The organism is uncultured Brevundimonas sp. (assembly GCF_963975535.1).
GTDB lineage: Bacteria > Pseudomonadota > Alphaproteobacteria > Caulobacterales > Caulobacteraceae > Brevundimonas.
The window spans coordinates 12,501-234,665 of record NZ_CAXBHE010000002.1 but is presented as its reverse complement, the minus strand read 5'-3'; the positions used below and the strand labels follow the sequence as shown (position 1 = coordinate 234,665).

At 68.9% G+C, this 222,165-nt stretch carries 215 protein-coding genes, 1 tRNA gene and 1 other RNA gene; 126 read left to right on the top strand and 91 right to left on the bottom strand.

The window, feature by feature from the left end; genetic code table 11:
- Positions 1–29 precede the first annotated feature (29 nt).
- From AACZ75_RS03415 to AACZ75_RS03400, 4 genes are all read left to right on the top strand, one after another.
- The gene (locus tag AACZ75_RS03415; RefSeq protein WP_339871250.1) at positions 30–2,084 is read left to right on the top strand and encodes an ATP-binding protein; all 2,055 of its coding nucleotides are present in this window, start codon (positions 30–32) and stop codon (positions 2,082–2,084) included.
- A gap of 102 nt (positions 2,085–2,186) precedes the next feature.
- A complete protein-coding gene (locus AACZ75_RS03410; protein ID WP_339871249.1) occupies positions 2,187–4,028 on the top strand; it encodes a DUF885 family protein in 1,842 nt (613 codons plus the stop codon).
- 76 nt (positions 4,029–4,104) lie between these two features.
- Positions 4,105–4,971, top strand: a complete 867-nt coding sequence (locus AACZ75_RS03405; RefSeq protein ID WP_339871248.1) for a DUF885 family protein — start codon at positions 4,105–4,107, stop codon at positions 4,969–4,971.
- Positions 4,968–5,915 carry a DUF885 domain-containing protein gene (locus AACZ75_RS03400; protein ID WP_339871444.1) on the top strand — a complete coding sequence of 316 codons (948 nt, stop codon included), beginning with the start codon at positions 4,968–4,970 and terminating at the stop codon, positions 5,913–5,915. Before AACZ75_RS03405 ends, AACZ75_RS03400 begins: the two co-directional genes overlap by 4 nt.
- Positions 5,916–5,950: 35 nt before the next feature.
- Here the strand turns inward: AACZ75_RS03400 and AACZ75_RS03395 are convergent, their stop codons facing one another.
- From AACZ75_RS03395 to AACZ75_RS03385, 3 genes are all read right to left on the bottom strand, one after another.
- Positions 5,951–7,000, bottom strand: coding sequence for a DUF1176 domain-containing protein (locus tag AACZ75_RS03395; protein ID WP_339871247.1), 1,050 nt, complete (start codon positions 6,998–7,000; stop codon positions 5,951–5,953).
- 117 nt (positions 7,001–7,117) lie between these two features.
- Positions 7,118–8,038: an NAD(P)/FAD-dependent oxidoreductase gene (locus AACZ75_RS03390; RefSeq protein WP_339871246.1), complete on the bottom strand. Its 921-nt coding sequence runs from the start codon at positions 8,036–8,038 to the stop codon at positions 7,118–7,120.
- A gap of 186 nt (positions 8,039–8,224) precedes the next feature.
- Positions 8,225–8,359 carry a hypothetical protein gene (locus tag AACZ75_RS03385; protein ID WP_339871245.1) on the bottom strand — a complete coding sequence of 45 codons (135 nt, stop codon included), beginning with the start codon at positions 8,357–8,359 and terminating at the stop codon, positions 8,225–8,227.
- A gap of 194 nt (positions 8,360–8,553) precedes the next feature.
- Here AACZ75_RS03385 and AACZ75_RS03380 point away from each other — a divergent pair, with 194 nt between their 5' ends.
- From AACZ75_RS03380 to AACZ75_RS03370, 3 genes are all read left to right on the top strand, one after another.
- On the top strand, positions 8,554–9,765 hold the full coding sequence (locus AACZ75_RS03380; RefSeq protein WP_339871244.1) for an NADP-dependent isocitrate dehydrogenase: 1,212 nt from the start codon (positions 8,554–8,556) through the stop codon (positions 9,763–9,765).
- A gap of 251 nt (positions 9,766–10,016) precedes the next feature.
- Positions 10,017–10,583: a DUF2939 domain-containing protein gene (locus AACZ75_RS03375; protein WP_339871243.1), complete on the top strand. Its 567-nt coding sequence runs from the start codon at positions 10,017–10,019 to the stop codon at positions 10,581–10,583.
- Positions 10,584–10,656: 73 nt separating this feature from the next.
- Positions 10,657–11,232 (top strand): DUF2939 domain-containing protein, encoded by a 576-nt coding sequence (locus tag AACZ75_RS03370; protein WP_339871242.1) that lies wholly within the window; start codon positions 10,657–10,659, stop codon positions 11,230–11,232.
- A gap of 7 nt (positions 11,233–11,239) precedes the next feature.
- Here the strand turns inward: AACZ75_RS03370 and alaS are convergent, their stop codons facing one another.
- Positions 11,240–13,900 carry an alanine--tRNA ligase gene (gene alaS / locus AACZ75_RS03365; RefSeq protein ID WP_339871241.1) on the bottom strand — a complete coding sequence of 887 codons (2,661 nt, stop codon included), beginning with the start codon at positions 13,898–13,900 and terminating at the stop codon, positions 11,240–11,242.
- Between the two features lie 131 nt (positions 13,901–14,031).
- On the opposite strand from alaS, the gene AACZ75_RS03360 reads away from it, so the two are divergent.
- Positions 14,032–14,388: a DUF393 domain-containing protein gene (locus AACZ75_RS03360; RefSeq protein WP_339871240.1), complete on the top strand. Its 357-nt coding sequence runs from the start codon at positions 14,032–14,034 to the stop codon at positions 14,386–14,388.
- Here the strand turns inward: AACZ75_RS03360 and AACZ75_RS03355 are convergent.
- The 3 genes from AACZ75_RS03355 to pip form a co-directional block, all read right to left on the bottom strand.
- Positions 14,385–14,588 (bottom strand): hypothetical protein, encoded by a 204-nt coding sequence (locus AACZ75_RS03355; RefSeq protein WP_339871239.1) that lies wholly within the window; start codon positions 14,586–14,588, stop codon positions 14,385–14,387. The genes AACZ75_RS03360 and AACZ75_RS03355 overlap by 4 nt on opposite strands.
- Positions 14,589–14,801: 213 nt before the next feature.
- Positions 14,802–15,884: a recombinase RecA gene (gene recA, locus AACZ75_RS03350; protein WP_339871238.1), complete on the bottom strand. Its 1,083-nt coding sequence runs from the start codon at positions 15,882–15,884 to the stop codon at positions 14,802–14,804.
- 180 nt (positions 15,885–16,064) lie between these two features.
- Positions 16,065–17,156 carry a prolyl aminopeptidase gene (gene pip / locus AACZ75_RS03345; RefSeq protein ID WP_339871237.1) on the bottom strand — a complete coding sequence of 364 codons (1,092 nt, stop codon included), beginning with the start codon at positions 17,154–17,156 and terminating at the stop codon, positions 16,065–16,067.
- A 272-nt stretch (positions 17,157–17,428) separates the two neighbouring features.
- Between pip and AACZ75_RS03340 the strand changes: the two genes are divergently transcribed.
- Positions 17,429–18,976, top strand: coding sequence for a GNAT family N-acetyltransferase (locus AACZ75_RS03340; protein WP_339871236.1), 1,548 nt, complete (start codon positions 17,429–17,431; stop codon positions 18,974–18,976).
- Positions 18,977–18,983: 7 nt separating this feature from the next.
- Here AACZ75_RS03340 and AACZ75_RS03335 read toward each other — a convergent pair whose 3' ends face one another.
- The 4 genes from AACZ75_RS03335 to AACZ75_RS03320 form a co-directional block, all read right to left on the bottom strand.
- Positions 18,984–20,876 (bottom strand): M20/M25/M40 family metallo-hydrolase, encoded by a 1,893-nt coding sequence (locus AACZ75_RS03335; protein ID WP_339871235.1) that lies wholly within the window; start codon positions 20,874–20,876, stop codon positions 18,984–18,986.
- Between the two features lie 61 nt (positions 20,877–20,937).
- Positions 20,938–21,753 (bottom strand): protein-glutamate O-methyltransferase CheR, encoded by an 816-nt coding sequence (locus tag AACZ75_RS03330; RefSeq protein ID WP_339871233.1) that lies wholly within the window; start codon positions 21,751–21,753, stop codon positions 20,938–20,940.
- A 4-nt stretch (positions 21,754–21,757) separates the two neighbouring features.
- Positions 21,758–22,129, bottom strand: coding sequence for a response regulator (locus tag AACZ75_RS03325; protein ID WP_339871232.1), 372 nt, complete (start codon positions 22,127–22,129; stop codon positions 21,758–21,760).
- 109 nt (positions 22,130–22,238) lie between these two features.
- Positions 22,239–22,898, bottom strand: coding sequence for a histidine phosphotransferase family protein (locus AACZ75_RS03320; protein WP_339871230.1), 660 nt, complete (start codon positions 22,896–22,898; stop codon positions 22,239–22,241).
- A gap of 91 nt (positions 22,899–22,989) precedes the next feature.
- Between AACZ75_RS03320 and cysQ the strand changes: the two genes are divergently transcribed.
- Positions 22,990–23,778 carry a 3'(2'),5'-bisphosphate nucleotidase CysQ gene (cysQ, locus tag AACZ75_RS03315; protein ID WP_339871229.1) on the top strand — a complete coding sequence of 263 codons (789 nt, stop codon included), beginning with the start codon at positions 22,990–22,992 and terminating at the stop codon, positions 23,776–23,778.
- Between the two features lie 7 nt (positions 23,779–23,785).
- On the opposite strand, the gene AACZ75_RS03310 is transcribed toward cysQ, so the two are convergent.
- The 5 genes from AACZ75_RS03310 to AACZ75_RS03290 all read right to left on the bottom strand — a co-directional run bounded on the left by AACZ75_RS03310 (position 23,786) and on the right by AACZ75_RS03290 (position 29,372).
- On the bottom strand, positions 23,786–25,045 hold the full coding sequence (locus tag AACZ75_RS03310) for a hypothetical protein (protein WP_339871228.1): 1,260 nt from the start codon (positions 25,043–25,045) through the stop codon (positions 23,786–23,788).
- Positions 25,046–25,174: 129 nt separating this feature from the next.
- Entirely contained in the window at positions 25,175–26,809 is a 1,635-nt protein-coding gene (locus AACZ75_RS03305) for a peptide chain release factor 3 (RefSeq protein WP_339871226.1), read from the bottom strand.
- A gap of 84 nt (positions 26,810–26,893) precedes the next feature.
- A complete protein-coding gene (locus tag AACZ75_RS03300; protein WP_339871225.1) occupies positions 26,894–28,462 on the bottom strand; it encodes a DUF1570 domain-containing protein in 1,569 nt (522 codons plus the stop codon).
- A gap of 74 nt (positions 28,463–28,536) precedes the next feature.
- Complete coding sequence (locus AACZ75_RS03295; RefSeq protein ID WP_339871224.1) at positions 28,537–28,917, bottom strand: hypothetical protein; 381 nt, start codon at positions 28,915–28,917, stop codon at positions 28,537–28,539.
- Between the two features lie 119 nt (positions 28,918–29,036).
- A complete protein-coding gene (locus AACZ75_RS03290) occupies positions 29,037–29,372 on the bottom strand; it encodes a DUF1491 family protein (protein WP_339871223.1) in 336 nt (111 codons plus the stop codon).
- A gap of 95 nt (positions 29,373–29,467) precedes the next feature.
- On the opposite strand from AACZ75_RS03290, the gene AACZ75_RS03285 reads away from it, so the two are divergent.
- On the top strand, positions 29,468–30,307 hold the full coding sequence (locus tag AACZ75_RS03285) for a hypothetical protein (protein ID WP_339871222.1): 840 nt from the start codon (positions 29,468–29,470) through the stop codon (positions 30,305–30,307).
- Between the two features lie 17 nt (positions 30,308–30,324).
- Here the strand turns inward: AACZ75_RS03285 and AACZ75_RS03280 are convergent, their stop codons facing one another.
- Positions 30,325–32,043, bottom strand: coding sequence for a HAMP domain-containing sensor histidine kinase (locus tag AACZ75_RS03280; protein WP_339871221.1), 1,719 nt, complete (start codon positions 32,041–32,043; stop codon positions 30,325–30,327).
- Between the two features lie 187 nt (positions 32,044–32,230).
- Between AACZ75_RS03280 and AACZ75_RS03275 the strand changes: the two genes are divergently transcribed.
- Positions 32,231–32,668 carry a SufE family protein gene (locus tag AACZ75_RS03275; protein WP_339871220.1) on the top strand — a complete coding sequence of 146 codons (438 nt, stop codon included), beginning with the start codon at positions 32,231–32,233 and terminating at the stop codon, positions 32,666–32,668.
- Here AACZ75_RS03275 and AACZ75_RS03270 read toward each other — a convergent pair.
- On the bottom strand, positions 32,658–33,392 hold the full coding sequence (locus AACZ75_RS03270; RefSeq protein WP_339871219.1) for a DUF6456 domain-containing protein: 735 nt from the start codon (positions 33,390–33,392) through the stop codon (positions 32,658–32,660). The two genes, AACZ75_RS03275 and AACZ75_RS03270, sit on opposite strands and share 11 nt — an antisense overlap.
- Positions 33,389–33,745, bottom strand: a complete 357-nt coding sequence (locus AACZ75_RS03265; RefSeq protein ID WP_339871218.1) for a helix-turn-helix domain-containing protein — start codon at positions 33,743–33,745, stop codon at positions 33,389–33,391. Before AACZ75_RS03265 ends, AACZ75_RS03270 begins: the two co-directional genes overlap by 4 nt.
- A 348-nt stretch (positions 33,746–34,093) precedes the next feature.
- On the opposite strand from AACZ75_RS03265, the gene AACZ75_RS03260 reads away from it, so the two are divergent.
- The gene (locus AACZ75_RS03260; RefSeq protein ID WP_339871216.1) at positions 34,094–34,813 is read left to right on the top strand and encodes a response regulator transcription factor; all 720 of its coding nucleotides are present in this window, start codon (positions 34,094–34,096) and stop codon (positions 34,811–34,813) included.
- Positions 34,814–34,889: 76 nt separating this feature from the next.
- Here the strand turns inward: AACZ75_RS03260 and AACZ75_RS03255 are convergent, their stop codons facing one another.
- The 5 genes from AACZ75_RS03255 to AACZ75_RS03235 form a co-directional block, all read right to left on the bottom strand.
- Positions 34,890–35,318: a DUF2141 domain-containing protein gene (locus AACZ75_RS03255; protein ID WP_339871215.1), complete on the bottom strand. Its 429-nt coding sequence runs from the start codon at positions 35,316–35,318 to the stop codon at positions 34,890–34,892.
- Between the two features lie 81 nt (positions 35,319–35,399).
- The gene (locus AACZ75_RS03250) at positions 35,400–36,464 is read right to left on the bottom strand and encodes an endo-1,4-beta-xylanase (RefSeq protein WP_339871214.1); all 1,065 of its coding nucleotides are present in this window, start codon (positions 36,462–36,464) and stop codon (positions 35,400–35,402) included.
- A gap of 1 nt (position 36,465) precedes the next feature.
- Positions 36,466–36,876, bottom strand: a complete 411-nt coding sequence (locus tag AACZ75_RS03245; protein ID WP_339871212.1) for a flagellar FliJ family protein — start codon at positions 36,874–36,876, stop codon at positions 36,466–36,468.
- A 13-nt stretch (positions 36,877–36,889) separates the two neighbouring features.
- The gene (fliI, locus tag AACZ75_RS03240) at positions 36,890–38,230 is read right to left on the bottom strand and encodes a flagellar protein export ATPase FliI (RefSeq protein ID WP_339871211.1); all 1,341 of its coding nucleotides are present in this window, start codon (positions 38,228–38,230) and stop codon (positions 36,890–36,892) included.
- 119 nt (positions 38,231–38,349) lie between these two features.
- Complete coding sequence (locus AACZ75_RS03235) at positions 38,350–41,973, bottom strand: PAS domain-containing protein (RefSeq protein ID WP_339871210.1); 3,624 nt, start codon at positions 41,971–41,973, stop codon at positions 38,350–38,352.
- Between the two features lie 200 nt (positions 41,974–42,173).
- Between AACZ75_RS03235 and cysK the strand changes: the two genes are divergently transcribed.
- The 4 genes from cysK to AACZ75_RS03215 all read left to right on the top strand — a co-directional run bounded on the left by cysK (position 42,174) and on the right by AACZ75_RS03215 (position 45,672).
- Positions 42,174–43,154, top strand: coding sequence for a cysteine synthase A (gene cysK, locus AACZ75_RS03230; RefSeq protein WP_339871209.1), 981 nt, complete (start codon positions 42,174–42,176; stop codon positions 43,152–43,154).
- Positions 43,155–43,258: 104 nt separating this feature from the next.
- The gene (locus tag AACZ75_RS03225) at positions 43,259–43,828 is read left to right on the top strand and encodes a hypothetical protein (protein WP_339871208.1); all 570 of its coding nucleotides are present in this window, start codon (positions 43,259–43,261) and stop codon (positions 43,826–43,828) included.
- 35 nt (positions 43,829–43,863) lie between these two features.
- Complete coding sequence (locus AACZ75_RS03220) at positions 43,864–45,081, top strand: DUF2336 domain-containing protein (protein WP_339871207.1); 1,218 nt, start codon at positions 43,864–43,866, stop codon at positions 45,079–45,081.
- 159 nt (positions 45,082–45,240) lie between these two features.
- Positions 45,241–45,672: a MucR family transcriptional regulator gene (locus AACZ75_RS03215; protein ID WP_339871206.1), complete on the top strand. Its 432-nt coding sequence runs from the start codon at positions 45,241–45,243 to the stop codon at positions 45,670–45,672.
- Between the two features lie 73 nt (positions 45,673–45,745).
- Here AACZ75_RS03215 and AACZ75_RS03210 read toward each other — a convergent pair whose 3' ends face one another.
- The 4 genes from AACZ75_RS03210 to AACZ75_RS03195 all read right to left on the bottom strand — a co-directional run bounded on the left by AACZ75_RS03210 (position 45,746) and on the right by AACZ75_RS03195 (position 51,228).
- Positions 45,746–46,840, bottom strand: a complete 1,095-nt coding sequence (locus tag AACZ75_RS03210) for a DUF2336 domain-containing protein (protein WP_339871205.1) — start codon at positions 46,838–46,840, stop codon at positions 45,746–45,748.
- Positions 46,837–47,208, bottom strand: coding sequence for a hypothetical protein (locus AACZ75_RS03205; RefSeq protein WP_339871203.1), 372 nt, complete (start codon positions 47,206–47,208; stop codon positions 46,837–46,839). Before AACZ75_RS03205 ends, AACZ75_RS03210 begins: the two co-directional genes overlap by 4 nt.
- Before the next feature lie 537 nt (positions 47,209–47,745).
- Positions 47,746–48,777 (bottom strand): ABC transporter substrate-binding protein, encoded by a 1,032-nt coding sequence (locus AACZ75_RS03200; RefSeq protein ID WP_339871202.1) that lies wholly within the window; start codon positions 48,775–48,777, stop codon positions 47,746–47,748.
- A gap of 615 nt (positions 48,778–49,392) precedes the next feature.
- Positions 49,393–51,228, bottom strand: a complete 1,836-nt coding sequence (locus AACZ75_RS03195; RefSeq protein WP_339871201.1) for an ABC-F family ATP-binding cassette domain-containing protein — start codon at positions 51,226–51,228, stop codon at positions 49,393–49,395.
- Positions 51,229–51,301: 73 nt separating this feature from the next.
- Here AACZ75_RS03195 and AACZ75_RS03190 point away from each other — a divergent pair, with 73 nt between their 5' ends.
- The 5 genes from AACZ75_RS03190 to AACZ75_RS03170 all read left to right on the top strand — a co-directional run bounded on the left by AACZ75_RS03190 (position 51,302) and on the right by AACZ75_RS03170 (position 57,060).
- The gene (locus tag AACZ75_RS03190) at positions 51,302–51,760 is read left to right on the top strand and encodes a YcgN family cysteine cluster protein (RefSeq protein ID WP_339871199.1); all 459 of its coding nucleotides are present in this window, start codon (positions 51,302–51,304) and stop codon (positions 51,758–51,760) included.
- Positions 51,761–51,837: 77 nt separating this feature from the next.
- The gene (locus tag AACZ75_RS03185) at positions 51,838–54,240 is read left to right on the top strand and encodes a PAS domain S-box protein (protein WP_339871198.1); all 2,403 of its coding nucleotides are present in this window, start codon (positions 51,838–51,840) and stop codon (positions 54,238–54,240) included.
- A 148-nt stretch (positions 54,241–54,388) separates the two neighbouring features.
- Positions 54,389–54,739: a hypothetical protein gene (locus AACZ75_RS03180; protein ID WP_339871197.1), complete on the top strand. Its 351-nt coding sequence runs from the start codon at positions 54,389–54,391 to the stop codon at positions 54,737–54,739.
- On the top strand, positions 54,681–55,871 hold the full coding sequence (locus tag AACZ75_RS03175; RefSeq protein ID WP_339871196.1) for a terminase family protein: 1,191 nt from the start codon (positions 54,681–54,683) through the stop codon (positions 55,869–55,871). Before AACZ75_RS03180 ends, AACZ75_RS03175 begins: the two co-directional genes overlap by 59 nt.
- Before the next feature lie 16 nt (positions 55,872–55,887).
- On the top strand, positions 55,888–57,060 hold the full coding sequence (locus AACZ75_RS03170) for a phage portal protein (RefSeq protein ID WP_339871195.1): 1,173 nt from the start codon (positions 55,888–55,890) through the stop codon (positions 57,058–57,060).
- A gap of 10 nt (positions 57,061–57,070) precedes the next feature.
- Here the strand turns inward: AACZ75_RS03170 and AACZ75_RS03165 are convergent, their stop codons facing one another.
- Positions 57,071–57,442 (bottom strand): four helix bundle protein, encoded by a 372-nt coding sequence (locus tag AACZ75_RS03165; protein ID WP_339871194.1) that lies wholly within the window; start codon positions 57,440–57,442, stop codon positions 57,071–57,073.
- 51 nt (positions 57,443–57,493) lie between these two features.
- Here AACZ75_RS03165 and AACZ75_RS03160 point away from each other — a divergent pair, with 51 nt between their 5' ends.
- Both AACZ75_RS03160 and AACZ75_RS03155 read left to right on the top strand, forming a co-directional pair.
- Complete coding sequence (locus tag AACZ75_RS03160; RefSeq protein ID WP_339871192.1) at positions 57,494–57,721, top strand: hypothetical protein; 228 nt, start codon at positions 57,494–57,496, stop codon at positions 57,719–57,721.
- Entirely contained in the window at positions 57,718–58,212 is a 495-nt protein-coding gene (locus AACZ75_RS03155) for an HK97 family phage prohead protease (RefSeq protein WP_339871190.1), read from the top strand. Before AACZ75_RS03160 ends, AACZ75_RS03155 begins: the two co-directional genes overlap by 4 nt.
- On the opposite strand, the gene AACZ75_RS03150 is transcribed toward AACZ75_RS03155, so the two are convergent.
- The gene (locus AACZ75_RS03150) at positions 58,186–58,779 is read right to left on the bottom strand and encodes a hypothetical protein (protein ID WP_339871189.1); all 594 of its coding nucleotides are present in this window, start codon (positions 58,777–58,779) and stop codon (positions 58,186–58,188) included. The two genes, AACZ75_RS03155 and AACZ75_RS03150, sit on opposite strands and share 27 nt — an antisense overlap.
- Before the next feature lie 177 nt (positions 58,780–58,956).
- Here AACZ75_RS03150 and AACZ75_RS03145 point away from each other — a divergent pair, with 177 nt between their 5' ends.
- From AACZ75_RS03145 to AACZ75_RS03110, 8 genes are all read left to right on the top strand, one after another.
- Positions 58,957–60,210, top strand: coding sequence for a phage major capsid protein (locus tag AACZ75_RS03145; protein WP_339871188.1), 1,254 nt, complete (start codon positions 58,957–58,959; stop codon positions 60,208–60,210).
- 109 nt (positions 60,211–60,319) lie between these two features.
- The gene (locus tag AACZ75_RS03140; RefSeq protein ID WP_339871187.1) at positions 60,320–60,586 is read left to right on the top strand and encodes a head-tail connector protein; all 267 of its coding nucleotides are present in this window, start codon (positions 60,320–60,322) and stop codon (positions 60,584–60,586) included.
- Positions 60,583–60,891, top strand: coding sequence for a head-tail adaptor protein (locus AACZ75_RS03135; RefSeq protein ID WP_339871186.1), 309 nt, complete (start codon positions 60,583–60,585; stop codon positions 60,889–60,891). Before AACZ75_RS03140 ends, AACZ75_RS03135 begins: the two co-directional genes overlap by 4 nt.
- On the top strand, positions 60,888–61,295 hold the full coding sequence (locus tag AACZ75_RS03130) for a DUF3168 domain-containing protein (RefSeq protein ID WP_339871185.1): 408 nt from the start codon (positions 60,888–60,890) through the stop codon (positions 61,293–61,295). The genes AACZ75_RS03135 and AACZ75_RS03130 overlap by 4 nt, the downstream gene beginning before the upstream one ends.
- Positions 61,296–61,319: 24 nt before the next feature.
- The gene (locus AACZ75_RS03125) at positions 61,320–61,730 is read left to right on the top strand and encodes a phage major tail protein, TP901-1 family (protein ID WP_339871184.1); all 411 of its coding nucleotides are present in this window, start codon (positions 61,320–61,322) and stop codon (positions 61,728–61,730) included.
- On the top strand, positions 61,727–62,035 hold the full coding sequence (locus AACZ75_RS03120; protein WP_339871183.1) for a GTA-gp10 family protein: 309 nt from the start codon (positions 61,727–61,729) through the stop codon (positions 62,033–62,035). The genes AACZ75_RS03125 and AACZ75_RS03120 overlap by 4 nt, the downstream gene beginning before the upstream one ends.
- On the top strand, positions 62,032–62,292 hold the full coding sequence (locus AACZ75_RS03115) for a phage tail assembly chaperone (RefSeq protein WP_339871181.1): 261 nt from the start codon (positions 62,032–62,034) through the stop codon (positions 62,290–62,292). The genes AACZ75_RS03120 and AACZ75_RS03115 overlap by 4 nt, the downstream gene beginning before the upstream one ends.
- On the top strand, positions 62,289–62,819 hold the full coding sequence (locus tag AACZ75_RS03110) for a phage tail tape measure protein (RefSeq protein WP_339871180.1): 531 nt from the start codon (positions 62,289–62,291) through the stop codon (positions 62,817–62,819). The genes AACZ75_RS03115 and AACZ75_RS03110 overlap by 4 nt, the downstream gene beginning before the upstream one ends.
- Before the next feature lie 87 nt (positions 62,820–62,906).
- Here the strand turns inward: AACZ75_RS03110 and AACZ75_RS03105 are convergent, their stop codons facing one another.
- Positions 62,907–63,395: a DUF805 domain-containing protein gene (locus AACZ75_RS03105; protein ID WP_339871179.1), complete on the bottom strand. Its 489-nt coding sequence runs from the start codon at positions 63,393–63,395 to the stop codon at positions 62,907–62,909.
- Between the two features lie 77 nt (positions 63,396–63,472).
- Between AACZ75_RS03105 and AACZ75_RS03100 the strand changes: the two genes are divergently transcribed.
- From AACZ75_RS03100 to AACZ75_RS03065, 8 genes are all read left to right on the top strand, one after another.
- Positions 63,473–64,090: a DUF2460 domain-containing protein gene (locus AACZ75_RS03100; RefSeq protein ID WP_339871178.1), complete on the top strand. Its 618-nt coding sequence runs from the start codon at positions 63,473–63,475 to the stop codon at positions 64,088–64,090.
- 3 nt (positions 64,091–64,093) lie between these two features.
- Positions 64,094–64,747, top strand: a complete 654-nt coding sequence (locus AACZ75_RS03095) for a DUF2163 domain-containing protein (RefSeq protein WP_339871177.1) — start codon at positions 64,094–64,096, stop codon at positions 64,745–64,747.
- Positions 64,744–65,193 carry an NlpC/P60 family protein gene (locus AACZ75_RS03090; RefSeq protein ID WP_339871176.1) on the top strand — a complete coding sequence of 150 codons (450 nt, stop codon included), beginning with the start codon at positions 64,744–64,746 and terminating at the stop codon, positions 65,191–65,193. The genes AACZ75_RS03095 and AACZ75_RS03090 overlap by 4 nt, the downstream gene beginning before the upstream one ends.
- A complete protein-coding gene (locus AACZ75_RS03085) occupies positions 65,194–68,925 on the top strand; it encodes a glycoside hydrolase/phage tail family protein (RefSeq protein ID WP_339871175.1) in 3,732 nt (1,243 codons plus the stop codon). It abuts the gene before it with no gap.
- Between the two features lie 79 nt (positions 68,926–69,004).
- On the top strand, positions 69,005–69,904 hold the full coding sequence (locus tag AACZ75_RS03080; protein ID WP_339871174.1) for a DnaJ C-terminal domain-containing protein: 900 nt from the start codon (positions 69,005–69,007) through the stop codon (positions 69,902–69,904).
- 1 nt (position 69,905) lies between these two features.
- The gene (locus AACZ75_RS03075) at positions 69,906–71,066 is read left to right on the top strand and encodes a phosphoserine transaminase (RefSeq protein ID WP_339871173.1); all 1,161 of its coding nucleotides are present in this window, start codon (positions 69,906–69,908) and stop codon (positions 71,064–71,066) included.
- An 85-nt stretch (positions 71,067–71,151) separates the two neighbouring features.
- A complete protein-coding gene (locus AACZ75_RS03070; protein WP_339871172.1) occupies positions 71,152–72,444 on the top strand; it encodes an adenylosuccinate synthase in 1,293 nt (430 codons plus the stop codon).
- Positions 72,445–72,507: 63 nt separating this feature from the next.
- Positions 72,508–73,314 carry a response regulator gene (locus tag AACZ75_RS03065; RefSeq protein WP_339871171.1) on the top strand — a complete coding sequence of 269 codons (807 nt, stop codon included), beginning with the start codon at positions 72,508–72,510 and terminating at the stop codon, positions 73,312–73,314.
- A 13-nt stretch (positions 73,315–73,327) separates the two neighbouring features.
- On the opposite strand, the gene rpoH is transcribed toward AACZ75_RS03065, so the two are convergent.
- Positions 73,328–74,215 (bottom strand): RNA polymerase sigma factor RpoH, encoded by an 888-nt coding sequence (gene rpoH, locus AACZ75_RS03060; RefSeq protein WP_300445933.1) that lies wholly within the window; start codon positions 74,213–74,215, stop codon positions 73,328–73,330.
- A gap of 247 nt (positions 74,216–74,462) precedes the next feature.
- Positions 74,463–75,467, bottom strand: a complete 1,005-nt coding sequence (locus tag AACZ75_RS03055) for an RluA family pseudouridine synthase (RefSeq protein ID WP_339871170.1) — start codon at positions 75,465–75,467, stop codon at positions 74,463–74,465.
- Positions 75,468–75,596: 129 nt separating this feature from the next.
- Here AACZ75_RS03055 and AACZ75_RS03050 point away from each other — a divergent pair, with 129 nt between their 5' ends.
- The gene (locus AACZ75_RS03050) at positions 75,597–76,235 is read left to right on the top strand and encodes a DUF2799 domain-containing protein (protein ID WP_339871169.1); all 639 of its coding nucleotides are present in this window, start codon (positions 75,597–75,599) and stop codon (positions 76,233–76,235) included.
- 37 nt (positions 76,236–76,272) lie between these two features.
- On the opposite strand, the gene fba is transcribed toward AACZ75_RS03050, so the two are convergent.
- The 5 genes from fba to AACZ75_RS03025 all read right to left on the bottom strand — a co-directional run bounded on the left by fba (position 76,273) and on the right by AACZ75_RS03025 (position 82,187).
- Positions 76,273–77,358, bottom strand: a complete 1,086-nt coding sequence (fba, locus tag AACZ75_RS03045; RefSeq protein WP_339871168.1) for a class II fructose-bisphosphate aldolase — start codon at positions 77,356–77,358, stop codon at positions 76,273–76,275.
- A gap of 102 nt (positions 77,359–77,460) precedes the next feature.
- Entirely contained in the window at positions 77,461–78,672 is a 1,212-nt protein-coding gene (locus tag AACZ75_RS03040; protein WP_339871167.1) for a phosphoglycerate kinase, read from the bottom strand.
- 151 nt (positions 78,673–78,823) lie between these two features.
- Positions 78,824–79,831 carry a type I glyceraldehyde-3-phosphate dehydrogenase gene (gap, locus tag AACZ75_RS03035; RefSeq protein WP_339871166.1) on the bottom strand — a complete coding sequence of 336 codons (1,008 nt, stop codon included), beginning with the start codon at positions 79,829–79,831 and terminating at the stop codon, positions 78,824–78,826.
- Positions 79,832–79,938: 107 nt separating this feature from the next.
- A complete protein-coding gene (locus AACZ75_RS03030) occupies positions 79,939–81,474 on the bottom strand; it encodes a HAMP domain-containing sensor histidine kinase (protein ID WP_339871165.1) in 1,536 nt (511 codons plus the stop codon).
- Positions 81,471–82,187: a response regulator gene (locus AACZ75_RS03025; RefSeq protein ID WP_339871164.1), complete on the bottom strand. Its 717-nt coding sequence runs from the start codon at positions 82,185–82,187 to the stop codon at positions 81,471–81,473. The genes AACZ75_RS03030 and AACZ75_RS03025 overlap by 4 nt, the downstream gene beginning before the upstream one ends.
- A 122-nt stretch (positions 82,188–82,309) precedes the next feature.
- Here AACZ75_RS03025 and AACZ75_RS03020 point away from each other — a divergent pair, with 122 nt between their 5' ends.
- Positions 82,310–83,029, top strand: a complete 720-nt coding sequence (locus AACZ75_RS03020; RefSeq protein WP_339871163.1) for an EF-hand domain-containing protein — start codon at positions 82,310–82,312, stop codon at positions 83,027–83,029.
- Between the two features lie 118 nt (positions 83,030–83,147).
- On the top strand, positions 83,148–84,380 hold the full coding sequence (locus tag AACZ75_RS03015) for a S41 family peptidase (RefSeq protein ID WP_339871162.1): 1,233 nt from the start codon (positions 83,148–83,150) through the stop codon (positions 84,378–84,380).
- Here the strand turns inward: AACZ75_RS03015 and purT are convergent.
- The 3 genes from purT to tkt are packed head-to-tail and all read right to left on the bottom strand — an operon-like array spanning position 84,370 to position 87,918.
- Positions 84,370–85,566 (bottom strand): formate-dependent phosphoribosylglycinamide formyltransferase, encoded by a 1,197-nt coding sequence (purT, locus tag AACZ75_RS03010; RefSeq protein WP_339871161.1) that lies wholly within the window; start codon positions 85,564–85,566, stop codon positions 84,370–84,372. The two genes, AACZ75_RS03015 and purT, sit on opposite strands and share 11 nt — an antisense overlap.
- Before the next feature lie 3 nt (positions 85,567–85,569).
- On the bottom strand, positions 85,570–85,965 hold the full coding sequence (locus AACZ75_RS03005; RefSeq protein ID WP_339871160.1) for a VOC family protein: 396 nt from the start codon (positions 85,963–85,965) through the stop codon (positions 85,570–85,572).
- Positions 85,966–85,968: 3 nt separating this feature from the next.
- Positions 85,969–87,918, bottom strand: a complete 1,950-nt coding sequence (tkt, locus tag AACZ75_RS03000) for a transketolase (RefSeq protein WP_339871442.1) — start codon at positions 87,916–87,918, stop codon at positions 85,969–85,971.
- Between the two features lie 141 nt (positions 87,919–88,059).
- Here tkt and AACZ75_RS02995 point away from each other — a divergent pair, with 141 nt between their 5' ends.
- The 4 genes from AACZ75_RS02995 to AACZ75_RS02980 all read left to right on the top strand — a co-directional run bounded on the left by AACZ75_RS02995 (position 88,060) and on the right by AACZ75_RS02980 (position 90,324).
- Positions 88,060–88,329, top strand: coding sequence for a hypothetical protein (locus tag AACZ75_RS02995; protein ID WP_339871159.1), 270 nt, complete (start codon positions 88,060–88,062; stop codon positions 88,327–88,329).
- Positions 88,329–88,655 carry a cell division protein ZapA gene (locus AACZ75_RS02990; protein WP_339871157.1) on the top strand — a complete coding sequence of 109 codons (327 nt, stop codon included), beginning with the start codon at positions 88,329–88,331 and terminating at the stop codon, positions 88,653–88,655. Before AACZ75_RS02995 ends, AACZ75_RS02990 begins: the two co-directional genes overlap by 1 nt.
- Positions 88,656–88,930: 275 nt before the next feature.
- A complete protein-coding gene (locus AACZ75_RS02985; protein ID WP_339871156.1) occupies positions 88,931–89,497 on the top strand; it encodes a 5-formyltetrahydrofolate cyclo-ligase in 567 nt (188 codons plus the stop codon).
- A gap of 2 nt (positions 89,498–89,499) precedes the next feature.
- Positions 89,500–90,324, top strand: a complete 825-nt coding sequence (locus AACZ75_RS02980; protein ID WP_339871155.1) for a TIGR00282 family metallophosphoesterase — start codon at positions 89,500–89,502, stop codon at positions 90,322–90,324.
- A 9-nt stretch (positions 90,325–90,333) separates the two neighbouring features.
- On the opposite strand, the gene AACZ75_RS02975 is transcribed toward AACZ75_RS02980, so the two are convergent.
- The 3 genes from AACZ75_RS02975 to AACZ75_RS02965 are packed head-to-tail and all read right to left on the bottom strand — an operon-like array spanning position 90,334 to position 93,725.
- A complete protein-coding gene (locus AACZ75_RS02975) occupies positions 90,334–90,681 on the bottom strand; it encodes a DUF305 domain-containing protein (RefSeq protein ID WP_339871154.1) in 348 nt (115 codons plus the stop codon).
- 3 nt (positions 90,682–90,684) lie between these two features.
- Positions 90,685–92,883, bottom strand: a complete 2,199-nt coding sequence (purL, locus tag AACZ75_RS02970; protein ID WP_339871153.1) for a phosphoribosylformylglycinamidine synthase subunit PurL — start codon at positions 92,881–92,883, stop codon at positions 90,685–90,687.
- An 11-nt stretch (positions 92,884–92,894) separates the two neighbouring features.
- The gene (locus tag AACZ75_RS02965; RefSeq protein ID WP_339871151.1) at positions 92,895–93,725 is read right to left on the bottom strand and encodes a hypothetical protein; all 831 of its coding nucleotides are present in this window, start codon (positions 93,723–93,725) and stop codon (positions 92,895–92,897) included.
- A 139-nt stretch (positions 93,726–93,864) separates the two neighbouring features.
- On the opposite strand from AACZ75_RS02965, the gene AACZ75_RS02960 reads away from it, so the two are divergent.
- A complete protein-coding gene (locus AACZ75_RS02960; RefSeq protein WP_339871150.1) occupies positions 93,865–94,053 on the top strand; it encodes a hypothetical protein in 189 nt (62 codons plus the stop codon).
- Positions 94,054–94,057: 4 nt separating this feature from the next.
- Here the strand turns inward: AACZ75_RS02960 and purQ are convergent, their stop codons facing one another.
- Both purQ and AACZ75_RS02950 read right to left on the bottom strand, forming a co-directional pair.
- On the bottom strand, positions 94,058–94,720 hold the full coding sequence (gene purQ / locus AACZ75_RS02955) for a phosphoribosylformylglycinamidine synthase subunit PurQ (RefSeq protein ID WP_339871149.1): 663 nt from the start codon (positions 94,718–94,720) through the stop codon (positions 94,058–94,060).
- A 46-nt stretch (positions 94,721–94,766) separates the two neighbouring features.
- Positions 94,767–95,246: a YbhB/YbcL family Raf kinase inhibitor-like protein gene (locus tag AACZ75_RS02950; protein WP_339871148.1), complete on the bottom strand. Its 480-nt coding sequence runs from the start codon at positions 95,244–95,246 to the stop codon at positions 94,767–94,769.
- Between the two features lie 100 nt (positions 95,247–95,346).
- Between AACZ75_RS02950 and AACZ75_RS02945 the strand changes: the two genes are divergently transcribed.
- Positions 95,347–96,507 (top strand): cyclopropane-fatty-acyl-phospholipid synthase family protein, encoded by a 1,161-nt coding sequence (locus AACZ75_RS02945; RefSeq protein ID WP_339871147.1) that lies wholly within the window; start codon positions 95,347–95,349, stop codon positions 96,505–96,507.
- Positions 96,508–96,561: 54 nt separating this feature from the next.
- On the opposite strand, the gene AACZ75_RS02940 is transcribed toward AACZ75_RS02945, so the two are convergent.
- From AACZ75_RS02940 to purC, 3 genes are read right to left on the bottom strand one after another with little or no spacing between them, the layout of a single operon-like run.
- Positions 96,562–96,714: a hypothetical protein gene (locus tag AACZ75_RS02940; protein WP_339871146.1), complete on the bottom strand. Its 153-nt coding sequence runs from the start codon at positions 96,712–96,714 to the stop codon at positions 96,562–96,564.
- Positions 96,711–96,947, bottom strand: coding sequence for a phosphoribosylformylglycinamidine synthase subunit PurS (gene purS / locus AACZ75_RS02935; protein WP_339871144.1), 237 nt, complete (start codon positions 96,945–96,947; stop codon positions 96,711–96,713). The genes AACZ75_RS02940 and purS overlap by 4 nt, the downstream gene beginning before the upstream one ends.
- Complete coding sequence (purC, locus tag AACZ75_RS02930) at positions 96,947–97,705, bottom strand: phosphoribosylaminoimidazolesuccinocarboxamide synthase (protein ID WP_339871143.1); 759 nt, start codon at positions 97,703–97,705, stop codon at positions 96,947–96,949. The genes purS and purC overlap by 1 nt, the downstream gene beginning before the upstream one ends.
- Positions 97,706–97,978: 273 nt before the next feature.
- Between purC and AACZ75_RS02925 the strand changes: the two genes are divergently transcribed.
- Positions 97,979–98,302, top strand: coding sequence for a DUF1476 domain-containing protein (locus AACZ75_RS02925; RefSeq protein ID WP_339871142.1), 324 nt, complete (start codon positions 97,979–97,981; stop codon positions 98,300–98,302).
- 146 nt (positions 98,303–98,448) lie between these two features.
- On the opposite strand, the gene AACZ75_RS02920 is transcribed toward AACZ75_RS02925, so the two are convergent.
- The 4 genes from AACZ75_RS02920 to purB all read right to left on the bottom strand — a co-directional run bounded on the left by AACZ75_RS02920 (position 98,449) and on the right by purB (position 101,721).
- Complete coding sequence (locus AACZ75_RS02920) at positions 98,449–99,060, bottom strand: fasciclin domain-containing protein (RefSeq protein ID WP_339871141.1); 612 nt, start codon at positions 99,058–99,060, stop codon at positions 98,449–98,451.
- Between the two features lie 114 nt (positions 99,061–99,174).
- Entirely contained in the window at positions 99,175–99,702 is a 528-nt protein-coding gene (locus tag AACZ75_RS02915; protein ID WP_339871140.1) for a DNA-deoxyinosine glycosylase, read from the bottom strand.
- On the bottom strand, positions 99,680–100,420 hold the full coding sequence (locus tag AACZ75_RS02910; RefSeq protein ID WP_339871139.1) for a 2OG-Fe(II) oxygenase family protein: 741 nt from the start codon (positions 100,418–100,420) through the stop codon (positions 99,680–99,682). Before AACZ75_RS02910 ends, AACZ75_RS02915 begins: the two co-directional genes overlap by 23 nt.
- On the bottom strand, positions 100,420–101,721 hold the full coding sequence (gene purB, locus AACZ75_RS02905) for an adenylosuccinate lyase (RefSeq protein ID WP_339871138.1): 1,302 nt from the start codon (positions 101,719–101,721) through the stop codon (positions 100,420–100,422). Before purB ends, AACZ75_RS02910 begins: the two co-directional genes overlap by 1 nt.
- A 114-nt stretch (positions 101,722–101,835) precedes the next feature.
- Here purB and AACZ75_RS02900 point away from each other — a divergent pair, with 114 nt between their 5' ends.
- Positions 101,836–102,489 (top strand): glutathione S-transferase, encoded by a 654-nt coding sequence (locus AACZ75_RS02900; RefSeq protein WP_339871137.1) that lies wholly within the window; start codon positions 101,836–101,838, stop codon positions 102,487–102,489.
- A gap of 215 nt (positions 102,490–102,704) precedes the next feature.
- On the opposite strand, the gene AACZ75_RS02895 is transcribed toward AACZ75_RS02900, so the two are convergent.
- The gene (locus AACZ75_RS02895; RefSeq protein WP_339871136.1) at positions 102,705–104,366 is read right to left on the bottom strand and encodes a lytic transglycosylase domain-containing protein; all 1,662 of its coding nucleotides are present in this window, start codon (positions 104,364–104,366) and stop codon (positions 102,705–102,707) included.
- Between the two features lie 140 nt (positions 104,367–104,506).
- A complete protein-coding gene (locus AACZ75_RS02890) occupies positions 104,507–105,304 on the bottom strand; it encodes a uracil-DNA glycosylase (RefSeq protein WP_339871135.1) in 798 nt (265 codons plus the stop codon).
- A gap of 191 nt (positions 105,305–105,495) precedes the next feature.
- Between AACZ75_RS02890 and AACZ75_RS02885 the strand changes: the two genes are divergently transcribed.
- The 6 genes from AACZ75_RS02885 to AACZ75_RS02860 all read left to right on the top strand — a co-directional run bounded on the left by AACZ75_RS02885 (position 105,496) and on the right by AACZ75_RS02860 (position 114,274).
- Complete coding sequence (locus AACZ75_RS02885; protein WP_339871440.1) at positions 105,496–107,148, top strand: electron transfer flavoprotein-ubiquinone oxidoreductase; 1,653 nt, start codon at positions 105,496–105,498, stop codon at positions 107,146–107,148.
- Between the two features lie 54 nt (positions 107,149–107,202).
- Complete coding sequence (locus AACZ75_RS02880) at positions 107,203–109,074, top strand: tetratricopeptide repeat protein (RefSeq protein ID WP_339871133.1); 1,872 nt, start codon at positions 107,203–107,205, stop codon at positions 109,072–109,074.
- Between the two features lie 6 nt (positions 109,075–109,080).
- On the top strand, positions 109,081–109,947 hold the full coding sequence (locus tag AACZ75_RS02875) for a 4-(cytidine 5'-diphospho)-2-C-methyl-D-erythritol kinase (RefSeq protein WP_339871131.1): 867 nt from the start codon (positions 109,081–109,083) through the stop codon (positions 109,945–109,947).
- A gap of 111 nt (positions 109,948–110,058) precedes the next feature.
- Complete coding sequence (locus AACZ75_RS02870; RefSeq protein ID WP_300447973.1) at positions 110,059–110,967, top strand: glycine--tRNA ligase subunit alpha; 909 nt, start codon at positions 110,059–110,061, stop codon at positions 110,965–110,967.
- Positions 110,968–111,123: 156 nt separating this feature from the next.
- Positions 111,124–113,430, top strand: a complete 2,307-nt coding sequence (gene glyS, locus AACZ75_RS02865; RefSeq protein ID WP_339871130.1) for a glycine--tRNA ligase subunit beta — start codon at positions 111,124–111,126, stop codon at positions 113,428–113,430.
- A gap of 379 nt (positions 113,431–113,809) precedes the next feature.
- A complete protein-coding gene (locus AACZ75_RS02860) occupies positions 113,810–114,274 on the top strand; it encodes a DUF3592 domain-containing protein (protein WP_339871129.1) in 465 nt (154 codons plus the stop codon).
- 12 nt (positions 114,275–114,286) lie between these two features.
- Here the strand turns inward: AACZ75_RS02860 and AACZ75_RS02855 are convergent, their stop codons facing one another.
- Positions 114,287–115,582 (bottom strand): SLC13 family permease, encoded by a 1,296-nt coding sequence (locus AACZ75_RS02855; protein WP_339871128.1) that lies wholly within the window; start codon positions 115,580–115,582, stop codon positions 114,287–114,289.
- Between the two features lie 88 nt (positions 115,583–115,670).
- Between AACZ75_RS02855 and AACZ75_RS02850 the strand changes: the two genes are divergently transcribed.
- The 3 genes from AACZ75_RS02850 (at position 115,671) to AACZ75_RS02840 (ending at position 120,172) form a co-directional block, all read left to right on the top strand.
- Positions 115,671–116,528: a hypothetical protein gene (locus tag AACZ75_RS02850; protein ID WP_339871127.1), complete on the top strand. Its 858-nt coding sequence runs from the start codon at positions 115,671–115,673 to the stop codon at positions 116,526–116,528.
- Between the two features lie 161 nt (positions 116,529–116,689).
- Positions 116,690–119,380 carry a pyruvate, phosphate dikinase gene (gene ppdK / locus AACZ75_RS02845; RefSeq protein ID WP_339871126.1) on the top strand — a complete coding sequence of 897 codons (2,691 nt, stop codon included), beginning with the start codon at positions 116,690–116,692 and terminating at the stop codon, positions 119,378–119,380.
- Positions 119,381–119,644: 264 nt separating this feature from the next.
- Positions 119,645–120,172, top strand: coding sequence for a porin family protein (locus AACZ75_RS02840; RefSeq protein ID WP_339871124.1), 528 nt, complete (start codon positions 119,645–119,647; stop codon positions 120,170–120,172).
- Positions 120,173–120,245: 73 nt separating this feature from the next.
- On the opposite strand, the gene AACZ75_RS02835 is transcribed toward AACZ75_RS02840, so the two are convergent.
- Positions 120,246–120,509 (bottom strand): hypothetical protein, encoded by a 264-nt coding sequence (locus tag AACZ75_RS02835; RefSeq protein WP_339871122.1) that lies wholly within the window; start codon positions 120,507–120,509, stop codon positions 120,246–120,248.
- Between the two features lie 165 nt (positions 120,510–120,674).
- Between AACZ75_RS02835 and AACZ75_RS02830 the strand changes: the two genes are divergently transcribed.
- Positions 120,675–121,898, top strand: coding sequence for a M48 family metallopeptidase (locus AACZ75_RS02830; RefSeq protein WP_339871121.1), 1,224 nt, complete (start codon positions 120,675–120,677; stop codon positions 121,896–121,898).
- On the opposite strand, the gene AACZ75_RS02825 is transcribed toward AACZ75_RS02830, so the two are convergent.
- Genes AACZ75_RS02825 through AACZ75_RS02800 form a run of 6 tightly spaced genes read right to left on the bottom strand, consistent with a single transcriptional unit; the run spans position 121,882 to position 128,096 of the window.
- Positions 121,882–123,039 (bottom strand): beta-ketoacyl-ACP synthase III, encoded by a 1,158-nt coding sequence (locus AACZ75_RS02825; protein WP_339871119.1) that lies wholly within the window; start codon positions 123,037–123,039, stop codon positions 121,882–121,884. The genes AACZ75_RS02830 and AACZ75_RS02825 overlap by 17 nt on opposite strands.
- A gap of 29 nt (positions 123,040–123,068) precedes the next feature.
- A complete protein-coding gene (locus tag AACZ75_RS02820) occupies positions 123,069–125,111 on the bottom strand; it encodes a capsular polysaccharide biosynthesis protein (protein ID WP_339871118.1) in 2,043 nt (680 codons plus the stop codon).
- Positions 125,111–125,962, bottom strand: a complete 852-nt coding sequence (locus tag AACZ75_RS02815; RefSeq protein ID WP_339871117.1) for a CoA ester lyase — start codon at positions 125,960–125,962, stop codon at positions 125,111–125,113. Before AACZ75_RS02815 ends, AACZ75_RS02820 begins: the two co-directional genes overlap by 1 nt.
- Entirely contained in the window at positions 125,962–126,639 is a 678-nt protein-coding gene (locus AACZ75_RS02810) for an SDR family NAD(P)-dependent oxidoreductase (RefSeq protein WP_339871116.1), read from the bottom strand. The genes AACZ75_RS02815 and AACZ75_RS02810 overlap by 1 nt, the downstream gene beginning before the upstream one ends.
- 42 nt (positions 126,640–126,681) lie before the next feature.
- Positions 126,682–127,578: an ROK family protein gene (locus AACZ75_RS02805; RefSeq protein WP_339871115.1), complete on the bottom strand. Its 897-nt coding sequence runs from the start codon at positions 127,576–127,578 to the stop codon at positions 126,682–126,684.
- A gap of 23 nt (positions 127,579–127,601) precedes the next feature.
- Complete coding sequence (locus tag AACZ75_RS02800; RefSeq protein ID WP_339871114.1) at positions 127,602–128,096, bottom strand: GAF domain-containing protein; 495 nt, start codon at positions 128,094–128,096, stop codon at positions 127,602–127,604.
- A 262-nt stretch (positions 128,097–128,358) separates the two neighbouring features.
- Here AACZ75_RS02800 and AACZ75_RS02795 point away from each other — a divergent pair, with 262 nt between their 5' ends.
- Both AACZ75_RS02795 and AACZ75_RS02790 read left to right on the top strand, forming a co-directional pair.
- Complete coding sequence (locus tag AACZ75_RS02795) at positions 128,359–129,843, top strand: tetratricopeptide repeat protein (protein ID WP_339871113.1); 1,485 nt, start codon at positions 128,359–128,361, stop codon at positions 129,841–129,843.
- 14 nt (positions 129,844–129,857) lie between these two features.
- Entirely contained in the window at positions 129,858–131,336 is a 1,479-nt protein-coding gene (locus AACZ75_RS02790) for a right-handed parallel beta-helix repeat-containing protein (RefSeq protein WP_339871111.1), read from the top strand.
- 22 nt (positions 131,337–131,358) lie between these two features.
- Here the strand turns inward: AACZ75_RS02790 and AACZ75_RS02785 are convergent.
- Positions 131,359–131,431, bottom strand: a tRNA-Ile gene (locus AACZ75_RS02785).
- A 195-nt stretch (positions 131,432–131,626) separates the two neighbouring features.
- Between AACZ75_RS02785 and AACZ75_RS02780 the strand changes: the two genes are divergently transcribed.
- The 8 genes from AACZ75_RS02780 (at position 131,627) to AACZ75_RS02745 (ending at position 137,505) form a co-directional block, all read left to right on the top strand.
- Positions 131,627–132,376, top strand: a complete 750-nt coding sequence (locus AACZ75_RS02780) for an SIMPL domain-containing protein (protein ID WP_339871110.1) — start codon at positions 131,627–131,629, stop codon at positions 132,374–132,376.
- A 150-nt stretch (positions 132,377–132,526) separates the two neighbouring features.
- Positions 132,527–134,308 carry a signal peptide peptidase SppA gene (sppA, locus tag AACZ75_RS02775; RefSeq protein WP_339871109.1) on the top strand — a complete coding sequence of 594 codons (1,782 nt, stop codon included), beginning with the start codon at positions 132,527–132,529 and terminating at the stop codon, positions 134,306–134,308.
- A gap of 117 nt (positions 134,309–134,425) precedes the next feature.
- Positions 134,426–134,746, top strand: coding sequence for a hypothetical protein (locus tag AACZ75_RS02770; protein WP_339871107.1), 321 nt, complete (start codon positions 134,426–134,428; stop codon positions 134,744–134,746).
- A gap of 8 nt (positions 134,747–134,754) precedes the next feature.
- Positions 134,755–135,516: an N-acetylmuramoyl-L-alanine amidase gene (locus tag AACZ75_RS02765; RefSeq protein WP_339871106.1), complete on the top strand. Its 762-nt coding sequence runs from the start codon at positions 134,755–134,757 to the stop codon at positions 135,514–135,516.
- Between the two features lie 8 nt (positions 135,517–135,524).
- Positions 135,525–135,992: a DUF6678 family protein gene (locus tag AACZ75_RS02760; protein ID WP_339871105.1), complete on the top strand. Its 468-nt coding sequence runs from the start codon at positions 135,525–135,527 to the stop codon at positions 135,990–135,992.
- 48 nt (positions 135,993–136,040) lie between these two features.
- An RNA gene (gene rnpB / locus AACZ75_RS02755) (RNase P RNA component class A) lies at positions 136,041–136,433 on the top strand.
- A 144-nt stretch (positions 136,434–136,577) separates the two neighbouring features.
- Entirely contained in the window at positions 136,578–137,396 is an 819-nt protein-coding gene (locus AACZ75_RS02750; RefSeq protein WP_339871104.1) for a hypothetical protein, read from the top strand.
- On the top strand, positions 137,383–137,505 hold the full coding sequence (locus AACZ75_RS02745; protein ID WP_339871103.1) for a hypothetical protein: 123 nt from the start codon (positions 137,383–137,385) through the stop codon (positions 137,503–137,505). The genes AACZ75_RS02750 and AACZ75_RS02745 overlap by 14 nt, the downstream gene beginning before the upstream one ends.
- A gap of 214 nt (positions 137,506–137,719) precedes the next feature.
- On the opposite strand, the gene AACZ75_RS02740 is transcribed toward AACZ75_RS02745, so the two are convergent.
- Positions 137,720–138,034: a hypothetical protein gene (locus tag AACZ75_RS02740; RefSeq protein ID WP_339871102.1), complete on the bottom strand. Its 315-nt coding sequence runs from the start codon at positions 138,032–138,034 to the stop codon at positions 137,720–137,722.
- A 139-nt stretch (positions 138,035–138,173) separates the two neighbouring features.
- Positions 138,174–139,043 carry an IS1595 family transposase gene (locus AACZ75_RS02735; RefSeq protein ID WP_339871101.1) on the bottom strand — a complete coding sequence of 290 codons (870 nt, stop codon included), beginning with the start codon at positions 139,041–139,043 and terminating at the stop codon, positions 138,174–138,176.
- Between the two features lie 256 nt (positions 139,044–139,299).
- On the opposite strand from AACZ75_RS02735, the gene AACZ75_RS02730 reads away from it, so the two are divergent.
- The 12 genes from AACZ75_RS02730 to AACZ75_RS02675 all read left to right on the top strand — a co-directional run bounded on the left by AACZ75_RS02730 (position 139,300) and on the right by AACZ75_RS02675 (position 152,115).
- Positions 139,300–139,770, top strand: coding sequence for a division/cell wall cluster transcriptional repressor MraZ (locus AACZ75_RS02730; RefSeq protein WP_339871100.1), 471 nt, complete (start codon positions 139,300–139,302; stop codon positions 139,768–139,770).
- Positions 139,767–140,720: a 16S rRNA (cytosine(1402)-N(4))-methyltransferase RsmH gene (gene rsmH / locus AACZ75_RS02725; RefSeq protein ID WP_339871099.1), complete on the top strand. Its 954-nt coding sequence runs from the start codon at positions 139,767–139,769 to the stop codon at positions 140,718–140,720. The genes AACZ75_RS02730 and rsmH overlap by 4 nt, the downstream gene beginning before the upstream one ends.
- Entirely contained in the window at positions 140,717–141,163 is a 447-nt protein-coding gene (locus AACZ75_RS02720) for a cell division protein (protein ID WP_339871098.1), read from the top strand. Before rsmH ends, AACZ75_RS02720 begins: the two co-directional genes overlap by 4 nt.
- Complete coding sequence (locus AACZ75_RS02715) at positions 141,160–142,905, top strand: penicillin-binding protein 2 (RefSeq protein WP_339871097.1); 1,746 nt, start codon at positions 141,160–141,162, stop codon at positions 142,903–142,905. Before AACZ75_RS02720 ends, AACZ75_RS02715 begins: the two co-directional genes overlap by 4 nt.
- Positions 142,902–144,356, top strand: a complete 1,455-nt coding sequence (locus tag AACZ75_RS02710) for a UDP-N-acetylmuramoyl-L-alanyl-D-glutamate--2,6-diaminopimelate ligase (protein WP_339871096.1) — start codon at positions 142,902–142,904, stop codon at positions 144,354–144,356. The genes AACZ75_RS02715 and AACZ75_RS02710 overlap by 4 nt, the downstream gene beginning before the upstream one ends.
- Positions 144,349–145,785 carry a UDP-N-acetylmuramoyl-tripeptide--D-alanyl-D-alanine ligase gene (gene murF, locus AACZ75_RS02705; protein WP_339871094.1) on the top strand — a complete coding sequence of 479 codons (1,437 nt, stop codon included), beginning with the start codon at positions 144,349–144,351 and terminating at the stop codon, positions 145,783–145,785. Before AACZ75_RS02710 ends, murF begins: the two co-directional genes overlap by 8 nt.
- Positions 145,785–146,894 carry a phospho-N-acetylmuramoyl-pentapeptide-transferase gene (gene mraY, locus AACZ75_RS02700; protein ID WP_339871093.1) on the top strand — a complete coding sequence of 370 codons (1,110 nt, stop codon included), beginning with the start codon at positions 145,785–145,787 and terminating at the stop codon, positions 146,892–146,894. The genes murF and mraY overlap by 1 nt, the downstream gene beginning before the upstream one ends.
- A gap of 4 nt (positions 146,895–146,898) precedes the next feature.
- Positions 146,899–148,284, top strand: a complete 1,386-nt coding sequence (murD, locus tag AACZ75_RS02695) for a UDP-N-acetylmuramoyl-L-alanine--D-glutamate ligase (RefSeq protein ID WP_339871092.1) — start codon at positions 146,899–146,901, stop codon at positions 148,282–148,284.
- The gene (gene ftsW, locus AACZ75_RS02690) at positions 148,281–149,459 is read left to right on the top strand and encodes a putative lipid II flippase FtsW (RefSeq protein ID WP_339871091.1); all 1,179 of its coding nucleotides are present in this window, start codon (positions 148,281–148,283) and stop codon (positions 149,457–149,459) included. Before murD ends, ftsW begins: the two co-directional genes overlap by 4 nt.
- 68 nt (positions 149,460–149,527) lie before the next feature.
- Positions 149,528–150,634, top strand: coding sequence for an undecaprenyldiphospho-muramoylpentapeptide beta-N-acetylglucosaminyltransferase (murG, locus tag AACZ75_RS02685; RefSeq protein ID WP_339871090.1), 1,107 nt, complete (start codon positions 149,528–149,530; stop codon positions 150,632–150,634).
- A gap of 47 nt (positions 150,635–150,681) precedes the next feature.
- A complete protein-coding gene (locus AACZ75_RS02680) occupies positions 150,682–151,545 on the top strand; it encodes a WecB/TagA/CpsF family glycosyltransferase (protein WP_339871089.1) in 864 nt (287 codons plus the stop codon).
- A gap of 51 nt (positions 151,546–151,596) precedes the next feature.
- Positions 151,597–152,115 (top strand): hypothetical protein, encoded by a 519-nt coding sequence (locus AACZ75_RS02675; protein WP_339871088.1) that lies wholly within the window; start codon positions 151,597–151,599, stop codon positions 152,113–152,115.
- 18 nt (positions 152,116–152,133) lie between these two features.
- Here the strand turns inward: AACZ75_RS02675 and smc are convergent, their stop codons facing one another.
- The 4 genes from smc to AACZ75_RS02655 all read right to left on the bottom strand — a co-directional run bounded on the left by smc (position 152,134) and on the right by AACZ75_RS02655 (position 157,530).
- Positions 152,134–155,571, bottom strand: a complete 3,438-nt coding sequence (gene smc, locus AACZ75_RS02670) for a chromosome segregation protein SMC (RefSeq protein ID WP_339871087.1) — start codon at positions 155,569–155,571, stop codon at positions 152,134–152,136.
- Positions 155,572–155,593: 22 nt separating this feature from the next.
- Positions 155,594–156,202 (bottom strand): thioredoxin domain-containing protein, encoded by a 609-nt coding sequence (locus AACZ75_RS02665; protein ID WP_339871086.1) that lies wholly within the window; start codon positions 156,200–156,202, stop codon positions 155,594–155,596.
- Positions 156,203–156,207: 5 nt separating this feature from the next.
- Positions 156,208–156,858, bottom strand: a complete 651-nt coding sequence (locus tag AACZ75_RS02660) for a DsbA family protein (protein WP_339871085.1) — start codon at positions 156,856–156,858, stop codon at positions 156,208–156,210.
- A gap of 102 nt (positions 156,859–156,960) precedes the next feature.
- A complete protein-coding gene (locus tag AACZ75_RS02655) occupies positions 156,961–157,530 on the bottom strand; it encodes a DciA family protein (RefSeq protein ID WP_339871084.1) in 570 nt (189 codons plus the stop codon).
- Between the two features lie 21 nt (positions 157,531–157,551).
- Between AACZ75_RS02655 and mutY the strand changes: the two genes are divergently transcribed.
- Positions 157,552–158,604, top strand: coding sequence for an A/G-specific adenine glycosylase (gene mutY, locus AACZ75_RS02650; protein ID WP_339871082.1), 1,053 nt, complete (start codon positions 157,552–157,554; stop codon positions 158,602–158,604).
- Here mutY and AACZ75_RS02645 read toward each other — a convergent pair.
- The 3 genes from AACZ75_RS02645 to AACZ75_RS02635 all read right to left on the bottom strand — a co-directional run bounded on the left by AACZ75_RS02645 (position 158,601) and on the right by AACZ75_RS02635 (position 163,160).
- A complete protein-coding gene (locus AACZ75_RS02645) occupies positions 158,601–160,748 on the bottom strand; it encodes an amylo-alpha-1,6-glucosidase (protein WP_339871080.1) in 2,148 nt (715 codons plus the stop codon). The genes mutY and AACZ75_RS02645 overlap by 4 nt on opposite strands.
- Positions 160,749–160,787: 39 nt before the next feature.
- Positions 160,788–161,957: a glycosyltransferase family 4 protein gene (locus AACZ75_RS02640; RefSeq protein WP_339871079.1), complete on the bottom strand. Its 1,170-nt coding sequence runs from the start codon at positions 161,955–161,957 to the stop codon at positions 160,788–160,790.
- Positions 161,958–162,080: 123 nt separating this feature from the next.
- Entirely contained in the window at positions 162,081–163,160 is a 1,080-nt protein-coding gene (locus AACZ75_RS02635; protein WP_339871078.1) for a site-specific DNA-methyltransferase, read from the bottom strand.
- Positions 163,161–163,316: 156 nt separating this feature from the next.
- Between AACZ75_RS02635 and murC the strand changes: the two genes are divergently transcribed.
- The 8 genes from murC (at position 163,317) to AACZ75_RS02595 (ending at position 173,972) form a co-directional block, all read left to right on the top strand.
- Positions 163,317–164,729, top strand: a complete 1,413-nt coding sequence (gene murC / locus AACZ75_RS02630; protein WP_339871077.1) for a UDP-N-acetylmuramate--L-alanine ligase — start codon at positions 163,317–163,319, stop codon at positions 164,727–164,729.
- 151 nt (positions 164,730–164,880) lie between these two features.
- Positions 164,881–165,780: a UDP-N-acetylmuramate dehydrogenase gene (gene murB / locus AACZ75_RS02625; RefSeq protein ID WP_339871076.1), complete on the top strand. Its 900-nt coding sequence runs from the start codon at positions 164,881–164,883 to the stop codon at positions 165,778–165,780.
- A 9-nt stretch (positions 165,781–165,789) separates the two neighbouring features.
- Positions 165,790–166,728 carry a D-alanine--D-alanine ligase gene (locus AACZ75_RS02620; RefSeq protein ID WP_339871075.1) on the top strand — a complete coding sequence of 313 codons (939 nt, stop codon included), beginning with the start codon at positions 165,790–165,792 and terminating at the stop codon, positions 166,726–166,728.
- On the top strand, positions 166,716–167,609 hold the full coding sequence (locus AACZ75_RS02615; RefSeq protein WP_339871073.1) for a cell division protein FtsQ/DivIB: 894 nt from the start codon (positions 166,716–166,718) through the stop codon (positions 167,607–167,609). Before AACZ75_RS02620 ends, AACZ75_RS02615 begins: the two co-directional genes overlap by 13 nt.
- A 21-nt stretch (positions 167,610–167,630) precedes the next feature.
- Positions 167,631–168,956, top strand: a complete 1,326-nt coding sequence (gene ftsA / locus AACZ75_RS02610) for a cell division protein FtsA (RefSeq protein WP_339871072.1) — start codon at positions 167,631–167,633, stop codon at positions 168,954–168,956.
- A gap of 219 nt (positions 168,957–169,175) precedes the next feature.
- On the top strand, positions 169,176–170,759 hold the full coding sequence (gene ftsZ, locus AACZ75_RS02605; RefSeq protein WP_339871070.1) for a cell division protein FtsZ: 1,584 nt from the start codon (positions 169,176–169,178) through the stop codon (positions 170,757–170,759).
- A gap of 198 nt (positions 170,760–170,957) precedes the next feature.
- On the top strand, positions 170,958–171,857 hold the full coding sequence (gene lpxC / locus AACZ75_RS02600; protein WP_339871068.1) for a UDP-3-O-acyl-N-acetylglucosamine deacetylase: 900 nt from the start codon (positions 170,958–170,960) through the stop codon (positions 171,855–171,857).
- 147 nt (positions 171,858–172,004) lie between these two features.
- Positions 172,005–173,972 carry a TonB-dependent receptor gene (locus tag AACZ75_RS02595; protein WP_339871067.1) on the top strand — a complete coding sequence of 656 codons (1,968 nt, stop codon included), beginning with the start codon at positions 172,005–172,007 and terminating at the stop codon, positions 173,970–173,972.
- Between the two features lie 27 nt (positions 173,973–173,999).
- Here AACZ75_RS02595 and AACZ75_RS02590 read toward each other — a convergent pair whose 3' ends face one another.
- The 3 genes from AACZ75_RS02590 to lgt all read right to left on the bottom strand — a co-directional run bounded on the left by AACZ75_RS02590 (position 174,000) and on the right by lgt (position 176,924).
- Positions 174,000–174,776 carry a polyphenol oxidase family protein gene (locus AACZ75_RS02590; protein WP_339871066.1) on the bottom strand — a complete coding sequence of 259 codons (777 nt, stop codon included), beginning with the start codon at positions 174,774–174,776 and terminating at the stop codon, positions 174,000–174,002.
- Positions 174,777–174,942: 166 nt separating this feature from the next.
- The gene (locus AACZ75_RS02585) at positions 174,943–176,016 is read right to left on the bottom strand and encodes an SAM-dependent methyltransferase (RefSeq protein ID WP_339871065.1); all 1,074 of its coding nucleotides are present in this window, start codon (positions 176,014–176,016) and stop codon (positions 174,943–174,945) included.
- Positions 176,016–176,924, bottom strand: coding sequence for a prolipoprotein diacylglyceryl transferase (gene lgt / locus AACZ75_RS02580; protein WP_339871064.1), 909 nt, complete (start codon positions 176,922–176,924; stop codon positions 176,016–176,018). Before lgt ends, AACZ75_RS02585 begins: the two co-directional genes overlap by 1 nt.
- Positions 176,925–177,119: 195 nt before the next feature.
- Here lgt and AACZ75_RS02575 point away from each other — a divergent pair, with 195 nt between their 5' ends.
- From AACZ75_RS02575 to AACZ75_RS02565, 3 genes are all read left to right on the top strand, one after another.
- Positions 177,120–177,416: an accessory factor UbiK family protein gene (locus tag AACZ75_RS02575; RefSeq protein WP_339871062.1), complete on the top strand. Its 297-nt coding sequence runs from the start codon at positions 177,120–177,122 to the stop codon at positions 177,414–177,416.
- 79 nt (positions 177,417–177,495) lie between these two features.
- The gene (locus AACZ75_RS02570; protein ID WP_339871061.1) at positions 177,496–177,999 is read left to right on the top strand and encodes a YbjN domain-containing protein; all 504 of its coding nucleotides are present in this window, start codon (positions 177,496–177,498) and stop codon (positions 177,997–177,999) included.
- Between the two features lie 123 nt (positions 178,000–178,122).
- Entirely contained in the window at positions 178,123–178,941 is an 819-nt protein-coding gene (locus AACZ75_RS02565) for a pyrroline-5-carboxylate reductase dimerization domain-containing protein (RefSeq protein WP_339871060.1), read from the top strand.
- Here the strand turns inward: AACZ75_RS02565 and AACZ75_RS02560 are convergent.
- From AACZ75_RS02560 to AACZ75_RS02550, 3 genes are all read right to left on the bottom strand, one after another.
- Entirely contained in the window at positions 178,927–179,418 is a 492-nt protein-coding gene (locus AACZ75_RS02560) for a hypothetical protein (protein WP_339871059.1), read from the bottom strand. The genes AACZ75_RS02565 and AACZ75_RS02560 overlap by 15 nt on opposite strands.
- 82 nt (positions 179,419–179,500) lie before the next feature.
- The gene (locus AACZ75_RS02555) at positions 179,501–180,844 is read right to left on the bottom strand and encodes an ATP-binding protein (RefSeq protein WP_339871057.1); all 1,344 of its coding nucleotides are present in this window, start codon (positions 180,842–180,844) and stop codon (positions 179,501–179,503) included.
- A gap of 136 nt (positions 180,845–180,980) precedes the next feature.
- Positions 180,981–181,718, bottom strand: a complete 738-nt coding sequence (locus AACZ75_RS02550; protein ID WP_339871056.1) for a response regulator transcription factor — start codon at positions 181,716–181,718, stop codon at positions 180,981–180,983.
- Positions 181,719–181,800: 82 nt separating this feature from the next.
- On the opposite strand from AACZ75_RS02550, the gene AACZ75_RS02545 reads away from it, so the two are divergent.
- The 6 genes from AACZ75_RS02545 to AACZ75_RS02520 all read left to right on the top strand — a co-directional run bounded on the left by AACZ75_RS02545 (position 181,801) and on the right by AACZ75_RS02520 (position 187,767).
- Positions 181,801–182,679 (top strand): branched-chain amino acid aminotransferase, encoded by an 879-nt coding sequence (locus AACZ75_RS02545; RefSeq protein WP_339871055.1) that lies wholly within the window; start codon positions 181,801–181,803, stop codon positions 182,677–182,679.
- Between the two features lie 19 nt (positions 182,680–182,698).
- Positions 182,699–183,841 (top strand): 8-amino-7-oxononanoate synthase, encoded by a 1,143-nt coding sequence (locus AACZ75_RS02540; protein WP_339871053.1) that lies wholly within the window; start codon positions 182,699–182,701, stop codon positions 183,839–183,841.
- Positions 183,841–184,464 (top strand): dethiobiotin synthase, encoded by a 624-nt coding sequence (gene bioD / locus AACZ75_RS02535; RefSeq protein WP_339871052.1) that lies wholly within the window; start codon positions 183,841–183,843, stop codon positions 184,462–184,464. The genes AACZ75_RS02540 and bioD overlap by 1 nt, the downstream gene beginning before the upstream one ends.
- Positions 184,461–185,759, top strand: a complete 1,299-nt coding sequence (locus tag AACZ75_RS02530; RefSeq protein ID WP_339871050.1) for an adenosylmethionine--8-amino-7-oxononanoate transaminase — start codon at positions 184,461–184,463, stop codon at positions 185,757–185,759. The genes bioD and AACZ75_RS02530 overlap by 4 nt, the downstream gene beginning before the upstream one ends.
- Before the next feature lie 93 nt (positions 185,760–185,852).
- Positions 185,853–187,124 (top strand): nucleoside transporter C-terminal domain-containing protein, encoded by a 1,272-nt coding sequence (locus AACZ75_RS02525; RefSeq protein ID WP_339871049.1) that lies wholly within the window; start codon positions 185,853–185,855, stop codon positions 187,122–187,124.
- Between the two features lie 31 nt (positions 187,125–187,155).
- A complete protein-coding gene (locus AACZ75_RS02520; RefSeq protein ID WP_339871047.1) occupies positions 187,156–187,767 on the top strand; it encodes a glutathione S-transferase family protein in 612 nt (203 codons plus the stop codon).
- On the opposite strand, the gene AACZ75_RS02515 is transcribed toward AACZ75_RS02520, so the two are convergent.
- Entirely contained in the window at positions 187,764–188,198 is a 435-nt protein-coding gene (locus tag AACZ75_RS02515; RefSeq protein WP_339871046.1) for a PaaI family thioesterase, read from the bottom strand. The genes AACZ75_RS02520 and AACZ75_RS02515 overlap by 4 nt on opposite strands.
- A 50-nt stretch (positions 188,199–188,248) precedes the next feature.
- Between AACZ75_RS02515 and AACZ75_RS02510 the strand changes: the two genes are divergently transcribed.
- The 11 genes from AACZ75_RS02510 to flhA all read left to right on the top strand — a co-directional run bounded on the left by AACZ75_RS02510 (position 188,249) and on the right by flhA (position 199,620).
- On the top strand, positions 188,249–188,572 hold the full coding sequence (locus AACZ75_RS02510; protein WP_339871045.1) for a DUF3253 domain-containing protein: 324 nt from the start codon (positions 188,249–188,251) through the stop codon (positions 188,570–188,572).
- The gene (locus AACZ75_RS02505; RefSeq protein ID WP_339871044.1) at positions 188,553–189,158 is read left to right on the top strand and encodes a uracil-DNA glycosylase family protein; all 606 of its coding nucleotides are present in this window, start codon (positions 188,553–188,555) and stop codon (positions 189,156–189,158) included. The genes AACZ75_RS02510 and AACZ75_RS02505 overlap by 20 nt, the downstream gene beginning before the upstream one ends.
- Positions 189,155–190,186, top strand: a complete 1,032-nt coding sequence (locus AACZ75_RS02500; RefSeq protein ID WP_339871043.1) for an alpha/beta fold hydrolase — start codon at positions 189,155–189,157, stop codon at positions 190,184–190,186. Before AACZ75_RS02505 ends, AACZ75_RS02500 begins: the two co-directional genes overlap by 4 nt.
- 84 nt (positions 190,187–190,270) lie before the next feature.
- Positions 190,271–191,362 (top strand): Glu/Leu/Phe/Val dehydrogenase dimerization domain-containing protein, encoded by a 1,092-nt coding sequence (locus AACZ75_RS02495; RefSeq protein ID WP_339871438.1) that lies wholly within the window; start codon positions 190,271–190,273, stop codon positions 191,360–191,362.
- A 133-nt stretch (positions 191,363–191,495) separates the two neighbouring features.
- Positions 191,496–193,130, top strand: a complete 1,635-nt coding sequence (gene fliF, locus AACZ75_RS02490) for a flagellar basal-body MS-ring/collar protein FliF (RefSeq protein WP_339871042.1) — start codon at positions 191,496–191,498, stop codon at positions 193,128–193,130.
- A complete protein-coding gene (fliG, locus tag AACZ75_RS02485; RefSeq protein WP_339871041.1) occupies positions 193,130–194,164 on the top strand; it encodes a flagellar motor switch protein FliG in 1,035 nt (344 codons plus the stop codon). Before fliF ends, fliG begins: the two co-directional genes overlap by 1 nt.
- Before the next feature lies 1 nt (position 194,165).
- On the top strand, positions 194,166–194,831 hold the full coding sequence (locus AACZ75_RS02480; RefSeq protein WP_339871040.1) for a flagellar assembly protein FlbE: 666 nt from the start codon (positions 194,166–194,168) through the stop codon (positions 194,829–194,831).
- Positions 194,821–195,153 (top strand): flagellar motor switch protein FliN, encoded by a 333-nt coding sequence (gene fliN, locus AACZ75_RS02475; RefSeq protein WP_339871039.1) that lies wholly within the window; start codon positions 194,821–194,823, stop codon positions 195,151–195,153. The genes AACZ75_RS02480 and fliN overlap by 11 nt, the downstream gene beginning before the upstream one ends.
- 44 nt (positions 195,154–195,197) lie before the next feature.
- Positions 195,198–196,580 (top strand): sigma-54 dependent transcriptional regulator, encoded by a 1,383-nt coding sequence (locus AACZ75_RS02470; protein ID WP_339871037.1) that lies wholly within the window; start codon positions 195,198–195,200, stop codon positions 196,578–196,580.
- Between the two features lie 2 nt (positions 196,581–196,582).
- On the top strand, positions 196,583–197,512 hold the full coding sequence (gene bla, locus AACZ75_RS02465; RefSeq protein ID WP_339871036.1) for a class A beta-lactamase: 930 nt from the start codon (positions 196,583–196,585) through the stop codon (positions 197,510–197,512).
- A 14-nt stretch (positions 197,513–197,526) separates the two neighbouring features.
- Entirely contained in the window at positions 197,527–199,620 is a 2,094-nt protein-coding gene (gene flhA / locus AACZ75_RS02460; RefSeq protein ID WP_339871436.1) for a flagellar biosynthesis protein FlhA, read from the top strand.
- A 1-nt stretch (position 199,621) separates the two neighbouring features.
- On the opposite strand, the gene AACZ75_RS02455 is transcribed toward flhA, so the two are convergent.
- Positions 199,622–200,347 (bottom strand): hypothetical protein, encoded by a 726-nt coding sequence (locus tag AACZ75_RS02455; protein WP_339871035.1) that lies wholly within the window; start codon positions 200,345–200,347, stop codon positions 199,622–199,624.
- 233 nt (positions 200,348–200,580) lie between these two features.
- Here AACZ75_RS02455 and AACZ75_RS02450 point away from each other — a divergent pair, with 233 nt between their 5' ends.
- From AACZ75_RS02450 to AACZ75_RS02440, 3 genes are all read left to right on the top strand, one after another.
- Positions 200,581–201,024, top strand: a complete 444-nt coding sequence (locus tag AACZ75_RS02450; protein ID WP_339871034.1) for an NUDIX domain-containing protein — start codon at positions 200,581–200,583, stop codon at positions 201,022–201,024.
- Between the two features lie 103 nt (positions 201,025–201,127).
- Positions 201,128–202,195 carry a histidine kinase dimerization/phosphoacceptor domain -containing protein gene (locus AACZ75_RS02445; RefSeq protein WP_339871033.1) on the top strand — a complete coding sequence of 356 codons (1,068 nt, stop codon included), beginning with the start codon at positions 201,128–201,130 and terminating at the stop codon, positions 202,193–202,195.
- Between the two features lie 108 nt (positions 202,196–202,303).
- The gene (locus tag AACZ75_RS02440) at positions 202,304–202,489 is read left to right on the top strand and encodes a CsbD family protein (protein WP_339871032.1); all 186 of its coding nucleotides are present in this window, start codon (positions 202,304–202,306) and stop codon (positions 202,487–202,489) included.
- Positions 202,490–202,576: 87 nt separating this feature from the next.
- On the opposite strand, the gene AACZ75_RS02435 is transcribed toward AACZ75_RS02440, so the two are convergent.
- Genes AACZ75_RS02435 through AACZ75_RS02420 form a run of 4 tightly spaced genes read right to left on the bottom strand, consistent with a single transcriptional unit; the run spans position 202,577 to position 204,930 of the window.
- A complete protein-coding gene (locus tag AACZ75_RS02435) occupies positions 202,577–203,755 on the bottom strand; it encodes a VWA domain-containing protein (protein ID WP_339871031.1) in 1,179 nt (392 codons plus the stop codon).
- Complete coding sequence (locus AACZ75_RS02430; protein WP_339871030.1) at positions 203,755–204,084, bottom strand: HepT-like ribonuclease domain-containing protein; 330 nt, start codon at positions 204,082–204,084, stop codon at positions 203,755–203,757. Before AACZ75_RS02430 ends, AACZ75_RS02435 begins: the two co-directional genes overlap by 1 nt.
- Before the next feature lie 19 nt (positions 204,085–204,103).
- Complete coding sequence (locus tag AACZ75_RS02425; protein ID WP_339871028.1) at positions 204,104–204,388, bottom strand: nucleotidyltransferase family protein; 285 nt, start codon at positions 204,386–204,388, stop codon at positions 204,104–204,106.
- 14 nt (positions 204,389–204,402) lie between these two features.
- A complete protein-coding gene (locus tag AACZ75_RS02420) occupies positions 204,403–204,930 on the bottom strand; it encodes a GNAT family N-acetyltransferase (RefSeq protein WP_339871026.1) in 528 nt (175 codons plus the stop codon).
- Between the two features lie 104 nt (positions 204,931–205,034).
- Here AACZ75_RS02420 and AACZ75_RS02415 point away from each other — a divergent pair, with 104 nt between their 5' ends.
- From AACZ75_RS02415 to AACZ75_RS02385, 7 genes are all read left to right on the top strand, one after another.
- A complete protein-coding gene (locus tag AACZ75_RS02415) occupies positions 205,035–205,955 on the top strand; it encodes a histone deacetylase family protein (RefSeq protein WP_339871024.1) in 921 nt (306 codons plus the stop codon).
- A 48-nt stretch (positions 205,956–206,003) separates the two neighbouring features.
- Positions 206,004–206,660, top strand: a complete 657-nt coding sequence (locus tag AACZ75_RS02410) for a histidine phosphatase family protein (RefSeq protein ID WP_339871022.1) — start codon at positions 206,004–206,006, stop codon at positions 206,658–206,660.
- 58 nt (positions 206,661–206,718) lie between these two features.
- Positions 206,719–206,967, top strand: a complete 249-nt coding sequence (locus AACZ75_RS02405; protein ID WP_339871021.1) for an exodeoxyribonuclease VII small subunit — start codon at positions 206,719–206,721, stop codon at positions 206,965–206,967.
- On the top strand, positions 206,967–207,323 hold the full coding sequence (locus tag AACZ75_RS02400; protein WP_339871019.1) for a tRNA-binding protein: 357 nt from the start codon (positions 206,967–206,969) through the stop codon (positions 207,321–207,323). The genes AACZ75_RS02405 and AACZ75_RS02400 overlap by 1 nt, the downstream gene beginning before the upstream one ends.
- 50 nt (positions 207,324–207,373) lie before the next feature.
- A complete protein-coding gene (locus tag AACZ75_RS02395; RefSeq protein WP_339871435.1) occupies positions 207,374–208,246 on the top strand; it encodes a polyprenyl synthetase family protein in 873 nt (290 codons plus the stop codon).
- Positions 208,247–208,311: 65 nt separating this feature from the next.
- Complete coding sequence (gene dxs, locus AACZ75_RS02390) at positions 208,312–210,222, top strand: 1-deoxy-D-xylulose-5-phosphate synthase (protein WP_339871017.1); 1,911 nt, start codon at positions 208,312–208,314, stop codon at positions 210,220–210,222.
- 70 nt (positions 210,223–210,292) lie between these two features.
- Entirely contained in the window at positions 210,293–210,742 is a 450-nt protein-coding gene (locus AACZ75_RS02385; protein WP_339871015.1) for a hypothetical protein, read from the top strand.
- A gap of 830 nt (positions 210,743–211,572) precedes the next feature.
- Here the strand turns inward: AACZ75_RS02385 and AACZ75_RS02380 are convergent.
- Complete coding sequence (locus tag AACZ75_RS02380; protein WP_339871014.1) at positions 211,573–212,340, bottom strand: PhoH family protein; 768 nt, start codon at positions 212,338–212,340, stop codon at positions 211,573–211,575.
- 307 nt (positions 212,341–212,647) lie between these two features.
- Here AACZ75_RS02380 and AACZ75_RS02375 point away from each other — a divergent pair, with 307 nt between their 5' ends.
- Entirely contained in the window at positions 212,648–213,175 is a 528-nt protein-coding gene (locus tag AACZ75_RS02375) for a gamma carbonic anhydrase family protein (RefSeq protein ID WP_339871013.1), read from the top strand.
- On the opposite strand, the gene AACZ75_RS02370 is transcribed toward AACZ75_RS02375, so the two are convergent.
- Positions 213,172–213,699, bottom strand: a complete 528-nt coding sequence (locus AACZ75_RS02370; protein WP_339871011.1) for a PAS domain-containing protein — start codon at positions 213,697–213,699, stop codon at positions 213,172–213,174. The genes AACZ75_RS02375 and AACZ75_RS02370 overlap by 4 nt on opposite strands.
- 368 nt (positions 213,700–214,067) lie before the next feature.
- Here AACZ75_RS02370 and AACZ75_RS02365 point away from each other — a divergent pair, with 368 nt between their 5' ends.
- Entirely contained in the window at positions 214,068–214,736 is a 669-nt protein-coding gene (locus AACZ75_RS02365; RefSeq protein WP_339871010.1) for a hypothetical protein, read from the top strand.
- A gap of 114 nt (positions 214,737–214,850) precedes the next feature.
- Here the strand turns inward: AACZ75_RS02365 and AACZ75_RS02360 are convergent, their stop codons facing one another.
- The 4 genes from AACZ75_RS02360 to hfaA form a co-directional block, all read right to left on the bottom strand.
- Positions 214,851–217,817: an insulinase family protein gene (locus tag AACZ75_RS02360; RefSeq protein ID WP_339871009.1), complete on the bottom strand. Its 2,967-nt coding sequence runs from the start codon at positions 217,815–217,817 to the stop codon at positions 214,851–214,853.
- Positions 217,818–217,898: 81 nt separating this feature from the next.
- The gene (hfaD, locus tag AACZ75_RS02355) at positions 217,899–219,143 is read right to left on the bottom strand and encodes a holdfast anchor protein HfaD (RefSeq protein ID WP_339871008.1); all 1,245 of its coding nucleotides are present in this window, start codon (positions 219,141–219,143) and stop codon (positions 217,899–217,901) included.
- Entirely contained in the window at positions 219,070–220,080 is a 1,011-nt protein-coding gene (gene hfaB / locus AACZ75_RS02350) for a holdfast anchoring protein HfaB (protein WP_339871006.1), read from the bottom strand. Before hfaB ends, hfaD begins: the two co-directional genes overlap by 74 nt.
- On the bottom strand, positions 220,077–220,508 hold the full coding sequence (gene hfaA / locus AACZ75_RS02345; RefSeq protein WP_339871004.1) for a holdfast anchoring protein HfaA: 432 nt from the start codon (positions 220,506–220,508) through the stop codon (positions 220,077–220,079). The genes hfaB and hfaA overlap by 4 nt, the downstream gene beginning before the upstream one ends.
- Positions 220,509–220,601: 93 nt before the next feature.
- Between hfaA and AACZ75_RS02340 the strand changes: the two genes are divergently transcribed.
- Both AACZ75_RS02340 and AACZ75_RS02335 read left to right on the top strand, forming a co-directional pair.
- Positions 220,602–221,282 (top strand): rhomboid family intramembrane serine protease, encoded by a 681-nt coding sequence (locus AACZ75_RS02340; protein WP_339871002.1) that lies wholly within the window; start codon positions 220,602–220,604, stop codon positions 221,280–221,282.
- Between the two features lie 84 nt (positions 221,283–221,366).
- Positions 221,367–221,795 carry a CBS domain-containing protein gene (locus tag AACZ75_RS02335; RefSeq protein WP_339871000.1) on the top strand — a complete coding sequence of 143 codons (429 nt, stop codon included), beginning with the start codon at positions 221,367–221,369 and terminating at the stop codon, positions 221,793–221,795.
- The last annotated feature ends 370 nt before the right edge of the window (positions 221,796–222,165 follow it).

The following is a 222,165-nucleotide window of genomic DNA, read 5'->3' as shown; positions in this document are numbered from 1 at the left end:
CCGCCAGCGAATCGGCTCCGCGAGGCCCCATGCAGACCCAGAGTTGGCAGGCTCAGACCCGTCCCCCGTTCGATCCCCTGTTGATCGTGATGGCCGTGGGCTTCGTGCTGGCGGTCGGGGCCCTGGCCTATCCGGCCTTCCGGACCAATCCATACAGCGCGCCCGGCCTGATCCTGATCTTCACCGCGGTCGCCGTGGCCCTGACCGGCCTGTTCGCGTTCGGCCGCAGCGAGGTGCGCAAGCCGACCGGCGACGTCTGGGTCGAGATGCTGGACGCGCTGGGCGAACCGGCGGCCCTGGTCTGGACCAGCGGCCAGGTGCTGGCCTTCAACGGGGCCTGGGCCGAGGAGAACGGGGCCATGGTCGCCCTGCCCAAGGGACGCTCGGTCTCGGCCCTGTACATGGCCTTTGCCCAGGCGCGCGAGGGCGAACAGGCCCGGGCCATCGTCACCATCGGGGCCCGTGAGCTGGAGGTCCTGATCAGCCATGCCGGCGGCGGGCGGTTTCTGGTTCGTGCCGCCCCCGAGGCGGTGCTGGGCCTGGCCCATGCCCCGGCGATGCAGGTCGGCAGCGGGTCGAACGCCGGCGAGGGGCGGGCCATGGCCGCCGGCGCGCCGTTCGGCTCGGCGGTGATCGCCCACGACGACATTTTTTCGGGCCGGGTCGAGGAGCCCAATGCGGCCCTGGCGCTGCTGACGGGACCGGCCTCGGCCCGCGATGCCGCCTTCGGCCATCTGTTCGAGCCCAACGGCATGATCGAGGCGCGGTCCAAGTTGACGGCCGGGTCCAGCGGCCCGATCGAACTGGTGGCGCGGGCCCATCCGGACCGGATGCTGCATCTCTATGTGGCACCCGAGGGCGACAAGCGCCGCGTCTGGCTGTTCGACGTCTCGGCCCAGAAGTCGATGGAACTGCAACTCAGCCAGGCCCAGAAGATGCAGGCCGTGGGCCAGCTGGCCGGGGGCGTTGCCCATGACTTCAACAACCTGCTGACCGCCATCCAGCTGCAGCTGTCCGGGCTTCTGGAGCGGCATCCCGTGGGGGACCCGTCCTATGAGGGGCTGAACGAGATCCGTCAGACCGCGATCCGGGCGGCCGATCTGGTGCGCAAGCTGCTGGCCTTCTCGCGCAAGTCGACGGTGCGGCGCGAGCGGCTGGATCTGGGCGAGCTGGTCGGGGAGTTTGCCGTGCTGCTGCGCCGCCTGCTGCGCGAGGATGTGCGGCTGGAAACCGATTACGGGCGCGATCTGCCGATCGTGCTGGCCGACAAGAGCCAGCTGGAGACGGCGGTGATGAACCTGGCCGTCAACGCCCGCGACGCGATGCGTGGCGTGGTCGAGCCCGGGGCCGGGGTGGTGACCATCCGCACGCGGCGTCTGACCGGCGACGAGGCCCGGGCGATGGGCTGGCACGACGCTCCGGTTGAGGAATTGGCGCTGATCGAGGTCTCGGACACCGGCTCGGGCGTGCCGGTCGAGATCCTCGACAAGATCTTCGAGCCCTTCTTCACCACCAAGGCCGTCAATGAAGGCACCGGCATGGGGCTGGCCACCGTCTACGGCATCGTCGAACAGGCCGGCGGCCACATCAATGTCGTCAATCTGGAGGGGGCCGGGGCGGCTTTCCGCATCTTCCTGCCCGCGGCCGCCGAGGCCGAGCTGGCCGAGGTCGCCCCGGTCGAGGTCAAGGTCAAGACGCCCCGCGACCTGTCCGGCGCGGGCCGGATCCTGTTTGTCGAGGACGAGGCCGCCGTGCGCGGCATCGCCGCCAAATTGCTGCGCCAGCGCGGTTACGAGGTCATCGAGGCCGCGGACGGCGAGGAGGCCCTGATCCTGGCCGAGGAATGGGCGGGCAAGATCGACATGATGATCTCGGACGTCATCATGCCGGGCCTCGACGGACCCAGCCTGCTGAAGAAGGCGCGCCCCTATCTGGGCGATGTGCCGGTGATGTTCATCTCGGGCTATGCCGAGAGCGATTTTTCGGACCTGCTGCAGGACGAGGCGGGGGTGTCCTTCCTGCCCAAACCGCTGGATATCAAGATCCTGGCCGAGCGGGTGAAGCAGGAATTGCGCGGCGAATAGACCGGCCGGATTCCCGTCTGCGGCCAGACATTGCCGATGTTTCACTTGCGGCCCCGGCCGTCAGCGCCTTTGTTGCCTCACACTTTTTCGGAGACCTGTGCCATGATCGATCGTCGCCGCCTGCTTCTTTCCGCCGTCGCCGGGGTCGCCCTGGCGGGGCCGGCCGGGGCCGCCCTGGCCCGCGTCGCCGCGCCGGGCTCGGACCCCGCAGAGGCCGCCAAGCTGAACGGTATTCTCGATGCGATGTTTGCGCTGATCCTGGCCAAGTCGGCCATGGCCGCCAGCTACATGGGCCTCGACAAGGGGCCCAATGCCGCCGCCAAGGCGCGGCTGGACATGCTGACGCCGACCGATCTCGCCGAGCGGGAAGCCTTCAGCCGGGAGTTCACCGAAAAGCTCAAGGGCGTGGACGCGTCCAAGCTGGCCGGAATGGATGCCGTCAACCTGGCCACCGTTCTCTATGACGGCGAGACCACCAACATCGGACTCGACCGCTACCGGTTCGGCAATATGGGTTCGCCCAATCCCTACCGGATCAGCCAGCTGGGTGGATCCTATCGGGACATCCCCGACTTCCTCGACACCATCCACGGGATCGCGACCACGGCGGACGCCGAGGCCTATCTGTCGCGCCTCGACGCCTTCGGCGACCTGCTGGACCAGGAGTCCGTCCTGGTTACCGAAGATTTCGCCAAGGGCATTGTGCCGCCCGACTTCGTCATTGATCGGACCCTGACGCAGATGAAGGCCGGGCTCGCGCCCGCGCCGGCCGAGTCCGGCCTCGTGACCTCGCTGACCCGCCGCGCCGCGGAGGCCGGTCTTGAGGGCGACTGGGCGGCCCGGGCCACGGCCATCCTCAACGACAAGGTCTATCCGGCCCTGCGCCGGCAGGTGGTCCTGTTCGAACAGGCCCGTCCGGCGGCCCGTCATGACGCCGGGGTCTGGGCCCTGCCGCACGCCGACGGCTTTTATGAATACGGCATCCGCAACTACACCACGACCCGGCTCACCGGGGCGGAGGTGCATCAGCTGGGCCTGACCCAGGTGGCCGAGATCACGGCAGCGGCCGACGCCATCCTGAAGGCCGAGGGCATGACCGAGGGCACCGTGGGGGCCCGTCTGGCCGCCATGGCCAAGGATCCGCGCTTCATCTATCCGAATACCGACGCCGGCAAGCAGCAGCTGCTGGACGAACTGAACGCCCAGATGGCCGCCATGCAGGCCCGGCTGCCCGACTATTTCGGCATCCTGCCCAAGGCCTCGGTCGACATCCGTCGCGTACCGCCGGCCATCGAGGCCGGCGCGCCGGGCGGCTACTACCAGGGGCCGAGCCTGGATGGCTCCCGTCCGGGGGCCTATTACATCAACCTGCGCGACACGGCCGAATGGCCGAAATGGACCCTCCCGACCCTGACCTATCATGAGGCCAGTCCGGGTCACCATCTGCAGATCACCCTGTCGACGGAAGCCGAAGGCATTCCGACGATTCGCAAGCTGATCGGCTTCTCGGCCTATTCGGAAGGCTGGGCCCTGTATTCGGAACAGCTGGCCGACGAGATGGGCGTCTATGAAAACGACCCGTGGGGCCGGCTGGGCTATCTGCAGAGCCTGCTGTTCCGCGCCACGCGCCTGGTCGTCGACTCGGGCCTGCACCACAATCGCTGGAGCCGCGAACAGGCGATCCAGTACATGGTCGCCACCCTGGGCGACCAGGAATCGAGCGTCACCACCGAGGTCGAACGCTATTGCGTCTGGCCGGGCCAGGCCTCCAGTTACAAGGTCGGTCACACCGAATGGGTGCGGCTGCGCGAGGAGGCCAAGGCGCAGCTGGGCGACCGGTTCGACATCAAGAGCTTCCACGACACGGCCCTGGCCTCGGGCGGGATGCCGCTGGAGGTGCTCAAGACCGTGGTCGGGGAGTGGGTGCAGAGCCGGATGGCCTGACCCGGCGCGGCCTTCGGTCTTGCTATTGATCCCGAGGGGGCGTGCTATCGGCGCGCCCCCTTTCCGGAGTTGAGCCATGATCGATCGCCGCCGCCTGCTTCAAACCGCCGCCGCCGGAGCGGGGATCCTGGCGTCCGGGTGCGCGACGATGCCGGCCGCGGTCGGGACCGACGCCACCCTCGACGTCCTGCTGAATCGCTGGTTCGACGACGACATTGAGTCCTCGCCGGAGAGCGCCACCAATCTGGGCCTGGACCGGGGCGAGCGCGCCCATCTGTCGTCCCGGTTGAGCGACGTCGGCGGCGCGGCCTGGCGCGCCGATCGTGCCCAGGCCATCGCGCGGGACCGGATCCTGCGGAACTTCGACCGGACGGGTCTGAGCGAGGCGGGCCGCATCAACTACGCGATCGCGGCCTTCCGGGCGGCCGGGGCGGCGACCGGCGCGGGATTCGACTATGGCTCGGCGGTCGGCGGGGGGCGGATGGGCCCCTATCTCGTCAACCAGATGACGGGTTCCTATTTCACCGTTCCCGATTTCCTCGACAGTCAGCACCGGGTCGAGGATCGCGACGGGGCTGAGGCGTTCCTGTCCCGGCTGTCCGCCCTTGGGCCCAACCTGGATGCCGAGACCGCCCGGATCCGGGCAGACGCCGGCCAGGGCGTGGTTCCGCCGGACTTCATCATTGATCTGACGACCGGACAGCTCCGCACCTTCGCCGACCAGGCCGCTGCGGACATGGCCATGGTGCGCACCCTCGAACGCAAGGCGGCGGCGCTCGGCCATACCGGCTACGGCGCGCGTGCCGCACGCATCGTTGATGCCGGGGTCAAGCCGGCCCTGGCCCGTCAGATCGCGGTGTTCGAAACGCTGCGGCCCGGTGCGGTGCATACGGCCGGAATCGGCCGCTTGCCGGAAGGCGAGGCCTTCTATCCCATGCCCTGAAGAGCTGGACCACGACCACCCTGTCGGCGGTCGAAATCCACGCCATCGGTGTTGAGCAGGTGGCGGCCATCAGCGCCGAGATCGACACGATCCTGAAGGCCCGGGGCATGACCCAGGGAACGGTCGGCGAGCGCATCGACGCGCTCAACAAGGACCCGGCGCAGCTCTGGCCCGACACCGATGTCGGCAAGGAAGCGCTGATCGAATCCCTGAACCGTCAGGTGGCGGCGCTCCAGCCCCTGCTGCCGCGCCTGTTCGGCCGGTTGCCGCGTACGGGAGTCGAGGTTCGTCGCGTACCGCCGGCGATCGAGGCCGGTGCACCGGGCGGCTACTACCAGGGACCGCCGCTCGACGGGTCGCGGCCCGGGGCCTACTATATCAACCTGCGCAGCACGGCGAACTGGCCGAAATTCTCGCTGCCGACGCTGACCTATCATGAGGCGTCCCCGGGGCATCATCTGCAGGTGGCCCTGCAGCGCGAGACCGAGACCCTGCCACCCTACCGCCGCGCCAATGGCTTTTCCGCCTATAACGAGGGCTGGGCGTTGTACGCAGAGGCCGTCGCGGCCGACGATCTGGACGTCTATGCCGACGATCCGCTGGGTCGGGTCGGCTTCCTGATGTCCTACCTGTTCCGGGCCGTGCGGCTGGTGGTCGATACCGGCCTGCACCACCATGGCTGGAGCCGTGAACGGGCGGTCGACTATATGGTCGCGTCAGGGGCCAAGCCGGTCGGGGCCGCCAACAGCGAGATCAACCGGTATTCGGTGATGCCGGGTCAGGCCTGTTCCTACAAGATCGGTCATACGGTGATCGCCCGGCTTCGGGCCGAACAGCAGGCGCGGCCGGACTTCGACCTGCGCGCCTTCCACGACAAGGTTCTGGTCAATGGCTCGGTACCGCTGGCGGTGCTGGAAGACCTGATCCGGAACCAGCGCAGCTAGGCGGGGGAGGTCCCGGGGGCGGTCCGCCGGGGTGATCAGCGACTTCGCCACAGCGTCGGCCACAGCCGGTCGGGAATATTCCAGAGCTCCCGGGTGGCGCGTTCCGAGCGCAGGGCGAAGGTGGTGCCGGTCCAGACCCAGTGCTGGATCCGGCCTGCGCTGCCGGTGCCGCTCCTCCAGACATACTGGCTCAGGGTCCGGGTGGCTGGATCATATTCGGCGTTGACGAAGTCCACGGTCGGCTCGAGCGCCCCCGCCGGTGTCAGGGGACGGGGATCGCGTCCGCCCGGTCCCGTCAGGTACAGGAGGTGACCGATATGCGAGGCCGCCAGGAAGCAGTTGGGGCCCCAGAGCTCGGTCGCCGCATCCAGGCGCGCCGACAGGGTCAGGTCGGGGCGGGACGACTCCGGCCAGTCCTGCCGGCAGACCCGGATTTCCGGCATGGCGTCGACGGACGGCGGCACCGGAGTTCCCGGGCCGAAGCCGGTCTGGTCGATGGCCGGGGCGGCGGTGACCAATGGCAGGACCGGCGCGTGCGGCACGGTCGAGGCGGGCCTGTCGCCGTGCAGGCGCAGGGCGGTGACGGTCCGGTGTCGCCCCTGGTGGCGGTCGATCCATGACAGGGCCGGCCCCAGGCCGCGCAGGGATATCGAGGCGTCGTCCGCTCCCCCCGACAGGACCAGCGATCGGGCCGTCGCCATGGCCGCCATCAGGGCGCGCGCGGTGTCACCGTCGATGTGGCCAATTCCATCGTGCGGGGCCAGGCTCGACCAGACGAGCGGAAACTCGGAGCCGTTGATGCGTGGGACCGGGCTCCTGCCGCCCTCGCCCGGATCGATGCCGACCGCGATGTCGGCAGCGGCGTCGGGACCCGCAGGCATGGTGATCAGGACAAAGCCGGTCACATGGCCTTCATTGCCGGCGTAGGCCGTGCAGCGTCCGCCGTTGTCACAGGCCACCCGCCAGTCCTGAAACGATCGGGTGACCGGCACAGACATCGCTGCCGGGTTCCGGGCCGAAGCCGGCTCAATGCCGATGCCTGTGACCAGCAACAGCACGGCCGCTGCCGTGATCAGGAGCCGCATCGTCTCTCCCCGGGTCTCTCGCCCGGCTCTTTCCCGGGTGGATCATGCCGGACCGAAACCCCGCCGACCGCGGCAGGCTACAGTACATCCGGCGATGTGACGATTCCCGCCCCGGACTCAGACCATCAGGCCGTCGGCCTGACGCAGGCGATTGTGAATATCCGTTGCCGCGACGGCGGCTTCGGCGGTGGCGACAGCGATCTGGTTGAGACCGCGCACGACGTCGCCGGCGGCATAAAGGCCGGGCACGCTTGTGGCCTGGTGCAAGTTGACCCGCAGGCGGCCGTCCTCGTCCACATCGGCGTTGAGCGCCTCTGCCAGGGTCGCGTTGGCCGCGGTGCCGAGGGCCGAATAGACCAGATCGAAGGCCTGGAACCGTCCGCCCCAGCCGAGGGCGGTGACGCGATCACCCTCGATTCCGACATTTTCGATCGGGGTCTCGACCAGGGCGATGCCGAGCCGTTGCAGCGCTTCACGATCGCTCAGATCGCCGGGCGGGCCGGTGTGGATCAGGGTGACCCGGTCCGAATAGGTGCGCAGGAAGGCCGCTTCGCGAACGCCCCTGTCATTGTCGCCGATGACCGCCACGGCCTTGTCGACGGCCTCGTATCCGTCGCAGATCGGACAGATGCGGACGAGGGATCGCTGGATGGCGCGCTCGACACCGGGCAGGTCAGGGTGCCGGTCCACCACGCCGGTCGCCAGCAGGACGGCGCGAACGGCGACATCCCGGCCATTCAGTCGGCCGATGAACCCGTCCCCGTGGTGGGTAAGCCGCTCGACACGACCGGTCTCGATCTGCGCCCCGAATTCCCGCGCCTGTTCGCGCATCCGGCCCAGGATGTGGGGGCCCGAGATGCCGTCGGGAAAGCCGGGCATGTTGTGGCTGACCGGAATCCAGCTGGCGCGCGGCTCATCGCCGTCGGCGACCAGAACCCGGCGCCGGAACCGGGCCAGGTAGGTGGCCGCCGTCAGGCCGGCGGGGCCCGCACCGATGACCAGGACTTCGGGATCGCCGGACGTCACGGGGACCGCCATCGCGCTGGCCCGGATGTCGGGGTGATGTCTGCGCCATCCTCTGTCGCCGGCTCGGTGCCGGTCAGGGCTGTCGACACGGAGATCATCGTCAGGCGTCCCGGGGGTCGGACCCGACGGGGGGGATCAGCGACCGACGCCCTCCGGTCGGGTGACGAGGGTGCCATTGACCGGTTCCGGGCAAACGGCTCATCGGCCAGCCGCATCGGGCGCGTCCGCGTCTTCGTCGAGAAATCTACGCATCAGGGCCTCATCGATCAGGACGGGCGGTTCGCCAAAGCGGTCGAACCAGCGCTGGATCAGGGTCTGGGTTTCCGGCGACATGCGGTTTTCCTGTTTCGTGGGGCCTGAGAAGAGAAGTCCTGGTCGGCCATCGGGTTCAGCGTGACCATGGGTGACTTTTTTGGGGCAGGGTTAATGCGGACCGTCGCTTCACCGGGGTCGGGGTTTGCGCCTTGCGTCGCGACGGCTATACCGCCCGTCACCTATTCCTTCCCCCAATCAGAGGCGCAAACCGCATGGCCAAGATCAAGGTCGCCAATCCCATCGTGGACATCGACGGCGACGAAATGACCCGGATCATCTGGCAGATGATCAAGGACAAGCTGGTCTTCCCGTTCCTCGACCTCGAGCTCGACTATTACGACCTGGGCATGGAGCACCGCGACGCCACCGACGACCAGGTGACGATCGACGCCGCCCACGCCATCCAGAAGCACGGCGTCGGCGTCAAATGCGCCACCATCACGCCCGACGAGGCCCGGGTGGCGGAGTTCGGCCTGAAGAAGATGTGGCGGTCGCCGAACGGCACCATCCGCAATATTCTCGGCGGCGTGGTCTTCCGCGAGCCGATCATCTGCTCGAACGTGCCGCGGCTGGTCCCCGGCTGGACCCAGCCGATCGTCGTCGGCCGTCACGCCTTCGGTGACCAGTACAAGGCCACCGACTTCCTGGTCCCCGGGCCCGGCAAGCTGACGATGAAGTTCGAGGGGGCCGACGGCAAGGTCATCGAACACGAGGTGTTCCAATTCCCGTCGTCCGGCGTGGCCATGGGCATGTACAACCTCGATGATTCGATCACCGAATTTGCCCGCGCCAGCCTGGCCTTCGGCCTGCAGCGCAATTTCCCGGTCTATCTGTCGACCAAGAACACCATCCTCAAGGCCTATGACGGGCGTTTCAAGGACATCTTCCAGAAGGTGTTCGACGAGGAGTTCGCTGACAGGTTCAAGGCCGCCGGGCTGACCTATGAGCACCGTCTGATCGACGACATGGTCGCCGCGGCGATCAAATGGTCGGGTGGCTTCGTCTGGGCCTGCAAGAACTATGACGGCGACGTCCAGTCCGACGTCGTGGCCCAGGGCTTCGGCTCGCTGGGGCTGATGACGTCGGTGCTGATGACGCCGGATGGCAAGATCCTCGAGTCGGAAGCGGCGCACGGCACGGTCACGCGCCACTATCGCCAGCACCAGAAGGGCGAGGCCACCTCGACCAATTCGATCGCCTCGATCTACGCCTGGACGCGCGGCTTCAGCCATCGCGGCAAGCTGGACGGCAACCAGCCCCTGATCGACTTCGCCCAGACGCTGGAGCGGGTCGTGGTCGAGACGGTCGAGGCCGGCTACATGACCAAGGACCTGGCCCTGCTGGTCGGCGATCAGCAGAGCTGGCTGACCACCGAAGGCTTCATCGACAAGGTCGCCGAGAACCTGACCAAGGCGATGAAGTAGCCGTCGGGCGCTATCGCTCGCGACGCGGTCGCTCACTGCTTGAGCGCCGCGCGCAGCGCCAGGCCGCGTCGGGTCGACAGGGCGAAGCCCTGTGACCGCGGCCCACGATAGAGGCGCGTCGGGTCGAGGAGGCGGAGCCTTCTGACCGCGGCCCAACAAACAAGCCCGCCGGATTCGCGTCCGGCGGGCCTTTTGTTTGAGACGGGGCCCGCATGGTGCAAGGTTGCGCTCAACCTGACGGGAGCCCGCCTGTGAAGCGCCTATTCGGCAATCTGTTCGTCATCGCCCTGGTGGCGGCGGTCGTATCCTTTTTCGCGGCTCCGGCCGTGGCCTTCTTCGCCATCCGCTCGGCGGCGGACGCCAATGACGCGGCCGGCCTGGAACGGCTGATCGACTATGCCGCGGTGCGCCAGTCGCTGCGGCCGCAGCTGACCGGCAATCCGGCGGCGATGGCCCCCGCCCCGTCGTTTCTGGAAGACCCGATCGGGGCTGTGCGCCGACAGCTGGAACCCGCCGTGGCCGGCGCCCCGGATCCGGACGTGTATCTGACGCCGGCGGCCCTCGGCGCGCTGAGCCGGGGCGACGGTCGCTACGCCTCGCAGCGCACCGGACCGGTGTCGGATGCCGAGGCGGCGGACCCGATGCCGAAGCCGGTGTTCTGGGGCGTGAACCGGGCGCGGATGGCGGTGACCGACGACGGAGGCTCGAAGACGGTCTTCACCTTCGAACGCCAGGGGCCGTTCGAATGGAAGCTGGTGCATATCGGCCTGCCGGACGGGGTTTCTCCCGCCGTGGGGCCGGCCGCCGCCGCCCGATAGGCCGGGCTGGCGGACCGGCGCGAGTCAGGGCAACCCTAGGGACGGGCTGGCGTTGAGTGCCCGGAGGGTACGCATGAACCGCAAGCTGTTGACCGGGGGCCTGATCGCCCTGATCGCCGCCTTTCTGGTGGCCTATTTCGCCTCGCCGGTGCTCGCCGTCCGGGGGCTGACCGAGGCCGCCCGGAGCGGCGATGAGGCAGCCCTGCGCGAGCGGGTCGATTTTCCGGCGTTCCGGGCCAGCCTCAAGGAGGAGCTGAACGGCGAACTGGTGGCGCGGATGCGCGCCGATCCGCGTAGTGACAATCCGGTCCTGTCCGGCCTGGGGATGCTGCTGGCCCCCAGCCTGGTGTCCGGGATGGTCGATGCCTTCGTCACCCCCGGTGCCATCGCCACCATGGTGCGCTCGGCCAGGGCCCCGGACCCGATGCATCGGCCCGATCAGGTCGAAACGCCGGAGCGGGCCGCGGAGGACAAGGACACGGTGCGCCAGTCCTGGGCCTATCGTGACCTGAACACCTTTGCCGTGACCCTGACCAACAGCCGCCACCCCGACCAGCACCTGGCCCTGCTGATGGAACGGCGCGGCCTGTTCGACTGGAAGCTGGCCGGGATCGACCTGACCGCCCCGTCCGAGGACGACGCGATCTAGTCAGGCTTCAGGACTCCAGGGCGGTCCGGATCGCGGTCAGGCCGTCTTCCGCCCTTGAACCGTCCGGCGCGCCGCCCTGGGCGAAGTCCGGTTTGCCGCCCGCCCCCTGTCCGCCCATGGCGATGACCGCCGCGCGCGCCAGAACGGCGGCGTTGACCTTGTCCGTCATGTCCGAGGTCACGGCCACGGTGATGGCGGCCTTGCCGTCGGTGACCCCGATCAGGGCCACGACGCCCGAGCCGACGTGGGTGCGGAAACCCTCGGCCACGCCGCGCAGGCCCTTACCGTCGACCCCGTCGAGGACGCGGGCGATCAGCTTCACGCCATTGATCTCCTCGACGACGACGGCCGCGCCCTCGGCCCCGCCGAGCGCCAGCTGCTTCTTCAGCTCGGCGACCTGCTTCTCGAGGGCCTTGCGGTCGGCGGTCAGGGCCTCGACCCGGGCCGGGACGTCCAGCGGCTGGACCTTGAAGGTCTGGGCCAGCTGGCGGGCGACATTGGCCTGGGCCTGCAGGTACTGGCGGGCTGCTTCGCCGGTCAGACCCTCGATCCGGCGCACGCCGGCGGCGATGCCGGTTTCGGCCGTGATCTTGAACAGGGCGATATCGCCGGTGCGGGCCACGTGGGTGCCGCCGCACAGTTCGACGGAATAGGGCCTGTCCCCGTTCAGGGCGTGACCGAGCGTCAGCACCCGGACCTCGTCACCGTATTTCTCGCCGAACAGGGCGACGGCCCCGGCCTCGATGGCCGCCTCGGGGGCCATCAACTCGGTGGCGGCGGGCAGGTTCTGGCGGATGACGGCGTTCACCTCATCCTCCATCCGGGCCAGTTCATCCTCGGTGACCGGGGCATTGTGGCTGAAGTCAAAGCGCAGACGGTCAGCGTCGACCAGCTGGCCCTTCTGGGCCACGTGCGGTCCGAGCACATTCTTCAGGGCCGCGTGCAGCAGGTGGGCGGCCGAGTGGTTGGCGCGGGTCGTCAGCCGGGCGTCGGCGTCGACATGCAGCTGGACGGTGGCCCCGATGGCCAGGGTGCCGGAGGTGACGGCGATCTTGTGCGCGAACAGGTCCTGGGCATGCTTCTGGACGTCGAGGACGGTGCCTGCGCCCTGCTGGCCCGAGGCGTCGGTCCATTCGATCTCGCCGCGATCGCCGGCCTGGCCGCCGCCTTCGCCATAGAAGGGGGTGCGGTCGAACAGGACCTCGGCGGTCTGGCCGCTGTCGAGGGTGTCGACCGAGGCCCCGTCCTGGACAATGGCCAGCACCGCGCCGGTGCCGTCGGTGGTGTCATAGCCGGTAAATTCGGTGGCTCCGAGGCGATCGCGCAGGGCCAGCCATTCGGCGGTCGAGGCGGTCTGGCCCGATCCGGTCCAGTGTTCGCGACTGCGGGCCTTCTGCTGGCCCATGGCGGCGTCGAAGGCTTCGGTATCGACGCTGAAGCCGCGGCGGCGCGCCTCGTCCTGGGTCAGGTCGAGCGGGAAGCCATAGGTGTCATACAGGGTGAAGGCGGTCTGGCCCGAGAGGACGCCGCCCTCGCCGAGGTCCCGGGACGCGTCTTCCAGCAGGCCCATGCCGCGCCCGAGGGTGGTGCGGAAGCGGATCTCTTCCTGCTTCAGGGTGTCGGTGATGAAGGCTTCGGCCCGCTTCAGCTCGGGATAGGCCTCGCCCATCTCGGCCACCAGGGTGGGGACCAGACGGTGCATCAGCGGATCGGCCGCGCCCAGCAGGTGGGCGTGGCGCATGGCCCGGCGCATGATGCGGCGCAGCACATAGCCGCGGCCCTCGTTCGACGGGGTGACGCCGTCGGCGATCAGGAAGGAGGAGCTGCGCAGGTGGTCGGCGATGACCCGGTGGCTGGGGGCACGGTCGCCCTCGGCGCTGGTGTTGGTCGCCTGTTCCGAGGCGGCGATCAGGGTGCGGAACAGGTCGGTGTCATAGTTGGACTGGACGCCCTGCAGCACGGCCGCGACGCGTTCCAGACCCATGCCGGTGTCGATCGACGGCTTGGGCAGCAGCGAGCGCGAACCGTCGGCCTGCTGGTCGAACTGCATGAAGACCAGGTTCCAGATCTCGACCCAGCGGTCACCGTCCTCGTCCGGAGTACCCGGAGGGCCGCCCCAGATGTGGTCGCCGTGGTCGTAGAAGATCTCGGTGCAGGGGCCGCACGGGCCGGTGTCGCCCATCGACCAGAAATTGTCGGAGCCGGCGATGCGGGTGATGCGGCTCTCGGGGAGGCCGGCGATCTTCTTCCAGAGCTCAACCGCCTCATCGTCGTCGATGTAGGTGGTGACCATCAGCCGGTCCTTCGGGATGCCGAAGTCCTTGGTGATCAGGGTCCAGGCCATCTCGATGGCGTGTTCCTTGAAATAGTCACCGAAGGAGAAATTCCCCATCATTTCGAAGAAGGTGTGGTGGCGGGCGGTGTAGCCGACGTTGTCCAGATCGTTGTGCTTGCCGCCGGCGCGCACGCATTTCTGGGCCGAGGTGGCGCGGGTGTAGGGGCGCTTCTCCTGGCCGGTGAAGACGTTCTTGAACGGGACCATGCCGGCGTTGACGAACAGCAGGGTGGGGTCGTTCTGCGGCACCAGAGGCGCGGACTGGACCTTCGCGTGACCGTCGGCCGCGAAATAGTCGAGGAAGCTGGAGCGGATCTGTTTCAGGCTGGACATGAGGGCGCACGTTCGGTCGTCGGGAGGGAGGGCGAACCGGCGTCATATAGGGGTTTTGGCGCGAAAGCATCATCTGCGCGGATCAGCGCAGGGGGGATGACAGCGCCGGTCGGACTGCCCAGATTGTCGGCATGGCAGAAGTGGACGTCTGGTTCGATGGTGACTGCCCGCTGTGCCGGCGCGAGATCGCCATGATGCGGCGGCTGGACCGGCGTGGCGCGATCACGTTCGTCGACGTCGCCGGAGAGGGAAGCTGCCCGATCGACCGGGGTGATTTGCTGGCCCGGTTTCACGCGCGCGAGGACGGCCGGATGCTGTCCGGGGCGGCGGCCTTCGCCGCCATGTGGCGGGCCATCCCCCTGTTACGGCCGGTCGGGCTGCTGGCGCGGAACCGGATTGTGCTGCAGGGGCTGGAGGCGGCCTACGTGGCCTTCCTGCGGATCCGGCCAGGCCTGCAACGCATCGCCCGGCGATCGGCCTGGTCCTAGAGCGACGGCTGTACCGACGGCGGCGCGTCGTCCTCGTCATCGTCCTCGAGCAGGGCCACGAGGGCGTCGATGATGGCGTCCAGCTGTTCCGGGCTGGCCGAAACGGTCATCGCCTGGCCGTCGGCGGCCTCGAGTTGCAGCAGATAGCCGTCCTCGGAGTCGGACAGGCTGAACTGGGTCAGGGCGGGGATATCGGCCATCACGGAATTCCTGGGGGACGGAGAAGCTGGTTCAGCCGGCGGCTGAGCCTGAGGCTGTAACAGAAAAAGGGCCGTCCGGCGTCGGGGCATGAAGCCCCGGGCCGGACGGCCAGCCTCGTCCGGACCGAACCCCGCGGGGGTCGGTGGCGGGTCGCAGGGACCGGCCGGACGGGGTGTTCGGTCAGACGTCCCCGGCGGGGGAGGTCGCGGGGATCAGCCTTCGAGGTCCTGGCCCTCGTCGGGCTCGGGCGTGCCCAGCAGCTCGTCGGCGATCTTGTTCGTCGACTTGCGGACCTTGTCCTCGATCGAGGCGGCCATGTCCGGGTTCTGTTTCAGGAACTCGCGCACATTCTCGCGGCCCTGACCGATGCGGGTCGAGTCATAGGAGAACCAGCTGCCGGACTTCTCGATGACCCCGGCCTTGACCCCCAGGTCGATGATCTCGCCCAGCTTGGATATCCCTTCGCCGTACATGATGTCGAAGATGACCTCGCGGAACGGCGGGGCGACCTTGTTCTTGACCACCTTGACCCGGGTGGTGTTGCCGACGACCTCGTCGCGGTTCTTGATCGCGCCGATGCGGCGGATGTCGAGGCGGACCGAGGCGTAGAATTTCAGCGCATTGCCGCCGGTCGTGGTCTCGGGCGAGCCGTACATGACGCCGATCTTGTGACGGATCTGGTTGATGAACAGCACGATGCACTGCGACTTGTTGATCGAGGCGGTCAGCTTGCGCAGGGCCTGGCTCATCAACCGGGCCTGCAGACCGGGCAGGCTGTCGCCCATCTCGCCCTCGATTTCGGCGCGCGGGGTCAGGGCGGCGACGGAGTCGACCACCACGATGTCCACGGCCCCGGAACGCACCAGGGTGTCGACGATCTCGAGCGCCTGTTCGCCGGTGTCCGGCTGCGACACCAGCAGGTCGTCGAGATTGACGCCCAGCTTCTGGGCATAGCCCGGGTCGAGCGCATGTTCGGCGTCGACGAAGGCGGCGGTGCCGCCGGCCTTCTGGATCTCGGCCACCGTATGCAGGGCCAGGGTGGTCTTGCCCGAGCTTTCCGGACCATAGACCTCGATCACCCGGCCGCGCGGCAGGCCGCCGATGCCGAGCGCGATGTCGAGCCCCAGCGAGCCGGTCGAGACGGACGGAATTTCCGCCACCACGCCGCCCTTGCCGAGCTTCATCACCGAACCCTTGCCGAAAGCCCGGTCGATCTGGGCGATCGCCGCTTCCAGCGCCCGCTGCTTGTCGCCGTCGTCCTTGCCTACCAATTTCAAATTCGCCTGAGCTGCCACCTTGCCACTCTCCTTTGCCATGATTCCCATCTGGTTCCGGGAGAGACCCGCCTGGACCCGCTCCCTGTGTGTGGCGGACTATGTGCACGGTTTGTTCCGGTTGCCAATATGTTCTTTTCGCAGCGGTTGGGGATACGTCCGGTTTTGACGTGTCGGAAGGCCGGTCCGTCTCCGAGCGCTCTACGCGTCCAGAGGGTCGAGGCCGTCCATGACCGCGGTCAGGGCGATGACCGTCTGGGCTTCGAGGGCGCTGTGTCCGGCATTGGTCTTGATGAAGGTCCGGACCGGCGACCCGGCCGCCTCGAGGGCCGCGACCAGGGCGGAGGCCTGCGCAAGCGGGGTGACCTGGTCGAACCGGCCGTGGACGATGTGGACGGCGATGCCGGCCAGTCGGCTGACATTCGCCAGGATGTAGCCCGGTTCGATGAAGAGGTCGTTGGCGAAATAGTGGGCCTCGATCTGGGCGAAGCTCAGGGCGAAGTCCGTTTCGGCGTTCTTTCCGGGATCGGCGGGCGGCGGTGCCGTGTAGGAGATGGTGCCCTCCCACACCGACCAGGCCACTGCCGCGGCCTGTTGCGCCGCGCGGCCGGCCTCGTCGGGCACGCGCCGGTCGAAGATCGCCTTGTAGGCCGCCATCATGTCCCCGCGTTCCCCGGGCGGGACGATCTCCACGAAGGCCTTCCATTCATCCGGATAGGCGACATAGGTCCCCGGCCGCGTGAGCGCATATGGCTGGTCCGCCCAGGTCTCGGCATTGCCCTGATACATGTAGAGCAGGTCATCCCGTTCGCCGAGGAAGATGCCCCTGAGGATCAGGGAGGCCACGGCGTCGGGGTGCCGGATGGCGTAGACGAGCGCCAGGGTGCTGCCCCAGCTGCCGCCGAAGAGGTGCATCTTGCCGGTGATGTTCAGGGCCTGCCGGAGGCGATTGATATCGGCGACGAGGTCGTCCGTCGTGTTCTTCAGCAGGGCGACGTCGGGGCCTGCGTCCGCGACGGTCGGCCGGCTCTTGCCGCAGCCGCGCTGGTCGAACAGGATCACCCGGTAGCGCGCGGGATCGAAAAACCGCGAGAGAACGGGCGAGCAGGTGCCACCCGGCCCGCCGTGCAGAAACAGCACGGGTTCGCCGTCCGGATTGCCGTATTCCTCCCAGTACAGGGTGTGGTCCGGCGCGCGATCGACAGGCAGCAGACCCGAGGCGCGCGCGTCCTGCTGGGGGTAGGACCATTCGTCAGTGACCTTGCTGGTCGTCTGAAGTCCGGAGAAGTCCATGGCTGAGTCCTCTGAATGGGCGGTCGGACGTATAGGTTATCACTTTTGTTTCCGACGCCGGGGCGACTTTGCCGCCTGGGTGGAGGAGGGCGGCACCGCCGTCTCCCGGAGTCTGAACGCCCGAGCCGCGGTGGCGTATCCGGCAAGACGCCGGTCATATCCGCCCGCGGCCCGGACTCCCGCGCTGCCAAGGAGGGGCCCGGACAGGAATGACACGCCCCGGACGCGACCTTCGGTATTGATCCCCAAGCGTCGCTGTGCGTTGAGAGGCCATGACCAAAACAGCCAAACCCGCCGTCCTGACCATCCGCAACGCCCGTCTGACCGATGTCACGGCCATCAATGACCTTGTCATCAAGGTCTACAAGGACATCCCGCCCTATACCCCGGGTATGTTGCGCGGCCAGATCGCCGCCTTCCACGACGGCCAGTTCGTGGTCGAGTACGAGGGCGAGATCGTCGGCTATGCCGCCGGGTTCCGCATCGACGAGAAGACGGCGATGGCGCCGCATACGTGGAACGAGATAACCGGCGGTGGCTATGCGGCGCGGCATGATCCGGTCGGGGAGTGGTTCTACGGCATGGAGGTCTGTGTCGATCCGGACCGTCGCCGCCTGCGCATCGGCCAGCGTCTTTACGACGCCCGTCGCGACCTGTGTGAGGCCCAGAACCTGAAGGGGATCGTGTTCGGCGGGCGGATGCCGGGCCGGCTGCGGCGCAAGGGCTCCTATCCGGAAGCGATCGACTATCTGGACGCGGTCACGGCGCGCAAGCTGAACGATCCGGTGATCGGCTTTCACCTGCGCGCGGGGTTCGAGCCGATCGGGATTCTGGAGGGCTATCTGAAGTCCGACGCCGCCTCGATGGGCACGGCGGCCCATATGGTCTGGCGCAACCCCTATTATACCGAGGCCACCGGCCGTGGCGCAGCCTTCGCCACCAAGGAGACGGTGCGTGTGGCGACGGTCCAGCTGCAGGCGCGCAAGGTGACGAGCTTCGAGGAGTTCATCTCCAACGTCGAATATTTCGTCGATGTGACCTCGGACTACCGGTCGGACTTCGTGGTGTTCCCCGAGCTGTTCACCCTGCAGCTGCTGTCGCTGGAACCGAAGAAGCTGACGCCGGCGGAATCGATCGAACACCTGACCCGCTACACGCCGCGGTTCGTTGAGGCGATGCAGAAGATGGCGGTCGAGTACAACATCAACATCATCGGCGGGTCGCACCCGACGCGGGCCGACGACGGTGACATCCAGAACGTCGCCTATGTCTTCCTGCGCGACGGCTCGGTCCACGCCCAGGAGAAGATCCATCCGACGCCGAACGAGCGCCACTGGTGGAACATCAAGGGCGGCGACGCCGTGCACGCCATCCCGACCGACTGCGGCCCGATCGGGGTGCTGATCTGCTACGATTCCGAGTTCCCGGAACTGGCGCGACGGCTGGTCGACGAGGGCGCGCGCATGCTATTCGTGCCGTTCTGCACCGACAACCGCCAGGGCTATCTGCGGGTGCGCTATTGCTCGCAGGCGCGGGCCATCGAGAACCAGTGCTACGTCGTCCTGTCGGGCAATGTCGGCAACCTGCCCAACGTCGAGAACATGGACATCCAGTATGCCCAGTCGTGCATCCTGACGCCGTGCGACTTCCCGTTCGCGCGCGACGGGGTGGCGGCCGAGGCCAGCGAGAACGTCGAGACGGTGACGGTGGCCGACCTGGATCTGTCCGATCTGGCCTGGGCCAAGTCGCAGGGCACGGTGCGCAACCTGCGCGACCGTCGCTTCGACCTGTACAAGACGGTGTGGGCCGACGGGGGCTGAGCCCGCGTCAGCCGGTGGCGGCGGGCGGGCTGGTCACGGCCGTCGGCTCGGCCCAGCGGGCCGCGGCCGACAGGCCGCCGGCGACCAGCAGGCAGGCCGCGGCCCCGATCAGCACGACCCGGACCATCCCCGCGGCGGGGGCCAGGGGGCGGACCAGCATCAGCACCAGCAGGCCGATCAGGGCCATGGCCGCCGGCAGGTCGATGCCGACGCCGAGGAAGACGAAATGGGCCATGCCGAACAGCCAGGCTCCACCGACAACGCCGGCCACGGCTGACGGGGCCAGTCCGGCGGGTCGGTCGAGCCCGGGGCCGGAGACGGCGGTGATCGCCGCCGCGACGGCCGCCAGCAGGCCGGGCCAGACGAAGATCAGGGCGGCTTCCGGGGCGACGGTCTGGACGACCAGGCCGAGGCCGAAGGTCAGGGCGATCAGGCCCAGCCAGCCGCCCCAGACCGTGCGCGAGGCCAGGCCGGGGGCCAGGGTGAGGCCGAGGGACAGCAGGGCCAGCACCAGGATCACGACATTGAAACCGCCGACGGCCAGGGTCGCGACCGTGGCCACCCCGATCACGGCCGCGCCCGCGCGCCGGTCAATGCGATCGCGGCCGGCCAGAAGCAGCAGGGCGACGGCGAGGACGGCCAGGGCCGTGGCGGCCTCCATCCACGGCAGTCGGGCCAGCAGGGTGTAATAGACGTCGGCCGACGCGGCCCGGGCGGTCATCGGACCGGCGAGCAGGCGCACGGCCTGGGCCAGGACGGCGGCCGTGGTCAGGAACCACAGGCCGTCGAGTGCGCCCCGTCCGATGTCGGCCGGACTCAACACGCTGCGACGACCGACACGCCACGCGGCGAGGCCGCCGAGTCCGGCGGTCAGGAGCAGCAACAGCCAGCCGGTGGCCGGCATGTGCATCAGCACGAACCCGCCGAGGATGTCCGAATAGACGGCGTTTCCTCCGGCGACCGGCAGGGTCGGGGCGCGCAGCAGGGCATCGACCGTTTCGAGCGCCTGGGAGCCGATATGCTGGACGCTGCCCGGATCGAGGGCGTCCGGCACCGAGGCAGCGGCGTGATACTGCTCAGGCCGCCCGATGAAGGCGAAATTGACGCCGGGAATGCCGCGGGCGCGCGGGATGGTGAAGTCGGTGCCGTTCGGCATCCGTTCGTAGACGAACACGCCCAGCGAACTGCTGGCCGGACCGCCGGTGGCGCGACCGGCGGCCCGGGCGAACAGGGCGACGGTCTGGGCATTGCCCGGTCCGGTCTCGAACATCATGGCCCGGCCACCACCGCCTCGTGCCTCGAGGTTGACGACCGCGCCGATGCGGTCGCGCAGGGGATGGCCGCCGAAGAAGACCCGCGCCCCGTCCAGACCCAGTTCCTCGGCGTCGGTGAACAGGACCACCAGGGACCGCTCCGCGCCGCCCCGGGCGCGGATGGCGCGGACCGCCTCGAGCACCGCGGCGACCCCGGCGCTGTCGTCGGCGGCCCCCGGCGACCCGGGCACGGTATCGTAGTGGGCCATGACCAGAACGGCCGGCGCGGCCGGATCGCGACCGGGCAGGATCCCGACCAGATTGACGGCGCTGTAACCGACGCCGGCCGGATCCTGCCCCTGACGTTCGGACCGGCGAATCGATTCGGGAGACAGTGGCCCGGCATACGGGGCGGGCGACAGTCCCAGGGCGGTCATGCGTTCGAACAGATAGCCCCGCACCCGGGTGTGGTCGGCCGAGCCGAGCGGGTGGGGCCGCTGGGCGATCTCGCGCACATCGACCATGGCCCGGGCCGTGGAAAAGTCCGTGGCGACCGTATCCGCGCCCGCCGGACGCGGCGTCTGCAGGGTGATGACGGCAAGCAGAAGGGCGAGGGCCAGTGAGCCGGATAGCCAGACTAGGCGCATGGTGGTCCCTCCCGATCGCTGGGTCGCAGTAGGGCGCAACCGTCCCGTTAGTTCAAGGCCGTCAGGCGGCGCGGCGCAGACTGGCCGGGGACTTGACGAACAGGCCCTTGCGGCCGTGAACCGGACGGAAGGCGAGGGTGTCACCGTCGAGGGTTTCGTCCGGCCCGAGGAACAGGCAGCCGTCGTCGACGAGCCGGCGTTCGAGGCCGTCGATGACCTGGGCCCGCCGGGCGGGTTCGATATCGGTCAGGACGTGGCGGCAGAAGATCACGTCGAACCGCGTCTCGCCGACCGGTTCGTCCAGCAGGTTGACGCGGGAGAACTGGACGGCGTCGCGCAGTTCGGGGCGGGCGACCCAGGCTTCGTCGCGCGGTTCGAACCAGCGCAGCATGGTGTGGGCGCGCAGGCCCCGCTGGATCTCAAAGCCGGTGTAGGCACCACTCCGGGCCTTCTCGAGCGCCTTCTGCGACAGGTCGGTGGCGGCGATCTCGACCGAGACCCCGGCCTCGAGGGCGGTCATCGCGAGCGAATAGGGCTCCTGACCGCTGGCGCAGCCGGCCGACCACAGCCGCACACGACCGCCGGGGCGGGCCTTGACCAGGGCGGGAAGCAGTTCGTCGGCAAAGATGTCGAAGGTAATGCGGTCGCGCCGGAACCAGGTCTCTGCGTTGAGCAGGGCCTCGATCACAGACCAGCCGAGCGAAGCCACCGGCTTCTCCCACAGGGCGGCCAGCATGATGTCGACGGAGTTGAAGCCCTCGCGCCGGGCGACCGGCCCGAGGCGATGCTCGGCCAGATGCAACCGGTCACGGGACAGCCGGAAGCCGGCCCGGGAGGCCATCAGGGATTGCAGGCGTTCGAAATCGTCCGATGTCATCGGTTCAAACGGCCCCCACCTCGGCGAATTTGGACTGGAGGATCTCGCCGTCGAACGGTTTCATCACATAGTCGTCGGCCCCGGCGGACAGGGCTTCGGCGATCCGGGCCGGGCGGGTCTCGATGGTGCAGAACAGCACCTTGGGCGCAGCGCCGCCGCTCATGGCGCGCAGGCGGCGCAGGAAGGTCAGGCCGTCCATCACCGGCATGCTCCAGTCCAGCAGGACCACATCCGGCATGATGCTGTTGCAGAAGGCCAGCGCCTCGGATCCGTCAGCGGCCTCGTCGACCTCGAAGCCGAGGCCCTCGACGATCCGGCGGGCCACCTTGCGGATGATCCGGCTGTCATCGACGATGAGGCAGGTCTTGAGGGGCAAGGCTGGTTTCCATATGGCGAGACAGGCACCCGCGGTTCGGCGGCATGATCGCCGATGGGCGGTTAACGAGGTGTTGGGAAAGCCCGTTAAGCTCTCTTTGCCATGTCCGTCAGACGGGCATTCGGGCGTGCAGGCGGACCCGGCCTTCCTCGAGCTCGGTGGAAAGGCTGCCGCCGGCCCCTGTGACCGTCAGCCACAGCCAGTAGGGCTGGATCCACTGACCCGCCAGTCCTTCACTGAGCCGGTCACCGGCGAGGCCGGTGGTGGCCTCGGGCTTGAGGCGGGCGCGGGTCCCGACGGCGACGCCGTCCATGATGACCACCTCGCCCTCGCGCCGGACCGTGATCGTGGCCACACCGCCCGAGGGCAGGGCCCCGACGGTCAGATAGGCCAGGTTGACCAGGGCCCGGGCCGCCGGCTTGCCGAAGTCGCCGTCAGCGATCTGCCAGTCCATGGTCGCCCGTCCCCCCTCGATCATGCCGGCGACCAGCCGGTGCAGTTCCGGTTCGGAGAAGCGCTCGCTGGTGGTGGCCGCCCCGAAGGCAACCCGGGCGAAATGGACGAGATTGACCAGCTTCTTTGCGCTCTGGGCGATCAGGCCCATGGCGTCGTCGCGCATGTCCTGGGCCGAGGGGTCGGCCAACAGGTCGAGGCCGGAAGCGATCGCCCCCGCCGGGCTGATGAAGTCATGGCACAGCTTGGCCGCGACATAGGTGGCCAGTTCCTGGCCATCGACGGGAAGGTCAGCGGCAGTGTCGTTCACGGTCATCGGTATTCTGCACCAGCAAGAGAAGCGTGCGCACAGGCTGCAGTGATTTGCGGGTTCGTGAAACCGGCCGGATCGGCTATCGAGGCCGCCCATGACCAAAACCCTGCAAGCCGACCTCGCGTCCGGTGCCCTGGCCGAGGCGATCGCCGACATCGCCGAGGACGCGGCCCGCCTGATTCTGCCCCACTGGCGCATGGACACGGCCGTCGAGACCAAGGCCGACGCCAGCCCGGTGACCGAGGCTGACCGTGCGGCGGAGGCCCTGATCCTGACCCGGCTGGCGGCGCTGTATCCCGGGATTCAGACTGTGGCCGAGGAGGCCGTGGCGGTCGACGGCGCGCCGGAGCGGGCCGAGGCCTGGTTCTGGCTGATCGATCCGCTGGACGGCACCCGCGGCTTCGTCGAGGGTCGCGAGAGCTTCACCGTCAACATCGCCCTGATCCACGACGGTGCCCCGGTTGCCGGTGTGGTGGTGGCCCCGGCCATGGCGACGACCTGGGTCGCGGCCGCGGGCGAGAAGGCGGGCGTCCTGCGCCGACGCTTCGGCGAGCCGTGGCAGACAGTGCGGGTCCGTGACCGGCCGTCCGCGCCGACGGCGCTGCTGAGCCACAGCATGACCGATGACGAGGCCGGGCGACTGGCAGCCAGGCACGGCTGCGCGCAATGGCAGGGCATGGATTCATCGCTGAAATTCTGTCTGCTCGCCGAGGGCCGGTTCGACGCCTACCCCCGGACCGGCCCGACCTCGGAATGGGACACGGCGGCCGGGCAGGCGGTGCTGGAGGCTGCGGGCGGTCGGGTTCTGGGCGGCGATGGCCTGCCGTTGCGTTACGGCAAGCCCGGGTTTCGCAACGGGCCGTTTGTCGCCCTGGGTGGCTGACGCGAGGTCAGACCCGGACGGCGCGGGCGGCGATCAGGGTCTCGGCCCGGGCCGCCAGGACGGTCACGCCCATTTCACGGGCCGTGGCGGCTGCCTCGACCAGGGACATGTCCAGACCGACGACGTCGCGCCCGGTCAGGCGACTGAGCGCGAGATTGACCCGGGCGATGGCGATCTGGTCGGCGGCCCAGTCCAGTGGCGAAGGGCGACCGGCGCTGTCGCCGAGGCGACCGCACAGACGAGTGCGCAGGTCTGACAGCGTCTTGAGGTCGCCCGCCGCCTCGGCCGCGAGGGTCTCGCGGGCGAAGCGGGCTTCCCGCGCGAGGGCACCGAGGATCAGGCCGCCGCCTTCGGACAGCGCCTGGGCCTGGGCCAGGGCGATCAGGGGCGAGCGGTCGTCCGCCTGCACGATCTGGATCGCGACCCAGTCCAGCGGGCTGTGATCGACGGTAAACTGGTCGGCGGCGGCTTCGAACATGGCCTGGCCCTGGCGCATGACGGCGGCGTTGCCGGCCATGGCGGCCAGAAGCTTCATTCCCGCCCCGCACAGCGACAGGGCGCGAGCCCGCGTAAGGGGACGGTATTCGGGAGTGGCCTCTTCGACCAGATCGCGCAGGTCGCGGCCGGCCTGGTCCAGTAGGCGGGCGTCGCACCGGGCGACTCCGGCCTCGAGGGCGAGGGCCGCCCGGTCGAGGCGCACCTCGTCGGCAACCGGTCCGGTGGCGGGCCTGAGGTCATGCAGGGCGGCATCGAGCAGGGCGGCGGCATCCAGCAGGGCCGTGGTGTCGGTGGACAGGCGCGCCTGCCGCGCCTTCAGCCGGGCATGGATGACGGCCGCAGCCCGTGCGGTCTCCGGACGGTTTACCCGGCCGAGGGCGTCAATGGCGGCGACCGCGCGGTCCAGTCCGGCCAGGCCGCCGCACAGATCGAATTCGAGCATCAGCACATGGGCCGTCTCGATTGCCGCCTGCGCGTCCTGGTCGACGCCGATGGCGGTGCGAACCGCCTCGCCCGCGGCCTTGTGGGCGCGCTCGAGACTGTCGCCGAAACCCGTGCGCCGGGCGTGCTCGCGCCACAGGGCGGAAGCCCGCAGGCCCGCCTCGAAGGGATGGGAGCACGACACCCGGCCGGCGTCGATCGACTGCTGCCGGGCCTCGGCGCGCACCAGATCCGCGCCGATCAGTTCGACCCAGCCCAGATCGTCGCTTTCACGCGCCTGGGCGAAGAGCTTTCTCAGATCCCTGCCGAACTCGAACATGCGGCCCATCGCTCCGTCGTCTCGCTTCGGGACGGCTGAAACGGTCCCGAACCCTACAGAGCAAACGCGGGGCCGCCCCCGAGGTTCGACGGCCCGGCGGCAATTCGAACAGGCCGGGTTCGAGCCGTCGGGCCGGATTCAGCCCCGTTCCTTCGTCTTCGTGAAGGCGACATTGGGGAATCGTTCAGCGACATAGCCGGTCTCCCAGCTCGACTTGGCCAGGAAGACGGGATCGTCGTCGATGTCGCGGGCCATCTGGCCGCGGTACTTGCCCATGAAGTCCTCCAGGTCGGCCCCGGTCCCGCCGATCCAGCGGGCCTCGGCCCAGGGCGAGGGTTCGAAGACGACGTCGAGGCCGTATTCCTCGCCCAGCCGGTCGGCCATGACCTCGAACTGCAGCTGGCCGACGGCCCCGACGATGAAGTCCGCGCCCATCTCGGGGCGGAACAGCTGGGTCACCCCTTCCTCGGCCAGGCCGTCCAGGGCCTTGCGCAGGTGTTTGGCCTTGAGGGGATCCTTGACCCGTACACGCTGCAGGATCTCGGGGGCGAAGTTCGGCAGGCCGGCGAAGCGGATCAGACCGCTCTCCGACAGGCTGTCACCGACGCGCAGCACGCCGTGGTTGGGGATGCCGATGACGTCGCCGGCATAGGCGTCCTCGGCCAGTTCGCGGTCCGAGGCGAAGAACATGATGGGGGCGTTGACCGACAGCTGTTTGGCGGTGTTCTGCACCTTAAGCTTCATGCCGCGCTGGAACCTGCCCGAGGCCATGCGGAACATGGCGATACGGTCACGGTGGTTGGGGTCCATATTGGCCTGGACCTTGAAGACGAAGCCGGTGACCTCGGCCGCGCCCGGCTCGACGACGACGTCGACCGGCTCGGGGGCGTTGCGGGCTCCGGCCAGGGCCCCGTATTTGCGCGCCTTCATCGTCTTGGGCGGCGGAGCCCAGTCGCCGATCGCGGCCAGCAGCTCGTCGATGCCGAAATGGCGCAGGGCCGAGCCCCACAGCACCGGGGTCATATGCCCCTCGAGGAAGGACTGGCGATCAAAGGCCGGATAGCCGCCGGTGACCAGTTCGGCCGCATCCAGCATCTCCTGATGTTCGCCGTCCTCGAAATACCGCGCGGCCTCGGCCAGGGGCAGGGCATCGGGATGGGGTTCGTCGACCACAGCGCCCGGCACCTTGCGGGCATAGGGCTGGAACCGGCCCGTGCCCATCTCGACCATGCCGCGCAGACGGTTGCCGCTCTGGGCCGGCCACCAGATCGGGGCGGGATCGAGCTGCAGCTTGGAGGCGATCTCGTCCAGCAGGGCCATCGGGTCCTGGGCCTCGCGGTCCAGCTTGTTGATGAAGGTAATGATCGGGATGTCGCGCAGGCGGCAGACCTCGAACAGCTTCAGCGTCTGGGGCTCGATACCCTTGGCGGCGTCCAGCACCATGATGGCGCAGTCGGCGGCGGTCAGGGTGCGGTAGGTGTCTTCGGAAAAGTCCTCGTGCCCGGGCGTGTCGAGCAGGTTGAACATCTTGCCGTCGTGCTCGAACGTCATGACCGAGGCCGAGACGGAGATGCCGCGCTCCTTCTCGATCTTCATCCAGTCGGACTGGGTGCGCCGGTTCTCGCCGCGCGCCCGCACGGCCCCGGCGGCACGGATGGCCCCGCCCGCCAGCAGGATATGCTCGGTCAGGGTGGTCTTGCCCGCATCGGGGTGGGCGATGATGGCGAAGGTCCGGCGACGGCCGGCCTCCTCGGCGAGCGTGAGTTTCGACATGGCGGCGGGAGGTAGCGCGTCAGACGACAGAAGTCACTCTCGCCGGCGTCGGCCGGCAGATCCGGTCATCCCGTCAGCATCGGCTCAGGATTCGTCGTCGCTGGGTGGCTCGTCCCCGTCCGGCTCCGGTCCCGGGTCTTCCGCAGCCGCCTGGTTGATGGCTTCGATTTCGACCGCGTCCAGGATCGTGTCACCGGCGCGGATCCGTTCAAGCATACGCTGGGCCGACTCGGCGGCCCCCCCGCCGTGGGGCGCGTTGGCCAGCGGTCCCAGCAGGGCCTCGGCCCGGGCGGGCTCGCCCGACATGAGCAGCACCTGGGCGTAACCCAGCCGGGTCTGGGCCAGCTGGGGCGCGAGCTGGAAGGCGAGTTGCCAGGTGGCGACGTCGTTTTCCGACGGGCCGTCCCAGTCGTAGGCCTGCATCCGGCCCAGCATGATGTAGGTCAGATAGCTGGTTTCGTCCGCCCGGAAGGCGCGACCCAGATAGCGGCGGGCGGCATTCTGGTAGGGCAACGGATCGTCGTCGGTGTCGCGGGCCTGGCGCTGCTCGTTGGCGGCCAGCAGGTGGAGCGCCTCGACGTTGTCAGGCTCGCGTTCCAGCAGGCGGGCCAGGATCGCTTCGCCGGCCTCGCTCTCTCCGAAATGCAGTTCGGCGTGACCCAGCTGCAGCTGGGCGAAGCTGTCATCCGGATATTTCGCCGCCGCCCGGCGGACATCTTCGGCGGTGCCGGCCCGCTCATCCGCCTCGACCCCGATTTTCAGCCGCTGGCCCAACAGCAGAAGATCGTCTGCGGAGCGCGGCAGTTCGGTGATCGTGATGTTGGGCCGGGCAAACGCCTGTCTGTACCGCGTCATCGGCACGCGCCCGTTGAGGTAGTTCTTCAGGGTCTGTGTCAGCTCGGCGGGAGTCTGACCGCTCGCCCGCTCCATGGCCTCGACCGGATCGCCGCCCTCGGCGATATCGGCAAGGTAGGCGGCCAGTACGGCGCGGTTCTCGACCGATCCCATCAGCCAGTGGGTCAGCAGCCAGGCGACGGGATAATAGGTTTCCTGATAGCTGCCGCGTCGAACCTCATTGGGGCGTTTGGAGAGCAGCTCATCCAGTGGAATCCAGCGGGAGGTCTGGAGCCAGTACAGGCGGTTTTCATTGAAGCCGCCGATGACCACGTGATCGGACTGGATGTCCGCGGTCATGAAATATTCGGCAAAGCCCTCGCTCAGCCAGCCCGGATACACCGCGTGCGAGTTCTGGTGCATGAAATGATGGGCGTACTCATGGAGCAGATAGTCGTCGCCGTCCCCCCGGATCGCGATGGCGAAGATATCCTCTTCGGTCGCCCAGTAGGTCCCTGCGGAATTCCGGTTGCTGGCGGGATGGACCGTCAGCAAATCGCGTCGCCCGTTGACGAGGTAGATGGGGAATTTGCGGTCCGGCAACGCATCGGCCGGCAGGCCAAGCCTTATCCGCAGGATGTAGTCGTAGGTCTCAAGCTTCTGAACGTACTCGCGCAGGGCGGATTCGCGACCGTTCGAATAGACGATGAATTTGGGACTTTCGGCCCGGTGCCATTCCGCAAGGGCCGGCGATCCACCTGACAGGGTCAGGGCCACGGCCGCGGCAAGACACATCAGGCTTCGGTGCAGAACCGACATGAACGCGCCCCCGGAACACTTCTGGGTTGCAGGTTGTCACGTCATGGATGGTGATTCCATCCAGCATTTTGAAATTACGCCGCCATGCGGTTCCAGACGACGCGGTCGGCGGCGACGGCGTCGAGTTTGCCGCGGGCATCGCGCTGGCTGAGCTGGCGCAGGATGGCCCTGGGCAGGGCGCAGAAGCGCGGTTCGACCAGCTCCGGCGCGCAGTTCTGCGCGGGGGCGGCGAACATGGCGGCGTTCACCTCGGGGCTGCGGTCGGCAATCATCCAGGCCAGGCGGCGGGCCCGGACGGGATCGTTGCGGTGCAGAAGCGGGTCTTCGGAGAACAGTTCGCAGCCGAGCTCCAGGACGTAATCCAGTCCCAGCTTCTCGAAGCGACGCGCGTCCCGGGCCGTGACCGGGCAGGTGTCGTCGAGGTCGAAGACAGCGTCGTTCAGTAGAAACAGCATAGGGGCAAACTCACCAACACCGGACGTGTTTCCATCCGTTGAGCCGACCCTAGGCGTGGACCACTTGCAGCCCGGTTCACGAACGCGGTTAAGTCTTTACGACCAAGGCGACCGGTCATTCATGTCTGGTCAGCGACTGTCTCGGTGATGAAGTGGCGGCCGTCGCGATCCTCGATCTCGACCACCCAGAGGTCGCTGTCCCGGGCGACCTGGCGCTGGATATAGGCGTCCAGTTCGGACTCGGCCTCGCTGGTTACCGGCTGGATCCAGAGGCGGTCGCCGTCAGGTCCGAACGCTTCCGTATACAGGCGCGCGCGTCGGGTGCGGGTATCGAAGGCCTTGACCACGACCGTGCCCGCGCGCTCGTCGCCGCGGCGGACGACCGTGGCGAAGGCCCCGCCCAGTTCGGCGCGGCGGATCAGGGCGGAGACCCAGAGGTCGCTCGACAGAAGCAATTTGATAACCCTGCTCGGAAACCAGACCGGAACGCGTTGGGCATAGGGTCGGTCACATGACGATAGGCTTTCACCACCCAACCGCCAAAGCCGCAATGCTGGCGATCGCGCTCGTCGTGGTACCGGGCACCGCCTCGGCGCAGCCGACGGCCCCCTACTATGAGCGCAGCTTTGTGCTGGCCGCCGACGCCCGTTGCGACCTGTTCCGGCCGGATGTGGTCGCGGCCCTGTCCGCGGCGACCCAGCAGGCCCGGAGCGCCGCCCTGCGGGCGGGTACGAGCGAGGCCGAGGTTCGGGCCGCCGCCGACCGCGCCCTGAGCCGCGCGCGAAGCGTGTCGTGCGCCGATCCGCAGCTGGCGACCGTCCGGCAGAGGGTCGAGCATGCGTTTGCGGGCTGGGCCCGGATGCCGCGGATGGAGTTTCCCGGCGTGCGCGCCAGCTGGATCGCCAATCGTCTTCCGGCGGCGGGGGCGAGCTGGATCCTGACCCAGGCCTCGGTGACCGGGGCCTCGCCCGTGACCCTGGGCTACACCGCCGGCGAGGTCGGCAACCGGCTGACGGCCGTGGTGTCATTCGTCGGTCGCCCCCGGCCCTATGCGGCCCGGATCGTGATGCGCGACCCCGGGCGTTCGCCCCGGGCCTGGCTGGGCGGCGCGTCCGACCTGCCGCCGACGTCCGTCCGTCGCGGGTTCTGGGCCGTGTCCTTTGGCGATGCCGATCCGGCCCTGCTGGTCACCGGAAAATCGGCCGGTGAAGCCTGGCGCTTTCCGGGCGAAGCCGCCCAGGCGCTGGAGCAGCTGGACCCGCGCGAGGCCTTCGCCATCGAGTTCCTGTTCCGCGACGACAGCGTCGCCCTGGCCACCTTTGAGGCGGGCGATTTCGCGGCCGGCCGGGCCTTCCTGTCGCTGGGGCCGCTGGGCGGACTGGCCGCCTGAACCCCATGCCGGATTGATCAGGCATCGACGGAGCGGGTCGGCTCGACGGCCGCGAGGCTGATGATCTCCGCCCCGCCGGGCGGCACCGGCGCACGACCGGAGACGACGACCGGCAGACGGACCGTCACCGCCGTGCCTTCGCCCAGGGTACTGTCGATCGTCATCCGGCCACCGTGCAGCTCGGCCAGGGCCCGGACGAGCGACAGGCCGAGGCCCGTGCCCTGGGCACGCTGGTCGGCATCGCCGGCCTGCTCGAACGGACGACCCAGCCGCTTCAGGTCGGCGGGGGCCACGCCGACGCCGGTGTCCGAGACGATGATTTCGAGATAGGGGCCGATCGCCTCGAGCGTGACCGTTACCGAGCCGTCGGCGGGCGTGAATTTGATCGCGTTCGACAGCAGGTTGAGCATGATCTGCTTGAGCGCCCGGCGATCGGCCGCGACCTCGACCGGCTCGTCCGACAGGACCCCGGCCAGTTCGACGCCCTTGTCATTGGCCGACAGTCGCACGAGGGCGATCCCGGCCGAGACCACCTCGCGGGCGTCGAACCGCTCGACCGACAGCGGATAGCGGTGAGCCTCGATCTTGGACACGTCCAACACGTCGTTGATCAGGTCGAGCAGGTGGCCACCGGCCTCATGGATGGAGTCGGCATACTCGGCGTATTTGTCGGGCAGGGGGCCGAACAGGCGCTGGCGCATGATGTCGGAGAAGCCGATCACGGCGTTCAGCGGCGTGCGCAGTTCGTGGCTCATGTTGGCGAGGAAGCGGCTCTTGCCGGCATTCTGACTCTCGGCCTCGTTGCGAGCCGCCTCGAGTCCCAGTTCCCGGGCATATTGATTGGTGGCGTCGAAGGCCTGGACGATCAGGCGGGGCACCGCCTCGGCGGGGCCGGTTGCGGGGTCGTCAAACCGGCGCAGGATCAGGGTTACGCGCCGGTCCAGGGCCAGACGCGGCGCAAACCGGATGGTGGTTTCGGTCCCGGCCAGGGCGTTGTCGATCGCGGCCAGCACGGTCGGGCGGTCCGGCGCGTGGACAGCGGCGATCAGTCCCTGGGCAAACAGGGGATCGACCGGCAGGGCGGGCGGCGGCGCGCCATAGGCCGCCAGTACGCGACCGGACGGCTCCAGCACCAGGGTCAGGCCGGGTTGGCGGGACAGCAGGGCCTCGACCCGGGCCACGGCCGTTTCAGCCGCGATCAGACGCGCTTCGGCGGTTCGCCACGACAGGCGCAGCCCGAGACCGGCGGCGGCGGCCACCATCACCGCCGAGATGGCGGCGACCAGGGGGTCGGGTGTCCACGGGCCGCCGAACCGGGCCGAGATTGCGCCGATCCCGGCGGCGAGACCGACGCCGATCAGGCCGGCCCGGGCCCGCTTCTGGCCACCCAGGGCCAGGCCGACGGCCAGGGGCATGAAGATGAAGCCGGCGACGGCGCCGGCCAGCCCCCCTGACAGGGCCGCGGCGACGATGCTGGCGAGGCTCCAGACCGCGAGACCCGCGAATCGCTCGCGCTCGCCGTCGCGGGCCAGCAGGCCAAGGCCGGCGATTCCGGGTATGACCATGACCACCACGGCGTAGAAGGCCGGGCCGTCCAGCCCCCCGAACCAGCGCCCGCCGAGCGCCAGAAGCGCCGCGGCCACAGCCCAGGCGGCATGCCATGCGGCCAGGGCCGGCAGGTCCCTCGCGACCGAGGGAGCGCGGGGCGGTCCGTCTTGATGGTCGGGAGGTGTCAAGCGGGGTCCGGGATTGAGGGGCGGCGGGTGCCGCTCGGTGGAGGCACGGTCCGGCCAGACTAGCCCTCCCGGCGAGTCAGCTAAAGGCCGCTCCCGTTACAGGCGACTGTCGACCGTGCACGATCGTAATTGTCTGGGGACCACTCGCAAGGTTGTCGTTAATCGGCGCGCGGCCTATCTGGCGACGATGACCGACTTCAGTCCCACGATCGAGGAAACCCTGGCCGAACTGGTCGAGTCGTTCGACCTGCTCGGCGACTGGGAGGGACGGATCGGCTATGTCATCGACCTCGGCAAGGATCTGGCCCCCCTGCCGGAGCGCGACCGGATCGAGGCCAACAAGGTGCCGGGCTGCGCCGCCCAGGTGTGGCTGAGCCAGCGGCAGGCGGACGGACGTCTGGTGTTCTTCGCCGACTCCGACAGCGCCCTGTCCAAGGGCAACATCGCCCTGTTGCTGCAGCTGTATTCGGGACGGACGCCGGATCAGATCCTGGCCTTTGACGCCCGCGCGGCGCTGGATCGGCTGGGCCTGCCCCAGGCGCTGACGCCGCAGCGGGCCAACGGCCTGAACAACATGGTCGGCCGCATCCGCGCGGCGGCCCTGGCCGCGACCGCTAGCGGCTGACCGGCGCGACCGGGCGGTCGAGCCCGTAGTGGGCGGCCAGAGCCTGCAGGCCGTCCTTCAGCAGGGTGCGGCCCTGACGGCGGCGCAGGCCGAGTTCGGCCTCTGCGCATTGCAGACCCAGACCACGCACGCAGACCCGCTCGAGCATCCCGCGCAACCGGGGTCCGCAGGCCTGGAGGGCCGCCTCGACCCGGTACCCGGCGGCAAGGGCGTGATCGGAGGGTTCGGCGCGGGCCGCGCTGCCGCCGCCGGCGCGGGGCAGGGCGTCCCAGCGCATCGTCAGGGACGGGCCGCGCAGGGCCCGCTCGGCCTCGGCGCGCAGGCGTTCGCCCGCAGCGAATTCGGCCGGGGACAGCCATGGGCGACCCGACGGGTCCTTGCGGCGCGCCAGCCAGGCGAGGGCGGATTCGCCCAGGTTGGCCCGGTGTCGGATCAGTCGGCCGTCCGCCTGCATCACCGTCCGCTCGCCCTCGATCCAGCCGGGCCGGCCCGGCGCGGGCCCCGCGGCCGGTTCGGCGACCTGACGCGCGCACCAGCCGCCGCCGTGACGCAGGCGCAGGCCGGGCGCGGCGACCAGGGCGCGAAAGCCGGTTTCGTCCAGCCGCAGGGTGACGCGGGCCCGCCGGTCCGGTCCGAGGCGCAGGGCGTACCCGTCGCCCTCGACATCCAGCCAGGCCCCGCCCCGGACCAGCAGTTGCCGGGCCCGCTCCAGCCGCCCGGTCACGTGGGCAACTCGCAGGTCGGGGCATCGCAGATGTCACGGGCGCAGGCTTCCAGCCGGTCGAGCCAGCCATCGAGAGCCGGCCGGTCGCGCTCGTCCTCGACCCATCGGCAGGCCGCGGACACCGTGGCCCGGTTGAGGCCGAAGGCGTGGCCGACCCGCTCCAGCGGCCAGCCGAACGCGATGTGGGCCAGATAGAGGGCCAGCCAGCGGGCCCGGCAGGCGCGACTGCCCCGGTGTCGCCGCGCGGTTATCCGCTCGGCCGGCACGCCGGTCGCCGTGGCGATCAGCTGGATCGCCAGGGCCGCCCTGATCCGGTCGCCTTCCGCGACCGGCACCCGGTAGTCTTCCGTCACCGCCTGCTCTCCCATACGAGGGGTTGAACCCGTCCGGTTGGACGGGTTTCGCTCACGGGTGGGAATATAGTCCTATATCACGCCATCTACGGTCGCAGGCCGTTGGGACGGTGAGGCGGGCGGTATCCGGTCTCTCAACGGCCACCGGGCCCTGATGGCGCGGGGTCGGCGAAAAAACTTCGTTCCCTTGACTCGCGGGCCTCGACGGCGATTCGCAAATCAGCCTACGATTCGCCTCAATGGGGTGTTGTTAACCCTTCTTAAGGTTTTGGCCGGTTAACTCCCGAACAAGGTTACCGCAACTGCGGGTGCCTGAACCATTATCAAGCTTTGCCTGGAGGGGCACGAATGCGCGTTCTGCTTATCGAAGACGATCACGCAACGGCCCAGAGCATCGAACTGATGCTCAAGTCCGAAGGGTTCAACGTCTACACGACGGACCTCGGCGAAGAGGGCATCGATCTGGGCAAGATCTACGATTACGATCTGATCCTGCTTGACCTCAATCTCCCCGACATGAACGGCCTCGAGGTTCTGCGCCAGCTGCGCGTCGGCAAGGTCAACACGCCGGTGATGATCCTGTCGGGCTCGAGCGAGATCGAGACCAAGGTCAAGACCTTTGGCGGCGGTGCCGACGACTATATGACCAAGCCCTTCCACAAGGACGAGCTGATCGCGCGCACCCATGCCGTGGTCCGTCGCTCCAAGGGCCACGCCCAGGCCATCATCCACACCGGCGAGATCGCCGTGAACCTGGATGGCAAGACGGTCGAGGTGCACGGTCACCGCGTCCATCTGACCGGCAAGGAATACCAGATGCTGGAGCTGCTCTCGCTCCGCAAGGGTACGACCCTGACCAAGGAAATGTTCCTGAACCACCTGTACGGCGGCATGGACGAGCCCGAGCTCAAGATCATCGACGTGTTCATCTGCAAGCTGCGCAAGAAGCTGGCGACGGCCGCCGGCGGCAAACACTACATCGAGACCGTCTGGGGCCGCGGCTATGTGCTGCGCGACCCGTCGGAAAACAGCGCTCCCGCCCCGAACCCGGCCAGCGAAGCCGCCTGATCCGGTAGACCAGACAAGACACAAAACGCCCGTCGGATCCCTCCGGCGGGCGTTTTGCTGTGGCGGCGGCGTGGATCTAGCGCGGCGACATATAGGTCATCGGCTCGACCAGGGTCACGCCGTCGGTGCCGACGGTGAATTTCAGACCTTCGAAGGTCGGCATGCCCATCAGGGGGAGGCCCTTGTTGGAGAAGGCGAAGCCTTCATCCGGCATGCCGGTCGGACCCATGTCGAACCGGCCGTTGCCGTTGGCGTCATGCATGACCATCAGCGCATACTCGCCCGGGGCCACGTCCCGGAAGGTCAGGACGATATCGCCCGGAGCGTCGCCGGGAGCCCTGGCGATATAGTCCGCACCGCGCATGAAGGTGCCGGCGGTGTTGAGGACGCCGGACACTTCCCCGCCGCGGGCTTCAACGCCCTTGAGGGTGACGGTGACATCGGCCGCCAGGGCCGGGGCAGCGGCGACGCAAAGGGCGAGGCAGGCGAGAGAGAGGCGGATCATCGGACAGCTCCATTTGTTTCTATGAAGTACTTTATAAAATGAAGTTGATCGGTGTCAAGCCTGAACGTCGGGCCGTGCCAACTAGCGTTGGAAGGCCGCAGCCAGGGCCCCGGCCATCGGGTTGGGCCGGCCGGTGGCATCGAAGGGTAGCGGTCTGTCCTTGCCGTCGTCCTTGTCGCCACGCCGGTACCAGCTGTCGGTGTCGCGCAGGCCCCAGGTGGTGAAGCCAAAGCGCTGCGCGGCCGGCAGACGCATATAGGCCGCGGCCAGTTCGGCGACCCGGGCGGTCTGACGCGACAGGCGCTCCTGAAGGCCCCGCAGGTCCAGAGGACTGTCTGTGCGCAGGCTCACATCCAGTTCCGAGACATGGATGGGCAATCCGAACTGGGCCAACTCGTGCATGAAGGCCGCGATCTGGCCGTCGGGTATGTCGATCCAGAGGTGAGACTGGGTGCCGAGGCCCTGCAGCGGGCAGCCGGATTTCAGCAGGCGTTCGACCAGGCGCAGGAACTGGGTACCCTTGGCCGGGACGCCTTCGAGATTGTATTCGTTCAGGAACAGGACGGCGTCGGGGTCGGCGATCCGGGCCTGGTCGAAGGCGCGACGAATATAGCCGTCCTGACCGTACCGCCGACTCCAGTGGCAGTCGCGCAGGCCGGACCCGTCGTCGAGGATCGGCTCATTGACCACGTCCCAGCTTCTCACCTTGCCGCGGTAGCGGCCGGCGACCGTGGCGATATAGCCGTCGAAGGCGCGGTCGAAGGCGGCATTGTCGAGGCCGGAAAAGACGTCCTGTCCCTGGGCGTACCAGATCAGGGTGTGGCCGTGCAGGGCCATGCCGTTGTCGGCGGCGAAGCGGGCGATGCGGTCGGACCGATCCAGACGGAGGCGATCCGGGCCGTCGGCCAGGATGTATTCCATCTTCATCTCCCACTCGGGTGTGAGCTGGGAGACATGGGTGCGGGCCAGATCCAGCCAGCCGGGATCGGTCAGGTTGGCGAGCTGGACGCAGGTGCCGAAGGCCCCGGGGGTGATGGTCTTGAGCGGGGGAAGGCGGGCCGGTTGCGGGCCGGCGACGGCGGCGCGGCGACAGCCGGCGATCACCGGGGCCAGCGCCAGCGATGTCAGCAGCGCCCGCCGGTTCATGTCAGCCCGCGCGCCGCCTCAGGCCCAGTTCGTCAAAGGCGGCCGTTTCCCGTTTGCCGGCCGCGACGATGGCGTTCAGCCGGGTGGTTTCGGCGACGTGTTCGAACTTCTTCAGTTCCTCGAACGCGCCGGTCAGGGCGTCGCGCGCGCCTTCCTCTTCGAGGTCGAGCGTCTGGACCTCGGTGAGGGCGGCGCTACGGCGCATCTTCCAGCCGCTGAGATAGGCCTGCAGCAACATGGCGGCGTCGGCGTCGCCACGCGACTGCTCCCGCTCGATCTCGACTTCCGCGTCCAGGACCGCGATGCGCATCTCTGCGGACGCGCGTCGGGCCGTGATCTCGGCCAGCCGTTTTTGCAGGGTCTCGACCTCATAGTTCGAGATACGGATCAGCGAATGGGCCCAGGCAGTCATTGGTTTACTCCGGTCACTCAACCATTCCTTGGTTCAGAATAGTTTCCAGACGGTCAAAGGAATCCGACATTCGTGTCGTTTCGTCCTTGTCCTGACCGAGAAACGCCTCGAGGTCGGGGTTGAGGGCGATGGCGCGGTCGACGATCGGATCGGCCCCGGTGCGATAGGCTCCGATGCGGATCAGCTCTTCCATATTGGCGTAGGCGCTCAGGCACTGGCGGGCGCGCTTGTTGAGTTCGCGCTCGGGCGGGGTCTGGCAGGCCGGCAGGGTCCGGCTGACCGATTTGAGCACGTCGATGGCCGGGAAGCGGCCGCGCTCGGCGATCTTGCGGTCCATGACGATGTGGCCGTCGAGAATCCCGCGTACGGCATCGGCGATCGGCTCGTCATGGTCGCCACCGTCCACCAGCACGGTGAACATGGCGGTGATCGGGGCGGCGGTGGTGCCGTCCGGCCGGATCGGGCCGGGGCCGGCGCGCTCCAGCAGCTTGGGCAGTTCGGAAAAGACCGTCGGCGTATAGCCCTTGGTGGTCGGCGGCTCGCCTGCGGCCAGGCCGATCTCGCGCTGGGCCATGGCGAAGCGGGTGACCGAGTCCATCAGGCACAGGACCTCGAGGTCCTGGTCGCGCAGGAATTCGGCAATGGCCATGGTCATATAGGCAGCCTGGCGACGCTTCAGGGCCGGCTCGTCCGAGGTGGCGACGACGACGATGGCGCGGCGCAGACCCTCTTCGCCGAGAGTCTCCTCGATGAATTCGCGCACCTCACGGCCCCGCTCGCCGATCAGGCCGACGACGACGACATCGCAACTGGCCTGACGCGCCAGCATCGACAGCAGCACAGACTTGCCGACACCCGAGCCGGCGAAGATGCCGAGCCGCTGGCCGCGGCAGGTGGTGGTGAAGACGTCCATGGCCCGGACGCCGAGGTCGATCCGCTCTCCGACCCGGCCACGCGAATGGGCCGGCGGTGGCGGGGCCCGCAAAGGATAGGCGGCGGAACCGACCGGCAGGGGGCCGTTCCCGTCGATCGGGGTGCCGAAGGCGTCGATGATCCGGCCCAGCCAGGCCGTGGTCGGGCGGACCGACGCAGCCTGGTTGGTAATGTAGATGTCCGCACCGGGGGCCACGCCCTCGACCGGGCCAAACGGCATCAGCAGGGCCTTGGAATCGCGGAAGCCGACGACCTCGGCGGGCAGGGGGGCCTGTCCGCGTCGCCCGATCTCGGCCCGGGCCCCGACGGCGAGACGCGAAAGCCCGCCCCGGGATTCGATCAGCAGGCCGCTGACGCCCGCGACCTTGCCGGTCACGACCAGCGGGTCGATCGCTTCGATGGCGGCGACGAGATTACGCAAGAACACAGACCCCGGATCAGCCCGTTAACGTTTGCGCCATCGTGGTTAATGGCGAATGAACTCCGCCCGCGCGCCGGCCGGCCGCCTCGATGAAACCATGGCGACCGCGTCCGGCTGGCTCAGCCTTCCCGGGGCTGCTCGATCATGTCCCGGATTTTCTCACCCAGTTCGGTCATCACGAACGGCTTGGTCAGGACCTCCATGCCGTCGTCGAGCAGTCCGTTCCCGACCGCAGCGTTCTCGGCGTATCCGGTCACGAAAAGGATCTTGAGGTCGGGTCGTGTTTCGCGCGCGGCATCGGCGACCTGACGACCGTTCATGCCGCCGGGCAGCCCCACGTCGGTGATCAGCAGGTCGACCTGCGGGCTCGACTGCAGCAGGGCCAGTCCCGCGGGTCCGTCGCCGGCCTGCAGGGCGCGATAGCCCGCGTCTTCAAGAACCTCGACGATGAGCATCCGCACCGTCGGCTCATCATCGATTACCAGGACGGTCTCACCGTTGCCCTGGATACCCGAGAGCGGGCCGCGGGCCGCGGTGTCTTCGTCAACCTCGCCCATGAACCGGGGCAGGTACAGGCTAATGGTCGTGCCGCTGCCGATCTCGGACTGGAGACGAACCTGCCCGCCGGATTGCCGCACAAAGCCGTGAATCATCGACAGGCCCAGGCCGGTACCCTGGCCCAGCGGCTTGGTCGTGAAGAACGGATCGAAGGCCTGGGAGATGACCTCGGGCGTCATGCCCGTGCCGGTGTCCGTGACGCTCAGACAGACGTACTGACCGGCGGGCAGGTCGTGTTCCCGCGCGGCGCGGTCATCCAGCGTCGCGTGGGTGGTCGCGATGGTCAGGTGACCCCCGTCGGGCAGCATGGCGTCGCGGCTGTTGATGCACAGGTTCAGCAGGGCGTTTTCGAGTTGGGACGGATCCATGCGCGTGGCCCAGAGGTCGCTGGCCCCGGCAAACTCGACCTCCACATTGGGGCCGGCGCTGCGACGGATCAAATCCTCCATGCCCGCAATCAGGCGGTTCACGTCGATTGCCTTCGGGTCGAGTGTCTGGCGGCGCGAGAAGGCCAGCAGACGCTGGGTCAGGGCGGCGGCTCGCTGGGCCGCCCCCTGGGCGGCGGTGATGTAGCGGTCGACGCCGTTCAGGCGACCTTCGCCGATGCGTTTTTCGAGCAGTTCGAGGCTGCCGCTGATTCCGGCCAGCAGGTTGTTGAAATCATGGGCAATCCCACCGGTAAGCTGGCCGACCGCCTCCATCTTCTGCGACTGGCGCAGCGCCGCCTGCGCCTGCATCAGCTGCTGTTCGCGCGCCTTGTCCTCGGTCAGGTCGCGGCCGACGGCGATGAAATTCTTGCCGTCGGGCTCGGGGGCCACGGTCCAGTCGATCGGCGTCCAGACTCCCGCCCTGGACAGGACCCGGTTCTGGAAGCGGGTTGGTCGTCCGGTCTCTCGCATCGCCGTCAACGCCGCCACGGTAGCCTCGATATCCTCCGGGTTGATGATGTCGGCATAGGGGCTGGTCAGCAGTTCCTGTTCGGTCCGGCCCAGGACTTCGGTCCACGCCGGATTCACCGCCGACAGGCCGCCTTCATAGTCGGCCCGCGCCAGCATGTCGGTGGACAGGGTCCACAGCTGGTCCCGCTCGGCCGTGGCACCGGTCAGCAGGTTCGACAGGATGTCGTTGACCCGCTCCAGCTCCTCGCCTTGCCGGCGGATGTCCTCGATGTCGATGTTGGCCCCGACCCAGCGGGTGATGGCACCCGTGTCGTCGCGCACCGGCTCGGCATGAACGACAAAACGACGCCATTCCCCGTCGGCGCGGCGGATGCGGAACTCCGTCCGGTAGGACTGGCCGCTTCGCAACGACCGGCCCCAGCTTTCCGCCGCGCCCGGGAGGTCATCGGGATGGACGATCGCGCCCCAGCCATCCGTCCCGTCCAGCGTGCCCTCGGTCGCGCCGGTGTAGAGGTAGACCTGCTCATTGAACCAATACAGATACCCGTCCGGGCGGCTGGCCCAGACCTGGTTCGGAACCGCCTGGGCGAAGGCACGGAAGTGGGCCTCGCTCTCGCGCAGGGCACGCTCGGCGCGCCGGCGCTCGGTCAGATCCTTGAAGAGGACCGCGACCTGTCTGCGGCTGGCCGGTTCGATGCGAAAGGCCGCCAGTTCCAGGAAACGACCGGTCGGCTGGAACTCCTTCTCAAGGCGGATCGACTTTCCCGTGCGCAGCACGTCGCCATACAGATCGATCCAGGGCTGCGCCTCTTCTCCGGCCAGTTCGCGAATGGTGTGGCCTTCAACCGAATCCAGGCCGACATGCTGGGCCGCCGCCGGGTTGGCTTCGACATGCATATAGTCGCTCAGCGGACCGTGCGGACCATCGACGAATTCGATCAGCGCGAACCCCTCGTCGATCGTCTGGAACAGCGTCCGGTACCGGCTCTCGCTGTCACGCAGGGCGGTGACGTCCTGGGCCGTGCCGGCCATCCGGACCGGCGTGTCGCCCTCGAACTGCACCTGCCCGGTGATCGTCAACCAGCGCATCGACCCGTCCGGCTGAAGGACGCGGATGTCGTGGTTCAGCCGGTGATCACCCGACGGGTCGAGCGCCCGGCCGACCGCTTCGGCATAGGCAGGCCCGTCCTCGGGGTGGATGCTTTGCGCGAGCGCCGTCTGCAGTGTCAGCCGTCCATCGGCCGGCAGTCCGAACATGGCCATCATCCGCGCGTCGGCTTCCGCCAGATCGCGGTCCGGAAACCAGACAAACGCGCCCAGGTTGGCCGCGTCCAGCGCCTGATTCAGCCGCGCCTGATTTTCCTGAAGCGCGCGCGAGGCCAGCGAAACCTCGGTGGAGTCGTATCCGCCCACGAAAATCCCCGACACCTTGCCGTCGGCGTCGCGGATCGGTTCGTAGACAAAGTCGATGGTGCGGTCGCCATCCTCCCGATCCAGCCGGACCGACAGGTTTCTGGCGATGTGTTGATCGCCGCTGGCGTAGACCTGATCGAGCAGTTCGAAAAAGCCCTGCCCCTCCAGTTCCGGAAACACCTCCCGCACGGATCGGCCGATGAACTCGCGCGGGCCGGAAATATCGACATAGGCGTCGTTGATGTATTCGTAGACGTGGTCCGGTCCGGACAGCACCGCGGCGAAGCCCGGCATCTGCTGCAGCATGGCGCGATGCCGGGCCTCTTCCGCAGCGACCCGCCGGTCGGCCAGGATGCGGTCGGTGGTCTCGGTGCAGGCACAGAACATTCCCGCCACCGCGCCGCCCTCGTCGCGGACCGGGGAGTAGGAGAAGGTGAACCAGGTCTGCTCGTCATGCCCCTTGCGGTTCATGACCAGCGGCAGGTCCTCGAAATAGGTGGACTTGCCGTCCATCGCAGCCTCGACCATCGGGACGATGTCGGACCAGATTTCAGACCAGATTTCCGCGAACGGGGCACCCAGTGCGGTCGGATGCTTCTTGCCGAGGATGGGCGCATAGGCGTCGTTGTACAGAAATCCCAGGTCGTCGCCCCAGGCGACGAACATGGGAAATTGCGACGCCAGCATCAGTTCGACGACCGTATTCAGCGACGCCGGCCAGTGCCCGGGTGGTCCCAGCGGCGACTCCGACCAGTCCCGGGTTCGGATCAGATCCGCGATCCGTCCCGTCGCTTTCAGTCCGCCACAGCCCGCCTGTGCGTCGGTGGCGGCCGCTGAATACCCGTCGGCCGTCCTGCTTGACGTATCCTTCAAAAGCCTGACCCCCGACAATTCACGCCACCGCGTGTCCCTCCAACGCACGAAAACCGCAAAGGCTTCAACTGCTGAATCCGGGGCAGGCCGATGACCCCCCGTCGTTGCCTTCCGCGTCCGCGCTCCCTAGATCGGGCTGTCCGGAACCGGGAGAACCCGCACCGCGTGTGCGCACCGATCGCCGGTCGCCGGAGCCCGCCATGACCGATGCCCCCTACGATCCCTCCCGACACCTGAAGGCCGGGCGCGGTCGAATCTTTCCCTCGATCCTCGACACGATCGGCGACACGCCGCTGGTCGGGCTGCCGCGCCTGTCAACCGAATACCGGCCCCGGGCGACCGTGCTGGCGAAGCTGGAGTTCTTCAACCCGATCGGCTCGGTCAAGGACCGGATCGGCGTGGCCATGATCGATGCCCTCGAACAGTCGGGTCAGCTCCGGCCCGGCGCGGTGCTGATCGAACCCACGAGCGGCAATACCGGCATCGCCCTGGCTTTTGTCGCCGCGGCGCGGGGGTATCGTCTGATCCTGACCATGCCTGAAAGCATGTCGGTCGAACGGCGCAAGATGCTGGCGCTGATGGGGGCCGAACTGGTGCTGACCCCGGCCGAGAAGGGCATGAAGGGGGCCATCGCCATGGCCGAGGACCTGCTGGCGCGGACGCCGGGCGCGGTCAGCCCTTCGCAGTTCGATAATCCGGCCAATCCGGCGATCCATCGCGTCACCACGGCGGAGGAGATCTGGAATGATACGGCCGGAGCGGTCGATATCGTCGTGGCCGGCGTCGGCACCGGCGGCACGATCACCGGCGTCGGCCAGGCGCTGAAAGCCCGCAAGCCTTCGGTCCGGATGATCGCGGTCGAACCGTCCGACTCTCCGGTCCTGTCGGGCGGCGAGCCGGGGCCGCACAAGATCCAGGGGATCGGGGCCGGCTTCATCCCCGTCATCGTCGACCGGTCGGTGATCGACGGGGTCGAGCGGGTTACCAACGACGACGCCTTCGACATGGCCCGCAGGGTGGCCCGCGTCGAAGGCATCCCGGTCGGCATCAGTTCGGGCGCAGCGCTTGTCGCGGCCTTCCGGCTGGCGGCCCTGCCGGAGAATGACGGCCAGACGATCGTCGTCATCGTGCCCAGTTTTGCCGAACGCTATCTGTCGACGGCCCTGTTCGAGGGCCTGTAGAGCTTGCCTCTTTGCCGGATCGGTGGGCCGCTGGGGCCGAACCGGCCGGGGGGCACGCCGCGACCCGGCCGTGTGCGAGATCGCGACCGGTCAAGGAGGCTGCCGTGTTGAGATCCGTTCTGACCCTTGTGGTCGCTGCCCTGACGATCGCGCTGGCGGCCCCCGCGTCCGGCGCGGGAGTCGCGCCTCCGGACTGGTGGCCGGCCCATGTCGCGTTCATGACCCGGGGTGACGCGGCCTGGGAGACGCCCAATCCGGGCGCTGCGAGCGACCCGTCAGTCCCTGACGCCTACGGCATGCAGTGGACGGCGGTGAATGACGGAACCGGCATGATCGGCCGGCTGTACGGGGTGAAGGACGGTCGCGAGACCGACGAGTTCTGGGCCTTCAGGGAATTCCTTCACCCCGGACGCGGTGTCGTGGTGATCGAGCAGTGGGGCGGATCCGGCCTGTACGGGCGTGGTGAAACCATCGCCACGGCCCCCGATCGCGGGGAGACGGACCAGACCTTCTGGCTGCCTGACGGCCGCAGCTGGCGGGAGGGGCATCGTGCGCACGAGGACGGGGACCTCTACCATACCGACGTGTTCGATATCGGTGCCGATGGAGTCTGGACCCGGAGGGACGCCAACACCTGGCGGCGCGTGCCCAGGCACGCCGCATCACCGTCATAGCCGGTTAACCGTCCCGGCGGTAACGTCGGGTCGACATGTCAGAGCCCGCGGCCCTTTTCGATGAGGGCGCATCCCCGTCGGGGCTGCGCGCCCGCCATGCGCTGCTGAAGCGTCTGGCGGATGTCGTGTCGCTGCCGGGCAGCCGGATCAACGCCTTCGAGCGGTCGGTGACCGGTGATCTGCTGGTGGAGATGCTGAGACTGGCCGCGCCGCAGGAGCGCAAGCGGGTCGCGGTGCGCCTGGCCCCCCTGGCGGAACTGCCGAACAGTCTGACGCGACTGCTGCTGCGCGACGCACCCGAAATAGCCGGCCAACTGATCGAGCTTTGCGCATCACTGACCGACGCCGACCTTGTGTCGTGTGCCCGCGATGCCGGGCCCGAGCACCGGCTCATGATCGCCCAGCGGCGCGGCCTGTCCGAAGTCGTGACCGAGACCCTGCTGACGTTCGGGGAGGGGGCGGTCACGGAGGCGGTGCTGCGCAACACGGTGGCCCGGCTGAGCCAGACCGCGGTCGAGAGTATAGTCAGCCAGAGCCGCCAGACTCCCGCCTTCTGCAGTTTGCTGCTGAAGCGTCCGGAATTGAGACCGGCGGGGGCCTATGTGATGTTCTGGTGGTGCGGGTCGGAGGACCGGCGCACCATTCTGCAGCGGTTCGCCGTGTCGCGCGAAGTGATGCAGGAAGTTTCGGAAGACGTCTTCGCCATGGCGGCAGCGGAAGGCTGGAACGATCCGGTTTCGCGCAAGGCCCTGCAGTTCATCGAGCGGCGGCAACGTAACCGTTCGGCGATCGACAAGAGCCCCTATGACAGTCTTGAACACGCCATCGCCGTGGCCGAGAGCGACGGGCTCAAGCCGGACGTCGCTTCGGAAATCGCCTATCTGGCCGGAATCAAACCCCTGACCGGTGCCAAGATCATCGGCGATGTCGGGGGCGAACCCCTGGCCATCCTGTGCAAGGCAACCGGCCTGGGTCGCACCGACCTCCAATCCCTCTGGCGTTCGATGCGGCGACCCGAAACGGGGACGGACGGTCGGGTGGCTCCGGACTGGGACCGTGTCCAGACGACCTTCGAGATGCTGGCGGTCGATCGGGCCCAGACCGTACTGCGCTACTGGAACTGGTCGCTGTCTTCAGCCCTGACGCCGGCCTTGCTGCGGGCGATCCGGGACGGCGAGGATGAAGCGATTGACGAATATTCGGCCCCTGAGCGCGCAGCAATGATGGCCCTTGCTGAAAACTTCGGGCGATAGACAACAATCAGATTCGGTCTGCGGGGCGATGGCGCTGTCCATCCTTCCGTACGTATTTCGGTTGGATTGCCATTATTGACGAACATCATTATTGAAGCCGTGGGCGACGGGTCGATGTTGATCAGTCAAGAACACAATCGAACGGGTGAGGCTGAGCTAATGGAAGAGAATTCCCAACTGCTGGAAATGACCGCTGACATCGTGTCGGCGTATGTCGGTAACAACAACGTCCAGGCTACCGAACTGCCGTCACTGATCGCGAACATCCATGCTGCCCTGACCCAGGTTTCCGGTGGTGCACCCGAGCCCGAACCCGAACTCAAGGAACCGGCCGTGCCGGTTCGCAAGTCGATCACGCCCGACTTCCTGATCTGCCTTGAGGACGGTCGCAAGTTCAAGTCGCTGAAGCGGCATCTGCGCACCAAATACAATATCAGCCCGGAAGAGTACCGGGCCAAATGGGGTCTCGCCAAGGACTACCCGATGGTCGCGCCGAACTACGCCAAGGCCCGTTCGGACCTGGCCAAGCAGATGGGTCTCGGTCAGGGCGGTCGCAAGCCGGCCCGGACCCCGGCACGCGCCAAGAAATAGACAACGGCCTGTGACGATTGAAAACGCCCGTCTTCGCAGGAAGGCGGGCGTTTTTCTTGGGCGCGGGTAAGGGTCAGGCCGCCTGTGCGGTGCGCCGCATGCGCCAGAAGCGCAGGGTCCGCTGGGCGGCCTCGGGGGCCAGTTCGGCATACATCCGGGCATAGGCATGGGCCTTGCCCATGGCGTCACCGTCATCGTTGAGCAGGACGACGGCATAGGTCAGGAACAGGGCCCGTTCGAGTTCGGCCGAACGGCAGACCACGGCAAGGGCGTCGAGGTCGCGGCGCTCGACGATCTGGCTGGCCGTGTGGAAGTCGATGTCGGCGAGTTGCGACAAGGCGATCAGGAAGGATGTCTGCCCGCCGGAGCGGAGGAAGCGGGCCAGCATCTGTGGCGTCAATTGTCCCGCGGCCCTGAGTTCCTCGACGTAGGCGAGACTCTCACTGTAGTCGGCGGGCAGCGCCCCGTCGCTGGTGGCCACGCGGGCACGCCCGGCCGCCAGGGCGACTTCCAGCAGGGCAGGGTCCATCTGCGCATTCTGTTCGAGGATTTGCTGACGCAACCGCGCCTCGACCACGAAATACATGTCGTTGAGCAGGTCGGCGGGCAGGGCGCTGCGCGCCACGGTATCCTCGTGCAGGGTCGGGTTGACCTTGGCCCGCTCGACGGCGGCCTCGGAGGCTGCGCGTGACAGCTGGGCCCCGTCATTGCGCAACAGGGTGCCCAGGGTGACGTCGTCGCCCCGCTCGACGATGACGTCGGATACCGCTTCGGACACGGTGGGGCGGATGGAGACCGCGCGAAGGTGCTCCTGGCCATGGGTGCGGACCACGGAAAGCAGATCCTCGTCGGTGAGCACGGGCGAGGCCCGGAGCACGGCGCCGGCGACCGCGGCCTCGTCATTGGCGAGCCGGCGGATCAGGCTGGCGGGCGCATCCGCCGTGTCGGCGAATCGGGCGGCCAGCTCGGCCCGGACGGCGGTCTCCATGTCGGCGGTCAGGCTGACGAGCACGGCATCATAAAGGCTGTCTTCAGCGGCCGAACGGGTGGGGTTGCCGAAGAAGCTCTCGGTAAGTTCACGCAGCAATTTGCGGCGGTTCTCGCTCGAGCCGTCGGCGGCCATCGCGATCAGGTCGGGCAGGCGGGAGGCAGGTGTGGCGTCGCTCATGGCTGATCCGGAGTGGAGGTGTCGGGCATGGCCTGGAGTCGTCCCTGGGCGTTGCGGATCAGGGTCGGCGGTTCCGGCGGCGCGGCGAGGTCCTGGGAGGCCAGGGAGGCGGGCAGATCGACGGCGATGGCGTCGACATAGGTCGCGGCCGGCAGCGGCGTCGGGTCCGGCTGGCGGTTGTTCTGACGGTGCACAGAATAGTAGCGCGCGCCCTGTTCGGCGGGACCGGCGGCCGCGGCCACTGCCGCGACCGGCGTCCGGGCCGGTGCGAGGGACGGGGATTGGGGCTGGACCTGCGGTGTCGCGGCGGGCGTGGCCTCGGGACCGCCCTGCATCCGGAAGATCAGGGCGTCACGGCGGGGAGCCATCGGATCGGCGGCGGGCGGCGGGGCAGGATTGGCGGTCGCCGAGGTGGCGGGGGGGGGGGCATGACCGGCCGCGGTGCCGGCGGGGGCGTCGATGCCGGTGCCGATGTCGCGGGGCTCATCCAGGCATTGGCCGGGGTCAGCCCCCGAGCGGGCGCAGACATTGACCCGGTCGCCGCCGGCGCGAGCGGTGTGCCGTGCGGAATGATCGCGGGAGTCGGGCGCCGCGCCGGGGCCGGGGCGCTGCGCCGCGCCGGGGTAACCGCAGGACGTTCCGGTGCCGTGCGCGCAGGCGTGGTGCGGCCCGGCCAGGTCAGGTAGCGCAGGCCCAGGCTTTGGCCGTCGTCGCGCGTTCCCGCCGGCGGCTGCTGGGCCGCGGCCGGGGTCGCGGCGACAAGGGCCACGACAGCAAAAAGGGTAATCGACAGGGCGCGACGCACCGGCACGGCTCCCGCTGCAAGGACTGGAACCGCACGGTAGCCGGGCCGAGCTTAACCTGCTGCTAACGACCGAAGGCGAAGTCGCGTGTCTGGCCGGGTGTCAGCCCCGGCCTGGCAGGTACTGGGTGGTGAAGGCCTCGCGCCAGTTCAGCGCCGCAGGATAGACGCCCGCCCCGGACATGGTCTCGAAAAAGGCCCGCCAGCGGTCGTCGGTCATGGTGCCGAGGCCATAGAGGGCGGCGTCGCCCCCGTCGACGAGGCCATTGGCCTGCAAGGCCTGCCGGGCATGGTCAAGTTCGGCCTGGGACATCTGCGGATTGTCGCGGCGGATCAGGGCGTCGGCCGCCCGGGCGTCGCCATGGATATAGTCGCGCCAGCCCTCGGCCGAGGCGGCGATGAAACTGCGCAGCGCGGCGGCGTTGTCGCGGGCGAAGGCGTTCGGGGCCAGCACCATCGTGGCATAGGACGGGTAGTCTTCATCTGCGAGCAGGAAGGACCGCGGCGTGAACCCGGCTTTCCGTTCAATCGTATAGGCATCGCTCCCGAGATAGCCCTGCTGCACGGCGCGCGCGTCGGCGATGAAGGGGGCCGGGTCGAAATCATACGGGCGCAGCTGTTCGTCGTTGAAGTCGTAGCGGGCCTTGAGCCAGGGCCAGAAGGTCGCGGCCGCGGCATCGGTCAGCAGGAACGGGCGACCCCTGAGATCGGCGATCGATTTCAACGCAGGGTCGGGATGAGCGATCAGGACCCGCGGGTCCTTCTGGAAGAAGGCGGCGACCGCCTTCACCGGGGCTCCCTCGGCCACGAGGTTCAGCGGAATGAAGCTGTCGGAGCCCATGCCCAGCTCGACGGTTCCGGAGGCCAGCAGTTCGGGAACGTCGACGTCGGGTCGCCCCTGGACAATCTGGACGTTGAGCCCCCGCCGGGCATAGGCCCCCCCGGCCAGGGCCTGGTAAAAGCCACCGTGTCCGGCGCGGGCATGCCAGTCCGTCGCAAAGCGCAGGCGTACGCGCCCTTCCTCGTCGACCGGCGCTTCCACGCGTCCGCAGGCCGCCAAGGTTGTGGCCGCAACGGCCCCCGCGAGGAGGCTGCGACGGCTGGCGAAAAAGGGGCGATTCTGGTCCCGCGACATGGTCGGGAGCCTAGGGCGACGATGCGGCCTTGGAAAGGTGAGCCGACGGCAATTCGGACGCCCGAATTGAGCGAGGGGACGCATGCCCGGTCGAACCGTTGCCTACGTCCCCTCGCCAAGTCCGGGTTGGGACTTGGCCATTGAGGTTCAGGGCCTTGGCGTCAGCACCAGCGGGCGAACCCGGTGATGGTCAGCTGTTTCCTGGCGACTCCTGGTCTCCGGCGTTCCGTCGGGTGTAACCCTGACGCCGTCCGTCGATCCCGGTCTGGTCCTCCGTCGTCCCGCACCGAAGCGCTAAAGACGGGGAGCCTGGACCCTGCCCGGTCTTTCCATGTCCCCCGAAGAGGTCAGGAACCCTTGGTCAGAGAGCCGGACCGGTTCGCTTGAACCCCGGGTCTCCCCGGTTTTCCGCGCCGCCGTGTCCCTCGGCCTGATCAAGCTCGCTCCAAATCGCCGAACCCGCAAGCGCAGGAAAGCGTCTGATTGTGGACGATTTGGTGGGTGAATTTACCAACCTCGCAGTCCGAACCGTGGAGAAGCGGTAAAATTTCGCAAAAGACCAAGGGTTTGCGAGATCGTGCACAACTGGATACTCAACGGTCGAAATTCGTCCGGTCAGGCGGTCTGAAGGGCTTCCCGTTTCGCTTCGAGCGCCAGCCATTCTTCCTCGGCGGCGACGAGGAGGGCGCGGGCGCGATCGGCATTGGCGGTGGCGCGGTCGAAGGCCTTGCGGTCGCGGGCGTAGAGGCCCGGGTCGGAGAGGGTGGCCTCGTGGCGGGCGATGTCGGCGGGGAGGGAGGCGAGCAGGCCCTCGAGCTCCTTGAGCCGGTGGGTGTCCTTGAACGACATCTTGGCGGGCTTTTTCGCGGCGACGGGTGCGACGACGGTCGCCGGGGCCGGGCTGGCGGCGGCGCGGCGCGCGGCCTCGGCGTCCTGCGGGCGCTGGTGGGTGCCGGGCTTGAGGAAGCCGGGGTTCTGGCGGATGAAGTCGGTCCAGCCGCCGGGGGTTTCGACGATGTCGCCGCGGCCGTTCATGGCGATGGTCGAGGTGGCGAGGCGGTCGACGAAGTCACGGTCGTGGCTGACCAGGATCAGGGTGCCGTCATAGGTCTCGAGCAGCTCTTCCAGCTTGTCGAGCGTGTCCATGTCGAGGTCGTTGGTCGGTTCGTCGAGCACCAGCATATTGGCCGGCTTGGCCAGGGCCCGGGCCAGCAGCAGGCGGTTGCGCTCGCCGCCGGACAGGGTCGAGATCGGCTGGCGCAGCTGGCCTTCCTGGAACAGGAAGTCCTTGGCGTAGGCGGCCACATGCTTGGACACGCCGCGCACCAGGATGGAGTCGCCACCCCCGGGGGTCAGGGCGTCCCAGAGGGTCATGTCACTGCGGAGGCCCTCGCGTGACTGGTCGAGGTAGACCGGCTCGAGATTGGCACCCAGCTTGACCGTGCCCTCGTCGGGGGCGAGTTCGCCGAGCAGGATCTTGACCAGGGTGGTCTTGCCCGCGCCGTTGGGGCCGACGATGGCGAGGCGGTCACCGCGGACGATGCGGGTGGTGAAGGGCTTGATGACGGTACGATCGCCGAAGGTCTTGGAGACGCTCTTGAGGTCGGCGACCAGCTTGCCGGAGGTCGCGCCGGAATCGACGCCGAGATAGAGCTCGCGCGGAACATCCTTGACCCGTTCCGCGCGGTCGGCCCGCAGGGCGTCAAGCGAGCGGGCGCGACCCTCGTTGCGGGTGCGGCGGGCGGTGATGGAGCGGTAGAAGGTCTCGGTTTCACGCTCGATGGTCCTGGTCAGCCGTTGCAGGGACTGGGCCTCTTCCCCGGTGACCTTGGTCGACCATTCGTCGAAGGCGTCGAAACTCTTGTTCAGGCTGCGGACCCGTCGGCCTTCCAGCCAGTGGCAGGTCTGGGTCACGCGGTTGAGGAAGGCGCGGTCGTGGCTGACCACCAGCACGGCGCAGCGGGCCGAGATCAGTTCCTCCTCGAGCAGCTCGATGGCGAGGATGTCGAGGTGGTTGGTCGGCTCGTCGAGGAGCATCAGGTCCGGCTCTTCGGCGAAGGCCTTGGCCAGGGCGGCGCGACGGATCTCGCCGCCGGACAGGTTGAGCGCCGATTTTTCCGGATCGAGGCCGAAGGTGTGCAGCCAGGCCTCGGCGGTCCAGGACTCGGCGTCGCCGGAGACTGCGTAATCCAGCAGGGTTTCGCCGGTGATGACCGGTTCCTGCGGCACATAGGCGAAGCGGACGCCGGACTGGACGGCACGCTCGCCCGAGTCGGGTTCGATCTGACCCATGATGATCTTCATCAGGGTGGACTTGCCGGCCCCGTTGCGGCCGACGAGACAGGCGCGGGTGCGTGGCTCGATGGCGAGGTCGACGCCGTCGAACAGGGGACGTTGACCGTCCTGGAGACGGACGCCCTTGAGGGCGATGAGGGGGGGACGGGCTGCCATGGGACGCGGCATATAGACTGCGAATGTGCCCGACGCGAGACACAGCGGACCGATCGGCGTAATGAGCCGCCCGATGAGCAAGCCGTTCTGGGAAACCAAGACCCTGTCCGAGATGTCCCGCAGCGAGTGGGAGAGCCTGTGCGACGGCTGTGGCCTGTGCTGTCTGATCCGGTTCGAGGACGAGGACACGGGCACGATCACGCCGACGCGGGTGCATTGCAAGCTGTTCGACAGCCAGGCCTGCACCTGTATCGACTATGCCCACCGGCGCGAGCAGGTGCCGGACTGCATCAAATTGACGCCGTGGAATATCGAGGCCCTGAAATGGATGCCGCTGTCGTGCGGCTATCGCCGGGTCCACGAGGGGCGCGGGCTGGCCGATTGGCATCCGCTGGTGTCCGGGGATGCCGAGAGTGTCCACGCGGCCGGCGTGTCGATCCGCGGCCAGACGGTGTCGGAGCTGTCGCTGGGGGAACCGGAGGATGCCCTGGCCTTCGAGGCCCCGGAATGGAACGACGAACGGGGCGGATGACCGCCGCCCGGACCGGGTAACAAAGCCTTTTCTTGTGCCTGATAATCCTGGTCGTTCCCTCGACCCGGAGACCGTGTATGCGTCGCGTCGCCAAGCGTACCATCAGCCTGGAAAGCCCCTTTGATCGACTGACATCGCTGCTGTGCAACAGCTTCGGCATGCCGTTTGGACTGGTGTCGGTGCTGGACGGCGACGAGGCGGTATTCCGCTCCGAGGTCGGTCTGGGCGAGGCGTCGTTGCCGCGCGAACAGAGCGTGAGCAATGTTCTGGTCGGCATGGGCTCCGGGGCCAGTCTGGTGATCGAGGACGCGCTTGCGCACCCGACGCTGTGTCACCATCCGATGGTCGCGGGGCCTCCGCATCTGCGCTTCTTTGCCGGGGCAACGGTGTCGAGGGCGGACGGCACGCCCGTCGGTGCCGTCGGCGTGATGGATGTAGAGCCGCATCCGGCCCTGACGACCGAACAGACCGAAACCCTGAAATTGATCGCGCAGCTTGCCGGGGACATGGTGGACCAGACGGCGGCGGCGCGGACCCAGGCCGAGCAGCTGCAACTGCTGGAAATGGCGGAGTCGGTGACCGGCATCGGCCATTGGCGGCTGGACCGGACCACGAACCGGGTGGTCTGGTCGGACGAGGTGTACCGGATCTACGGAGTCGAGCGGTCGACCTTCGATCCGTCGCTGGATGATGCGTTGCGATATTTCCATCCGGAAGACCGGGCGACCCTGGAGGGCCTGCTGCAGCGGACGGCCGAGACCGGCGAAGGGTTCGAGATCCGGATGCGGCTGATCCGCGACGACGGCGAGACGCGGCATGTGGTTTCGCGCGGGAGCGCCGAGCGGCTGGAGGACGGGAGCGTCGGGGCCCTGTTCGGAGTGTTCCAGGATCTGACCGATTCCGACCGGGCCCATGAGCGGCTGGTCCGGAGCGAGGCCCAGTACCGGCTGCTGGCCGATCGCGCGACCGACATCATCGTCACCTATGATCTGGAGGGACGGTTCACCTATGCGTCTCCGGCGATCGAAACGGTCACGGGGCACCGGCCGGAGGACCTGATCGGACAGTCGGTCCTGTCGCTGATTCTGGCTGATGACGTTCCCGACCTGACCGCCCGGTTCCGGGCCATGGTGACGGGAGAGGCCGAGAACAGCACCGATCGACTCCGCTATCGCGCCGTCACCAAGACGGGCGAGACCGTCTGGTTTGAGGCCCAGACCACCATCATTCGTGACGCGGACGGACTGGCCGTCGAATTCCAGGATGTGATCCGCGACATCTCCGAGACCAAACAGCTGGAGGATCAGCTGATCCGGGCGCGCGACCGGGCCGAGGCCGGGGCGCGGGCCAAGTCGGAATTCCTGGCCAATATGAGCCACGAGCTGAGGACGCCGCTGACCAGTGTGATCGGGTTCTCGGATCTGCTGCTGACCAGCAAGCGGTTGCCGGCGGTCGAGCAGGGCCACGCCGAGCGAATCCACACGGCCAGTGGTGCCCTGTTGAGCGTGATCAACGACATTCTCGACTACTCCAAGCTGGAGGCCGAGGCGGTCGATATGGAACCGCGCGCCTTCGCGCCGCGGGTTCTGGCCGAGGGGGCGGCGGCGATCGTCGAGGCCCAGTGTCAGGGCAAGGGACTGGCGCTGGAGGTCGAGATCGATCCGGCCCTGCCGCAAGCCCTGACCGGCGACGAGGGGCGGCTGCGGCAGGTGATGCTGAACTTTCTTTCGAACGCGGTGAAATTTACGCCGCGCGGCCAGGTGCGCCTGGCGGTCGGCGGTGGTCCCGCCGCGGACGGGCAATGGAAGTTGAAGGTCTCGGTGACCGACACGGGGATCGGACTGTCACCGGATCAGGTTGCGACCATGTTCGAGCGGTTCACCCAGGGCGACGCCTCGACGACGCGGGTTTACGGCGGTACCGGGCTGGGGCTGGCCATTTCGCAGCGGCTGGTGGAGTTGATGGGCGGCCAGGTCGGCGTGGACAGCGTGCCGGGTGAAGGCTCGACCTTCTGGCTGGAAGTGGTCCTGCCGACGGCGGAGTCCATCAACCGCGCGGACACGGAGGCGGTGTCGGTTACGGGGACGGGTCACCGGATCCTGGTCGCCGATGACGCAGCGGCCAATCGCGAGCTGATCGTCGCCATCCTGACCGGCCTGGGCCTGGAGGCCGATGCCGTCTGTGACGGTGCCGAGGCGGTCGATGCGGCCCGCACCGGCCGCTATGATCTGGTGTTGATGGATATGCAGATGCCGGTGATGGACGGTCTGGTCGCGACCCGGGCCATCCGGGCCATGGACGGGCCGATCGCGCGCCTGCCGATCCTGGCCCTGAGTGCCAATGTCCAGCGTGAGCAGATCGACCGCTGTCTGGCGGCGGGCATGGACGGCCATCTGGGCAAGCCGATCCAGATTCCCGCCCTGGCCGAGGCGCTCGGCCGGTTCCTGCAGCCGGCGGTCACTGACGGTCAGGCCGCCTGACCCGGACGCCCGGAAAAATCCTCCGAATTTTTGCGGAAATTCACTGTCCGAACCGGGGGTTGGGCTTTTCTACCGGCGAATTTCCCACCCTGGGGCGCTGCTGGCCTATGATTCAGCCATGTCGGAAAAAGCGGTTCGAAACGGGAAGATGACCCCGCGGGGTTTCGCCGACCGTGTGCAGGAACTGCTGGGCGCGACCGGCGACATGCCGCCGGACGAGGCCGAGCGGCGGGCCCGGGCGACGCTGGCCCTGGCCAGGGCCGCCAAGGTGCTGGATGAGGTCGAGCCGGCGGGGGGCGTATTTGACACCGATGACGACCAGCTGGACGCCGCCGGGGAGCAGCGGCTCAGGGACGAGCTCCTGCATCGAATTGTTGCGCTCAATGCCGACCTCGAGGCTCAGGAACGCGCTGGCGAGCCTGAATCAGAGCCAGCTGAGGTTGATCGAGACAGACTGGGCCGGCTGGTCGCATCGGGCGCAGCGACCGCCCGAGAGTGACTGGGCGACCTGGCTGTTTCTGGGCGGGCGCGGCGCGGGCAAGACCCGGGCCGGGGCCGAATGGCTGACGCGGCAGGCGATGCGGGGCGCGCGGCTGGCGCTGGTGGGTCCGACCCTGCACGACGTGCGCGAGGTGATGATCGAGGGGCCGTCCGGTCTGAGGGGCATCGCTCCCTGGAGCCGGCGACCGGTCTATCAGATCAGCCGGCGGCGGCTGGTCTGGCCCAACGGAGCGGTGGCCCACGCCTTTTCCGCCGAGGATCCCGAGAGTCTGCGGGGGCCGCAATTCCACGCCGCCTGGGCTGATGAATTCTGTGCGTGGAAACGCCCCGGAGAAGCCCTGGCCATGTTGCGGCTGGGCATGCGCCTGGGGGCCGATCCGCGTCTGGTGATCACCACGACGCCGAAGCCGATGCCGGCCCTGACGCGGTTGCTGGCCGAGCCGAGCACGGTGTCGACCCATGCGCCGACCCGGATCAATGCGCGCAATCTGTCGCGCGGCTTTCTGGCCGGGCTGGAGTCCCTGTACGGCGGCACGCGGCTGGCGGCGCAGGAGCTGGACGGGCTGATCCTGGGGCCGGGAGAGGCGCTGTGGACCCAGGATCTGCTGGATCGCTGCCGGGGCGGGACGCCGAGGAATTTTCGCAAGGTGGTGGTCGGGCTGGACCCGACGACGACGGCCGAGGGCGACAGTTGCGGCATCGTCGTCGTGGGACTGGCGGACAACAAGGCCTGGGTGCTGGCCGATGAAAGCGTCAGCGGCAAACGGCCCCGCGACTGGGCCCATGCCGTGGCGCGGACGGTGGCGCGGCACGAGGCTGACTGGGTCATCGCCGAGACCAACCAGGGCGGCCAGATGGTCGAGGACCTGCTGAAGGTCGCCAAATGCGGAGCCCGGATCCGGCCGGTGTTCGCCACCCGGTCGAAACGGGCCCGGGCCGAGCCGGTGGCCCTGCTCTACGACCAGGGCCGGGTCATCCACTGCGGCTATTTCGCCAGGCTGGAAGACGAGCTGATGGGGTTGGGCCTAGGCACGGGTGAGGCCAGTCCGGACCGGGCCGACGCCCTGATCTGGGCCGTCAGCCATCTGCTGCTGAACACCCGGGACAGCCCGAGTATCCGGTCGCTCTAATCGAGGACGACGAGCCATGAATGGACTGCGCTGGCCCTGGGGCCGCCGCGGGCGCAGCGGTGCGCCCGAAACCAAGGACAGCCGGGTCGGGGCCCTGATCGCCATGACCGGCCCGGGCCGACCGCGCTGGACGCCGCGCAACTATGGCCATCTGGCGCGCGAGGGGTTCGGGCGCAATCCGGTGGCCTATCGCTGTGTGCGGATGATCGCCGAGGCGGCGGCCTCGACCCCGCTGGCGGTGTTCCGTGACGGGGTGCGCGACGACGACCATCCGCTGGCGCGGCTGCTGGCACGGCCCAATCCGGAGCAGTCGGGGCCGGAATGGCTGGAGGGTGTGTATGGGGCGCTGCAGACGGCAGGCAATGCCTATGTCGAGGCGGCCGGGGACGGCGACGGCGATGGCGCGCCCGACGAACTGTGGAGCCTGAGGCCGGACCGGATGGCGGTGGTGCCGGGGCGGCACGGCTGGCCCGAGGCCTATGTCTATGAGGTGGACGGGCGACGGATACGGATCGGGCCGGGGGGCGACGGCTGGATGCCGGTCATGCATCTGAAGCTGTTTCATCCGTTCGACGACCACTACGGATTTTCACCGCTGGAGGCGGCGGCCTGTGCCGTCGATGTGCACAATGCCTCGGGGGCCTGGAACAAGGCGTTGCTGGACAATGCGGCGCGGCCCAGCGGGGCCCTGGTCAGCAGCGGGCGAGACGGCGAACGGCTGACGAGCGAACAGTTCGAGGCGCTGAAGCTGCAGTTGGGCGACGCCTATACCGGCGCGGCCAATGCCGGGCGGCCGCTGTTGCTGGAGGGCGGGCTGGACTGGAAGCCGATCAGCCTGACCCCGGCGGAGATGGATTTCATCGCCGGCAAACATGCGGCGGCGCGCGAGATCGCCCTGGCGTTCGGGGTGCCGCCGCAGCTGCTGGGGATTCCGGGGGACGCCACCTATGCCAACTATCGCGAGGCCAATACCGCCTTCTGGCGGGCGACGATCGCGCCGCTGGTGCGCAAGACCGCCGGAGCCCTGACCGGCTGGCTGGGGCCGCGCTTTGCCGGGACGCGGATCGCGCCGGACCTGGACGGGGTACCGGCCCTGCAGCCCGAGCGCGACGCCCTGTGGGCGCGACTGGGCGCGGCCAGCTTCCTGACCGACGCCGAGCGGCGGCGGATGGCGGGAGTGGGCGAGTAGGGACGAGGGCTTAGGGCCTAGGGCTTAGTTTAATCAGAAGGGCGCGCAGCATCCGGCCGAGTTCGTCGGAATCGGCGAGGATCGGGTCGGTCGAGCCTGGCGGGCAGATATGCACGCGTTCCGCGAGTATCAGGTGTGTTTCCAGCTCCTTGAGAGAGCCTTGGGCAATGCGGACAAAGCTTGCGTGTGCCGGCCGGGTCCCGCGGCCGTACCCTTCGGCGATGTTCGCCGCCACAGAAGCCGCCGCCCGGCGCGACTGGGAGGTCAGGGCGAATTGTTCCTCGCGCGGAAAGGCTTTCGTAAGTCGATAGGTGGCTTCCGCGATTGTCATCGCGCGCTGCCAGACAAGCAGATCCCGATAACTCCTGATCCCGCTGGCCAAAGAAACCTCCCAAGCCCTAAGCCCCAAGCCCTGCAACCATGAGTATGCCCTATGATCGAACTCAGAAAAATCCCGATCGCCGTCATTGCGGCCCTAGGCGTGCAGACGGTCGGTGGGCTGGTCTGGGCCGGCGGCGCGGCGGCGCGGATCGCGGCGCTGGAGGAAAGGGTCGGTGAGCAGCGTCTGGTGGCCGAGCGGCTGGCGCGGCTGGAGGAACAGGGCATCGCCACGCGCCAGACGGTGGAGCGGATCGAACGGCGGCTGGAGGCGGGGTCGTGAAGGCGGCGCTGGCCGCGCGGGCGGTTACGCCACTCTCGGGCGGCGTGGAGATCAGCGGCTATGCCTCGCTGTGGGGCGTGGCCGATCTGGACGGGGATGTGGTGGCACGCGGGGCCTTCGCCGACAGCCTGGCGCGGACGGGCGCGACCGGGGTGAAGATGCTGCACCAGCACGAGGCAAGGGCGGTGGTCGGGGTCTGGGACACGGTGGTCGAGGACGAGCGCGGCCTGTTCGTCCGGGGGCGGATCGCGGACTGGTCGGCCGAGGCGCGGTTCGCGGCGGCGCTGGCCCGGGCCGGAGCGCTCGACGGATTGTCGATCGGCTTCCGGGCGGCGAAGGCCCGGCGCGAGGGGCGGCTGCGGGTGTTGAGCGCGGTCGCGCTGTGGGAGGTGTCGCTGGTGACCTTCCCGATGTTGCCGGGGGCGCGGTTCGGGATGGGCGATCCGGCCCCGGATCGGGTCGGGTCAGCCGCGGGCGCGGGGGCCGCGTAAGGGCGGTCCGGCGGCGCGGCCAGGCGCGGCCATACAGTCGATCCAGTCGAGGGCGGCGCTCATGCCGTTGAGGGTGAAATAGGCCGCCTGCGACGCTCCGCGATCAGTCTGGTAGGTCCAGCGCACGAGGCGCTGACGGTGCAGGTTCGAGACGATGGACCGCGAGGCGATGGGGTCGGTGACCCGGTATTCGTTGGTGCCCGGCGAGGTCGGGGTGACGAGATGGGTCAGATCGATCGACTGGCCGGGGAAGGTCAGGGTCATCGGCAGGCCGGTGGCTGACGGCATGGGTGCGGCGGCGACGAATTCGACCAGACGTTCGGCCCCGGCCGTGGGGCGGGCCACGCGCAGCTGCTGGCGATAGGCGGCCTGGCCGGACGGATCAGGCAGGGCGACGACGACCGAGCAGTAGCCGTCGGGACGACAGGCGGCGAGGACGTCGGTGAACCAGGCGCGGGTCTCGCCGAAGCGGCTGTGGGTCTGGGCCCCGCAGCGTTCTGCAGCGGCGGCGCTGCCGGCGGCCAGGGTCAGGGCCGCTGCGGCCAGGGTCGAAATCAATCGGGTCATCGGTCCGTTCCGCTCACGTCCAGACTATAGCGGGATCACGCGGGTCGGTGACTGTCAATCGGATGCGCCCGGGTCGCGAATGTCGACGGCCTTGCGGATGCCAGCAGCAACCGGCGGGCGACTGCCGGGGCGAAACGGGCGTGGCCTGGGCCCGCCTTTCCTGAAAGCGGAGATACCATGAAAGAGACCAAACAGGCCCCGGCCACGCCGGAGGCGCGCGCCGCCATGCACGAGATGATGGCGGCGTTCGAGGCGTTCAAGGGAGCCAATGACGCCCGGCTGGACGAGATTGAACGGAAGGCGTCGGCCGATCCCCTGCTGGAGGCCAGGGTGGCGCGGATCGACCAGGCGGTGGCCAGCGCCCAGGCGCGGCTGGACCGGGTGGTCAGCGAGGCGCGGCGACCGGTGCTGGGGGGCGAGGCGAGCAGCCCCTCCACCGCTTCGCGGTCCCCCTCCCCATTTCATGGGGAGGAGACGAAAGCCGCGTTCGACGGCTATCTGAAGACGGGGAATGCGCACGGGCTGGAGCTGAAAACGGGGTTGTCGTCGGCGGCGGACTCGGGGGGCTATGTGGTGCCGCCGGAGACGGAACGGGCCATCGACCGGCGACTGATGGCGGGGTCGCCGATGCGCGAGATCGCGACGGTGCGCACGATCGGGGCGGGCGTGTTCCGCAAGCCGGTGTCGACGGCCGGGGTGACGGCGGGCTGGGTGGCCGAGACCGCGCCGCGACCGGAGACGGACCCGGCGACCCTGGCCCTGCTGGAGTTTCCGGCGGCCGATCTCTACGCCTCGCCGGCGGCGACCCAGAGCCTGCTGGACGACGCGATGATCAATCTCGACGACTGGCTGGCGGGCGAGGTCGAGGACGCCTTCGCGGCCCAGGAAACGACGGCCTTTGTCAGTGGTGACGGGATCAACAAGCCGAAGGGGTTCCTGAGCTATGACATCGTCGCCGAGGCGGGGCATGGCTGGGGCGAGATCGGTTCTGTCGCCTCGGGCGCGGCGGGGGCGTTTGCGGCCGCGAACCCGTCCGACCGGCTGATCGATCTGATCTATGCGCCCAAGGCGCGCTACCGGCCCAACGGGCGGTTCGTGATGAACCGGCGGACGGTCTCGACCGTGCGCAAATTCAAGGACGCCGACGGCAACTATATCTGGCAGCCGGCGACGCGGGCGGGCGAGACGGCCTCGCTGCTGGGCTATCCGGTGACCGAGATCGAGACCATGCCGGACATCGCCGCCGACAGCGCCGCCATCGCCTTCGGTGACTTCCAGCGCGGCTATCTGATCGTCGACCGGGCCGGGGTGCGGGTGCTGCGCGACCCCTATTCGGCCAAGCCGTATGTGCTGTTCTACACGACCAAACGCGTCGGCGGCGGGGTGCAGAATTTCGACGCCATCAAGGTGATGAAGTTCGCGGTGAGCTGACGCTTGGCGAGGGCTTGGTGAGTAGGTCTTAGGGCTTAGGGGGGCAGGGCAATTCAAGCCCCAAGCCCTAAGCCCCAAGCCCTCTTTTCTTCCAGAATCGAGGTTCCAGATGGGCGTTCCGGTGAGCCTCACCGAGGCGAAACTGTTCCTGCGCGTCGAGCATGACGCGGAGGACGGGTTGATCCAGACCCTGATCGAGGCGGCGCAGGCGCGGGTCGAGGGGGAGGTCGGGGCGGCGCTGGACGACGCCTCGGCGGCCCCGTTGCGGCTGGCGGTGCTGATGCTGGTGCTGCGGGCCTATGAGCGGGGCGAGCGGGAGATGCCGATCGGCCCGGTGGCGGCCTGGATCGCCCCCTATCGCGCGGTGCGGCTGTGAGCGGGCGGCGGCTGGCGGAGTTGCTGGCGGCGACGGAAACGCAGACGCCGCAGGGCGGACAGGCGGTCAGCTACGCACCCCTGGGCTGGGTCTGGATCCGGCCGGGCGCGCGTCGGCGACGCGAACGAACCGAGGCCGGGATGACGAGGATGATCGAGACGATGCGGGTCGAGGCCCGGGCTGATCCACGTCTGGTCGCGGGCCGGGTGCTGCGCTTCGACGGGGATGACTGGACAGTGGTCGCGGTCGAGATTGATGCGTCGCGGCCGGGGCGGGTGAATCCGGACCTGGAGCGGCGGCCATGAGTGATCATGAAGGGGCGCTGCAGGCGGCGCTGATCGCCCATCTGACGGCGGACACCACCCTGTCAGCCCTGGTGGACGGCCGGGTGTGGGACGCACCGCCGCGGGATGCCGGCTATCCGCACCTGCTGATCGGGCGCAGCGCCAGCCGGCCGGTGGCGGCCGAGGGCTGTGGCATCGAACACCGGCTGTCGCTGACCGTGGCCTCGCAGTTTCGCGGCACCGAGGAGGTGCGGGCGATCGTGGCGGCGGTGCGGGCGCGACTGGAGGGGGCGGTGGTGGAGGCCGACGGCATCCGCACGGTGTCGCTGGGGGTGACCCTGGCCGATGTGTTTCGCGGCGCGGACGGGGCCCGGACCTGGGCGGTGATCCGGGTGCGGGCGGTGACCGAGGCCATTGCCGGCTGAGGCGAAACGGAAGGGACGACGGACATGGCCGCACAACGCGGGAAGGACATCTTGCTGAAGATCGAGGACGGGCCGGGGGTGTTCGTCACCGTGGCCGGGCTACGGGCGCGAACGATCTCGCTGAACGCGCGCACGGTCGACGCGACCGACGGCGACAGCGCCGGACGCTGGCGCGAACTGCTGGCCGGTGCGGGGGTGCGGTCGGCGGCGGTGAGCGGCCAGGGGGTGTTTCGCGACTCCGCCTCGGACGCCCTGATCCGCGAGGCCTTCTTCGCCCAGACGGCCCCGGGCTGGCAGCTGATCGTGCCGGACTTCGGCGTGCTGGAAGGGCCGTTCCTGGTGGCGGCGCTGGAGTATGCCGGCGAGCATGAGGGCGAGGCGAGTTTCGCTATCAGCCTGGCGAGCGCGGGCGAGATCGGGTTTACGCCGCTGTGACCGGGGCCAATGGCGCGCGTGGCGAGGTGGTGGCGACCCTGGCCGGGGCGGAGCGGCGGCTGTGTCTGACGCTGGGGGCGCTGGCCGAGATCGAGACCGGGCTGGGGGTGACCGGGATCGCGGCGCTGGCCGAACGGATGCGGGTGTTGTCGGCGCGGGATCTGGTGGTCGTGCTGGCGGCCCTGTTGCGCGGGGGTGGCGAGGATGTGCTGGCCGACGGTCTGGACCGGGCGGCGGTGGATTCGCGTGAGGCCGCCGCGGCGGTGGCCCGGGCGTTCGCGTCCTCCGGTCAAGCCGGAGGATGACGGGCCGCATGACGCCGTGGGGCGAGATGCTGCGGGTGGCGGCGCGGGCCGGGGTGACGCCCGCGGCCTTCTGGCGGCTGTCGCTGCGGGAGTGGCGGATGCTGACCGAGCGACCGGCGGGGCCGGAGCCGCTGGGGCGGGACGGGTTCGAGCGGATGATGGCGGCGTGGCCGGATGAGGCGGGTGGGGAGCATTCCCCTCCACCGCTACGCGGTCCCCCTCCCCATCGCTGCGCGACGGGGAGGAGACAGACTTGACCGAGTCATTCGAGACGGACGGATTGTCCGCCGTGCCGGAACGGGCGGCCGAGGCGGCGGCGGCGCTGGAGGGGTTGCGGGAACCGGCGGAGCGGGCGGCGAGCGCGATCGGCGAGGCGTTCGATCGGGCCGGCGAGAGTCTGGCCCGGTCGCTGGCGCGGGCGGCGGCCGACGGGGAGGTCAGCCTGGCTGAACTGGCGCGGGCGGTGCTGGCGGCGGTCAATGCCGGAGCCGGGAGTGCGAACGGCGGGGGTCTGGGCGCGGCCCTGGCGGCGGCGCTGGGTGGCCTGTTCGGTGGCACGCGGGCCGACGGCGGTCCGGTGTCAGCGGGCGCGGCCTATCTGGTCGGGGAGCGCGGGCCGGAGGTGTTCCGGCCGGACGGCGCGGGGACCATCGACTCTGCCACCGGACCGGGGGTGACGATCAATGTCAGTGTCGACGGCGGGGCCCCGGCCCTGCTGCGGTCGGAGGCCCAGATCGCCCGGATGCTGGCGCGCGCCGTTTCGCTGGGCGCGCGCCGGCTTTGAAGTGGCGCTACCGCGCTTCGCGCTGCTTGAGCGCATTGCTCGTTGCGCTACCGCGCTTCGCGCTGCTTGAGCGCGGGCGGGTGGGGTTCAGCCTGCGGCTTTGGGATCCGATCCGTAGCGGTTGTCACCGTTGGTGCCGGGGGTCAGGCCGATCCACAGCAGGAAGCCGAGATTGACCAGGCAGATCAGCGCAACCATGCCGAAGGCCGGGGCGATCAGGGCCCAGATGGCGGCCGGGTCTTCCCGCTCCAGGGCGGCGGCGTTGGCGAAGGCCGAAAAGCCGATGGTGCCGAGGCCGACGAACAGCGCCACGATGGTCACCACCCAGGGAATGGCCACCAGCCAGCCGCTCTGACCCATGTCGTGCAGCCGCTTCACCGCGATGGCGAGATTGGGCCAGATCAGGAGCAGGCCGATCAGGCCGCCGAGAATCGGAATCCAGCCGGCGACGACGCCGGCCCCGAGCAGGATCAGCCAGCCGATCCAGAAATGCTGTCGCCGGATGCGACCCTCGAACGAGAACAGCAGGGTCTTCCAGTCGAAGCCCGGAACCTGGGTAGACATTTCGTTGGTCATGCGACGGCCCTCCAGCGCGATCAGGCGTTGAATCTGACGGATCGGTGCTCTCCGAACAAGTTAAAAGGAGCTCACATATGGCCTTTCATGAGGTGAGCCTGCCGGCACGGCTGGCCTTCGGGTCCACCGGGGGCGTCGAGCGCCGCACCGAGGTGGTGACCCTGGGTTCGGGGTTCGAGCGGCGGTCAACACCCTGGGCCCAGGGGCGGCGGCGTTATCTGATCGGGGCCAACCTGCGGTCGCTGGACGATATGGCGACGTTGACGGCCTTCTTCGAGGCGAGGCGGGGGCGGTTGTACGGATTCCGGTTTCGCGATTTCGCCGACTTCAAATCATGCGCGCCGGGGGCAGGGGTCGCGGCGACAGACCAGACGCTCGGGACCGGCGACGGTGTGGCGACGGTGTTTCCGCTGGGCAAGACCTATGGCGACCAGACGCGGGAGATCACCAAGCCGGTGGCGGGATCGGTGCGGGTGGCGGTGGACGGGGTGGAGCAGGGCGGGGCGGGCTTCACCGTAGAGGCAGCGACCGGACGGGTGACCCTGACGGTGCCGCCGGCCCCGGGGGCGGCGGTGACGGCGGGCTTCGTGTTCGACACGCCGGTGCGGTTCGACGCCGACCGGATCGAGGTGACGCTGGAGAGTTTCGGCGCGGGCCGGATGGTGGCCATGCCGTTGATCGAGATCAGGGTCTGAACCATGCGCGACATACCCGAGGCGATGGCCGCCCGCATCGAGAGCGGGGCGGCGACCCTGTGCCATGTCTGGCGACTGAGTCGGCGCGACGGGGTCGAACTAGGCTTCACCGACCACGACCGCGACCTGACCGTCGAGGGGGTGGTGTGCCGGGCGGCGAGCGGCTGGACGGCGGGGGCGGGCGAGAGTGCCGTCGGCCCGGCGGCGGGCAGCCTTGCCGCCAGCGGCGGGCTGGACGACGACGTGCTGACCGAGGCTGACATCCGCGCCGGCCTCTATGACGGGGCCCGGGTTGAGCTATGGCGGGTCGACTGGACGCAGCCAACGCTGGCGGTGCGCTTGTGGACTGCGACCCTGACCCGGCTGCGGCGCGAGGGCGATGCCTTTGTCGCCGAGATGGAGGGGCCGCTGGCGGCGCTGGAGCGGGTGGTCGGACGGTCCTATGGCCGCGATTGCGATGCGCAGTTGGGAGACGGTCGGTGCCGGGTGGATACGACGGCCTTTCCCGGTCAGACCTGCGACAAGCGCTGGGCCACCTGTACCGGGGTATTCGGCAACGGGCTCAACTTCCAGGGCTTTCCCGACATCCCCGGCGACGACTTCCTGACGGCCCATCCGGCCGGGGGCGGGCGTCATGACGGCGGGAGCCGGCGATGAGGGCGGCGGCGCTGGCGGCGGCGCGGGACTGGCTGGGCACCCCCTACCGGCATCAGGCCAGCCTGCGGGGCGAGGGGGCCGATTGTCTGGGACTGGTGCGCGGCATCTGGCGCGCCCTGTACGGGACGGAGCCGGAGGTCGCGCCGCCCTACAGTGCCGACTGGGCCGAGGTCGGGGGCGAGGAGACCCTGCTGGCGGCGGCGCGGCGCCGGTTGATCGAGGTCCCGGCGGCGCGGGCGATGCCGGGCGATGTGCTGCTGTTCCGGATGAGTGCGGGGGCCCCGGTCAAACACTGTGCCGTGCTGAGCGATGTCGCCGGACCCGAGCCGCGCATGATCCACGCCTACTGGGGCCGGTCGGTGGTCGAGAGCTGGATGGGGAGCTGGTGGCGACGACGACTGGTCGCCGCCTTCACCTGGCCGGGCGTGACGGACGGAGAGGCGTGAATGGCGCAGGTGGTGCTGGGCGGGATCGGCGGGGCCATCGGCGGCGGCGTCGGCCAGGCGATCGGGGCGGCCCTGGGCGGGGTGGTCGATCGCGGTCTGGTCGCGTCACTGTCGCCGGCGCGGCAGCGGGGACCGCGGCTGGAGTCGCTGAAGATCCAGTCGTCGGCCGACGGTGCGCCGATGGCCTGTGTGTTCGGGCGCGCCCGGGTGACCGGTCAGGTGATCTGGGCGGCGCGCTTCCAGGAGCGGCGGACCACGGCGTCGGGCGGCAAGGGCGGGCCGCGGACGGTCGACTATGACTATGCGCTGAGCTTTGCCGTGGCGCTGTGCGAGGGGCCGATCGACGGGGTCGGGCGGGTCTGGGCCGACGGGCGGCCGATGGACCTGAGCGGCGTGACGATGCGGGTGCATCGCGGCACGGACGACCAGACGCCGGATCCGTTGATCGAGGCGGTCGAGGGGATGGCCCCGGCCTATCGCGGCACCGCCTATGTGGTGTTCGAGGATCTGCCGCTGACCCCGTATGGCGACCGGCCGCCGCAACTGGCCTTCGAGGTGTTCCGGCGGGCGCGAGGGGCGGAGCCGCGGCTGGAGGACCGGCTGGAGGGGGTATGTCTGATCCCCGGGGCGGGGGAGTTCGTGCTGGCGACGGAGGCGGTGCTGCGGCGCGAGGGCCTGACCCGGACGGCGGCCGAGAATGTCAGCAACGGCCGGGGACAGCCCGATCTGCTGCTGTCGCTGGATCAGCTGCTGGTGCAGTGCCCGAACCTGAAGCGGGTCAGTCTGGTGATCGGCTGGTTCGGCGACGATCTGCGCGCCGGGTCCTGCGTCATCCGGCCGGGGGTGGAACGGCGCGACAAGCCGACCGCGCCGCTGGCCTGGTCGGTGGCGGGTCTGGACCGGGCGGGGGCGCATCTGATTTCGCAGGCGGGCGGCGGCCCGGCCTATGGCGGCACGCCGTCGGACGCGACGGTGCGGCAGGCGGTGGCGGTGCTGAAGGCGCGCGGGCTGGCGGTGACCCTGTATCCGTTCGTCTTCATGGACATACCGGCGGACAATGATCTGCCGGACCCCTATGGCGGGGCGCGGCAGGCGGCCTATCCGTGGCGCGGGCGGATCCGGGGCACGGACGGGGCCGGAGCGGCGGCCGAGGTGGCGAGCCTGTTCGGGGCGGCCGGTGGCTGGGGCCTGCGGCGGCTGGCGCTGCACTATGCCGGGCTTGTGGCCCAGACCGGGGCGGACGGGCTGCTGATCGGTTCGGAGATGCGGGGCCTGACCTGGACGCGCGACGCGGACGGCGGGCATCCGGCGGTGGCGCAGCTGCGGGTGCTGGCGGCCGAGTGTCGGGCCGTGGTCGGACCGGGCGTCGCCCTGTCCTATGCCGCCGACTGGTCGGAGTATTTCGGCCATCACGCCGGCGACGATCTGGTCTTTCACCTCGATCCGCTGTGGGCCGACGCCAATGTCGATTACGTCGGCATCGACTGGTACCCGCCGCTGGGCGACTGGCGTGCGGGTGACGGCGGGGTGGATGCCGCGCGCCATCCGGGGCCGGACGATCCGGCCTATCTGGCCGGTCAGGTCGCGGGCGGGGAGGGCTTCGACTGGTTCTATGCCGATGCGGCGGACCGGGCGGCGCAGGCGCGCACGCCGATCCAGGACACTGCCCATGGCGAGCCCTGGGTGTTCCGGCCCAAGGACCTGACGGGCTGGTGGTCCAACCTGCATCATGACCGGCCGGGCGGGGTGCGGGCGGCCAACGCGACGGCCTGGGTACCAGGGATGAAGCCGGTCCGCCTGACCGAGTTCGGCTGTGCGGCGGTGGACCGCGGCGGCAATGCGCCGAACCTGTTCCAGGACCCCAAGAGCGCCGAGAGCGGCCTGCCGCCGTCGTCGACCGGGAGTCGCGATGACCGGATGCAGCGGCGGGCGCTGGAGGCGGTGCTGGGGCATTTCGCCGATCCGGCGCACAATCCGGTGTCACCCGTGTACGGCGGGCCGATGCTGGACGCGGCCGATGCCTGGTGCTGGGACGCGCGGCCGTGGCCCGAGTTTCCGGCGCGGCAAACGCGCTGGGCCGACGCTGCGGCGTGGCGGACCGGACACTGGCTGAACGGGCGGATGGGCGGCGACACGACCGACCTGCTGGCCGCCATCCTGGAACGGGCCGGGCTGAGCGCCGACGGGGTCACGATCGGGCCGGTGACGGGAACGGTGGCGGGCTATGTCATCGACCGGCCGATGCGGACCCGGGACGCGCTGGAGCCGCTGCTGGCCGCGCTCGACCTGATCAGCACCGAGCGGGGCGGGCGGATCGCAATCCTGGGCATGCCGGAGGTCACCCTGACGCTGGAGTCCGCGGAACTGGCGCTGGCTGATGACGGGGCAGGCTGGACCGAAAGCCGGAATCTGGAGCCACGACCGGGCGTGGCGCGGGTGCGCTTCATCCATGCCGATGATGACTATCAGACCGGATCGGTGACGGTGCGGTCGGTGGGTGACGGCGGCGGCGTGGATCTGGACCTGCCCGCCGTCTGCGGCCCGGGGCTGGCACGGGCCACGGCCCGACGGCTGGTCGACGAGGACGAGGTTGAGGCGCTGACCCTGCGGCCGGGGCCGCTGGCGGCCCTGCGACTGGAGCCGGGGGACGGCGTCCATCTGGCGGAGGCACCGGGGCTGTGGCGGGTTGCCCGGATGTCCATGGACGAGAATCCGGGCGTGGAGGTGCGGCGCTACCGTTATCCCGCCGGCCCGGCGGAGGACGAGATTGTGCGGACGGGGGATGCCGCGGTGATGGTCGGCGCGCCCTTGTTGCGGATGCTGGATCTGCCCGCCCTGCCGGGACGGGAGGCTGACGGGCGTCCCCTGGCGGTGGTGGCCGCGGAACCGTGGCGACCGATGGCTGTGCATGCGGGGCCGTCAGTCGAGGCCCTGACGCCCCGGGTGGTGATCGACCGACCGGCGACGGTCGGGACTCTGGTCACGGATCTGGCACCCGGGAATCGTCATCGCTGGGACGTGGTCAACAATCTGACCGTTCGTATCGAGGGGCGGTCGCCGGTGAGCCGGACGGCGGCGGCCGTTCTGGCCGGCGGCAATTCGGTGGCGGTCGAGGGGGCGGGCGGCTGGGAATTGATCCAGTTCCGCACCGCCATCCTGATTGGCGGCGGGGTGTGGCGGCTGGAGGGATTGCTGCGCGCGCAGCAGGGCACGGAGCCGGAGATGGCCGCCGGGGCCGGGGCCGGCGCGCTGGTGGTGTTCCTCGACGACAGCCCCGGGCGGGCGGATATCGGACCGGCGGAGCGGGGCCTGGTGCTGCGATGCCGGGCGGGCCCCGCAGGCCTGCCGCCGGGTGGGGCGGGCTTCAGCGCGGCAGACTTCACCTTTGCGGGCCGGACCGATCGACCGTGGAGCCCGGCCCACCTGCGGGTGGGGCCCGACGGAGGCGGCGGGCTGAGGGTCCGCTGGATTCCGCGGGTCCGGCTGTATGGAGACCGTTGGGACGGAGAGCCGGTGCCGGTGGACGCGGCCCGGTTCCGGCTGCGGGTTCTCGACGACGGGGTCGAGCGGCGGGTGATCGAGACGGCGACGACGGAGGCTGTCTATCCCGCGGCGGCGCTGACCGAGGACTTTCCCGCCGGTCCCGGGGCCGGGGCCGTGATGGCTGTCGGCCAGTGGAACCCGGGTTTCGGCTGGGGAACCGAGGCTGTGGTTTCGCTCGCGTCAGCGTGACGGATTCGCATCGCCCCTTTGCGTGGCCGGGTGCATGGCTTAACTGACGCTCTGACACTGGATGGAGCGAAGAGCGAACGTGGCGGGCGATCCCTACAAGGAACTTGGCGTATCCAGGGGCGCGAGCGCGGACGAGATCAAGAAGGCTTTCCGCAAGCTCGCCAAGGAACTCCATCCGGACAAGAATCCGGGCAACACCGCCGCGGACGAGCGGTTCAAGCGCATCACCGCGGCCTTCGATCTGCTCGGAGACGCTGAAAAGCGCGCCAAATTCGATCGGGGCGAGATCGACGCCGACGGCCGCGAGCAGTTCCGCGGCGGTGGCGGGCGCGGTGGACCGGGCGGCTTTGGCGCGGGGGCCCCCGGAGCCGGTGGTGCCGGATTCGAAAACATCGACCTGGACGAGTTGTTCGGCATGTTCGGCGGCGGTCGGCCGGGTGGGCGTCCCCGTTCCGGCCCGGTCCGGGGGCAGGATGTGCGGGCCACGCTGGAAATCAGTCTCGAGGATTCGATCGCGGGGGCCACGCGCCGCATCCAGTTTTCCGACGGGCGTACCCTGGATGTGACCATTCCCAAGGGCGCGGCGGACGGTCAGGTGATCCGGCTGCGGGGACAGGGGGCTCCGGGTCGGGGCGGCGCTGCCGGCGACGCCCTGATCGAACTGAAGATCGCCCCGCATCCCGTCTACAGTCGCGACGGGGGCGATCTGACCATGGACCTGCCGGTCTCGGTGCCTGACGCGGTGCTGGGCGGCAAGATCCCGGTGCGCACGCCGGAAGGCACGGTCAACATGACCATTCCCAAGGGGTCGAACTCGGGACAGGTGTTGCGTCTGAAGGGGCGGGGTGCCTATGCCGCCGGCCGTCGCGGCGACCTGCTGGCGCGGCTGATCGTGACGCTGCCGGACCAGCCTGATGACCCCCTGGTCAAATTCGCCACCGACTGGCGCAACAAGCGTCCGTACCGGCCGGGGAAATAGGGTGTCGGTCCGACCGACGGTGAAACCCGCCCGACCGTGGTTCTCGGCCGGGCCGACGGCCAAGCGGCCGGGCTGGTCATCGCAGGACCTGTCGCACACGCTGCTGGGACGGGGTATCCGCGCGCCCGAGGTGGTGGCGCGCTTCGCCCACGGGCTGGAGCTGACGCGCGCGGTGCTGCGTCCGCCCGAGGACTGGGTGCTGGTCTATACGCCCGGGTCGGACACCGGCGCGGTCGAGGCGGCGATGTGGTCCCTGCTGGGCCAGCGGCCTGTCCAGGTCCTGGCCTTCGAGAATTTCGGCCAGCAATGGGCGATCGACGTGCGCGACCACCTGAAGCTGGAGCCGGAGGTGCTGGAGGCCCCATGGGGTGAGCTGCCGGACCTGTCACGCGTCGATCCAGCCAAGGACCTGGTGCTGCCATGGAACGGGACGACCTCGGGCGTGCGCATGCCGAATGCGGATTTCATCGCCGCCGACCGCACGGGGCTGGTTATCTGTGACGCCACCTCCGCGGCCTTCGCCATGGCCCTGCCGTGGGACCGACTGGATGTGGTGACCTTCTCGTTCCAGAAGGCTCTGGGCGGTGAGGCAGGGATCGGCATCGTGGCCCTGTCGCCGCGGGCCGTGGCGCGGCTGGACGAATTCGTGCCGCCGCGGCCGGTGCCCAAGGTGCTGCGCCTGCGTGACGGCAAGGGCTTTGACCGGACGCTGGCCAAGGGGTCGATGATCAATACGTTTTCGGTCTGGACCCTCGAGGACTGGATCGACGGCCTGGAGTGGGCCACAGCGGTCGGGGGGCTGGACGCCCTGATCGCCCGCACCGAGGCCAATGCCGCCGCCCTGGGGGCCTGGGTCGATCGCACCGACTGGATCGATTTTCTGGCCAAGGACCCGGCGAGCCGGTCGACCACCTCCGTCTGTCTGAAGATCGTCGACGCCCGGATCACGGCGCTGGACGAGGCCGGGCGGCAGGCCTTCGTCAAACGCATGAAGGGGCTGCTGGAGGCGGAGGGGGCCGCGTTCGACGTCGAGTCCCACCGCAACGCCCCTGCGGGGCTGCGGCTCTGGTGCGGTTGCACGGTCGAGACGGCTGATGTCGTGGCGGCCACGCCGTGGCTGGACTGGGCCTTCGCGCGGGCGGTGGCCGAACTGACCGGATGAGAATTCGTCCAATGGGACGACATCCGGTGATTCCCCGGCTATAGGCTGCGCCCGCATTCCCCAACCCGGACAGCGGAGAACGATCTTGGCAAATGTCGCAGTAGTCGGTGCCCAGTGGGGCGACGAGGGCAAGGGCAAGATCGTGGACTGGCTATCCAACCGCGCCGATGTGGTGGTGCGGTTCCAGGGCGGCCATAACGCCGGTCACACACTGGTCGTCGGGGACATCACCTACAAGCTGAGCCTGCTGCCGTCCGGCGTGGTGCAGGGCAAGCCCTCGGTCATTGGCAACGGCGTGGTCGTCGACCCGTGGGCCCTGGTCGACGAGATCGGCCGGCTGGAAGCCCAGGGCGTCCGGATCACGCCCGAACTGCTGACCCTGGCCGACAATGCCTGTCTGATCCTGCCGCTGCACCGCGACCTCGACCAGGCGCGGGAGGCCCAGGCCGGCAAGACCAAGATCGGCACCACCGGACGGGGCATCGGTCCGGCCTATGAGGACAAGGCGGGGCGGCGGGCGATCCGCGTCGGCGACCTGTCCGACCCGGAGGCGCTGGACGCCAAGATCGAACGGTTGCTGGCGCACCACAATGCCCTGCGCAAGGGCCTGGATCTCGCCGAGGTCGATGTGCCGGGGCTCAAGGCCGCCCTGCTGGAGATCGCCCCCAAGGTCCTGCCCTACGCCAGCCAGCCGGTGTGGCGCATGCTGGACCAGGCCTATCGCGACGGCAAACGCATCCTGTTCGAGGGGGCGCAGGGCGCGCTGCTCGACGTCGACCACGGCACCTATCCCTATGTCACCTCGTCCAACACCGTGGCCGGGCAGGCGGCCGCGGGCTCCGGCCTCGGGCCGCGCTCGGTCGGCTATGTGCTGGGGATCGTCAAGGCCTATACGACCCGGGTCGGTGAGGGGCCGTTCCCGACCGAACTGTTCGACGCCGACGGCAAGCGGATCGCCGAGCGCGGACGCGAGTTCGGCACGGTGACGGGCCGGGCGCGGCGTTGTGGCTGGTTCGACGCGGTGCTGGTGCGACAGTCGATCGCCATCAACGGCATTCACGGCATCGCCCTGACCAAGCTGGACGTGCTGGACGGCTTCGACGAGCTGAAGATCTGCACCGGCTATCGCATCGGCGACCGGGTGCTGGACTATCTGCCGGCGGGCATGAAGGACCAGGCGGCGGTCGAGCCGGTCTATGAGACGATCGAGGGCTGGTCCGAGAGCACCCAGGGCGCGCGCTCGTGGAAGGACCTGCCGGCCAATGCGATCAAATATGTGCGGCGGATCGAGGAACTGATCGCCGCGCCGGTGGCGTTGCTGTCGACCAGTCCGGAACGGGACGACACGATTCTGATGCACGATCCCTTCCAGGGCTAGCGGGGTGTTCAACGCGTCTTAACCGACGTCTGCTATCCGGAGTTCTGTACCGGAGAGCGTTTCGTGTTCGCAGCAGATACCCGCATGCTGGCCCGCCTTGAGCCGACCGTCAGGCGTACCCTGATCGTCGAGCCCAACCTGCACGCCGCGCGTCTGCTGGTCGACATCATCAAGGGTCTGGGCGCGCGCGACATTCACGTCGAGCAGTCCGACGCCAAGGCCATGATCATGGCCCGCGAGCTGGAGCCGGGCCTGATCTTCACCGAGCGGGGCGGACCCGCCCTCGACGGCGAGGGCTTCGTGCGCCAGCTGCGCCGGTCGCATCTGGGCTGCCGCAACGCGCCGGTCATCATGGTGACCGCGGACGCCACGGCCAATACGATCAAGGGCGCGCGCGATGTCGGCGTCCATGAGTTCCTGCGCAAGCCGTTCACGAGCGCGGACCTGTTCAAACGGGTTGAAAACGTGGCCCTGAAGCCGCGGGACTGGATCGAGGGCATCAGCTATGTCGGCCCGGACCGGCGGCGCTTCAACTCGGGTGAATATTCCGGTCCGCAGAAGCGAAAGAACGACCGGCCGACCGGGGTGGTCGCCGTTGCGGCGGCCGTGAAGGACCAGGCCCTGCGCATTCTGGCGGCCGTGCTGGACCAGTTCGACAACGACCCCGTCCAGGCCACGCGGGCCGCGAGACAACAGGCGGTGACGCTGAAGCAGCTGGCGATGAAATCGTCCGACGCCCGGATGGCGGTGGCGGTGTCCGCCCTCGAGGTGGCTCTGGCCGGCACGGCACCGACCAAGGCAGCGCTGGCCGGACCGATCGCCGGCCTGCTGGCCCTGGCCGATCCGGCCGCTACGCTGAAGGCCGGCTAGGGCCCTTCCGGCGTCAGGCGTCGACGAGGTTGCGCTCTTCCGCCGCCGCCCGCATCGCCTTCTGAAGCTTCTCGAAGGCGCGCACCTCGATCTGGCGTACGCGTTCGCGGCTGACGCCATACTGGCCGGCCAGTTGCTCGAGGGTGACCGGGTCATCCTTGAGGCGACGCTCGGTCAGGATGTGTTTCTCGCGGTCGGTCAGCTCTTCCATAGCTTCCTGGAGCAGGCCCATGCGCAGGGATTTCTCCTCGCTTTCGGCCAGGGCGGTTTCCTGGGACACCGCCGTGTCATCGGCGAGCCAGTCCTGCCATTCGCTTTCCCCGTCCGAGCGCAGCGGCGCGTTCAGGGAGGCGTCGCCGTTCAGGCGACGGTTCATGTTGGTGACCTCTTCCTCGGACACGCCCAGCTTGGTGGCGATGGCCGACAGGTGCTCGGGATGCAGGTCGCCTTCCTCGAAGGCCGAGATCTGGCTCTTGGCCTTGCGCAGGTTGAAGAACAGCTTCTTCTGCGCGGCGGTGGTACCCATCTTCACGAGTGACCAGCTTCGCAGGATGTATTCCTGGATCGAGGCGCGGATCCACCACATGGCATAGGTGGCCAGGCGGAAGCCCTTGTCCGGATCGAATTTCTTGACCGCCTGCATCAGGCCGACATTGCCCTCGGAGATCACCTCGCCGATCGGCAGGCCGTAGCCGCGATAGCCCATGGCGATCTTGGCCACGAGGCGCAGGTGCGAGGTGACGAGGCGGTGCGCGCTCTCGGAATCCTGGTGTTCGCTCCAGCGCTTGGCCAGCATGAATTCCTCATCCTTGGTCAGCATGGGGAATTTGCGGATTTCAGTCAGGTATCGCGACAGTCCCTGTTCAGGCGACATCACCGCGAGCGATTTAACAGCAGCCATATTCGTGGTCCCTCCGACCCAGATACGAGCGGGTCCTTCGGTTCCGACCACGTTACGTGCACCGGTTCCTCACCCCTCAACGAAACAAGTAGCGACGGGTTTCCGCCATTGTTAGGGGCAGATCGTCACAGGCTTTGACGAGCGTGGCCGTGGCGCCACGGGTTCGACTGTGCCGAGATATATCGAAGAGTAAGTCCTTTTTCAAGACGGACGTGGCGGGCGCAGGGTCAATCCGGCGCAAACCCTGTCACAGAAGCATCAGGCCCGCTTCCAGCGCCTGCATGTCCGCGGGCGGTTCGGTCTCGAAGCGCAAGGCCTCGCCGGTGACCGGATGGACAAAGCCCAGCATGGCGGCGTGCAGGGCCTGGCGGGCCAGGCCGGCCTCGGCGATCAGGGTGCGCACCACGGCGGCCGGACTGCCCGAGCCATAGACAGGGTCGCCGAGCAGCGGCGAGCCCTTTGACGCCAGATGGACGCGGATCTGGTGAGTGCGGCCGGTGTGCAGGGTGCAGGCGACACGGGCGGCCAGCGGCGCGGCCCCGGCCCTGGCCGGCACGCCGAAGCGGGCCTGGACCCGGTAGTCGGTGATGGCCTCGCGCCCGCCGCTCTTGAGCACCGCCATCTTCTTGCGGTCGGCCGAGGAGCGACCGATGCGGGTCTCGATCCGCCCCCACTCCGGCGACGGGGCTCCGCGGGTCAGGGCGATATAGGTGCGTTCGATGTCGTGAGCGGCGAACAGGGCCGACAGGCCGGCGTGGGCCCGGTCGGTCTTGGCCGCGACCATGACGCCGGAGGTATCCTTGTCGAGGCGATGGACGATGCCGGGGCGAGCGACGCCGCCGATGCCGGACAGGGAGGCCCCGCAATGGGCCAGCAGGGCGTTGACCAGGGTACCGGTCTCGCAGCCGGGGGCCGGATGGGCGGCCATGCCGGCGGGCTTGTCGATCACGATCAGCTCGGCGTCCTCGTACAGGACGGTCAGCGGAATGGCCTCGGGCCGGGGCTCGGCGGCGATCACGGCGGGCGGGGTGATCCGGTACAGGCCGGTGCGGGCCCGGGCCGAGCCGTCGCGCACGACCTCGCCATCGAACGACACCTCGCCCTGGGCCATCAGGGCCTGCAGGCGCGCGCGCGACATGCCGGGCAGGGCCGCGGCCAGGGCCTTGTCCAGCCGTTCGCCGGGCGCGTCGACATGGGCTTCCAGCGCCTCGGGCCGGTCGTCATCTTCGGACAGGAGGGGTTCGTCGGACACGGGGCGCTCCGCCGCAGGCGCGCGGTCGCGCCCTGTCTAGCATGGGCCGGCGGGGCCGTGCCAACGACCCGACCTTGGCCGTCGCAGTCTCCTGTCATAGATTGCCGGTCTCTCGGGGGAGATCGAACCATGCGTCATCTGATCATCATCGCGGCCGCGGCGACGTCCGTCCTGGCGTTGGGCAGTTGCGCCACCATGAGCGAGGACCAGTGCCTGGCCGGGGACTGGGGCCGCCAGGGCTATGCCGACGGACGCTCCGGGCAGGCGCTCAGTCGCCTCGAGGCGCATACCGAGGCCTGCGCCAAATACGGGGTGGTCCCCGATGCCCGCAGCTATTATTCGGCCCGCGAGGACGGGCTGCGCGAATACTGCACCCCGGCGCGCGGTTTCCAGGTCGGTCGCGAGGGCAGCAGCTATGCGGATGTCTGCCCGCCGCAGCTGGAGGCGGATTTCCTGCCGGCCTACCTCGATGGTCAGGTGGTCCATGCGGCGGAGCAGGCCCTGTCGGCGGCGCGGTCCAGCGTCGCGAGCCTGGGATCGCGGGCCGAGGCCCTCGATGAGAAGATCCGCGCCAAACGGGCCGAGATGCGCGCCAGCGGCCTGACCGATGAGCAGCGGGCCGAGATCCGCGACCGGATCGGCGAAATCCGGCGCGAGCGCGAGGGCGTGATCCATGACTGGCGGCGGGCCCAGGACGCGGTCGAGGACGCCGAACGGCGCGTGCGCGACGTCCGCTACCGCTTCGCCGACCGTTACGGTCGCTGGTAGGGCGCGAGGGCGACGGGGATGACCGCCGCCCGGTTCTTCAGGACGCGGCGCGCATCACCCGGCCGAACTGCGGGTCCAGCTCGCCCGAGGCATAGCGCTTGGCCATCTGGGCGGTGGCAAGCGGCCTGATCCTGGACGCCTGGCCTTCGCAGCCGAACTGCAGATACCGCTCCTGGCAGAGTTTGCGCATCGCCTCCTTGGCGGGTTTCAGGTAGGCGCGCGGGTCGAACTCGCCCGGCTTCTCGGCCAGCACCTTCCGGATGGCACCGGTCATGGCCATGCGGTTGTCGGTGTCGATGTTGATCTTGCGCACGCCATGTTTGATGCCGCGCTGGATTTCCTCGATCGGGACTCCCCAGGTCTGGGGCATCTCGCCACCGTACTGGTTGATGATGTCCTGCAGGTCCTGCGGCACCGAGGATGAGCCGTGCATGACCAGATGGGTATCCGGCAGGCGACGGTGAATCTCCTCGATCACATTCATGGCCAGCACCGCGCCGTCGGGCTTGCGGCTGAATTTGTAGGCCCCGTGGCTGGTGCCCATGGCGATGGCCAGGGCATCGACCCGGGTCTGTTCGACGAAATCGACGGCCTGGTCGGGATCGGTCAGCAGGGCGGAATGGTCAAGCTTGCCCTCGAAGCCGTGGCCGTCCTCGGCCTCACCCATGCCGGTCTCCAGCGAGCCGAGCACGCCCAGTTCGCCCTCGACCGAAACGCCGCAGGAATGGGCCATCTGCACCACGCGACGGGTGACGTCGACATTGTATTCGTAGCTGGCCGGGGTCTTGCCGTCCTCTTCCAGTGAGCCGTCCATCATCACCGAGGTGAAGCCGTACTGGATGGCGGTGGCGCAGGTCGCCGGGCCGTTGCCGTGATCCTGGTGCATGCAGACCGGGATGTGCGGATACAGTTCCGCCAGGGCGTCGATCAGCTTGGCCAGGACGATGTCGTTGGCATAGCTGCGGGCACCGCGGCTGGCCTGGATGATGACCGGGGCGTTGACCGCCTCGGCCGCCTCCATGATCGCCAGACCCTGCTCCATGTTGTTGATGTTGTAGGCGGGCAGGCCGTAGTCATTCTCGGCGGCGTGGTCGAGCAGTTGTCGCAGGGTGATGCGGGCCATCGGGGGAACTCCTGAGCGCGTAATATTTTGCCGAAGGTTTAGCCCCGGCGCGTCGCGAAGTCACGCAGTGTAACGGGCGGATCGCCCGATCCGGGTGGGCGGTCAGGCGCGGCGCAGCGCCTCGACTCCCGGCAGGGGCTTGCCCTCCATCCACTCGAGGAAGGCCCCGCCGGCGGTGGAGACGAAGGTCATGTCGTCGACCATGCCCGCATGGTTCAGGGCGGCGACCGTGTCACCGCCACCGGCCACGGCGACCAGCGCGCCGGCCTTGGCCAGCTTGGCCGCCGCCTCGGCCGCCTTGACCGTGGCGGCGTCGAACGGCGGCACCTCGAACACGCCGAGCGGGCCGTTCCAGATCAGGGTGCGCGACAGGGCCATGGCCTTGATCAGCTTCTCGACTGTCAGCGGCCCGGCATCGAGGATCTTCTCGTCGTCGCCGATCGGCTCGCGCGCCAGGACGGTGCGGGTTTCGGCTCCCGGTTTCACGTCCCTGGCCACGACCACATCGATCGGCAGCAGGATTTCGCAGCCCTTGTCGGCCGCCTCGGCGAGGATGGCGCGGGCGGTGTCGGCCAGGTCCTTCTCGCACAGCGAGCCCCCGACATCGACGCCCTGGGCGTGCAGGAAGGTGTTGGCCATGCCGCCGCCGATGGCCAGCCGGTCCAGCTTGCCGACGAGATTCTGCAGCAGGTCCAGCTTGGACGAGACCTTGGAGCCGCCGACGATACCCAGCACCGGCTTCTGCGGATTGCCGAGGGCAGCGTCGAGGGCGTTCAGCTCGCGTCGCATCGATTCCCCGGCATAGGCCGGCAGCAGGCGCGCCAGCCCTTCGGTCGAGGCATGGGCGCGGTGGGCGGCCGAGAAGGCGTCGTTGACGTAGAGATCGCCCAGTTCGGCCAGTTGCGCGGCAAAGGCGGGGTCGTTGGACTCCTCGCCGGCATGGAAGCGGACATTTTCCAGCAGGATGACGCCGCCGATGTCGAGGTCGGCGATCATGGCTTTGGCTTCGTCGCCCACGCAGTCCGCGGCGAAGCGCACCGGCCCGCCCAGCAACATCTCCAGATCATCGACGACCGGTTGCAGGCTCATGGACGGCACGACCTTGCCTTTCGGCCGGTCGAAATGGGCCAGCAGGGCGACCTTGGCCCCGCGGTCGCGCAGCCGCTGGATCGTCGGCAGGGCGACGCGCAGCCGGGTGTCGTCGGTGACCTTGCCGTCCTCCATCGGCACGTTGAAGTCCACCCGAACCAGGGCGGTCTTGCCGGCGAGGCCGCCGTCGGCCTTAGCGGCGTCGTCGAGGGTACGGAAGGTCATGGCTATTCTCCTCCGCTCATCCCGGCGAAAGCCGGGACCCAGTCCTTTCGCGCGGCAAGGTGACCGGGATCATGAGCAGTGTGAAACTGGATGCGTCTATCGCCCAAAGGACTGGGTCCCGGCTTTCGCCGGGATGAGCGGAACCAGTGATCTAGATCAGCTTGCTCATCACCAGCGCCGTGTCGGCCATCCGCGAGGCGAAGCCCCATTCGTTGTCGTACCAGGTCAGGACGCGGGCCAGCTTGCCGTCGACGACCTGGGTCTGGGGCAGGGCGGCGGTCGACGAGGCGGCGATGTGGTTCAGGTCGGTTGAGACCAGGGCCTCGTCGGTGGTGAACAGCACGCCCTTCATCGGCCCGTCGGCGGCGGCCTGCAGGGCGGCGTTGATCTCCTCGACCGTGACCTCGCGCCCGGCCACGACCTTGAGGTCGACGACCGAGACATTGGGGGTCGGGACGCGGATCGACGAGCCGTCCAGCTTGCCCTTCAGGGCCGGCAGCACCAGACCCAGGGCCTTGGCGGCCCCGGTCGAGGTCGGGATCATCGACAGGGCGGCGGCGCGGCCGCGGTACAGGTCCTTGTGCATCGTATCCAGCGTCGGCTGGTCGCCGGTGTAGGAATGGATCGTGGTCATATAGCCGCGCTCGATGCCGAACAGGTCGTGCAGCACCTTGGCCACCGGGGCCAGGGCGTTGGTGGTGCAGGAACCGTTGGAGACGATGATGTCGTCGGCGGTCAGGGTCTCGTGGTTGACCTTGTAGACGATGGTCTTGTCCGCGCCGTCGCCCGGGGCCGAGATCAGCACCCGCCTGGCTCCGGCCTTCAGGTGGGCCGCCGCCTTGTCGCGCGCCGTGAAGATACCGGTGCATTCAAAGGCGATGTCGACGTTGAGTTCCTTGTGCGGAAGATTGGCCGGATCGCGCTCGGCCGTGACCCTGATCTTGCCGAGGCCGACGTCGATCCAGTCCTCGCCGCTCTCGATCGTGCCGGGGAAGCGGCCGTGCACCGAGTCATACTTCAGCAGGTGGGCATTGGTGGACACCGGGCCCAGATCGTTGATCGCCACCACCTCGATGTCGCGACGGCCGTGCTCGACGATCGAACGCAGAACAAGACGGCCGATACGGCCGAAACCATTGATGGCAACGCGGACGGTCATGGGCGGGGCTCCTGAAGCGGTGTGTGTGTGATTGGCGCTTCAATGGAACCGACGCGCGCGCGGATCAACCCCGGGGCGCATAACAAGGGGTGATGGAGTGTAACGCCTCAGGCCAGCGGCAGGGTCAGCCGGGCCGTCAGGCCGCCGCCCGGGCGGGTTTCCAGCACCACATCGCCACCGTGCGCCCGCGCCGCCTGGCGGGCGACGCTGAGGCCCAGACCGGCCCCGCCGGTCTCGCGGCTGCGCGAGCGTTCGCCGCGATAGAAGGGCTCGAATACGGCCTCGAGCTCGGACTCGGCCAGGCCGGGTCCGTCATCCTCGACCGTGAGGACGGCCGTTCCGTCGGCCGCCGCGGCGTGGACGCGGGCCCCGCCCCCGAACTTCACGGCATTGGCGATCAGATTGGCCAGGGCCCGGCGCAGGGCGGCGGGATCAGCCACGACCGGCACGGGCGGCTCGCCGCTGAAGGTGACGCTTGCGCCGGTTTCGCTGAAGCCGGTGGCGCAATCCGCGGCCAGTTCGGCCAGGTCGAAGGGTTCGCTGCGGTCCGGCGTCGCCTCGCCGCGCACATAGGCCATGGCGGTGGCGATCAGGGCGTCCATCTCCTCGATATCGGCGGCCATGCGGTCGCGGACGCTGTCCGGAGCCTGTTCGGCGCGGAAGCGCAACCGCGTCAGGGGCGTACGCAGGTCATGGGCGATGGCGGCGACGGTCTGGCTGCGACGGCGCATATGGTCGCGCAGGGCCGCCTGCATGTCGTTGAAGGCGTGGATGGCGGTGCGCACCTCGGTCGGGCCCGAGGCGACCATGGGCGCGGCGTCGGGATTGGCCCCCAGCCGTTCGGCCGCCTCGGCGAAGACCCGAATCGGCCGGGTCAGCCGCCGGGCCATGACCCAGACCAGCGGGGCGAGCAGCAGCAGGGAAATGCCGAGGGCAATCAGGATGCGCACCTGCCACGGCGACAACAGGCCGTGCGGCGGGGTCACCGAGGCCCAGCGGCCGTCGGGCAGCCGCAGGGCGGCACTGAACGGGGCGAAGGTCAATTTGTCGGTGACCACCGTGAACTGGTGCGTCGTGGTGTCGATGGTGATGGCCTCGCCTCCGGCCGGGGCCACGCGGCGCATGTGCACCTCGGCCCGGACCTCGCGGCCGGGGCGTGCTGCGTCAACGGTCTCGCCGGGGCCGGGCCGGGGTGTCCAGTGCGCAGGGGGCCCGTCGCCGAGCGCAGGGGGCTGCCCTCCGGGGCGGACGAAGACGAACTCCGTGCGCCGGTCCTGCGATCGGGGCGGCGGCGGTTGGCGTTCGGGGCCCGGGCCGTGGCTGACCGTGACCCGCAGGGCCTCGGGCTCCACCTGCAGGCGCTGCGCCAGCCCGGCGCTGATGGCCAGGGCCAGGGGCTCGCGCGGGTCCCCGGCCAGGGCCGGGGCCCGGTCCGACAGGTGGCGCTTCAGCGCGCGGCCGTCGGAGGTCTCGGCCGGACGACCCTGCAGGGCCTCGGCCGCGGCCTCGATGCTGAAGCCGGCCGGGCGCGGCTCCGGGGCCAGCAGGACCACGCCGAAGGCCACGGCCTGGGACATGACCACGGCCAGGGTCGCCAGTGCCGCCACCTGAATCAAAACCGGGAAGGAGGCGGGCGATCTCATCGGCGTTCGACCCTGGCGTCGAACATGTAGCCCGCGCCACGCAGGGTCTGGATCAGCTCCAGGCGCGAGCCGTCATCCAGCTTGCGCCGCAGCCGGCTGATCTGCACATCCATGGCCCGGTCGAACACATCGGAATCCGCGCCGCGCGCCCGTTCCAGCAGCTGGTCCCGGGTCAGGACCCGGCCCGGGCTGTCGACGAAGGCCCGCAGCAGGGCGAATTCGCCGGCCGACAGCGGGACGATCCCGCCGTCCGGGCGGGTCAGTTCACGCCGCATCAGATCCAGCCGCCAGCCGGCGAAGGCCAGGACGGTGGTGTCGCCGGCGCTGTCCTCGCGGGGACGACGCAGGACGGCGCGGATGCGGGCCAGCAGTTCGCGGGGATTGCACGGCTTGGCCAGATAGTCGTCGGCCCCCAGCTCGAGGCCGATGATCCGGTCGGTGTCGTCGCCCATGGCCGACAGCATGATGATCGGGGGCCCCCTGTCGGCCAGGCGGCGACAGACGGACAGGCCGTCCTCACCGGGCATCATCAGATCCAGCACGATCAGGTCCGGGGGACGCGTGGCCACGGCCCGGTCCATCTCGGCGGCGGTCGCCGCGCCGCTGGCCTCATAGCCGTGCTGGCCCAGATAGTCGCACAGCACCTCGCGAATGCCGGGATCGTCGTCAACGACCAGAATACGGGGGGTGGAGGGCGGCGTCATTGCGGTCATAGTGACCGGGTCCGGCGTCGGCGTCATTTCAGGACTGAAACAATTCTCTCCGGCCCTGAAACATGACGGCAAGGGCGGCGTGGTCCAAAAGGGACCCTAGCTTCACAGCAGAGAGATGCGCCATGCTGACCCTATTGAACCTCGCCGCCGTCCTGACCCTGCAGACTCCCCCGGCCCCGCCCCCCCCGCCGCAGATGCGCACCGAGACCCGGGTGATGGTCATGGGCGATCATGACGGCCCGGGCGGACTGGACAAGGATGGCGACGGCCTGCTGACCCGCGAGGAATTCGCAGGACCGATGAATGACGCCTTCGCCCGGATGGACAAGGACGGCAATGGCCGTCTGTCGCCGGAAGAGCTTCGCGCCGGACACGGTCCGGGCGGCCCGGGCGGGGAACATGAAATGATGATCTTCCGCGCCGGGCCCGGGGGCGCGGAAGGCGGTCCGATGCGGCACCGGATGGAGATGCGTCGGGGCGGCCCCGACGGCGCGCCGGGTGAGCGGAATGAAGAGCGTATCGTGATCGTCGCCGGCGGCGAACCGGGGGCACACGGCGGTGAGCGTAACGTCTTTGTTCACCGTACCGGCCCCGGGAATGGCCCGATGACCTGGCACGACGCCGGCGACGGTGCCCGGATCGAGATCGAGCGCAGCAACGCCGATGACCTCGACACCGACGGTGACGGCAGGATTTCCGAGGCCGAATTCCTGGCCCCGATGCGGGCGGCCTTCGCCCGGATGGATGCGGACGGCTCCGGGGCCATCGAGGCTTCGGAAAAGGGCGGTGAGCACCAGGTCCGGGTCATCACCCGCCATCGCGAGGGCCCCGGCGGCAACTAGGCCCTCCCGGTCCTTATCCGACGATCGGACAGCATCGGCGGCGGCTGCATCCTCAAGGGTTCATGGCGGACAGATTGGCGCTCGACAGGGCGCGTGGGGTGGCCCTAGGGTTGCTGTCATGTCTGTCATATCGCCCTTGCGTTGTGTGGTCGTCGCCATGGTCCTGGGGGCGGCCGCCGGGTGCCAGTCCCTGCCCCACAGCAACCCGGACCGGTTGCCGACCGTCGTTTCGGTGGTCGATGGCTCGACCGATCGCGCGGGCCTGAATGCACGCGTCCATGACGCTGTTATCGCCAAGGTCGCGGCCAGCTTTTACCGACCGGACTATGGCGGCATCGACTGGGTCGGCGAGGCGGCCTCACGTCGGGCCGCAACCGTCGCCCAGCCGGACGAGGCGGGATTCTATCACGCGCTCAACGAAACGCTGGCTCTGCTGAACGATTCGCATACCTCTGCGCTCCAACCTGCCACGAACCTGCGCAGAACCACCGCCCGGGTCCAGGCGGTGCCCGGCTTCGGCTTTACGATGACCCATCTGGACGACAACTGGATCGTGACGCGGGTTCGTGAGGCTGGTCCGGCGGCACTTGGCGGCGTCCAGGTGGGTTGGCGCGTGGATGCCCTGGATGGTCGGCCGTTCGAACCGGGAACCCTTTACGGATCGGCGACAACTCTGATTCGCTTCGCCGACGCGGACGACGGCGTCCACGAGGTCGCCCTGACCCCGACGCTTCTCGGTCGGGAGTTGGGTCGGGTCGATCGCCGTCCGGACGGGGTGCTGGTGATCGCCTTCCGTGAGTTCGATCGCGCCACGCGCGACTGGCTCGGCGAAACCCTGAAGCGCGAATTGCTCAATCCGCCGCGCGCCGTGGTCATTGACCTGCGTGGCAATATCGGTGGCCTCGACCGGGAAGTGGGTCTGATGCTGTCGCCGTTTTTCGGCGAGCGCCGGCTGATCGGCATCAAGAATTTTCGCTGGCTGCCGGATCGCCATCTCTGGACGCGGCGTCAGGCGCTGCGGTTTGAGGGGCCGCTCGCGGTCCTGACCTCACCGGAGTCGGCCAGCGGCGCAGAGATTTTTGCCGCGGCCATTCAGGAGTCCGGGCGCGGCAGCATCGTCGGCCGGACGACCGCCGGGGCCGTGGTCGGCTCCCTGTTGTATGATCTGCCGGATGGCGGCAGCCTCAGCGTGGGCGTGGTCGGCTACCGCACCGGGGCCGGAAACCTTCTCGAGCAGGTGGGCGTCGTGCCGGACATTCCGGTGACCGCCTCCCTGGCCGAATTGCGTGCAGGCCGTGATCCGGCGCTGGAGGCCGCCGTCCGGGCCATCCTGCCGGACGTCAGCCCCTGACCACCCGAACCTTGCCCGCCGCCTCGCGCGCCCGTTCGCGCGCCTGGTCCACCGTCTGGCCACGCGCCGTGGCCACGCCCATGCGGCGGGTGACATAGCTCTCGGGCTTGCCGAACAGGCGCAGGTCGGCGGTCGGCACCGACAGGGCCTCGGCCACGCCCTCGAAGGCGATGCCGGTGGCGTCCATGCCACCGTAGATGACGGCGCTGGCCCCGATATCGCGCTGGCTGACGTCGACCGGCAGGCCGAGGATGGCGCGGGCGTGCAGGGCGAATTCGCTCATCGACTGGGTCGCCAGCGTCACCAGCCCGGTATCGTGCGGGCGCGGCGACACCTCCGAGAACCAGACCTGGTCGCCCTTGACGAACAGCTCGACGCCGAAAACGCCGAGGCCGCCCAGCGCCTCCGTCACCTTGCCGGCAATGTCCTGCGCGGCAGTGAGCGCGGCCGGCGTCATCGCCTGGGGCTGCCAGCTTTCGACATAGTCACCCTTGACCTGGCGGTGGCCGATCGGGGCGCAGAAGTCGGTGACCACGGCCCCGTCGCGCATCGACCGTACGGTCAGCAGGGTGATCTCATAGTCGAAATCGATCCGGCCCTCGACGATGATCCGGGTCGTCTCGACCCGGCCGCCTGACTGGGCCCAGGCCCAGGCGTTGCCGGCGTCCTCCAGCGCCTCGATGAAGGACTGGCCCTTGCCCGAGGACGACATCACCGGCTTGACGAAGACCGGCAGGCCGATGCTGTGCGCGGCCTCGGCCAGTTCGGCGGCGGAGCCGGCGAAGGCATAGGGGCTGGTCGGCAGGCCCAGATCCTCGGCGGCCAGACAGCGGATGCCCTCGCGGTTCATGGTCAGCTGGGTGGCCCGCGCCGTGGGGATGACCACGGCATGGCCCGCCGCCTCGATCTCGGCCAGTACGTCCGTGGCGATGGCCTCGATCTCGGGCACGATGATGTGCGGCATCTCGGCGGCGATGACCCCGGCCAGCACATGCGGATCGGTCATCGGGATCACATGGCTGCGATGCGCCACCTGCATGGCCGGCGCATTGGCATAGCGGTCGACGGCGATGACCTCCGCTCCCAGTCGCTGCAGCTCGATGGCCAGTTCCTTGCCCAGTTCCCCGGCCCCCAGCAGCATCACGCGGGTGGCGGAGTCGGACAGGGGGGTGCCGATACGGGTCATGGGTCAGTCCTCGTTGCGGGCCGGTTCGATCAGGTCCCAGGCGTTGCCGTACAGATCCTCGAACACCACCACCTTGCCATAGGCTTCGTGTCGCGGGGTTTCGCGAAAGTGGACACCGGCCGCCGACCAGGCCGCATGATCGCGCAGCAGGTCGTCGGTCTCGAGAAACAGCCAGACCCGACCGCCGGCCTGGTCGCCGACGCGGGCGATCTGGTCCGGCGTGGCGGCCCGGGCCAGCAGCAGCGACGTCTGCCCGCCCTTTGGCGTGACCCGTACCCAGCGCTTGCCGCCGCCCATGTCGGTGTCCTCGCTGAGCGTGAAGCCCAGCGTGCCGACATAGAAGGCGATGGCGGCGTCATAGTCGCGGACCAGTACGGAGACGGCCCCCAGATGCGCCACGGTCTAGAGCCGCGCCTGAACCGCCGCGACCACCGCCTCGGTGGTGATGCCGAACTTCTCGTACAGCACCTCGGCCGGGGCCGAGGCCCCGAACGACGACATGCCGATGAAGACCCCGTCCTCGCCGATGAACCGCTCCCAGCCCTGTTTGATGCCGGCCTCGACGGCGACACGAACCGTGCCGCGACCGATGACCCAGGCCTGGTAGGCGGCGTCCTGCTGTTCGAACAGCTCGAAACAGGGCACCGAGACGACCCGGGTCGGGGTGCCTTGGGCCTCCAGGGTGTCGGCGGCCGCCAGGGCAAGGGCCAGTTCTGTGCCGGTGCCGAACAGGGTCACCCTGGCCTCGCTCGACGCAGCCCTGATCTCATAGGCCCCGCGACCCGACAGGTTTTCCGACGCGGCGACGGTGCGCACCGCCGGGGTCTTCTGGCGCGACAGGGCCAGGGCCGAAGGTGCCCCCTTGTGTTCCAGCGCCAGACGCCAGCACTCCATCGCCTCGACGGTGTCGGCCGGGCGGAACACCAGCAGGTTGGGAATGGCACGCAGGGCGGCCAGATGCTCGACCGGCTGGTGGGTCGGGCCGTCCTCGCCCAGACCGATGGAGTCATGGGTCAGCACATGCACCACCCGGATGCCCATCAGGGCGGCCAGGCGGATGGCGGGGCGGCTGTAGTCAGAGAACACCATGAAGGTGCCGCCGTAGGGGATGACCCCGCCGTGCAGGGCCATGCCGTTCATGGCCGAGGCCATGCCGTGCTCGCGGATGCCCCAGTTGACGTAGCGCCCGTCATAGGTCGGCGCGTCGAGGATGGCCGTGCCCTTGACGAAGGTGTTGTTGGAGCCGGTCAGATCGGCCGAACCGCCGATCAGTTCGGGGATGGCCCCGAACAGCTGGTCCAGCGCCGCGCCGGACGACTGGCGCGTGGCCTGGGCCGGTTTGCTGTCGACCAGTCCGGCGATGGCGGTTTCCAGCGCATCGAAGGCCCCGGCGGGCAGATCGCCGGCCATGGCCCGGGTGAATTCGCTGCCATGGGCCGATCCGGCGAGGCGGGCCGCCCAGGCCTTGCGGTGTTTGGCCCCCTGCTTGCCGACCTTGAGCCAGGCCTTGCTGATCGCCTCCGGCAGCTCGAACGGGGCGGCGGTCCAGTCCAGGGCCTTGCGGGTGGCCTCGATCTCGGTGGCCCCCAGGGCGGACCCGTGGGTCTTGTGACTGCCTTCCATCGTGGCCGCGCCCCGCCCGATCCTGGTCTTGCAGGCGATCAGGGTCGGCTTCGACTGTTTCGTCGCCCAGGCGAGGGCCTTCCGGATCGCGCCCATGTCGTGGCCGTCGATGGTCTTGACGGCCCAGCCGCTGGCCTTGAAGCGCGCCTGCTGGTCGGTCGTGTCCGACAGGGCCACGGCCCCGTCGATGGTGATGGCGTTGTCGTCCCACAGCACCGTCAGCTTGTTCAGCTTGTAACGGCCAGCCAGGGCGATCGCTTCCTGTGACACCCCCTCCATCAGACAGCCGTCGCCGGCGATGACCCAGGTCCGGTGGTCGACGAGATCATCGCCGAAGCGCGCGGCCATGTGGCGCTCGGCCATGGCGAAGCCGACCGAATTGGCCAGACCCTGGCCCAGCGGACCGGTGGTGGTCTCGACTCCGGGCAGGTGGCCGTATTCAGGGTGACCGGCCGTCCTCGACCCCCACTGGCGGAAATTCTCCAGCTCGGTCCGGGTTGCGGCCTTGTAGCCGGTCAGGTGCAACAGGCTGTAGATCAGCATCGAGCCGTGACCCGCCGACAGGATGAACCGGTCGCGGTCGGCCCAGTCGGGCTGGCTTGCATCGAACTTCAGAAATTTGGAAAACAGGACCGTGGCCACGTCGGCCATGCCCATCGGCATGCCGGGGTGACCGCTCCTGGCCTTCTCGACCCCGTCCATGGCCAGGACGCGGATGGCGTCGGCCATCTGCTTGTGGGACGCCTTTTCGGGTGCGGGGGAGGAATTGCTCACGGCGCTGACCTTTCGGCGAGTCGAGGGAAATGGAGGCGGGACGCTTTACCGCGACGCGCTGGCGGGTTCTATACGAATTCTGGAGGAAGCGACTCGATGGCTGATGCCACCACCACCGCCAAGGACCGGATCGACCGCGCGCTCGCGACGCTGGAGCGCAAGGTGCTGGAGCTGAAGGCCCGCCCGGCGACCGCCCCGGCGGTCGGTGACGACGACCTGTTCGCCCCGCGCGCCGGCCGGCCCGAGGATGCCGAACGCATCGCCGCGCTGGAGTCCGCCGGTCGCGACGCGGCCGGGGCCCTGGCCCTCGCCGCCGACGCGGTGCGCGATATTCTGGATCAGCAATCACGGGACGGGCAGGGCTGATGGCCACGGTCACGGTCGAGATCAACGGACGCCCCTATGCCGTGGGCTGCGCCGACGGCCAGGAGGACCGGGTGCGCATCCTCGGCAAGCAGTTCGACACCAGCGTACGCCAGGTGGCCGGCGATGTCGGCCATGTCGGCGATGTCCGCCTGTTCCTGATGGCGGCGCTGATGCTGGCGGACGAGCTGCACGAGGCCCGGCTGGCCCTGCAGAACAGCCCGGTCACGGCGACTCCGGCCCCGGCGGCAGCCCCCGCTGGCGACGGCGTGGCCGAAGCGCTGAACGCCGTCGCTGCCCGGATCGAGAAGATCACCCAGGGTCTGTGAAGACCGGCCATTGTCGGGACACAGGCGAACGCCTATGTTCCGCCCCGGCGGGTCTTGCTGCGGCCCTCGTCGAAGGCAACATTCCTCGCGACCTTAATTCACTCAAAGGGATCTGTCCCTGTCCGGGCTCGAGGGCCTGGGCATATGGAGCCCACCTGGCTACCCAGGTCTGAGAGGATTTCAACGCTCTTCACGGTTCTTGCGGCGCCGCCAACCCATCCTCCCGAGTGCGCTCCCGTTCGCCGCGCGGCAGCCCAATGTTCGAGCGGGCCTTCATGACGGACAAGCACGAACTTCGCGCCCGCATGCGGGCCCAGCGCAAACATCTGGCGGCGCTGGACCCCGGGGCCGCCCATAGCGTGGCCGGGTACGCCGGTGATCTTCCCGGCGACGTGATTCACGCCGTCTACTGTCCGATCGGCTCGGAGCTCGATCCCACACCCCTGGCGCAGCGGCTGGCCCATGACGGCCATGAACTGTGCCTGCCGGTCGTCATCGCGCTGGACGAGCCGATGATTTTCCGTCGCTGGTCGCCGGGCGATCCGCTGGAGCCGGACGCGGCAGGCGTGCCCGCGCCGCTGCCTCTGGCCGAAACCCTTGTACCCGACCTGATCCTGACCCCCCTGCTGGCCTTCGACGCCACGGGGGGGCGTCTGGGGCAGGGCGGCGGCCACTACGACCGCACCTTCGCCGCCCTGCCGGACGCCACCCGCATCGGCCTGGCCTATGACGGTCAGCGGGTCGGCCTGCTGGCGCTGGAGCCCCACGATGTCCGCCTGCATGGCGTTCTGACCGAGGTCGGCTATACCCCCGCCCGTGGCCCCTCCGGCCGGGAAGTCTGAATATGCGTCTGGCGTTTTTTGGTGATGTGGTCGGCAAGTCCGGCCGCGACGGCCTCTCTGACCACCTGCCCGCCCTGAAGCGGGAGCTGAAGCTCGACTTCGTCGTGGTCAATGCCGAGAACGCCGCCGGCGGCTTCGGCATCACCGAGAATACGGCCAAGGAACTGTTCATGGCCGGGGCCGACTGCCTGACCCTGGGCAACCACAGCTGGGACCAGCGCGAGGCCCTGACCTATATCGTGCGCGAGCCGCGGATGATCCGCCCGGCCAACTATCCGCGCCTGATGGACGCCCCGGGGGCCGGAGCCAATCTGTTCGAGACCCCCGGCGGCAAGACCGTGCTGGTCATGAATGTGCTGGGCCGCATCCACATGGACCCGATGGACTGCCCGTTCGGGGCGGTGGAACGTGAACTGGCCGCCTGCCCCATGGGACTGGCCGCTGACGCCGTGATCGTCGACATGCACTGCGAGGCGACCAGCGAGAAGATGGCCATGGGCCATTTCTGCGACGGCCGCGCCAGCCTGGTGGTCGGCACCCACACCCATGTGCCGACCGCCGACTGCCAGATCCTGCCCGGCGGCACCGCCTACCAGACCGACGCCGGCGGCTGCTGCGACTATGACAGCGTCATCGGCAACGAAAAGGAAGAGCCGCTGCGGCGCTTCACCACCCGCCTGTCCGGCGGGCGCTACACCCCGGCCTCGGGTCCGGCCACGATCTGCGGCGTCTATGTCGAGACCGACGACAAGACCGGCCTGGCCATCCGGGTCGAGCCGATCCGGGTCGGTGGACGTCTCAGCCAGGCGATTCCGGTCGTCGCCTGACGGCGGGTGTCAGTCCGTCGCCGGTGTCCACGCCTGCATCTCGGCGATCTCGCGTGCCTGCCGGTCCCTGATGGCCTTCGCCATGCGGCGGATTTCCGGATCGGACGCCTGCGCCAGCGCACTGTCGGCCATGGTCATGCCTGCGCGGTGCTGCTCGATCATCCTGTCCATCAGGGCCTGATCGCCCGGCGTGGCGGCGGGACGACCGGTCGCCGCGACCGCGCCGTCCGGGACCGCCGCCGCCTGGTGGGCGGCTGAGGCTTCCCGCACGGCCTGTTGCACGGGGTCGCCCCCGCCCTCACAGGCCCCCAGGGCGACCACACCGGCGAGCAGCAGGCCGCGGCTGCGCAGTGGCATGGCTCAGCCCTCGATCCAGTTGGGCATCCAGCCCTCATGGATCTCGCGCAGATGGGCCAGCGGGATGCTGAACAGGTCGGTCGAGGCGAAGGCGTCGCCGCCCGCGTGACCGACGACCGAGGCATGTACCCCGGCCTCACGCGCGGCCGCGATGATGGCGTCCGGATCGGGCACGGCCACCAGATAGCGGGCCTGGTCCTCGCCGAACAGGAAGATGTGGGCGTGGGTGGTGCTGGTCGCGTCCAGGGTCACCCCGATGTCCGAGGCCAGCGCCAGGTCTGCCGCGGCCCCGATCAGCCCGCCGTCGGACAGGTCGTGGACGCAGGTCAGGCCCCCGGCCTCGATCAGGCCGCGCACGAAGTCGCCGGTCTTGCGTTCCAGTGCCAGGTCGACCGGCGGCGGCGCGCCGTCCTCGCGGCCCAGCACCTCGCGCAGATAGAGCGAGGCCCCCAGTTCGCCGACGGTCTCGCCGATCAGCACCAGGGTCTCGCCCTCGGTCATGCCGCCGAAACCGGTGACCACGTCATAGTTGGTCAGCAGGCCGACCGCCCCGACCGTCGGGGTCGGCGGGATCGCGGCACCATTGGTCTCGTTGTAGAGGCTGACGTTGCCGCTCACGACCGGGAAGTCCAGCACGCGGCAGGCCTCGGCCATGCCGTCGATGGCGCGGACGATCTGGCCCATGATCTCGGGCCGTTGCGGATTGCCGAAATTGAGGTTGTCGGTAATGGCGATGGGCAGGCTGCCGACGGCGGTCAGGTTGCGCCAGGCTTCGGCCACCGCCTGTTTGCCGCCCTCATAGGGATCGTTCTGCACATAGCGGGGCGTGCAGTCGCTGGTCACGGCCAGACCCTTGTCGGTGCCGTGCACCCGCACCACGCCGGCGTCGGCCCCGGTGGCGGAGTCCTGCAGGGTGTCGGCCATCACATGGCGGTCGTACTGCTCCCAGATCCAGCGTTTGGACGCCATGTCCGGGCAGGCGATGACCTTGAGCACGGCGTCCTGCCAGTCGGCGGGGGCGGGCACGTCGGCCGGGGCCAGCCGCGGGTGCAATTCGGGCTGGACCCAGGGACGCTCGTACAGTGGGGCGTCGTCGAACAGCGGGGCCAGCGGCACGTCGCAGACCACCTTGCCGTGGTGGTTCAGCACCAGCCGGCCGGTGTCGGTGGTCTTGCCGATGACGGCGGCGTCGAGGCCCCATTTCTCGAAGATGCGGTGGCCATCGGCCTCGCGGCCCGGCTTCAGCACCGCCAGCATCCGCTCCTGGCTCTCCGACAACATCATCTCATAGGCGGTCATGCCCTCCTCGCGCTGGGGCACCCTGTCCATGTTCAGCTCGACGCCGACGCCGCCCTTGCCGGCCATCTCGACCGAGGAACTGGTCAGGCCCGCGGCCCCCATGTCCTGGATGGCGGCCACCGCGCCCGAGGCCATCAGCTCCAGCGTCGCCTCGATCAGCAGTTTTTCGGCGAACGGGTCGCCGACCTGGACCGTCGGGCGTTTGTCGTCGGAATCCTCATCGAACTCGGCGCTGGCCATGGTCGCGCCATGGATGCCGTCGCGGCCGGTCTTGGAGCCGAAATAGACCACCGACATGCCCGCGCCCGGCGCGGCCGAATAGAAGATGCTGTCGGCCCTGGCCACGCCGACGCACATCGCGTTGACCAGGATGTTGCCGTTGTAGCCGCGATGGAAATTGGTCTCGCCGCCGATCGTCGGCACGCCGACACAGTTGCCGTAGCCGCCAATGCCCGAGACCACGCCCTTGACCAGTCGTTTGGTCTTCTCGTGGCTGGGGTCGCCGAAGCGCAGGGCGTTGAGCAGGGCCACCGGTCGTGCGCCCATGGTGAAGACGTCACGCATGATGCCGCCGACGCCGGTCGCCGCGCCCTGGTAGGGTTCGATGTAGGACGGGTGGTTGTGGCTCTCCATCTTGAAGATGCAGGCGTCGCCGTCATCGATGTCGATGACCCCGGCGTTCTCGCCCGGCCCGCAGATGACCCGCGGACCGGTGGTGGGGAATTTGCCCAGATGCACCTTCGACGACTTGTACGAGCAGTGCTCGCTCCACATCACCGAGAACACGCCCAGTTCGACGTCATTGGGCTCGCGCCCCAGACGGTCGAGGACGACCTGGTATTCGGCGGGGGACAGGCCGTATTCGGCGGCCAGTTCGGCGGTGGTCTTTTGCGGAGCGCTCATGGAGCGCGCTTCTAGCGACTCGGGGCCGATGTGTCAGCCTTCACGTCGTCGGGCGTGGCCCGATCGCGGGGGGTCAGGCGGAACACCAGGATGACGGCCCCGACCACGACGGCAATTGCGGCCGCCAGGGCGGTAAAGGCCAGCACGGGGTTGCCGGGCTGTTCGGCGGAAAACACCCCGATCAGGCCCCAGGCCACGGGCAGGGCGAAGGCCGGCGTGCGCAGGCGGGCCGTCACGCCCAGGGCGACCACGGCGACGATGGCCACCGCCAGCAGCGCCCAGGCCGTCGGCGGCAGGGCTGCGGGCAGGTCGCCGTTGCCGGTCAGAACCGTCAGCAGATTGACTGGTGCGGCGATGCTGAGCCAGCCGGCCAGCAGCGCCAGCGGCCAGACCGTCATCCAGCGGTCGGGGTCGCCGCGCGGCAGGGCGCGAATCGCGGCGGCCCCGGCCAGCAATGGAATCAGCAGCACCAGCAGCGCCCCGAAGATCAGCACGATGGTGGCGATCTCCCAGTCGAAGGCTGCGGCCACGATCCACCAGCCGATGGCCAGAAGCGCGGCGACTGACGGCCAGCCCAGGGCCTTCAGCAGCGGCGATTCGGCGGTCGCGGGCAGGGCCTGTCGCACCGCATAGACCAGCAGCCACGCATAGATGACGCCCCAGATGGCGAAGGCGAATCCGGCCACCCGAAGGGTCGCGTCACTGTCGGCGGCGAACTCGGCCGGACTCTGGCCCCAGCCCATCAGGACCTGGGTCTGGCCGATGATCACGGCGAACAGGGCACCGGCCAGAACGAGCCACCGGCGCGTGGTGTTGGCCGACAGGGGGGCGGTGGCGGTCACGCTCATCTCCGGAGACGGTACGGGTTCGGAGGAGGTACGCATGGAAACGGCAAAGGTTTCAATGGCAGCGCTCGGCGACCCGGATGCGGAACCCGGGGTCCCGCAGGCGGTTACCGGTCCACACCCCGGAGAACCGACCATGAGTGATCAAAAACCCGTATTCGAGACCGACGAGGTCGCCGCCAGCCGCGGGCGCGAGCAGGGCTTGGGCATCGGTGCCCGCGAACTGGCCGCCCAGCGCGATCCCGGCGATGTCCAGTCACGCGACGACGAGGATGTGCACGTCGAACCCGATGATGAGGCGCTGAAGACCTCCGACGACGCCTGACGGATCAGGCGGCGTCCATCACGCTGCGGAACAGGATGGCCCCGTCAGCCGAGCCCAGCTCGGCCTCGAAGGCGCGGTCGGGGTGCGGCATCATCCCCAGCACATTGCCGCGCGCGTTCTGGATGCCGGCGATGTCGGCGAGCGAACCGTTGGGATTGTCGACATAGCGGAACACGACCTGCCCCTCGCCCTCGATCCGGGCCAGGGTCTCGGCGTCGGCGAAGAAATTGCCGTCGCCATTGCCCTGGGTCATCACCACCTCGCGCTGGCCCTGATAGCCGGCGGTGAACCGGGTCTGGCCGTTGGTCACCGTCAGGCTGACCGGTTTGCACACATATTTCAGACCGGCGTTGCGCAGCAGCGCCCCCGGCAGCATGCCGGCCTCGCACAGGATCTGGAAACCGTTGCAGATGCCCAGAACGGCCACGCCGTCGTCGGCGGCCTTCTTCACCGCCTGCATCACCGGCGACAGGGCGGCCATGGCTCCGCAACGCAGATAGTCGCCATAGGAAAAGCCGCCCGGCAGGACGATCAGGTCCAGACCGTCGGGCAGGGTGGTGTCCTGGTGCCAGACCATCTCGACCTGTTCGCCGGTCGAGCGTTCGATCGCGACCTTGCAGTCGCGGTCACAGTTGGAACCCGGGAAGACGATGACAGCTGCGCTCATGGCGCGGCCGTTTAGCAGGCTTCGACGGCCTTGTCAGGGCCGGGTGTCAGCCGGGGCCGGTGTTCTCGTAGGTCGCCGTGATCGACGCCTTCGCCAGCGTATGGAAATGCAGGTTGAAGCCGAACACCGCGCCCGAATTCTCCGGGGTCACGTCCAGCTGCGGCACGTCGACGGCGAACACCGTGAAGATATAGCGGTGCGGGCCGTGGCCCGGCGGCGGGGCGGCCCCGCCGAAGCCGGGCGTGCCGAAATCGGTGCGCCCCTCGACCGCGCCCCGGGGCAGGCCGGCGGCCGAGGCGTCCTCCAGCAGTTCGGTCACGTCCGCAGGGATATTGGCCACGGTCCAGTGCCAGAAACCCGATCCGGTCGGCGCATCGGGATCGAAACAGGTGATGGCGAAGCTCCGGGTGCCGTCGGGCGCGCCGGTCCAGCGCAGGTGGGGCGAGACATTGCCCTTCGCCTGCACCTGGGCGTCGGGCAGGGTATCGCCGTCGCGAAAACCGTTGGAGGTCAGGGTGAAGGTCATGCCGGGCTCCGGGCTGGCCGCGCCGAACCGCGATCGGGTCCCGGCTTGCGGCGCGAGATTACAAGTCTAGGTTAGGGCCAGCGACAGAGGACGCAAGCCCATGCTCAAGGCGTTGGCGGATCGGGTATTCACTTCGCGCGCGGTGCACATCCGTGTGGCGCGGTCGGGCTTCACGGCGGGGCCGGGGGCGCCCGAGATGACGGTCGATCTGGCCGATGCCGCCACCGCCCTGGCCATCGCCGTCAATCCCGAGCTGGCGGTCGGTGATGCCTATATGGACGGACGGCTGACCCTGGAAGGCGGCGACATCTACGACTTTCTGCGGCTGGTGGCCTCGCAGATGGCGATCCGGCCGATGCGGCGGGGTCTGCTGTGGCGCTGGAAGCGGCGGCTGGCCCAGACCAACGACCGGTTGCGGGCCCGGCGCAACGTGCGTCACCACTATGACCTGACGCTGGAATTCTACCGGCTCTTCCTTGACGATGACCTGCAATACTCGTGCGCGCTGTTCGAGACGCCCGACGCCACCCTGGAGCAGGCCCAGGCCGCCAAGAAGCGGCGGCTGATCGACAAATTGATCCTGCGGCAGGACCAGAGGGTGCTCGACATCGGCTGCGGCTGGGGCGGGCTGGGGTTGTCGCTGGCCCGGGCCGGCGGCCGGGTCACCGGCGTGACCCTGTCGACCGAACAGCACGCGACCGCCCGCGCCCGCGCGACCGAATCAGGCCTGGCCGACCGGACCGACTTCCGCCTGCAGGACTATCGCGATCTGGACGGGACCTTCGACCGCATCATTTCGGTCGGCATGTTCGAACACGTCGGCCTGCCCCACTATCAGACCTATTTCGACGCGGTGGCGCGGCTGTTGACCGAGGACGGGGTGGCGGTGATCCACGCCATAGGCCGCCGCAAACCCCCCAGCCGGACCCAGCCGTGGATCGCCCGGCACATCTTTCCCGGCGGCTATATCCCGTCCCTGTCCGAGGTGTTCCCGGCGATCGAGCGTGCGGGCCTGTGGGTCACGGACGTGGAAGTCCTGCGTCTGCATTATGCCGAGACCCTCCGGCATTGGCGCGAACGCTTCCTGGCCCGGCGGGCGGAGGCCGCCGCCCTGTATGACGAGCGCTTCTGCCGGATGTGGGAATTCTATCTCGCGGCCAGCGAGGTCGGCTTCCGTGATCTGGGCCATATGGTGTTCCAGATCCAGCTGTCGAAACGGCAGGACGCGGTGCCGCTGACGCGGGCCTATCTGTGCGACTGAGACCCCGGTCGGGCCGGTCGGGCCGGTCCGGGCGGATCGGAGCGGTCGGCGGGGTCAGCGCGCCGCCGGATCCACCGGCGTCGCGGGGGGCTGTGACCCGGCGGTGAAGGTGTCGCTGTCCATCAGGCCGCCGGCGAGGGCCGCGGCGAAGATCAGCACGCCGATCAGCACAAAGGCCGCGATCGAGAACCGGAGCAGCCGCTTCACGCGATTTCGATGCGGTAGCTTTCGATCACGGTGTTGGCCAGCAGGGTGTCGCACATCCGCTTCACCTCGGCCTCGGCGTCGGCCGCGTCCGCCAGGTCGAATTCGATCAGCTTGCCGACCCGGGCGTTCGTCACACCGGCCCAGCCGAGCCCGTGCAGCGCCCCCTCGACCGCCTTGCCCTGAACGTCCAGCACGCCGGGCTTGAGGAACACGTGAACCTTGACCTTCGCCATCAGTGCAGTCCTCCCTGAATCACGGTGGGCATATCCTTCATGATGCCCAGCCGTTTGGCCACTTCGGTATAGCTTTCGATGACATTGCCCAGGTCGCGGCGGAAGCGGTCCTTGTCCAGCTTCTCGCCGGTCGCCGTGTCCCACAGGCGGCACGAGTCGGGGCTGATCTCGTCGGCCAGGATGACCCGGGCGAAATCATTCTCCCAGACGCGCCCGAACTCGATCTTGAAGTCGATCAGGGTGATGCCGACGGCACCGAACATGCCCGACAGATAGTCGTTGACCCGCACGGTCATGGCCAGGATGTCGTCCAACTCCTGGGTCGTGGCCCAGTTGAAGGCGGTGATGTGCTCCTCGGTGACCATCGGGTCGTTGAGCTCATCCTTCTTGTAGTAGAATTCGATGATCGAGCGGGGCAGGGGCGTGCCCTCCTCGATGCCGAGACGCTGGCTCATCGAACCGGCCACGATATTGCGGCACACGACCTCCAGCGGAATGATCTCGACCTCGCGGATCAGCTGCTCGCGCAGGTTCAGACGCTTGATGAAATGGTTGGTGACACCGATGCCGTTCAGCCGGCTCATGACGAACTCGCTGATGCGGTTGTTGATGACGCCCTTGCCCTCGAGCTGGGCCTTTTTCTCGCCGTTGAAGGCGGTGGCGTCGTCCTTGAAATACTGGATCAGCGTGCCGGGCTCGGGCCCCTCGTAGAGGATCTTGGCCTTGCCCTCGTAGATTTTTTTGCGCTTGGAATTCATGGTCGTGTCCCGGCGGGGAAGGGATAAAAACCTGTCCGGAAACAAAAATCGCGCGGCCAGAACCTCGGTCTGGGCGGCGCGACTGCGGAATCGGGCGGGCGGGAAGATAAGGCGCGCGGACACTAGCGGAAGGCGGGCTGTGATACAAACGACAGTCCCGGTCGTGGACGCGCAGGAACCGCCATGCGCGCGGTTGCGTTCAGCGTGGAGCGGTCTATAGACCTCCGCGACTGCGGGCCTGCTGATGTCCGCGACTGGAGCTTCTGAACGCGTATGACGACCTTTGACGAACGGGAATCCGGATTCGAGTCCAAGTTCGCGCTCGATCAGGATCAGGAATTCAAGGCCATGGCCCGCCGCAACAAGCTGCTGGGCCTGTGGGCTGCCGAAAAGATGGGCCTGTCCGCCGAAAGCGGCGAACAGTACTCCAATGCCGTCGTGCGGGCCGATTTCGAACAGCCCGGCGAAGAGGATGTGTTCCGCAAGATCGCCGGCGACTTCAAGGGATCCGGCATGACCGTCTCCGAAGGCGAGATCCGCTCGAAGATGGACGAATTGGCCTCCATCGCCCGCGACCAGATCCGCACCGGCGAGTAGACCCCGGCCGGGCTGTCGGCCCTCCTCTCGACCCCGGACCAGAAAAAGGGGCCGCTCCAGTGATGGAGCGGCCCTTTTTGCCGGATGACGACCGGGGCCGGCCGTCATCCGGCGTCCGCCGCGCCCGAACGGGCGCGCGGAAACGCTTACGGCATCAGGACCGTGTCGATCACATGAACCATGCCGTTCGACTGGGCGACGTCGGCCTGGGTTATGGTCGAGGTTCCGCCCTTGGCGTCGGTGATGACCCAGCTGCCGTTGGGGCCGGCGGACACCTTGAGCGACTCGCCCTGCACGGTGGTCAGGGTGGCGGTGCCGCCGCTGGCCGTGGCCTGGGCGGCGATGTCCGCGGCGGTCAGGCGACCCGGGACCACATGATAGGTCAGGATCTTGGTCAGGTCCGCCTTGCCGGCCGGAGCCATCAGGCCGGTCACCGTCGCCGCCGGCAGCTTCGCAAAGGCGGCATTGTCCGGTGCGAACACCGTATAGGGACCCGGTCCGTTCAGCGTCTCGACCAGGCCGGCCGTCTGGACGGCGCTGACCAGGGTCGTGAGGTTGGACGCCTTGGCGGCATTGGTGACGATGGTGTCGGACGGGCTCATCGACGCGCCGCCGACCATGGGTTCGGCCGCGGCAGGGGCCATGGCGTCCGCCGGGGCGGCCTCCGGGGCCGGGGCTTCGTTGTTGTTGCAGGCGGCCAGGGCCAGCAGGGCGGCCAGCGAGACGCCGGCGAGAATGGTCGGGCGTGTGATTGTCATCGGTTCTCTCCTGTAAGGCCGCGCATCGGCGGCATTACAGACAGCTACTGTCGGCGCGCGATTTGGATGCATCGCGGGCCGGCGAAAGGGCGCGACATCGTGGCGCACCCCGCTCTAGGGATCGAGGACCTCGCCCAGACCGGCCCAGGCGCGCGCCTTGTCGGCCAGCGGCCGCGCGTGGGCCGGACTGGAGGACGGCAGGTCGATCAGGGTCAGCCCGCCCGCGCCTGTGGCCAGGACCCGCCGCCCGGCCCGGGCCGCCGTCGCGCCGTTGAAGGCCACGGCCCTCAGGTGCGGCAGGGTCGCGACCAGGCCGGTCAGGTCGGCGAACTCCGGATCGCGGATCGCCGTGTCGAGGCTGCCGGTACGGTGCGCGGTGGTGATCACATCCCACAGACCGATTCCGGCGGCCTGCAGCGCCGCCAGCCGCTGCGGATAGGCGAGGTCGACCAGATCGCGTCCGATCACCCCGCCCGTCAGTCGCCAGAAGCCGTTGCGCGGATGGGCATAGTATTGCCCGGCCGCCAGCGACGCATCGCCGGGCAGGCTGCCCAGAATCAGCAGGCGCGTGTGCGCGTCGACGACGGGGGCGAAACCGGCCCGTCGCCGCGTCGCCGGCTCAGCGGGCAGTGGAACCGGCATCCCGGAGCCAGCCGACGATCGACAGCCGCGTGCCCCGGGCATAGGCGGCCACCGGGGCCACGGAATGCAGCTGCGGCACCCGGAACAGGGTCAGGGTGTTCCAGCGCGGGGCATGGCCGCGGGTCACGTCGCCGGCGTCGTCATGAAACAGCAGCTGGCCGCCCCAGTCGGGTCGCCATTCGCGGGTCAGGCCCAGCGTATAGGCGGTCAGCCGGTCGCTGACCTCGCTGCCGACGTCATTGTGCAGGCCGATGAAATCGCCGGGCCGGTAGCGGGTCGCCTGGCCGTCGGCCTTGACCACCTGCGGCTGGCCGGTGACCGAGGCTCCGAAGCGGACAAACTCCTGGTTCAGCCATTCGGTCAGGCCGTGGATCGCATGGCCGGGGTCGCGACCGGCCAGATAGGCGCTGATCAGCGGGTAGCTCAGGTACATGAAACCATACTGACCCCCCGCCCGGGCCAGCATGCCCTTCAGCCGCTCGCGCAGCACCGGCTCGCCGGCAGCGGCGATCTGGGCCCGGGTCAGGACCGCGGGACGGCCGTCCTCGCCCTCGAAGGCCAGGTCCCAGTCGAGGCCCGTCTCCAGCAGGGTGGCCAGCGCGTCCGCGACGGCGGGCTCGAACACATCGGCGATCTGGACGAAGCCGTCCCGGGTATAGGCCCGGGCGGCGGCCTCGGCGTCGATCGCGGGATTGAGTCGAAGCGCCAGGCCGGTCATCAGCTGGCCCCGAACACCCGCGCGAACACCGTGTCGATGTGTTTGGTGTGATAGCCGATGTCGAACAGGGCCTCGAGCTGCGCCTCCGGCAGGGTGACCCGGGCGTCGGCCTTGAGGAAGTCGAGGAACCGGCCCTCGCCGCGCCACACCTTCATCGCGTTCTCCTGCACCGCGGCATAGGCGTCCTCGCGGCTCACCCCCGCCTGGGTCAGGGCCAGCATGACCCGCTGCGAATGCACCAGCCCGCCCAGCAGGTTGAGGTTCTTCTCCATATTGGCCGGATAGACGTTCAGCCGCTCGACCACGCCCGCCAGACGATGCAGGGCAAAGTCCAGGTGGATGGTGGCGTCCGGGCCGATGCCGCGCTCGACCGAGGAATGGCTGATGTCCCGCTCGTGCCACAGGGCGACATTCTCCATCGCCGGCACCACGGCCGAGCGCACCAGACGGGCCAGGCCGGTCAGGTTCTCGGTCAGGATCGGGTTGCGCTTGTGCGGCATGGCCGACGAGCCCTTCTGGCCCTTGTCGAAGAACTCCTCGGCCTCCAGCACCTCGGTGCGCTGCAGATGGCGGATTTCTACGGCCAGTCGCTCGACCGATGACGCCACCACGCCCAGCGCCGCGAAGAAGGCCGCGTGGCGGTCGCGCGGGATCACCTGGGTCGAGACCGGCTCGACGGACAGGCCCATCTTGTCGGCGACATAGGCCTCAACCGCCGGATCGACATTGGCGAAGGTGCCCACGGCCCCGGAGATGGCACAGGTGGCGATCTCTTCCCTGGCGGTCAGCAGGCGGCGCTTCGCCCGCTGGAATTCGGCGTGATAGCCGGCCAGCTTCAGCCCGAAGGTCACCGGCTCGGCGTGGATGCCGTGGCTGCGGCCGACGCAGGCCGTCAGCTTGTGCTCCTTCGCCCGCGTCTCCAGTGCCGCCAGCACCCGGTCGACGCCCGCGACCAGCAGGTCCGAGGCCCGCGCAAGCTGCACCGAGAAACAGGTGTCCAGCACATCGGATGAGGTCATGCCCTGGTGCAGGAAGCGGGCTTCCTCGCCGACGAGCTCCGACACATGGGTCAGGAAGGCGATGACGTCGTGTTTGGTGGTGCGTTCGATCTCGTCGATGCGATCGGCGTCGAACACCACGTCCTTGCCCCTGGCCCAGATGGCCTCGGCGGCGCTGGCCGGGATGGTGCCCAGCTCGGCCATCCGCGTGGCGGCATGGGCCTCGATCTCGAACCAGATCCGGTATTTGGTCTCTTGCGACCAGATGGCGACGGCTTCGGGGCGGGAATAACGAATGATCATGGGCGCGGGGTGTCGGTCCAAGACCCCCGTGAGTCAAGGCGTCGCCCGATCACACGCTTGCATCGACACCGGCCCCGGGTCAGGACAGAGGCGCGTCTGACAGGAGAGAGCAGCATGGAACTGATCATCGGCCCCCGGCTGTATTCGACCTGGTCCCTGCGTCCCTGGCTGGTGCTGAAGCGCTGCGGCGCGGACTTCACGGTGCACGAGATCGACATCCATGCGCCCGAGGGCCAGGCCGAGCTGGCGCGGGTCTCGCCGTCGCGGCTGGTGCCCCTGCTCAAGGTCGAGGGCGAGACCATCTGGGACTCCATGGCCATCTCGGTCTGGTGTGCCGAACGCTGGCCCGAGGCGAAGCTGTGGCCCGCCGACGCCCACGCCCGCTGGCTGGCCCGCTCGGCCGCCTGCGAGATGCACGGCGGCTTCATGGCCCTGCGCACCGAGTGCGGCATGGGACCGGATCACACCATGGTCGGTCCCGACCGCGCGTCCCCGCCGGCCGGCGAGGCCGTGGCCCGCGACCTGCGCCGCCTCGTCGATCTCTGGTCCGGGATGCGGTCCCGCTTCGGTGCGGCCGGGCCGTATCTGTTCGGTGACTGGTCGGTGCCGGACGCCTTCTTCACCCCGGTGGCGACCCGGATCCGGCACTACCAGATCGACCTGGCCGACCATGGAGACACCGACGGCGTGGCCCGCGCCTATGTCGAGGCCCTGCTGGCCCAGCCCGACCTCGCCACCTGGACGGCCGAGGCGCTTACGCCGGGTTAACCGCGCGCGCGAACCGGGACTTAACCGAACGGCGTTAGCTTGATGCCCGCGCTCGAAACCGTCTGCGCAGGAGTCGATCATGGCCGTCCCGCACGCTCAGCATCCGGCAACCGCCCAGGGCCCGGGCCTGCGGGTCTATGGTCTGCTGATCCTGGTGGCCTGCTGCCTGCCGGCCCTGCTGATCGCCAGCCTCATCTGAGGCGGGGGGGCAGGCCTCAGCGACTGCCTTCGACCGACGGCACCTGGGCCATTTCCACCGCCACCGGCGGCGGCGCGACATAGTCCAGACTGATCGGCACCAGGGACGCACCCGAGGCCACGGCGTCCAGCGTGTTCAGCGGCCCGCCCAGCATGCGCTGATAGATCCAGTAGGCGGCGACCACCTTCTCGACGTAGTCCCGCGCCTGCGGCACGTCGATGGTCTCGATCAGCAGCAGCGGATCGGCGTCCTGGCCCAGTTTGCGGATCGCCCCCAGCATCGGACCGGGTCCGGCGTTGTAGGAGGCCGCGGCGCGCAGCAGGTCGCCCTGCAGGGCCGACATCTGCAGCATGCGGTTGATATAGGCCTGGCCCAGTTTCAGGTTCACCGCTGGCTGCAGCAGGCGCTGCGGATCGGTGACGAAGCCGCGGTCACCGGCCAGTTCGGCGGCCGTGGTCGGCATCACCTGCATGATGCCATAGGCCCCGGCGCTCGACCGCGCCTGGGCGTTGAACCCGGTCTCCTTGCGCGCGATCGCATAGACCAGCGCCCGCTCGATGGTGAAGCCACCCTCGGGCTCCAGCACCGGCATCGGATAGCGCCGGGCGTCGATCCGTTCGGCTTCGTCATTTGAGCCGGTGACGCGTGGGCCCAGGGCCCGGGCCAGACCGATCCAAAGGCGTCGGGCCGCGTCGCCGACGGCGCTGTGCAGGCCGCTGCGCAATTCGTTCTGGGCGTCCGTCCGGCGGCCGATCTCGAAATAGGCCACGGTGCGGCGCGCCCGGTCGTCCGACCGGATGAAATCGTCCAGTTCGTCGACCTCGACCCCGATCGGCTCGTCATTGCGGCTCAGCGCGGGCTGCAGGGTCGCCTCATAGGCCCGCGGTCCGTTGTTCTCGATCACCGGCTCCTCGCCCAGCTGACGCAGGGCGATCTGGCCGTAGAAGGTCGCCGGCCAGCGGCTCGCCATCCGCAGGAAATGCTGGACCCGGTCCTGCTGACCGGCGCGTGCGGCGGATTTGGCGCTCCAGACGGCGGCTCCGGCGCGCACCCAGGCGTCTTCGGTCGGATCGTTGGCCACGCGTTCGAAGGCGCGCAGGGACCGGCCGAACTCGGCCTGGCGATAGGTCGCCAGCCCGACGATCCACCAGTCGCCGATCTGTTCGCCGATGGTGATCGCCCCGGGCAGGTTGTTGCCGTTATAGGCGATCCGGGCGGCCTTCATCGGGTCGCCGGCCGCCTGGCCGCCCTCGGCGGTGACAAGACTGTCCCAGCTGCGTTCACTGACGCTCGGCGGGCGTTTCGGCTCGGGCGCGCCATCGGGACGGCGTCGCAGGGCCAGATCATAGGCGCGCGGGGCGTCCGGCAGGTCGCTGAATTCCTCGAGCCAGGCGCACAGGTCTTCATAAGTGGCGACATAGTCGCGATGGAACAGGCGCTCGAACTCGACCTGTCCCACCAGCACATGGTCATTTGCCTGGCGCGCCGAGGCGCGGGCCAGCTCGAGATCCCCCCGGCGCAGGGCGTCGAAGGCGGTGGTGTAGCTGAGGCGGTCGGCCGAACTCAGGGTGCTGGGCGCATTACGGGGTTCGTCCGGGCCCGCCGTCGCGGTCGTGGCGACGGCTGAAAGGGCCAGCACCAGTGCGGGCGCAAGAAGGGCATGGCAGAAACGGAACATGTCTGGCGGCCCCCCTGGCGGTCGTGGTGCGGTGCGTCTCGAAACGGACCCGTGACACACCTGTGTTCGGTGATCAGGCAACATTGGTGCCAGACCCTGCATCCGGGTCCACCGTGTTCGCCTTTTGGGGCGATATTGAGTCAGGCGGTCGTCGAATGGCCGTCCAGGCGGGCCGTCAGGGCCAGCAGATCGGCCCAGACCTGCCGCTTGGCCTGGGGCTGGCGCAACAGGAAGGCCGGGTGCAGGGTCGGCATGACCGGCACGACGAAGCCGCCCTCGGGCAGATGCCAGTCTTTCCACTGGCCGCGCAGCCGCATGATGCCCTCCTCGCTGCCCAGCACCGAGCGCGCCGCCGCCGCCCCGACCAGCAGCACGACCCGGGGCCGCATCAGGTCGCAGACCCGGTCGACGAACGGCGCGCACACCGCCTGCTCCTGCGCCGTGGGGCTGCGGTTGCCGGGTGGCTTCCAGTAGACGGTGTTGGTGATGAAGACCCGGTCGGTCAGGCCGGCGGCCTCCAGCATCCGGTCCAGCAATCGTCCGGCCTGGCCGACGAAGGGCGCGCCCTGGGCGTCTTCCTCGGTGCCCGGGCCCTCGCCGATGATCAGGACGGGGGCTGCGGGGTCGCCCCGGGCGAACACCGACCGGCTCGCGCCGAGGCCACTCAGCGGGCAACCCCCGAACCCCGCGATGGCGTCGGCCAGCGCCGCCATGTTTTCGGCGGCTGCCGCCAGCCGGCGCGCCTCGGTCCGGGCCGCGTCGGTATCCGGTCGGGCCACGACCGCCGCGGTCGCCCGCGCCACGGCCTTCAGGGCCGGGGGCGGCTGGACATGGGTGCGGTCGACGGGACCATCCTCGAAGCAGGCGTCGACCCCCGCATCGCGCCAGAAGGCGAGCAGGCTTTCGGTCGCGGCGGTGTCGGATGGCGGCATGTTCATGGGTTCTGACAGGGATAAGCCTTGACCGCCCCCGCGTCACGTTCCGATAAGACAGGGATTACAGAAATGACCGGGAACAGAGCTTCATGGCCGAGCAAGCGATCGAGGGCGGTGCCGTCAACCCGGCGCAGGAAGCCATCATCGACAACCTGCCGCCGCTGGAGGCCCTGACGGGCGTCGAGCGCGAGGTCATGGACTATGACGTCGTCATCGTGGGCGGCGGCCCCGCCGGCCTGTCCGCCGCCATTCGCCTGAAGCAGAGGGCGGAAAGGGACGGTAAGGAGATCTCCGTCGCTGTTCTGGAAAAGAGCGCCGAGATCGGCGGCCACATCCTGTCCGGCGCGGTCATCGACCCCCGGGCCCTGAACGAGCTGTTCCCCGACTGGAAGGCCCGCGGTGCCCCGCTGGAAACCCCGGTGACGAAGGACCGCTTCATGGTGCTGGGTCCGATGGGCCAGATCAGCCTGCCGATGTTCGCCCTGCCGCCGATGATGCACAACCACGGCTGCTACATCGCCTCGCTCGGCAACCTGTCGCGCTGGCTGGGTGAGCAGGCCGAGGCCCTGGGCGTTGAGGTCTACCCCGGCATGGCCGCCAGCCATGTCGTCTGGGACGAACCGTCCGGCCGGGTGAAGGGCGTCGTCGCCGGCGTCTTCGGCATCGACCGCGAGGGCAGGCCGACCGGTGATTTCCAGCCCGGTATCGAACTGCACGGCAAATACGTCTTCATCGCCGAGGGCGTGCGCGGCTCGCTGGCCAAGACCATCATGGCCCGCCACAAGCTGGCCGCCGACTGCCAGCCGCAGAAATACGGCATCGGCCTCAAGGAGCTGTGGCAGGTCCCGGCCGAGAAACACCAGCCCGGCCTGGCCCAGCACACCACCGGCTGGCCGCTGGACGAGCACACCGGCGGTGGCAGCTTCATGTACCATTTCGGCGATCGCTATGTGGCGATCGGCTATGTCGTGCACCTGAACTACAAGAACCCCTTCCTGTCGCCGTTCGACGAGTTCCAGCGCTTCAAGCACCATCCGGCCATCAGTGAACACCTCGAGGGCGGCACCCGCATCTCCTATGGCGCGCGGGCCATCACCGAGGGCGGCTTCCAGTCGGTGCCGAAACTGGCCTTCCCGGGCGGCGCGCTGATCGGCTGCTCGGCCGGCTTCGTCAATGTGCCGCGCATCAAGGGCAGCCACAATGCGATGAAGACCGGCATGCTGGCCGCCGACGCCGCCTATGAGGCCGTCATCGCCGGACGGGCCGGCGACACCCTGGTCGAATACCAGGCCGCCTACGATCACAGCTGGGTCCGCAAGGAGCTGAAGACCGTCCGCAACGCCAAGCCGCTGCTGTCGAAATACGGCACCACCCTCGGCGGGGCGCTCGGCGTGTTCGACCTGTGGTGCGGGGCCCTGTTCGGTGGCTTCTCGCTGTTCGGCACCCAGAAGCACGGCAAGACCGACGCGGCCTCGACCGAACTCGCGTCGAAACATGCGCCGATCGCCTATCCGAAACCGGACGGCAAGCTCAGCTTCGACAAGCTCAGCTCGGTGTTCATCTCCAACACCAACCACGCCGAGGAACAGCCGGCCCATCTGAAGCTGCTGAACCCGTCGATCCCGATCGCCGTCAACCTGCCGAAATACGGCGAACCGGCCCGGCTCTACTGCCCGGCCGGGGTCTATGAGGTGCTGTACGACGAGGACGGCCGGTCCAATCCGCGCTTCCAGATCAACGCCCAGAACTGCGTCCACTGCAAAACCTGCGACATCAAGGACCCGTCGCAGAACATCGTCTGGACCACGCCCGAGGGCGGCGGCGGGCCGAACTATCCGAATATGTGATCGTCCCGGGCGTGAGGCCTTGCGAGCGCCTTACAAAGCGGTGAGGGTTATTGCATGCGCCTCATTCGTCTGATCACCTCCGCTTCCGTCGCCGGCCTGATGTCGGTGGGCTTTGCCGCATCGACCCTGGCCCAGGAGGTGCCCCCCGGCATCGCCGTGCCGGCCGGCCCGGTCCAGCCCGCACCGGTGCCGAGACTGCCGGAAATCGTGCCCGGGCCCACGGATTCTGAGGCCATCCCCGTCGAGGCTGTTGAGGACGCCGAGGTTGCGGAGCCGGAAATCATCCCGATTCCCGCCGTCTGGGCCCCGGTTCCGCGCAATGCCGAGGGCCGGTCGGCCTACGGTCTGTATCTGGCCGGGCGTCTGGCCCAGTCGCGGGGTCTGGGCGAGACCGGGGCCGCCCTGTACGCCGATGTCGAGGCCCTGACCCCGGAGCAGCCCGCGGTGCGGCTGCAGACCTTCACCGCGGCCCTGTTGTCCGGCGATCTCGACCTGGCCGCCCGCCTGCGGCCGTCGGGCGACGGCGTGCCGCCGGTGATCAGCGAGGCCGGCCGTCTTGTCGCGGTGGTCCAGGCCTTCGTGCATGACGATCCGGCCGCCGGTCTGGCCGAACTCCGCGTCGCCCCGATCGGCCAGCCGCACGCCCGCGCCGGCCTCTATGTCCGGCCCTGGATTGCCGCCGCCGCCGGTGACTGGGACCTGGCCCTGGGGCAGCCGTCCGCCACCGCGACCGATCCGACGTCGCTGTTCATGCGCCACAGCCGCGCGCTGCTGCTGGAAAACCACCGCCAGTATGCCGAGGCCGAGGCTGCCTTCGCGACCCTGACCGCGAGTCCGCTGGGGGCCCAGCTGTTCCGTCGCTCCTATGCCGAATACCTGGAACGGCGCGGCAAGCGGGCCGAGGCCCTCGCGGTCTATGACGCCGCCATCGCCGGGGGCAGCACGGATCCGACCGTGACCCGGGGACGGGCGCGCCTGCTGGCCCGGGGGCGGCCCCCGGCCGCGCCGACCCTGCGTGCCGGGGCGGCGGACATCCTGACCATCGCCGCGATCCAGGCCTCGACCGAGGGCGGGGCCGAGGTCGCCGCCGTCTATCTGCGCCTGGCCCTGAACCTCGACCCCAACGACCTGACCCGGTTCCGGCTGGGTCAGGCCCTGGCCGCGGCCGGACGCGAGGTCGACGCGCGTGACGTCCTGGCCCGTGTCACCCCCGCCGATCCGGCGCTCTATGGTCAGGCGCGCATGGAGATGGGGCGCAGCCTCCAGCGCGAGGAAAAGGCCGAGGCCGCCCTCGACGAGTTCAACCGGGCGGCGGCGTCCGTGCCGGACGAGGCCGAGGTCGCCTATGTCCTGGCTTCCCAGCTGATCCAGCTCAACCGCTATGACGAGGCCCTGGACATTCTCAACGGGCCGTTGCTCAACATCGCCGGCCAGCCGTTCGAGATCCATTTCGTGCGCGGCGTCGCCTATGAGTCGCTGGGCCGGATCGATGAGGCCGAGGCCGAACTGTGGGCCGCGTTGCAGGCCCGGCCCGACGACCCGACCGTGCTCAACTATCTCGGCTACCTCTGGGTCGACAGCGGCAAGCGGGTGGCCCAGGGGGCGGAGATGATCGCCCGGGCCCACGCGGCCGAACCCGACAACGGCAATATCCAGGACTCCCTCGGCTGGGCCCAGTATCGCCAGGGTCAGTACGAGATCGCGGTGGACACGCTGGAGGCGGCGGTGGCCAAGGAGCCGGCCAATGCCGAGATCAACGACCATCTCGGCGACGCCTACTGGCAGGTCGGCCGCCGGCGCGAGGCCGGTTTCCAGTGGGAGCGGGTTCTGACTCTCGACCCCGATGCCGACCAGCGCGCCGAGGTCGAACGCAAGCTGAGCGAGGGGCTGGCCCCCGCCGTCCCGGTCTCGGGCACCGGAGCCTAGATCCCCGTGCGTCGCGACGCCCTGGCCCCGGCCAAGGTCAATCTGTTCCTGCACGTCGGGCCCCTGGACCGTGACGGCTATCATCCGCTCGCCAGCCTCGTGGCCTTCGCCGACCTCGGCGACCGGCTGAGGGTCGCGCCGGCCGGATCGCCACCACTGGCCGTGACCGGCCCCTTCGCCGGGGCCCTGGCGGGCGAGGGCGACAATCTGGTGTTGCGCGCCCTGCGCGGCCTCGATGCCGCCCTGCCCCTGGTGCTGGACAAGCAGTTGCCGGTCGCCGCCGGTCTGGGCGGTGGCTCGGCCGACGCCGGGGCGGCCCTGCGTCTGGCCCGGCGCGTTCTCGCCCGCGACCAGGATGACGCGACCCTGCTGGCCGTGGCCGGGAACATCGGTGCCGACGGCCCCATGTGTCTGTTCGCCCGGCCGGTCTGGGCCGAGGGCCGGGGCGACCGGATGACTCCCGAACCGGCCCTGCCGCCGCTGGCCGCTGTGCTGGTCAATCCCGGCGTGCCGTCGCCGACCGGAGCTGTCTATCGGGCCTATGACGCGGGTCCGGCGGCCGCTGTCGACCGCCCGGCCCCGCCGGCCGACTGGCGGGTCACGACGGTGATCGACTGGCTGGGGCGGCAGCGCAATGACCTTCAGGCCCCGGCCGTGGCCCTGTGCCCGCCCATCGGAGCGGCCCTCGAGGCCGTGGCCGCCACCCCGGGCGTGCGCCTGGCCCGGATGTCCGGTTCGGGGGCCACCGTGTTCGGCCTGTGCGCCGATGCCGTCACCGCCCGCGCCGCCGCCGCCGCCCTGTCGGCCGCCCATCCGGACTGGTGGGTCCGGGCGACCGTTCTCGGCCACGGTCTCGACCCCGACGATCACTGATCCGGCCCTGCGCCGTGCCGGATGGCTAATCGGCCCGCCTCCAGTTGAAGTCGATCGCCGCGAGCCCTAGGGTCCGCCGTCATTTTTTGCGTCTGCGAAGCGGCCCGCCCCTTGCCCCATTCGACCGAACCTCTCGCCTTCCAGGACCTGATCCTGACGCTTCAGAAATACTGGGGCGACCAGGGCTGCGCCCTGCTGCAGCCCTATGACATCGAGGTCGGGGCCGGCACCCTGCACCCGGCCACCGTGCTTCGCGCCCTGGGCCCGCGCCCGTGGAAGGCCGCCTATGTCCAGCCGTCGCGTCGCCCGGGCGACGGCCGCTATGGCGAAAACCCCAACCGCCTCCAGCACTATTACCAATTCCAGGTCATCCTGAAGCCCAACCCCGACAACCTTCAGGAACTCTATCTGGGCTCGCTGGCGGCGATCGGCATCGATCCGAAACTGCACGACATCCGCTTCGTCGAGGACGACTGGGAGAACCCCACGGTCGGGGCCTGGGGTCTGGGCTGGGAGGTCTGGTGCGACGGGATGGAGGTGACCCAGTTCACCTATTTCCAGGGCGTCGGCGGCATCGAGGTCGATGTCGTCTCGGGCGAACTGACCTACGGCCTGGAGCGTCTGGCCATGTATGTCCAGGGCGTCGACAGCGTTTACGACCTCGTCTTCGCCAGGGGCGTGAACGGGGAAAAGCCGATCACCTACGGCGAGGTCTTCCTCGAGAACGAACGCCAGCAGTCCGAGGCCAATTTCCACGGCTATGACGTCGACGGCCTCAAGCGCCGCTTCGAGGACATGGTCGCCGAGGTCGAACGCTTCCTGGCGATGAAGGGCCCGCAGGACCAGGCCCTGGTCCTGCCCGCCTATGACCAGGTGCTGAAGGCCAGCCATCTGTTCAACCTGATGGACGCCCGCGGCGCCATCGCCGTCGCCGAACGCCAGAGCTACATCGGCCGCATCCGTGACCTGTGTAAGGCCTGTGCGAGCGAATGGGTTGAACAGGAAAGAGGTAGGGCGTGAGCATTCATATCCGCTCATCCCGGCGGAAGCCGGGACCCCGTTCTTTCGTGAGGTACGCTGCGTGGGACTTCGGTCGGCGCGCACCCGTGATTTTGGATCACCCAATGCACTGGGTCCCGGCTTCCGCCGGGATGAGCGGAATAATTTGAGATCCTGATGCCCCAACTTCTCATCGAACTCTTCTCCGAAGAAATCCCCGCCCGGATGCAGGCCGGGGCCGCGCGCGATCTCGAGCGGATGGCAACCGAACGGCTCAGGGCCGCGGGCCTGACCTGGGACTCGCTGACCACCTTCGCCGGGCCGCGCCGCCTGACCCTGGTGGTCGAGGGCCTGCCGACGGCGACGCCGGACCGCGAGGAAGAGGTCAAGGGGCCCCGCACCTCGGCCCCGGACCAGGCGCTGGACGGCTTCCTGCGCAAGACCGGCCTCGGCAAGGACCAGCTGACCGACCGCGACGGTGTCTGGATGGCCGTGATCGCCTCCAGGGGCGTGCGCACCACCGATGTCGTCGCCACCATGGTCGACCAGATCGTGCGCGGCTTCCCCTGGCCGAAATCGATGCGCTGGGGCTCCGGCACATTGCGCTGGGTGCGGCCGCTCAAGCGGATCGTCGCCCTGTTCGACGGCCATGTCGTGCCGTTCGAGATCGACGGCATCAAGAGCGACAACGTCACCGAAGGCCACCGCTTCATGGGCCCCGGCAAGCCGTTCGCGGTGCGCGACTTCGCCGACTACCGCCACAAGCTGCGCGACCACCATGTCATCCTCGACGCCGCCGAACGCCGCCTGCACATCCTCGAGGCGGCCCGGGCCACCTGCCACGCCCGCGGGCTGGAGCTGGTCGATGACGACGGCCTGCTGGACGAGGTCGCAGGCCTGGCCGAATGGCCGACCCCGATCCTCGGGGACATGGACCCCGCCTTCCTCAGCCTGCCGCCCGAGGTGGTGAAGCTGTCGATGAAGGTGCACCAGAAATATTTCGCGGTTCGCCGTCCCGGCCAGCCCGGCCTGGCCCCGCATTTCCTCGTGGTCGCCAATGTTGAGGCCAGCGACGGCGGCACCGCCCTGGTCGCCGGCAACAGCCGCGTCCTGTCGGCGCGGCTGGATGACGCCCGCTTCTTCTGGGACGAGGACCTGAAGACCGGCTTCGACGTCTGGGCGAAGAAGCTGGAAGGCGTCACCTTCCACGCCAAACTGGGCACCCTGGCCGACCGCGTCGACCGCATCGCCGCCCGCGCCCGCGAAATCGCCCCCCTGGTCGGGGCCGACCCGGATCAGGCCGAACGCGCCGCCCGCCTGTCGAAAGCCGATCTGGCGAGCGCCATGGTCGGGGAATTCCCCGAACTGCAGGGGGTGATGGGCGGGTATTACGCGCGGGCCGCCGGCGATCCCGACGCCATCGCCGACGCCGTGCGCGACCACTACAAGCCGCAGGGTCCTGCCGACTCCGTGCCCACCGCCCCCCTGACCGTGGCCGTGGCCCTGGCCGACAAGCTGGACACCCTGGTCGGCTTCTTCGCCATCGACGAAAAGCCCACCGGCTCCAAGGACCCCTTCGCCCTGCGACGGGCTACGCTCGGATTTACGCGCTCAGTTGTAGAATCGAACGTGAGCGTCTCACTCGATCAGTTGGTTTGGAATTCGGCGGCCAGTTTGATCCGACAGATGGCGGCTAAGCCCAACTTCCTCCTGACGGAGAGACTGTCGGCAGAGCAAACGCAGACGCTTCGAGATGAAGCTCTGAACCGAGGGTACGGCTTTGCCGAAGAGCTGGCACGAAGCGAAGCGGTGAAGTCGATCGAGTTCGATTTGGAGAAGTGGCGTCTCGGCACTGCAAGCGCATGGCTGACTGTCGATCCGCTGCCGGTCGGGCGAGAGTGGCTCATGGCTGACCTTGAACCTCAGCTCGAAGTATCGTTCTCGCGCTGGAAAGCTCTTACGGGAACGTTGATCCCCTTCTTCGCCGACCGTCTGAAGGTCCTGCTCCGCGACCAGGGCAAGCGCCACGACCTCGTCGACGCGGTGTTCGCCCTCGGTGATGACGACCTCGTTCGCATCGTGCGGCGGGTCGAGGCGCTGGACGCCTTCCTCGCCACCGACGACGGGGCCAATCTGCTGGCGGGCAACAAGCGCGCCGCCAACATCCTGCGCGCCGAGGCGAAGAAGGGCCCGCTGCCGACCGGCGAACGCCAGACCGATCTGGCTGGTGAACCCGCGGCCGAGACCGCCCTGGCCCAGGCCGTCATCGCCGCCCGCGCCGGGGTCGACGCCGCCCTCGCGGCCGAGGATTTCGCCGCCGCCATGACCGCCCTGTCGCGCCTGCGCGGCCCGGTCGACACCTTCTTCACCGATGTGATGGTCAATTCCGAGATCCCCGAGGAACGCGACAACCGCCTGAAACTTCTGGGCCAGGTCCGCGACGTCATGGGCCGCGTCGCCGACTTCGGCCTGATCGCGGGGTAGGTCCCCAAAGCCCCTCTCCCGTGGGGAGAGGGGTTGGGGAGAGGGTGTACGGTGTTACCCCGGGCGCACCGAAATCTCGCCCGTTCGCGCCGAAGTGCCCTCAAACAGCAGTCGTCATCCTCCGGCAAGCCGCGTCTGCGCGGCGCAGACCGGGGGACCCAGCGGCGCGCGACAGCGCGATCTGTTCACGCACAAGGCGACGGACAGATTTCGCGATCGCTGACGCGACCGCGCCGCTGGGTCCCCCGGTCCCGGCTGCGCCTCGCCGGAGGATGACGACAGCAGGGGGAAAGCCCCGTCTCCACCGAAGGACTGGTCAAGCGCGATCACTGCGCCCACTCTCCGGACCGGGGTCGGTTCAGTCAGAGGAAGTTCGTCGATGGGCATGGGTATGGTCGCGCTGGCCCTGATCGTCATCGCCGGGGCCTGGATCTACTATCGCCTGGCCCTGGGCCGGTCCGAGACGGCGGCGCTGTGGCCCAGTGTGACCGGGACGGTCACTGCCTCGCGCTATCAGGAAAGCCCGGTTGCGACGGCGGACGGAGACGAGCACATCCGCTATTTCGCCAATGTCGCCTATCGCTATGAGGTCGACGGCAAGCCCTACAACTGTGAACGGATCGCCTTCCACGGCATCGATCCGCACACCCGGCTGCTGGCGGTCCAGGCCATCGTCGACCGCTATCCGGCCGGGGCGACGGTGCGGGTTCGCTACAATCCGGACGACCCGGGCGAGGCGGTGCTGGAGGTGCGGCGGCCGTCGCGGGTCACGCCGTTGCTTATCACCGCGATCGGACTGGCCCTGCTGGTCGCCGGGGTCTGGGTGATGATGCAGTCCGCCTGACGGCCCCCGAAATCAGAACGGGAAGAACAGCGGAATGGTCGCGACGCCGGCGATCCAGGTGACCAGGTTCAGCGGCACGCCGACCTTGACGAAATCCATGTATTTGTACTTGCCGACCTGGAAGACGAGCACATTGGTCTGATAGCCGAACGGGGTGGCGAAGGCGGCGCTGGCGGCCATCATCACCCCGATCAGGAAGGGCCGCGGCTCGACGCCGAGGCTCTCGGCCAGGGCCACCGCCACCGGGGTGATCAGCACGGCCACGGCGGCGTTGGACAGCAGTTCGGTAGCGAACAGCGTCACCCCGTACAGGATCGCCAGCGCCGCCCACGGGCCCAGCGGCCGGATGAAGTCGATCAGCAGTTCGGTGCCGGCGGCGGCCAGGCCGGTAACCTCGATCGCCAGGCCGACGACCACCATGCCGGCGATCAGCAGCAACACCTCGGGCCGCAGGCCGGCATAGGCCTCCTCCGGGGTGATGATGCGCATCAGGATCAGGATCACGGCCCCGGCGAAGGCCGAGGCGGCGATCGGCGCGATGCCCAGGGCGGCGGCGGCGATCACCGCGACGAACACCCCCATGGCGACCATGGCCTGGCGGGCCCGGAACGGCCGGTCGACGGCAAACAGCTCCAGGTCGCCCAGCATGCCGTCACCGGTCTGCTCGTGCGGGCCGTGGCCCTCGCCGTCATCGGCCCCGTTGGCCAGCAGCCGGCTGCCGAAGAAGAACAGATAGGCCCCGCCGACCGCGGCGATGATCAGGGCCACCGGGGTGATCTCGAACATGCCGAACACCGGCTGGCCGGCGTTGCGGGCCATGTCATTGACCAGCAGGTTGGTCGAGGTGCCGATCAGGGTGCAGGCCCCGCCCATGATGGCGATGTAGCTGAGCGGGATCAGGAACCGCTTCGGCGACAGGTTCATCGAACTGGCGACATCGCGCACCACCGGCGCGGCCAGCACCACGATCGGGGTGTTGTTGAGAAAGGCCGAGGCCCCGCCGCACAGGATGATGACCAGCCACAGGCCCAGCTTGCCCAGCTTGGCGCAGAGGACCGTCGCCTGGCGGATCAGCAGCCCCATCAGCCCGGTCAGTTCGATGGCGTAGGCGATGACGAACAGGCAGGCCAGGGCGATGACGGCCGGGCTGGCGAAGGCCCCCTGGACCTCGACGGGGCGAATGACCCCCAGCAGCAACAGGGCGGCGGCCGCCGACAGCGCGGCGACGTCAGAACGCACCTTGCCGTGGATCAGCACCCCGACCACCGCTACCAGGACGACAAGCGCCGCGATCTGATCGAAACTCATAACCTTTGCAGACCCCCCCGGGCGGCTGCCGTCAACCTTTTCGACCGATGTCGTCACCGGGATAGCGTTTTTGTGTTATGGGCGATCCATGCCTCGTCTGAATGTGTTTCCGATTCATCGTCGCAAGCTCGGCGTCGTTGTCACCTCGATCGCCGCGGGCCTGTTGCTGGCCCAGTGCGGCCCGAAGGACAAACCCCCGGAAGAGCCCGCGGTCGAGGTGCCCGAGGCCCCGGTGGTGACCCCCGTCCTGCCCGCCGCGACACCGCCCCTGACCCGTGGCGACCTGGTCAGCGCCGCCGCCCGGGCCGCCTCGTCCTATGTCGCCGGCGAGGTCCCGTCGGGCAGCGATCCCCTGGTCGGCCGCCGGATCGCCGTTCGTCTGCCGTTCGGTTGTGGTGGGCCCAAACCGGCCCAGGCCGGTCCGGCGATCGCCGACGGTGTCGCCCGCGCCACCTGGGGCCGGGATCGCAAATCCATCCAGCTGAGCCTGACGCCCGGGGACTGGGCCGAATCGGCCCTGATCGCCGGGGCCGGCGCGGACGTGGTCTGGGAGACCGTCGAGGGATTCTGGATTCCGCGCCCGTGGCTCGCCTCCGATGCCTGCCCCGGTGTGCTGCGTGACCCGCTGCAGGGCGGGGTGGCCGTGCCGTCGCCCTACACCGTCGGCCTGGCCGCGGTCTTCCCGACCGGCAGTTCGCGGGTCGGCCAACGCAACGGCCGCGCCTACAGCTATTCCATTCGGGCCGAGGGCGATCAGCCGCTGGCACCGGCGGCGGACGGCTATCGTCTGGTGCTGGAAGGGCGCGTCGTCGGCTTCCCCGGCGGGCGCGCCATCCGCTGCCGGACCGCGAGTCCCGATCAACGCCCGGTCTGTATCGCCGCGATTCAGCTGGACCGGGTGGCGTTTGAAAGCGCCACCGGCGACGTCCTGGGTCAGTGGCGCTAGGACCCGCAGCGGGTCGGCCGGGGCGCTTTTCCGGAACGGCACCCGGGCTCACGCTTTGTTGCAAGCCCGGCCTCGCCTTCGCGGACGCAGCACGCTAGTCAGGCCGGGACGGGCGGGCCTTCCGGCTCCGCCTTTGACGGACCACGGCTCAGGGGCTGGATATGACTCAGTGGGTGTACGGTTTCGGCGGCGGCTCGGCCGACGGATCCTCATCGATGAAGAACCTTCTCGGTGGCAAGGGGGCCAACCTCGCCGAGATGTCCTCGCTGGGCCTGCCGGTGCCGCCGGGCTTCACCATCACCACCGAGGCCTGCGTCCACTATTTCAGCAAGGGCCAGACCTATCCCGACGCCCTGGCCGGACAGGTCCGGGCGGGACTGGAGAAGGTCGAGCAGATCACCGGCAAGACCTTCGGGGACGCCGCCAACCCCCTGCTGGTCAGCGTTCGCTCCGGGGCCCGCGCCTCGATGCCCGGGATGATGGACACGGTCCTGAATCTCGGCCTCAACGATGAAACCGTCGAGGGCCTGGCCGCCCTGTCCGGCGACCGCCGCTTCGCCTTCGACAGCTATCGCCGCTTCATCACCATGTATTCGAACGTCGTGCTGGGTCTGAGCCATGACGACTTCGAGGAGGTCCTGGACGACCACAAGGACCGTCTCGGCGTCACCATCGACACCGACCTGAGCGCCGGCGACTGGGAAAAGGTCGTCACCGAATACAAGGCTGTGGTCGAGGACCGGCTGGGCCATCCCTTCCCGCAGGATCCGCAGGACCAGCTGTGGGGCGCGATCTCGGCGGTGTTCGACAGCTGGATGAACGAACGCGCCAAATTCTATCGCCGCATGCATGACATCCCCGAGAGCTGGGGCACCGCCGTCAACATCCAGTCGATGGTGTTCGGCAATATGGGCCAGACCTCGGCCACCGGCGTGGCCTTCACCCGCAATCCATCGACCGGTGAAGCCCGTCTGTACGGCGAATTCCTGATCAACGCCCAGGGCGAGGACGTCGTCGCCGGCATCCGTACGCCCCAGTCCCTGACCAGGGCGGGCCGCGAGGAGATGGGCGAGACGGCCCTGTCGATGGAGGAGGCGATGCCGGCGGTGTTCGCCGAATTCGTCGGGGTCATCGGCAAGCTCGAGACCCACTATCGCGACATGCAGGACATCGAGTTCACGGTCGAACAGGGCCGCCTCTGGATGCTGCAGACCCGTAACGGCAAGCGCACCGGCAAGTCGGCCCTGAAGATCGCCGTCGATCTGGCGGCCGAGGGGGTCATCAGTCGCGACGAGGCCATCAGCCGGGTCGATCCGTCCGCCCTCGACCAGCTGCTGCATCCGGCCCTGGACCCGAACGCCGTCCGTCATGTCGTCGCCACCGGCCTGCCGGCCTCGCCCGGGGCCGCCACCGGCAAGATCGTGTTCGACGCCGACGAGGCCGAGCGCATGAGCCAGCTGGGCGACGCCGTCATCCTGGTGCGCGAGGAAACCAGCCCCGAGGACATCCGCGGCATGCATGCCGCCCGGGGCATCGTCACCGCGCGCGGCGGCATGACCAGCCACGCCGCCGTGGTGGCGCGCGGCATGGGCCGGCCCTGCGTCTCGGGGGCCGGGGAAATCTCGATCGATGAGCGCGCCGGCACCTTCACGGCCCGCGGTCGCACCTTCAGGGCCGGCGAGGTGATCACCATCGACGGCTCGAAGGGCGAGGTCCTCGACGGGGCCGTCGACATGATCGAGCCCGAACTGACCGGCGACTTCCAGACCCTGATGGGCTGGGCCGACCAGGTTCGCCGCCTGAAGGTCCGCGCCAACGCCGAGACCCCGCTGGACGCCCGCACCGCGCGCGGCTTCGGGGCCGAGGGCATCGGCCTGTGCCGCACGGAACACATGTTCTTCGACGACGCCCGCATCGCCGCCGTGCGCGAGATGATCCTGGCCGACGACGAAAAGGGCCGCCGCCTGGCCCTGGCCAAGATCGCCCCGTTCCAGAAGGCCGATTTCGTCGAACTGTTCGAGATCATGGCCGGCCTGCCGGTGACCGTCCGCCTGCTCGACCCGCCGCTGCACGAGTTCATTCCGCACCACGACGCGGACATCGACGCCCTGGCCGCGACCTCCGGTCTCGACGCCGCCAAGCTGAAGCGCCGGGCCCGCGAGCTGCACGAGACCAACCCCATGCTGGGCCACCGCGGCTGCCGTCTGGGCGTGGCCTATCCCGAGATCTACGAAATGCAGGTGCGCGCCATTCTCGAGGCGGCCCTGGAGGTCAAGAAAACCGCGGCCGAGGCCCCGATCCCGGAGATCATGCACCCGCTGGTCGCCATGGGTCTGGAGATGAAATACCTGCGCGAGCTGACCGACCGCACCGCCGAGGCCGTGTTCGCCGAGGCCGGGGACCGGGTCGACTATCTGGTCGGCACCATGATCGAACTGCCCCGCGCCGCCCTGCGCGCCGGAGACCTGGCCGAATATGCCGAATTCTTCTCGTTCGGCACCAACGACCTGACCCAGACCACCTTTGGCATCAGCCGGGACGATTCCGCCAACTTCCTGCAGGCCTATATGGACAAGGGCATCTTCGAGGCCGACCCGTTTGTGCGGCTCGACCAGGACGGTGTCGGCGACCTGATCCGGATCGCCGCCGAGCGCGGTCGTGCGGTCAGCCCTGACATGAAGATCGGCATCTGCGGCGAGCACGGGGGCGATCCCGCCTCGATCGCCTTCTGCGAGACCCTGGGGCTCGACTACGTCAGCTGCTCGCCCTACCGCGTGCCGATCGCCCGGCTGGCCGCGGCCCAGGCCGCCCTGGTGGCGCGCGGCGAAGAGGCCCGCGAAACCGACCGCTAGTCCGGACAACGGCGGCCCCTTGCCTGACCGGGTGGGGGCGCTGTCGGCTGTGGCCACGGGCCTGCCTGTTAACCCGGATGACGTCAGAGTAATCGTTGGTCAAGATTAAGTCATGGTTGGCGTATCGCCGTCTGTGTCCTTTATTCCACGGTTAGACTTTCGTAATAAACCGGCCATGGAACTGCCGTGGATGCTGCCCATTTGAGCTTTCGCTGGATGGGGCAGGTGGCCGATCAGGTCACCGCATCTAGGAAAGACAGATACATGCGTAACATCCTCCTCGCTTCCGCCGCTCTGGCCCTCATGGCTGCACCGGCCATGGCTCAAACCGTTACTTCGCCGACCTACTACGGTACCCTGGGCTACAGCCAGATGGACGCCGACGGTGCCGACGTCGGCGCCGTGACCGGTCGTTTCGGTGCCAAGTTCACGCCCAATCTCGGTGCCGAGGCTGAAGCCTCGTTTGGCGTCGGCAGCGACACCTTCCGGGTCGGTGCCTCCGAGATCAAGGTCGAGGAAAACTATGACGTCGCCGTCTATGGCGTCGCCACCCTGCCGGTGAACGCCAACTTCGACCTGTTCGCCCGCGCCGGCTTCGGCACGACCGAGCTGAAGGCCTCGAGCGGCGGCATCAGCAACACCGACAGCAACGAGAGCTGGAACTACGGTGTCGGTGCCAACTACTACCTCGACGCCCAGAACGGCGTCCGCGCCGACTGGACCCGCCGTGACTTCACCAACGACGGCGGTGAAGCCGACGTCTATTCGGTCAGCTACGTTCGCCGCTTCTAGGTTTCAGAAGCCCGATATAAAGAAGGCGCGCTCCGTGAGGGGCGCGCCTTTTTTTGTGGCGGTGCGGCCGGTTTCAGGCCGCGCCCGGTGCCAGGGCCCATCGCATCGAGCCCTCTCCGAACGGCTTGAAGAACAGATCGCGATAGCGTTCAAACACTTCGACGATCATCACGGCCAGGTCCTGGGTGATGACCTCGCCCCGCTGGCGCTTCATCGCCGCGACGCAGTCCACGACCACCGTCTGATGGGCCGACCCGCCCATGCTTCTGAGCACGGTGGCAACATCCTGGGCGAGGGGTTCCAGCCTGGGTTCCCAGGGATTGGCGGTCTGGGTCATGCGGACTGTTCTCCCTTCTTCACACCGCAGACGCCTCGCAAAATCTCGCCATTGGTGCAAGCGTCAGCGCGGATTCGTGATCGGGGCGAGTCACGGACATGACAAGGATTTAACCTGACAGGGCGTCGGGGTGCGCGTCACTTGTCCGGCAAACGGGGGAAGACCATGACGACATTCGATCCGGCCGCCGCGACGGCGCAATGGTTGGCGACCCTGTCGCCCGAGGAAACGGCCCGCGCCGTGGCCTATACCCAGGGCGGGCACTGGCTGCTGCTCTGGGGCCTGATGGTCTCAATCGCCGTAGCCTGGATCATCATCCGGACCGGCTGGCTGACCGCGATCCGTGACCGGCTGGAACGGCGCAAGCCGCGACCGAAACTGGTCTCGCTGGTCGTGGGCGTGGTCTATCTGTTGATGAGCTTCGTCCTGACCCTGCCCTGGTCGATCTACCAGAACTGGTGGCGCGAGAAGAGCTATGGCCTGACGGAACAGCCATTTGCCGGCTGGCTGACCGAGGCCGTGATGGCGACCGGAATTTCGGTCGTGTTCGGCGGGTTGCTGATCGTCGCCCTCTATTTCCTGATCCGGCGTACCGGCCGGGCCTGGTGGGTGTGGGGCGGCGGACTGGCCGGCGTGGCCGTGATCTTCATGCTGCTGGTGGCTCCGATCTTCATCGAGCCGCTGTTCAACACCTACACCCCCGCCCCCGAGGGACGGGTCCGCGACGCCGTGGTCGAGCTGGCCCACAAGACCGGCACGCCCGACGACAAGATCTTCATCTACGACGGGTCAAGGCAGTCCGACCGCTACACGGCCAATGTCTCCGGTCTCGGCGGTTCGGCCCGGGTGGCGATGAGCGACGTGATGTTCAACAAGGGCGCGGACCTGAGCGAGGTGCGCGGTGTCGTCGGTCATGAGATGGGCCACTATGTGCATATGCACTCGCTGTGGCTGACCGGAGCCATGGTCGTCCTGGCGATGCTCAGCTTCTTCCTCGCCGACCGGCTCTATCCGCTGGCGCGGCGTCTGCTGGGGGCCAAACGGGTCGGTGATATCGCCGACCCCACCGGCCTGCCGGTCCTGGCGGCGGTGCTCGCCGTCCTGGGCGTGCTGGCCACGCCGGTCACCAGCACCCTGATCCGCTCCATCGAGGAGGATGCGGACCATTTCTCCCTGATCCATGCCAATGAGCCCGACGGTCTGGCCAAGGCCTTGATCAAGACGGCCGAATACCGGGCCCCGTCGCCGTCGGCGCTGGAGGAATTCCTGTTCTACGATCACCCGTCGGTCGAGAACCGGGTCCGCCGGGCGATGGAATGGAAGGCGGCCCATCCGCCGGAAGCGCCGGCTCCCGAGGCGGACGGGTCTGCGGCTACGCCCGTTTCCTGACGAAGACGGTGCCGGCCGAATAGCCGGCACCGAAACTGCAGATCAGCCCGGTATCGCCGGCGGCCATGTCCTCGTGTCGCAGGTGGAAGGCGATGATCGAGCCGGCCGAGGAGGTGTTGGCGTATTCGTCGAGGACGATGACGTTCTCCTCGGGCGTCGGCTCGCGGCCCAGCACCTTGCGGCCGATGAACTGATTCATGTTGATGTTGGCCTGATGCAGCCACATCCGCTTCAATGCCTGCGGGTCGAGACCGAGGTCCCCGGCGTGGTCGACGATCATCTCCGAGACCATCGGCACCACATCCTTGAACACTTTTCGTCCTTGCTGGACGAAAAGTTTGTCTGTTTGGCCTACCGCTTCGCTACTTGAGGCCGGGGCGGCCAACGCCTCGGTCGTCTCGGCTGCCCGGTTGAGGAAGCCGAAATTGTTGCGGATGTTGTTGGAGAAGACCGTCTTCAGCCGCGTGCCCAGCACATCCCAGCCGCCCGGGCCCGCCCGGTCCGAGGATTCGACGATCACCGCGGTGGCCACGTCGCCGAAGATGAAATGGCTGTCGCGATCCTTGAAATTGAGGTGGGCCGAGCAGATTTCCGGGTTGATCATCAGCACCGCCCCGACCGAGCCGGAGGCGATGAAGTCCGCCGCCGTCTTGATGCCGAAGGTGGCCGAGGAACAGGCGACATTCATGTCGAAGGCGAAGCCGTCGATGCCCAGGGCCTGCTGCACCTCGACCGCCAGGGCCGGATAGGGGCGCGGCATGTTCGAGGCGGCGCAGATCACCGCCCCGATCTCACTGACCGGCTTGCCCCAGGCGGCGATCGCCTCGCGGGCGGCGGCGACCGACATCTCGGCCATCAGCGACAGCTCGTCATTCGAGCGTTCGGGCAGGTTGGGTGCCATGCGGGCGGGATCGACGATCCCGGCCTTGTCCATCACGAACCGGCTCTTGATGCCGGAGGCCTTCTCGATGAATTCGACCGACGACGGGGTCAGGGCCTGAACATCGCCTTCCGCGATCTGGGCCGAATGCTCGGCGTTCCAGCCCTCGGCCCAGGTGTTGTAGGCCGTGACAAGCTCGGCGTTCGAAATGGACTGTTCCGGCGTGAACAGGCCGGTGGCGGCGATAACAGCGTGGGTCACTGGCAGGTCCGTTGCGTTGGCGAACGCCCTCAATAGGCCGGTGGCGGCGCGCGGTCGAGACTCGCCGTCAGTCCGGTGGCCCAGCGGCCGATGCGACCGGGGCGGGCCGCCTCGCCCTCGACCCGGGCCATGATCAACGCCTCGACCAGGTCCTCTGCCTCGCATGGCCATCCGCCGGGCGTGACGTAGAGGGGATAGTCCAGCAGCGTGGCGACGACCAGGGCGTCCAGCGTGGGGCGCGCGGTGCGGCGGGGCAGGGGCAGGCGGTCCTCGGTCAGGCCCCATCCCGCATAGAAGGGGCGGCCATGGGTAATTACCCGCCGCCCGCGCAGCAAGGCCTCGAAACCGGTCAGGGAGGTCAGGGTCACCACGAGGTCGCACGCCTCCAGACAGGCCCCGATGTCCAGGGTGTCGGCCACGGCGTCGACAGCCGCGAGGGTGTCGTCGTCGACAACCCCGGGCCGGTTTCCGGCCAGCACGTCCGGGTGCCCCTTCCAGATCAGGAAGGCGTCGGGATGGTCCGCCCGGGCCGCCGCGATCAGGCCGGCATTGGTGCGGACATCGCCGCAACCCAGCAGGACCGACCGATCGTTCTCGACCTGGCCCACGATCAACACCCGCTCCCGGTTCGACGGCCAGTCCGGCGGCGTCGCGCCTTGCAGATTGTATTTCGACAGGCCGCCCCCGACGATCCGTTCACGCAGGGTCGCGGCGCGGGCCAGTGCCTCGGCCGAAGGTTTCCCCGTCTGGATCAGGGTCTCCAGCCGCGACGGCCCGGCGGGATCATAATAGATGCCCTGGTCGTCCAGCACCGTCGACAGGGCTCCGATGAAGTTGGAACCCAGCCCGTGCGAGCGGATGAAACCGTCCTCCATCCGCACGGTCGGGCCGTCGAATCCCGCCGCCGCCTTCCGGATCGCAGCGGTTTCCTTGCCCGCCCACCACAGCAGACGCCCCCCGTTCGCCCCGGCGGCGGCCACGGCGGCACCGGCCGTGTCAAAATAGCGGAGTCGGGCGGTCGGGGCGTTGAGGAGGCGCCGGATCGCGGGGCGCTTGGCCGGGGCGAAGCCGACGCCGGCCCAATAGCCTCTCAGCCGCCCGGCCCGGGCCCGCAGGGCGATCAGTCGGGCCACGGCCTGCTCGGCCTCGCAGCGGCGGCCGGTGACCGGGTCGACATAGCGGCTGCAGACGATCAGGGCCGCGGCGGCCAGGGTCTCGATGTCGCGCGCCACACCACGACGGACCACCGACACCGTGTCGGTGGTCAGGCCCCAGCCCGCATAGAAGGGGGCTCCGAAACAGGTGACGGCCTTGTCGCGCAGCAGGGCCTCGAAGCCGAGGCCGCTGGTGACCGTATAGACGGCATCGACCTCGGCCAGCAGGTCGGCGGGGCGCACGTCGGTGTTGACCAGGGTAACCCCGGCCAGGTCTGCGTCGTCGATACAGCCGGCCTTGAGACCCGCAGCCACGGCCGGATGGCGCTTGACGATCAACTGGGCGTCGGGATGGTCGGCCCGGGCGGCGGTCATCATCGCGGCGAAGGCGTCCGGCGGAGCCATGCCGTAGCGGATCGAGGCGTCGCCGTCGGTCTGGTCGACCACCAGGACCCGGGGACCGGGCCGGAGGATCGACCGGTCCAGCGGACCGCCCATATTGGTTCGCGACAGGCCGGCGGCGACGATGCCGTCGATCAGGGCCCGGGCCCGGGCGCGCATGGCCGCGTCGCACCAGTCGGGGGCCTCGACCAGGGTCCGCTCCAGGCGCGACGGGCGGGTGGCGTCATAATAGACGCCGAGGTCGTCGACGATCAGGCTCAGGCTGGCCGCCCCGGCCTCGCCCAGCCCGACCGACCGCAGGAAGCCGTCTTCCAGCGCGACATAGGGATGACCGGTCACCCGTCCCCACAGCCGGCCCGCCCGGGTCGTCGGCCGGCGACCCCATCCCAGCACCGCCCGAACATCCGGTCCGGGCAGCAGGCGCGGTGCGTACTCCGGCAGGAAGGCGTTCAGATGCGGCAGGGCCAGCAGTCCCGGCGCGCAGGCCCAGGCCGGGACGGGTGTGTCGCCGTCCATCAATCGGGCGTGCGCGCGCAGGCGTCGTGCCGCCGCAGCAGGGCCTCGGCGGCGGTCAGGTGCAGCCGCTCGACCATGCCGTCGCCGACGCGGATCGCGCCGCGCCCGGCCGCGGCCGGATCGGCGAAGGCGGCGACCAGGGCCATGGCATGCGCCACCTCGTCGTCGGTCGGGCAGAAGGTCGTGTTGGCGACGGCGATCTGGCCGGGATGGATCAGGCTCTTGCCGTCGAACCCATACCGTCGGCCCTGGCCGCATTCAGCGGCGAAGCCGTCCGCGTCGTCCAGCCGGTTGAACACGCCGTCGATCACCTGCAGCCGGTGGGCCCGCGCGGCGGCCACGGTCGCCGCGAGCCACGGCTTCAGCGGCTCCCGGTCCGGGGCGGACTGGCAGCCGAGGGCGGCGGACAGGTCATTGGTGCCGAACATCAGGGCCGCGAGCGGCCCACCGACGCTGCACAGGGCATCCAGGTTGAACAGGGCGCGCGGGGTTTCGATCATGGCCCACAGCGCCGCGCCGACCGGCAGGCGGCCGCCCAGTTCGGCGACGTCGCGGGCATCCTCGACCTTGGGGGCCACGACGATCTGGACCGCGGTTCCGGCCAGGGCGTCGAGGTCGTCGCTGCCCCAGGGGGTATCCAGCGCATTGACCCGCACGGCCAGCTGCGGTCCGAAGCCGCCGCCGCGCACGGCCTCGACCGCGGCGGCGCGGGCTTCGGCCTTCATGTCCGGGGCGACGGCATCCTCGAGGTCCAGCACCGCTACGTCGCAGGCCAGGGTGCGGGCCTTGGCGACGGCGCGCGGGTTCGAGGCCGGCATGAACAGGACGCTGCGGACCAGCCCCCCGGTCATCACACCCGTCCGGTCACGGGGATCAGCGCACCGGTGATCGCTCTGGCCTGCGGCGAGGCCAGGAACAGCATGACGGCGGCCAGATCGGCCGGGGCGACCCACTGGGCGGGATCGGCGTCGGGCATGTCCTTGCGGTTCTGGGGGGTGTCGAGGATCGACGGCAGGACGGCGTTGACGGTGACCGGAGTCGATTTCAGCTCTTCGGCCAGGCTTTCGGTCAGGCGGTGCACGGCCGACTTGGAGGCGGCATAGGCCCCCATGCCGGCGGCCGACTTCAGGGCCCCGTTGGCCCCGACGTTGACGATCCGGCCTGCGTCGGACTGTTTCAGATAGGGCAGGGCGGCGCGGCAGGTGTTGAGGGCGGTCGACAGGTTCAGGGCGTACATCCGGTCCCAGGCCGGTTGGTCGTCGTCCACGGTCTGCCAGACGAAGCCGCCGGCGATGTTCAGCACCGCGTCCAGCCGTTTGAATGCCTTGACCACGGCCGCGACCGCCGCGGTGGCCGCCACCGGGTCGGTCAGGTCGACCCCGCCCAGTTCCAGCACGCCCTGCGGGACAGGCTGACCGGTCGCGTGGTCGATGACGGCGACCTTCAGGCCCTGCGCAAGGGCGGCGGCGACCACCGCCCGGCCCAGTTCGCCGTGCCCGCCCGTGACCGCGATCACCCGTTCGTTCATTGTCTGATCTCCCATCAGTGTTCCCTCGCGCCGGGGGGCGGTTCAGTCAACCGGCCACAGTCGCGCCGCGCCGCGAACGCCCGAGGAATCGCCCCAGCGGGCCGGAACGATACGGGTGTCGATACCGTCGGCGAAGACATGGCGGGGCACCCGCTCTGACAGGCGCGGATACAGGCCGGCGATATTGGACAGGCCTCCGCCCATCACCACCACGTCGGGATCGACCAGGTTGACGACCATGGCCAGGGCGCGGCCGAGGCGATCGGTGTAGCGATCCAGCGAGGCGGTGGCGGCGGCATCGCCCGCGTCCGCGGCGGCGACGATGGCCTCGGCCGCCAGGGTCCGGCCGGTCACGGTCGCATGGTCCCGCTGCAGACCGGTTCCGGAGATCCAGGTCTCGAGGCAGCCGTTGAGTCCGCACCAGCAGGCCGGGCCGGGCATTTCGGCGGTCGTGGGCCAGGGCAGGCCGACGTGGCCCCACTCCCCGGTCAGGCCGTTGCGCCCCCCGATCAGGCGACCGTCGACGACCAGGGCCCCGCCGCAACCGGTGCCGACGATGACGGCGAAGACCACCCGCCCCCCCGTCGCTGCCCCGTCGACGGCTTCGGACAGGGCCAGGCAGTTGGCGTCATTGGCCAGCCGCACCGGTCGCCGCAGGGCCGCCTCGAGGTCCTCACGGAACGGACGGTCGTTCAGCCAGGTCGAATTGGCGTTGCGCATCCGTCCCGTGGTCGGCGACACCGAGCCGGGCACCGCCAGGCCGACCGAGCCGGTGCGGCCGAGGTCGCGCTCGATTCGCGCCACCAGTCGGACGACGGTCGCCAGGGCCGCGTCATAGTTCCGGGGGGTAGGGTCACGCAGACGGGCGAGGAAGCCGCCGTCGGCGTCGAGCGCGGCTGCCTCGATCTTGGTCCCGCCGAAATCCACGCCGATCTGCATGGCGACGGTCTAGCAGGCCGAGGTCAGGCGGCGAAGACCTGGGCCACCAGACGCTCCAGCGCCGCGGCGTCGACCGCATCGAAGGCGGCGACCTCGGTGGCATCGACGTCGAGCACCGCGATCAGGGTACCCGCGGCATCGAACACCGGGACGACCACTTCGCTGCGCGAGCGGGAATCGCAGGCGATGTGACCCGGGAAGGCCTCGACGTCGTCGACGATCCGGGTTTTACCCGCGGCCGCCACCGCCCCGCAGACGCCCCGTCCGAACGGAATCCGCAGGCAGCCCAGCGTGCCCTGGTAGGGACCGACCACCAGTTCACCGGGCTTCGCCGGATCGACGACATAGAAACCGGTCCAGAAGAATTGCGGGAAGGCGTCGGCCAGCATGGCGCTGACCGTGGCCATCCTGGCGACCCGGTCAGACTCGCCCTCGAGCACGGCGACGATCTCCTGATGCACTTCCGCATAGCGGGCGGTCTTGTCGGCGGGACGATCGTCGCGGGCGGAATAGGACATGGGCGGACTCCGGCTGAAACCGCCATATAGAGGGCCCAGCTCGACATTGCGACCGGGCGAATTCCCCTGTCCGGGGAAACGCTAAATAGCTGAATCTTGGGGATAACCGTTCGCCGAACAAAAATCACCCACTCTCCGGCAACGCTTTGGCGGAAAACGACGTTAACCTTGACAGCCGGGTGTCCGGGCCGGACACATTGCCGGTGAACATGGTTAATGGTCGATCGGGAGATCGATCGGCCCGCAACGTGTGAGGGGGAGTATGCGCGACCGCGACGGCTTCGACGACGACCCCGCGCCTGCCCGGCGTCGCCGCGCCCCGATGGCCGCCGCGGCCGCCATTGGCGTGCTGACGATCGCAGCCCTGACCCTGGCCAGCTGTGGGGATCGCGGCCTGCAGTTCTGGCGACAGGATTCCGACGGCGGTGCGGCCAACGCCTGTCCGCGCCCCGCCGCCTTTACCGGGGCCGAGTTCAACGCCCAGGAGACCAGTCTGCGGGCCCTGCGCCGGGCCGCATTCCGTGGCGATTTCTTCGCCCAGCTGGAGCTGGGGTCACGCTATGCGGCGGTGAAGGCGACCGACAAGAACATCGAGGACCCGATCGAAAGCTCGGTCTGGCTGGCGTTGGCCCTGGCCAATGACGAGGGTTATGCGCCGATCAATCGCGCCGACCGCGGCGGCTTCTGGGGCTTCGGCGGCCTGAAGCCGCTGTCCCGCTACGACGACTGTCGCGCCTGGGAGCGTCACAACGTCTATCAGCGGCTGGATCGCCAGCTGGGGCGGATGACCCGTGCCGAGCAGGAGGCCGTGCGAGACCGGGTGATCTATGTCCTGTCGACCCAGGACGCCAAGGGCTATCGCGCCCTGGCCCGTCTGCATGATTCCCTCTACGGCCCGTTCGGCGAGCCGCAGGACAATCGCGAGGGTCGCGAGGCCTGGGGCAATGACGGCAGGGACAGCGGGCCTGACCGCGATCCCAGTGCCCTGCATGCCGCCACCAGCCTGTTCCAGCGCAACGATGTGGACGCCTATCTCTACAACTATCTGGCGGTGCAGACGGGCGACGTCGGGGCCTATGTCCTGCTCAAGGATTTCGAGCGGTCGTCGCCGAACCGCAGCCGCTACGCCGCCTTCGTCGAGGCCAAGGCGCGCCAGTGGGTACCGCCGTTCGAATTCTATCCCAATACGGCCCCGGCCTCCGGCGTCCCGTTTTCGGATGAAAGCCGCCCGCGCGGCGACGCCTATGAATATGCGCTGTCCCGGATGACCGAACTGCCGTTCGTCCATGTCGGGCGGGCCTTGCGCTACCTCGGCGTGACCGAGACGACCCCGACCCGCCCCGATGCCCTGTCGAAACGCCAGATCGAGACGCTGGAGGCCATGCTGGGTCATCCGATGGAGTCGCGCCTGTCCTATCTCGAGCGGGTCCGGGCGGTGCAACTGGCCGCGGTCAACGGCTCGTCCGAGGCCCAGCTGGTCCTGGCCGTGATGTACGCCGAGGGTATCGGCGTGCCGACCGACTACGCCCGCGCCTTCCACTGGTTCGAGGAGGCGGCCCGCCAGGGCAGTCCCGAGGCCAAGTTCGCGATGTCGACCTATTTCGCGCTCGGCGTCTCCGGCGTCGCCGACCAGGACAAGGCCGCAGCCGTCGCGGTGCGGATCGATTCCGCCCTGGCCGGGTTCGGCCCGTCCGCATCCCGCCTGCAGGCCGTCCTGGCCCAGGTGTCCCGCTCGCAGCGCCGCTAGGAGGGCGTGGAACCATGACCGATCGTCCCGTCCGCAGTCTGATCACCGGCCTGGCCGTCGTTGCCGCTGCCGCCCTCGGCGTGGTCCTGACCCCGCCGTCGGCGGCCCAGGCCCAGGTTGCCGCCCGGGTCGAGAGCCAGACCCGCCCCAATTTCGGGATCCTGCTGACACCGCCGACCCGTGGTACCCGCGGGCGCTCCACCCATCACCGCCGCTACGACTATCGGCGTGACCACCGGCCGGACTGGCGGCCGGAGTTCCGTCGCCAGGGGACCGAGGAGATCGTTCTGGTCGACTGCGGCGGCAATCCCGGCTCAGGCGCGGTCGAGGACGCCGTGCGTCGCGTGCGCCCCGGCGGCACCCTCGTCATCCGGTCCCGGGCCGGGGCCTGTGTCGGCTGGCTGAATGTCGACAAGCCGATGACCATCATCGGTGAAGGCGGCTTCGATCCGCGCGACTGGCACCGCACGCCGTCGCCGACCCTGCAGGCTCCGGACGGGCTGCCCTGCATCACCGTGGCCCAGGGAGTCCGGGTCGAGATCCGCGATGTGGTCTTCGCCTCGCCCAAGGCGGGCGATGCCGCCTGTATCGTCGGCTACGGCGCCGAGATCGTGATGAACCGGGTCGGCTTCCGCCATGCCGGGGACGAGGCCGCCATCTATGCGGACGGAGGCCTGGTCGATATCCGCAACGCCATCATCGACGCCCAGACCATCGCTCCGGCCATCGTTGCCGACGGGGCCGTGCTGACCGCCTATGAACTGGTCGTCACCGGTGCCCAGACCGGGCTCGAACTGATCCCGGGTGCGGGCCAGACCTCGCGCGTCTCGACCTCGACGTTCAAGGGCACCGGCGCGCCCAACAGCTTCGGGCCCCGCTCGATCGGTCTGATCATCCGGTCCGGCCGCGACTACGGCCGGGTCGAGATCGAGAACACGGCCATCGTCGGCTATGTCGAGGGCGTGGCCATCGAAGGGGCCTCCGTCACCATGAGCGACAGCCGGATCGGCCGCTCCGACAAGGGTGTCGTCCTCTACAATGGCGAACTGCAGCTGACCGACAGCCGGATCCGGGCCGCCGGGGTCGGGGTGGCCGCGGCCTCGGGCCATGCGGTCGTCACCAACAATGTCTTCGCCGGGGTCCAGCAGGTGATCTTCGCCGAGCCGCGCGCCACCGTCGAATCCAGCGGCAACCGCGTCTGGTCGCAGACCCTGTGCCGGCCCAGCTTCCGCGATCGCTACCGCGGCCGCTATGAGCCCCACTGGAATCCGGGCAACGGCTGGACCTGTGTCTACGGCCCCTATCCGCGTGACTGGTGGGACGACGAGGACGGCCTGCTGGGTCTGCCCTACCAGGACGACGGCTTCACGCTGGACGGCTATGACAGCTATCGCCGCGGCGAGGGCTGGTACGACCGCAACGGGCGCTATGTAAACGACGACCGCTACACCGGCGACGACCGCTGGAGTCGCGGTGGCGGCTGGCGGCGCTGATGCCGCCGCGGTTCGCGCCCGGTAGGCCCGGAGGGACTCGAACCCCCAACCAGACCGTTATGAGCGGTCGGCTCTAACCATTGAGCTACGGGCCCGCCGAGGGCGGTGGTTTCGCCTAGCAGGCGGTCACTCCGCTTGCCAAGCGTCATCGTCGGGCGGCATTATTTCCGGCGGTGAACGGAACCTGCCACCGCGGCCGGGGCGTTGTTCAGGGACCAACCGCCAAGGTTCCGCCACGGCCCGACGCCACCGTCCGGGTCCCGTGGCCTGATTACCGGAGTTCAACCGACATGACCCGATCCTTCCGCTCCCTGTCGCTGGGGGCCGTTCTACTGGCCGCCAGCGCCCTGACCGCACCGGCCGTCCTGGCCCAGGAAACCTCGATGGCCGGCATGCACAGGATGCAGGCCCCGCCGTCGTTGAACCTGTCGGCCCACGGCGAGGTGCGTCTGGCACCCGACATGGCCACCATCACCTTCGGCGTTCTGACCGAGGCCCCGACCGCCGCTGCGGCCATGCGCAGCAACGCCGCCCGCATGAACGAGGTCATCGCCGCCCTGCGCCGGGCCGGGATCGCCGAGCGCGACGTCCAGACCTCGGGGCTGAACCTCTCGGCCCAGTACGACTATGTCCAGAACCAGCCGCCCAAGCTGCGCGGCTATCAGGCCAACAACCGGGTGACGGTCACGATCAACGACCTGTCCCGCGTCGGCACGACCGCCGATGCGGTGGTGGCCGCCGGCGTCAACCAGATCGACGGCATCAGTTTCGGCCTGAAGGAGTCCGGCGCGGCCGAGGACCGGGCCCGCCAGCTGGCGGTTCGCGCCCTGCAGGCCAAGGCCGCCCTCTATGCCCAGGCGCTTGGCGTACCGCTGGGCGGGATCCGCTCCCTGACCGAGTCCGGCGGCTACAGCCCGCGCCCGCCGCAGCCCATGTATGCCCGGGCCGAAATGGCCATGGATTCCGGCTCGACCCCGGTCGCGGCCGGTGAACTGACGGTGCGGATCGACATCACCGGCGTCTACGACCTGGAACGCTGATCCGGCCCGGGCCCGCCGTCACCGGCGGGCCCGGCTCTCCTGCCAGTCCGGTTCGCCCACCGGGATACGTTCATTTGACGCGAACGCTTGCCTCTCTATGGTCGCGTCGGGCCGCTTTCTGGTCCGTTCCGTCCGGACCTGCCGACCTTCATGAAACAGTTTTTCCTGACCGTACTGGGCGTTTTCCTCGGCCTCATCCTGTTTGTGGTCGTGGTCCCGCTGGTGCTGATCACGGCGGCGGTGTCGTCGGCCTCGTCGACCCCGGTGACCGCGTCCAATACAGTGCTGGAACTGGACCTGCGCGACGGCCTGACCGACCAGGATCCCACCAATCCGTTCGCCGTGTTCGGCGGATCCGGCCTGTCGGTGATGGAGGTGGTCGATACCCTGGCCCAGGCCGGGGACGATCGTCACGTGAAGGCCCTGCTGATCCGCCTGCCGGAAGCCGGCATGACCCCGGCCGCCGCCGATGAGGTGCGTCAGGCCGTGCGACGCTTCCGCGCCGCCGGCAAGGTCGTGATCGCCCACAGCCAGGGCTTCCAGCCGGTCGGCACCACGATTTCCAGCTATATGGTCGGGGCCTCGGCCTCCGAACTGTGGATGCAGAACACCGCCAGCTTCCAGCTGACGGGCTTTTCCGCCGACCAGATCTTCCTCGGCCGCGCCTTCGACAAATACGGCGTCAACGCCCAGTTCGAGCAGCGCTACGAGTACAAGAACGCCGTCAACGAATACACCCAGAGCGACTTCACCCCGGCTCATCGTGAGGCGATGACGGCGTGGATGACCTCGATCTACACCAGCGCCATCGCCAACGCCGCCAGTGATCGCAAGGTCACCCCGGTCGCCCTGCGCGCCACCATCGAGGGCGGCCCGTGGTCGTCGGCCGAGGCCCTGCAGCGCAAGCTGATCGACAAGATCGGCCAGGTCGAGGAGGCCGAGGCCGAGATCAGACGGCGCGCCGGCAAGGGGGCCCAGCTGGTCGAGCTGGGTGACTATGCCTCGTCCAAGGGCCAGCGCCGCGGCTCGGGCCGCAACGCCATCGCCATCGTCGGCGGCGAGGGGGCCATCCAGACCGGTAGCGGCAGTGGCGGCGGCTTCGGCGGCGGCGCGTCGATCCGCTCCGACGACCTCGCCGGGGCGCTCTATGAAGCGATCGAGGACAAGGACGTGAAGGCCATCGTCTTCCGCGTCTCCTCGCCCGGCGGCTCGCCGGAAGCCTCGGAACAGATCCTGGCCGCGGTTCGCGCCGCCCGGGCCGCGGGCAAGCCTGTGGTCGTGTCCATGGGAGCCTATGCCGCCTCGGGCGGTTACTGGATCAGTTCGGAGGCCGACTACATCGTCGCCCAGCCCTCGACCCTGACCGGGTCGATCGGGGTGTACGGCGGCAAATTCGTGCTGGCCAACGCGCTGGGCCGTTTCGGTGTCGACATTCGCGACCTGTCGGTCGGCGGCGACTATGCCGACGCCTTCTCGCCGGCCCGGCCCTTCAGCGCGGCGCAGCGGGCCGCCTATTCGGCGTCGATCGACCGTACCTATGAGGAGTTCATCGCCCGGGTCGCCACCGGTCGCAAGCTGACACCGGCCCGGGTCCGGGAAATCGCCCGCGGGCGCGTCTGGACCGGTCGCCAGGCCAAGGAACTGGGCCTGGTCGACGAACTGGGCGGGCTGCACGAGGCTATCGTCCAGGCGCGTCGCCTGGCCGAAATCCCGGCCGATGAGGCGGTACGCTTCAAACGCTATCCGACGCCGGAATCGCCGTGGGAAGCGCTGTCCAAGGCCTTTGGTGTCTCCAGCGAGGCGGCCCGCGTGCTGGTCGGGATCGGCGGCGTGATGGCGGATCCGCAGGCCCGGGTCGTGTTGCAGCGGATCGAGGCTGACCGTATGCGCAGCGCCGGGGCCTCGGTCCTGGCCGAGCAGCCGCTGCCCTGACAGGGGCCCTCGCCGGAATGCACACTCGCCTGTGACCGTGTCTTCCATTGACCCGGAGGCGATATCGACCGACATTGCGCCTCCGACGCCCCCCGGGGTGTTTCCAAAGGCTGTTCGATGATCGAGACCGATCGCTTCATCCCTTCGGGGGCCGCATCCCGTCGGCGGGCCCCTGGCCTGCTGACCCCTGTGGTGTGGCTGTGCGGTCTGATCGCCACCCTGGCGGCGATGACCATCGGGGCGATTCTGGCGGTATTCACGGCCGTGGCCGTGGCCGTGATCGCGGTCTTCGGAACCATTCTGATCTTCCTCGCCGGCCTCGCCATTCGCGCGCGCCGCCGGTTCGGTGGCCACAACCGTCGCGGCGATGATGTGATTGAAGCCCGCAAGGTCGACGGGGAATGGGTCGCCTACGGCTGGGAACGACAGGGGCGATAAGCCCGCCCATGCTCGACATCCGTGACGCGCCGTCGCCCAATTTCGACAATCGCCGCGCACCACCGGACCTTCTGGTGCTGCACTATACCGGCATGCCGACCGCCGAGGCGGCCGTCGCCCGCCTGCGCGACCCGGCGGCCGCCGTCTCGGCCCACTACGTGGTCGATGAGGATGGCCGGATCCTGAAGCTGGTCGCCGAGGAGCGCCGGGCCTGGCACGCCGGCCAGGGCGAATGGCAGGGCGAGACCGACTGCAACGCCGCCTCGATCGGCATCGAGATCGTCAATCCCGGCCATGAGTTCGGCTATCGGCCCTTTCCGGAGGTCCAGGTCGCGGCGGTGATCGCCCTGGTCGCCGACGTCCGCTCGCGCTGGACCATCCCCGACGGCCGCATCATCGCCCACTCCGACCTGGCCCCGGCGCGCAAGCAGGACCCGGGCGAGCTGTTTCCCTGGAAGGCCCTGGCGGCGGCCGGTCACGGCCTGTGGTTCGAGCCTGCGCCCGAGCGCATCGCCGCCCTCGGCCCCGAGCTGACCCTCGGCGACGAGGGGCTGGGCGTGGTCGTGATGCGGGCCGGGCTGAACCGGCTCGGCTACGGTCTGAAGCCCGGCGGCAGCTATGATGACGATACCCGGCTGACGGTCGATGCCTTCCAGCGCCACTGGCGACCGGCCCGGGTCGACGGCATCGCCGACGGCGAGACCCGGGCCACCCTGATGGGCGTGCTGCAGCTGGCCACCGCCGAGAGCCCGACCGGCGTGCTCAACTAGGCGTCCCCATGGTCGACCGTCCGGACATCGAGGCTCGGCGGCAGCAGGATCGGGAACACCGGCAGAAGGTCCGGGCCGAGGTCGAGCGCCGCGGGCTGGCCTCGGTCATGAACCAGACGCGCTGGACCAAACTGCGCGACGGGATCCGCGACCTGCCGTTTTCTCCGCCCTATCAATACCAGGCGGTGCTGGATCCCCGCGAAATGCTGTGGGTCTCTGACCAGCGGGTCCAGCCGGGCTGCTGGTGTTACGAATGCCTGGAGCCCTTCTATGCGATCGAATGGCTCAGGTTGATCCCGCGCCTGTGGCGGCAGGACGGGGCCCTGCTGCCGCTGACGCTCGTGGAGGATTGCACCGGGCCGCTGCGGTCGACCCTGATACGGCTGAATATCCCCTTTCGCGAAGACGAGCGCGGATTCTGGATTTACGGCTATGCCTCGGGCGATCCCACGCTCGAACCCGATGCCGGGCCCTGATTCCGTCCCGGATTGACGTGCCCGGACGAAACGCCCATCTCTCCCCTGTCAGACGGCCGGGCGGTCGCGGCGGGGGCTTGCCCCTGTCGAGGAAAGTCCGGGCTCCACGGTGAAAAGGCGGCGGGTAACGCCCGCCCGGGGTGACCCGAGGGATAGCGCCACAGAAAGCAAACCTCCGGCCTTGCGAGGCCGGTAAGGGTGAAAGGGTGGGGTAAGAGCCCACCGCGTCTCTGGTAACAGCGACGGCACGGCAAGCCCCGCCTGGAGCAAGACCGAATAGGGATGTCGCGTGGCTTCGGCCGCAGGGTTCACCGCCCGAGGCATCCGGGTAGGTCGCGAGAACCCTTCAGCAATGGAGGGTCCAGAGGAATGATCGTCACCCGACGCCCGGCTTCGGCCGGGCCCAGGGGACAGAACCCGGCTTACAGGCCGTCTGACACTTTTCCCCGAAGATCACCCTGGCGCGGCAGGGGGAGCGTTAACCCGTGTGGCGGTTGTCGGGCGCAATCACTGTCCACAGCCTGTCTATACTTCGGGAACTATCCCCTTGCGACATGTAAGGGAGATGTGTGATATGACGGGGAGATGTCAAAACTCGTCGCCAGAGCCTTTGAAGACACGCGCCGCCAGCTTGGCGGCTGGCCCGGGCTGTTCATGGCGGTCGGCGCGGCTGTCATCGCGTGGTTTGCGCTCGGCCTTATCGCTGGCGAAGAAGCAATGAGGGCCGAGGCGCAATTCATTGTGGCCGCGCTTTCGGGCGTCGGAGCTGTCTTTCTTCTCATGATGTTATGGAACTTGATCTGTACGCCGTACCGGTTTGCCAAGGAATTTGCTGGGGAGTGGCGCGAGAAGGCGGTGATCTCGGAGGGGCGCGTTAGCGCGCTGGAGGATCAGATTGCCGCACTTTCTGATATTAGACCTGTCATCCGACTGACGATTTTAGGGGTTGTCGGTGGGGGTTCTTCCGTAGAAATGCCGGGAAAAGTTTTGCTAATGCCGACGGTTTCCGTCGCCAACATCGGACGGCAACCATCGGCATTGACCGATTGGAAAGTGGAGTTTGGTAAGAATGGCTCGCGAAGCGATGCCGACTTATTCCACGCACGTGGCGTATCGTTTTCCCGCAGCGAAGGCCCAGAAGGGAGGGTTGCGAGTGAAGGATTTATCTACGAACGCACTATAGCCCCAGTCCAACCCGGAGCTGTCGTCGTTGGCCCAATCCCAACGCTGGTTCCTCCCGAAGTTTTGAGAGACCCCATCGGCCTCGATGTTTGGGTTTCTTGTTTTGACGTTCATGGAAGGCGATGGGAGGGGCATTACAGTGTCCAGTCCGACACGATTGGCCCACCAAGACATCATCCAGGCGCGTCCATTTCATGGGAAGAAATTCATGGCCGAGAATGAAAGATTCGACGCCCTTCTAGAAGCGATGCTCACCAAACCGCCACTAGAGGTGTCCGCAAAGGAACCGCCAGCGGACGAGGGCGACGTGCGCGAACCGGACGAAGGCTAGTTTCGGAATAGCCGCTGGTTAAGGCCGCTTTGGCGTATCATCGCCTTCAGGGTGCCGATAGGCGCGTCGTCGTTGGCCCTATGCCCAGCAACAGTTACAAGCCGGACCCTTCCGCCGCACACGCCGCGATACATTTGATGGCTGCCATTGCCCTGACGGTGCAGAGTAAAGCCGTGATCCAGCAGAATTTCTATGAACCTAGCGTAAGAGCAGCTTAGGCGGGGCAAGGAAGATCGTAACCTGCGTGCATAGACTTCTCGTTCCGAGACGGGCTCGCGAACAGCATGTGAAATGCAAACGACAAGATCCACTGTGCACGTACATGCATGGGGGATCGTCGCGAGAGCAACGCTACAGCCACGTCGGGTGCCTCTTTAACGGCGGCCTCGACATAAGACCGAATGGCGGCCTCTAGACAGCGGCGTGCCTCATCAAGCGTGCGGGCCTCGACCGAAATGTCTAGGTCAATGCAGATGGCCTCAAAGCGGTCATCGTAGCCGCGCGCAAAGCAGCGCAGGGTCTTTTGCATATCGATCTCCCTCGCCTGCGAACCGATCTCAATGTTCGCGCGGCGCACTTTCACCCTGAAAGTGAAACCATATGGTGTCAACGTTAGGGCGAGTTATACGACGCCGCCATCAGCCTAGATGTGGCGAGAAAGTCTCGCCTCACACCCCGCGCGGGAACGACAGCAGCAGCCGGTCGAACATCGTGTGCGGCTCGTGGCGCAGGTTATAGCGGAACTCGAACTCGTTCAGATACGATTGCAGGTGCTTCTGCGAGACACTGATATACGTCCCGTTGATGCCGCGCTTGAGCATCCCCCAGAAGCCCTCAATGACCGCCGTGCCGCCCCGCTCGCCCTTGAGCGAGTTATAGGGGTGGTGGGTGTAGCCGTAGATTTCCAGCGACTCGAACGCGCGGGCGGCGTCGGAGTTGACCGGCGTGCCCCGGCGAACGGTCTTGGTGATGGCCGGGATGACGTACTTGCCCGAACGTGACGGGATGTGGGTAGCAACGACGTTGCCGCCGCGCTCGACCATGCCGAGGACCACCTTCTTGTCGTTCTTGCCGCGCTTGTCGTAGCCGCCGATGAAGGTCTTGTCGGTCTCAACGATAGTGGACGGGCTGCCGAGCATACCGTCGCCGTCCACATAGCCCATGTATTGGCGGATCAGGTTGCACATGCGCCAGGCCGTCTTGTAGGTCACGCCGATCTCGCGCTGGACCCGCTTGGCCGCAACGCCGTTCCGCGTCGAGGTGAACAGGAACATCACATAGAACCAGTCGCGCAGGCTCGTGCGCGTACCGTGGAAGGGCGTCCCGGCAGTCGGATAGACCTGATAGCCGCAATGCTCGCACTCATACGAGCGACGGACTTTGACGCGGTAGTATTTGGCCTCGCGCTCGCATTTCGCGCAGGTGTGTTTGGCCCCGTAGCGAACCAGCTTGAGGTGTTCGAGGCAGCTATCCTCAGTCGGAAACCGCGCCTGAAACTGGCGGAGGGTCGGGCCTTTCGGGGTCTTGATCTTGTCCATGGACACAATATGCCAGAAACAGGCTTACATGTCTAGAGGGGATACATCCCTATACTTCGGCTGTTCTATGTATGTTCCGCAAATCCGGGTGCGATGTTGTCCAGCGGCCGTGAACTTGGTTAAAAAGCGTCAACTAATCCCATTGAGGCCCATTTGATCCCATGCTATCCCAATGGCATGATTTGGGGCTGAGCGGCGTCGCATAGGGCACGCCACGGATTTCAGGGGCGGACCTAAGGGTCCGATAGGGCAGGGCGTGTTTCTCTCGACCTTCGAGAAGCAGCTGGACGGCAAGCGCCGTCTCTTGATCCCCCAGGAATTCCGCACGGCCGAAAACGGCGCGGAACACGGCGTCTTCTGCTTTCCCTCCATCGAAGCCGACTGCCTCGAGGCCGGTGGCGACCGGCTGTTCGCCGAATACCGCGGCGTGATCGAGAGTCTGCCGTTCGGCGACCCCTATCGCTCGGCCCTCGAGGCCGCGATCTACGGCGAGCAGAAGGCCCTGGCCTATGACTCGGGCGGGCGCATCACCCTGCCGGAATCCCTGTGCGCCGAGGCCGAGCTGTCTGAAGCCGTCATCCTCTATGGCGTCGGCGACCGGTTCCAGATCTGGTCCCGCGACAAATGGGAAGCCCACCGCGCCGAGCAGCGCCGCGCCGCCCGCGCCGGCCTGGCCCAGTTCGGCGAGATGCGGCGGCAGGCGATCAAGCCGGGCGGCACCGGATGAGCGCCCCCCATGCCCCCGTCCTGATCGACCAGGTCATCGCGGCCCTGTCGCCGGGGCCGGGCGATGTGATCATCGACGCCACCTTCGGCGCCGGCGGCTATACCCGCGCCATCCTGGCGACCGGGGCCGAGGTCATCGCCCTGGATCGCGACCCGACGGTCCAGCCCTATGCCGAGGCGGTCGCCAACGACTATCCGGGCAAATTCACCATGGTGCGGACGCCGTTTTCGGGTCTGGCCGAGGCCTTCGCCGACAGTGGTCGCGACCGGCTGGACGGGGTGGTCTTCGACATCGGCGTCTCGTCGATGCAGCTGGACCAGGCCGAGCGCGGCTTCTCCTTCATGCGTGACGGGCCGCTGGACATGCGGATGTCCGACACAGGTGAGACCGCCGCCGATATCGTCAATACCTGGGATCACGGGCCGATGGCCCACATCTTCAAACTGTACGGCGACGAACGCCAGTCAGGCCGGGTCGCCACCGCCATCCTGCGCCGTCGCGTCGAGCAGCCGTTCGAGCGCACCCTCGATCTCGCCGCCGTGGTTGAAAAGGCCCTGGGCGGACGCCGCGGCGCGCCGATCCATCCGGCCACCCGCGTGTTCCAGGCCCTGCGCATCGCCGTCAATGACGAGCTGGGTGAACTGCGCGCCGGGCTCGAGGCCGCCGAGGCCTGTCTGTCGCCGGGTGGCCGCCTGGTGGTGGTGACCTTCCATTCGCTCGAGGACCGGATCGTCAAGGCCTTCCTGACCGAGCGCACCGGCAACGCCCCCGGCGGCTCGCGTCACGCCCCGGTGAGGATCGAGACCCGCAAGCCCAGCTTCACCCTGCAGTTCAAGGGCGCGCACGAGGCCGACCCGCAGGAGCTCGACGCCAATCCCCGCGCCCGTTCGGCCAAGCTGCGCGCCGCGGTCCGCACCGGGGCCGCCCCGTGGGGAGGGATCGCCGCATGACGATGTGGAGCGCACCCCGCACCGGCCTGCAGCGCCTGTTCGACTGGAAGGTCCGCGGCATTCGCTGGGTCGAGATCATCGGCCTGCTGCTGGTGGCGGTGATGATCTTCTCGGTCTATGTGGCCAAGGCCGGCGCGGCCCGCGAGGGCGTACGGATCAGCGAGCTGGAGCGTCAGATCGCCGACAACGGCGAGCGGGTACGCCTGTTGCGGGCCGAGGTCGCGCGGCTGGAGCAGCCCGGCCGGCTGGAGGCCCTGTCGCGCAGTGCCGGCCTCGCCCCGGTCGACGTCCATCGCCGCGCCAGCGAAGGAAGCCTGGCCGCGATCGCGCCGGTGCCCGAGCCGCGCCCCGTCATCATCGCCCCGACGACCGCCGCTGCCGTCCAGGCCGCCGCCGACGCCGGGGGACCGGTCGCTCCGGCGGGACCGGAGGACGGTCGATGAGCGTCCACGACCATCATTCCGCCTACGACCGTCCCGCGCCCGGCCTGTCGTCGGGACGGCGGGTGTCGCCCACCTGGCGCTGGTTCGCCGAGGGTATCTGGTGCGTTGAACACGCCTTCGGCCGGGCGCGCGCCCACGCCCGGCCCGAGGAGGACGCCCGGGTCCGGATCTTCGTGATCCTGGGTCTGTTTGCCCTGGTGTTCGCGGCCCTGGCCGTGGGGGCGATCCATTCGGCCCTGATGGCCCCGCGCAGCGGTGGCGGTTACGCCGGCAATCCGAATGCCCTGGTGCGGGGCGACCTGGTCGATCGCAACGGTGCCCTGCTGGCCACCAACATCGTCCACTACGCCTTCTACATCGACCCGGCCGAGGTCTGGGACCGCGATGCGGCCGAGCGGCAGATCCGGCGCGCCCTGCCCGAGGTGCCGGCGGCCCGGTTGCGCAAGGTGCTGGACGGGGATCGTCGTCTGATCGTCATGCCCGGCCTGACCCCGGCCGAACGCCGGCGGTTGCACGCCCTGGCCCTGGGGGGGCTGTCCTTTGAACCCGAGGACCGGCGCGTCTATCCGCTGGGTGCGTCGGTGACGCACGTCATCGGCGACGCCGACACCGGCGGGGTCGGCATCTCGGGAGCCGAGCTGGCCTTCAATGATGAAATTCGCCAGGCCGGTGCCAGCGGCGTGCCGTTCGCCCTGTCGATCGACCTGCGCGTCCAGGGCGTGCTGGAGAACGAACTGGCCGCCGCCGCCGAGACCAACGGGGCCAAGGGCGCGGTCGGCATCATCACCGACGTCCAGACCGGCGAGGTGCTCGGCCTGGCCAGCTGGCCGACCGGTGACCGTCTCAATCGCGTGACCTCGGCCCACTACGAGATGGGCTCGGTGTTCAAGACCTTCACCGTGGCCGCCGGCCTGGACACCGGACAGGCCGACATGAACACCCGGTTCGACGCCTCGGAAGCCTTCATGGTCGGCAATCGCCGGATCACCGACTTCCACGCCCAGAACCGGGTGATGACGCTGGAAGAGGTCTATCTCCACTCCTCGAACATCGGCACCTCGCGCCTGGCCATCGAGATGGGCGGCCCGGTCATGCGCGACTATTTCACCCGCTTCGGCCTGATGGACGCGGCCCCGATCGAGCTGAAGGAATCGGCCCGGCCGCGGCGTCCACGGCGCTGGGACGACTCCACCCTGGCCTCCCTGTCGTTCGGCTACGGCATCATGATCACCCCGGCCCAGATGGCGGCGGCCATGGGGGCCCTGACCAATGGCGGGCGGTTCATCCCGCTGACCCTGCGCAAGGGTGACGGCACGCCGGTCCGCGGCCGTCAGGTGGTCTCGCCCGAGACCTCGCGCACCCTGCTCGACCTGCTGCGCCTGAACGTGGTGCGGGGCTCGGGCGGCTTTGCCGAGGCCCCCGGCCTGCGTGTCGGCGGCAAGACCGGCTCGGCCAACAAGCTGGTCGGGGGGCGCTACGATCCGACCCATGCGGTCGGCACCTTCGCAGCGGTCTTCCCCGCCGACGGCCCGGTCGACGCGCGCCGCTATTCGATCCTGATCCTGATGGATGAGCCCTCGGCCTATCCGCGTACCGGCGGCTATGTCGCCGCCCCCGCCGTGGGCCGGATCGCCGACCGCATCGCACCCTTCCTCGGCGTCGAGCGTCGCGCCGACGCCTGGCGCACGGCCCGCGGCGAACGCATCGCCGCCGCCCCCGCAGCGGACGGGCTGGTCCGATGAGCGGTGTCCGCCTGTCCGATCTGCTGCGTCGCGATGTCAGTTCCGACCCCCTGATCACCGGACTGACGGCCGACAGCCGCCAGGTCGCCCCCGGTTCGCTGTTCGTGGCCCTGCCGGGCACCGCCGCCGACGGGCGGGCCTTCATTCCCCAGGCCCTGTCGCGCGGCGCGGCGGCGGTGCTGGCCCCGCAGGACACCCCCGACGGCTCGGCCCCGGTGCTGGTGACCTCCGGCGATGTGCGGCGCGCCTATGCCATCGCCGCCCGCAGCTTCTACGGAGCCCAGCCGGCCGTCTGCGTCGCCGTGACCGGCACCAACGGCAAGACCTCGGTCGCCACCTTCTGCCGCCAGATCTGGGCCGCCCTGGACATCAAGGCCGCCAGCATGGGCACCCTGGGCGTCGTGGCCCAGTCCGGTTCGGTGTGCGAGACCCTGACCCCGCCGGGCCTGACCAGTCCCGACGCCGCCGACGCCGCCCGGCTGCTGGCCCGGCTGGCCGGTCAGGGCGTCACCCATCTGGCGCTGGAGGCCTCGTCCCACGGCATCGACCAGCGCCGTCTCGACGGGGTCACGCTGAAGGCGGCGGCCTTCACCAACCTGTCCCAGGATCACCTCGACTATCACGGCACGATGGACAGCTATCGCGCCGCCAAGATGCGGCTGTTCGAGACCCTGTTGCCGCGTGGCCGTACCGCGGTTCTGAACGCCGACTCCGACGTCTATTCCGGCTTCGCCTCGGCCAGCATCATGTCGGGACTGGGTGTGCTGGGGGTCGGCCAGCGCGGGCGCGACCTGACCCTGATCGCGCGCCGTCCGACGGCCGAGGGCCAGCGGCTGACCATAGAGGTGCGCGGTGAACTGCACGATGTGCTGCTGCCGCTCGTCGGGGCCTTCCAGGCCTCGAATGCCCTGGTGGCGGCCGGACTGTGCATTGCCGCCGGGGAGTCGGCCGACCGGGTGCTCGCCGCCCTGTCCACGCTGCAGGGCGCGGCGGGCCGGATGCAGCGCATCCCCGGTGCCGCGCGGGGCGAGGTCTATGTCGACTATGCCCACACGCCCGACGGGCTGGAGACGGTTCTGGCCGCCCTGCGCCCGCACACCAGCGGCCGGCTGATCGTGGTGTTCGGGGCCGGCGGCGATCGCGACCGGGCCAAGCGTCCGCTGATGGGCGAGATCGCCGGACGGCTGGCCGATGTCGCCATCGTCACCGACGACAATCCCCGCTCCGAGGATCCCGCCGTCATCCGCAAGGCCGTCCGCGCCGGCTGCCCCGACGCGCTGGAGATCGGCGACCGCGCGAAGGCCATCGCCGAGGCCGTGGCCATGTTGCGCGACGGGGATGTGGTGGTGATCGCCGGAAAAGGGCATGAACAGGGTCAGATCGTCGGCGGGGTGACTCATCCGTTCGATGACGCCACCGTCGCGACCGAGGCCCTCCGCGTTCATGCCTGACTCCGCTCCACCCCTCTGGACCGCCCCCGACATCGCCCTGGCCACAGGGGGGCGGATCGAGGGTGCGGCCTTCCAGGCCAACGGCATCACCTACAACAGCCGGGAGATCGTGCCCGGCGACCTGTTCATCGCCCTGAGGGGCGCGCGTGACGGGCATGCGTTCGCGGCCTCGGCCTTTGCCGCCGGCGCGGCCGGGGCCCTGGTTGAACACCCGGTCGACGGCGGCCCCTGTATCGTCGTGCCCGATACCCTGAAGGCGCTCGAGGCGCTGGGCGCGGCCGCGCGGGACCGGGCCCCCGAGGTGCGCCGCGGGGCCGTCACCGGCTCGGTCGGCAAGACCAGCGTGACCCAGGCGATCAAGGCCGGCCTCGACCTCGCCGGTCCGGCCCACGCCTCGATCAAGAGCTACAACAACCATATCGGCGTGCCCCTGACCCTGGCCCGGATGCCGGCCTCGGCCGAACGGGCGGTGTTCGAGATCGGCATGAACGCGCCCGGCGAGATCGGACCGCTGAGCCGCATGGTCCAGCCGCATGCCGCCTGCGTGACCACGGTCGGCCCGGTCCATATCGAGGGCTTCAGCGACGGCGAGACCGGCGTCGCTCGCGAGAAGGCGGCCATCTTCGAAGGCCTCGGCCCGGGCGGCGTGGCCGTGATCAACGGTGACAATCCGTGGCAGCCGATGCTGCACCAGGCGGCCCTGCACGCCGGGGCCCGCATCGCCACCTTCGGCTCCGAGCCCGGCCATGACGCGCGCCTGATCGACTTCCGCCCCGGACCGGACGGCGCCAGCGTTTCGGCCGAGGTCCGCGGCCGCACCCACCATTTCAACCTGCGCCAGTCCGGCTTCCACTGGGGTCTGAACAGCCTGGCCGTGATCCTGATGCTGGAGGCGCTGGACGTGCCGGTCGAGACGGCCCTGGCCGCCCTGTCGGACTTCGAGCCCCTGGTCGGGCGCGGCCAGATCCGCAGCGTCAATCTCGCAGGCGGGGCGTTCACCCTGATCGACGAGAGCTACAACGCCAATCCGCTGTCGATGCGCGCCGGTTTCCTCAGCCTGGGGGCGCGCCCTGTCGCCCCGGGCGGGCGTCGGGTCATCGTCCTGTCGGACATGCTGGAACTCGGGGACCAGTCGCGCGCCCTGCACGAGGGTCTGGCCGAGGTGATCGAGGCCGCCGCCATCGACGTGGTCCACGCCGCCGGACCGCAGATGCGTCACCTCTACGACGCCGTTGTGCCCGAGCGCCGCGGCCTTTGGTTCGCGACGTCCGCCGAACTCGCCGAACACGCTGATGATCTGGTGAACCCCCGCGACGTCGTCATGGTCAAGGGCTCCAATGGATCGAAGGCCTCTCTGGTTGCCGCCGCCCTGGCCGATCTCGAACGCCGCCACGACGCCCGGTTCAACGACGCAATAGGGAGCGTCTGATGTTCTATCTGCTCTACCTCTACTACGCTGATGTCGCTCAGGATTATCCGCTGCTGAATCTGGTCCAGTACCAGACGGTGCGGGTCGCCCTGGCCATGGCGACGGCCATGATCGTGGCGGTGGCCATGGGCAGTCGCTTCATCGCCTGGATGCGGGCCAAACAGGGCAAGGGCCAGCCGATCCGCGCCGACGGGCCCGTCAGCCACCTGTCCAAGGTCGGCACGCCGACGATGGGCGGACTGATGATCCTGGCCGGGATCGCCGTGGCCGTCTTCCTGTGGGGCGACCTGACCAACCCCTATATCTGGATCGTCTCCCTGGTGACGGCGGCCTTCGGTGTGCTCGGCTTCGTCGACGACTATGCCAAGGTCACCAAACAGACCTCGGCGGGTCTGACCTCGAAACAGAAGCTGCTGGCCCAGACCGTGATCGCCGTGGTCGCCGGAATCCTGACCGTGCTGTGGATGACGGCCTCGCCGACCACGCCCAATCTGGAAACCTCGATCGCCTTCCCCTTCTTCAAGGCCGTGTTGCTGAACATCGGCTGGTTCTATGTGGTGTTCGCGGCCTTCACGATCGTCGGCTTCTCCAATGCCGTGAACCTGACCGACGGGCTCGACGGCCTGGCCATTGTGCCGGTGATGATGGCCTCGGCGGCCTTTGGCATGATCACCTATCTGGTCGGCAATTTCATCTTCTCGGAATATCTGCAGATCCACCACGTGCCCGGGGCGGGCGAGCTGGCGGTGTTCTGCGCGGCCATCATCGGCGGCGGCACCGGCTTCCTCTGGTACAATGCCCCGCCGGCCAAGATCTTCATGGGCGACACCGGCTCCCTGGCCCTGGGTGGGGCGCTGGGCGCGATCGCCGTGGCGACCAAGCACGAGCTGGTGCTGGGCATCGTCGGTGGTCTGTTCGTGATCGAGGCCGCCTCGGTCATGATCCAGGTCGCCTATTTCAAGGCGACGAAGAAGCGCATCTTCCTGATGGCCCCGATCCACCACCATTTCGAAAAGCTGGGCTGGCCGGAATCGACGGTGGTGATCCGGTTCTGGATCGTCTCGGCCATGCTGGCCCTGGCCGGTCTCGCCACGCTGAAGCTGCGATAGCGCCATGATTCCCGTTCCCGGTTTCGAAGGGCGGCGCATCGCGGTCTTCGGCCTGGGACGGTCGGGGATCACGGCGGCGCGCGCCCTCAAGGCCGGCGGGGCGCTACCGGTGCTGTGGGACGACAGTGTCTCCAGCCGCATGCAGGCCGAGGCCGAGGGCTTTGCCGTCGAGGACCTGACCGTGGCCGACTGGTCGGGCTTCGCCGCCCTGGTGCTGTCGCCCGGCGCCCCCCTGACCCATCCGCTGCCGCACTGGACGGTGACCAAGGCGGCCGGGGCCGGCGTCCCGGTGATCGGCGACATCGAACTGTTCGCCCGCGCCCTGGCCGCCCTGCCGCCGGCCGAGCGACCGAAGGTGGTGGCCATCACCGGCACCAACGGCAAGTCGACCACCACGGCCCTGATCGGCTGGGTGCTGAAACAGGCGGGCCTGACCGTCCACGTCGGCGGCAATATCGGCATCGGCGTGCTGGCCCTGCCGACCCCGACCCCGGAGGCCGTCTATGTGATCGAGGTGTCCAGCTACCAGCTGGACCTGACCACCGGTTTCGCGCCGGATGTGGCCATCCTGACCAACATCAGCCCCGACCATCTGGATCGCCATGGCGGCATGGACGGCTATGTCGCGGCCAAGGCGCGGATCTTCCAGGCCCAGGGTCCGGACGCGGTCGCGCTGGTCAGTCTGGACGACAGGCAGAGCGCCGGAATCGCACAGGGTCTGTCGGCCTCCGGACGTCACGTGCGCACCGTCTCGACCGCCGGCCCGGCCGAGATTCGCGTCGATGGCGGTGTTCTGGCCATCGACGGTGAACCCGTCACCCGCCTGACCGGTGCCCGTTCGCTGCCGGGTCGTCACAACGCCCAGAACGCCGCCTTCGCCTGGGGTGCGGCCCGGGCATTGGGGGTGCCGCGCGCGGTCGCCGCCGAGGGTCTGATGACCTTCCCGGGCCTGGCTCACCGGATGGAACACGTCGGCACGCTCGGCCGGGTGCGTTTCATCAATGATTCCAAGGCCACCAACGCCGATGCGGCGCGGCAGGCGCTGTCGTCCTACGAGCGCAGTTTCTGGATCGCCGGCGGCCGGGCCAAGGGTGGCGGCATCGACGATCTTGAGGACCTGTTCCCGCGCGTGGTCGAGGCCTTCCTGATCGGCGAGGCGGCGGGGCCGTTCGCGGCGCGGCTGGGCGACACGCCCCACCGCATCAGCGGCGACATGGCCAGCGCCGTCCGGGCCGCCACCGCCGCCGCCACCGCCACCGGCCGCGACGAGGTCGTCCTGCTTTCACCCGCCGCCGCCAGCTTCGACCAGTATCCCGACTTCGAGGCGCGCGGCGAGGCGTTCCGCGCCGCCGTCCTGGCCCTCGGCGCGACCCCGGCGGCGGCGTCATGACCCACGGCTACACCCCCGCCTTCTCGCGCAACGACCAGGGCCCGATCGCCAAATGGTTCTGGACCGTCGATCGCGGCCTGCTCGGCGCGGCCCTGGGCCTGATGGGCCTGGGCGTGGCCCTCAGCTTCGCCTCCAGTCCCGCCGCCATCCTCGCCGATGAGTCGATCACCGACCCGTTTCACTATTCGTGGCGGATGATCGTCTTTGCCTCGGTCGGTCTGGCCGCCATGCTGACCACCTCCCTGCTGTCGCCGCGCGGCGTGCGGCGCATCGCCGTCCTGGCCCTGTGCGGGGCGCTGCTGGTCATGGCCCTGCTGCCCTTCATCGGTGACACGGTGAAGGGGGCGGCGCGCTGGATCAACCTAGGCCCGTTCAGCCTGCAGCCGTCCGAATTCGCCAAGCCGGCCCTGATCGTCTTCGCCGCCTGGATGTTCGCCGAGACCCAGAAGGGGCAGGGGGTGCCCGGCGTCTCCATCGCCTTCGGCTTCTACGCCGCCACGGTCTTCCTGCTGCTGATCCAGCCCGACATCGGTCAGACCCTGCTGATCACCACCACCTTCATGGCCGTCTTCTTCATGGCCGGGGTGCCGCTGAAATGGATGGCGGTGCTGGGCGGCATGGTGATGGCGGGCGTGTTCTCGATCTATTTCCTGTTCGAGCATGTGCGGGTGCGACTGGCCAAATTCATCACCCCGGGAGTCGAGGACACCCACCAGGTCGATCGCGCCTCCGAGGCCATCCGCGCCGGCGGTCTGGTCGGGCGCGGGGTCGGCGAGGGGGTGATGAAACGCCACGTCCCCGACCTGCACACCGACTTCATCTATTCCGTCGGGGCCGAGGAGTTCGGACTCGTCCTGTCCCTGGCCATGATCGGCCTCTACGCCTTCATCGTCCTGCGCGGCATGAGCCGGGCGATGAAGCTGAACGACCCGTTCGAGCAGACGGCGGCGGCCGGCCTGTTCATCCTGATCGGGCTGCAGGCCTGCATCAATGTGGCGGTGAATCTGAACCTGATCCCGACCAAGGGCATGACCCTGCCCTTCATCAGCTACGGCGGTTCGTCGATGCTGGCCATGGGCCTGACCATGGGGTTTGCCCTGGCCCTGACCCGTCGTCGGCCCGGAGCCTATGAGCCGGGCGCCAGCCTGCCCCAGCGCCGCCGCCTGCTGCCCTGATTTTGCGCCACCGCCCTCGGCACGACCGCGCGCGTGACGTAAGGAGGCGGGGCAATCCCGGAGTGTCCATGTCCGCCAGAGTCTGTGTCGTCGCCGCCGGAGGCACCGGCGGTCATATGTTCCCCGCCGAGGCCCTGGCCCGCGAACTGGCCGGTCGCGGCTGGCGCATCGTCCTGGCCACTGACCGGCGCGGCGAACAGTACGCCACCGCCTTTCCCGCTGAGGAGCGACTGGCGCTGGACGCCGCCACCGGCTCGGGTCCGATCGGTCTGGCGAAGGCCGGACTGGCCATCGGCCGCGGGGTGCTGCAGGCGCGTTCGGCCTTCCGCCGGCTCGACGTCGCCGTGGCCGTCGGCTTCGGCGGCTACCCCTCGGCCCCGGCCCTGCTGGCGGCGATCAGCCAGGGCCGTCCCGCCCTGCTGCACGAACAGAACGCGGTCCTCGGCCGCACCAACCGCATGCTGGCCCCGCATGTGAAGGCCCTGGCCTCGTCCTTTCCGGCGCTCGAGCGGGTACCGGCCCCGCTGGCGTCCCGCGTCCATCTGGTCGGCAACCCGGTGCGACCGGATATTCGCGCCCTGTTCGACCGGCCCTACAAGGCTCCGACGGCCAGGGGACCGATCCGGGTCCTGATCACCGGCGGCAGCCAGGGGGCCCGTATCCTGTCCGAAGTCGCGCCGCGCGCCCTGGCGGCCCTGCCGCCGGCCGTCCGCGCCCGTCTGGTGGTGCAGCAGCAGTCGCGCCCGGAGACGCTGGAGGCGGCCCGGGCCCTCTATCGCGACGCCGGGATCGAGGCCGAGGTCGCCCCCTTCTTCACCGACATGGCCGCGCGCCTGTCGTCGGTCCATCTGGTCATCGGCCGGGCCGGGGCCTCAACCTGTTCGGAACTGGCGGTCGCGGCCCTGCCGTCGGTGCTGATCCCGCTGAAGATCGCCATGGACGACCACCAGCGCTTCAATGCCGGGGGGCTGGTCGCTGCAGGCGGGGCGGCGATGATTCTCGAGGACGAGGCGAGCGTGGAAACCCTCACCGCCAGCCTCGCCGCCGTGCTGTCCGATCCGGACCGGCTGGCGGCGATGTCGGCCGGGGCGCGGTCCGTGGCCCTGCCCGACGCGGCGGCCCGTCTGGCCGATCTGGTCGAGGCCACGGCTGGCCAGACGGCAAGCCCCCGTTAACTGCCTTCGGACACCTGACCTACAGACACAGGCTGTAGCGTCGCCTCATGTTTCACGAGCGCATCGGCTTTGAGATTTCCGCGGCCCTGCCGGACCGGCGCCGACTCGCGCGCAGCCTGTTCCGCACCGAGCGCCGCCCCGAGGAAACCATCACCCTTCTGGGACAGTCCGTCGACCTGGTCCGTCCGGAGGAGGTCATGCACCATGTCGGACGCTGGGTCCGCGCCGGTCGCAAGGCCATCGTCGCCAACCACAACCTGCACAGCCTCTATCTGGTCCGTCGCGATCCGGCGCTGCGGCGCTTCTTCCAGCGCGCGGACCTGACCCAGCTGGATTCGACGCCCCTGGTCTGGTTCGCCCGCCTGCTGGGCCTGTCCAGCCGTCCGTTTCATCGCTGTACCTATCTGGACTGGCGCGATCATTTCTGGAGTCTGGCCAATCGTGAGGGCTGGCGCGTCATGTATGTCGGCGGGGCCCCCGGCGTCGCCGAACGCGCTGCGCAAAGCCTGTCAGCCCGCGCGCCCGGGGCCACGATCGCGGTCGAGCACGGCTATTTCGACATGACGCCGGGATCCGTCGACAATGCCCGGGTCGTGGCGGCCGCCAATGCCTTCCAGCCTAACATCCTGTTCGTCGGCATGGGTATGCCCCGCCAGGAAGCCTGGATCGCCGACAACATCGCCGAGCTGCCGTGCGCCGTCATCCTGTCGGTCGGCGCGGCCTTCGACTACGAGGCCGGCGTACAGAAGGCCGCGCCGCGCTGGATGGGCCGGATCGGGCTGGAATGGCTGTTCCGTCTGGTCGTCGATCCGAAGCGGCTGTTCACCCGCTACTGTATCGAGCCCTGGAGCCTGCTGGGCCCGGCGCTGGCCGACCTGCGCGCCGCGCGTTCACGGAACGCCGCTCTCTAGACATCGGTTTGTGGGCCCCCCAGGGTAGGACGGTGTCTTGAGGAGACGATCATGAATTTCGCCAGACTGACGGTTTCGGCCGTCGCATTCCTGTCGGTGGCCGTCGGTGCCGCGAACGCCCAGTCCATCGACTGGCGCAGTGATGCCAACCGGACCTTCTGGAACGCCATCACCCGGGCCGAGCTGCAGGAACTGGCGGCCGAGGCCGGGGCCGGATTTACCGAGATGGGCGGTGCCGGGGGTGACCTCTACGCCCGGCTGGAATGGCCGGGGCTGAACCCCGTGACGGTTCGTCTTTCGGACTGCATGCCGTCCGGCTCCAGGACCGCCGCCTGCACCGCGATGCGACTGTACATCCCGGACCTCACGCCACCGGCGAACTATCAGGTCTTCAACCAGGTCAGCAGCGACTGGGTCACCACTTTGGTCACCGGGGAGGGAGCCGGCGTCTATCGCACGGAGTTCCTCAATTTCGGCACGACCCGCGGCCACGTTCTGGGGACCCTGGTGCAGTTTCGGCGGGAAGCGACGGCAGAACTCGCCCTGCTGCGGCAGCATGCCGCCGACTGAGGCGTGATGGTCAAACCCTCAGGCCACCAGTTTCTCGGCCTGGTGCAGATCGACACTGACCAGTTGTGACACGCCGCGCTCGGGCATGGTCACGCCATAGAGCCGGTCCATCCGGCTCATGGTCACGGGATTGTGGGTGATGACGATGAAGCGGGTGTCCGTCCGCTTGCGCATCTCGTCCAGCATCCGGCAGAAGCGATCGACATTGGCGTCGTCCAGCGGCGCGTCGACCTCGTCCAGCACACAGACCGGCGCCGGATTGGCCAGGAAGACGGCGAAGATCAGGGCCGCCGCCGTCAGCGCCTGTTCGCCGCCCGACATCAGGCTCATCACCGACAATCGCTTGCCGGGCGGGCAGGCGAAAATCTCCAGCCCGGCCTCCAGCGGATCGTCGCTCTCGACCAGCTTCAGCTCGGCCTGACCGCCGTCGAACAGGGTCTCGAACAGGGCCTTGAAATTGTCGTTGATGACGTCGAACGCCGCCACCAGCCGCTCACGGCCCTCGGCGTTCAGCTCGTCGATGCCGTCGCGCAATTTGGCGATGGCCCCGGTCAGATCCGACCGCTCCATCCGCATGCTGTTCAGCCGGCCGTCGTATTCCTCGGCCTCTTCCTCGGCCAGCAGGTTGACCGCGCCCAGCGCCTCGCGCTCGCGTTCCAGCCCGAACAGCAGGCTCTCGGCCCCGGCGGCGTCCGGCGGACGGGCGATCGCGTCGTCGGTCAGCTTCTGGCCCAGGTCCTCGGGCGACATCTGGGCGGTTTCGCGCACGGTGGCTTCGGCCTCGGCCAGCCGTTCCCCCGTGGCCTCGGCCCGCGCCGCCAGTCCGGCCCGGGCCTCGCGCGCGGCCGAGGCTGTCGCTTCGGCTGCGCGTGCGGTGCGGTCGGCCTCGATCGCCGCGGTCTCGACCACGGCCAGGGCGTCGCCCGCGGCCTTGCGCCGGGTCTCGGCGGCGGCCAGGGCGTCCAGCAGCGACGAGCGTTTGGCGGCCAGGGCCTCGGGCGCGCTTTCGGCCTGCTTCAGCAGGGCGGCGGTGCGATCCCGGTCCTTGTCGAGGGCGATCCCGCGGGCGGCGCTGTCGCGGGACCGGCTGCTCCAGCTGTCGCGCTCGCGCACCAGTCCGGCCAGCCGGGCCTCACGCCCGGCCCGTTCGCGCGCCTCGGCGTCGCGGTCGGCCCGGGCCTGGGCGGACCGGCTGCGCGCGACCTCGGCCGCCGCCCGGACTTCGGCCAGTTCGGCCCGCAGCGCGTCCAGGGTTTCCGATGGGGAGTCGACGGACAGGGCCTCGTCCAGCGCCGTTGCGGCGGCTGTGGCCTCGGTCTCGAGCCGGGTCAGGGTCTCGTCCAGCGCCTGGGCCCGGGCCTCGCGGCGCGCCTGGTCCTGGCCCAGGCTCTCGACCCGGTCGCGGGCGGCGGTAACGGCCTTGTCGGCCGCGAACGGGGCCAGCCGGGCGGCCTTTACCGCCTCCTCGGCCGCCCGGAAGGCCTCGGCGGCGGCCTTCAGGGTGGTCTGGGCGACGTCGAGCGCCGGCCGGCCCTCGTCGATGCCGGATTCCAGTTCGGCCAGCCGGGTGCGCTGCTCCAGCCGGATCGCGGCCGGACGCGGGGCCTCGGCCCGGGTCACGAACCCGTCCCAGCGGTACAGGTCGCCCTCGACCGTCACCAGACGGGCCCCGGCGGGCAGGCCGGCGGCCAGGGTTGCGATTTCGTCGCGCCCGGTCACGCCGCACAGCGCCAGGCGGGCGGCCAGCTGCCCGGGGGCCCGGACATGGTCGGTCAGGGGCCGTACACCCGTCGGCCATTCGGGGACGGGCACCGCGGCCCCGGCCCAGTAGGCGACCGCCGCCTTGTCCAGCGCCGCGTCCAGATCGTCGCCCAGCGCCGCGGCCAGCGCCGCCTCATAGCCCTTGTCGGCGCTGACCCGGTCCAGCGCCGGGGGATGGTCGCGCTTGCCGGCGGTCAGCAGCTGGGCCAGACCCCGCGCCTCGGTCTGCAGCCGACCCAGCCGGTCTTCGGCGGCCCGGGCCGCCTCGCGCGCGGCCTGTTCCGCGCGGGCCCGGTCGCCACGCGCGGCCTCGGCGGCCTCGACGGCGGCGCGGGCTGCCAGCAGGTCCGTCTGGGCCCGCTCCAGCGTCTCCCGTGCGGCGGCCAGTTCCGGTGTTTCCAGCGGCCCCAGGGCCGCGCGTTCCTGGCGAGCGCTGTCGAGGGCGGCGTTGGCCCGGCTGACCCGGGCCTCGGCGTCACGCTTGCGCGCGGTCTCGGCATTGGCCCGGGCCTCGACCGAGGCCACGGTGCCGGCGATCCGTTCCACCTCGGCATCGGCGGCGGCTCGCCCGGCCTCGGCCGTGGCCAGTGCCTGTTCCAATTGGGGGGTCCGCGTCGGCGCGGCCGCGATCTCGGCCTCCAGGTCGGCGATGGCCGTGCCCAGTCGCTCCAGCTCGGCGGTCGCGTCTTCGGCCATTTCCGCCTCGCGCTCACGGTCGGCGGCGATTCGGGCCCGTTCGGCGGTCAGCCGGTCGACCTCGGCCCGCGCCGCCTGTTCGGCCATGTCCAGCCGGTCGCGTTCGAGGCTGGCGCGGTGCAGCAGGGCCCCGGCCACGGCGTCTTCCTCGCGGGCGGGTTTCAGGCCGTCCTGGGCCGCCAGCGCCGCCGTCTGGGCCCGGGCCGCGGCCCCGGTGGCCTCGGCCACGGCGCGGTCGGCCTCGGCCAGCTCGGCCGCCGCCGCCTCGGCCGCCAGCCGCGCATCGTTCCAGCGCACGAACAACAGCGCCGCCTGCAGGGCCCGGATCTCGGCCGAGATCTTCTTGTATTTTTCGGCGTGGCGGGCCTCGCGCTTCAGCCGCGTCAGCGCCGTCTCCAGCTCACGACCGATGTCGTCCAGCCGGTCGAGATTGGTCTCGGCCGCCTTCAGCCGCAGCTCGGCCTCGTGGCGACGGGTGTGCAGTCCGGCCACGCCACCGGCCTCCTCGAGGATGCGGCGGCGGTTCTGTGGCTTGGCGGCGATCAGTTCGCTGATCTGGCCCTGCCGGACCAGGGCGGGACTGTTGGCCCCGGTCGAGGCGTCGGCGAACAGCAGTTGCACGTCCCGGGCGCGCACCTCCTTGCCATTGATGCGGTAGGTCGAGCCCTGGCCCCGGTCGATGCGACGCGACACCTCCAGCACGGCCGAGTCCGTGAACGGTTGCGGGGCCTTGCGCTGGGCGTTGTCGATGGTCAGCTGGACCTCGGCATGGCTGCGCGGCGGCCGGTCGGCGGCCCCGGCGAAGATCACATCGTCCATGCCCTGGCCGCGCATGGCCTTGGCCGAATTGGCCCCCATGACCCAGCGCAGGCCCTCCAGCACATTGGACTTGCCGCAGCCGTTGGGGCCGACCACCCCGGTCAGGCCTGGCTCGATATGCACCTCGGCCGGGTCGACGAAGGATTTGAAACCGACGAGCCGGAGGCGCTGGAACTGCATTACGGTTCCCGACTCCCCCTGCTCAATGCGCGGCGACGAGCGGCGTGATCAGCGCGTCCAGACCGCCGAGGCTGCGGTCCATCACCTGCCGACCGTTGACGAACAGGGTCGGGGTGCTGTCCACGCCGGCCGCGATGGCCCCGTCGATGTCGCGCTCGATGGCCGCCCGCGTCGCCGGCCGGGCGACACAGGCGTCGATTTCGGCTCGCGTGCGCCCGCTGACGCCGACGGCACTGGCGAACCACACGGCCTGGTCTCCGCCGTTGAGAACCGCGCGCTGGCCGCGCATCAGGGTTCCGGCCACCTCATAGAAGCGCTCGGGGGCCGCGCAGTGGGCGAGCGCGGCGGCCGCCACGGCCAGGTCCGCCGGCGCGGTCGGCAGGTTGCGGAACACCAGCCGGACCTGACCCGTGTCGATGAAGCGGCGCTTGAACTCCGGATAGACCACCAGATGCCAGTCCGCGCAGTGCGAACAGGCGAACGAGGCGTACTCCACCACCGTGACCGGCGCATCGGCGCGACCGACGAACCGGTCGGCGGCGGTGACGGCCGGCGGCGATCCGGCCAGAGCCGATACCGGCGCGAACGCCAGCACCAGCATCGATAGGACCAGCCGCCGGACCCGGATCATCGCGCTCAGCCCTTGGCCAGTTCGGCGTCGATGGCCGACGACAGGCTTTCCAGCGAGGTGTCGAGCACGCGGGTGCCGTTGACGAGGAAGGTCGGGGTCGAGTTGACCCCGGCGTCGACACCGGCCTTGACCCGGGCGTCGAGCGCCTTGATCGCGGCTTCGTCACTGACACAGGCCTGGAACTGCTGTTCGCTGAGGCCCGCCCCGGTGGCGACGCGGACCAGGGTCGAGCGCGGCGGCACACCGGCCTGCCATTCGCGCTGGCTGGCCATGATCTCGTGGACCACGTCGAAATATTTGTCCTCGCCGGCGCAGCGGGCGATCAGAAAGCCGGCGGCGGCGATGTCGGCCGGCGGGGTCGGAAATTCGCGGAAGACGTAGCGGACCTTATTCGTGTCGACGTAGCGGGTCTTGAACTCGGGCCAGACCTGTTCCTGCCAGATGGCGCAATGGCTGCAGGTGACCGAGGCGTATTCGATCACGGTGACCTTGGCCCCCTCGGGTGCCCCCAGGGCCATGTCGCCCTCAGCGGCACCGCCACCGTTGCCGCCCCCGCAACCGGCCAGGGCCGCCATGGCGGTAAGGGCTGCGGCGGTCATGGCCGCGCGACGGCTCATCGTGCCGTAGCGGAACTTGCCGGTGGTGGTGTCGCGCATGGAAGACTTCCTCGAGCGGGGGAAAGATTTCGGGACGATCGCGCGATTCCCCCGGAAGCGCGCGTGTCGATCACTTTCGAGAACAGGTGCGGCGAAGGTTTGTCAACGTCGGCGGGTGTCACTCCCCGGCCTGTCCACGGCCAGGACCGCGCGACCCAGACGCTGCAGCGCGGCCTTCAGCCCCTCCGCCGCCGGGGCGAGGGAGGCGTCCAGCTCGGCCTCGGCATGGGCCGACAGCGGCGGGGCCGACGGGCCGATGCGATTGGCCGGGCGCGCCAGGTCCGACGGTGGCCGGACCGGGCCCTGGGCGATGCGCAGCCGGTCGACGCTGCCAGGGCCGAGGAACAGATTGACCCGGGCCAGGATGTCTTCGGACTGGTGCTGGACCAGCAGGGCCGCCGGTCCGGCCACCCGCAATTCCAGGGTGCCGCCGGCCCCGCCCTTGCCGCGCGTCAATTTCTGCGGCCGCGTGACCCGGGCCAGCCGCTCGCCGACGATCTCGCGCCAGCGCGGCTCCAGCGTCCCGGCGCTGCGGCCGAATTTCGCGTCCAGCTGTTTGATCAGCGGGGCCAGCGCGCGACCGGCCGGCGGGGCGGACCGCGGCAGGGGCCGGGTCCGTCGGCGCGAGAGGATCTCGCGCACCTCGCTGTCAGTGGGCAGATCGCGGCGCATTTCGCCTGTATAGCGCGCTGGATGACATCCGTCCCCTGCGACATCCGCGCGATCCGCGCCGCCCTGCTGGGCTGGTACGACGCCCATGGCCGGAGCCTGCCGTGGCGGGCCGGGCCGGGCGAGGCGGCGCGCGACCCCTACCGGGTCTGGCTGTCCGAGGTGATGCTGCAGCAGACCACCGTGCCGCACGCCACGCCGTATTTTCTGACCTTCCTCACGCGCTGGCCGACGGTCGGGGCCCTGGCCGCCGCGCCGGACGCCGAGGTGATGGCCGCCTGGGCCGGGCTCGGCTACTATGCCCGCGCCCGCAATCTGCTGGCCTGCGCCCGGGCCGTCAGTGCCAACCACGGCGGCGTCTTTCCCGACAGCGAGGCCGGCCTGCTCGCCCTGCCGGGGGTCGGGGCCTATACGGCCGCGGCCGTGGCGGCGATCGCCTTCGACCGCCCCGCCAATGTCGTCGACGGCAATGTCGAACGGGTCATGGCCCGGCTGTTCGCGCTCGAGAGCCCGCTACCGGCGGCCAAACCGGAACTGAAGCGGCTGGCGGCGAGCCTGATTGCCGATGACCGTCCCGGCGACTGGGCCCAGGCCCTGATGGATCTGGGGGCCACCGTCTGCCGACCGCGGACGCCGCTCTGTGACCGGTGTCCCCTGACTGCCCAGTGCGCGGCCTTCACCGGCGGTCGCCCCGAACGCTATCCGTTGCGGACCGCGAAGGCCGAGCGACCCCGCCGCTTCGGCACCGCCTTCGTGCTGTTCGACGACCGCGGCCGGGTGGGTCTGGAGCAGAGGCCCGCCAAGGGGCTGCTGGGCGGGATGCTGGGCCTGCCGACAACCGACTGGGGCTTGCCGGACATGGCCGTGGCCCCTCCGATCGCAACCGACTGGCAGGCGGCGGGAACGGTCACCCACGTCTTTACCCATTTTGCCCTGACGCTTGAGGTCAGCATCGCAACGGGAGAGGGAGATCTGCTGTGGACGCCGGTCGAAGACGCGCGGGCCGGCCTGCCGACCGTATTCCGCAAGGCGCTGGACAGGGCGGTCGAAAGGCGGAAGGGAGTCGGGACGCCCTAACGCACGGTGAAGATCTTCAGCGTTCCGACCCGGTTCCGCGGCGTCACCGCCACCTGATCGCCCAACCGGCGAAACAACAGGTCGGTGCGCGCCTGACCCACCTGCAGGCCGGTCACGGTCAAACGCTCCATGCCCGCGGGCAGGGACGGGTTGACGATGGTCACGGTCTGCTCGAAGGCGTCGATACTCAGGCCCAGCACCGCCTGCATCATCAGGAACACCGACCCGGCGGCCCAGGCCTGGGGCAGGCAGGCCACCGGATAGGCGATCGGGGCCTCGCCGGGCTGACGCTCGAAGCCGCAGAACAGTTCCGGCAGCCGCATGTTGAAATGGCTGGCGGCCGAATAGATCTCGCCCATCAGCAGGGTCACGGCGTCGCGTTCGCCATAGTGGGCCATGCCGGCGGCCCCCAGGGCGGTGTCATGCGGCCAGACCGAGCCGTTGTGATAGCTCATCGGATTGAACCGGGCCTGCCCCCGCGCCAGGGTTCTCAGGCCCCAGCCGGAGCGGAACTCCCCCGACAGCATACGCTGGGTGACCTTCAGGGCCCGCTCGCGGCTCGGCAGGCCGGTGAACAGCAGATGGCCCGCATTGGAACTGATGGTCCTGCAGGGCGCGCGGTCCCCGTCGAGAGCGATGGCGTAGAAGCCTTCGTCCTCCATCCAGAACCGTTCCTCGACCTGCGCGCGCAACAGCTCGGCCCGCTCCAGCCAGCCGCGGGCGCGGTGATCGCCCAGGCGGCGGCCCATATCGGCCATGGCCCGCCAGGCGGCATAGGCATAGCCCTGGACCTCCAGCAGGGCGACCGGTCCCTTCGGGAAGCTGCCGTCCGTATGAAAGATCGAGTCCTCGGAGTCCTTCCAGCCCTGGTTGGACAGACCGGTCTCGGCGGCCCGGGCATAGTCGATCAGGCCGTCGCCGTTGGAATCACCGTGATCCCGCATCCAGTCAGCCGCGGCGACCAGATTGGGCCACAGCGCGCGGATCAGCTCGAGGTCTCCGCTGCGCCGGGCATAGGCCCCGGCCAGGGCCACGAACAGGCAGGTGGTGTCGACCCCGCCGTAATAGAGGCCGAACGGCACCTCGCCCAGGGCCGACATTTCGCCGCCGCGGGTCTCGTGCATGATCTTGCCGGGGGTGGCGTCCTGGAAGGCCGAGGTCCCGGTCGCCTGTCGCCCGGCCAGATAGGTCAGCACGCCCCGGGCCAGGGCCGGATCCAGCCACAGCATCTGCCAGGCCGTGATGATGCCGTCGCGCCCGAACGGGGTCGAGAACCACGGTACCCCGGCATAGGGATAGGGGCCGGTCGGCAGGTCCGTCGTCAGCAGGGCGACATCGGCACGCGACTGGTCCAGCCACTGGTTGAACAGCGGGTTGCGCGGCACCCGCAGCGACGCCCCGCTGCGCCGCCGGGCCCGCATCTGCAGCTGGGCCATCACGCCGCAGAGTCGCCACCGCAGGGCATCGGGTGTGTCGTCGACGGCCTTGCCGACCTCGATATACAGATCGACCTGCTGACCCCGGGGCAGGCTGAACATGAATTCGGCGCGGTCGGGCCCCAGCCGGGCCGGCGGCTCGGAAAAGGTGATACAGCACTGGCGCTCGACCCCATCCAGTCCGCGGTAGCTGAAGGTCACGCGGCGACCCTCGTGGACGGGAGGGGCCAGTTGGCCGCGGGCTGCGCGTTCGGTGCCCCGGACCTCGAAGATGTCGGCGAAATCGGCCCCGAACTCGAAGGCCAGCGGCAGCAGCACGTCACTGATGCCGTGGTTGACGATGCGGACCCGCTCGAACATCCGCCTGTCGTGGAGAAAGCGCCGCCGCTCGATATGCAGCGCCCCGGCAGGGGCCCCCCTGCCGCCCATCGGCGGTAGCGGCCGGTTGGTCGAATGGCAGGAGAAGAAGACATTGTCCCGGGACACGCCCGAACTCAGCCGCGACGGTCGCACGCCACCGGCGGTCATCACGAACCGGGACAGCAGCCGGGTATCGCTTTCGAACAGACCGTCGGCCCCGGACCTGAGGTCCCCCCAGTTGTCGGCGACCAGGAAGGTGTCGGCATTCTTGAGCGCCAGCAGTCGCTCCAGACCCGCACCTTCGGTCGTGTCCGCGACAGGCACGGCATCAGCGTCGTCGATGGTCAACAGGTTGTCCTCACCACTCAGTCTGAGGTCGACGGCAGTCTAGCCCAAAAGGACGGAAGGGGGGGGAAGGCTGACCTCGGGAGTCGGGGCGGGCCCGCGCCGCGCCATCGCGTCGACCAGTCGGGGGCGGGTCCGTCCCGCCGGTGCGGATCGATCCAGACGGGGTTCGGCGAACGGACGACGCGCCAGCATGTCCGCATAGACGTCCAGGTAGCGTCGGGCCATGGCCGTGGCCGAGAACCGTTTGTCGAACTGCGCCCGGATACGGTTCCGGTCCAGTCGGTGCGCGCGTCCGGCCGCGGCCACGGCCGCCTCGAGGGTGTCGACCAGGAAGCCGGTGACCCCGTCTTCGATAATTTCGGGGGTCGAGCCACAGCGGAAGGCCACGACCGGGGTGCCGCAGGCCATGGCCTCGATCATCACCAGGCCGAACGGCTCCGGCCAGTCGATCGGAAACAGCAGGGCCTCGGCCCCGCCCAGGAAGGCGGACTTCTGCGGGTCGCCGATCTCGCCGACGAATTCGACGAGCGGATTGTCCGCGATCATCGGCCGGATCACCGTCTCCCAATAGGCGGCGTCAGCGCTGTCGACCTTGGCCGCGATTTTCAGGGGCTTGCCCAGGGCGGTGGCGATCTCGATGGCCCGGTCGGGCCGCTTTTCCGGCGAGATACGGCCGAGGAAGGCCAGATAGCCCTCCGGCCGGGGCGAGAACCCGTACAGTTCGGCGGGCATGCCGTGATGGACGGTCGCCTGCCAGCTGGCGAACGGCATCGGCCGCCGCTGGTCGTCGGAAATCGAGATCAGGCCGAATTCGCTCCAGCGCTCGTAGACCTCGCCCAGATCCTCGAGATCAAGCCGGCCGTGCAGGGTCGTGACGGTCTTGTCGGCCATCCCCGCAAAGAACGGGAAATGGATCATGTCGGTGTGGAAATGGATCAGGTCGAAATCGTCGGCGTGATCCAGCACCGTCGCCAGCAGGGTCATGTGGGCGGCCAGGTCGGACTTCAGCGGCCGCGGATCCAGCCGGATGGCCTGGTCCCGCACCGGGACCAGCCGGGCCCGGGTCTGCGCGTCGGCGCTGGCGAACAGGGTGACCTCATGGCCGAGGTCGACGAGCGCGTCGGTCAGGTGCGCGACCACCCGTTCGGTGCCTCCGTAGAGCCTGGGAGGCACCGCTTCATAGAGCGGGGTGACCTGAGCGATTTTCATGACCGAGACTCCGCCGTCCGCAACCATAGGAACATGGGAGTCAAACCGGTCGGCTGCCAGTTCGTTCCGTGGACAGAAGGGTCTGCGACCGTATGTCCCGAACGCGCGTGAGCCTGTCGTCGCCTACTGCATTCCGGCGCGGACCTCGGCCCTCAGGGTGTCGATCGAACGCAACCCCTGGTCGGTCTTGAAGCGCCAGTAGGTCCAGCCGTTGCAGGCCGGGGCGTTCTCGAACAGGGCCCCCAATTTGTGGATCGAGCCGCTCATCTCGCCCGAGACCAGCGAACCGTCGGCCCGGACCCGGGCCTCGCGGTCGCCCTTGGGGCAGTACAGCCGGTCGCCCGGCTGCAGCAGGCCGGCCTCGACCAGGGCCCCGAACGGCACCTTGGTCTCATGCTTCTTGGATCCGGTGACCACCAGGTCCTCGGGGCGGGCGGGTACCACGGCGGCGATGCGCTTCTCGGCCACGTCGGCATAGGTCGGGTCGCGCTCGATGCCGATATAGTGACGCCCCATCCGCCGCGCGGCGGCCCCGGTGGTGCCGGTGCCGAAGAACGGGTCCAGGACGACGTCGCCCGGCTTGGTCGCGGCCATCAGCACCCGGTGCAGCAGGGCCTCGGGCTTCTGGGTCGGATGGGCCTTCTTGCCGTCGGCGTCCTTGATGCGCTCCTCGCCGGTGCACAGGGCGAAGGTCCAGTCGGAGCGCATCTGCACATCCTCGTTGAAGGCCTTCAGCGCGTCGTAGTTGAACGTATAACGCTTCTGGTCGCGGCTGCGGGCCGCCCAGATCAGCGTCTCATGGGCATTGGTGAAGCGCGTGCCCTTGAAATTCGGCATCGGGTTGGACTTGCGCCAGATGATGTCGTTCAGCACCCAGAAGCCCAGGTCCTGGATCGCCGAACCCAGGCGGAAGACATTGTGATAGCTGCCGATCACCCAGATCGAGCCGTCGGGCTTCAGCACCCGGCGGCATTCCGCCATCCAGGCGCGGGTAAAGGCGTCATAGGCGGCGAAGCTGTCGAACTTGTCCCAGTCGTCGTCGACGGCGTCGACCAGGCTGTTGTCCGGCCGCAGCAGGTCGCCGCCCAGCTGCAGATTATAGGGCGGGTCGGCGAAGACCATGTCGACCGAGGCGTCGGGCAGGGTCTTGAGCATTTCGATGCAGTCGCCACGCAGGACGACATCGGTCTTCAGATCGGTCACGAAACTCGGCCCCACTCAGCTTGAGGGTTGAGTGGTGAATCATCACGGTTAAGGGCGGGTAACCGCGCGCAAATATCTCGCCGGATTTGCAGGAAACACGCGCGGGGACGGCTCCGCCTCTGGGCAAACCCGCGCCGCCTTCGCTATGACGACGGGATGAACGCTCGCCTTCGCCCCGTCCCCTTCGACCTCGGTCCTGTGCATTTCGTCGGCATCGGCGGCATCGGCATGAGCGGTATCGCCGAGATCATGCTCAAGATCGGCTATGCGGTGCAGGGCTCGGACTCCCGGGCCAGCGCCAATACCGAACGGCTGCAAAAGCTGGGCGCGACCATCTTCATCGGCCACGACGCGGCCCATGTGACCGAGGGCGTCTCGGCCCTCGTCTATTCGACCGCCGTCACGGCGGCCAATCCCGAGCTGGTCGCCGCCCGCGCGCGCCGCATCCCGCTGGTGCGCCGGGCCGAGATGCTGGCCGAACTGATGCGGCTGCAGTTCTCGGTCGCGGTCGGCGGCACCCATGGCAAGACCACAACCACCTCGATGGTCGCCTGTCTGCTGGATGCGGGCAATCTGGACCCGACCGTGGTCAATGGCGGCATCATCAATGCCTATGGCACCAACGCCAAGGTCGGCGACGGCGACTGGATCGTGGTCGAGGCCGACGAGAGCGACGGCAGCTTCCTGCGCCTCAAGTCGACGGTGGCGATCGTCACCAATATCGACCCGGAACACCTCGACCACTACGGCGATTTCGACGCGGTGCGGAAGGCGTTCGTGGACTTCGTCGAGAACATCCCCTTCTACGGCTTCGCCGCCGTCTGCCTCGACCATCCCGAGGTGCAGCGGCTGGTCGCGGCGATCGACAATCGCCGGCTGGTCACCTACGGCCTCAACCCCCAGGCCATGGTCCGGGCCGAAAACTGCGACATGGCCGCCGACGGCTGCCGCTTTGACGTGGTGATCCAGAACGGCGAGACGACGCGCATTGACGGCCTGCACCTGCCGATGGCCGGCTGGCACAATGTCTCCAATGCCCTGGCCGCCATCGCCGTGGCCCGCGAGCTGGGCGTGACCGACGAGGATATCCGCAGCGGCCTGGCCGGCTTTGGCGGGGTCAAGCGCCGCTTCACCACGACCGGTGTCGTCAACGGCGTGCGCATCGTCGACGACTACGGCCACCACCCGGTCGAGATCGCCGCCGTGCTCAAGGCCGCGCGCCAGGTCACCGAGGGCCGGGTCATCGCCGTGATGCAGCCGCACCGCTTCACCCGGCTGCGCGACCTGATGGAAGAATTCTCGACCAGCTTCTCCGACGCCGATGTGGTCATCGTCGCCGACGTCTATCCGGCCGGCGAAGCGCCGATCGAGGGCGTCGACAAGGACGCCCTGGTCGACGGCGTGCGCCGCTACGGCCACCGCCACGTCTCGGCCCTGCAGTCCCTGGCCGACCTGCCCGGCGTCGTCGCCGCCGAGGCCCGGCCCGGCGACGTCGTCGTCCTGCTCGGGGCCGGCGACATCACCGGCTGGGCCTATGCCCTGCCGGCGCAGCTGGAGGCGCTGGCGTGATGTCCCCCAACCCGCTCATCCCGGCGAAAGCCGGGACCCAGTTCTTTCGCCCGAGCACTGGCGGCCTGGATCAGGTCTTGAGGGCCATACCGTCAACCGATCGCCCAAAACACTGGGTCCCGGCTTTCGCCGGGATGAGCGGAACATAGAAATGTCTTGGCGTGACTCCCTTCCCCCGGTCCGCGGCAAACTTCTCCGCGACGAGCCGCTGGGCCCCTTCACCTGGTTCCGGGTCGGCGGCGCGGCCGATGTGCTGTTCATCCCGGCCGACCCCGACGATCTCGCCGACTTCCTGAAGGCGCTGGACCCGGTCGTGCCGGTGACGGTGCTGGGCGTCGGCTCCAATGTCATCGTCCGTGACGGCGGGGTCGAGGGGGTAGTCATCCGCCTGGCCGGTCGGCCGTTCGCGGGCATCACCGCCGAGGGCGACACCATTACGGCGGGTGCCGGCGCGCTGGACGCCATGGTCGCCAGGGCCTCGGCCAGGGCCGGGCTGGCGGGACTGGAATTCTATGCCGGGATTCCGGGCACCATCGGCGGGGCCCTGACCATGAACGCCGGCTGCTACGGGGCGGAGACGAAGGACATTCTGGTGTCCGCTTGGGGCCTGACGCGGGCCGGGGAGCGGGTCGACTACGCCCTGGCCGACTTCGGCTATACCTATCGCCACTCCGAAGCCCCGGCCGACATCATCTGGATCGAGGCGGTCTATCGCGGCACGCCCGACGATCCCGAGGCCGTCGCCGCCCGCATCGCCGGGATCACCAGTCGCCGCGAACAGACCCAGCCGATCCGCGAGAAGACGGGGGGGTCGACCTTCAAGAACCCGCCCGGCCATTCGTCGTGGCAACTGGTCGACGAGGCGGGCTGGCGCGGCAAACCTTTCGGAGGCGCAAAATTCAGCGAGCTGCATTCCAATTTCATGATCAATTTCAACGACGCAACGGCTGCGGACATCGAGGGTCTGGGAAATGCCGTGCGCGAGGACGTTCAAAGTAAACTGAACGTAAACCTCGAATGGGAGATCAAGAGGATCGGCCGCCCCCTTTGAGTTGATCCCATGACCCGCCCGTTCGCAGATCTGCACGTCGCCGTCCTGCTGGGCGGACTGTCGTCCGAGCGCGAAGTGTCCCTGTCCTCGGGCAAGGGCTGCGCCGAGGCCCTCGAGGCCCAGGGGGTCCGCGTCACCCGCATCGACGCCGGCCGCGATCTGGCCCAGGTGCTGGCCGCTCTCAAGCCTGACGTCGTCTTCAACGCCCTGCACGGCCACTGGGGCGAGGACGGCTGCGTCCAGGGCGTGCTCGAGACCCTCGCCATTCCCTATACCCACTCCGGTGTCCTGCCGTCGGCCCTGACCATGGACAAGGACAAGTCCAAGGCCGTGCTGCGCGCGGCCGGTGTGCGGGTCCCCGGCGGCGGCCTGTTCGACCGGCATGAGGTGGCCCGCCGCCACGTGATCGACCCGCCCTATGTGATCAAGCCCAATGCCGAGGGGTCCTCGGTCGGGGTCTATCTGGTGCGCGAGGGGGCCAACGGCCCGCAGCTCGAGGTCGGGGCCGACGACTGGGCCTATGGCGAGCAGGTGATGGTCGAGCCCTATATCGCCGGCAAGGAGCTGGCCGTTGCCGTGATCGGCGAGGCCGGTGGTCCGCGCGCCCTGACCGTGACCGACATCACTCCGGTGAAGGGCTTCTATGACTATGAGGCCAAATATGCGCCGGGCGGGTCGGTTCACCAGCTTCCGGCCCGACTGCCGCCGCATGTATTCGAGGCCGCGCTGCGCGAATCCGAACGGGCCCATGTCGCCCTCGGTTGCCGCGGCGTCACCCGATCCGACTTTCGTTATGACGATGTTAAGGACGATCTCGTCCTGTTGGAGGTCAATACCCAGCCCGGCATGACCCCGACCTCGCTCGTTCCCGAGCAGGCCGTCCATTCCGGGATGACGTATCAGGATCTGGTTCGGTGGATGGTGGAGGACGCCTCATGCCCGCGATAGTTCGCGGCGGTCGGCGACAGAGTTCCAAACAGGCTCCCAATCGCGGTGCGCCCTCCGGCAAGGGGGGCGGTCGGTCGCGTGGCGGAGCCCGGAACGCGTCGCCGGTTCCCGGCAAGATGGCGGCCATCGGCCGTCTCGACCTGTCGCCGCGTGCGGTGGTGATCAGCATCGCCGCCGGTGCCCTGCTGCTGCTCGGCGTTCTGGCCACCGGCGCGCGCGCCGAGCGGATCGGCAATTCCGTATCCGGCGGTGTCGACACCGTCATGACCGGCATGGGGCTGAGCCTGCGCCGGGTGCACATCACCGGGGCCTCGGCCGAGGCGACCCCCGCCATCCAGCAGGCCCTCGAGGTCCAGGCCGGACAGCCGATCATCGGACTCGACCTCGACCTGCTGCGCCAGCGCGTCGAGGCTGTCGGCTGGGTGCGTGAGGCGCGCGTCGTGCGTCTGCTGCCCGACACATTGATCATCGAGGTGCGCGAGCACGACCGTCTCGCCGTCTGGCAGGCGGGAGGACAGGTCAAGGTCATCGACGGCCAGGGCCGGGTCATCACCGGGGCCGACGCCGGCCGCTATCCGGGCCTGCCGCTGGTCGTCGGCAAGGGGGCCGACCTGGCCGCCGCCGAAATCCTGCCCCTGCTGGCCCAGCGTCCCCGTCTGATGAGCCGGATCGACGCCCTGGTGCGGGTCGATGAACGCCGCTGGGACCTGCGTTTGAAGGACGGCAGCCTGATTCAACTGCCCGCGACCGACCAGGACGCGGCCCTGATCCAGCTCGATGCGCTGGACCAGCGTGAGCGACTGCTCGACCTCGGCTTCGCCCGGGTCGATCTGAGAACCCCGGATGAAGTCGCCGTCCGTCCCTCGGCCGGTGATGTGTAAGCGTATGAAAGAGCGGAACTGATGGCCGGGCGTGCGGACAAGACTGTGGACAATGCCAAGGGCGCGGCGGGCCGCGCCCCGGTCGTGGCGGCGCTCGACCTGGGCCAGTCCAAGGTCGCCTGCTTCATCATGAAGCCCGACGGCGTGCGCCATGCCGACCGCACCATCCGCGTCGCCGGAGCCAGCCACGTCCAGTCGCGCGGCGTGAAGGGCGGGGCCATCGTCAGCATGGATGACGCGGCCCAGGCCATCGGCCACGCCGTCGAACGGGCCGAGCGCGCGGCCGGGGCCCCGGTCTCGGGCGTCGTCGTCACCACCGCCATCGGCCAGATGGCCAGCCACCGCGTCCAGGCCCGGGTTTCGCTGGGGGCCAACCCGGTCGGCGACGCCGATCTGGCCCGCGCCATCGCCATGGCCCTGGCCCAGGTGCGTCTGCCCAACCGTCGCCCGATCCACGTCCTGCCGATCGCCTGGTCGGTCGACGGCGCGCGCGGCGTCCATGACCCGCGCGCCATGCACGGCGGCTCGCTCGGTCTCGACCTGCTGGTCGTGTCGATGGCCGAAAGCGCCTTCTCCTCGCTCAGTCACTGCCTCGAACTGGCCCATCTGGACCTGCAGGGCGTGGTCGCCGCGCCGATGGTCTCGTCCCTGGCCGCACTGGAAGACGACGAGATGGATCTCGGGGCCGTCTGCATCGACATGGGCGGCGGCTCGACCAGCGCCGCCGTCTGGGGCGGGCGTTCGCTGCTGCATATCGAGAGCCTCAACGTCGGTGGTGATCACGTCACGGCCGACATCGCCCGCGGCCTGTCGACCTCACGGGCCGGGGCCGAGCGGCTCAAGACCCTGCACGGCTCGGCCATGGCCAGCGCCAACGAGGACCGCGAGATGCTGGAGGCTCCGCCGCGCGGCGAGGATCCCTCGTCCGGTCCGGTGATCGTACCCCGCGCCATGCTCAAGACCGTCATCGCTCCCCGTGTCGAGGAGACGCTGGAGCTGCTGCGCGACCGCCTGCGCAATGCCGGGGTCGGGCTCGAGCCGGGGGCCGGCCTGGTCCTGACCGGCGGGGCCAGCCAGCTCAACGGTGTGCGCGAACTGGCCGTGCGGGTGTTCGACCGCCCGGTCCGGCTGGGCAAGCCGCAGCGCGCGCCCCACCTCGCCGACGCCGCCTCGGGCCCGGCCTTCTGCTCGGCCGCCGGCATCCTGCTGCGGGCCGCCTACGGACCGCGCGAGGCCGTATCGGCGCGCAAGCTGATGTCACGCCAGATCACCGCCGCCGACGCCCCGCGCGTCCACCAGGGCAATCTGGTCGCCCGGGCCGCCGGCTGGCTGCGCGAAAATCTCTGATTGATCGCCGGTTTATCGGCGAAGCCGGGTCGACCTGTTGAAAGACGGGCGATTTTTGCCGCCAAGGTTAACGAACCGGCTGTTTAACGGCCCGACTCACCTTATCCGGTAACCTTCCCTTAACGCTGTTGGGGCTTTCCTTAACGCGTCCATAACCAATGCGAATCGGCGGGGTTTCGCATTGGATCTACGGGGCTGGGTCGGAAGGTCGGAATCGAAATGTCTCTATCGCTGGTGCGTCCTGAAAATACGGAACTGAAGCCCCGGATCGTCGTATTCGGCGTGGGTGGTGCGGGCGGCAACGCCGTCAACAACATGATCGACGCCGGCCTTGAAGGGGTCGAGTTCGTCGTCGCCAACACCGATGCCCAGCATCTGTCCTTCGCCAAGACCGACCGCCGCATCCAGCTGGGCGAGACCATCACCCAGGGTCTGGGCGCCGGCGCGCATCCCGAGGTCGGCATGAATGCCGCCGAGGAATCGGCCGAGGAAATCTTCAGCCATCTCGATGGGGCCCATATGGTCTTCATCACCGCCGGCATGGGCGGCGGCACCGGCACCGGTGCGGCCCCCGTCATCGCCAAATGCGCCCGTGACCGCGGCATCCTGACCGTCGGCGTCGTGACCAAGCCCTTCACCTTCGAGGGCCGTCACCGCATGCGTCTGGCCGATGCCGGCATCGCCGAGCTGCAGCGCTATGTCGACACCCTGATCGTCATTCCGAACCAGAACCTGTTCCGCGTCGCCAACGAGCGCACCACCTTCGCCGACGCCTTCGGCATGGCCGACCAGGTGCTGCATTCGGGCGTCCGCTCGATCACCGACCTGATGATCCTGCCCGGCCTGATCAACCTCGACTTCGCCGACGTCCGCGCCGTCATGTCCGAAATGGGCAAGGCGATGATGGGCACGGGCGAGGCCTCGGGCGACGACCGCGCCCTGCAGGCGGCCCAGAACGCCATCGCCAACCCGCTGCTGGACGAAACCTCCCTCAAGGGGGCCAAGGCCGTGCTGGTCAACATCACCGGCGGTCTGGACATGACCCTGCTGGAAGTCGACGAGGCCGCCAACGCCATCGCCGGCGAGGTGGACGGCGACGCCAACATCATCTTCGGTGCCGCCTTCGACCCGTCGCTGGACGGCAAGATCCGCGTCTCGGTCGTCGCCACCGGCATGGACGAGGCGATCATCTCCAAGATCGAGCCCCAGGGCACCAACCTGCTGGACGGCCGTCGCCACGCCGCGACGACGACCCCGGCAGCCCCGGTCCGCGCGCCGGAACCCGCCCGTGCCGAAGCCGTCCGGGCCGAGGCCCCGCGCGTGGCCGAGCCGGCTCCCGTCACCCCGACCTTCCAGGCGTCCGAGCGGGCCTATGCCGCCGCCCCGCGGGCTGACGTGCGTCCCGAGCCGGTGATCCACGTCGCCGAGGAACGCGACCTGCAGCCGATCGTCGATCCCTGGGTCGAGGAGTATGAAGCCGCCCCGCGGCCCCGGACCGCCGCATCCGCCTCCGAGTCGCAGGGCGACCTCTACAGCGAGCGTCCGGCCCCCGCCGCGCCGGTCCGTGAAGAGGTCGTCGCCGACGATTCCTACGATGACCGTGACCATCGCCGCAGCGGCTGGAGCCTGTTCGGCCGTGGCAAGCGCCCCGCGACCCCGCCGGTCTATGTGCCGTCGTCACCGTCGCGCGGAACCTCGCAGATGCGCACCACCAGCTCGGCCCAGCCGGCCCCGGAGCCGCAGACCGGCCAGGCAGAGGACGATTTGGAGATTCCGTCGTTCCTGCGCCGCCTGGCCAACTAACCATCTGAATAATGTGCGATAAGAAGCCGCCTCGGTGCCCAGGGCCCCGGGGCGGTTTCGCGTTCGGGGCGAGCGATCTTCCCAAAACGAAACAATCGGAAACCCGACTTTCATTTCGACCCTGCCGCCGGATCGCTAGACGGTCTGCGAGTAAAGTTCCGTGCGCAGAAGCGGCTGGACGTCAGAGCGAGTTCGAGTTTGTCGGTCAGAAACGACCATCACCAGAAGACGACCATCGCCCCTGCGATCATCGCGGGCGTGGGCGTGCACACCGGAAAGCGTGTGCGTCTGGCCGTGCGTCCGGCCCCGACCGGCACCGGTATCGTCTTCGTGCGCACCGACATCACCGATCGCGACAACCGTATTCCCGTCTCGGGCGATGTCGTCGTCGATGCCCGCCTGAACACCATGATCGCCAACGCCGCCGGCGTGCGCCTGTCGACCATCGAGCATCTGATGGCCGCCTTCTGCGCCCTGGGCGTGTCCAATGCCGTGGTCGAGGTCGACGGCCCCGAGCTGCCGATCCTCGACGGTTCGGCCCTGCAATTCGTCCAGCTGCTGGACCGCGCCGGCTTCCGCCGCCAGGAGGCCCCGGTCCGCTATATCGAGATCCTCGAGCCGATCCGGGTTCAGGACGGTGACAAGACCGCCGCCCTGCTGCCGTGCGACCGCTATGAGATGCGCTTCGAGATCGACTTCCCGACCCCGGTGATCGGCAACCAGGTGGTTGATTTCGTTGTCGACGAGGCCACCTTCCGCACCGAGATCATGGCCGCCCGCACCTTCGGCTTCGCCCATGAGGTCGAGGCCCTGCGCAAGGCCGGTCTGGCCCGTGGCGGCAGCCTCGAGAACGCCGTGGTCATCGATGGCGACGAGATCCTCAACCCCGGTGGCCTGCGCATGGAACGCGAGTTCGTGAAGCACAAGGCGCTGGACGCCATCGGCGACCTCTACGTGCTCGGCGCGCCCCTGCTGGGCCGCTACGAAGGGGTCAAGGCCGGCCATGCCATCAACAACCTGCTGGTCCGCGAACTGCTGGCCAACCGCCAGGCCTGGCGCGAAACGGTCCGCGTCCCCCAGCTGGCCCAGGTCGGCTAGAGACCGCGCTCGGCGGGCCGACCAGGCCTGCGAAACGGTTCATGTCTCCCCATTGTGGAAGTCCTGGTGGATGAGGACGGGCGTGCCTTGACCCGGCAGGACGTCCGGACTCTATGCGGTGTTCCATCACCGAAGGCCCCCCGAACAATGCGCCACTCCCACCCGCAGGTCTTGGCCGCCCTGTTCGCTGTGATGGCAGTTCCCGGCACGGTCTTCGCCCAGGAGGCCGGTGGCGAGATTCACCACGACGACGGGATAACCCGGATCGAGGATGTCATCGTCCAGTCCACGCGCTCCCGGCGGCGCGTGCAGGATGAGCCGGTCCGGGTCGAGATTCTCGGGCAGGAGGAGATCGAAGAGAAGCTTCTGATGCGGCCCGGCAATATCTCGATGCTGCTCGCCGAGACGGGCGGTCTTCGCGTGCAGGTGACCTCGCCCGGCCTGGGAGCAGCCAATATCCGTGTGCAGGGCATGAGGGGCCGCTACACCCAGCTGCTGGCAGACGGGTTGCCCCTCTACGGCGGCCAGGCGTCTTCACTGGGCCTGCTGCAAATCCCGCCGAGCGACCTTCGACAGGTCGAGGTGATCAAGGGGGCCGCTTCGGCACTCTACGGGGGGCAGGCGTTGGGCGGAGTCATCAATCTCATCTCCCGACGTCCCGGCGACGAGGCCGGGGGCGAGTTGATCCTGAACGCCACATCGCAGGACGGACAGGACCTCTCCGCCTACGGATCTGCGCCGCTCAGCAGCGGCTGGGGGGCTTCGCTTCTGGCCTCCGCCAATCGGCAAACCGGGCAGGACCTCGATGCCGACGGCTGGATCGATATGGCCGCCTACGAACGCGTTTCCGCGCGTCCCCGGCTCTTCTGGGATGGCGACGACGGTTCGCGCCTCTTCGTCACGCTTGGAGCCATGACCGAGGATCGACGCGGGGGCACGTCAAGCGGCCGGCTTGCGCCTGACGGGCAGCCTTTCCAGCAGAACCAGGACACGCGCCGGATCGACGCGGGCATGGTGATCGAACACCCCCTTGGCAGCTGGGGCACGGCCCAGTTGCGCGCTTCCGGCGTGACCCAGGCGCACCGGCATCGCTTCGGGTCCCTGGTCGAAAAGGACGAACACCAGACCGTGCTTGCCGAGGGGTCCGTCTCGATGGAGGCTCTCGGCTCATCCTGGTTGGGGGGAGTCGCCTTCCAGACCGAGGACTATGCGTCCGCGACGTTTCCCGGCTTCAACTACACCTTCGAAACACCGGCGCTGTTCCTCCAGGTCGAACGCGATCTGACGGACGATCTGGTTATCGCCGCGAGCGCGCGATGGGACGATCACAGCGCCTATGACGCCCAGTTCAGCCCGCGCCTGTCCCTGCTCTACAAGCCCGGTCCGTGGACCGTTCGTGCCTCGTGGGGACGTGGATTCTACGCCCTGACGCCTTTTGTCGAGGAAATCGAGGCTTCGGGCCTCGCCCGACTGGAGCCTCTCGCGGGACTTCGCGAGGAAACCGCCGAGACTGCTTCACTGGATTTCGGCTATGCGGCGGGACCGTGGGAATGGGGGCTGACCGTCTTTGCCTCGGATATCGACGGTGCGGTGCGCCTGCAGGCGACCGCGCCGGATCGCGTGCGATTGGTCAATGCCGACGGCCTGACCCGGACCCGTGGGGTCGAAGCGCTGGGCCGCTGGCGACGCGGCCCCTGGGTCGTTACCGGCAGCTACCTCTATGTCGATGCCAGCGAGCCGGATGATACGGGTTTCGGCCGTCAGGCCGTTCCGCTGACACCGCGCCATTCCGCCGGCTTCGTCGCCATGTGGGAGGATCACGACCGGGGGCGGATCGGATTCGAAGCCTACTACACCGGTGAGCAGGCCCTGGAGGCCAATCCCTACCGCACCAGGAGTGACAGCTACGTCGAGCTTGGTCTTCTGGGGGAAGTGATTTTCGGGCGCTACCGCCTGTTCCTGAACCTCGAAAACCTGCTTGATGTGCGCCAGACCCGCGAGGACCCGCTGCTGCGGCCCCAGCGTGCTCCGGACGGCAGCTGGACCGTAGATGCCTGGGCCCCCCTGGAGGGGATCACGGCCAATGCGGGTGTCCGGATCAGGTTCGGTGAATAGAGCGTCGGTCGAGCCCGTCTCCCGACCTCACCCCAGCGCCACAGCACTGATCAACCGCCCGAAGTCCGGCTCACCGTTCAGATAGGCCCGCCGGTTCGAATAGAAGCGCGCCGCATCCGCCCGCGTGTCGTCGCCGGTCCAGACGGCCTCGCCGATCCCGGCCTGTTCCAGCCGCCACAGCACGAAGCCGGGCAGGTCGAACTGGCGGCGGTCGGCCACGACGCCCGGCGCGAAAAACCGCTCGCTGCCCGGATCGTGGTGGGTGAACCGGTCCATGAAGGCAGTGTCGACCTCATAGGAGGCCTGGGCGATACAGGGTCCGACCACCGCCACCGTCCGGCCCGGCGCGGCCCCCAGCGCCTGCATGGCGGCGACGGCGCTGTGCACCACCCCGTCCAGCGCCCCCTTCCAGCCCGCGTGGACGGCCGCGACCACCCCGGCCCCGGCGTCGGCCAGCAATATCGGCGCGCAGTCGGCGGTCAGCACGGCGCAGATCGCGCCGGGCGCGGCGCTGGCCACGGCGTCGCCCTCGGGCCGGAACCCCTTCCAGCCGGCCTCGGCCACGCGGGTGACGGTGGAATGGATCTGGTAGCAGGCGGCCAGGTCGTCGGGCGTGCCGCCCAGCCAGGCGGCGGCGCGACGCCGGTTCTCGGCCACGGCGGCCGGATCGTCGCCCGACCCCACTCCGGTGTTCAGCCCCTGATACAGGCCGGTCGACACGCCGCCCGTGCGCGTGAAGAAGCCATGGCGCACCCCGGCGTTGGTCAGCAGCGGATGGGTGATGGGGGTCAGGAGGTCGGTCATCCCCTTTTCATATCGCGCGCGCATCCGCCTGTCGCGGTTGCGGCCTGCGTCCGGAACCGGCGCAGCGGTCGTCTATGATCACAATATGGCGACCTCGCCGGATCGGGGGGCAGGGCGGGATTTGGCAGGGTTGGCACCCCGAATTCGCCAAACCCTGCCAGTCCGCTCAGGCCTCGAACCCCGGCACCATCAGCGAGCGCGGGGAAAAAATCGCGGCGGCCTTGAACAGGGTCCCCATCTGCTCGGGTCCGGTCAGCCGGTCCAGCTGGCGCTGGATCACCGGGGCGACATCGGGCCGGGCCGCCATCAGTCGTTCGGACCGGGCCGCGATACCCAGCCGGCCGAGAAAGTCGCCCTGGTCGCGGCAGCCGGTGACATCGGCTCCGGCGTGGACCGCGGCTTCCAGCACCGCGGGGAAGTCGGCCCACTGGGTCAGGTCGGCCTCGCCCGGCGCGGCCAGCGGGTCGACCTTGCGGTGCCGGTACAGACCCTGCAGCGTATCCCCGGCCTCGGGCCGGGCCCGGCCATAGTCGATCAGCAGCGCCGCCCCCGATGTGGCGCTGACCAGCCGGGCCAGGTCGCGACCGAACACCGCCTGCTGGTCCGAGATCTCCAGTGTCTGGCCCGGGGCCATCTCGAAGCTCGGGCGTGTGAAGCCGCCGTTGATGGCCACCAGGCCGAAGATCAGGGCCCCGGCGTCGTCGACGCCGACGCGCCGCTCGGCCCAGCCGTCCGCCGTCTTCACGAACTGGCGCGCCGGCATGCAGTCCAGCACCTCATTGGCGATCAGGATCACCGGGGCGTCGGTCTCGATCCGCTCCAGGCCCGAGACCCAGCGCGGATGCACGTCGCTGTCGGCCAGCATCCTGGCCTGCATCGCCCGCAGCGGCGCGCTGGGTTCGATCAGGATCAGGTCCACCGCCTGCAGGAAGTCGGGAGCCAGCCGCGCCGCGCGCAGGGCGTCGGCCATCAGGGTCCCGTCGCCGGGTCCGACCTCGACCAGCCGCACCCGTTCCGGCGCGCCCAGCCGCTGCCAGGTCTCGACCGCCCACAGACCGATCAGCTCGCCGAACATCTGGCTGACCAGGGGGGCGGTGATGAAGTCGCCGCCGGCACCGAGGGCGGGGCGGGTCGCATAGTAGCCGTCCTGCGGATCATGCAGGCAGCGGTTGACGTAGTCGGCGACGGTCATCGGTCCGGTCAGGGCGATCTCGCGCGCCAGCCGGGCCTTCAACGTCATCAGTCTGCTGAAGGCTGGGGCGCGGCCGCGACCGGCGGCCGACGCCAGGCGCGCTGGATCAGCCAGAGACCGATCAGCATCATCGGCACCGACAGGATCATGCCCATGGTCAGGCCCAGCGGCAGCTGGTCGAGACCGACGTCGGGCTGACGGACCGTCTCCAGCAAGGCCCGGATCAGGCCGTAGCCCAGCAGGAACAGGCCGGTGACATAGCCGGGCTTGGCCAGCAGACGGACCTTCCACACGGCGAAGGACAGGATGGCCAGCAGCACGATGCCCTCCAGCCCGGCCTCATACAGCTGGCTGGGATGGCGCACGACATCACCGGGGCCCGACCCCATATATTCGCAGGTCGCGCCGTAGATGGCCCGGGCGTGGTTGTTGCAGAAGTTCACGCCCCAGGCGACGTCGGTGGGGCGGCCCCACAGCTCGCCGTTGACGAAATTGGCCAGTCGGCCGAAGGCCAGGCCGATCGGCACCACCGGGGCGACCAGGTCGCCGAGGCTGAGCATGTTGATCCGGTTGCGGCGGGCGAAGGCGACCATGGCCGCGGACACGCCGATCAGGCCGCCGTGGAAGGACATGCCACCGTCCCACAGGCGGAACAGGGCCAGCCGCTGACCCCAGTCCGCGCCGGTGAACAGGTCGCCATACAGTTCCGGCCGGTAGAACAGGGCATAGCCCAGACGCCCGCCGAGGATGATGCCGAGGGTGATCCAGAGCACCAGGTCGTCCAGCTGCACCGCATTGACCGGCGGCCGGCCCGGGGCCCAGACGCTCGCGCTCTTCACCAGCCGCGCCGCATACCACCAGCCCAGCACGATGCCGGTGACATAGGCCAGGGCGTACCAGCGGATATCCAGCGGGCCGATGCTGAACCAGATCGGGTCGAACTCGGGAAAGGGCACGGGCACTCCTGCAATCGCCTGACCCGGCATTTAGCAAGGGACGTCGCGCCCGTCGCGGATTTTCAGCCGCCTCGCTTCTGCCCCAAGACCGGGCGATAGAGCGCCGCCCCCGTGTTCTAAAGGATTCATTCACCATATCGGGCGGACCATCCCCCGCAGTGACCCGGAGTCGATCCGGTCAGGAGACAGACGGCCATGCAGACGCGCAACCCCATCCTCGACGAGTTCGCCAAGCTGACGACCGGCGCGATGGGGCTGGCCCAGGCCGCCGGTGACGAGGCCAAGGCGGCCTTCCGCGCCCAGTCCGACCGCATGGTGGCCGAGATGGATCTGGTCCGTCGCGACGAATTCGATGCCCTCAAGGCCGAGATCGCCGCCCTGCGCGCCGAGATCGCGGCCCTGAAAGACGGCAATGTGTCCGCAACCGGGCAAAAGAAGCCTGGAAAGGGAACGTCCACAGCCTCGGTTCCCCCCAAGGACGCAGCCGGTTGAGCCGAATCTGCGAACACGCCTACCGTCAATTCATGGAGCGTGAGTCGCGCGACATGCCCCGAATGATTGGGACTGCCTGATGGACGCTGCGAGGCCCGAAGAGGTCGATGTCCCCTTTGATCCGCTGGATGTGGTCGAACATGTGCTGACGGCAGAGAACCTGCCGTTCGATCGCACGGACGACGGCGACCTGGCCTTTGCCCTGGCGGGGGACTGGAAGGACTATGAGCTGTGGTTCGCCTGGCGTCCTGAGGGCGACTGCCTGCAGCTGTGCTGTGCCCTCGACCTTCGGGTCAGCAAGGGGCGGCGCAACGCCGCCTACGAACTGATCGCCCTGGTCAACCAGCGCACCTGGCTCGGCCATTTCGAGGTCTGGGCCGAGGACGGCGAGATCGTGTTCCGCCATTCCCTGGCCCTGCCGCACGGCGAGCGCCCGACCCTGGCCCAGGCGGCCTCGATGATCGACGCCGCGGTCGAGGCGGCCGATCGCTACCACCCGGCCTTCGCCTTCATGATCAAGGGCAACAAGAAGCCGCAGGAAGCCATCGACGCTTGCCTGTTCGAGACCGTCGGCACCGCCTGACCCCGTCGATCTGACCGGCCGCGACCCCGACGGCGGGTGACAGCGCCGCCCTGAAGCCATATGCCCTGCGCCTGAAGCGTCCCGATCCCTTGTCGGGACGCGGTCTGTCCAGGAGCCCCCGCCGTGGCCAAAGCTGAAACCGAACATTCGTCCGCCCGTCCCGTCGTCCTGCTGGGCTGCGGTCGGCTGGGCTCGGCCATCGCCGAGGGCTGGCTGGCGACCGAGGCCCTGGACCCGGCCGAATTGATCATCCTGACCCCGTCGGAAAAGCCGGTGGCCGAGGCCGCGCGCAAGCGCGGGGCCTGGATCAATCCGCCGCTGGAAGCCCTGGCCGATGCCCGGGTGCTGGTGGTCGCGGTCAAACCGGCCATGTGGCGCGCGGCCGTGGCCCCGCTGGTCGACCTGCTGCCCGCCGATACCGTGATCGTCTCGGTAATGGCCGGAGTTCCGGGCGCGGCCCTGACCGAAGCCTTCGCGGCCCGTCCGGTCGTGCGGGTCATGCCGACCACCGCCGTGGCCCAGGGGCGCGGCGTCGCGGCCCTGTCCTCGACCTCCGCCGTGGCGCTCAAGGCTGGACGCGCCCTGTTCGCCGCGATGGCCACGGTGGTCGATCTCGACGACGAGGCGCATATGAACGCCGCCACCGCCGTCGCCGGCTCCGGCCCCGCCTTCGTCTATGCCTTCGTCCAGGCGATGGCCGCCGCCGGTGAGGCCGCCGGGCTGGACCCCGTGGCCGCCGAGGCCCTGGCCCGCGGTGCGCTGCGCTCGGCCGGATCGGGGGCCGACACCGGCCGTCCGCTCGCCGACCTGGTGTCCCAGATCGCCGCGCCTGGCGGCACGACCCAGGCCGGACTGGACGCCATGGCCGCCAGCGTCGCCGCGCCCGCCACCGCCGCGATCAAGGCGGCCGCGGCCCGGGCCGAGGAACTATCGGGTCACTAGCCGCCCGGCGACCAGATTGGCGGCCAGCCGGTCGAAGGCCCGCTCGGCGTCATGCCAGGTGGCGTAGCCGTGCACATCGATCAGGTCGCGGGAATACCAGCGATAGCGCACCGGCAGGCGCTGGCCGTCGGCGGTGATCACCTCGCCCTCGATCGCCGCCCCGCCGATGCTGATGCTGCGATGACCGTCCAGACCGGGCCGGCGGGCCATCTGTTCGAAGGTCGGGCGGTTTGGCCGCAGGTCGGTCAGCACCAGTTCGACCCGCGCGCCCTGCAGGGCACCGCTTTCGGTCAGGGCGTCGCGAACGGTCACGGCCAGCCGGTCCACTTCCCGGAGCACTTCGCGCGGGCCGAGGTCCGCCGCCTTCTCCTGCAGGTCAGGACCGATGCTGACGCTGACCGCGGCCGGCTGGGCCTGGGTCGCGCCGGCGAGGGCCAGGGTGGCGGCGAGGGGGGCGAGAAAGGCAAGATTGCGCATGGTCATCTCCGGGCTCCAGCCCTGTCCGGCTGAAGATGCGCCCGCCGTCACCGCCGCGCCAGTGATCCGCCGGAATTTGTGATCAGCCGGGCAGGCGGATCATCGCGCGCAGCCCGCCCAGGTCGCTGCGATCCAGGGTGATGTCGCCCCCGTGGCCCCGGGCCACGTCACGGGCGATGGCCAGACCCAGACCCACCCCCTTGCGATTCTGGTTTCGTGCCGGATCCAGACGCGAGAACGGCCGGAAGGCCTCCTCATACATGTCCGGCGGAATGCCGGGCCCGTCGTCCTCGATCACCACCTCCAGCCCGCCGGAGCTCAGGGCCCGGGCCGACAGGCGCACATGCTCGCCATGGGCCGCGGCATTGCCGGCCAGATTGGCCAGGGCGCGTCTGAAGGCGATGGGCCGGACGGTGGCGGTCAGGTCGGCGGGCGCGACCACCTCGGCCTCGACCCCGGCGCGCCGGGCGTCCTCGGCGGCCACCTTCAGCATGTCGGCCACCGTCACGGTCTGGGCCGCCTCGCCGGCCTCGCCCTGGGCGAAGGCGAGGTATTCGTCGATCATATGCTCCATCTCGTCGAGGTCGCCCTTCATCGCCCCGGCGCGCTTGAACGGCGGGGCCAGGGCCAGTTCCAGCCGCAGCCGGGTCAGCGGCGTGCGCAGGTCGTGGCTGACCGAGGCCAGCAGGGCGGTGCGCTGCTCGATATGGCGCTGGATCCGGTCGCGCATGGCCAGGAAGGCGACCGCGGCGGCCCGGACCTCGCGCGCACCGTGTGGCTTGAACGGCACCGAGGTCTCGCCCCGGCCGAACGCCTCGGCGGCCTCGGCCAGCCGCTCGATTGCCCGGACCTGGTTGCGGATGAACAGGATGGCCACGGACATCAGCAGCACCGTGGCGATGGTCAGCCACAGCACGAAGATGTGGGCCTGGGTGGCCACGGCCCGTTCGCGCGGGGCGATGATGCGCAGCACGCCGTCGGCCTGCTGCACCCGGATGTCGACATAGGCCGGGTAGCGGGTGGTGTTGAACCAGAAGGGCTGGTCCAGCCGCGCGGTCAGCGCGTGTTCCAGCGCCCGGTCGACGACTCCGATCGCCCCGCGTTCCTGTTCGCGCGGCAGGGTCGCCCCCTCCTGCAGCGCCACCGACAGCGACATGGCCCGCTGGGCCCGGTCGGCGATCACCGCGAGGTTTTCCGGGGACGGGTCCTCGCTGTAGCTTTCGGCGGCCCAGGCGATGTCGCCGGCCAGGCCTTCCGACAGGCGGGCGGTCACCGTCTGCCAGTGGGCGTCGAAGAAGACCCAGGTCACCGCCATCTGCATGATCAGCACCGGCAAGACGATGATCAGCAGCGACCGTCCCCACAGCGAGGTCGGCAGCCGCCGCCTCAGAAACCGCGGCCACAGCGAGGCGGGCAGGAGTTTCATCGCATTCCTCCCCCACAGGGGGAGGGGGACCATCCGAAGGATGGTGGAGGGGGTAGGGCCGGAGGAAGGGAGGCGGAAAAGACCCCCTCCACCGCGTCGCGGTCCCCCTCCCCCGTTGGGGGAGGAATATCCACCATCAGTCCGGGGCCAGCATATAGCCGACGCCGCGCACGGTCTGGAGATAGCGCGGGTTCTTGGGGTCGACCTCCAGCTTGCGCCGCAGCCGGGTCACCTGGACGTCGACGGCGCGGCCGGTGATGTCGGCGGTGTCGGGCGACAGGCTGACGCGCTCGACCGGGGCGTGGGCGCTCAGGGCCAGGGTCTTCAGCAGCTGCGCCTCGGCCTCGGTCAGCCGCAACGGCGCGCCGTCCCGGGTCAGTTCCAGCCGCTCCATGTCGAACACCGCCGCGCCCAGCTTGATCTCGCGCGGTGACATGGGCTTGCCGCCGGTCCGGCGCAGGATGGCCTCGATCCGCAACGCCAGTTCCCGCGGGTCGAACGGCTTGGTCATATAGTCGTCGGCCCCGCGCGACAGGCCCTCGATCCGGTCGTCGGCCTCGCCGCGTGCGGTCAGCAGCAGCACCGGCGTGCTCGAGGTGTCCGCCTTGCTCCGCACCCAGGTCGTCAGGTCCAGGCCGCTTTCGCCCGGCATCATGATGTCCAGCACCACCAGGTCGAACTCGATCAGCTCCATCAGCCGCCGCGCGGCGGCCGCGTGGGCGGCACCGGTGACGCGATAGCCTTCCCGGGCCAGATATTCCTTGAGCAGTTCGCGGATGCGATCGTCGTCGTCGACGATCAGCAGATGGCGGCCGACTCCGGCTCCGGCGACGGGCCCGGAGCGGCCATTCTGGCGCGAATCAACCGCGCTCATGGCACCCCTCTGCCGATCAGGGCGTTGACCTCGGCGGCTTCGACGGCTCTAAACCGCTCTTCTTCGCGGGAGACGTTATTCAATGGCCTTCGTTCCTTTCGACGATCGTGACGGCTGGATCTGGATGGACGGCGATTTCGTGCCCTGGCGGGAAGCGAAAACGCACGTTCTGACCCATGCTCTGCACTACGGCTCGTCGGTGTTCGAGGGTGAGCGCATGTACGGCGGTGAAATTTTCAAGCTGACTGAACATTCAGAACGCCTCCACCGCTCGGCGAACCTGCTGGATTTCGACCTGCCGTACAGCGTGGCCGAGATCGACGCCGCCTGCAAGGAAACCTGCGCCCGTATGGGGCTGGACGACTGCTATGTTCGACCGGTCGCCTATCGCGGCCCCGAGGCCGTCAGCGTCTCCGCCAGCAACAACAAGACCCACGTGGCCATCGCCGTCTGGGAATGGCCCAGCTATTTCGATCCCGAGACCAAGGCCAAAGGCATCCGCCTGGAATGGGCCAAATGGCGTCGTCCCGACCCGATGACCGCCCCCTCGGCGGCCAAGGCGGCGGGCCTGTACATGATCTGCACCATGTCCAAGACGGCGGCCGAAAAGCGCGGCTTCGCCGACGCGATGATGCTGGACTGGCGCGGCTATGTGGCCGAGGCCACCGGGGCCAATGTCTTCTTCGTCCAGGACGGTGTCCTGCACACGCCGCCGGTCGACGCGATTCTTGACGGCATCACCCGCCAGACCGTGATCCAGATGGCCACGGCCAAGGGGATCGAGGTCGTGGTTCGCCACATCCGCCCCGAGGAGTTGTCGACCTTCAGCGAATGCTTCCTGACCGGCACCGCCGCCGAGGTCACCCCGGTCAGCGAGATCGGCGAGTATCGGTTCAAGCCGGCGGCCCTGTCGCTGGGCCTGATGGAAGACTACGGCCGGCTGGTGCGCCGCCAGGGGTGATCCGAAGCCCGGTCAGACCATGCGCGCCTTTCCGGATCACGATGCGGACCTGAACCGTCTGGCCGCGGCCGGCCGGCGGCGTGGACTCGCGTCCCGGCGCGGCATCGATTTCGCCTCGAACGACTATCTTGGACTGGCGGGGGGTGAGGCGTTGAGCCGGGCGGTTGCCGCCGCCCTGGCGCGGGGTGTGCCGGTCGGCTCCGGCGGCTCGCGCCTGTTGCGCGGCAATCACCCCGAGCATGAGGCCCTGGAGGCCGAGGCCGCGGCCTTCTTCGGTGCGGCGGCGGCCCTCTATTTCTCGACCGGCTATGCCGCCAATACGGCGCTGCTGGCCACCTTGCCGCAGCGCGGCGATCTGGTGCTTCACGACGCCCTGATCCACGCCAGCGTGCATGAGGGGTTGCGGCTGGGCCGGGCCCAGGCCAGCGCCTTCCCGCACAATGACGTGGTCGCCGCCGCGGCCGCGATCGACGCCTGGCGCGACCGGGGCGGTTCGGGGCGGGTCTGGATCGCGGTCGAGAGCCTGTACAGCATGGACGGCGATCAGGCCCCGCTGGCCGAGCTGATGGCCCTGGCCGACCGTGATGACGCCGTACTGCTGATCGATGAGGCCCATGCGACGGGCGTGTTCGGCCCCGGCGGGCGCGGGCTGGCGGCGGGCCTCCAGGGGCGGGACAACGTCATCACCCTGCATACCTGCGGCAAGGCCATGGGCGGCGAGGGCGCGCTGCTGTGTGCCCACCCGACGGTGATCGACTTCATCGTCAACCGCGGCCGCGCCTTCATCTTTTCCACGGCCCCGTCGCCGCTGATGGCGGCGGCCATGCGCCAATCCCTGATCCTGATCGGCGACGGGTCTGCACGCGGTCGCCTGCAGGCCCTGACCGGGGCCGCCGGAGCGCTGCTGACCGACCGGCTCGGCATGGCGGCGACGGGATCGCAGATCATCCCGGTGGTTCTGGGGGACGATGCCCGCACCATGGCCGTGGCCCGGGCCCTGCAGGACCGCGGGTTTGACGTGCGGGGCATCCGGCCGCCGACGGTACCACCCGGCACCGCCCGCCTGCGCCTGTCGCTGACGCTCAATGTTGATCTGGCGGCGGTCGAGGCCCTGGTCACCGCGCTGGAACCCCTGTTGCAACAACACCCGGGAACGCCCTGATGCCCCCCATCGTCGTCACCGGCACCGGCACCGATATCGGCAAGACCGTCTTTGCCGCGGCCCTGACCGGGGCGCTGGACGGTTGCTACTGGAAACCGGTCCAGGCCGGATTGCAGGACCCGACCGACAGCATGAGTGTGGCGGCCCTGACCGGCCTCGGCCCGGACCGCATCCTGCCGGAGGCGTGGCGGCTGGTGACCCCGGCTTCGCCGCACCATGCCGCGCGTCTGGACGGGGTCCATATCGATGCCCCGGCCCTGACCCCGCCGCCCTGCGAACGGCCGCTGGTGATCGAGGGGGCGGGCGGGGTGCTGGTGCCGCTGAACCCGACGACCGTCTATGCCGATGTGTTCGCGCGCTGGGGCCTGCCCGTGGTGGTCTGCGCCGCCACCAGCCTCGGCACGATCAACCATACCCTGCTGACCCTTGAGGCCCTGCGCGCCCGCGCCATTCCCGTGCTGGGCGTGGCCTTCATCGGTGACGCCATGGACAGCTCCGAGACGGCGATCACCGCGCTCGGAAAGGTCCGTCGGCTGGGCCGGCTGCCGTGGCTCGATCCCCTGACCCGCGCCGGTCTGGCCGAGGCCTTCGCCGCCAATTTCGATCTGGCGGACTTCCGGTGAGCGGGGGCGATGGCACCTCGCCGGTCTGGCGGCCCTTCACCCAGCATGGCCTGAACGAGCCGGTGCCGATGGTGGTGCGCACCGAGGGGGCGGCCCTGCACACCGACGACGGGCGGCGCATCATCGACGCCATCTCCAGCTGGTGGGTGATCACCCACGGCCACAGTCATCCGCGCCTGCAGGCCGCCCTGCGCCGCGCCAGCGAACGCTATGACCAGATCATCTTCGCCGGCTGGACCCATGAACCGGCCGAAACCCTGGCCCGCGAACTGGTGGCGATGACCCCGGAGCCGCTGCGTCACGTCTTCTATTCGGACAGCGGCTCGACCAGCGTCGAGGTGGCCCTGAAGATGGCGCTGGGCTTCTGGGCCAACACCGGCCGGCCGCGCCATCGCATCGTGACCCTGCAGCACGGCTATCACGGGGACACCATCGGCACGATGTCGGTCGGTGAACGCGGCGTGTTCAACCGGGCCTATGCCCCCCTGCTGTTCGACGTCGCCACCATCCCCTTTCCAGCCCCGGGGGCGGAACAGGTCACGATCGACGCGCTTGAGGCCGTCTGCCGCCAGGACCCGGCCCCGGCCGCCTTCATCGTCGAGCCGCTGATCCTCGGGGCCGGCGGCATGCTGATCTATTCCGCCGCGGTGCTGCGGGCGATGGCCGAGGTCTGCGCCCGCCACGAGGTGCTGTTCATCGCCGATGAGGTGATGACCGGCTGGGGCCGGACCGGCACCCGGCTCGCCTGCGAACAGGCCGGAATCACGCCCGACATCCTGTGCCTGTCCAAGGGCCTGACCGGCGGGGCCCTGCCGCTGGCCGTCACCCTGGCCACCGGCCCGATCTTCGACGCCCACCGCTCGACCGACCGGTCCCGGATGTTCTTCCACTCGTCCAGCTACACCGCCAATCCGATCGCCTGCGCCGTCGCGGTCGAGAACCTGGCCATCTGGCGCGACGAGCCGGTGCTGGAGCGGATCAATGCCCTCGGTGCCGCCCAGGCCGGCCATCTGGACCGGCTGCGCGACCACCCATCCCTGACCCGGCACCGGCAACTGGGCACGATCGCGGCGGTGGATTTCAACGGCGGCCGCGACGGCTATCTGTCCGGCCTGGGGCCGTGGCTGCTGGCCTTCTTCCGCGACCGCGACCTGCTGGTCCGGCCGCTGGGTGACACCGTCTATGTAATGCCGCCCTACTGTATCGACGGCCCGGATCTGGACCGGGTCTGGAGCGCCATCGCCGAGGCCGCGGACGCGGTGGCCGCGCGGGACGGCCTGCCCGGCAGGGGCTGACAGGGGCCTGTTTGATCACCGCTTGCCAGACGGCGTCCGGTCGCGTTCAAGCGGAGGGAGACGTCCGGCGGGGGCCGGGTGGGGGAGTCCTCGATGTTCAGTCTTCTGAACCTGCAGAGCCTGTTCGGCCTGACCGTCATCATCGCCGCCTGCTGGGGCCTGTCCGAGAACCGGCGGGCCTTTCCGTGGAAGCTGGCGCTCGGGGCGGTCGCCGTCCAGGCCGGACTGGTGCTGGCCCTGTTCGCCATTCCCGGATCCCAGGCCGTGCTGGCGGCGGTGACCAGCGCTGTCGATGGTCTCAGCCTGGCCTCGGCCCGGGGCGCGCAATTCGTGTTCGGCTATCTGGCCGGGGGCGACCAGCCCTATTCGGTCGACAATCCGTCGGCCCTGTTCACCTTCGCCTTCAATGTCCTGCCGCTGATCCTGGTGATCTCGGCCCTGTCGGCCCTGCTGTGGCACTGGAAGATCCTGAAATGGATCACCCACGGCTTCGGCCTGCTGTTCCAGCGCACCATGGGGCTGGGCGGGGCCTCGGCCCTGGCGGTGGCCGCCAACATCTTCCTCGGCATGATCGAGAGCCCGATCGTCATCCGCGCCTATCTGGACCGGCTGACCCGGTCCGAGCTGTTCCTGCTGATGGTGGTCGGCCTGGCCACGGTCGCCGGCTCGACCATGGTCGCCTATGCCACCATCCTGCACGACGTCCTGCCCAACGCGGCGGGCCATGTGCTGGTCGCCTCGATCGTCTCGGCCCCGGCCGGGGTGCTGCTGGCCCGCATCATCATTCCCGAAAAGCCGGGGCAGGGCGGGGCCCAGGCCGGGGACGGCGCGGACCTGAAATACGACAGCGCCGTCGACGCCATCGTCAAGGGCACGGCGGACGGCCTGATGGTGGTGCTGAACATCTCGGCCGTCCTGATCGTCTTCGTCGCCCTGGTGGCCCTGGCCAATGTGATGCTGGCCGGCCTCTGGCTGTTCGGGGATCATGTGACGGTCGAGCGGGTGCTGGGCTGGGTCTTCATGCCGATTGCCTGGCTGACCGGCGTCGAATGGGCCGAGGCCGGCAAGGCCGGCTGGCTGCTGGGCGTCAAGCTGACCCTGACCGAGTTCGTCGCCTTCATCGAACTGGGCAAGGTGCCGGTCGGCGACATGAGCGAGCGCACCCGCATGCTGATGACCTATGCCCTGTGCGGCTTCGCCAATATCGGCTCGGTCGGCATCACCGTCACCGGCCTGTCGGTGCTGGTGCCCGACCGCCGCGAAGAGGTGCTGGGCATGGTCTGGAAGGCCCTGTTCGCCGGCTTCCTCGCCACCCTGATGACCGCCGCCGTGGTCGGGGCCTTGCCTGCCGCCGTCTTCGCCTGATAGCGTTGCTTTGGAAAACGGAGTGTTCCTGATGAAGCTGTTCGACTATGCGCGCGCGCCCAATCCGCGTCGGGTCCGCTGGCTGATGGCCGAAAAGGGCATTGAGGACATCGAGATCGTCCCGGTCGATCTGGCGACCGGCGAGCACAAGGCACCGGAATACCGCAACCGCATCGGCCTGGCCCATGTCCCGGCGTTGGAACTGGATGACGGCACCTGTATCTCCGAATCCCTGGCTATCTGCCGCTATCTGGAATCCCTCTACCCCGAGCCCAACCTGTTCGGCCGCGACGCGCGCGAACAGGCGATAATCGAGATGTGGACCCGGCGCTGCGAGATCTATCTGGCCAACCCGGTGATGCTGGCCGTGCGCCATACCCATCCGGGCCTGGCCCTGATGGGGCCGCAGAACCCCGAGGTCGGGGCCTATAACCAGGCCGAGGCCGAGAAGATGATGAAGACGCTCAACCGGCATCTGGCCGACCGCGAATTCATCGCCGCCGACCGCTTCACTATCGCCGATCTGGTCTCGGTCACCGGGCTCGATTTCGCCCGCCTGATCAAATACCAGCCGCCCGAGGCCTATGAGCATTTCAACCGCTGGCTCGCGGCCTGCCGGGCCCGCCCGGCCGCGGCCGTCTAGCCCCGGGCGGTGAATTTCCGGATCACGCCGGAATAGGTCATCAGCGTCCGCTCGCCGGTGGTGATCTGGCCGCGCACGAAGATCAGCGAGCCGCCGGCGCGCACCACCTCGCCGGTCGCCTCGATCAGTTCACCGACATAGGCCCCGTCGATGAAGGTCGAATCCAGCTGGATGGTGACACCGCTCTTGCCCTCCATCTCCTGGTAGGCGGTCTGGAACAGGGCGATGTCGGCGAAGGTCATCAGGCAGCCGCCGTGCATGCGGTCACCGGCGTTCATATGCTTGGCCTCGGCCCGGAAGGCGCAACGCATGCGGCCGTCCGGATCGGGCTTGAAATAGAACGGCCCGACCACCTGGTCGAAGGTGCCCTGCAGATCATAGTGCTGCCAGCCGGCGAACTCGCCCTCGCTCACCGTGACTTTCGCGACCATAGTCCTTACTCCGCCTTCTTTCCGCTATTGCAGCGCAGCATATAGACATCATGAACGATCCCATCGAGAGCGCCATCTTCGAAAAGTTGGCCAAGGCCGATCCCAAGGGTGTCGGCGGCAAGAGCATCGAGCCGTCCGACGTGGCCAAGGAACTGCAGCCGGAGCAATGGCAGCGCCTGCTGCCCAAGGTGCGCCATTGCGCCCTCGCCCTGATGCGCCAGGGCAGGCTGACCATCACCAAGAAGGGCAAGCCGGTCGATCCGACGGCCTTGAAGGGCGTGATCCGCCTGCGCCTGCCGACGCCCGAGGAAACGGCCGCCGCCCTGGCCGCCCTGCCGCCGGTGGTCGACGAGGATGACGACGACTTCGCCTGATCCCGATCTCGGAGCCGTCCTCGCCGACATCCGGGCCTGTCGCGCCTGTCTCGGCGAGCTGCCGCACACGCCGCGTCCGGTGGTGCATGTGTTTCCCGAAACCCGGCTGTTGATCTGCGGCCAGGCCCCCGGGCGGCGCGTGCACGAGAGCGGCCTGCCGTTCACCGATGCGTCGGGCGACCGCCTGCGCGACTGGCTGGGCGTCGACTATGAGACCTTCTATGCCGACCCCCGTATCGGCGTCGCGGCCCAGGCCTTCTGCTATCCGGGCACGGCCCCGAAGGGCGGCGACTATCCGCCGCCGCGCCGCTGTGCCGAGCTGTGGCGACCCCGGCTGCTGGCGGCCCTGCCGCGCGTACAGCTGACCCTGCTGGTCGGGGGCCATGCCCAGCGATGGGCGCTGGGCGCGGCGGCGAAGGCCGGCATGACCGGGACGGTGCGGGCCTGGCGCGCCCTTGGGCCCGACGTCCTGCCGCTGCCGCACCCGTCGTGGCGCAACACGACCTGGCTGCGACGAAATCCCTGGTTCGAAGCGGACATCCTGCCCTGTTTGCAGCAGCGCGTCCGGGATATCCTCGCGTCATGATCCGCCCCCTGACCGCCCTGTGCCTGGCCCTGATCCTGACGGCCTGCGCCACCCCCTATGTCCAGCCGCCCCTGACCCCGCCGGCCGGATTTGCCGGACCGCACATCGCGGAGGCCCCCGCCGGACTGTCGGGGACCTTCGTCGTCCAGGACGGGGCCCGGCTGCCGTACCTGCGCTGGTCGCCGGCCGACGGCGAACCCTGGGCCGTGATCGTGGCCCTGCACGGCATGAACGACTCGCGCGCCTCGTTCCGTCTCGCCGGTCCGTGGTGGGCCGAACAGGGAATCGAGACCTGGGCCTATGACCAGCGCGGCTTCGGCGAGGCCCCGGGCCGGGGCCTGTGGCCCGGCGAGGGGACCCTGACCGCCGACCTGCGCAGCGTCGTCGCCCTGGTCCGGGCCCGGCATCCCGAGGCCCTCGTCGCCGTGGTCGGTGAAAGCATGGGCGGGTCGATCGCCGTCGCCGCCTTCGCCTCGGACCCGCCGCCCGCCGCCGACCGGTTGATCCTGCTGGCCCCCGGAGTCTGGGGCTGGTCCAGCCAGGGCTGGCTCAACGGCACCAGCCTGTGGTTCGCCGCCCGCCTGTTCGGCGACCGCGCGGTCGAGCCGCCCGAGTGGGCGGTCCGCGACATCCGCGCTTCGGACAACATGCTGGAGCTGATCCGCAACGGCCGCGATCCCAACAGCATTCTGGCGACCCGGTTCGACACCCTGGCCGGCCTGGTCGGGCTGATGGAGACGGCCTCGCAGCGGCTGGGCGAGACGAAGGTCCCGACCCTGCTGCTCTACGGGGCACACGACCAGATCGTCACCCCGGGGCCGATGCGGCGGGCGCTGGAGCGGGCCGGAGAGTCGCCGACCCTGCGCACCGCCTTCTATCCCGCGGGCTGGCATTTGCTGGACCGCGACCTCGGGGCGGTCACCGTCTACGGGGACGTCGCTGCCGCCCTGCGCGACCCCGACGCGCCGCTGCCGTCCGGTGCGAGCGCGGTGCTGCCCCATCTGCAGTCCGCCGCGCCGGACCGTTGAGGCCCACGGTCATGCTTGCCGTAACGTCATCCTGAGGGTATCTGGCTCCAACAAGAATATTGCCCGGGAAGGCTCGCTATGAGCATGACGCTTTTCGATTCTCCGTCTTTTGCGAACCACGAAGGCGTCCACGCCTTCTTCGATGAAAAGACTGGCCTCAAGGCGATCGTCGCCGTCCACTCCACCGCCCGGGGGCCCGCCGTCGGCGGCACGCGCATGTGGAACTACGGGTCCAGTGCCGAGGCGCTGGAGGATGTGCTGCGCCTGTCGCGCGGCATGAGCTACAAGAATGCGATCGCCGATCTGGAGATGGGCGGCGGCAAGTCGGTCATCATCGGCGACAGCCGTACCCAGAAGACGCCCGAGCTGTTCGCCGCCTTCGGGCGCGCCGTCGATACGCTGGGCGGCACCTACTATGCGGCCGAGGACGTCGGCGTGTCGGTCGACGACGTCGCCGAGGCCCGCAAGGTCACCCCCTATGTCCTGGGTCTGAACGACGGACCGGAAGCCTCGGGGGATCCCAGCCCGGTCACCGCCGAGGGCGTGTACCGCTCGACCCTGGTCGTGGCGCGGCGGCTGTGGAACCAGAACGACCTGTCCGGCCTGACCATCGCCCTGCAGGGCGTCGGCCACGTCGGCGGCTATCTGGCCGACAAGCTGCACGCCGCCGGGGCCAGGCTGGTCATGACCGATGTCAACACCGCCCTGCTGGCCGAGGTCGCGGCCCGCACCGACGCCGAGATTGTCGACCCGGACGCCATCTATGACGTCAAGGCTGACATCTATGCGCCCTGCGCCCTCGGCGCGACGCTGAACGCCGGGACGCTGGACCGGCTGACGGTCAGGGCGGTGGTCGGCGCGGCCAACAACCAGCTGGCCACCCCCGAGATCGGTGAGGCCCTGTTCGCCCGCGGCGTCCTGTACGCGCCGGACTATGTCATCAACGGCGGCGGGATCATCAATGTCGCCTCCGAGCTGCGTGCCCGGCAGGCCGGCGGGGCCTATGACCCGGCCTGGGTCGAGACCAAGCTCGCCCGCCTGATGGAGACGCTTGAGGAGATTCTCGAGCGTTCGGTGACCGAGGGCCTGCCGACCCATCAGATCGCCGCCGCCATCGCCGAGGCCCGGATCGAGGCCGCCGCCGCGGCGCGGGACGCCCGGCGCCGGGCCGTCTGAGCGAACCCGGTCGCCACAGCCTCCGGAAACCGTTGCCTGATTAACCGGTCTTAACGCCCCATTTACCACGCAGGCGGCACTTTCTGCCTAGCGGGCGTGTTCGGTCTCCCGTCGGTAGAGTGGGTGGGGACGCGTGGGCGGCTTCTCGGCGGCGTTGCAGCGATTTGGAATCGGTCGACTGACTGTGGTGCTGGGCGTTGCCGCCGGCGTCGCGGCGGTGCTCGTGGCCGTCATGTTGCGTATCGGCCAGGCCCCGGACGCCCTGCTCTATTCCAACCTCGACCTGCGTGAGGCCTCCGAGATCTCCAGCGCCCTCGACGGGGCCGGGATCAAATACCAGTCCAAGGGCGACGGCTCGACCATCTTCGTCAATCGTGACGACGTCGGCGCGGCCCGGCTGATGCTGGCCGGCAAGGGTCTCGTGACCTCCGGCTCGGTCGGCTACGAGCTGTTCGACAACCAGTCGGTGCTGGGCCAGACCGAATTCCAGCAGAACCTCAACGAACAACGCGCCCTGCAGGGCGAGCTGTCGCGCACCATCATGTCGATGCGGGGCATCACCTCGGCCCGGGTCCAGATCGCCATGCCGCGGCGCGAACTGTTCCAGTCGGACGGGGTCGAGCCCACTGCCGCCGTCGTCGTCGGCGTCAGTGGTCGCGCCCTGAGCGCCAGCCAGGTCGACGCCATCCGCAATGTCGTCGCCTCCTCGGTGCCGAACCTGAAGCCGGAAAAGGTCACCCTGACCGATACCGCCAACCGGACCCTGGCGGCCGGATCCAGCGCCGACGGCTTCAGCTCCGCCTCGGCCCTGGACGCCAAGAACACCACCGAGGCGCAGTTGCAGGCCCGCATCAAGGACATCGTCGAGGGCGTGGTCGGCGTCGGGGCCGCCCGGGTCCAGGTCACCGCGGACATCGACCACAGCCGCTCCACCACCCAGGAGCTGCGCTACGATCCCGACGGCCAGGTCGTCCGTTCGACCTCGACCAACGGCACGGAGTCCACCGACACGACCGGCGTTTCCGACGGCGGTGCCACGGCCGCCAACAACATTCCCGGCGGCGAGGCCCCGGCCACGACGCCGGTCGGGTCCAGTGACACGGCCAATACCGAAACCACCAACTATGAGATCTCCAACACGACCACGACCACGATCAAGGAGGCCGGCGAGGTCAAGAAGCTGGCCGTGTCCGTGGTTGTCGATGACCGGCGCGTCCCGGCGGCCGACGGCAAGGGGCCGCCGACCTATACGGCCCGCTCGCCGGAGCAGATCGAACAGATCAAGTCCCTGGTGGCCGCCGCCGTGGGTATCGATGAGGCCCGGGGCGACAAGATCGAAGTCCTCAATGTCGGCTTTACCCACGACGTCGCCGACATGGGCGGCACCGAGGCCGGCTCGTCCCTGTTCGACTTCACCAAGAATGACATCATGCGCGGCGTCGAATTGCTGGTGCTGCTGATCACCGGCCTGCTGCTGATCTTCTTCGTCCTGCGGCCGCTGCTGAAGACCGCGTCGGGCGGCGGCCTGCCCGCCCTGGCCGGCCCCGGCCCCGGCGGCGGTGCGGCGATGTTGCAGACCAGCCTGGCCGGCGGCCAGGGCGGCGGCGTGGCCCAGCTGGCCGGCCCGTCCGAGATGGAAAAGCGGCTGGATATGGCGCGGGTCGAAGGTCAGGTGAAGGCGTCTTCGGTCAAGATGGTCGCTGATTTCGTGGACAAGAATCCCGATGAATCGACGGCGATCCTGCGCAACTGGGTGCACGAAGGCTGATGGCACGCGCCGCGAACAAGAAGGCCGTTATCGAGGACCCCGGCCGGCTGAGCGGGCCGGAAAAGGCCGCGGTCATTCTGCTCGCCCTCGGGGAAGATCATCCCCGTCTCTGGGAATCCCTGGACGAGGAGGAGATCAAGGAGATCTCCCAGGCCATGGCCGCCCTGGGCACGGTGGCCTCGGCGGTGGTCGAGGAGCTGATGGTGGAGTTCGTATCCGGCATGGCCGGCTCGGGCTCGGTCATGGGCAGCTTCGAGCAGACTCAGCGCCTGCTGGCCTCCTTCATGCCCTCGGATCGGGTCGACGGCCTGATGGAGGAGATCCGGGGTCCCGCCGGCCGGACCATGTGGGACAAGCTCGGCAATGTGAACGAGGCCGTCCTCGCCAACTATCTGAAGAACGAATACCCGCAGACCGTCGCCGTGGTCCTGTCCAAGATCAAGCCGGACCATGCCTCGCGGGTCCTGACCGCCCTGCCCGAGGACTTCGCCCTGGAGTGCGTCCAGCGGATGCTGCGCATGGAACCGGTGCAGCGCGACATCCTCGACAAGATCGAACAGACGCTGCGCACCGAATTCATGTCCAACCTGGCGCGCACGTCCAAGCGCGACAGCCATGAGCTGATGGCCGACATCTTCAACAGTTTCGACCGTCAGACCGAGGCCCGGTTCATCGGGGCCCTGGAAGAGCGCAACCGCGAGGCGGCCGAACGGATCCGGGCCCTGATGTTCGTGTTCGAGGACCTGTCCAAGCTCGATCCGGGCGGGGTCCAGACCCTGCTGCGCGCGGTCGACAAGGATTCCCTGGGCCTGGCCATGAAGGGGGCGTCGGAAAGCCTGCGCGAGATGTTCTTCTCCAACATGTCCGAACGCGCCGCCAAGATCATGCGCGAGGACATGGAATCGATGGGCCCCGTCCGCCTCAAGGACGTCGACGCGGCCCAGACGGCCATGGTCCAGGTCGCCAAGGATCTCGCCGCCAAGGGTGAGATCATGCTGGTCGGCCAGAGCGGCGATGACGAGTTGATCTACTGACATGACCGATCCCGCCGTCCATCGCCCGTATGCCTTCGATACCGAGTTCGACGACTCCGGTGTTGTCGTCACGCCGTCCGGCTTCCGCCCGACCAAACGCTCCTATGCGCCGGCCGAGGTCGAGGCCCTGCTGGCCCAGGCCCGGCTGGAGGCCCGCGAGACAGCCCTGGCCGAGGTCCAGAGCCTGCAGGCCATGGCCGTCACGGCCATCGGCGAGGCCGTGACCGCCGGGGCCCCGGCCCTGACCCGGCTGGTTCAGCTGCATCGCGAACAGGCGTCGCACCTGGCCCTGAGCGCGGCGCGCGTCGTGGCCGCCGCCGCCCTCGACCGGTTTCCCGACGGGCCGCTGCAGGCTGCGCTGGAGGCCCTGGGTCAGGAGATCGATGCCACGCCGCGTCTGGTGATCCGCTCCGCCGGGCTGGACGAGGACGTGAAGGCGCGAATGACCCAGCTGTGCGCCGAGGCCGGCTTCTCGGGGCTGGTCGCCTTCCGCGAGGATCCGGACCTGCCGGTTGCCGCCTTCCAGCTGGAGTGGGCCGACGGCCGTGCCGCCTTCGATCCCGAGGCCGCCCATGCCCGCATGTCCGAGGCGCTGACCTCGGCCCTGGCGGGCGAGGCCGGTCATGCTGAAACCCTTTCTGACGGGAGGCCCTCCGATGGCCAGTGACCACATGTCCCTTGAGGAGTTTCCGGACTCCACCGCCCTGACCACCGGCGACGAGCCGGGTGACAAGGCCGCCTCCGATCTCGCCAGCGTCTTCGACGTTCCGGTCAACATCTCGGCCGTCCTCGGCAAGGCGCACATGACCGTGGCCCAGCTGCTGAAGCTCAATCGCGGCTCGGTGCTCGAGCTGGACCGCAAGGTCGGCGAGGCCATCGACATCTTCGTCAACAACCGTCTGGTCGCCCGCGGGGAGGTCGTCGTCGTCGAGGACCGCCTGGGCGTGACCATGACGGAAATCATCAAGACCGAGGACTCCGGCGCCTGATCGGCTGCCGGATCCCCGTAGGTAAAGATTAGAGGAGAAGACCCATGCGGCTTCTGGTGGTTGGACGGCTCTCGGGCCAGCTGGCGTCGGCAGTGAAGATGGCCATGGCCCACGGGGCCAAGGTGCAGCACGTCGAGCGCATCGACCAGGCGACGGAGCAGCTCCGGCGCGGGCAGGGGGCTGACCTGCTGATGGTCGACTATCATCTCGACATCGGGGCCCTGATCGCGGCCAACGACGCCGAGCGGATCCACGTCCCTGTTGTCGCCTTCGGTCTCGACGCCAATGCCGCCGAGGCTGCTGCCGCCATCCGCGCCGGGGCCAAGGAATTCATCCCCCTGCCGCCGGAAGCCGACCTGATCGCCGCCGTGCTGTCGGCCGTGGCCGACGACGACCGGCCGCTGATCTCGGCCGATCCGTCGATGAAGGCGGTGGTCATGCTGGCCGACCAGGTGGCCCGTTCGGAAGCCTCGATCCTGATCACCGGCGAAAGCGGCGTCGGCAAGGAGGTGATGGCCCGCTATCTGCACACCAATTCCAAGCGGGCCGAGCGGGCCTTCATCAGCGTCAACTGCGCCGCCATCCCCGACAACCTGCTCGAGTCCGAGCTGTTCGGCCACGAGAAGGGGGCCTTCACCGGCGCCATCGCCCGGCGCATCGGCAAGTTCGAGGAGGCCGACGGCGGGACCCTGCTGCTGGACGAGATCAGCGAGATGGACGCCCGGCTCCAGGCCAAGCTGCTGCGCGCCATCCAGGAGCGGGTCATCGACCGGGTCGGCGGCACCAAGCCCGTGCCGGTCAACATCCGCATCATCGCCACGTCCAACCGCGATCTGGCCCGGGCCGTCAGCGAGGGCACCTTCCGCGAGGACCTGCTCTATCGCCTGAACGTCGTGAACCTGCGGCTGCCGTCGCTGCGTGAGCGGCCGGGTGACATCGCGGCCCTGGCCGATTTCTTCGTCAAGAAATACGCCGCCGCCAACGGCGTGCCGGTCCGGCCGATCGCCGCCGACGCCCGCCGCGCCCTGGCCGGTCACCGCTGGCCCGGCAATGTGCGCGAGCTGGAGAACGCCATGCACCGCGCCGTATTGCTGGCGACCGGGGCCGAGATCGACGTCGACGCCATCCGCCTGCCGGACGGCCAGCCCCTGACCGGTGGCGGCGCGGTCGACTCCAGCCCGGCCGCCCGTGCCGCCCAGACGGCCGATGCCGTGTCCCGCGCCTATGTCGGCCAGACCGTGGCGCAGATGGAGAAAACGCTGATCCTCGACACCCTGTCGCACTGTCTCGGCAACCGCACCCACGCGGCCACCATCCTCGGCATCTCGATCCGCACCCTGCGCAACAAGCTCAACGAATACTCGGACGAGGGCACGCCCATTCCCGCGCCCCAGTCCGGTGTCGCCTCCTCCGGCTACGCGGCCTGACCATGACCACGGCGACGGACCGCAGAAGCGTCCTGACCGGCCTCGGCGCGCTGGCGCTGGGGGGCTGTTCGCCGCCGACCGCGTCCGAGCCCACACCCCGGGTCCAGCCCGCGCGGCCCTCGGCCACGATCGGGGCCATCGACCTGTCGGCCCTGGAGGCCCGCAACGGCGGCCGCCTCGGCTTCGTCGCCATCGACACCGGCACCGGTCGCAGCTGCGGCTGGCGTGGTAACGAGCGGTTCGTCTACTGCTCGACCTTCAAGATGTTCCTCGCCGCCGCGACCCTGGTCCGCATCCAGGACGGTCACGAGACCCTCGATCGCCGCATCCCGGTGACCGCCGCCGACAGGGTCGCCCACGCCCCGGTGACCGAACCCGCGATCGGATCCAGCCTCAGCGTCGAGCGCCTGATGCAGGCCATCGTCGAGGTCAGCGACAATCCCGCCGCCAATCTGCTGCTCAGGGCCAACGGCGGCCTGGCCGCCATGCAGGCCTTCTACCGGTCACTCGGTGACGACAGCACCCGCGTCGATCGCTTCGAGCCGGAGATGAACCGACTCGACGGTGACAAGGACACGATCCGGCCCGACCAGTCGGCGGTCAATCTGCAACGCCTGTTCGTCAGCCTCGACTCACCGCTGACGGCTGACTCGCAGGCCCGGCTGCTGGGCTGGATGCGCGATTCCCCGACCGGTACGCGCCGGATCAAGGCGGGCGTGCCCGCCGGCTGGCGGGTCGCGCACAAGACCGGCACCGGCGGCTATGGCCCGACCAATGACATCGGCCTGCTGTATCCGCCGACCGGCAAGCCGGTGATCGTCGCCGCCTACTATCATGCGACCGCCGCCTCCTCGTCCGCGGCCAATGACGCCGTCATCGCCGCGGCCACCCGGCAGGCGCTGGCCGCCCTGGGCCATGGCGTGGCCGGATGACCGACGTCCCGTCGATGATGAAGGACGGCATGGCCCGTCCGACCGGCAAGGAAGTCTTCGGCTGGTTCGCGCGTGGCGAGGTGGCCATGGCCACCGGCGTCATCGGCGTCATCCTGCTACTGATCCTGCCGATCCCGAAATTCCTGCTCGACATGCTGCTCGCCATTTCCCTGGTCTCCAGCGTGCTGATCCTGATGACGGCCGTGATGATGAAGCGGCCGCTCGACTTCGCCATCTTCCCGACCGTCCTGCTGGTCTCGACCCTGTTCCGCCTCGGCCTGAACCTGGCCTCGACCCGGCTGGTCCTGACCCACGGCCACGAGGGCCACAACTCCGCCGGCGAGGTGATCCAGGCCTTCGGCTCCCTGATGATGGGCGGCAATTTCATCATCGGCATCATCATCTTCGCCATCATTCTGGTGGTGAATTTCGTGGTCATCACCAAGGGCTCGACCCGGATCGCCGAGGTCAGCGCCCGCTTCACCCTCGACTCCATGCCCGGCAAGCAGATGGCCATCGACGCCGACCTGTCCTCGGGCCTGATCGACGAGGCGGCGGCCAAGCTGCGCCGCAAGGAGCTGGAGCAGGAATCGACCTTCTTCGGGGCCATGGACGGGGCCTCGAAATTCGTGCGCGGCGACGCCGTGGCCGGGCTGATCATCACCTTCATCAACGCCCTGGGCGGCATGCTGATCGGCGTGCTCCAGCACGGCATGCCCGCCGGCGAGGCGGCCAACGCCTATATCCAGCTGACCATCGGCGACGGTCTGGTCACCCAGGTCCCGGCCATCATCATCTCGATCGCCGCCGGCTTCCTGGTGTCCAAGGCCGGGGTCGAGGGCACGGCCGACAAGGCCCTGGTCGCCCAGCTGGCCACCAACCCCGTCAGCCTCGGCGTGGTCTCGGCCGCCTCCGCCCTGATCGGCCTGATCCCCGGCATGCCGCTGATCCCGTTCGCGGCCCTGTCCCTCGGGACCGGCGTGATGGCCTGGCGCCTGGGCCGCGACCGGCTGCGACCCAAGCCGTCCGAGGCCCAACTCGCCGCCGCCTCGGCCGACCCCAAGGAAGAGGTCGAGGAACCGATCGGCACCGCCCTGACCATCGACGAGGTCAAGATCGAGCTGGGCTATTCCCTGCTGTCGCTGATCAATGACCTCGAGGGCCGCCGCCTGACCGACCAGGTCCGGGCCCTGCGCCGCTCGCTGGCCCAGGAATACGGCTTCGTCATGCCGTCGGTGCGCATTCTCGACAACATGCGGCTCGGCACCCAAGGCTACGCCATCCGCATCAAGGAGATGGAGGCCGGCCAGGGCGAGGTGCGTCTGGGCTGTCTGATGGCCATGGACCCCAACGGCCGCCAGGTCGAACTGCCGGGCGAGCACACCAAGGAACCCGCCTTCGGCCTGCCCGCCACCTGGATCGACGAGAGCCTGCGCGAGGAGGCCACCTTCCGCGGCTACACCATCGTCGACCCGTCGACCGTGCTGACCACCCACCTGACCGAGATCCTCAAGGAGAACATGGCCGAGCTGCTGTCCTACGGCGAGGTGCAGAAGCTGCTGAAGGAGCTGGGCACCGAGGAGCAGAAGCTGGTCGAGGAGCTGATCCCCTCGGTCGTCACCGTCACCACCCTGCAGCGGGTGCTGCAGACCCTGCTGCGCGAGAAGGTCTCGATCCGCGACCTGGGCGCCATCCTCGAGGGGCTGGCCGAGGCCGCGCCACACACCAGTTCGGTCACCACCCTGGTCGAACACGTCCGCACGCGGCTGGCCCGCCAGCTGTGCTGGCAGCACAAGGGCGAGGACGGGGCCCTGCCGATCGTCACCCTGTCACCGGAATGGGAACAGGCCTTCGCCGAAGCCCTGGTCGGCCAGGGCGAGGACAAGCAGCTGGCCATGGCCCCGTCGCGGCTGCAGGACTTCATCCGCGCGGTCCGCGACGTGTTCGAACGCGCCGCCATGGCCGGCGAGAGCGCCGTGTTGCTGACCGGACCCCAGGTCCGCCCCTATGTGCGCTCAATCATCGAACGCTTCCGCGGCCAGACCGTGGTGATGAGCCAGAACGAGGTCCATCCCCGCGCCCGGCTGCGCACCATCGGCACCGTCTGAGCTAGTTGACCTGGCTCCAGCCCCCGGCCGAGGCGTCGCGGGCCACCACATTGACCGGACGGGCGACCAGGCCGGACTGGGTGATCCACACCTCGTACTTCGCCCCGTCGGCCATCGGCATATAGGTCGCGCCGCCGTAGAGGGTGTCGACCGCGTTGATGTGACGGCGATAGCGCCGCGCCATGTCCCAGACACTGAGTTTCCACGGCACCGTGATATTGCCGGGCAGGACCGTGGCTCCGTCGCCGCCGGACAGGGCGTGGACGCTGCGGGTGCTGTGCAGCTCCTGCTCGATGTCCTGGTAGCGACCTGACAGCCGGTCCAGCCGGTACTGGCTGTCCAGCCCCATCACATTGGCCCACGGCTTCCACTTCAGCACCTGGGCCTCGATCCGCCAGTCGTCGCCGTTCAGCAGATAGATTTCCGACCGGTCGGGCGCACCCTCGACCCGGGCGGGCTGGGTCACCGTGGCCTCGAAATACTGCGGTCCCAGCTGTTTCAGCTGCAGGGTCGCCACCGGCCGTTCATAGGTCATCCGGGCATAGGTCTGGACGTTGAGACCCGTCAGAGCCACGATCGCGGCCACGGCCATCAGTCCGCCGCCGCCGATCGTGCCCAGACCGCCGCCGAACAGCCGGCCGCGGAACAGCTGCCCGAGGCTGTACAGCAACAGGAACAGGCCAAGGGCCCCGACCACCGCCGGAATAATCCACCACCACCAGATCATATCGTCTTCTCCACCCGTCGGACCGTGGCAGTATTAACCGCGATTGCCGGAACTGACGACTGTTTCACCCATCGCGCGACTGGACTTGGCATAGGCGGCCGCTAAAGCTGCCCCGGATGAGTGAGCCGATTGCCCTGACCCGCCGTGCCGACACCCGGTCCCTGTCCATGCCGATGCCCGGTCGCGCGCCGGCGCGACGCTCACCGTCCGGTCCGGCGCGTCGGGGATAGACCATGCTGCAATTCGGTGTTCACCAGACCGGCCTTGTCTATCGGGACCGGCCGACTGCCTTCGGCCTGTTGATCGAGGCCGGACGGCTGGCCTGTGTCCGGGTCGATCGGGGCGAGGGCAGCTATTTCGACCTGCCCGGCGGGGCGGTGGACGGCACCGAGACCGAGCCCGAGGCCCTGATCCGCGAGTTCACCGAGGAGACCGGCCTGACGGTGCGGCCGGTGGCCCGGCTGGTCGAGGTCGCCCAGTATTTCCGCAAGTCCGACGGCACGCCGCTGAACAACCGGGGCGGTGTCTGGACCGCCGAACAGGTCGCCTTCGATCCTGCGGCGAGGGTCGAGGCCGATCATGAGCTGGTCTGGCTGGATCCGGTCGTGGCCCTGTCCAGCCTGCGTCATGAGGCCCACGCCTGGGCTGTGGCACTGTGGCTGCGCCAGTCAGCCTGAGTGTCGTTCAGGTTACATACATTGGCTGGCGTCCATCGCCGGGCCGTGTACAGTTGCCCGGCTGGCTGCGGAATTTTTCGTGCCCGGGCCGGACTCCCCCTCTGTGATTACCAAGCCAATCCCGGGCATTGAAAACGCCCAGACCCTGGCCGAGGCGATCGTCGACACCATCCATGAGCCCCTGCTCGTGCTCGATGGCGGGTTGCGGGTGCTCGCCGCCAGCCGGGCCTTCTACGAGATCTTCAAGGTCGACTCTGACCATACGATGGGCTGCCGGCTCTATGATCTGGGTGACGGCCAGTGGAATATCCCGGCCCTGCGTGAGTTGCTGGAAACCATCATCCCGACCCAGGTGGCGATGGACGGGTTCGAGGTCGATCACGACTTCCCCGGCGTCGGCCGGCGCACCATGCTGCTGAACGCGCGCAAGGTGCTGTACGAGACCAGCCCCAATTCGACGATCCTGCTGGCCTTCACCGACATCACCGCCCGGCGGGTGATCGAGCGCGAGAAGGAATTGCTGCTCGCGCGGACCGGGGACCTGCTGCAGCAACAGCAGACCCTGTTGCAGGAGATGCAGCACCGCGTCGTCAACAGCCTGCAGATCATCGCCAGCATCCTGATGCTGAAGGCGCGCAAGGTCACGTCCGAGGAATCGCGCGGCCATCTGCGCGACGCGCATCAGCGGGTGCTGTCGGTTGCCGAGGTCCAGTCCCACCTGCACGCGACCGGCGGTGTCGACCTGATCGCCGTCGGCTCCTACCTCACCAAGCTGTGCGCCAGTCTGTCGTCCTCGATGATCGGCGAGAGCCGACCGATCGCGATCGTTGCCGAGGCCGACGACGGCCGGATCGGCTCCGACAGGGCCGTCAGTCTCGGCCTGATCGTCACCGAACTGGTGATCAACTCGATCAAATACGCCTTTCCCGACGACCGAACCGACGCCCGGGTGGTGGTTCGCTATGTCAGTGACGGCACCGACTGGACCCTGACGGTCGCCGACAACGGTGTCGGCGTTTCGTCCCCTGTAGCGACCATATCGGGTGGCGGTCTGGGCACGGCCATCGTTGAGGCCCTGGTCCGGCAGCTCGGGGCGCAGCAGGCCGTGAGCACCGGACCCGGACGGACGGTCACCATCAGGCACATAACCGAGGTCCTCGTCCCGGCCTGACACGCGCGCGGTTCCCGGATCCAAGCGGAGCCTTTCGGAACGTCAGGCCCGTCTGGTCGCTGTCTTGGTCCGGTCGCCGCTGGGGCGACCCCTGACAGGAGACCCGCAATGCCCGATCATGATCGCATCGAAGGTGCCGCCAAGAACCTGGGTGGCAACGTCAAGGAAGCCGCCGGCAAGGTGACCGGCGACGAGAAGCTGAAGGCCGAGGGCCGCGCCGACCAGGTCGAGGGCAAGGTCCAGAACGCCGTCGGCGGTGCCAAGGACGCCCTGCGCGACGCCAGCAAACACTGATTACAGGTCAACTTACAGGCCAACCGCTGCGGTCCGGCGGCTCCCCGGGCCGGCCGCAGCGGGCAGCCGTCCGGTGGCGGCGATCGCCTATCGGGTCAGGGCCCGCATCGCCTTGTCCAGCCCGTCGATGGTCAGTGGGAACATCCGCTCGTCCATCAGTTCGCGCACCATCGACACCGAGGCCGAATAGCTCCAGTAGCGTTCGGCCACCGGGTTCAGCCAGACGCATTTCTCCCACTGCTGACGCGCCCGCGTCAGCCACACGGCCCCGGCCTCCTCGTTCCAGTGCTCGACCGAGCCACCCGGCATGGTCACCTCATAGGGGCTCATGGTCGCGTCACCGACGAAGATGGCGCGCCAGTCGCCGGGGTATTTGTTCAGCAGGTCCCAGGTCGCGATCTTCTCGCCGTGACGGCGGCGGTTGTCCTTCCACACGCCTTCGTAGAGGCAGTTGTGGAAGTAGAAGAACTCCATGTTCTTGAACTCGGTCTTCGCCGCCGAGAACAGCTCCTCGCACAGCTTCACATGGCCATCCATCGAGCCGCCGATGTCGAGGAACAGCAGCACCTTGATGGTGTTGCGCCGCTCGGCCCGCATGTGGATGTCCAGCCAGCCCTGTTTGGCCGTGCCGTCGATGGTCGCGTCCATGTCCAGCTCGTCGGCCGCCCCCTCGCGGGCGAAGCGCCGCAGCCGGCGCAGGGCCACCTTGATGTTGCGCGTGCCCAATTCGACCGTGTCGTCCAGATTGCGGTATTCGCGCTTCTCCCAGACCTTGACCGCCCGGCCGTGCCGGCCCGGCCCGCCGATGCGCACGCCCTCGGGATTGTAGCCGCCGTGGCCGAACGGGCTGGTGCCGCCGGTGCCGATCCAGCGATTGCCGCCCTCGTGCCGGCCCTTCTGCTCGTCCAGACGCTGTTTCAGTGTCTCCATCAGCTTGTCGAACCCGCCCATGGCCTCGATCGCGGCCTTGTCCTCGTCGCTGAGGTATTTCTCGGTCAGCAGCTTCAGCCAGTCGTCGGGAATCTCGGTGGTCAGGTCCTCGCCCGCGCCGACCGTCTCGATCCCGGCGAACACCTTGCCGAACACCTGGTCGAACCGGTCGTAATGTTTCTCGTCCTTGACCAGCACCGCCCGCGACAGATGGTAGAAGTCGTCGACCTTCCGGCCCGCCACGTCCTTGTCCATGGCCTCCATCAGATGGAGCCATTCCTTCATCGAGACAGGAACGCGCGCGTCGCGAAGGGCTGTGAAGAAGGGCAGGAGCATCAGTCTTCGCTTCCGAGAACAGTACGCAACTCGGCAAGTGCCGCTCGCAAATCCGCCGCGTCATCGATAGCCAGGCCAAAAATGGTCAGACGATCCACGGCTTGATACCGGTGGGCGATCCTGTGGCGAAGGGAAATGATTTGCGGCCACGGGGCGGTCGGACCCTTGGCCTTCGTGGCTTCGCTGAGCGTGTTCGCGCACTCCCCGACGACAAGGAAGTTCAGGGCGACGGCGTCCTGAACCAGCGAGCTATCCAGAAATTCCTCGCGACTGACGTCCCCGGTATACTGCGCGACCTTGTCCAATGCCTCGATCATCACGTCGAGCATCGCCAGATCGTCCTCCGAGTCAGATCGCAATGGCGTCGCTTTCGGCATGCTTGCGGATGCGTGCGGTCATGGCTCTCGCTGTCCCCATTTCGACGCGTGCGCCCAAGGCCTTGGACAGGTCTTCCTCGATCCCGAAAAATCGGAAACCCAACGGCCGGGTCATTTCCACCAGCAGGTCCACGTCGCTGTCCGGCCCGGCCTCGTCGCGGGCATAGCTGCCGAACAGGCGCACATTGACGATGCCCTGCTCCGCCAGCCAGGGCTTCAGGTCGCGCAGCTTGGTCAGCAGTTCGTCGCGGGTCATTCGGCCATCATAGCCTATCCGCGCCGCAGGATGAACTCGTGGTCGCGCCAGTTGCCGACCGGATAGTCATACTCTCCGGCCTTTTCGAAGCCGTAGGCGGCATACAGTTTCTGCGCTTTCAGATTGCCGCTCCACACCCCGATCCACTGCGGGCCGTCGCCGTGGCGGTCCATCCAGTCCAGGGCCAGGGCCAGCAGCTTCGTGCCCAGACCCAGTCCCTGTGTCGACTTGCCGACATATAGCCGCTTCAGCTCGGCATGGGACGGGCGGCCGTCCGGATGGGGCAGGCTGTTGGGGCCGGTGGTGGCGAAAGCCACGACCGCACCGTCCACCTCGGCCACCCACCAGGCCCCGGCCGGATCGGCCAGGCTGGCGGCCGTGGTCTCCACCCCGAACGCGGCATCGAGGAACGGCTCCAGATCCTGCGGCGGATAGGGGATGGCGAACCCCTCGACGAAGGTCTCGACGAAGGTCGCGCGGCCCAGTGCCGACAGGGCGGGGGCGTCATCGGCGCGGGCGGGGCGGATCAGGGGCGCGGTCATGGCCTCGTTTGCACCCGCCGACGGTCGGGACTCAACCCCTTCATTCCTGCGAAGGCCGGGATGAGCGGGTGTTGTTTGCGGTCGAGGATGCGTAATCTCACACCATGAGCGTCACCCTGTTCACCCACCCCGACATGATCGACCACCGGCCCGGGGTCGGCCATCCCGAACGGCCCGAGCGCCTGCAGGCGGTGCTCGACGCGCTGGACGCCGCCGGCCTGTCGCGCGACCGCCAGGCCGCGACCGAGGCCGCCGTCGCCGATCTGGAGCGACTGCATCCCGCCGCCCATGTCGCCCGCATCCTGGGTGCCGCGCCGGCCCGGGGGCTGGCGGCCCTCGACGCCGACACCCTGCTGTCGCCCGGCAGCGTCCGCGCCGGCCGTCTCGCCGCCGGGGCGGTGATCGACGCCGTCCGCGCTGTGGCCCGGGGCGACACCGCCCGCGCCTTCGCCGCCGTCCGCCCGCCCGGCCATCACGCCGAGCCGGACACGCCGATGGGCTTCTGCCTGTTCTCCAATGTCGCGGTCGCCGCCCGCGTCGCCCAGGCCGAAGGCTTTGCCCGTGTCGCCGTGGTCGATTTCGACGTCCACCACGGCAACGGCACCCAGGCGGCTTTCCAGAATGACGCCAGCCTGTTCCTCGCCTCGATTCACCAGTCGCCTCTCTATCCCGGCACCGGCGCGGCCTCGGAGACCGGGGTCGGCAATATCGTCAACGCCCCGGTCCAGCCCCACGCGGCCCGCGAATCATGGCGCTCGGCCTTCGCCGACGTCCTGATGCCGGCGCTCGAATCGTTCGCCCCGGACCTGATCCTGATCTCGGCCGGATTCGACGCCCACCGCCGCGATCCTCTGGCCCACCAGTCACTGGAGGCGGACGACTTCGCCTGGGCCACCCGCGCGGTGCTCGAGGTTGCGCGCCAGACGTGTGGCGGCAAGGTTGTGTCCTCGCTCGAGGGCGGTTACGACCTCGAAGGGCTGGGCCGTTCCGCGGTCGCCCATGTTCAGGCACTGGGGGAGGAGTAGGGACCGCATACGGCGCATCGACCACACCGCCCGCCCCCCCCCGCAGCCATGACCGTTTCCCTTTCCGACATTGACGCCGCCCGCCCGGGCCCGGAACCGGCCCCCCCACCGGTCGCGGACACGGCCCCGGCACGTCCGGGGGCCATCATCCTGGCCCGCCACGGCGAACCGGCGCTGTCGCGCAAATGCCTGATCACCGCGACCCAGTATCGCGACTGGTGGGCCCGCTATGAGGAAGGCGGCCTGCTGGCCGGACAGACCCCGCCGCCCGCCCTGGTCGCCGCCGCCCAGGGGGCCGGGGCCATCTATGCCTCGACCCGGCTGCGCGCCCAGGAGACCGCCGCCGCCGTGGCCGACGGCCGCGAGGTCATGGTCGACGCCCTGTTCATCGAGGCCCCCCTGCCGCCGCCGAACTTCCCGGGCTGGTTCCGCCTGCCGCCCAAATACTGGGGCGTGGTGGCGCGCTTCTGGTGGCATGTGTTCAACCATCATGAGGGGCAGGAGACCCGCCTCCAGGCCGAGGCCCGCGCCGAACAGGCCGCCCGCGCCCTGATCGCCCGCGCGGCCACCGGTCAGGACGTACTGGTTTTCGCCCATGGCTATTTCAACCATATGGTCGGGGGCCGGCTGAAGGCCGACGGCTGGCGTCTCGTGCACAATCAGGGCTTCAAATACTGGTCCCAGCGTCGCTACGAGAAGGCCTGAGTCCCGGGACCACCGTTCCGGGGGTTGGCGCGCCCGCCGCGTCCTGTAGAACGAACCGATGACCGACAAAGCCGCCATCCCCGCCGATCTCAGCTTCGAGGACGCCCTCGCCCGGCTGGAGTCGATCGTCTCGCGTCTCGAGTCCGGCCAGGCCCCGCTCGAGGAATCGATCACCCTCTATGAGGAGGGGGCCCGCCTGAAGTCGCATTGCGAGGCCCGGCTCAAGGCCGCCCAGTTGCGCGTCGAGACGATCGTCGTCGGTCCCGACGGCCAGGCCAAAGGCAGCGAACCGGCCGAGTTCGGCTGATGGCCCCCGACCCGGTCGCCGAGCGCATCGCCTTTGCGGACTTCCTCCGGGTCGATGTCCGCGTCGGTCAGGTGATCGCCGCCGATCCCTTTCCCGAGGCCCGCAAGCCCGCCTTCAAACTGACCATCGATTTCGGCCCCGACATCGGGGTGAGGAAGTCCTCGGCCCAGATCACCCGCCACTACACCCCGGACCAGCTGGTCGGCCGCAAGGTCGCCGCCGTGGTCAATTTCGCCCCGCGCCAGATCGGCCCCTTCATGTCCGAGGTCCTGACCCTGGGCTTCCCGGATGCGGACGGCGAGGTGGTGCTGGTTGGGGTCGACCGTGAGGTTCCTGTCGGCGGGAGGCTGTTCTGACGCTTCCACCGGTCATCCCCTGCGCCGCCAACTCGTCTGCCCAGACGGTCATCGACCGCGTGGCCGAGGTCGCCGACCTGGTCACCGTCGCCCTCGACGAACTGCTGCCGCGCGCCGACGGCCCGGAGGTCCGGCTGACCGAGGCGATGCGCTATGCCGCCCTCGGCCCGGGCAAGCGGCTGCGGCCCTTCTTCGCCCTCGAGGCGGCCAATCTGTTCGATATCGAGGAACGGCCGGTGCTGCGTGCGGCCTGCGCTCTCGAATGCGTCCATGCCTACAGCCTGGTCCATGACGACCTGCCCTGCATGGACGACGACGACGTCCGCCGCGGCCGCCCGACCCTGCACAGGGCCTATGACGAGGCCACCGCCGTGCTCGCCGGCGACGCCCTGCAGACCGCCGCCTTCGACATCGTCCTGCACGAGGACACCCACGAGGACCCGGCCATCCGTTGCGAACTGGCGGCCCGGCTGTCGCTGGCCTCGGGCGCGCGCGGCATGGCCGGCGGCCAGATGATCGACCTGCTGGGCGTGCGCGACGACCTTGGCGGGGTGGCCCGGATGCAGCGGCTCAAGACCGGGGCCCTGTTCGCCTATGCCTTCGAGATCCCGCTGATCATCGCCCGGGCCCGCGACCACCACCGCCAGGCCCTGACCAGCTTCGCCCACGACATCGGCCTGGCCTACCAGATCGTCGACGATCTGCTGGACGTCGAGGGCGACGAGGACCTGCTGGGCAAGGCCGCCGGCGGCAAGGACGCGGCCCGCGGCAAGACCAATTTCGTCACCCTGCTGGGCGTTGAGGCCGCCCGCCACCGCGTGGCCCATCTGGCCGACCAGGCGCGCGCCCATCTGGATGTGTTCGGCCACGATGCCGAAATTCTCAAGGCCAGCGTGGACTTCGTGTTAAAGCGACAGTCCTGACGGACTGAGGCACCTGCGGTCTCGCGCCGCGTTGAGATAAAAACGACCCGAGGTTAACTGCCCGAATGCCCGATACGCCGCTGCTCGACACCGTCCATGTTCCCGCCGATATGCGCGCCTTCGATGCGCCACGGCTGCGGCAGCTGGCGGACGAGGTGCGCGTCGAGACCATCGACGCCGTCTCGGTCACCGGCGGCCACCTCGGGGCCGGCCTCGGCGTGGTCGAATTGACCGTCGCCCTGCACCATGTGTTCGAGACGCCGAAGGACATCCTGATCTGGGACGTCGGCCACCAGTGCTATCCGCACAAGATCCTGACCGGACGCCGCGACCGCATCCGCACCCTGCGCCAGCCCGGGGGCCTGTCCGGCTTCACCAAGCGCAGCGAGAGCGACTACGATCCGTTCGGCGCGGCCCATGCCTCGACCTCGATCAGCGCCGCCCTCGGCTTCTGCGCCGCCCGCGACCAGAAGGGCGGGTCCAACAAGGTCGTGGCCGTGATCGGCGACGGCTCGATGTCGGCGGGCATGGCCTATGAGGCGATGAACAACGCCGCCGAGACCACCAAACAGCTGGTCGTCATCCTCAACGACAATGACATGTCGATCGCCCCGCCCGTCGGCGGCATGAGCGCCTATCTCGCCAAACAGGTTTCGGGCGGCACCTATCGCAATTTCCGCCGCTTCGGAAAGTCGGTGGCCGAACACCTGCCGCGTCCGTTCCGCAACGCCGCGCGCAAGGCCGAGGAATACGCCCGCGGCATGATCGTCGGCGGCACCTTTTTCGAGGAGCTGGGCTTCTACTACATCGGCCCGATCGACGGTCACGACCTCGACAACCTGGTGCCCATCCTGAAGAACGCCGCCGCCATCGACGACCGGCCGGTGCTGGTCCATGTCGTGACGCAGAAGGGCAAGGGCTATGCCCCGGCCGAATCCAGCGCCGACAAGCTGCATGCGGTCGCCAAATTCGACGTGGTCTCGGGCAAACAGTCCAAGGCCATCGCCAATGCCCCCAGCTACACCAAGGTGTTCGGCACCGAGCTGATCAAGCGGGCGCATCTGGACCCGTCGATCGTCGCCATCACCGCCGCCATGCCCTCGGGCACCGGTCTGGACCTGTTCGGCCAGGCCTTCCCCGACCGTACCTATGACGTCGGCATCGCCGAACAGCATGCGGTGACCTTTGCCGCCGGTCTGGCCGCCGACGGCATGAAGCCGTTCTGCGCCATCTATTCGACCTTCCTGCAGCGCGGCTATGACCAGGTCGTCCACGATGTGGCCATCCAGAAGCTGCCGGTTCGCTTCGCCATGGACCGCGCCGGCCTGGTCGGGGCCGACGGGGCCACCCATGCGGGATCCTTCGACATCGGCTTCATGGGAGCCCTGCCCGGCATGGTGCTGATGGCCGCCGCCGACGAGGCCGAACTGGCCGCCATGATCGCCACGAGTCTCGAGATCGACGACCGTCCCAGCGCCTTCCGCTATCCGCGCGGCGAGGGCGTCGGCGTCGAGATTCCCGAGCTGTCGGCTCCGCTCGAGATCGGCAAGGGCCGTATCGTCCGCGAGGGCACGGCCGTGGCCATCCTGTCGCTGGGTACCCGGCTCGAGGAATCCCTCAAGGCCGCCGACCTGCTGGCCGCGCGCGGCGTCTCGGCCACGGTCGCCGACGCCCGCTTCGCCAAGCCGCTCGACGCCGACCTGATCCTGCGTCTGGCCCGCGAGCACGAGGCCCTGATCACGGTGGAGGAGGGGGCCATGGGCGGCTTCGGGGCCTTCGTGCTCCAGCTGCTGGCCGAAAAGGGCGCGCTCGACGCCGGGCTCAAGGTCCGCACCCTGTGCCTGCCCGATGTCTTCCAGGACCAGGACAGCCCGGCCGCCATGTATGCGACCGCCGGCCTCAACGCCCCGCAGATCGCCGCCACCGCCCTGGCCACCCTCGGCATCGACGCTGCCCGCGGGGCCGTCCGCGCCTGATTTCGGCCCCTGAGGCAACCCGTTCGCCCGCCACCCCGTTGTAATGCGACAGGGTGGAGTGGAGCGTGTGATGACCTTTCGACTGATTGCCGGCGTGGCCGGACTGAGCCTGGCCCTGTCGGGAGCCGCCCTGGCCCAGGCCCCCGGGACACCGGCCGCCTCTGCCGTGGACTCCGAGGCCGAGGGGCCTGCCCCCATCATCCGGACCACCGATTCGACCCTCACCTGCGTCCAGATGTCCGAGGAGGCCGCCGGGCTCAGCCAGGCCATGGGGGGAGAGCCGGACGGGGGCCTGTTCGACACCCTCGGCGGCGTCGCCCGCTCCGGCGCGGCGATGCTGATCCCCGGGGCCGGCCTCGTCATGGCCGGGGCCGAGGCCCTGACCCAACCCGAGCGCGACCGCCGCGAGGCCGAAGCCCGGGCGATCCAGCACCGCTGGTACTATCTGAACGGTCTCTACGCCGGCCGGCGCTGTCACGAACAGGCCGAGGCCGCCGAGGCCGCCGCCCCGCCAAACTAGGGCCGGACCGGGCAACGAAGCCCCTCTCCCGGGGGAGAGGGGTCGGGGTGTGGGCGTACGGTGTTCGCCCCCCAAAAAGCTGTCGTCATCCCGGGGCAAGCGGCGCAGCCGCGCAGACCCCGGGACCCAGCGGCGCGCGCCAGCGCGACCCTGCCGCGAACGCCGCTGGTCGTGCGAGGGCGAGGTCGCCTCCGCTCCGCTGCGGCACCGCTGGGTCCCGGTGTTCGCTACGCGCCCCCGGGATGACGAAAGCGGGGGGAATGCGAGGTGTTTGCCAAAAATTCCCCTATCGTCGCTACCCAAACCCCAACCCGATCAACACCTTGGCCAAATCCGCACCCGAATTTCCCGCCCTGGTCCCCGCGCGTGCCAGACTCTCCCCCGTCCCGTCGCACGGGGGGCTCGCTCGGCCGGCGATCCGCAGCGGCGGCGGGAGCGGATGGAGCGGGCGCAACCCGGAGCCGGATCCCCTGTCGGGGTCGCTGGCCGCGGGGATGCGAGGTCGAGCCGGGTGAAAAGCCGGACGGCCGAGGGGGCGGGGCGGAGACCCGCACCGGTCCAGGAGATGGTCGCTGCCATCCCTGCCCGCCGTGTGCAGAAGGACCCCTCGTCAACAGCGAGGCCCATGGTCCGGGCATGTGGAAACCCGTCCGCGCGGAGCGTCTGACGTTCGCCGAAACCCATACCCCTACGGTCTCCGGGCGTCCGCCCGGCGCTCCGCCAACGCCCCTCACCGCCCGGGAAACCCGCGCGGCCAATGGCGGCTGTTCAGTTCGGGTGTGGGTCCCTTCTCCCGCCACCGACGGGAGAAGGGAGGGGCCGTGCGCGGGCTAAAGCACCCCGATCATGCTGGCGACCAGCGGGTGCCGGACGATGTCGCGTTCGGCCAGCCGGACCACGGCGATGTCCGGCAGCGGGGCCAGGCGCTCGGCGATGTCGGTCAGGCCCGAGATCCCCGGCAACAGGTCGGACTGCTGCGGGTCCCCGGTGACCACCATGGTCGAATGCCAGCCCAGCCGGGTCAGCAGCATCTTCAGCTGCACATAGGTGCAGTTCTGGGCCTCATCGACGACGATGAAGGCATTGTTCAGCGTGCGGCCGCGCATATAGCCGATCGGGGCGATCTCGATCAGGCCCTCGGCCATCAGCGCCTTGACCCGCTTCATGCTCAGCCGGTCGGACAGGGCGTCGTAGAGGGGCCGCAGATAGGGGGCCAGCTTGTCCTCCATGTCCCCGGGCAGGAAGCCGATCGATTCGCCGGCCTCGACCGCCGGCCGCGACAGGACGATGCGCCCGATGGTGCCGGCCTCGAGGGCCTCGACCGCCTTGGCCACGGCCAGATAGGTCTTGCCGGTACCCGCCGGGCCCAGCGACAGGACCAGGTTGTGCTCGTCGATCGCCGTCATCATCTCGGCCTGGCCGTCAGACCGGGGTTTGAGCGTCTTCAGATAGGCCTGGTCGCGATCATCATTGGAAGGCATCGGCGACCAGCTGCCCTGGGTCGCCCCGCGCCGGGCGCGGGACTCATCACTGAACTGGCGGGAATCAAGGACACCGTCACGGTTCGACTGGCGTCTCATAGCGGCACGTTTGGTCACGGGCGCCTCCAGGGCATGAAAAAAGGCGATGCCGGAAAAGCATCGCCTCGTACGAGTGTCGGGATAATCGCAGCAACGGAGGCCGTGCAGCCGCCCGGATCGGGGGAAGGGTGAACTTCCAGCGGGCATACCCGCCGTCGACCGGAACGCGTCACGCGCGTCCTCCTCGGGGCCTGACCGGACCGGGCTTGATCCGGCTTCCGATCCGGGGCCGAAATGGCGGCCTCGAATCGCATCAACAGGATGATGCTAACGTGGTTTACGAAGGCTTAAAGCCCTCATTCGCTTCAGATAAGGTTATGCTTTCATGACAGTCTATGCGTTAGCGGACAAGAAACCGCAGGTGCCGGCGGACGGTGAATACTGGATCGCGCCGAACGCCACCGTGATCGGCGACGTGACCCTGCATCCGGGGGCCAGTGTCTGGTTCGGCGCGGTCGTCCGCGGTGACAATGATCCGATCACCATCGGCCGCGACACCAATATCCAGGACGGCAGTGTCCTGCATTCCGACCCGGGCGAGCCCCTGACCATCGGCGACGGCGTCACCGTCGGCCACATGGTCATGCTGCACAGCTGCGAGATCGGCGACAACTGTCTGATCGGTATCGGGTCGGTGATTCTCGGCCGGGCCCGGATCGGCAGGAATTGTCTGATCGGGGCCAACACCCTGATCACCGAGGGCAAGGTGATTCCCGACAACTCCCTGGTCATGGGCCAGCCCGGCAAGGTGGTGCGTCAGCTCGAGCCCGGCCAGATCGCGGCGCTGAAGGCCTCGGCCGCCCACTATGTGCAGAACTGGCGGCGCTATGCCGCCGACCTCAAGCCGGTCTAGGCGATGAGCCGGCCGTCGACCGTGGCCAGGCTCAGCGGGGCGCGTCGGGCGTCGCCGACCCCGACCGAGACGCGCGCGGTCAGCGAATCGACGTCCACCAGATCGCGGGTCGCGGCCGTGGTCGGGGCGTACAGGCCCAGAATCCGGTCCGCGGTGCCGTCCGGCCCGCGCAGCGGCGTCAGGGTGATCTCCAGCGCCGTCTCGTCGTCACCGGCCCCGGCGACGATGACCACCGGCCGCGCTTCACGAAAGGTGCGGGTGATGGCGTCGACGACCAGCGGCCGGCTGGTTTCGCTCCACCACGTCAGCCAGGCCGTGCCGGCCAGGCGGTCGCCATGAAAGGTCTCGATCCAGCCGCCGGCGAGGCGGAACACGGCCCCATCCCCGCGCCGCACGGCCATGAAGGCGCGCGGCAGCAACAGGCCGAGGCGGGTTGGGTCGAGGCGGGCGCGATCGGGAATCGCCGCCGTCTCGCCCAGGGCGGTCCAGGTGTCGATCAGCGTCTGGGTGTCAGAATGGAACATGGCTCCGGCCTCCACCCCCTGTTCCGCAAGGATGGGGCCGGGACCGCACACCCCGGATGGCAACGGAAACGAAAGGCTTTTCCGCTTTGATACCGGTTGGACCGGCCTGACTCTTGCTTGGCCGGCGTAATCTTTGACGATCGGGAGTCCAGCCCATGCGGGTGCGGATCAAGACCTGGCTACCAGCCGCGGCGGGCTTTCTCGCCCTGACGGCCTTCGCCGACAGCGCCGCTGCTCAATGTGGCACGGGCTGTCAGCCGCCGCCGCCGCCCTGCTGTCAGCCCCCGCCGCCCCCGCCCCCGCCGCCGCCGCCGCCGACGCCGTGCTGCCAGCAGCCGCCGCCGCCGCCCTGCTGCGGGGGAGGCAACGTGAACGTCAACGTCAATGTGAACGCCAACGCCAACGCCAACGCCGGTGCCTCGGCGCGTGCCGGAATCAATGCCCGGGCCGGTTCCAGTGTCTTCGTGCAGGGCGGTGGAAGTGCCTATGTCACGGTTGACCAACCCTATCCGACCACCATTTCCGGCCTGATGGTCGAGGGGGCCGCGGTCTCGCAGGTCATTCGCGTGCCGTTCGAATCACGCCGCCGTTTTGAAAAGCGGGTGGTCATCCAGGCCGTCTGCATCGATGACCGCAACGTGCCGCATCCGGCCTCGCAGGTTCGCGGTGAGCGCGACGTGCGCGGCGACTATGAAGGCGAACTCTATCGCTGCCTCGCCGGCACCTGGCTGCAGGTCACCATCGCCGAATATCTCGGCGAAGTCCGCTTCGATCACGGCGAGACGATGAGCTGCCGCAAGCGCGAGGCCCTGTGGCACGGCCGCGGCGGCACGGTCGAATGCCGCCCGGAGAAGCCCGAGCGTGACTGCAACGAACGCTCGCTGCTGCGTCGCTACGGTGCCGGGGTCAAAATTCTGACGATGATCCGCGAGGAAACCTACACCGAGTATCGCGAGGAGGTCGTGCAGTCGTCCGGCATCGCGGTGTCGGGGGCCAGCATCACCCTGGACGGTGGCGTCGGCGGCCGGGTGTTCTGAAGCCGCTGTTCAGCCCGGGGTCATCCGCGATCCCGTACCGTATGCCCGTCGATCTCCATCGACGAAGCCGGGAATGCAACTGGCCCCGATCCGCAAGGACCGGGGCCATTTTTTCTACTGCGCCGGTGGCACCGCCGCGGCGGGTGCGGCCGGATTGTCCGAAGTGATGATCAGACGCCATGCCGTGTCCGGTGTCAGGTACCGGCGCGCCAATCTCTGGATATCGTCGGACGTCACCGATTCGAGATCCGACAGATGCGAGCGGATTTCCTCAAACGTGGCCGGCTGGCGACCTGCCCCCGCGAGCTGGCTGACCCAGTAGCCATTGTCCGCCTGGCTGCGTCGCAGCGATTCGACGGCAGGCGCGCGGGCCCGAAGCAGTTCATCCTCGCTGACCGGCGTGTCCCGGAGGCTCGCGGCGATCGAGTCGAAGGCGGTGAACAGCACCGGCAGGTTTTCGGGGCGGGTCTCGGCCAGCATGAGCTGGAAGCCATAGTCGGGGAACACCGACGACGACGACGCTGCCGACCCCGGACCATAGGAGATGCCCAGCTTTTCGCGGACTTCCTCGTTCAGCCGGAGCTGGATCACGGCATTGAGAATGGAAAGCTGCCGGGCCGCGCGCTTGTCGTCGACGGCATCGGTGGTGGGCCAGCCGATGAGACCGATTGCCTGCTCACCCGGACCTTCATGCTTCAGCCGGAGCGGTTCGGCCGTGGGGGCGGGAAAGCGGCGGACGTCGGAGCCTGGCAGGGGTTCGGCCTGGGCTCCGCGATCCGGCAAGGCACCGAAGGTGTTGGACACGGTGGCGATGGCGTCCTCCACGGCGACGTCGCCGACCATGACGATGTCGATCGGCCCACGCGCGCGGCCTGAGGTCACGCCGGCGCGAATCTCCTCGATCGACATGGCCGCGACCTCCGCCTCGGTAGGGGTGGCGTCGCGCTGGTCTCCCGAACTGATCAATTCGCCGAGGTTGCGGCTCAGAACGCCGCCGGGCGTTGCGCGACTCTGGGCGAGCTGCGCGGAAAACTGGCTGCGGGCCAGTTCAAAGGGGGCGGAGCGAAGGCCCGGATCGACCAGGTAGGCGGTCAGCACCTGCATCTCGAGCTGGAGGTCCTCCGGCCGTGTTGCCCCACTCAGGGTATAGGCGTCGGTCGATAGGCGGGCGCTGACGCCGTAGGTCTTGCCGCTGAGAACGCGAGTCAGCTGATCCACGGTCAGCTTCGCAGTGCCGCCCGGCCCCATCACCGAATTGGCCAGGGTCATGGCCGTGATGCGGTCCGTGGGCAAAGCCAGTTCGCCGATTCCTGTGCGAACGTTGACGAGGATCTGGTTGTCGCGGAACTCGGTCGGCTTGACGAACAGCCGGACGCCGTTGGGGAAGTCTACGCGGGTGACCCCAAGGTCAGCGATCTCTGTGCGGGCGCTCGGCTGAGTGGGCGTTCCAAAGTCTGTGTAAGGCCATTCCAGCGCGGCTTCATCCGCACGAGCGGTGACCCCGACCTGGCGCGAAGCTTCCAGCGCCGCCGTGACGGCGGCCTCGCCACCCTCGATCGCGACCGGGGAGGTGACCATGACGACCGGCCCCTGGCCTGCGAAAACCGGGCGGACGGCGGCGGTGACCTGGTCGGGTGTCAGGCCTTCGACGGTTGCGTTGAAGAGGGCGAGGCTGGTCGCCGGTGAAGCAAAGACGTCTCTCTCATTGGCCGCTCCGAGCAGCTCGTTGGCCAGTGCGGGAGTCGAACGCGTTGCTGCGGCGGTGACCGCATTCTGCAGCCGGGTGCGGTTGTCGGTGATCTCCCGCTGCAGTTCGGCCTGCGTTATTCCGAACTGGACCAGTCGCCGCTGTTCCTGCTCGATGGTTTCCAGCGCCCGCGCCAGGCCTCCGGGGTTGAATCTGGCGCTGACAGAGCCAGCCGACAGACTGTCGAAGACCGTGGCGGTCGAGGCGCTTGCGCTTACAAACGGTGGATTGTCGGCGCGCGTCAGCTCCCCGAGACGGCGGGTCAGCACCGCCAAACCGAGGCCGCGGATCAGGCTTTCGCGACGTTCGGCGACGGTGTCCGGATCGAGATCAGGGGGTTGGATCCAGTTGATGTCGACGGAGGACTGGACGCCAGGTTCGACCAGCACCCGGGTTTCAGGGCCGCGTTCAGCGACCTGGCCAAGATCAGGATCAGGACCATCGGCGGCCTTGGGGGTCCAGCTTTCGAATGCGGCGCGGATCTTGCCTTCCATCATCTCGACATCGAAATCGCCGACGGCGATGAAGGTGGCGCGGTTGGGCCGGTAGTAGGCGTTGTAGAACTCCACAAAGCGCTCTCGCGGTGCGCTGCGAATGATGTCGAGATCGCCGATGGGGAAGCGGTTCGCAAGGCGTTGGCCCGACGCGAGAAGGCCGAACTGGGATTTGGCGATGCGCATTTGCGGCGTGTTGCGCATCCGCTCCTCGCCCTCGATCACGCCCCGTTCGGCATCGACTGCGGCGGGTGCCATCAGGGCTTCCGACACCTGTTCGCGCATGATCCGGAGGGCCGCATCGACGGTTTCGTCATTGGTGCGAGGCAGCTCCAGCAAATAGGCGGTCTGGTCAAAGCTGGTGAAGGCGTTGGTGTCGGCACCGAAGGCCAGACCCAGGCGTTCGAGGATGCGCAGCAGCTCGTTCTCGGGGATGTTGGTCGTCCCGTTGAAGGCCATGTGCTCCATGAAGTGGGCCAGCCCGAGCTGGGCCTCGGTCTCCATCAGCGAGCCGGCGTCGATACGCAGGCGGAACGAGGCCTGACCCGCCGGCGTCGCATTGCGCAGGATCGCGTACTGCATGCCGTTTGCCAGAACGCCAAAGCGGACGTTGGCGTCAGCGGGAATGTCGCTGGTCGAGTGCGCCCAGGGGTCCGAAGGCTGTGCGGCTGCCGGGGCCACTGCCGCAGGCTGCGCCTGGCTGAAAGCTACAGCCGGCAGGACGCCCAGGGAGAGGGCGAGACTGCTGCATGCGGCGAGCAGAAGGAAACGGGCAGATCGCATTGGGGACACTCCAGGTGCCCGGTGCCCCAAGACAATTGAGAGGCACCGGTACTGCACAGAAAAGATTGCCAGAACCCTAGCGTGTCAATTGTTGGGCGTCACCCGCATAGCGCGGACGGCGGCTGCTTGTCCGCGCATTCAGGGCCCGGGACTGGAGACGTAGAAGGTCGCGGCATTGCCCACGGCGTTGGTGCCGGTGATCACCGCCCGGGCGGAACCGGCCACGGTCGTATGGGCGGAGGCTGTGACGGAGCCGTTGTTGGTCTGGACGTTGGTCGCTGTCAGATAGCCGGCACACTCCGAGCAGGCATAGCCGGTCACCGAGTTGCCGACGGCGTCGGCACCGACATAGACGTCATAGCCGTTGGTGCCGGAGAAGGTGGCCGTTGAGTCGACCCCCCCCGAGTTGAACTGGGTATTGTCGATCTCGACGTAGACATCGTTGTTGCCGACCGACACCTCGTTGCCCGCCGCCCGGGCGTAGGCTTCGGCGGCCCCGAAATCGTAGGACGTCGTGATTGCGGTGGCCCGGACCCGTGCGGCGTTCGCCTGATCCGTCTCGGCAATCAATGCCCCGCCCTGGTTCTGGAACACCGCCTGGTTGGCATTGGCGCGGGCGCGCCCGGCCAGATCCCAGGCATTGCCGGCATTGGCGCTGGTCCCGGCCTCGATCAAATCGCCGGTCGAGCGCTGTCGGACGTAGAGGCTCTGGTTTGATGCGGCGTCACTGTTGACGGCCACGGCATTGGCGATGGCCTGACTGCTGAAGGCGGCCTGGGCCGGGATGTATTGGGTGCTGGCCAGATTTGAGGATCGAATCGTCGCCGAAGACCCCTGGCTGATGACGCCGCTGACTGTGGAGCCATCGCCGCCCAGGGCCGCTGTATTGCCGATGGCGGAGGTGTCGACGGTAGCGCCCGCGAGCAGGCGTGCCGAATCGTTGGTGATGGTCGAGTTGGCGGCGATCTCACCGTCGGTAACCAACTGGCTGGCGTCCACACGCAGATCGGCCCCGTAGGCACCGGCGGCCAGATAGTTCCCGCCCGCCTGGGTCGTCGCCGTAAGTCTGCCGGCGGTATCCCCACCCAGGGTCATGGTGGTGGTCGCCAGCGCGTCGCCGTGCATCTCCTGGGTCGAATCAACCGTGATTGAACCGTTCTCGACCGCACCCGAAAAGCTGTTGCCCCGGGCCGAGGTCGAGACCGTGACCTGCTCTTCGGCGTCGACGACGTTCAGCGTCTGACCGGCGACGACGTCGCCCATCTGGATCTGGTTGTTCAGGACAATCGCGCCGTCCTGCGCCAGGGCCTCAGTAGCGACTGCGGCGCACAGCAGTGTCGCGCCGATCGTGCCAGCGAGACGGATCCGAGCGGGTCTGACCATTGTTGGTGTCCGTGTTGGGATAGGCAGGATAGTAGCCGCCGGTGAGGCCGGTGGTACCGCCGAGCGGGTCGTTCGAGGCGTTGAGGCAGATCTCGGGGCCCGGTGCCCCGTACAGATTGGCCATGAATTCGACCGTGGCCCGTTCGATCAGGGCGCGGACCGCCAGCTGCACAGGTTCGAAGCCGCCTTCGCCCGCAGAAATGTCGAAGACATTGCCGTTCAGGAAATCGAACACCCCGGCCGAGACTTCACGGCCGATGATCTGCTTCTGGTAGGAGACGACATCCACCACCTCCAGTGTGGTGGTCTGCACCAGCCGCAGGTCGATCGCGATGTTCATGACGAAGGCCTTGCCGCTGAACGCGACCGACAGCGGTGTGCTGGACGTGGCCTCACCGCCGGCGGCGTCGAAGCCACCCGAACGAATATTGTAGTTCACCTCGGTGATGCCGCCGACCATGTAGAAGTCCGACCCCGGTACCTGGCCGGCCAGGATGCGGCGGTATTGCTGGTCCTCAGCGCCGCCCGGGCCGTCGTCGCCGATCAGGCGATTGTTGGCGTAGCGCAGCTCCAGCTCGGACACCGAGGTGTCGTAGCGTTCGACGATCCTGGCCCCGGACTTGGCCAGGGCCGAGACCGCCATCAGCGAGGCACCGCCGGTGACCTGGCGGCCGCCGTCGGCCGAGACCGTCCCGGTGTAGTCGCTGATCCGCCCGACAGCCATGCGTGGCGAGGGCAGATTGTAGCGGCGGGCATAGTCCGCCATGCAGAACAGGGCGGTGGAGTAGGGAGTCGGGTTTGCCGTCACGGGCGCATTGCCGATCGGCGTGGCATAGAGGCCCGCGGGACTGGCGGTCGCCGAAATGCAGCCGGTCAGCAGGGCCGCCGCGATGCAGACTGCGCCCGCGGTCTTCGATCGGCGCTGGCGAATGCTCATGGAAACCTCAGGGTGCCGTTCAGGGCCGTGCCGGCGGTGATCGCGCCGTTATTGGTCTGGGTGGAGTTGACGATGACGGTATTGTGGCTGCCCTGAACCACGACGTTCAGGCTGTTGCCGATGGCCGAGGCCCCACCGATGGCATTCAGTCCACCCGTGTTGCCCGCGCCGCTGTAGCTGGAGGAAACGCCGCCGGATGCGCTGGAATAGGCGCTGGCACCGTTCTGGATCAGACCGTTGACGATCAGGCGGTTGCCGTTGGCGTCGCGCGTCGATCCGGTCTGGGCCCTCGCTGTCGTGTAGCGTGAGCCGCCGTAGCCGGCCTGGTAGGTCGCCGCGCTTGATGACCCGGTGGACTGGGCCGCTGCAGGCGCAGGCAGGCCCAGGACGACGAGCATCAGGACGGACTTCAGCCGAAAGAGTGACATTACAGCGCTCCGCACGCGAACGTGGTTTACGGATCGACAGGCAATCCGCGTGCCAAAATGGGATAGGGATATTAAGAAGCGCTTGAGATTGCGGTGACCGCTGCGCATTTGAAGCAGATGCAATTGCCGCCTGACCGAATCGACGCCCCCCGCCGCGAGAAGATTCTGAACGCTCCACCAGTGGCGGTCCTTCTGGCCCTGTCGATGCCGATTCTGTTTTTTGTGCAGCAGCGACTGCATGATGGCGGCCTGTCCTATGCGTTTCTGCCGTCGTCGCTCGTGTACGGCGACTGGTGGCCGGGACTGTTCAGCGCCATGCTTGTCCACGGAGGCTGGGGGCACGTGGCCGCCAACGCCATTGCCGCCCTGGCCTTCGGACCGCCCGTCGCCCGACTGTTTACCGGCACCAAGGGGCCGGCCGTGTTTCTCGCCTTCTATATAGTGTGCGGCCTGGTGGCTTCGATCGGCTACGCCGTGGTCCATCTCGGCAGCGATGACGCCGTGGTCGGTGCTTCCGGGGCGGTGTTCGGCCTGATGGGGGCTGCATTGCGTTTGCTGGGAAGTCGCCCGGGCCGTCTGCGCGCCATTACAGACCGGCGCGTGGTTACCGCGGCGGCCGTCATCATGGCCGTGAACGCCGCCACGGGGTTGATCGGGTTCGCGCCGGGCGTGGAGGGGGCCCGTATCGCCTGGGAAGCGCACGCAGCCGGCTTTGTCTTTGGACTTCTCGCCATCGGTCCGGTCGCCCGGCTTTTTGGTCAGAAACCTTCGTGATTTGATTCCCGGGGCCGCCTGCGCGATCCTGTTGGAAAGCAGCCAGCTGCGGCTGCCCCTTATATAGAGTGAAGGAACCGCCCGATGCTGGTTACCGAAATCCTCAAGGACAAGGGGGGCGCTGTCTATTCGATCGCCCCCGACTTCACCCTCTCGCGCGCTTGCGCCGAACTGGAGCACAAGCGGGTCGGTGCCTTGATTGTCTGCGATGGCGACAAGGTCGTCGGCGTCCTGTCCGAACGCGATGTGGTCCGGGCTGTGGCCAGGGATGGGCAGGCCTGCCTGCTGCGCCCGGTCGCCGACTATATGACCCGCGAGGTGGTTTTTGCCGAGCCCGGGGAGACGGTGGCGATTCTGATGGGCCGGATGACCGATCGTCGGATCCGCCACTTGCCGGTGCTCAAGGACGGTCGACTGAGTGGCGTGATCTCCATCGGCGATGTCGTGAAATGCCAGATCGCGGAGGCCACCAGTGAGGCTGAGAGCCTCCGGACCTATATAGCCGCTGGCTGAAGCACAGCGCGGCTGAGCAGGACCGGCATTCTCACCCGGGTCGGTGAACCGGACTCGGCGAGAAACTTCGCTGGAATCGATAAAGCCGCTTGCAGACCAAATGCCCGGTCCGTATATCGCCACCTCGCTCGGAGACGGGCTGGCCGCCGGGGCCGGGGAGACGAAAGTCTTCCAGACCCCAAGGAGGAAAGAAGTTAAAAACTTCTTGCTTCTGCAGTCAGTTCCAACTAGTCTCCGCGCTCCAATCGAATCGTCGGAAACGATAAAGAGGGTGGCCTCGCTGCTTTCCTCCGACGGTTTTTTGCGGCTTCGGAAGCTTCGGTTTCCGGTTTCGCGAAATGGCTGAAAAGCCCGGTTGACACGGAGATCG

Excerpts from the sequence above, each read along its gene's own strand:
- AACZ75_RS03415 (WP_339871250.1), top strand. The coding sequence starts at position 30 with ATGCAGACCCAGAGTTGGCAGGCTCAGACCCGTCCCCCGTTCGATCCC.
- AACZ75_RS03410 (WP_339871249.1), top strand. The coding sequence starts at position 2,187 with ATGATCGATCGTCGCCGCCTGCTTCTTTCCGCCGTCGCCGGGGTCGCC.
- AACZ75_RS03405 (WP_339871248.1), top strand. The coding sequence starts at position 4,105 with ATGATCGATCGCCGCCGCCTGCTTCAAACCGCCGCCGCCGGAGCGGGG.
- AACZ75_RS03395 (WP_339871247.1), bottom strand. The coding sequence starts at position 7,000 with ATGCGGCTCCTGATCACGGCAGCGGCCGTGCTGTTGCTGGTCACAGGC.
- AACZ75_RS03390 (WP_339871246.1), bottom strand. The coding sequence starts at position 8,038 with ATGGCGGTCCCCGTGACGTCCGGCGATCCCGAAGTCCTGGTCATCGGT.
- AACZ75_RS03385 (WP_339871245.1), bottom strand. The coding sequence starts at position 8,359 with ATGTCGCCGGAAACCCAGACCCTGATCCAGCGCTGGTTCGACCGCTTT.
- AACZ75_RS03380 (WP_339871244.1), top strand. The coding sequence starts at position 8,554 with ATGGCCAAGATCAAGGTCGCCAATCCCATCGTGGACATCGACGGCGAC.
- AACZ75_RS03370 (WP_339871242.1), top strand. The coding sequence starts at position 10,657 with ATGAACCGCAAGCTGTTGACCGGGGGCCTGATCGCCCTGATCGCCGCC.
- alaS (WP_339871241.1), bottom strand. The coding sequence starts at position 13,900 with ATGTCCAGCCTGAAACAGATCCGCTCCAGCTTCCTCGACTATTTCGCG.
- AACZ75_RS03360 (WP_339871240.1), top strand. The coding sequence starts at position 14,032 with ATGGCAGAAGTGGACGTCTGGTTCGATGGTGACTGCCCGCTGTGCCGG.
- AACZ75_RS03355 (WP_339871239.1), bottom strand. The coding sequence starts at position 14,588 with ATGGCCGATATCCCCGCCCTGACCCAGTTCAGCCTGTCCGACTCCGAG.
- pip (WP_339871237.1), bottom strand. The coding sequence starts at position 17,156 with ATGGACTTCTCCGGACTTCAGACGACCAGCAAGGTCACTGACGAATGG.
- AACZ75_RS03340 (WP_339871236.1), top strand. The coding sequence starts at position 17,429 with ATGACCAAAACAGCCAAACCCGCCGTCCTGACCATCCGCAACGCCCGT.
- AACZ75_RS03335 (WP_339871235.1), bottom strand. The coding sequence starts at position 20,876 with ATGCGCCTAGTCTGGCTATCCGGCTCACTGGCCCTCGCCCTTCTGCTT.
- AACZ75_RS03330 (WP_339871233.1), bottom strand. The coding sequence starts at position 21,753 with ATGACATCGGACGATTTCGAACGCCTGCAATCCCTGATGGCCTCCCGG.
- AACZ75_RS03320 (WP_339871230.1), bottom strand. The coding sequence starts at position 22,898 with ATGACCGTGAACGACACTGCCGCTGACCTTCCCGTCGATGGCCAGGAA.
- cysQ (WP_339871229.1), top strand. The coding sequence starts at position 22,990 with ATGACCAAAACCCTGCAAGCCGACCTCGCGTCCGGTGCCCTGGCCGAG.
- AACZ75_RS03310 (WP_339871228.1), bottom strand. The coding sequence starts at position 25,045 with ATGGGCCGCATGTTCGAGTTCGGCAGGGATCTGAGAAAGCTCTTCGCC.
- AACZ75_RS03305 (WP_339871226.1), bottom strand. The coding sequence starts at position 26,809 with ATGTCGAAACTCACGCTCGCCGAGGAGGCCGGCCGTCGCCGGACCTTC.
- AACZ75_RS03300 (WP_339871225.1), bottom strand. The coding sequence starts at position 28,462 with ATGTCGGTTCTGCACCGAAGCCTGATGTGTCTTGCCGCGGCCGTGGCC.
- AACZ75_RS03295 (WP_339871224.1), bottom strand. The coding sequence starts at position 28,917 with ATGCTGTTTCTACTGAACGACGCTGTCTTCGACCTCGACGACACCTGC.
- AACZ75_RS03285 (WP_339871222.1), top strand. The coding sequence starts at position 29,468 with ATGCTGGCGATCGCGCTCGTCGTGGTACCGGGCACCGCCTCGGCGCAG.
- AACZ75_RS03275 (WP_339871220.1), top strand. The coding sequence starts at position 32,231 with ATGACCGACTTCAGTCCCACGATCGAGGAAACCCTGGCCGAACTGGTC.
- AACZ75_RS03260 (WP_339871216.1), top strand. The coding sequence starts at position 34,094 with ATGCGCGTTCTGCTTATCGAAGACGATCACGCAACGGCCCAGAGCATC.
- AACZ75_RS03255 (WP_339871215.1), bottom strand. The coding sequence starts at position 35,318 with ATGATCCGCCTCTCTCTCGCCTGCCTCGCCCTTTGCGTCGCCGCTGCC.
- AACZ75_RS03250 (WP_339871214.1), bottom strand. The coding sequence starts at position 36,464 with ATGAACCGGCGGGCGCTGCTGACATCGCTGGCGCTGGCCCCGGTGATC.
- AACZ75_RS03245 (WP_339871212.1), bottom strand. The coding sequence starts at position 36,876 with ATGACTGCCTGGGCCCATTCGCTGATCCGTATCTCGAACTATGAGGTC.
- cysK (WP_339871209.1), top strand. The coding sequence starts at position 42,174 with ATGACCGATGCCCCCTACGATCCCTCCCGACACCTGAAGGCCGGGCGC.
- AACZ75_RS03220 (WP_339871207.1), top strand. The coding sequence starts at position 43,864 with ATGTCAGAGCCCGCGGCCCTTTTCGATGAGGGCGCATCCCCGTCGGGG.
- AACZ75_RS03215 (WP_339871206.1), top strand. The coding sequence starts at position 45,241 with ATGGAAGAGAATTCCCAACTGCTGGAAATGACCGCTGACATCGTGTCG.
- AACZ75_RS03210 (WP_339871205.1), bottom strand. The coding sequence starts at position 46,840 with ATGAGCGACGCCACACCTGCCTCCCGCCTGCCCGACCTGATCGCGATG.
- AACZ75_RS03205 (WP_339871203.1), bottom strand. The coding sequence starts at position 47,208 with ATGGCTCCCCGCCGTGACGCCCTGATCTTCCGGATGCAGGGCGGTCCC.
- AACZ75_RS03200 (WP_339871202.1), bottom strand. The coding sequence starts at position 48,777 with ATGTCGCGGGACCAGAATCGCCCCTTTTTCGCCAGCCGTCGCAGCCTC.
- AACZ75_RS03195 (WP_339871201.1), bottom strand. The coding sequence starts at position 51,228 with ATGGCAGCCCGTCCCCCCCTCATCGCCCTCAAGGGCGTCCGTCTCCAG.
- AACZ75_RS03190 (WP_339871199.1), top strand. The coding sequence starts at position 51,302 with ATGAGCAAGCCGTTCTGGGAAACCAAGACCCTGTCCGAGATGTCCCGC.
- AACZ75_RS03185 (WP_339871198.1), top strand. The coding sequence starts at position 51,838 with ATGCGTCGCGTCGCCAAGCGTACCATCAGCCTGGAAAGCCCCTTTGAT.
- AACZ75_RS03180 (WP_339871197.1), top strand. The coding sequence starts at position 54,389 with ATGACCCCGCGGGGTTTCGCCGACCGTGTGCAGGAACTGCTGGGCGCG.
- AACZ75_RS03170 (WP_339871195.1), top strand. The coding sequence starts at position 55,888 with ATGAATGGACTGCGCTGGCCCTGGGGCCGCCGCGGGCGCAGCGGTGCG.
- AACZ75_RS03160 (WP_339871192.1), top strand. The coding sequence starts at position 57,494 with ATGATCGAACTCAGAAAAATCCCGATCGCCGTCATTGCGGCCCTAGGC.
- AACZ75_RS03150 (WP_339871189.1), bottom strand. The coding sequence starts at position 58,779 with ATGACCCGATTGATTTCGACCCTGGCCGCAGCGGCCCTGACCCTGGCC.
- AACZ75_RS03145 (WP_339871188.1), top strand. The coding sequence starts at position 58,957 with ATGAAAGAGACCAAACAGGCCCCGGCCACGCCGGAGGCGCGCGCCGCC.
- AACZ75_RS03140 (WP_339871187.1), top strand. The coding sequence starts at position 60,320 with ATGGGCGTTCCGGTGAGCCTCACCGAGGCGAAACTGTTCCTGCGCGTC.
- AACZ75_RS03130 (WP_339871185.1), top strand. The coding sequence starts at position 60,888 with ATGAGTGATCATGAAGGGGCGCTGCAGGCGGCGCTGATCGCCCATCTG.
- AACZ75_RS03125 (WP_339871184.1), top strand. The coding sequence starts at position 61,320 with ATGGCCGCACAACGCGGGAAGGACATCTTGCTGAAGATCGAGGACGGG.
- AACZ75_RS03115 (WP_339871181.1), top strand. The coding sequence starts at position 62,032 with ATGACGGGCCGCATGACGCCGTGGGGCGAGATGCTGCGGGTGGCGGCG.
- AACZ75_RS03105 (WP_339871179.1), bottom strand. The coding sequence starts at position 63,395 with ATGACCAACGAAATGTCTACCCAGGTTCCGGGCTTCGACTGGAAGACC.
- AACZ75_RS03100 (WP_339871178.1), top strand. The coding sequence starts at position 63,473 with ATGGCCTTTCATGAGGTGAGCCTGCCGGCACGGCTGGCCTTCGGGTCC.
- AACZ75_RS03095 (WP_339871177.1), top strand. The coding sequence starts at position 64,094 with ATGCGCGACATACCCGAGGCGATGGCCGCCCGCATCGAGAGCGGGGCG.
- AACZ75_RS03090 (WP_339871176.1), top strand. The coding sequence starts at position 64,744 with ATGAGGGCGGCGGCGCTGGCGGCGGCGCGGGACTGGCTGGGCACCCCC.
- AACZ75_RS03085 (WP_339871175.1), top strand. The coding sequence starts at position 65,194 with ATGGCGCAGGTGGTGCTGGGCGGGATCGGCGGGGCCATCGGCGGCGGC.
- rpoH (WP_300445933.1), bottom strand. The coding sequence starts at position 74,215 with ATGGCTGCTGTTAAATCGCTCGCGGTGATGTCGCCTGAACAGGGACTG.
- AACZ75_RS03050 (WP_339871169.1), top strand. The coding sequence starts at position 75,597 with ATGCGTCATCTGATCATCATCGCGGCCGCGGCGACGTCCGTCCTGGCG.
- fba (WP_339871168.1), bottom strand. The coding sequence starts at position 77,358 with ATGGCCCGCATCACCCTGCGACAACTGCTCGACCACGCCGCCGAGAAT.
- AACZ75_RS03040 (WP_339871167.1), bottom strand. The coding sequence starts at position 78,672 with ATGACCTTCCGTACCCTCGACGACGCCGCTAAGGCCGACGGCGGCCTC.
- gap (WP_339871166.1), bottom strand. The coding sequence starts at position 79,831 with ATGACCGTCCGCGTTGCCATCAATGGTTTCGGCCGTATCGGCCGTCTT.
- AACZ75_RS03030 (WP_339871165.1), bottom strand. The coding sequence starts at position 81,474 with ATGAGATCGCCCGCCTCCTTCCCGGTTTTGATTCAGGTGGCGGCACTG.
- AACZ75_RS03025 (WP_339871164.1), bottom strand. The coding sequence starts at position 82,187 with ATGACCGCAATGACGCCGCCCTCCACCCCCCGTATTCTGGTCGTTGAC.
- AACZ75_RS03020 (WP_339871163.1), top strand. The coding sequence starts at position 82,310 with ATGCTGACCCTATTGAACCTCGCCGCCGTCCTGACCCTGCAGACTCCC.
- AACZ75_RS03015 (WP_339871162.1), top strand. The coding sequence starts at position 83,148 with ATGTCTGTCATATCGCCCTTGCGTTGTGTGGTCGTCGCCATGGTCCTG.
- purT (WP_339871161.1), bottom strand. The coding sequence starts at position 85,566 with ATGACCCGTATCGGCACCCCCCTGTCCGACTCCGCCACCCGCGTGATG.
- tkt (WP_339871442.1), bottom strand. The coding sequence starts at position 87,918 with ATGGCCGACGCCATCCGCGTCCTGGCCATGGACGGGGTCGAGAAGGCC.
- AACZ75_RS02995 (WP_339871159.1), top strand. The coding sequence starts at position 88,060 with ATGGCTGATGCCACCACCACCGCCAAGGACCGGATCGACCGCGCGCTC.
- AACZ75_RS02990 (WP_339871157.1), top strand. The coding sequence starts at position 88,329 with ATGGCCACGGTCACGGTCGAGATCAACGGACGCCCCTATGCCGTGGGC.
- AACZ75_RS02985 (WP_339871156.1), top strand. The coding sequence starts at position 88,931 with ATGACGGACAAGCACGAACTTCGCGCCCGCATGCGGGCCCAGCGCAAA.
- AACZ75_RS02980 (WP_339871155.1), top strand. The coding sequence starts at position 89,500 with ATGCGTCTGGCGTTTTTTGGTGATGTGGTCGGCAAGTCCGGCCGCGAC.
- AACZ75_RS02975 (WP_339871154.1), bottom strand. The coding sequence starts at position 90,681 with ATGCCACTGCGCAGCCGCGGCCTGCTGCTCGCCGGTGTGGTCGCCCTG.
- purL (WP_339871153.1), bottom strand. The coding sequence starts at position 92,883 with ATGAGCGCTCCGCAAAAGACCACCGCCGAACTGGCCGCCGAATACGGC.
- AACZ75_RS02960 (WP_339871150.1), top strand. The coding sequence starts at position 93,865 with ATGAGTGATCAAAAACCCGTATTCGAGACCGACGAGGTCGCCGCCAGC.
- purQ (WP_339871149.1), bottom strand. The coding sequence starts at position 94,720 with ATGAGCGCAGCTGTCATCGTCTTCCCGGGTTCCAACTGTGACCGCGAC.
- AACZ75_RS02950 (WP_339871148.1), bottom strand. The coding sequence starts at position 95,246 with ATGACCTTCACCCTGACCTCCAACGGTTTTCGCGACGGCGATACCCTG.
- AACZ75_RS02945 (WP_339871147.1), top strand. The coding sequence starts at position 95,347 with ATGCTCAAGGCGTTGGCGGATCGGGTATTCACTTCGCGCGCGGTGCAC.
- purS (WP_339871144.1), bottom strand. The coding sequence starts at position 96,947 with ATGGCGAAGGTCAAGGTTCACGTGTTCCTCAAGCCCGGCGTGCTGGAC.
- purC (WP_339871143.1), bottom strand. The coding sequence starts at position 97,705 with ATGAATTCCAAGCGCAAAAAAATCTACGAGGGCAAGGCCAAGATCCTC.
- AACZ75_RS02925 (WP_339871142.1), top strand. The coding sequence starts at position 97,979 with ATGACGACCTTTGACGAACGGGAATCCGGATTCGAGTCCAAGTTCGCG.
- AACZ75_RS02920 (WP_339871141.1), bottom strand. The coding sequence starts at position 99,060 with ATGACAATCACACGCCCGACCATTCTCGCCGGCGTCTCGCTGGCCGCC.
- AACZ75_RS02915 (WP_339871140.1), bottom strand. The coding sequence starts at position 99,702 with ATGCCGGTTCCACTGCCCGCTGAGCCGGCGACGCGGCGACGGGCCGGT.
- AACZ75_RS02910 (WP_339871139.1), bottom strand. The coding sequence starts at position 100,420 with ATGACCGGCCTGGCGCTTCGACTCAATCCCGCGATCGACGCCGAGGCC.
- purB (WP_339871138.1), bottom strand. The coding sequence starts at position 101,721 with ATGATCATTCGTTATTCCCGCCCCGAAGCCGTCGCCATCTGGTCGCAA.
- AACZ75_RS02900 (WP_339871137.1), top strand. The coding sequence starts at position 101,836 with ATGGAACTGATCATCGGCCCCCGGCTGTATTCGACCTGGTCCCTGCGT.
- AACZ75_RS02895 (WP_339871136.1), bottom strand. The coding sequence starts at position 104,366 with ATGTTCCGTTTCTGCCATGCCCTTCTTGCGCCCGCACTGGTGCTGGCC.
- AACZ75_RS02890 (WP_339871135.1), bottom strand. The coding sequence starts at position 105,304 with ATGAACATGCCGCCATCCGACACCGCCGCGACCGAAAGCCTGCTCGCC.
- AACZ75_RS02885 (WP_339871440.1), top strand. The coding sequence starts at position 105,496 with ATGGACTATGACGTCGTCATCGTGGGCGGCGGCCCCGCCGGCCTGTCC.
- AACZ75_RS02880 (WP_339871133.1), top strand. The coding sequence starts at position 107,203 with ATGCGCCTCATTCGTCTGATCACCTCCGCTTCCGTCGCCGGCCTGATG.
- glyS (WP_339871130.1), top strand. The coding sequence starts at position 111,124 with ATGCCCCAACTTCTCATCGAACTCTTCTCCGAAGAAATCCCCGCCCGG.
- AACZ75_RS02860 (WP_339871129.1), top strand. The coding sequence starts at position 113,810 with ATGGGCATGGGTATGGTCGCGCTGGCCCTGATCGTCATCGCCGGGGCC.
- AACZ75_RS02855 (WP_339871128.1), bottom strand. The coding sequence starts at position 115,582 with ATGAGTTTCGATCAGATCGCGGCGCTTGTCGTCCTGGTAGCGGTGGTC.
- AACZ75_RS02850 (WP_339871127.1), top strand. The coding sequence starts at position 115,671 with ATGCCTCGTCTGAATGTGTTTCCGATTCATCGTCGCAAGCTCGGCGTC.
- ppdK (WP_339871126.1), top strand. The coding sequence starts at position 116,690 with ATGACTCAGTGGGTGTACGGTTTCGGCGGCGGCTCGGCCGACGGATCC.
- AACZ75_RS02840 (WP_339871124.1), top strand. The coding sequence starts at position 119,645 with ATGCGTAACATCCTCCTCGCTTCCGCCGCTCTGGCCCTCATGGCTGCA.
- AACZ75_RS02835 (WP_339871122.1), bottom strand. The coding sequence starts at position 120,509 with ATGACCCAGACCGCCAATCCCTGGGAACCCAGGCTGGAACCCCTCGCC.
- AACZ75_RS02830 (WP_339871121.1), top strand. The coding sequence starts at position 120,675 with ATGACGACATTCGATCCGGCCGCCGCGACGGCGCAATGGTTGGCGACC.
- AACZ75_RS02820 (WP_339871118.1), bottom strand. The coding sequence starts at position 125,111 with ATGGACGGCGACACACCCGTCCCGGCCTGGGCCTGCGCGCCGGGACTG.
- AACZ75_RS02815 (WP_339871117.1), bottom strand. The coding sequence starts at position 125,962 with ATGACCGGGGGGCTGGTCCGCAGCGTCCTGTTCATGCCGGCCTCGAAC.
- AACZ75_RS02810 (WP_339871116.1), bottom strand. The coding sequence starts at position 126,639 with ATGAACGAACGGGTGATCGCGGTCACGGGCGGGCACGGCGAACTGGGC.
- AACZ75_RS02805 (WP_339871115.1), bottom strand. The coding sequence starts at position 127,578 with ATGCAGATCGGCGTGGATTTCGGCGGGACCAAGATCGAGGCAGCCGCG.
- AACZ75_RS02800 (WP_339871114.1), bottom strand. The coding sequence starts at position 128,096 with ATGTCCTATTCCGCCCGCGACGATCGTCCCGCCGACAAGACCGCCCGC.
- AACZ75_RS02795 (WP_339871113.1), top strand. The coding sequence starts at position 128,359 with ATGCGCGACCGCGACGGCTTCGACGACGACCCCGCGCCTGCCCGGCGT.
- AACZ75_RS02790 (WP_339871111.1), top strand. The coding sequence starts at position 129,858 with ATGACCGATCGTCCCGTCCGCAGTCTGATCACCGGCCTGGCCGTCGTT.
- AACZ75_RS02780 (WP_339871110.1), top strand. The coding sequence starts at position 131,627 with ATGACCCGATCCTTCCGCTCCCTGTCGCTGGGGGCCGTTCTACTGGCC.
- sppA (WP_339871109.1), top strand. The coding sequence starts at position 132,527 with ATGAAACAGTTTTTCCTGACCGTACTGGGCGTTTTCCTCGGCCTCATC.
- AACZ75_RS02770 (WP_339871107.1), top strand. The coding sequence starts at position 134,426 with ATGATCGAGACCGATCGCTTCATCCCTTCGGGGGCCGCATCCCGTCGG.
- AACZ75_RS02765 (WP_339871106.1), top strand. The coding sequence starts at position 134,755 with ATGCTCGACATCCGTGACGCGCCGTCGCCCAATTTCGACAATCGCCGC.
- AACZ75_RS02760 (WP_339871105.1), top strand. The coding sequence starts at position 135,525 with ATGGTCGACCGTCCGGACATCGAGGCTCGGCGGCAGCAGGATCGGGAA.
- AACZ75_RS02750 (WP_339871104.1), top strand. The coding sequence starts at position 136,578 with ATGTCAAAACTCGTCGCCAGAGCCTTTGAAGACACGCGCCGCCAGCTT.
- AACZ75_RS02745 (WP_339871103.1), top strand. The coding sequence starts at position 137,383 with ATGGCCGAGAATGAAAGATTCGACGCCCTTCTAGAAGCGATGCTCACC.
- AACZ75_RS02740 (WP_339871102.1), bottom strand. The coding sequence starts at position 138,034 with ATGCAAAAGACCCTGCGCTGCTTTGCGCGCGGCTACGATGACCGCTTT.
- AACZ75_RS02735 (WP_339871101.1), bottom strand. The coding sequence starts at position 139,043 with ATGGACAAGATCAAGACCCCGAAAGGCCCGACCCTCCGCCAGTTTCAG.
- rsmH (WP_339871099.1), top strand. The coding sequence starts at position 139,767 with ATGAGCGCCCCCCATGCCCCCGTCCTGATCGACCAGGTCATCGCGGCC.
- AACZ75_RS02720 (WP_339871098.1), top strand. The coding sequence starts at position 140,717 with ATGACGATGTGGAGCGCACCCCGCACCGGCCTGCAGCGCCTGTTCGAC.
- AACZ75_RS02715 (WP_339871097.1), top strand. The coding sequence starts at position 141,160 with ATGAGCGTCCACGACCATCATTCCGCCTACGACCGTCCCGCGCCCGGC.
- AACZ75_RS02710 (WP_339871096.1), top strand. The coding sequence starts at position 142,902 with ATGAGCGGTGTCCGCCTGTCCGATCTGCTGCGTCGCGATGTCAGTTCC.
- murF (WP_339871094.1), top strand. The coding sequence starts at position 144,349 with ATGCCTGACTCCGCTCCACCCCTCTGGACCGCCCCCGACATCGCCCTG.
- mraY (WP_339871093.1), top strand. The coding sequence starts at position 145,785 with ATGTTCTATCTGCTCTACCTCTACTACGCTGATGTCGCTCAGGATTAT.
- murD (WP_339871092.1), top strand. The coding sequence starts at position 146,899 with ATGATTCCCGTTCCCGGTTTCGAAGGGCGGCGCATCGCGGTCTTCGGC.
- ftsW (WP_339871091.1), top strand. The coding sequence starts at position 148,281 with ATGACCCACGGCTACACCCCCGCCTTCTCGCGCAACGACCAGGGCCCG.
- murG (WP_339871090.1), top strand. The coding sequence starts at position 149,528 with ATGTCCGCCAGAGTCTGTGTCGTCGCCGCCGGAGGCACCGGCGGTCAT.
- AACZ75_RS02680 (WP_339871089.1), top strand. The coding sequence starts at position 150,682 with ATGTTTCACGAGCGCATCGGCTTTGAGATTTCCGCGGCCCTGCCGGAC.
- AACZ75_RS02675 (WP_339871088.1), top strand. The coding sequence starts at position 151,597 with ATGAATTTCGCCAGACTGACGGTTTCGGCCGTCGCATTCCTGTCGGTG.
- smc (WP_339871087.1), bottom strand. The coding sequence starts at position 155,571 with ATGCAGTTCCAGCGCCTCCGGCTCGTCGGTTTCAAATCCTTCGTCGAC.
- AACZ75_RS02665 (WP_339871086.1), bottom strand. The coding sequence starts at position 156,202 with ATGATCCGGGTCCGGCGGCTGGTCCTATCGATGCTGGTGCTGGCGTTC.
- AACZ75_RS02660 (WP_339871085.1), bottom strand. The coding sequence starts at position 156,858 with ATGCGCGACACCACCACCGGCAAGTTCCGCTACGGCACGATGAGCCGT.
- AACZ75_RS02655 (WP_339871084.1), bottom strand. The coding sequence starts at position 157,530 with ATGCGCCGCGATCTGCCCACTGACAGCGAGGTGCGCGAGATCCTCTCG.
- mutY (WP_339871082.1), top strand. The coding sequence starts at position 157,552 with ATGACATCCGTCCCCTGCGACATCCGCGCGATCCGCGCCGCCCTGCTG.
- AACZ75_RS02640 (WP_339871079.1), bottom strand. The coding sequence starts at position 161,957 with ATGAAAATCGCTCAGGTCACCCCGCTCTATGAAGCGGTGCCTCCCAGG.
- murC (WP_339871077.1), top strand. The coding sequence starts at position 163,317 with ATGAACGCTCGCCTTCGCCCCGTCCCCTTCGACCTCGGTCCTGTGCAT.
- murB (WP_339871076.1), top strand. The coding sequence starts at position 164,881 with ATGTCTTGGCGTGACTCCCTTCCCCCGGTCCGCGGCAAACTTCTCCGC.
- AACZ75_RS02620 (WP_339871075.1), top strand. The coding sequence starts at position 165,790 with ATGACCCGCCCGTTCGCAGATCTGCACGTCGCCGTCCTGCTGGGCGGA.
- AACZ75_RS02615 (WP_339871073.1), top strand. The coding sequence starts at position 166,716 with ATGCCCGCGATAGTTCGCGGCGGTCGGCGACAGAGTTCCAAACAGGCT.
- ftsA (WP_339871072.1), top strand. The coding sequence starts at position 167,631 with ATGGCCGGGCGTGCGGACAAGACTGTGGACAATGCCAAGGGCGCGGCG.
- ftsZ (WP_339871070.1), top strand. The coding sequence starts at position 169,176 with ATGTCTCTATCGCTGGTGCGTCCTGAAAATACGGAACTGAAGCCCCGG.
- AACZ75_RS02595 (WP_339871067.1), top strand. The coding sequence starts at position 172,005 with ATGCGCCACTCCCACCCGCAGGTCTTGGCCGCCCTGTTCGCTGTGATG.
- AACZ75_RS02590 (WP_339871066.1), bottom strand. The coding sequence starts at position 174,776 with ATGACCGACCTCCTGACCCCCATCACCCATCCGCTGCTGACCAACGCC.
- AACZ75_RS02585 (WP_339871065.1), bottom strand. The coding sequence starts at position 176,016 with ATGACGTTGAAGGCCCGGCTGGCGCGCGAGATCGCCCTGACCGGACCG.
- AACZ75_RS02575 (WP_339871062.1), top strand. The coding sequence starts at position 177,120 with ATGCAGACGCGCAACCCCATCCTCGACGAGTTCGCCAAGCTGACGACC.
- AACZ75_RS02570 (WP_339871061.1), top strand. The coding sequence starts at position 177,496 with ATGGACGCTGCGAGGCCCGAAGAGGTCGATGTCCCCTTTGATCCGCTG.
- AACZ75_RS02560 (WP_339871059.1), bottom strand. The coding sequence starts at position 179,418 with ATGCGCAATCTTGCCTTTCTCGCCCCCCTCGCCGCCACCCTGGCCCTC.
- AACZ75_RS02555 (WP_339871057.1), bottom strand. The coding sequence starts at position 180,844 with ATGAAACTCCTGCCCGCCTCGCTGTGGCCGCGGTTTCTGAGGCGGCGG.
- AACZ75_RS02550 (WP_339871056.1), bottom strand. The coding sequence starts at position 181,718 with ATGAGCGCGGTTGATTCGCGCCAGAATGGCCGCTCCGGGCCCGTCGCC.
- AACZ75_RS02545 (WP_339871055.1), top strand. The coding sequence starts at position 181,801 with ATGGCCTTCGTTCCTTTCGACGATCGTGACGGCTGGATCTGGATGGAC.
- AACZ75_RS02540 (WP_339871053.1), top strand. The coding sequence starts at position 182,699 with ATGCGCGCCTTTCCGGATCACGATGCGGACCTGAACCGTCTGGCCGCG.
- bioD (WP_339871052.1), top strand. The coding sequence starts at position 183,841 with ATGCCCCCCATCGTCGTCACCGGCACCGGCACCGATATCGGCAAGACC.
- AACZ75_RS02525 (WP_339871049.1), top strand. The coding sequence starts at position 185,853 with ATGTTCAGTCTTCTGAACCTGCAGAGCCTGTTCGGCCTGACCGTCATC.
- AACZ75_RS02520 (WP_339871047.1), top strand. The coding sequence starts at position 187,156 with ATGAAGCTGTTCGACTATGCGCGCGCGCCCAATCCGCGTCGGGTCCGC.
- AACZ75_RS02515 (WP_339871046.1), bottom strand. The coding sequence starts at position 188,198 with ATGGTCGCGAAAGTCACGGTGAGCGAGGGCGAGTTCGCCGGCTGGCAG.
- AACZ75_RS02510 (WP_339871045.1), top strand. The coding sequence starts at position 188,249 with ATGAACGATCCCATCGAGAGCGCCATCTTCGAAAAGTTGGCCAAGGCC.
- AACZ75_RS02505 (WP_339871044.1), top strand. The coding sequence starts at position 188,553 with ATGACGACGACTTCGCCTGATCCCGATCTCGGAGCCGTCCTCGCCGAC.
- AACZ75_RS02500 (WP_339871043.1), top strand. The coding sequence starts at position 189,155 with ATGATCCGCCCCCTGACCGCCCTGTGCCTGGCCCTGATCCTGACGGCC.
- AACZ75_RS02495 (WP_339871438.1), top strand. The coding sequence starts at position 190,271 with ATGACGCTTTTCGATTCTCCGTCTTTTGCGAACCACGAAGGCGTCCAC.
- fliG (WP_339871041.1), top strand. The coding sequence starts at position 193,130 with ATGGCACGCGCCGCGAACAAGAAGGCCGTTATCGAGGACCCCGGCCGG.
- AACZ75_RS02480 (WP_339871040.1), top strand. The coding sequence starts at position 194,166 with ATGACCGATCCCGCCGTCCATCGCCCGTATGCCTTCGATACCGAGTTC.
- fliN (WP_339871039.1), top strand. The coding sequence starts at position 194,821 with ATGGCCAGTGACCACATGTCCCTTGAGGAGTTTCCGGACTCCACCGCC.
- AACZ75_RS02470 (WP_339871037.1), top strand. The coding sequence starts at position 195,198 with ATGCGGCTTCTGGTGGTTGGACGGCTCTCGGGCCAGCTGGCGTCGGCA.
- bla (WP_339871036.1), top strand. The coding sequence starts at position 196,583 with ATGACCACGGCGACGGACCGCAGAAGCGTCCTGACCGGCCTCGGCGCG.
- flhA (WP_339871436.1), top strand. The coding sequence starts at position 197,527 with ATGATGAAGGACGGCATGGCCCGTCCGACCGGCAAGGAAGTCTTCGGC.
- AACZ75_RS02455 (WP_339871035.1), bottom strand. The coding sequence starts at position 200,347 with ATGATCTGGTGGTGGTGGATTATTCCGGCGGTGGTCGGGGCCCTTGGC.
- AACZ75_RS02450 (WP_339871034.1), top strand. The coding sequence starts at position 200,581 with ATGCTGCAATTCGGTGTTCACCAGACCGGCCTTGTCTATCGGGACCGG.
- AACZ75_RS02440 (WP_339871032.1), top strand. The coding sequence starts at position 202,304 with ATGCCCGATCATGATCGCATCGAAGGTGCCGCCAAGAACCTGGGTGGC.
- AACZ75_RS02435 (WP_339871031.1), bottom strand. The coding sequence starts at position 203,755 with ATGCTCCTGCCCTTCTTCACAGCCCTTCGCGACGCGCGCGTTCCTGTC.
- AACZ75_RS02430 (WP_339871030.1), bottom strand. The coding sequence starts at position 204,084 with ATGCTCGACGTGATGATCGAGGCATTGGACAAGGTCGCGCAGTATACC.
- AACZ75_RS02425 (WP_339871028.1), bottom strand. The coding sequence starts at position 204,388 with ATGACCCGCGACGAACTGCTGACCAAGCTGCGCGACCTGAAGCCCTGG.
- AACZ75_RS02420 (WP_339871026.1), bottom strand. The coding sequence starts at position 204,930 with ATGACCGCGCCCCTGATCCGCCCCGCCCGCGCCGATGACGCCCCCGCC.
- AACZ75_RS02415 (WP_339871024.1), top strand. The coding sequence starts at position 205,035 with ATGAGCGTCACCCTGTTCACCCACCCCGACATGATCGACCACCGGCCC.
- AACZ75_RS02410 (WP_339871022.1), top strand. The coding sequence starts at position 206,004 with ATGACCGTTTCCCTTTCCGACATTGACGCCGCCCGCCCGGGCCCGGAA.
- AACZ75_RS02405 (WP_339871021.1), top strand. The coding sequence starts at position 206,719 with ATGACCGACAAAGCCGCCATCCCCGCCGATCTCAGCTTCGAGGACGCC.
- AACZ75_RS02400 (WP_339871019.1), top strand. The coding sequence starts at position 206,967 with ATGGCCCCCGACCCGGTCGCCGAGCGCATCGCCTTTGCGGACTTCCTC.
- dxs (WP_339871017.1), top strand. The coding sequence starts at position 208,312 with ATGCCCGATACGCCGCTGCTCGACACCGTCCATGTTCCCGCCGATATG.
- AACZ75_RS02385 (WP_339871015.1), top strand. The coding sequence starts at position 210,293 with ATGACCTTTCGACTGATTGCCGGCGTGGCCGGACTGAGCCTGGCCCTG.
- AACZ75_RS02375 (WP_339871013.1), top strand. The coding sequence starts at position 212,648 with ATGACAGTCTATGCGTTAGCGGACAAGAAACCGCAGGTGCCGGCGGAC.
- AACZ75_RS02370 (WP_339871011.1), bottom strand. The coding sequence starts at position 213,699 with ATGTTCCATTCTGACACCCAGACGCTGATCGACACCTGGACCGCCCTG.
- hfaD (WP_339871008.1), bottom strand. The coding sequence starts at position 219,143 with ATGGTCAGACCCGCTCGGATCCGTCTCGCTGGCACGATCGGCGCGACA.
- hfaB (WP_339871006.1), bottom strand. The coding sequence starts at position 220,080 with ATGAGCATTCGCCAGCGCCGATCGAAGACCGCGGGCGCAGTCTGCATC.
- hfaA (WP_339871004.1), bottom strand. The coding sequence starts at position 220,508 with ATGTCACTCTTTCGGCTGAAGTCCGTCCTGATGCTCGTCGTCCTGGGC.
- AACZ75_RS02335 (WP_339871000.1), top strand. The coding sequence starts at position 221,367 with ATGCTGGTTACCGAAATCCTCAAGGACAAGGGGGGCGCTGTCTATTCG.